Genomic DNA, 230,686 nt, shown 5'->3' with positions numbered 1-230,686 from the left:
TGTCGCGCGTCCGTCGATCTTCAAGGTCATCTCGGGCGAGATCTGGCTGACCATCGAGGGCGACAGTGAGGATCACTGGCTCGCGACCGGCCAGTCGATCGAATTGCCGCGCCGCGCGGTGGCGTGGATCAGCGCGGGTCAGGCCGGCGCGCGCTTTGCGCTGGCGAGCGGCTCCGAGCGCACCGCAACGAAGCCGATCTCAGGCTCGCCAATGTTGAACTGGCTGCCGCGCTGGCTCGGCGCGGCCTGACGAATCGCCAGGCTTGTCCAGCCGGGTCCGTAGCGTCTCAGTTCGGCCCGGCAGCCTCATATTCCCCGATGTAACGCGCGCGCGGCCGGATCAGGCGGCCGTCGCGCGTCTGTTCCATGGCGTGCGCAATCCAGCCGACCACCCGGCCAACCGCGAACAGCGTAAACGCGGCGCCCGCCGGCAACCCCAGCACTCGCTCGATGGCGGCAAGCGCGAAGTCGACGGTCGGCTCCGCGCCGGTCGTATCGCGCACCGTGCGCGCCAATCGAAGCACTTCAGGCAACGGTGAACGCGCCGGCGCGCAGTCGGCGAGCATGGCGAACAATAGCCGCGCCCGCGGGTCGCCGTCCGGATACAGCGGATGACCGAAACCCGACAGCACCGGCCCGTGCGCGCCATGTTCGACGCGCGCGAGGCGGTTCGCCAGATAGCGGTCGAGATCGGGCGCGCGCGAGGCTTCTTCGAGCAGCGCGGCGATGCGCACCGTTTCGCCGCCATGGCGCGGACCCGACAAGGCCGCGAGACCTCCTGCCACCGCGCCGAACAGATGCGTGCCCGTCGACGTGATGCAGCGCACCGTGAAGGTGGACGCATTCAACTCATGGTCCGCGCAGGCCACCAGCGCCGCGCGCAGCAAGCCGGCCTGCTGGCGGTTACGCACATGCCACGCTAAAGCCAGTTGCCGATGCAGCGGCTCGTTCGACGGCGCCGCCGAGATCATCGCGGCAGCCAGCAGCCGCATGACGGCGCAGGCTGTATCGAGTTGCGCATCGCGGCCGAGTGCCCACACGCGCGGCATTTGCGCCGCCGCGGCCGGCAGCAGCACGAGCGCGCGATCGAGCGGCGTACTGTCGCCCCACAGCTTGAGCCACGCGGCCCATTGAGCGTTGGCGAACGGCACGGCCGGCGCATCGGTAATGCGCCGTGGGCTGCATTCCCACAGCAGCGCCGCGACCTCTTCGAGCGATGCGCTTTGCGCCAGTTCCATCGCATCGTGCCCGCGATACAGCAGGCGCCCGTCGGCGACCAGCGTGATGGACGATTCGAGCACAGGCACGCCCCAGTCCAGCACCTTCTGCGCGACCTTGCCCGCGCGCTTGCCGTCTTCCTTGCGGCGCGCGAGGCGCCGCACTTCGCCCGCGTCGTAAAGACGATGCTTGCCCTGCGCATCCGGCGACGAGCTCAGCATGCCCCGGCTCACATAAGCGTACAGCGTAGGCAAGCTGATGCCGAGCGCAGCGGCGGCTTCAGCAGCGGTCATGGCGTTAGAGGTCGGCATGGAAAAGGGCGGAAACCGAAGAAATCAATATATATTGATTATCATAATCAAGATTGATTGCGGTGGGGCGAAATTCTAGACTCGGTTCACTTCCTCCTGCTTCGCCAGGGACGACATGACACCTGAACTCGCTCTCAAACACATCTGGACCCTCGCCGGATGCGACCCGACTGCGCTGCGTTCCGTGACGCTGACCGGCGCTGATCCGGGCTTGCCGTCGGTCTACCGGGTCGGCAGCCTGGCCTCGGCGAGCATCGCCGCGACCGGTCTTGCGGCAGCCGACTATCAGCGCCTGCGTACGGGGCACAGGCAGCACGTGACGGTGGAAATGCGGCGCGCGCTGGCGTCGTTTCGCAGCGAGCGCTATCTGCGTGTCGACGACGGGCCGCCGCCCGCCTTGCGCGATCCGGTGATGGGTTTCTACGAGACACGCGACGGGCGCTGGATTCAACTCCACACGAATTTTGCGCATCACCTGTGGGGCGTATTGCAGATACTCGGTTGCGAGAACGATCCTGTTGCCGTGGCGGCCGCGATTCGCAACTGGGACGGCGCGACGCTCGACCAGACGCTCGCTGACGCCGGCCTCTGCGCGGCGTTGATTCGCACGCCCGACGAGTGGGCCGCGCTCGATCAGGCGAAAGCCATCGCGGGCTTGCCGCTCTTCGAAATCGAACGCATCGGCGACGCACCGGCCGAGCCGCCGCGCGAGCGCGGCGCGGAGCGGCCGCTGGCGGGAGTACGCGTGCTGGATCTGTCGCGCATCATTGCCGGGCCGGTGGCCGGGCGGGCGCTTGCGCAGCACGGCGCCGACGTATTGATGATCAACGGGCCGCATCTGCCGAACATCGCGCCGCTGGTGATCGACAACGGACGTGGCAAGCGGTCGGCGCTCGCCGATCTGCGCGACGCGGCGGGGCGTGAGGTGTTGCGCGGCCTGGTCGCCGACGCCGATGTATTTCTTCAGGCATATCGCCCGGGAGCGCTGGCCGCGCGCGGTTTCGGTCCTGATGAACTGGCGCGTGTGCGGCCGGGAATTGTGTACGTGTCGGTGTCGGCCTATGGGCATGAAGGGCCGTGGGCGCAACGGCGCGGGTTCGATAGTCTGGTGCAGTCGGCAAGCGGGATTGCCTTCACCGAGCGGCAGGCGGCGGGGTGGAACGAGCCGAAGCATTTGCCGTGTCAGGCGCTGGATCATGCGACCGGTTATCTCGCGGCATTTGGCGCGATGGTCGCATTGGCGCGGCGGGCTACCGAAGGTGGAAGCTGGCATGTGCGCGTCTCGCTCGCGCAAACGGGCCGGTGGCTGCAATCGTTCGGGCAGATTGCCGATGGCTGGCAAGCGCCCGACGTCACCCTCGACGATCTGCGCGATTGCCTCGTGACCGTGGAGTCGGAGTTCGGGCGCGTGCTAGGCGTGCAGCCGGCTGAGGCTTTGGACGAGACGCCGGCGTACTTCGCGCTGCCGCCGGCTCCAATAGGCGCCCATGAGGCGAAGTGGACGTGAGAACTTCAGGTCATCTGGCCTGCGGCGAGGCGTGTGCCGACACACAACCAACGCGCGCCCCGCGCACAGCGCAAAAGGCCAACTATTTCCTCAACTCCGCCACGAAGTCGTAGTAATCGTTACGGCAGTACGTATCGGTCAACTCGATCGCGCGCTGGTCGGCGGTGTAGCCCACGCGCGTGATCAACAACAGCGCCTCGTTCGGCGCGATGCTCATTTGCTGCGCGATTTCCTCGCTCGCGTTCACCGCGCGAAAATGCTGCAACGCGCGGACAATCGTCAGTCCACGGTTCTCCAGATACGAGTACAGCGAATCGCCAATCGCCTGGGGATCGGGAATCACCGCGGCGGGGAAGGTGGAATTCTCGACGGCCATCACGATGCCGTCGGCCATCCGCAAGCGCCTCAACCGCGTCACCGCCGCCGCCGGCGATAAGCCGAGCTGAATCACCTCGTCGCGGTTGGCCGGCAAAATTTCGCGCGACAACCACTTCGAACTCGGCGTGAAACCGCGTCGGCGCAACATTTCGCTAAAGCTCGACAGACGCGACAGCGGATCTTCGTAGCGTGGTGTGATGAAACTGCCCGCGCCTTGAGTGCGTCGAATCAAACCCTGCTCGACCAGCAAGGCAATCGCCTTGCGTGAGGTGATCCGCGATACGCCGAGCGCCTCGGAGAGCACGCGCTCCGAAGGCAGCGCCTCGCCCGCGTTCCAGCGGTTCTCGTGGATGGCGGCGCCGAGCTTGCGAGCCAGTTGCAGATATAGCGGCGTGTCGTTTTCCGGGTCCGGGCGCAGGTCGCGCCAGCGGTCTTCCGAGGCAGAGGTCATGGAGCTCACGCAAGAAGGGCAAGCGGCAATTCTATGACATCGGCGCGCTGTGTTATAGCGGGCTTTTGCCTAGTGTCCGATTGAATGCTCGTTAAACCGCTAAACTCGTCGCTATGATTTTTCGCGGCACGCGCGGCGCATTCGCTTGCGCAGCGATATTGCCGACCACTGAGCCACTTCGAGGAGTCAGCATGACGAGCGACATCGCAAGCGTGAGCCTGCCCGACGGCGAACGCGTTCCGAAACTGGGGCAGGGCACCTGGGGGATGGGTGAAATGCCGGCGCGGCGAGCCGCTGAGATCGACGCGCTGCGTTGCGGCATCGAACTCGGCATGACGTTGATCGATACGGCGGAAATGTACGGCGACGGTGCGACTGAATCGCTACTCGGTGAAGCGTTGGCCGGATTGCGCGACAAGGTATTTCTGGTCAGCAAGGTGTATCCGCACAACGCCAGCCGGCGCGGCGTGATCGCGGCGTGCGAGCAGAGCCTCAAGCGTCTGAAGACCGATCAGCTCGATCTGTATCTGCTGCACTGGCGCGGCTCGGTGCCGCTCGCGGAGACGGTCGAGGGTTTTGAGGCGTTGCGCCGGGCGGGCAAGATCCGCCATTGGGGCGTCAGCAACTTCGACACCGAGGACATGGAAGAACTCGTCGCCACGCCGGGCGGCGATGGCTGCGCGACCAATCAGATTCTCTACAATGTGGCGCGCCGCGGGCCGGAGTTCGATCTGCTGCCATGGCTCGCCGCCCGCAAGATGCCGGGCATGGCGTACAGCCCGGTCGATCACGCACGCTTGCCGAAACGCTCGCCGCTCGACGATATCGCCGACGCGCGCGGCGTCTCGGTGATTCAGGTCGCGCTTGCGTGGGTGCTGCGCCAGCCCGGCGTGTTGGCGATTCCGAAGGCGGCGCGCGTCGAGCACGTGCGCGACAACCATCGCGCGTCGCAATTGCAACTCGGCGCCGATGAACTGGCCGCTATCGACGCTCACTTCAAGCCGCCGCGCGGCAAGCGGCCGCTCGAAATGCTGTAAGCGCTTCGCGCCGTGTCAATTGCAGCTGTGGTGCATGTGAACGGAGCCGAGCACCGCGACTTCCGCGGGCGTGTGCCTGAGCGAATCCTCGTTGACCTGGGCCGCGTCCGTGACGAATTCGTCGACGATCGACGACACCTGCACGTTGCGCAGGCACAGCGACACGCGCTGCGTTTCATTGGCGGGCAACGCGCTGCGCTGACCGAGGAACAGCACGCCATACTGATAGCCGTGGATAATGCCGCGAATCGCACCGACGCATTGACCTTGCGCGACGTTGTCGGTTTTCTGCTTGCAGGTTTGCGCGAGCGAATACGCGGAGAAGGTGGGATCGACCGGCGGGGCGGCTTGCGACAGCGTCGGCGAGAGCGGCTGTGCCGTTTGCGCCGTTTGCATTTGCGCGGGTGTTTGCGCATGAGCGAGTGATGCGAGGCCGAGCGCCGCAGCCATCACCAGACCGGTGGCCACGCGCGCCGCGGAGCGGGGGACGTTTCGTTGCATGTTTGTGGTGCCCTCATATCGAACGTTGAATCTGATATGAGGCGATCGCGTCGGTTTGGTTCCAGGCGCGCGCGCACGGGCGGCTGATTGTTCGAGTTTTTGCCACCTACGCGCACGTCCGCGTTCACGGTTCAAGTGTGCGGTCCTGACGCGTGGTCCGGATTCGCGTCGGCCCGTGCTACTCGTCACGCCGGGCGTTCTCGGGCGCGTTTTCCGATCTGTCGCCAAGCACCTTGCCCGCGACTTTTCCCGCATCGTCGCGCGACGCAGATTGCAGCGCGCGCAATTCATCGACGGGGATGTGGCAGCGGATTCGATGCGCGGAGGGCGTCGCCGCCTTGCTGTCGCCGGCATCGGCGAACGGCGGGTCCTGCTGCTCGCAGATCGCGCCCAGCTTGCGCGGACAGCGTGTATGAAACACGCAGCCGGACGGCGGCGATGCCGCGCTCGGCAAATCGCCGGACAGGCGGATGCGGGCCGTGCCGCCTTGGCCATCGAGTGTCGGTACTGAGGACAGCAACGCTTCCGTATAAGGATGATGCGGTCCTTCGAACACGGCCGCTGCCGGTCCGATTTCCAGCAGCCTGCCCAGATACAGCACCGCGATGCGATCCGACAGATAGCGCACGACGTGAAGATCGTGCGAGATGAAAACGTAACTCACGCCGCGCTCGCGTTGCAGATCGGCGAGCAGGTTCAGGATCGCGGCCTGCACGGAGACGTCGAGCGCGGAAGTCGGTTCGTCGCAGACCACCACGCGCGGTTCGCCGGCAAACGCGCGGGCAATCGCCACACGCTGTTTGAGCCCACCGGACAATTGGCGCGTGCGCGAGCCGAGATAGCGCTCCGGCAAGCGCACGGCGGCCGTCAACGTGGCAAGCCGTTCGTCGATGGCCGGCCCGCGCAATGCGGTGAGCCGCGAGAGCGCGCGGCCGATCAGCCGTTTCACCGAATGCGCGCGATTGAGCGCGGAGTCCGGATTCTGAAAGACGATCTGCAGCGACTTGACCTGCTCGGCATTGCGCCGCGTAACGCGCGCGGCGAGCGGCGCGCCGTCGAGTTCGAGCACGCCGCCCGCATCCGGCGTAAGCAGGCCGAGCATCAGCTTGGCGAGCGTCGTCTTGCCGCTGCCCGATTCGCCGACGAGGCCCAGCGTTTCGCCGCTGGCGAGATCGATCGAGACGTCGTCGACCGCACGCAGGGGAGCGCCGGATACGTGAAATGTCTTCGAGAGTTTTTCTGCACGCAATACGGGAGCAGGGGACTTGCCGTCGAGCGACGCACCATTGCGCTCGGGCAAAGCTTCCGCACTCGCACGCGGCAATTCGATCGCGCGTTCGTGGTAATGGCAGCGCGACATCTGATCGCCGCGCGCGGCACTCACGCGATACGGCGGCGGTGCTTCACGGCGGCAGCGGTCGTCGGCGAGACGGCAGCGGTCCGCGTAGATGCAGCCCTGCGTGACCGAACCGGGCAAGGGCAGACTGCCCGCGATCGTGTCGAGCCGCTCGCTGTCCTTGCTGCGCCCGGCCGTGGGCAAACAGCGCAACAGTCCGACCGTATAGGGATGACGCGGCCGCGTGAAGACATCTTGCGTCGCGCCTTCTTCGACCAGTTTGCCCGCGTAAAGCACGCCGACGCGTTCGCACATCCGCCCGATCACCGCGAGGTTGTGACTGATGAAGAGCACCGCCGTGCCGAGTTCTTTGCGCAACTGCGCGACGAGGTCGAGCACTTCCGCTTCGACGGTCGCATCGAGCCCGGTGGTCGGCTCGTCGAGAATCAGCAGCGCGGGGTTCGAGGCGAGCGCCATGGCGATCACCACGCGCTGTTGCATGCCGCCCGACAATTGATGCGGGTAACTCTCCATCACCCGCTCGGGCGCCGCGATGCGTACGCGCTGCAGCATCTCGTGCGTGCGCCGCAAGGCTTCGTCGCGCGCGATGCCGGCGGCTTCGAACGCTTCGGAGACTTGCCGCGCGATTGTCAGCGACGGGTTCAGCGCGCGCCCCGGATCCTGATAGACCATCGAGATCGCATTCGCGCGCATGTTGCGCAACGCGTCGGCGTTGAGCTTCTGCACGTCCTCGCCGGCAATGACGATCTTGCCGGCCTTCACCTTGCCGTTGCGCGGCAGATAGCGCAGCGCCGCCATCGCGACGGTCGACTTGCCGCAGCCGGACTCGCCGACCAGGCCATACGCTTCGCCGCGCCGCACGCGAAATGAAATGTCCTGCAGCACTTCGCGATCGCGTCCGCGTATCCGGTACGTGACCGTCAGCCCGACGACGGTCAACGCATCCGTGCGATCGCTCTTCGAGACGTCGAAGGCGGGGAACGAGGAGGGCGGCGGGCCGTTCATCGGTCGAGCACGCCTTGCACGCTGTCGGCGATCAGATTCACGCCGACCACGAGACTCGCAATCGCGCCGGCCGCGAACACCACGGTCCACCATGCGCCGCCCGCCATCAGCGTGTACGACTCGGACAGCGCGAGGCCCCAATCGGCCGACGGCGGCTGAATGCCGAAGCCGAGAAACGATAGCGTGGCAACCGCGAAGATCGCGTAGCCGAGCCGCACCGTTGCCTCGACGATGATCGGCGGCAGCACGTTCGGCAGGATCTCGGCGAACATGATGTAGGGCGCGCGTTCGCCACGCAATTGCGCCGCGGCGACGTAGTCGAGATGCCGTTCGGCGAACACGGCGGCGCGCACGGTGCGCGCGGTGATCGGCGTGAACGTGATGCCGATCACGAGAATGACGGTGAAGTTCGACGCACCGACTGCGGCGAGGGCGAGTAGCGCGACGATCACGAGCGGCAGCGCGAGCACGGCGTCGATCGCCCGTCCGACCACGTTGTCCACCCAGCCTTCGAAGTAGCCGACGATCAAGCCCAGCGTGGTGCCCGCTATCGTGCCGAGCAAGGTGGCAAGCGGCGCGATGGTGAGAATGTCGCGCGCGCCGACGATCACGCGCGAGAACACGTCGCGCCCGAGCTGATCGGTGCCGAACCAATGCGTGCTGTCGGGCGGCGTTAGCGAATTGAGCGGATCGGATGCGTACGGGTCGATGCGCACGATCCATTGCCCGGCAATCGCGCAGACGATCCACCATGTGACGATCACCACGCCCACCACGAAGGTGGGTGAGCGTAGCAGCAGGCGCAGCTGGTCGAAGCGCGGCTCGGCGGCAACACGTGGTGTCGGCGGAACGATGGTGCTCATTCGGCGCTCCTCACCCGCAGCCGCGGATTGAGCAGCACATGCAACGCATCCGCGACGAGATTGGCGACGGTGTAGACCACGCCGATTGTCAGCACGCCTGCTTCGAGCATCGGAAAGTCCTTGGCCTTGGCGGCGTTGTAGATCAGCGAGCCGATACCTTGATAGTGGAACAGCGTCTCGACCACCACGAGGCCGCCGATCATATAACCGAGCTGTGTGGCAGCGACCGTGATGGTGGGCAGCAACGCGTTGCGCAACACATGCCGCCAGATCACGATATGACGCGGCAGGCCTTTGAGAATCGCGGTGCGTGTGTAGTCCGCATCGAGCGCCTCGACGGTGCCGGCGCGCGCCATTCTCGCGATATAACCGAAGAACACCAGCACGAGCGGCAGCACCGGCAGCACCAGATGACGCAACTGTTCGAGCGTGCTCGCTTCGGGCGGATACGACGCCTCGATCGGCAGCCAGCGCAGCCACACGCCGAACACGAGAATCAGCACGATCGACGAAACGAATTCGGGCACCACCGTCGCCGATAATCCAGCGATGCTGATCGTGCGATCGAGCCAACGCCCCGCGTGCATGGCCGACCACACGCCGCCCGCAATGCCGAGCGGCACGACCACGATGAACGCCAGCAAGCCGAGTTTGGCGGAATGCGCGAGCGCCTCGGCGATAAACGGCCGCACCGGCTCGCGATACGCGTAGGACAGCCCCATATCGCCGCGCACGAAATGCGAAATCCAGTCAACGTATTGCGTCATCAGCGGACGGTCGGCGCCGAGCTGATGATTGAGCGCGGCGACCGCGCGCGCATCGGCGAGGGGCCCGAGCACCGCGCGGCCGATATCGCCGGGCAGAAGCTGTCCGCCGGCGAACACGATCACCGACAGCAGCCATAGCGTGATCAGCGACAGGCCCACACGCGTCGCCAGAAAACGCAGGATGCGGCCCGCATTGCCGCTCGGCGCGGAGGAAGCGGAAGGGGTCACCGTGGTCGACATCGTGCTCTCCTGTCGCAAACGCGCCGGCGCTCAGGCATTCGACATCACGCGCTCAACACCGCGCGGTCGAAATAGAGTTGCGCGAGCGCGGTGAAGCGCACGCCGTTCACACCCTTGCGCATGGCGATCAGTTGATCGTAGAAGAACGGAATGATGATGGGCGTCTCATCGAGCAGCAGCGTCTGGATCTGCCCGGAGATTTTCCTCTGCGAGCCGAGATCGATGGCGGCGACGAATTGCGCGACCAGTTGATCGTATTGCGGATTCTTGAAGTGCGCGGCGTTCCACGTGCCGGTGCTGGTGAGCGGCGCATTCAGGAACACGTTCGGCACGCCGCGATGACCGTAGTCGGTAATGCCGAGCGGCGAGTCGAGCCAATCCGATTTGCCCGGCGTGCCCGCGCCGTAATACAGCGACTGGCTCTCGACCTTCAGATTGATGCGCACGCCGATCGCCTTCGCCGCGTTCTGCACGACCACCGCGAGATCGGGAATCTCCATGTATTTCTCGGTGGTCAGCGTCACGTCAAAGCCGTTCGGCACGCCCGCTTGCGCGAGCAACTGCTTCGCCTTCGCGACGTCGATCTTGCGCTGCGGGACGCCCGCATCCGAGGACGGAAACACGGGCGCGAACGGACTGTCGTTGCCGAGTTGCGCGCGCCCTTTGAACAGACCACGCACCAGCACGTCGCGATCGAGCGACAATGCCAGCGCCTGGCGCACGCGCTTGTCCTTGAACAACGGGCTGTCGTTGCGCATATGAATCTGCCGATGCGCGCTCGACTTCACGCCCACGGCCTTGTAATCCGGATTGTTCAGAATGCCGGCGCCGCCCTGCACGGTGAAGGTGCCCATCACATCGGCCTGATGGCCTTGCAGCGCGAGCAATTGCGCCTGTTCGTCGGCGTAGAAGGAGAACTGTACGCGTTGCGGTAACGCTTTGTCGCCCCAGTAGTCGGGATTGCGCACGAACGACGCGCCCACTTTCGCCTGATACTTTTCGAGCTTGAACGGACCTGTGCCGATGAAGCTCTTTTCATAGCCGCCCGCGTAGTTGGCGGGCAGGATCACGGCGTTGTAATTGTCCGAGGAAACGTAATAGGGGAAGTTGCCGTTCGGCGCGTCCAGATGAAACGCGACCGTGTGGTCGTCGACCACTTTCGCGCCGCCTTTGGACAGCACACCCTTGAGCACGGACAGCGCCGCTGAGCCGCTTGCCGGATCGGCGAGGCGGTCAAAGGTGGCGACCACGTCTTTGGCGCTGAACGTCTGGCCGTCGTGGAACTTGACGTTCGGCCGCAGCTTGAAGGTCCACACGTCGCCCTTGTCGTTCGGTTTCCACGACAACGCGAGCGCCGGCTTCAGCACGAGCTTTTCGCCGTCGTCGTCGATCAGGAATTCGCCGGTTTGGTTCAGCAGCGCGAGACTGGCGGCGTCCGTCACGGTGAGCGGATCGACCGCGCCCGCAGGCGTCAGGTGAGCCACGCGGATCGTCTGATTCGTTGCGCCGGCGGCGCCTTGCGCGCGAGCTTGCGGCGCATTCAGCACGCCGCCGCCCACCAGCGACAAACCAATCACGCTGGCATAGCGCAGCAGATCGCGGCGCGTGATGCGGCCGGCGAGGAATTCGTCGATGGCGTGGTTGCCGTAGGCGTCGGCGGTGAGGCGGGCTGCGTCGAGTGCGAGAAATCGGTCCGCGGGAGTCTTCATCGATGGAGTGTCCAGTCCGTTCTGTTGCCGGTTCTGAAGGGCCGCACAGGATGCGCGCGACAGGCGACGGTATTGCAATGACGAAAGCGACAGGGCGAAGCGGGTTCAGTGTAAGCGATTGCTCATGGATTCGGAGCGCCTGCGCCGCCGCCGGGTTCGCGTTTGGCGGATAAAAGGGCGGCTGTGTATCGTCATCACAACGTTCCGCGCGGTCGTGGCGCGAGGCATGTCCGAAACGCCCGCCGCTACGGCAGCGCAACGGCCGATGCCGCGAATGGAAACCTTACCGACCGCCGCGCTCGACAGGTGCTGGATTTACCGCGCGACCGCGTCCGGGCGCCGCCAGCGGTGGAACAGCACCGAGCCGATCCAGCACGCCATGAACATCGCGACGATGCCATAGCCCAACGCGCCGAAGCGCTCGTTCACGCTGGCCACCGCTTCCCATACGCCGCCGTTCAAGCCGAGCTTGTCCGACAGCAGACCCAGCGCCTCCACGCCGCCGATCACGATCGCCACCACCGCCGAAACGAAGGTGATGCTCGCGTTGTAGTAGAGCTTGCGCTTCGGGTCGTCCATGGCCCAGCCGTAGGCGTGGACCATCAGCACGTTGTCGGTCGAATCGACGAGTGTCATGCCGGCGGTGAAGAGCGCGGGGAAGACGAGAATCGAATAGAGCGGCAAACCTTTGCCGGCTTCGGACGCGGCGATAGCCAGCAGACCGATCTCGGTCGCGGTGTCGAAGCCGAGGCCGAACAGCACGCCGACGGGGTACATGTGCCAGCTTTTCGTCACGAGCCTGAAGAGCGGCCGCAGCGCGCGTGACAACAGACCAGCGGGCGCGATCGAGTCCGGCGTTTGAGCGGGCAATTCGCCGCTGCGTTGGACTTGCCGGTAGCGGCGCCACACGTCGCGCAGAATCACGAGGTTGACGGCGGCCAGCACCAGCAGAAAGCTCGCGGACACGAGCGTGCCGATCGTCCCGCCGACGGCCTTGAACGTCTCGAAACGGCCGTGCAGCGAATGCGCGGTCCACGCGATGCCGATCGTCGCGAGAACCACGATCGTCGAATGCCCTAGCGAAAACGACAGCCCGACGCCGAGCGGACGCTTGCCGGTTTGCATGAGCTTGCGCGTGACGGCGTCGATTGCCGCGATGTGATCGGCGTCGACCGCATGACGCAAGCCGAAGCCATACGCCAGCAGCGCGGTGCCGAGCAGCAGCGGGTAATGGCGAAACGCGATCAGCGCCCACGCCCACGCGCCGAGATTGGCGGCGATCAGCACGGCGTACAGCGTGAAGAGGCGTGGGCGCAGGGAAGCGGTCGGCGTCATGAGTCGCGTGGGCAAGAGTTAGTGATCGTGCGGATGCTTGTGAATCGGATCGACCCAGAACACCGTTTCGGGCTGTTCCACCGCGTCGATGTTCAGATTGACCACCACGGCTTCGTTGTCGCTGCGCACCAGCACGCATTCGAGCGGGTCGTCCGTGCTCGCGTTGATCTCCTGGTGCGGCACGTACGGCGGCACGAAGATGAAATCGCCGGGGCCGGCTTCGGCCGTGAATTCCAGATGCTCGCCCCAGCGCATGCGCGCCTGGCCGCGCACCACGTAGATCACGCTTTCGAGCGCGCCGTGATGATGCGCGCCGGTCTTCGCATTCGGATGGATCGTGACGGTGCCGGCCCAGATCTTCTGCGCGCCGACGCGGGCCGCATTGATCGCGGCGGCGCGATTCATGCCCGGCGTCTGCGCGGTGTTGGTATCGAGTTGATCACCTTTGATGACCTTCACGCCGTGCTCACGCCAATCGACCGGTCCAGCGGGTGGCGCGTCCTTGTAATGCGGGTGTTCGTGATCCTGGCTCATGATGTGTCTCCTCGAGGGCAAGAGTCCCGGCGTTCGGCACGGCGCCGTCTGGCATTTTTGCATGTTCAAAAACGTGCGTGTGAAGAAGCCCTGTGTGCGGCGCAGCGGACGAAAAAAAGCCCGTCCGCAGGGGACGGGCTTTGAGCCGCTGGCGTGTGCTGCCTTCGGCTTGATGGTGGCTCGCGCTTACTTATGCTTCGCGTTGATCACGGCTTCAGCGACGTTGTTCGGCGTTTCCGCGTAATGCTTGAACTCCATCGTGTAGGTCGCGCGGCCCTGAGTCGCGGAACGCAGCGACGTGGAATAGCCGAACATCTCCGCGAGCGGCACTTCGGCGCGCACCAGCTTGCCGCCGCCACCGGCAATGTCTTCCATGCCTTGCACGAGTCCGCGACGGCTCGACAGGTCGCCCATCACGTTGCCCATGAAGTCTTCCGGCGTTTCCACTTCGACGGCCATCATCGGTTCGAGCAGCACGGGCTTGGCTTTGCGCATCGCTTCCTTGAAGGCCATCGAGCCGGCCATGCGGAACGCGTTCTCGTTCGAGTCGACGTCGTGGTAGGAACCGAAGGTCAGCGTCACCTTCACGTCGACCACCGGATAGCCGGCCAGCACGCCGGCCTTCAGCGTTTCCACGATGCCCTTGTCGACCGCCGGAATGTATTCGCGCGGAATCACGCCGCCCTTGATCGCGTCGACGAATTCGTAACCCTTGCCTTGCGGCGCCGGCTCCAGCGTGATCACCGCGTGACCGTACTGACCGCGGCCGCCCGACTGCTTGACGAACTTGCCTTCGACATCTTCGACCTTGTTGCGCACCGTCTCGCGATATGCGACCTGCGGCTTGCCGACGGTCGCCTCAACGCCGAACTCGCGCTTCATGCGATCGACCAGAATTTCCAGGTGCAACTCGCCCATGCCCGAGATGATGGTCTGGCCGGATTCTTCATCCGTCTGCACGCGGAACGACGGATCTTCCTGGGCAAGACGGTTCAGCGCAATGCCCATCTTTTCCTGGTCGACCTTGGTTTTCGGCTCGACAGCCTGCGAGATCACCGGCTCAGGAAAGATCATGCGTTCGAGGATGATCACGTTGTTCGGATCGCACAACGTGTCGCCCGTGGTCGCTTCTTTCAGGCCGACGGCCGCGGCGATGTCGCCCGCGTAGACTTCCTTGATTTCCTTGCGCTCGTTTGCGTGCATCTGCAAGATCCGGCCAAGGCGTTCCTTCTTTTCCTTGACGGCGTTGTAGACCGTGTCGCCCGAATTCACCACGCCGGAATAGACGCGGAAGAAGATCAACTGGCCCACGAACGGGTCGGTCATGATCTTGAAGGCAAGCGCCGAGAAGGGATCGGTGTCGGTCGGATGACGCTCGATTTCCTTGTCGTATTCGTCGTGACCGGTAATGGCGGGCACGTCTACCGGCGAGGGCAGATAGTCGATCACCGCGTCGAGCATGGCCTGCACGCCCTTGTTCTTGAACGCGCTGCCGCACAGCATCGGCACGATTTCGTTGGCGATGCAGCGCGCGCGAATGCCGTACTTGATTTCCTCTTCGGTCAGGGTCTCGCCACCGAGGTATTTGTCGAGCAGTTCCTCATTCGCTTCCGCCGCGGCCTCGACCATCTTGTCGTGCCATTCCTTCGCGGTCGCCGCGAGCTCCGCCGGAATATCGCGGTACTCGAACTTGATGCCCTGGTTTTCTTCGTCCCAGAAGATTGCCTTCATCTTGACGAGATCGACCACGCCCTGGAAGTGCTCTTCCGCGCCGATCGGAATCTGGATCGGCACCGCGACGCCCTTCAGGCGATCGCCGATCTGCCGCTGCACGCGGAAGAAGTCCGCGCCCACGCGGTCCATCTTGTTGACGAACGCAATGCGCGGCACCTTGTACTTGTTCGCCTGGCGCCACACGGTTTCCGACTGCGGCTGCACGCCGCCGACCGAGTCGTACACCATGCACGCGCCGTCGAGCACGCGCATGGAGCGCTCCACTTCGATCGTGAAGTCGACGTGTCCGGGGGTGTCGATGATGTTGATCCGGTGTTCCGGATAGTTGCCGGCCATGCCCTTCCAGAAGGCGGTGGTGGCCGCCGACGTGATGGTGATGCCGCGCTCCTGCTCCTGTTCCATCCAGTCCATCGTTGCCGCACCGTCGTGAACCTCGCCGATCTTGTGGGTCACGCCGGTGTAGAACAGGATGCGTTCAGTGGTGGTGGTTTTGCCGGCATCGATGTGAGCGCTGATGCCGATATTCCGGTAGCGCTCGATGGGAGTCTTGCGGGGCACGTGAACCTCCTTAAAATGGCGCGCCTGAAACGCTTGCCGGGCGGCAGTCTGTGCCGCCCGGGGAGCCTTGGGTGCTGCTTTACTAAGACTACTAGGATAGCGCGTCGGCCCGTCTTTTGCAGGAAACTTGCCAGCCGGACGCGAAGGCGTGCCGGCAACACTTCGGCTGGCGGCGCCGCGCGCCTGGTCGCGCCACAAGGCGAGCGGATGTCGCGCCGGCCGATGCCGCGGCGCGGAAAAGAAAAAAGCCGGCGCCTCGAAACGAGGCACCGGCTCCTGGAAAGCGGTGGGCCGAAGCGCGGTGCTTTGGCGCGGCCGGCGCGGGTGTTATTGCGCTGCGGGCAAGCCCTGAATCTTCATTCCCGGTTTGATGCCTTTCGACGTGAACCAGCCTTTGCTCATCTCCAACGCATACACGCCGTTGTTCTTCGGGCAGTGATTATTGGTGGTCTCGGCCTGCATTTCGTCGATGTCGGTGACCGTGCCGTCGGCGCGGATGAACGCGATCGACAGCGGGATCAGCGTGTTCTTCATCCAGAAGCAATGCACGGCGTTTTCGCCGAAGACGAACAGCATGCCTTCATTCGGCGCGAGGCTCGTGCGATACATGAGGCCTTGCTCGCGGTCCGCGTCGTTCGCGGCGACGGCGGCGTCGATCACGAACATGCCCGCCGTCAGCTTCGCACGGGGAAATTCGCTGGGCTGTTTGGCGCCGGCCGGCATCTGCTGCGCATGCGCAGGAGTGGCAGTGGAAGCAACGAACGACAACGCGGCGAACGGCAGCGCAACGGCAACAGCGAAACGCGCAATCAACGAGCGCATGGGAAATCGCACGGCATGACTCCTTGCTGGAAATTAACCCGCGAATGTTACGCGAGCGCGTCAAAAACAAAAAGGCAGATCGCCTTGCGGTGATCTGCCTTTCAACGCCGTAAGAACGGCAATGAAGCTAGTTCTTGACTGCGTTTTTACAACAAACTTACTCCGAAGCGCCCGAAGCTGCAGCAGCAGCTGCTGCCTTCTTGTGCGACTTCTTGTGAGCGTGCTTCGTGGTCTTCTTTGCCGACGAAGCTGCTGCCATCGGAGCTGCCGAAGCTGCTGCCGGTGCCGAAGCTTGTGCGAATGCTGCCGTTGCGAAGAGACCAGCGACCAGAGCGGCGATCAGTTTGTTCATTTTGTGAATCCTCAGCTTTAGTTAATTAACCAAATGACCCGGTTATATATGGAGTCATGTCGGTAAACGTGCCATCCACCTTTCGGTTGACAGCCGCATCGACAAATTTTTCGACGCGTCTGCTTTAGCGCTCAGACTGCCCGCACCTACCGCAAAAGCGGCTTGCACAAAGGCCCTTAAGGCTCAATGCCGGATAGCTTTAGGCGGCATCTGCGTCGAATAACGCCTGAGCTCGCGCACCGGTTGACGTGAATTTTATGGAAAAGTTATATGCGCTTGCGTTAGTGCAAACGACAGACTGCGGCGTACTCGCGCATGCCATTGTTTCACGCGCTCTTTTGTTTGCCGATACAACGAGTTAGCTTATTTTTCGCAGCGTGGAATGCAGGCGTGTTGCGGATTCGATCATCAGTCGGCGCGCGTCTGCGGATGATCAGGCGATGCCTTCCCACGGCGCCTTCGGTGGCAATTCGACGCTCTCTCCCGGTTGCAGCCCCAGCGAAAAAATGTCGAGCGCGCCGATGCCGACGCGTACCAAGCGAAGCGTCGGGAACCCCACGGCGGCTGTCATGCGACGGACCTGGCGGTTCTTGCCTTCGGTGATGGATAGCTCGATCCAGGTGGTCGGTATCGCGGCGCGAAAACGGATCGGCGGTGTGCGTGTCCAGAGCGCGTCGGTCGGCTCGACATAGTCGGCGCGGCAGGGGCGCGTCACGTAGTCGCCGAGATCGACGCCGCGTGCGAGCTTTTTTAGCGCGGCCGCGTCGACAGCGCCTTCCACTTGCGCCCAGTAACGTTTGACAAGCTTGTGACGCGGCTCGGCAATGCGCGCTTGCAATGCGCCGTCGTCGGTGAGAAGCAGCAGACCTTCGCTGTCGGAATCGAGCCGGCCCGCGGGATACACGTTGGGCACTTTGACCCAGTCGGCCAGCGAAGCGCGCGTCTCGTGCGGCGAGAACTGACAGATGGTGCCGAACGGTTTGTTCAGAGCGAGAAGGTGCATAGGAAAAAATCAGAATGGCGCAGAGAGGCTTGCGCCGTTGCGGCGCCAGGAGGCGCCGGGCCGACCGTAAATGGCGGGATAATAAAGCATCATGCGCGACTGAATACTCGGCATCTTATATAAGACATAAGACTCGCGCCTTGCCGTTTCGCATTCGTCCATGTTGGAAAACCCCGAGCCGCTGCCGCCTCGGAGCGACCGCCGCGTGGGCTAGAATAGCGGCCAGGCCGCTTGCAGTCGTCCGGCATTGCGCGTAGCGAGGAGCGCCCCATTTCGCAGTCTCCCCACCAGCTTTCAGCACAGCCTTCACTGGAGTCCGATCATGCCGTATCAGCACATCAAGGTTCCGACCGGTGGTGACAAGATCACCGTCAACGCCGATTTTTCGCTCAACGTGTCGGATCAGCCGATCATTCCGTATATCGAAGGCGACGGCACCGGCCTCGACATCACGCCGGTCATGATCAAGGTCGTGGACGCCGCGGTTGAAAAAGCGTATGCGGGCAAGAAGAAAATCAACTGGATGGAAATCTACGCCGGCGAGAAATCGACCAAGGTGTATGGCCCGGACGTGTGGCTGCCGGAAGAGACGCTGCAGGTGCTCAAGGAATACGTCGTGTCGATCAAGGGCCCGCTCACCACGCCGGTCGGCGGCGGCATCCGTTCGCTGAACGTCGCGCTGCGCCAGGAGCTGGACCTGTACGTGTGTCTGCGTCCGGTGCAGTATTTCAAGGGCGTGCCTTCGCCGGTGCGTGAGCCCGAAAAGACCAACATGGTGATCTTCCGCGAAAACTCGGAAGACATCTACGCCGGTATCGAATGGCCGGCCGAATCGGAGCAGGCGAAGAAGGTCATCAAGTTCCTGCGCGAAGAGATGGGCGTGAAGAAGATCCGCTTCCCGGATACGTCGGGGATCGGCATCAAGCCGGTGTCGCGTGAAGGCACGGAGCGTCTGGTGCGCAAGGCGATCCAGTACGCGATCGACAACGAACGCCGCTCGGTCACGCTGGTGCACAAGGGCAACATCATGAAGTTCACCGAAGGCGCGTTCCGCGACTACGGTTATGCGCTGGCGCAAAAAGAGTTCGCAGCGGAACTGATCGACGGCGGCCCGTGGATGAAGATCAAGAATCCGAAGACCGGTGGCGACATCGTCCTGAAGGATGTGATCGCCGACGCGTTCCTGCAGCAGATCCTGCTGCGTCCGGCGGAATACGACGTGATCGCCACGCTCAACCTGAATGGCGACTATGTATCGGATGCGTTGGCCGCGCAGGTCGGCGGTATCGGTATCGCGCCGGGCGCGAACATGTCGGATTCGGTCGCGATGTTCGAAGCCACGCACGGCACGGCACCGAAGTACGCCGGCAAGGACTACGTGAACCCGGGTTCGGAAATTCTCTCGGCGGAAATGATGCTGCGCCATCTCGGCTGGACCGAGGCGGCGGACCTGATCATCAAATCGATGGAAAAATCGATTTTGCAAAAACGCGTTACGTACGACTTCGCCCGCTTGATGGAAGGCGCGACGCAGGTATCGTGTTCGGGCTTTGGCCAGGTGCTGATCGAGAATTTGTGAGGCGGTTCGCGCTGAGCTAAGTGAGTTCGTCTTTGCAACCCCGGCGCCGTGAGGCGGCCGGGGTTGTTTGTTTTTTGCCGGTGGGATCGCGAGTTCGAACGCATCGCGATGCCACGAAGAATCGCGCTATAGCTTCGCCGGCGCGGCCGTCACGCGCGTGATCGGCATTGCGACCGTTATTGAGATGCCGGCCGTGTGGCGTCGGTTAAGTTACGCCGCAGCGAGCGCCCGCTCGCCCGGCGCGAGGGTCGCGCAACTTTGTCCGAGCCTCGGCCGCGTCACTGCATGCAAACACAATAACGATGAATACGAACCTCACACCCATCGTCGCGAATGTCTACGTCGCCACGCCGAGCTATGGCGCGGTCGTCACCACCGGCTACGCGCTCGGACTTCTGGATCTGCACGATCTGGCGCAGCAATACGGCTTTGGCGTGCGCGTGAACTTCAACAGTTTTGACAGTCTCATCACACGCGCCCGCAACACCATGGTCGCGGAGTTTCTCGCCGATGATCGCTTCACGCACCTCATGTGGATCGACAGTGATATCGGTTTCAAGGGCGACGATGTCGTCCGCCTTCTGCGGGCGAACCGGCCGGTCGTGGCCGGCGTCTATCCGATGAAGAACGACGGCTGGCCCGCCGCGGGTCTCGCGCAGCCGCTGCCGGCCGGTTCGACGCGCGCGGACTTCCGGACGATGCACGCGTCGTATCCGGCCGTGGCGCGCTCCGACACGCTCGAACCGGACGCGGACGGCTTCCTCGACGCGCTCGATGCGCCGACCGGCTTCATGCTGATCCGACGCGAAGTGTTTCTTGCGCTGATCGAGGCGTATCCCGAACTGCATTGCCGCTCGCGCTTCGTCGGCCGCCCGGAATTCGACGCAGGCAAGGTGGCGGACTTTTTCTATGCGTTTTTCGACACCGGTATCGATCCCGAGACGCGGGCGTACCTTTCCGAAGACTATTGGTTCTGCCGACTGGTGGCGAGCATCGGCATCACGCCGGCGATCGACGCCCGTTCGAACCTGACACACCAGGGGATTGCAGTGTACGAAGGCGATGTGGCCCGCAGCCTGGAAGCGCAGCGCGCGATGATGCGCCGTATCGCCGCATAGGATGTCGCGTCAGCGCTGCTTGCCCAGGAAGCCCGGTGCAAAAAACGTCGAACGGCCGTTATCGCAAGCGCGGAAGCGTGTATTGAATCGAATCTATACCCGATATATGGGACGCGCGTTCAGTCAGCACGACTAGATACTGACGCCAAAAAAAGAAACCCGGCACGAAGCCGGGTTTCAAAGGACGGGTATCGACCAGTATCAGGCGGGTGCCTGGATGTTCGATGCCTGTTTGCCTTTCGGGCCTTGCACGACCTCGAAGGTCACCTTTTGGCCTTCCTTCAGGGTCTTGAACCCATTCATCTGGATGGCCGAGAAGTGTGCAAACAGATCCTCACCACCTTCGTCAGGCGTGATGAATCCGAAACCTTTTGCGTCATTGAACCATTTGACCGTACCAGTTGCCATTCCAACTTCCCCTGTAACTCATGTCACTACCACGAGCCCTCGAAAAGCTCGACGACCGCGCGATGCAGCCGCTCCCTCCTCACAAGCTCACCATCGGCATTTTTTCGAAATTATGGCGCAGTGAAAAAAGTGCCAGCTTGATTGTTGAGGCTCTTTATTCGGGTGTCAAGAAAATTTTGAGACGGAGTCGCGGCGTTGCAAACAGGCCATTTCCAGGGTTTTTCCCGCTTTCGTTATGTGCGGTTGCGCAAGCGGGGCGTCTTGAAAAGTCGCATAATCGACTCACATGCTGTTCTGCGGCGCGTACCGCTCAAGTTGATGCCGGGCGAGCCGTCAGCCAGTTAAGGCAGGTTGTGCGATACTCGATCCGACTGCGGTGCAACACGACCGCAAGGCATCACAGGATAGGGGCCGGCTCCGCAATCGGCTCGTCGATTTAACGCACGCATTGGCGGGGTCTCTCCCATCAGGCGATAGCGAACGGGCTCACCGGCCGGTCGGCCGGGTTTTGACAGGATTGCGGGCCTGTCCTAGTTGTTTAGAATGGGTGTATGGCGATTATCCCGGACAAGCAGGACGGCACCGTACTGGAGCGGCAGGAGAAAAAGCTCAAGCCGCCATCCATGTACAAGGTGGTGCTGCTGAATGACGACTTCACGCCAATGGAATTTGTCGTGATGGTCGTGCAGGAATATTTCAATAAAGATCGTGAAACCGCAACACAGGTAATGTTGAAGGTGCATCGCGAGGGCAGGGGAGTTTGTGGGGTCTATACGCGGGACATCGCGTCGACCAAAGTCGAGCAAGTCGTTACCCACGCACGGCAGGCCGGGCATCCGCTGCAGTGTGTGATGGAGGAAGCATGATTGCCCAGGAACTGGAAGTCAGCCTGCACATGGCGTTCATGGAAGCACGCCAGGCGCGGCACGAGTTCATAACGGTCGAACACCTTTTGCTGGCCCTGTTGGACAATCCAACCGCGGCGGAGGTGTTGCGTGCATGCGCGGCCAATATCGAGGATCTGCGCCAGAACCTGCGCAACTTCATTCATGACAACACGCCGACCGTGCCCGGCACGGACGACGTCGACACGCAGCCCACGCTGGGTTTCCAGCGTGTGATCCAGCGCGCGATCATGCATGTGCAGTCCACCTCGAATGGCAAGAAGGAAGTGACCGGCGCGAACGTGCTGGTGGCGATCTTCGGCGAGAAGGATTCGCACGCGGTGTACTACCTGCAACAGCAGGGCGTGACGCGTCTGGACGTGGTGAATTTCATTTCGCACGGCATCGCCAAGACGAGCAGCACGGACGCCGCGAAAGCGAGCGACGCGAATGCCGAGTCCGACGAAGCCGCCGCGCAGAAGGAAACCCCGCTTGCGCAGTTCACGCAGAACCTGAACCAGATGGCGAAAGACGGCCGCATCGATCCGCTGATCGGGCGCGAGTCGGAAGTCGAGCGCGTGGTCCAGGTCCTGTGCCGCCGCCGCAAGAACAATCCGCTGCTGGTCGGTGAAGCCGGCGTCGGCAAGACGGCGATCGCCGAAGGTCTCGCGTGGCGCATTACGCGCGGCGAAGTGCCGGACATTCTCGCGGATGCCCAGGTGTATTCGCTCGACATGGGCGCGCTGCTCGCCGGCACCAAATATCGCGGTGACTTCGAACAGCGTCTGAAGACGGTCCTCAAGGAATTGAAAGAACGTCCGCACGCGATCCTGTTCATCGACGAAATTCATACGCTGATCGGCGCAGGCGCTGCGTCGGGCGGCACGCTGGACGCGTCGAACCTGCTCAAGCCGGCGTTGTCGTCGGGTACGTTGAAGTGCATCGGCGCGACTACGTTCACGGAATATCGCGGCATCTTCGAAAAGGACGCGGCCTTGTCGCGCCGTTTCCAGAAGGTCGACGTGACCGAGCCGACCGTCGAACAGACGGTGGCGATCCTGCGCGGCCTGAAGTCACGGTTCGAAGAGCATCACGGCGTGAAGTATTCGTCGGGTGCGCTGTCGGCGGCGGCTGAGTTGTCGGCACGCTTCATCACGGATCGTCATCTGCCGGACAAGGCGATCGACGTGATCGACGAAGCGGGCGCGGCGCAACGCATCCTGCCGAAGTCGAAGCAGAAGAAGACCATCGGCAAGAACGAGATCGAGGAAATCATCTCGAAGATCGCCCGCGTCCCGCCGCAAAGCGTGTCGCAGGACGATCGCAGCAAGCTGCAAACGCTGGACCGCGATCTGAAGAGCGTGGTGTTCGGGCAGGACCCGGCCATCGACGCGCTGTCGGCCGCGATCAAGATGGCGCGCGCGGGCCTCGGCAAGCTGGACAAGCCGATCGGCGCGTTCCTGTTCTCCGGCCCCACGGGCGTCGGCAAGACCGAAGTGGCCAAGCAACTGGCGTTCACGCTGGGTATCGAGCTGATCCGGTTCGACATGTCGGAATACATGGAACGTCATGCGGTCAGCCGGTTGATCGGCGCGCCGCCGGGCTATGTCGGTTTTGACCAGGGCGGTCTGCTGACCGAAGCTGTCACGAAGAAGCCGCATTGCGTGCTGTTGCTCGACGAAATCGAGAAGGCGCATCCGGACATCTACAACGTGCTGCTGCAGGTCATGGACCATGGCACCCTGACGGACAACAACGGCCGTAAGGCGGATTTCCGCAACGTCATCATCATCATGACGACGAACGCGGGTGCCGAGGCGATGGGCAAGTCGGTGATCGGTTTCACGAATCGTCGGGAAACCGGCGACGAAATGGTCGACATCAAGCGCATGTTCACGCCGGAGTTCCGTAACCGTCTGGACGCAACGATCAGCTTCCGTTCGCTCGATGAAGAAATCATCATGCGCGTGGTCGACAAGTTCCTGATGCAACTGGAAGATCAGTTGCACGAGAAAAAGGTCGATGCGCTCTTCACCGACGCGCTGCGCAAGCATCTCGCCAAGCACGGTTTCGATCCGCTGATGGGCGCGCGGCCGATGCAGCGTCTGATTCAGGACACGATTCGTCGTGCACTGGCCGACGAACTGCTGTTCGGCAAGCTGATGAACGGCGGCCGCGTGACGGTCGACGTGGATGCCGAAGACAAGGTGCAGTTGACCTTCGACGAACATCCGGCGCCGCGCAATCCGAATCCGGAAGCAGTGGAAGTCGAGTAACTTACGCGGTAGTACTGATAAAAAACGGCGTGGACCAGGTCCACGCCGTTTTTTTTGAGCCGACGTTATTGATCGAACGTGATCGGCTGGTTCATGTAGGCATTCAGTTTCTGTCTTGCCCACGGCTCCGGATTACCGATTGCGGAAACGATGCCGGTCGTTGCACCACCCCCGAGCAGCACGCTGAAGATACCTCGCAACAGGAAGTCGCCGTACAGAGGGTTCGAAATGTCGAATGGTTCGGAGCGGATGAACATGTCCTCGGCGGTGGCCCCCATGTATTGCTGGAACGCCTCCGGAAATTGCAACGCGAGAATGGTGGGATGCACGTTCTCGTAGTCGGAGCCGATTGCAGGATCGCCCAGCAGGCAACTGCCGCCCGTCCCCCAGTGTTGGGAGTCGAAATCCGTCGCGACCGGATCGGTCGTATTCGGAATGCGGCTCGCGGGCATCTGCCATGGCATCATCGGCAATTTAAGCGCGCGGCTGACCGCCTTGCAGAAATCGAAGTAGCGGTCCCATTCGCGAGGGCCGTAGCAGTAGCCGTTCACATAGGCGCGCTGCGTGAAGTCGTCGGCTTCGTACCGGTCGATCGCCAGGAAGTCGGGCTCGTAGGGCGCATCGTAGACGCCGAGGCTCGTCACATAGTCCGCAGTTTGTTGCGCCATCTGAGCCGGATCGATGCCGTCCTCGTAGATCCATTCCGAGTAGCCGACACCCCACAGATTGATCTGCCAGCCGAACGTCACGCTGGGCGCGACCGTGCGCGTCAGCCAGTTCACCGCGAGCACGTAGCCGGCTATGTTCTCGGCGATGTCGTCGGGAATGGCCGCCTTGATCGACCAATGGTCGAGGGCTTGCTGTAACGGCTCGCGCACCGGCATCGGGTAGGTCGCCCCGAAGTTGGCTTGCTGGCAAGCGCCGAGAAAGTCAGGGTTCACGATAAAGCCCGCGGGGACCGGGTGGTCGCTGTCGATGGCCTCCGTCGCGATGTTGAGCGCCAGAATGTAGTTGGAAAAACTGTGCGCGTGAGCGTCGGCGTTGGCGAGGATGGTGGGCGTGTCGCCGAGCGACAGATTGCAGGTGTACGACACCATGACGGGCAAGACCGGCTGAGTATTTCCCAGTTGGAGCTCGACGTTGCGCGCCAGCGTGAGGGTCGCTCGGGTTTGCGGATCGTCGGTCAGGTAGACGGACGAATCGCCGGCGCCGTCGGTGCCGGCGTAGTCGAAGACCGAGGTTGCGCGTGCCGCGGCGAAGTCCGCCTGATTGGACGGCGTCAGGTCCGCACAGCCGCCGAAGCACAGGTAGGCCGGAAAGCCGCGCACACTGAGATTCGCCGATGCCTTGATCGTCACGCCGAGTGCGGCGCTGCCGCTGCCTGGCACGCTCAAGCTTGACGGCGTCTCGACTGCGTAGACGACGCCGGCGGAGAGGAAGTCGTCGGCCACTACGGTGTAGTCCCCTGGCTGAACGAGAGCCGAGAAAGCGGTCTGTTGCGATGTTGCCGTGACGTTCTGCAGATAGTTCATGCTGCCGCCAATCAGACGCAACGGGAGCTGGCGGTCGACTGGATGGTCGACCGTGACATTGATCGCGACCCGGGTATATCCCGTGGTGTCGACGTTTTCTGTCTGCACCATGGAATTGTCGATGACTACGGTTTGCAGTGCGTTCGTCAGCGTGACAAGCGGTACGTTGAACGAATAGTTGACATTGTCGAGTGCGATGTTCTCAATCGACACCCGCGCCGTGCCCGATGGCAGTAGCTTGCGCAGCGAAGTGACATGGTTGGTCGTGGTGGTGAACACGGCCAGCGTTTCGCCTGTCGCGCTGTCGGTCAATGTGACATTGAGTGTTTCGGTCGATAACCCTGATAGCGATCCAACCGAAATATCAAGCGCGCAATAGTATTCGACGGGAGCGAACGTGACCCCGAGCGTGGTTGTTGCGCCAGCCACGACGTCGATCGTGTCGCGGTCGATTACAAGCGGCGCAATGACCGTCTGATCGCTTGTGCTGACGCTGTCGCCCATCACCGCGTAGGTCCCTTGATCGACGGTGATGCTGGCCGTGGCGCCATAATCGAGCGGCATCGTGACGACTGCGCTGCCTCGCGTGAGTGTGAGGGCGGGCGCAATGCCGGCGAGCGCCGGATCCGGCGCGGGCGCGCAAGTTGCGGACACCGTTCCGGTGATGGCCGGCGCCTGGTCGGCGGCGAACACGAATGAATCGAGCCAGGTCTGCGAGTCGGTCAAGAGGTCACCGTCCACGCCGATCGTAATCTGGTCGGCCCGCTGCATCGTATAGCTGGTTGTGTATTGGATCGTGGCCGTTACGTCGAAGGTGCCGTCGCCAATTTGCGTGGTGTCTGCCGTGATGTCGCCGGTCACCCATGTGCTAAACGACGGCTGGATTGCCGTGGCGTCCAGATTGGCCGGCGAGCGAAAGTTGAACTCGAGGAACTGATTGACGGTGACCGCGCTGCCGTCTTCATAACGCAGGTTGGAAACGACGATCGTGCCATACCATTCGTTCGCGCCCGACCCAACGATTGCATCATATTCGATCTTCATACAAGCTCCGTTCAACGTAGGCCGGCGAACACCGAGCGCCCGCATGGGCTAAAAAAAGTGCTATCCGGACAGTGGCTTATCAGTGATGCGCTCAATTTAATACGTATGCCTAAATAAAAATTTTGATATAAGAATGTGATTTCGGTCTTTAACCTCCTGGGGTTTGCGTGGATAAGGTGGGAAAGCCGACGGTAAGACGGCCGCCGGATGCAGATTGATTAGTTAAGCAGATTAAGTCGTTAGTCTTGTGACTGATTTATAGGTGGCGCGTGACCCTGTCCAAATGGGACAAGTCCGAATTTAATCTGCCGCTCGCCAAAGGCGCGAGGGCTTAGTGCTTGCCTGTGCTGCCGAAGCCGCCGGCGCCGCGTTCACTGGTTTCAAAATCGTCGACGATATTGAACTCCGCTTGCACCACCGGCACGATCACCAGTTGCGCAAGACGTTCCATCGGATTCAACACGAACGTGGTCTCGCCACGGTTCCACGTCGAAATCATCAGTTGACCTTGGTAATCCGAATCGATCAGGCCGATCAGATTGCCCAGTACGATCCCGTGCTTATGCCCCAGGCCCGAACGCGGCAGAATCAACGCGGCATAGCCCGAATCGCCGACGTGAATCGCCAGGCCCGTCGGCACCAAAGCTGTCTCGCCGGGTTTCAGCGTCAACGGTTCGTCGAGGCACGCGCGCAGGTCGAGGCCCGCGCTGCCGGTGGTGGCGTAAGCTGGGAGCTGATCGCGCATGCGCGCGTCGAGGATCTTCAGGTCGAGTTTCATGCAGGTTCGAAGGTTAAGTAGTGGAGGCCGGGCGTTCGAGCTGGAACGCTTCGGCGAGAAGTTCATAGGAGCGAAGACGGGCGCGGTAGCTGCCCGCCACGGTGAGCACGATCAGTTCGTCGGCGTCGAACTGTTCCTGCAACGAGTGCAAGCGCTCGGTGACCGTTTCCGACGTGCCGATGATACTGCGCGGTTTTTCGCGATCGATCACCAGACGCTCGCGCTCGCCGTATTCCTGCGCGACGCCCTGTTCGATCGTCGGGATCGGTTCGTTCAGGCCGTAGGCCATTTGCACGCGGCGCAGATCGACGGCCTTCTCCAGATCGGCTGCTTCCTGTTCGCTGTCGGCGCAAATCACGAACACCGCGGCTGCCAGATACGGTTGCTGTATGCCTTGGCCGGCCTTGAAGCGTTCGCGATACGCATGCGCGACCTGATGGCCGAAATGCGCGTTGATGAAGTGCGCGAACGCGAAGGGAATGCCGAGTTGCGCCGCCAGCAAGCCGCCGAATTCGCTCGACCCGAGCATCCACACTTGCGGACGCGTATCGACTTGCGGTTGCAGCAGCACGCCGCTCGCAATGTGATCGGCGGGCAAGGTGCCGTGCATCAGACCGAGCAGATCGGCCACCTGCTGCGGAAAAATATCGCCGCGATTGTAGTCGCCGGCAGCGACCGCTTGCGCGGTGCGCATGTCGCCGCCCGGTGCGCGTCCCACGCCCAGATCGATGCGATTGGGGAACAGCGCTTCGAGCATCATGAATTGCTCGGCGACCTTGAATGGGCTGTAGTACGGCAGCATCACGCCGCCGGAGCCGAGTCGGATGTGTCGAGTCACGCTGCCGAGGCGCGCCAGCATGACCTCAGGGCAGGGGTTCGACACGCCGCGCAGGCCGTGATGCTCGGCGCACCAGTAACGCGTGTAGCCGAGATCGTCGGCGAGTTGTGCGAGTTCGACCGTGGCGGCGATCGCATCCGCCACCGAGTGCCCGGAAATCACGGGCGTTTGATCGAGTACGGAGAGTCGCGTCATGTCGGTGCCGCTCCAGATGATTCCATTCGCCAACGCGACTCACGGCGACCGCATTCAGGCGGCCGCCGGAATCGCTCAGCGAATCAGACTTGTGTCGGGCAGACGCTTCGCGATCTCCGCGATCAGCGCGCGCGCGAGCGTCCGTTTGTCGGCGCGTGGCAGCTTCGTTGCGCCGCCTGCTTCGAACAGGATCACCTCGTTGTCGTCGAGGCCAAAAGTCAGCGGGCCAAGATTGCCGATCAGAAGCGGCACGTTTTTACGCAGGCGCTTTTCTTCGCCGTGTACTTCCAGATCGCCGCTTTCCGCGGCGAAACCGACCGCGAACGGTGGATGCGGCAGCTTCGCCACCGAGGCCAGAATGTCCGGATTTTCAACGAAGGAAAACGTGGGCAGCGCACGATCCGCAGTCTTCTTGATCTTGTGCTCGCTGGCGTGATCGACGCGCCAATCGGCTACCGCGGCCACGCCGATGAAAATGTCCGCGTCCGCGACCGAGCGCATCACCGCGTCATGCATCTGCTGCGCGGTCTGCACGTCCTGACGGAAAACGCCCCACGGCGTTTCGAGCGCGACGGGACCGGCGATCAGATGCACCTCGGCGCCCGCCTGCTGCGCGGCGCGCGCCAGCGCGAAGCCCATCTTGCCGCTGGAGCGGTTGGTGATGCCGCGTACCGGGTCGAGCGGTTCGAACGTTGGTCCGGCGGTCAGCAGCACGCGCTTGCCGGCAAGGATTTTCGGCGCGAAGAACGAGGCGATCGCTTCGTAAGTGGCCGCGGCCTCGAGCATGCGGCCGTCGCCGACTTCGCCGCACGCCTGCGGGCCGGAATCGGGCCCGAGTACTTCGATGCCGTCCGCGCGCACTTGCGCGACGTTGCGTTGCGTGGCCGGGTTCTGCCACATCTGCCGGTTCATGGCCGGCACCACCAGCAGCGGACAGTCGCGGGCGACACACAACGTGGACAGCAAATCGTCGGCCATGCCGTGCGCGAGTTTGGCGAGGAAGTCGGTCGAGGCGGGCGCGATCACGATCGCATCCGCTTCACGCGACAAATCGATGTGCGCCATGTTGTTCGGCACGCGCCCGTCCCACTGGCTCGTGTAGACCGGGTGGCCCGAGAGCGCCTGCATGGTGACGGGGGTGATGAACTGGGTGGCCGCTTCGGTCATGACGACCTGCACGGTCGCGCCGGCCTTGGTCAACAGACGCGTGAGTTCGGCGATCTTGTAGCAGGCAATGCCGCCCGTCATGCCGAGGACGAGGTGTTTTCCTGCGAGTTCTGCGGTTGCCAACGAAAGCCTCCGACAAAGCGTGATGGCCGGCAGCGAGGCATTGCGTCCCCGCCGCCGCGCCTTTCAAAGCGTACTCGCGCGCAAACATCAGCGCGCAGTCAGCGTGGGCCGTTAGCGCGAACCGCGCACGCGCCGCAACTCGTCGAGCACCAGCAGCACCGCGCCGACCGTAATCGCGCTGTCGGCGAGATTGAACGCCGGCCAGTGCCACGTGCGCACGTGGAAATCGAGGAAGTCGATCACGTGGCCATACGCGAGCCGGTCGATCACGTTGCCGAGCGCGCCGCCGAGAATCAGCGCGAGCGCCGTGCAGAACATTTTCTGCCCGCCGTGGCGCTTGAGCAGATAGCAGATCACCAGCGCGGCCACCACGCCGAGCGCGGTGAACGCCCAGCGTTGCCAGCCGCCCGCCATGGCGAGGAAGCTGAATGCCGCGCCGCGGTTGTACACGAGGATCAGATTAAAGAACGACGTGACCTCGTGCGCGACACCGTAGGCGAACACTTTCTGCACCGCGATTTTCGTCAGCTGATCGAACAGGATGACGATCAGCGCGACGCCCAGCCAGGGCGCCAGCGAACCGTTTGCAGCAGATGTTTTCGACGCGGTTTTCGACATGGTTCTGGCCATTATGCCGCGCTCCTGATTTCACCGTTGCCGAACAGATTGCTGAAGCAGCGGCCGCACAGCGTGGGGTGTTCGGCGTTCGCGCCGACGTCCGCGCGGTAGTGCCAGCAGCGTTCGCACTTCAGATACTTCGAGGCGATGACTTCGACGCCTTCTTCCGCCTCACTGTCGACCTTCACCACGCTTGCCGCGGACGTGATCAGCACGAACTTCAGGTCGTCGCCGAGGCTCGTGAGCGCTTCGTAGCGTGCGCCGCTCGCGCGGATTTCAACTTCCGCCTGCAACGACGAGCCGATCAGGTTCGCCACGCGCGCTTCCTCGAGCGCCTTGGTCACGTCGCTGCGTGCGGCGCGCAGGAGCGTCCATTTGTCGAGCAGAGCACCGGCTTCCGGCACGGCCGGGAACGCGTGATACGTCTCGGTGAAGATCGTTTCGCTATTCGGCTGGAAGATCTTCCACGCTTCTTCGGCGGTGAACGACAGGAACGGCGCCATCAGACGCAGCAGGCCGTGCGCGATGTGATACAGCGCGGTTTGCGCCGAGCGGCGCGCGACGGAGTCCGCGGCGGTCGTGTACAGGCGGTCTTTCAATACGTCCAGATAGAAGCCGCCGAGGTCTTCCGAGCAGAACGTCTGCAGCTTGGCGACCACCGGGTGGAATTCATACTTGTCGTAATGCGAGAGGATGTCGTTCTGCAGATTCGCCGACAGCGCCACCGCATAGCGGTCGATCTCGAGCCAGTCTTCGACCGGACGCGCGTTTTTCTCGAAGTCGAAGTCCGACAGATTCGCGAGCAGGAAGCGCAGCGTGTTGCGGATACGGCGGTAGCTTTCCGTGACGCGCTTCAGGATTTCCTCCGAGATCGCCAATTCGCCCGAGTAATCTGTCGACGCAATCCACAGGCGGATGATTTCCGCGCCGAGGCGGTTGGCCACTTCGTGCGGATCGACACCGTTGCCGAGCGACTTGCTCATCTTGCGGCCTTCGCCGTCCACGGTGAAGCCGTGCGTGAGCAGCGCGTTGTACGGCGGACGGCCGTCGAGCATCGAGGCGGTCAACAGCGACGAGTGGAACCAGCCGCGATGCTGGTCCGAGCCTTCCAGATATAGGTCGGCCGGGAATTGCAGTTCGTCTTTGTGCGAGCCGCGCAGCACGTGCCAATGCGTGGTGCCCGAATCGAACCACACGTCGAGCGTGTCGCGGTTCTTTTCGTACATGTTAGCGTCGTCGCCGAGCAACTCGCGCGGGTCGAGCGTTTGCCATGCTTCGATGCCGGCCTTTTCCACACGTTGCGCGACTTCTTCGAGCAACTCCAGCGTACGCGGGTGCAGTTCGCCGGTTTCCTTGTGCACGAAGAACGCCATCGGCACGCCCCATTGGCGTTGGCGCGACAGCGTCCAGTCCGGGCGGTTGGCGATCATGCTGAACAGACGCTGCTTGCCCCACGCGGGATAGAAGGCGGTGTTCTCGATGCCTTCCAGCGCGGTTTCGCGCAACGTCTTGTCGGTATCGGTCGGCTTCACGTCCATGCCGGCGAACCATTGCGAGGTTGCGCGGTAGATGATCGGCGTCTTGTGGCGCCAGCAGTGCATGTAGCTGTGCGTGTACTTCTCGGTGCGCATCAGCGTGCCGGCGCCTTGCAGCGCTTCGACGATTTGCGGGTTGGCCGCCCAGATCGACAGGCCGCCGAACAGCGCGAGCGATTCGATATAGCGGCCGTCGCCCATCACCGGATTGATGATGTCGGAATCCGCCATGCCGTGCGCCTTGCACGACACGAAGTCTTCCACGCCGTACGCCGGGGACGAGTGCACGATACCCGTACCCGTTTCGGTCGTCACATAGTCGCCGAGATAGACCGGCGCCGTGCGCTTGTAGCCCGGATGCGCGGACGCGAGCGGGTGATGGAAGCGCAGATTGACGAGCTTCGCACCCGGCGTGGTGGCGACGATCGTGCCTTCGAGGCCGTACAGCTTCAGGCACGCTTCAACGCGCTCTTCAGCAAGGATTAGCAGGCCGCGCGGCGTGTCGACCAGCGCGTAGACGATTTCCGGATGCAGGTTCAGCGCCTGGTTGGCGGGGATGGTCCACGGCGTGGTGGTCCAGATCACGATGCCGCCTTCGTTGCGCGGCAGCGCATTCAAACCGAACGCTTGCGCCGTTTTTTCGGGCTCGGCGAAGCTGAACAGCACGTCGATGGTCGGATCGGTCTTGTCCTTGTATTCGACTTCCGCTTCGGCGAGTGCCGAGCCACAATCGAAACACCAGTTCACCGGCTTCAGGCCGCGGAACACGTAGCCTTTTTCCATGATCTTCGCGAGCGCGCGGATTTCGCCGGCTTCGTTCGTGAAGTTCATGGTCTTATACGGATTGTCCCAGTCGCCGAGCACGCCGAGGCGGCGGAAGCCGACCTTCTGCTTCTCGATCTGCTCGGTCGCGTAAGCGCGCGCCTTTTGCATTACTTCGGCGGCCGGCAGCGACTTGCCGAACTGCTTTTCGATCTGGATTTCGATCGGCATGCCGTGGCAATCCCAACCCGGCACGTAGACCGCGTCGAAGCCCGCCAGATTGCGCGCCTTGACGATCATGTCCTTCAGGATCTTGTTCACCGCGTGGCCGAGGTGGATGTCGCCGTTCGCATACGGCGGGCCGTCGTGCAGGATGAACTTCTTGCGGCCCTTGGAGGCCGCGCGGATCATTTCGTAGACCTTGCGCTCCTGCCATTCCTTGACCCATTGCGGCTCGCGCTTGGGCAGGTCGCCGCGCATCGGGAACGGCGTGTCGAGCAGGTTGACCGGGTAGCGTGACTGCGGTTTCGAATCGGCTTTCTTATTGCTCATGATGAGGTCGCGGTGAATTCTTTCTATGCGCGGTAGCGCGCGGAATGCGCACGATGCGCGAGGGCGTTGGGCGCGCCCGGCGGGCATGTCGCGTGATCCACGGACGCCCTTCGATGCGCGCGGCGAGGGTCCACGCACGCGGCGCTTGAGCGCCTGCATGGACCACGGCGGTTATCTAATTCGGTCGGTGGCCGAGGTGGCGAAGCCGGTGGAACGGCTGCCCGGCGTGCCGGCGCCGACAGCCGCGAACCACGCGCGCGCGTTGACGACGTCGCGCTTGATGGCGGCGGTTAGCGTTTCGAGGTCGATGTACTTTTCCTCGTCGCGCAGCTTCTTCAGGAATTCGACGCGCACGAGTTTGCCATATGCGTCGCCATGCCAGTCGAGCAGGTGAACTTCGAGCAGCACGCGGCCGGAATCGTCTACCGTGGGACGCAGGCCGAGGCTCGCGACGCCCGGCAGCGGCTCGTCCGCTACGCCGTGCACGCGCACCACGAAGATGCCCGCGAGCGCCGGGCGCTTGTGAGCGATCGGCACATTGAGCGTGGGGAAGCCGAGATCGCGGCCGAGCTTCATGCCGTGCACGACATGGCCGCTGATCAGATAATCGCGGCCCAGCGCGGCACGCGCCGAGTCGAGGTCGCCCGCCACCAGCGCGGCGCGCACGCCAGAGCTGGAAATGCGCGCGCCTGACGGATCGGCCACCGTGGCCATCTGCTCGACTTCGAAACCGTACTGCTGACCCGCCGCCTTGAGCGACCCGAAGTCGCCCGCGCGCTTCGCGCCGTAGCGGAAGTCGTCGCCGATCATCACCCAGCGCGCGTGCAGTCCGTTGACGATGATCCGTTCGACGAACGTGTCCGGCGACTGGCTCGCGAACGTGTGATTGAAGTGCTCGACAACCACCCGGTCGACGCCGTTGGTGCGCAGCGCCTCGAGCTTGTCGCGCAGCATGGCGATGCGCGGCGGCGCGCCCGCCGGATTGAAGAACTCGCGCGGGTGCGGCTCGAAGGTCATCACGCAGACGGGCAGGCCGCGCGCATCGGCAGCCGCTCGCACGTGGGCGAGCAAAGCCTGATGGCCGCGGTGGACACCGTCGAAGTTGCCGATGGTCAGTGCGCAGGGCGCACGGCTTTCAGCATTGGGAAGACCGCGGAAGACTCTCACGATAGCGGGTTTGAGATGGAGCGGGCGGGGTGCCGCAAAACAAACGATTATAAACGTTCGGCGCAGTGGACGGCGGCGCGTCGCGGTTTCGGTGTCCCCGAATGATAAAATCCGCGGATGAAAAAACTCGTCATCCTGATTTCCGGACGGGGAAGCAACATGGAAGCCATCGTTCGAGCCTGCTCGAACGAGGCCTGGCCGGCGCAAGTCGCCGCCGTGATTGCCAACCGTCCCGACGCCGCGGGCCTTGCGTTCGCGGCGTCGCACGGCATTGCCACGGCGGTGGTCGACCACCGCCAGTTTCCCGACCGCGACAGCTTCGACGCCGCGCTGGCCGAGCAAATCGATAGTTTTGCGCCCGACCTGGTCGTGCTTGCTGGATTCATGCGGGTGCTGACGGCCGGTTTCGTCGATCATTACGCCGGGCGCATGCTGAACGTGCATCCGTCGCTGTTGCCGAGCTTTCCGGGCCTGAAAACCCATCAGCAGGCGCTCGACGCGGGCGTGCGGCTGCACGGCGCGTCCGTGCATTTTGTCACGTCGCAACTGGATCACGGGCCGATCGTCGCGCAAGCGGCGGTGCCCGTCGAGACGGGCGACACCCCCGCCATGCTCGCCGAACGCGTGCTGGCAACCGAACACATCATTTATCCACGCGCGGTGCGCTGGTTCGTCGAAGGGCGCCTTGCTCTGGACGGCCTGCGCGTCACGCTTACGCCGCCGGAGCCGCAATGGCTCTTTGCCGGTCACACCGCCGGAGAGGGCGCATGAGATTGCATGGTTTTTTGATTGGACAAACTGAGACTTTGTTGGCTGAAGTCCTAAAACTGACCGGCCCGGCCGATGCCACCACCAGCCGTTTCTTCCGCGCTCATCCGAAGCTCGGGCACGGCGAGCGCGGCGTGATCGCCGAGGCCGTTTTCGCGGTGCTCCGCCGCCGGATGGAGTTCGCCCATCTGGCCGAAGGCGGCGCGGGCAACCCGGCGCGCCGCATGGCGTTGCTCGGCCTGATGCAGACGGCGGGGCGTAATGCGCTCAAGCCGTTCGTGTCGGAACAGGAGTTGAGCTGGCTTGAACATGTGTCGAAGATCGACCCGGAAAGCCTGCCGCTGCGGATTCGCCTGAATCTGCCTGACTGGATCTATCAGGCGCTGGCTAAGCGTTTCGAACCCGCCGAACTGGCGCAACTCGCCGCGGCGCTGAACTACCCGGCGCCGCTGGATCTGCGCGCGAACCCGATCAAGGCCAGCCGCGACGACGTGTTGAACGCGCTGTCGAAGGCCGGCATCGAGGGCGGCGCGACACCGTTCGCACCGTTCGGCGTGCGCGTGGTCGGCAAGCCGCCGCTCACCAAACTCGACGCGTTCCAGCACGGCTGGGTCGAAGTGCAGGATGAAGGCAGCCAGTTGCTGTGTTCGCTGGTCGCGCCCAAACGCGGCGAGATGATCGTCGACTTCTGCGCCGGCGCGGGCGGTAAGACGCTGGCGCTGGGCGCCGCAATGCGCTCCACCGGACGGCTGTACGCCTTCGACATCTCCGAGCGGCGTCTCGCCAAGCTCAAGCCGCGGCTTGCGCGCAGTGGTCTGTCGAACGTGAACCCGGTGCTGATCGACAGCGAACACGACGCCAAGATCAAGCGGCTCGCCGGCAAGATCGACCGCGTGCTGGTCGACGCGCCGTGCAGCGGCTTGGGCACGCTGCGCCGTAATCCGGATCTGAAGTGGCGCCAGTCGCCGGAATCGGTCGCCGAGCTGGCGCCGAAGCAGGCGTCGATTCTGGCCAGCGCGGCGCGTCTGGTGAAAAAGGGCGGGCGGCTCGTCTATGCCACCTGCTCAATCCTGGAAGCGGAAAACGAAGCCGTGGTGCAGCAATTCCTCGCCGACCATCCGGATTTCGCTCTGGTACCCGCGCGTGACGTGCTGGCCGAGCAGCGCATCGATCTGGAAATGGGAGATTACCTGTCGCTGTGGCCGCACCGCCACGCGACCGACGGCTTCTTCGCCGCCGTGCTGGAACGCCAGAGCTAAGCGCAACAGGCTTTTGCCGGCGTACCCGGGTTCGATTCATCAACCTGTCCGTGCGTCGGCGATTGCGCCGACATCATGCAAAACCGTCTCTTCCCTCATATGTTCAGCGACCTGGCGCGCGACCTCGGTCAACCCGTGATGCTGTGGCAGGTCGGCGTGCTGATCGCGACGCTCGCGGGCGCCTGGCTGCTCGCGAGCGTGTTGCGCCGCGCGTTGGATCTACGCCGCCAGACGCGTTACCAGACGCTGCGCTTCGGCGCGGAAAGCCTGAATCGCGCGTTTTTTCCGCTGATCGGCGCGGTCCTCGTGTGGCTTGCACGGTCGATCACCGGCCAGTTCATGCACACCGCGCTGCTCGATCTGGCTTTGGTGCCGCTGTTTGGTATCGGCTTGATTTACATCGTATTTTTCTTCGCGCGACGGGTTTTCAGTCATGACGGCGAGACGCATCCGCTGCTTTTCCTCGTCGAGAAAATCGTCTCGACGGTGGTCTGGGTCGGCATGGTGCTCACAGTCATGGGCATTCAGGACGACGTTCTCGCGTGGGCGGCCGGCGTGCATTTCAGCGTCGCCAACGCGCATTTGACGCTGCTCTCGCTCATCTCGGGTCTGCTGTGGGTGTGCGTGACGATGGTCGTCGCGATGTGGCTCGGCGCCACATTCGAAGACCGCCTGATGCGCTCGAAGACGCTCGACGCCAACCTGAAGGTCGTGGTGGCGCGAGTCGGCCGGGCGGCGTTCGTGCTGGCGGCGGTGCTGATCAGCCTGTCGCTGGTCGGGATCGACATCACCGTGCTGGGCGTGTTCGGCGGCGCGTTGGGTGTCGGGCTTGGCTTCGGCCTGCAGAAGATCGCGAGCAACTATGTGTCGGGCTTCATCATCCTGATCGACCGCTCGCTGCGTATCGGCGACACGATCAACGTAAGCGGTCTGCAAGGCATGGTGACGCAGATCCGCACGCGCTACACGGTGGTGCGCGGGCTGGACGGCATCGAAACGCTGATTCCGAACGAAAAGCTGATTACGGACGTGGTGCAGAACCAGTCGTCTTACCTGACGCGCGGTCACGCGAAGGCGGCCGTGCAGGTCGCCTACACGTGCGACGTCGACCAGGCCATGACCTTGCTCGCCCAGGCCGCGGAGGGCGTGCCGCGGGTGCTGCAGGAGCCGGCGCCGACGGCTTATCTGGCGGGTTTCGGCTCGGACGGTATCAACCTCGAACTGGGCTTCTGGATCGAGGATGCGGCCACCGGCACTTCGGGCGTGCGCTCGGCGGTCAACCGCAATATCTGGCGTCTGTTCTCCGAACACGATATCGCCATTCCGTTCGCGCAACGCGAAGTGCGAATCGTCGGCAATGTCAGCGACGTTATGCCGCAGCCGGTAACAATGACCGCCGCGGCAGTCAATCCGTCCGACAGCAGCCGCTGACGGGCACTCTACGCGCGCCGACGGGTCTATCAGAGACCTTTGGCGCGCTCCATCTGTTGATCCCGCACAAAAAATCCCTATTTGTTACAAACACTTGGAACGCTTCAAGTAGAATACCGTCCAATCCCGCTGTATGCTTTCACTTTCTTGACGCGCGCATTTTGCGTGTGTCTCGTGTCTCTCGTTCCACAGGTAAATTGCCTTGTTGAATTCTTTGCTCGACTTCCTTGCCCACGGTCTGTTGCACTTCTCGTGGTGGCAACTTGTGCTGTACACGGCGATCGCGACGCACATCACGATCATCGGCGTGACGGTCTATTTGCATCGCTGCCAGGCGCACCGCGCGCTGGAGCTGCATCCGATCGTCAGTCATTTTTTCCGTTTCTGGCTGTGGATGACCACGGGCATGTTGACCGGCCAGTGGGCCGCGATTCACCGTAAGCACCACGCCAAGTGCGAGACCGAAGAAGATCCGCACAGCCCGCAAACGCGCGGTATCTGGAAGGTGCTGCTCGAAGGCGCTGAACTGTATCGCGTCGAAGCGAAAAACGAAGAAACCATGCGCAAGTTCAGTCACGGCACGCCGAACGACTGGATGGAACGCAACGTGTACACCAAGTACCCGATCCTCGGCGTGAGCCTGATGATGGTGCTGAACGTCGCGCTGTTCGGCGTCGTCGGTCTGACCATCTGGGCCGTGCAAATGGTGTGGATCCCGTTCTGGGCCGCCGGCGTGGTCAACGGTCTCGCGCACTTCTGGGGCTATCGCAACTTCAACTCGTCGGATGCGAGCACCAACATCTTCCCGTGGGGCATCATCATCGGCGGTGAAGAGTTGCATAACAATCACCACACGTATGCGACGTCGGCCAAGCTGTCGAACAAATGGTACGAGTTCGATATCGGCTGGATGTATATCCGCATCATGTCGGCGTTCCGTCTGGCCAAGGTGAAGAAGGTCGCGCCCACGCCGCGTCTGACCACCGGCAAGCTGGTGCTCGATCAGGACACGCTGCAAGCCGTGCTGGCCAACCGCTACGAAGTGATGGCGCGTTACGGCAAGGCGCTCAAGCGCGCCTATCGTCAGGAACTGGCGCATTTGAAGGAAGTCGGCGCGCGCGAGAAGTATCAGGTCATGCGTGGTGCGCGTAGCTGGTTCCACAAAGAAGAAGCAGGTCTGGACGAGCCGCAGAAACGCCAGCTGCCGCAAATCTTCGCGAACAGCCAGAAGCTCAAGACCTACATCGACATGCGCAATGAGCTCGCCGCCATGTGGGAGCGCTCGAATGCATCGCGCGATCAGTTGCTGATCCAGTTGCAAGACTGGTGTCATCGCGCTGAGCAGAGCGGTATTAAAGCGCTGCAAGAGTTTGCGATGCGACTGCGTCGTTATGCCTGATAGCGAAATCCATTAAAATCTCTGTACGTCACAAAACCCCGCGTTGGCGGGGTTTTGCTTTTTGGGCCGCGGAAACTGCAACGACACGCGATTGACAGTCCGCGGCGGCAGAGCGAAGGCAGAGGAGATCATGGATCAGCAGGCGATCAGGACCGTCGAATACGACCGGCCGCAGGCGCAGGGCACGACCTGCGGAATCGGGCAGGCGTGGGCGAAGGTGCCGGACATGCCGTCGGCGGAAGAGAAAGTAGCGCTGAAGGCACGTATCCGCGCATTGCTCGAGCGCGAGAAAGCGGTGCTTGTCGCGCACTATTATGTCGATGCGGAATTGCAAGAACTGGCCGACGAGACCGGCGGCTGCGTGGCCGACTCGCTGGAAATGGCGCGCTTCGGGCGCGATCACGCTGCGCAGACGCTAGTCGTCGCGGGCGTGCGCTTCATGGGCGAGACGGCAAAAATCCTCAGTCCGGACAAGCGCATTCTGATGCCGGATCTCGATGCGACCTGTTCGCTCGATCTCGGCTGCCCGGCCGACGAATTCTCCGCTTTCTGCGACGCGCACCCGGACCGCACGGTGGTCGTGTACGCGAACACGAGTGCGGCGGTGAAGGCGCGTGCGGATTGGATGGTGACGTCGTCGATCGGTCTGGAAATCGTTGCCGATCTGCACGCGCGCGGCGAGAAGATTATCTGGGCGCCGGATCGGCACCTCGGCAGCTATATCCAGAACAAGACCGGTGCGGACATGCTGCTGTGGCAAGGTTCGTGTCTGGTGCACGACGAGTTCAAAGGTATCGAACTCGATCTGCTGCGCGCCGAATATCCCGGCGCCAAGGTGTTGGTGCACCCGGAGTCGCCGGCTAATGTGGTCGCGCAAGCGGACGTGGTGGGATCGACCACCCAGTTGATCGACGCGGCGCAGAAACTCGACGCGACGCATTTCATCGTGGCGACCGATCTCGGCATTCTGCACAAGATGCAGCTCGCCGCGCCCGGCAAGACCCTGATTGCCGCGCCGACGGCCGGCAACAGCGCGACCTGCAAGAGCTGCGCGCATTGCCCGTGGATGGCGATGAACGGCCTAGCGAATCTGGCCGACGTACTCGAGCGCGGCCACAACGAAATTTTCGTCGATCGTGCGATCGGCGAGCGCGCGCGTTTGCCGATCGACCGGATGCTGGACTTCGCGGCGCGCCATAAGAAGCGCGTGCAGGCAAGCGGCGATCTCGCGCGCGACACGCAACTGTATTCGAATGTGGGGGCGGCTTAATGGGCGCGGTAGAAGGCAACAAGCTCGAAGCGGTGTCGCCGCTGTTCGCTGAAATTTACGCGCAATACGGCGCGGCGTTTGACGCCGCGCTGGCGCGCAACGTGACCGATGCACTGGCCGAAGATATCGGCGCGGGTGACCAGACGGGCCGCCTCGTTCCCGCTGACGACGTGCGTGACGCACGCGTCATCGTGCGCGAAGATGCGGTGCTGTGCGGGGTGCCGTGGTTTGAAGCGGTGATGCGCCAGGTCGATCCGCGTATCGAAGTCCAGTGGCGTTATCGCGAAGGCGAACTGATGACGGCCAATTCAACGGTCTGTGAAATGCGCGGCCCCGTTCGCGCGTTGTTGACCGCGGAACGCAACGCGCTGAACTTCCTGCAATTACTGTCGGGCGTGGCGAGCGCGACGCGCCGCTATGTCGATGCCGTCGCGCATACGCGAACGCGCATTCTCGACACGCGCAAGACCTTGCCGGGCTTGCGGCTCGCGCAGAAGTACGCGGTGCGCGTGGGCGGTGGAGCGAACCAACGGCTCGCGCTGTACGACGGTATTCTCATCAAGGAAAACCACATTGCCGCGGCCGGCGGTGTGGGCGCTGCAATGGACGCGGCGCTGGCGCTGAATGCGGGGGTGTCGATCCAGATCGAAGTCGAGACGCTCGAGCAGTTGGAATCGGCGCTGGCTCATCGCGCGCAATCCATTCTGCTGGACAATTTCTCATTCGATGCCATGCGCGACGCGGTGGACATCACGGCGGGGCGAGCAGTGCTGGAGGTATCGGGCGGCGTGAACTTCGACACGGTGCGCACGATTGCGGAAACCGGCGTCGATCGCGTGTCGATCGGTGCGCTGACCAAAGACGTCCGCGCAACGGATTACTCGATGCGAATCGTCTGACGCCCAGGTTCGCAACCACTCATGTCCAATCGGACAAAAATCCATCGCCGGATCATTTCGGCGATGGCCTTTTCGTTTCAGCTTGTCTCAATCACACGTTGCGATTGCGCACATGCTCAGGCGAAAGCACGGTCGGCAGCGCCTTGGGCAAGGTCGCCGGCCAGTCACGGCTGAAGTGCAGACCGCGGCTCTCGCGCCGCGAACGCGCGCCTTCGACGATCAGCGAAGCCACGTCGACCAGATTGCGCAATTCGAGCAGGTCGCGGCTCACCTTGAAGTTCGCGTAATACTCGTGGATCTCGTCGCGCAGCAGGGCGAGCCGATGCTTCGCTCGCGCGAGCCGCTTGTCGGTCCGTACGATACCGACGTAATTCCACATCAGGCGGCGCAGTTCGTCCCAGTTGTGCGCGACCACGACTTCTTCGTCGGGGTCGGACACGCGGCTTTCGTCCCAGTCCGGCAGCGGGGCGTGGACGGCGGCACTAAACCCTTCTTCTTCGATAGCCTGCGCCGCGGAGAGGCCGATCACGAGGCACTCCAGCAACGAATTGCTGGCCAACCGGTTCGCGCCATGAAGGCCCGTGCATGACGTCTCGCCGACCGCGTAGAGGCCCGCGAGATCCGTGCGGCCCGCCAGATCGGTGACGACGCCGCCACACGTGTAGTGCGCGGCAGGCACGACCGGAATGCCCTCTTTGGTGATATCGATGCCGAATTCCTGGCAGCGCGCCAGAATCGTCGGGAAGTGTTCACGCAGGAATTCGGGCGACTGATGGCTAATGTCGAGATACACACAGTCGATGCCGCGCTTCTTGATTTCGAAGTCGATCGCTCGCGCGACGATATCGCGCGGCGCAAGTTCAGCGCGTTCGTCGTGATTCGGCATGAAGCGCGTGCCGTCGGGCAATTTGAGAATGCCGCCTTCGCCACGCACCGCTTCTGAAATCAGGAATGATTTTGCATACGGATGGAACAGGCAGGTCGGATGGAACTGGATGAATTCCATGTTCGACACGCGGCAACCAGCCCGCCACGCCATCGCGATGCCGTCGCCCGTCGCAGTGTCGGGATTCGTGGTGTAGAGATAGACCTTGCCCGCGCCGCCCGTGGCGAGCACCGTATGCGGTGCTTCGATCGTGACCGTGCGCCCGCTTTGCAGATCCAGCGCGTACAGGCCGTGACAACGACGACCCGGCAAGCCGAGGCGGTCGGACGTGATCAGGTCGATGGCGTAGTGATCTTCGAGCAGCGTGATGTTCGGGTGGCGGCGCACGCGCTCGCTGAGCGTGGCCACCACGGCATGGCCGGTTGCATCTGCCGCATGAATGATCCGGCGATGGCTATGGCCGCCTTCGCGCGTGAGGTGGAAGCCGAGCTCGGCGGCGTCGTCTTTGGTGAACGGCACGCCTTGCGCGATCAACCATTCGATCGCCGCGCGGCCATGTTCGACGATGAAACGCGTGGCTGCTTCGTCGCAAAGACCGCCGCCGGCGATCAGCGTGTCGCGTACGTGATTTTCGATGCTATCCGCTGAATCCAGAACTGCGGCGATGCCGCCTTGCGCCCAGTCGCTTGCGCCTTCAGTCATCGATCGCTTGGCGACCACCGCTACACGACGTGTTTCCGCCAGATTGAGCGCGACGCTCAAGCCAGCCAGACCGCTACCGACAATCGCCACATCGAATTCCATTGCCTACATCTCCGTCTTTTCGTTTTGCGGTGACGGCGTGCCATTCGCTCGCCGCTAAAACGAGAAAGGATACGCGCCGCAATGGATGAGGGAAAGCTGGCCGAATGGCATAAGACTATTCGGTGAGCGAATATGCATCGACAGCGGCACACATGCAAAAACAAGTGCACGCCGAAAACAAAAAAAGCCCCGCACGAATGCGAGGCTTTTTGCATGTCTTTGCCTTCGTCAGGCAGGAGCCAAGATTTATTTAATCTTGGTTTCCTTGTACTCAACGTGCTTACGGACGACCGGATCAAACTTCTTGATCAGCATCTTTTCCGGCATGTTGCGTTTGTTCTTCGTCGTCGTGTAGAAGTGACCCGTGCCTGCGGTCGATTCCAACTTGATCTTGTCGCGTGCGCCTTTTGCCATGATTTACTCCTTAGGCTTCGCCGCGTGCGCGCAGATCTGCGAGCACGGAGTCGATACCGTTCTTGTCAATCAAGCGCAGACCAGCGTTCGAAATGCGCAGACGCACGAAACGGTTTTCGCTTTCCACCCAGATACGGCGGCTTTGCAGGTTCGGCAGGAACCGGCGCTTGGTTTTGTTGTTCGCGTGGGAAACGTTGTTGCCGCTCATCGGCGCTTTCCCAGTTACTTGGCATACGCGTGCCATGAGAGCACTCCTAATACGCTAATTCTGAGTTCGAACGCCGTGAAAGTTTCCCGAAAAGACTCGCGCTGAGCTTGTTGACACAACTCTAGGCACGTTTCCTTTCCGGAACGCCTTGGTGGCTTCGGAACAGGGGGTTGGAAATAGGCAAACCGGAATTATAGCGGAAAAAAAGCCGCAAAATCAAACCTTATTTGCGATGCCGGACCCGCCGTGGCATCTGCGCGACCCTGGTTCGCGCCTTCTCACGGCCAGCCGGCGCGGGCAAACGAGTAAACGCTGTCGACGCCGACAACCAGATGATCGACCAGTTGCACGTCGATCAGTGTCAGGGCATCGCGCAACGTATGCGTCAGACGGTGGTCGCTTGCGCTCGGCTGGACGGCGCCCGAAGGGTGATTGTGCGCGACGATCAAGCTGGCCGCATTCAGGCTCAGCGCGCGCCGCACGATCTCCCGTGGATACACGGCCATGCGCGTGAGCGTGCCGTGCGCGCTTTCCTCGCAGTGTATCAGTCGATGCCGCGCGTCAAGGAAGAGCGAGACGAAAACCTCCAGCGGACGCCCGCCGATGCGCAAACGCAGGTAATTTTCCACGGCTTCGGGTGAATTCAACAGCGAGCGTGAGCGCAGCTTGTCCACTAACGAACGGCGCGCCATTTCCATGATGGCGAGCAGCTGCGCTTTTTTCGCCGGGCCGATGCCGCGCAGGCCGTCGAAATCCGTGTAAGTCGCGTCGAGCATGGCGCGCAGCGAGCCAAAACGGTCGAGCAACTCGCGCGCGACGCTGAAGACGTCGTGACCGGGCAGGCCGGAGCCGAGTATCAGCACGATCATTTCGGTATCCGACAACGCGCCGGGCCCTTTCTTCAGCAACCGCTCGCGCGGCATATCGTCTTTAAGCCATTTGCCCCGCAGAAGCGGCGAGGGCGATGGTGCGCCGCAGGCCGTTCCCTTGGGCGGCTGCGACTCGATGGCGGGCGCCTTCAGGGCTGCCTCGTCAAACAGGGTGGCGTCATCTGCCATATATAGAGTGTCCTCCGCTTCGGGTTCTGGGCGCCACGACGCAAGCCGCCGCTCGCCATGTGGCTTACAATAGACGCTTTGCGCACGGCACCCGACGGTTTGCCACACGCGTCGACTGCGCCAGCGGCGCACGCGTGCAGCGCGCTTCGACTGAGCGAGCATTGCATGAGCATCATCGACATTTCCGAAGTGAAACCCGGTTCACATGTGACGCTTCACTACCGGCTTTCCCTTGCCGATGGCGCCGAAGTCATCAATACGTTTAACGACAAACCGGCCACGCTGCTGTTGGGCGCGGGCCAACTGGCGCCGCCGCTGGAAGATATTTTGCTCGGTTTGAAGGTGGGCCACCATTCGACCTTTCAGCTAACGCCGGGGCAGGCGTTCGGTCCCCGCAATCCGGAATTGATCCAGCGCGTGTCGCTGGCCACGCTGCGGGAAAACAGCATGATCGGGGAGGATTTTTCTCCGGGCGACCTGGTCGAATTCAACGCACCGGGCGGCGGCCGTTACGCCGGCGTCCTGAAAGAAGTCGGCGAAACCTCGGCTCTGTTCGATTTCAACCACCCGCTTGCCGGCCAGGCGCTGGCGTTTGAAGTGAAAATCATCGGGATTCTGTAAACATGAGCACCACGGATACGACTCTTGCTGAAACCGAGATCCTGCTGGCGCAGCCGCGCGGGTTCTGCGCCGGCGTCGACCGGGCTATCGAGATCGTCGAGCGGGCCATCAAGTTGCACGGCTCGCCGATCTACGTTCGTCACGAAATCGTTCATAACGCCTACGTCGTCGAGGATCTGCGCAAGAAAGGCGCGATCTTCATCGAGCGGCTGGAAGAAGTGCCCGCCGGCAATACCGTCATTTTCAGCGCGCACGGCGTGTCGAAGGCCGTGCGTTCGGAAGCCGAGTCGCGCGGGTTGCGCGTGTACGACGCGACGTGCCCGCTCGTGACCAAGGTGCATATCGAAGTCGCGAAGATGCGCCAGGACGGCTTCGACATCGTAATGATCGGCCACAAAGGTCATCCTGAAGTCGAAGGCACGATGGGGCAGGCGGGCGAGGGCATGCATCTGGTGGAAGACATCGAAGACGTGCAGGCCTTGCAACTGGCCGATCCCGAGCGGATTGCCTTCGTCACGCAAACCACGCTCTCGGTCGACGACGCCGCCGAGATCATCGGTGCGTTGAAGGCCAAATACCCCGCCATCCGCGAGCCGAAGAAGCAGGACATCTGCTACGCTACACAAAACCGTCAGGATGCGGTGAAGTTCATGGCGCCGCAGTGCGACGTCGTGATCGTGGTCGGCAGTCCAAATAGTTCGAATTCCAACCGGCTGCGCGAACTGGCCGAAAAGCTTGGCGTGCCTGCCTATATGGTGGACTCGCCCGATCAGATCGATCCGGTCTGGGTCGAAGGCAAGCGCCGCATCGGCGTGACGGCCGGGGCTTCGGCGCCGGAAGTGCTGGCGCAGGCGGTGATCGCCCGGTTGCGTGAACTCGGCGTGCGCAACGTGCGCGCGCTGGACGGCATCGAGGAAAACATCGCGTTTCCGTTGCCGCGCGGGCTGGGTTTGCCGGCCTGACAATCTGCCAACTGCTGAAAGAAAAGCGCGCCCGAGGGCGCGTTTTTTTATCTCCAGGCGTCATCAAGCCTATCCAGAATAAAGTGCCAGATCACAAGAAAGTGCTGGTTTTGGCGTCTGCACGCACAAATTTTTTTGAAAAGTGATCCGGTTTTTTATAGATTTATATGTGATGCGGCCCCGTTTTATATGACTAAAGCAGTCGGCGGTTTTTTGACGCACTAAGATAGTGCGTGCAGCGCAATACTCACGAAAACGTAATACCTAAGGCGAAGCGCGCTGTCACCGGGGCTCGGCGGAATTCGCCGCAACACTTGATGCCATTGGGTGCGACGCTGGTGCAACTGATGCACGGAAAACTATCGCAACCGGGTTGCGCCTTTTAGGGGATTTCGCTCTCAAAATAAGGTTGCAATGCAGGAAAACCCTGCCGGTTCAACAATATTGCCCGTCGCAAAATTGGAGTTACAATGCGCGCGTTCTCAAGGCCTTAGGGCCCTGAACGATAGTTTCTGGAAGGTGCGGGAGACCTACTTAATGCGAGTCAGATTTGCTTACGCCGTGTCCATCGCGGCCGCGGTTGCGATGTTGACCGCGTGCGGCAAGAAACAGGATGGCGAGGCGGGAGCGGGTGCGTCGGCGGCTACGGTTGCAGCGGCGCCGGCGAGCGAAGCGACTGTCGTGAAGATCGGTCATGCGGCCCCGTTGACCGGGCCCATTGCTCATCTTGGCAAAGACAATGAAAACGGCGCGCGTTTGGCGGTCGATGAAATCAACACCCAGGGTTTGACTATCGACGGCCGCAAGATCCAGCTGGAGCTCGACGCGCAAGATGACGCCGCGGACCCGAAAACGGGCACGGCGGTCGCTGAAAGATTCGTCGACGATCATGTCGTCGCCGTGGTCGGCCACTTGAATTCGGGCGTCTCGATCCCGGCGTCCAAGATATATAGCGATGCCGGGATCCTGGAAATCTCGCCGTCGTCGACGAACCCGGGGTACACGCAACAAGGTTTCAAGACGACTTATCGCGTGGTGGCGACCGATGCCCAGCAGGGGCCGGCGCTTGCCAATTACGCAACGAAAGTGCTCAACGCGAAACGCATTGCGATCGTCGACGACTCGAGCGTCTACGGCAAGGGTCTGGCCGACGAATTCGCGAAGACAGTGCAGGCGAGCGGGGCAAAGATCGTTGCGCGCGAAACCACGAATGACAGGGCTACGGAGTTTCAGGCCGTCCTTAAAAAGATCAAGCGTGTTCAGCCGGACGTGATCATGTTCGGCGGCATGGACGCAACGGGCGGGCCGTTTACCAAACAGGCGGCGGCGCTCGGTATCAGGGCAAAAATCCTTGGCGGCGACGGTGTGTGTACCGACAAGGTGGGTGAGCTGGCGGGAACCGCCGTGCAAAACCTGGTCTGTTCGGAAGCAGGACTTGCGCTTTCGAAAATGGACAAGGGAGCGGACTTCGAAAAGAAGTACGTGGACCGCTTCCACACACCGGTGCAGATTTACGCGCCGTTCACGTATGACGCTGTGTACGTGATTGTCGATGCAATGAAGCGCGCTAATTCGATCGAGGCGCCCAAGGTGCTGGCTGCGATGCCGTCGACTGATTACAACGGGGTAATCGGTCACATCGCGTTCGACGACAAGGGTGATTTGAAAGAGGGCGCCATTACGCTTTACGACTTCAAGGACGGCAAAAAAGCGGTTCTCGACGTCGTGAAGATGTGATGACGGGACGTTCAGCCTGACGGCACCGAACCACCCAACGGTGCCGTTTTTGCATCCGCCGAAGGCAAGCCCGCGACTGTCATCCAGTCGCCAAGGTGAACCGGCAGCGGATAACCCTTACCGGTCTTTTACATCAGTACCCGCAGTGCCGTTGAGATTGGCGTACCGCATCACCGCCCACCGGCTGATGAAGAACGCGAATCCAGTCGCACGGGCTAAGGAGCATTAAATGGATATTTTCATCCAGCAGGTCCTCAACGGGCTGGTGCTTGGCAGCGTTTACGCCATCATCGCACTGGGCTATACGATGGTTTACGGCATCCTGGGCATCATCAACTTCGCTCACGGCGATGTGTTGATGGTGGGCGCGATGGTTGCGCTTTCAGCCATAGGCGTGCTTCAGAACCACTTCCCCGGCCTCGGCAATGTGCCGACGCTCATCATCGCGCTGATCATTGCGGCCATTGTGTGCGCGGCGGTCGGCTACACGATCGAGCGCGTGGCCTACCGGCCGTTGCGCAAGGCGCCGCGTCTCGCCCCGCTGATCACCGCGATCGGCGTGTCGATCCTGCTGCAAACCCTCGCGATGATGATCTGGTCGCGCAACCCGCTGCCGTTCCCGCAGCTGTTGCCCACCGACCCGCTCAACGTGATCAAGGCCACCGACACGACGCCTGGCGCCGTGATCTCGATGACTGAAATCGTGATCATCGTGGTGGCGTTCCTCGTGATGGGCGGCCTGCTGCTGCTGGTCCACAAAACCAAGCTCGGCCGCGCCATGCGAGCCATCGCTGAAAACCCGGGCAATGCCTCGCTGATGGGCGTGAACCCGAACTTCGTGATCTCGGCCACCTTCATGATTGGCTCGGCGCTCGCCGCTCTGGCCGGCGTGATGATCGCGTCGGAATACGGCAACGCGCACTTCTATATGGGCTTCATCCCCGGCCTGAAGGCCTTTACCGCAGCGGTGCTCGGCGGTATCGGCAATCTCGGCGGCGCGATGGTGGGCGGCGTGATTCTTGGGCTGATCGAACAGTTGGGCGCCGGCTATATCGGCAACCTCACTGGCGGTGTGTTCGGCAGTAACTATCAGGACGTGTTCGCTTTCATCGTGCTGATCATCGTGCTGGTGTTCCGTCCGTCGGGCCTGCTTGGCGAACGTGTTGCGGATCGCGCCTGATCCCGGGAGAAAACAGACATGACCTCAATTCAACCGATCGAGCCGTCCACGACGCTCATCCCTGAAAAGAACCTGACGAAGACGCTGACCGTCGGCATCATCACCGCGATCTTCGTGATCGCGGCACCGATGATCATCGGCACCGCAGGCGGCAACTACTGGGTCCGCGTGCTCGACTTCGCGATGCTGTACGTGATGCTCGCGCTCGGCCTCAATGTGGTGGTCGGCTTCGCCGGCCTGCTGGACTTGGGCTACATCGCGTTCTACGCGGTCGGCGCTTACACGGCCGCGTTACTGAGCTCGCCGCATCTGGCGTCGCAGTTCGAGTGGATCGCGCATCTCGCGCCGAATGGCCTGCACGTGCCGTTCCTGATCATCGTGCCCTGCGCGATGGCCGTCGCCGCGTTCTTCGGCGTGATTCTCGGCGCACCGACGCTGCGTCTGCGCGGCGACTACCTCGCCATCGTGACGTTGGGCTTCGGGGAAATCGTGCGGATTTTCCTGAACAACCTCGACCGTCCGGTGAACATCACCAACGGCCCGAAGGGGATCACGGGGATCGACCCGGTGCACGTCGGCGACTTCAGCCTCGCGCAAACGCACTCGCTGTTCGGCTTCCAGTTCCCGTCGGTGTACTCGTACTACTACCTGTTCGTGCTGGCCGCGTTGCTGGTGATCTGGGTGTGTACGCGCCTGCAGCACTCGCGTATCGGCCGTGCATGGGCCGCGATCCGCGAAGACGAAATCGCCGCCAAGGCGATGGGCATCAACACCCGCAACGTGAAGCTGCTGGCGTTTGCGATGGGCGCGTCGTTCGGCGGCCTGTCGGGCGCGATGTTCGGCTCGTTCCAGGGCTTCGTGTCGCCGGAATCGTTCACGCTGCCGGAGTCGATCGTGGTGCTGGCGTGCGTGGTGCTGGGCGGCATGGGCCACATTCCGGGCGTGATTCTCGGCGCGGTGCTGCTCGCGGTGCTGCCGGAATTCCTGCGCTCGACGATGGGCCCGCTGCAGAACATGGTGTTCGGCCACGAAATCGTCGATACGGAAGTGATCCGTCAGCTGGTCTACGCACTCGCGATGGTGCTGATCATGCTGTACCGCTCGGAAGGCTTGTGGCCGTCGCCCAAGCATGAAGACAAGATCGCGAAACTGTCGAAGCGCAGCGGCAAGAAGCCGGTGCGCGCCTAAGCACCGCCGGAGAAAAAACATGAGCGATAACATTCGACTGTCGGTGAAAGGGGTCAACAAACGCTTCGGCGGTTTGCAGGCGCTGTCCGACGTCGGGCTTGAAATCAAGTCCGGCCAGATTTACGGTCTGATCGGCCCGAACGGCGCCGGCAAGACGACCTTCTTCAACGTGATCACGGGCCTGTACACGCCGGATTCGGGCGAGTTCAAGCTCGACGGCGAGAACTACACGCCGACCGCGGTGTATCAGGTGGCGAAAGCCGGCATCGCGCGCACGTTCCAGAACATCCGTCTGTTCGGCGGCATGACCGCGCTGGAAAACGTGATGGTCGGGCGCCACGTGCGCACCAAGCACGGCCTGCTGGGCGCGGTGTTCCAGACGCCGGCCGAGCGCAAGGAAGAGCGCGAGATCAAGGAACGCGCGATCGAACTGCTGGAATACGTGGGCATTGCGCAGTACGCGGACTACACGTCGCGCAACCTGTCGTACGGCCATCAACGTCGACTGGAAATCGCGCGCGCGCTGGCAACCGATCCGAAGCTGCTCGCACTCGACGAACCGGCCGCCGGCATGAACGCGACGGAAAAGGTCGAGCTGACCAAGCTGCTCGACAAGATTCGCGCGGACGGCAAGACGATTCTGCTGATCGAGCACGATGTGAAGCTCGTGATGGGTCTGTGCAACCAGATGACGGTGCTCGACTACGGCAAGGTGATTGCGCAAGGTCTGCCGCAGGACGTGCAGAAGGATCCGAAGGTGATCGAAGCTTATCTGGGTGCGGGGGTCCACTAATGGCTACAGCAATGTTGAAAATCAAGGGCCTGCAGGTCAATTACGGCGGCATCCAGGCAGTCAAGGGGATTGACCTCGAGGTTGCGCAGGGCGAGCTGGTCACACTGATCGGCGCGAACGGCGCGGGCAAGACCACAACGATGAAGGCGATCACCGGTCTCAAGCCGTACACGATCGGCGACATCGAGTACATGGGCGAGTCGATCAAGGGCGTGCCGCCGCATCTGCTGCTCAAGAAAGGTCTCGCGATGGTGCCGGAAGGGCGCGGCATCTTCGCGCGCATGTCGATCGTCGAGAACATGCAGATGGGCGCTTATCTGCGTACGGATACGGACGGCATCAAGGCGGACGTGGATCGCATGTTCGGCTTCTTCCCGCGTCTGAAAGAACGTGCGGCGCAGTACGCCGGCACGCTTTCGGGCGGCGAACAGCAAATGCTGGCGATGGCGCGCGCGATCATCTCGCGTCCGAAGCTGTTGCTGCTGGACGAGCCGTCGATGGGTCTGTCGCCGATCATGGTCGAGAAGATTTTCGAAGTGGTGCGGGCGATCTCGGCTGAAGGCATGACCGTGCTGCTGGTCGAACAGAACGCGCGTCTCGCGCTGCAGGCGGCGAATCGCGGCTACGTGATGGACTCGGGTCTGGTCACGATGTCGGGTGACGCGAAGCAGATGCTGGATGATCCGAAGGTGCGGGCGGCGTATTTGGGTGAATAAGTTGGGTGATTAAGTTGGGTGAATAAGCCCGTTTAGTTTGCGCTGCCTACGAAAAAGGCCGCATGCGCGAAAAACGCATGCGGCCTTTTTCTATTTGGCGTGGCTCGAATCAGGCGGCAGGCACCGCGTCCGCAAATTCACCCAGACGCTTGCCGAGGCTGATCACTGCATCGGCGCGATAACCGAGCGCCTCGTAAAACGCACGGACGTCGGCTTTCGCGGACAACACCTGCAGATTCAGCTTCGGACAGCCTCGCTCCGTCAATGCGTTTTCGACATGCGCGACGAGCCGCGTGCCGATCCCGTGACGACGCAACGACTCATCCACCGCGAGCGAATACAGCCAGCCGCGGTGGCCGTCATAGCCGCCCATCACCGTGCCGACGATGCGCTCGCCGAGCACCGCGACAAAGAACAGTTCCGGCTGCGTCGCCAGCTTGTTGGCGATCGACAGATGCGGATTGCGCTGCGGCCTCGTGACGTCCCGGTACTCGGGGAAGGCTTGCTGCCACAGTGCGACCACGGCATCGGTGTCGCTCGCTTCGAAGCGGCGGATCGATAGCGTTGCGCTCGTCGTCATACGCGCGGTCCTGTTCGGTTACAGCGTGTCGAGAATCGAACGCAGCATTGCCATCATCTGGTCGATTTCTTCGTTCGTCACGTTCAGCGCCGGCATGAAGCGCAGCAGGTTCGGACGCGCCGCGTTCAGCAACAGGCCGTCGGGCTGCATGTCGCGCGCCTTTTCGACGATCTGGTTGCCGATGTCCTTGCCGAGCAGCAGCGCGCGCAGCAGCCCATCACCGCGTTCGCCCTTGAAGCCACGCTCTTCCGACAACTCCAGCAGCTTCGCGCGCAGATACTCGCCGCGCGCGCGCACGCCTTCGAGGAAACCCGGCGCCGTGAGTTGCGAAATCACCGAGTAGCCGACCGCGGTCATCAGCGGATTGCCGTTGTAGGTGCCGCCCTGGTCGCCCGCTTCGAATATGGCGACCTCCGCCTTCGAGAGCAGTGCCGCCAGCGGCACGCCGCCGCCGATGCCCTTGCCGAGCGTCATGATGTCCGGCTCGATGCTCGACAGTTCGTACGCGAACAGCGTGCCGGCACGGCCGCAGCCGCTTTGGACTTCATCGACGATCAGCAACAGGTTGTGCTTCTTCGTCAACTCGCGCAGTTGCTGCATGAACTCGCGGGTGGCGGGAATCACGCCGCCTTCGCCCTGAATCGGTTCGAGCATCACGGCGACGGTTTTCGCGTTGATCAGTTTTTCCACCGACGCGATGTCGTTCAGGTCCGCCTTCGGGAAGCCCGGCACTTGCGGAGCGTAGATCGTGTCCCAGCCCGGCTTGCCGCTCGCCGACATGGTGGCGAGCGTGCGGCCGTGGAAGCTGTGATCGAACGTGATGATCTCGAACGCGCCGTCCTTGAATTTCTTGCCCCACTTGCGGGCGAGCTTGATCGCGCCTTCGTTGGCTTCGGCGCCGCTGTTCGCGAAGAACACTTTGTCGAAGCAGCTATGTTGCGTGAGCAGGCCGGCGAGTTGCGCCATCGGCTGGTTGTAGAAAGCCGGCGATGGGTTGATCAGTAATTGCGCCTGCTTATTCAGCGCTTCGATCATGCCGTCGTTGCAATGGCCGAGGCTGTTGACCGCCCAACCCTGGATGAAGTCCAGATATCGCTTGCCGTTGTTGTCGTAGAGCCACGAGCCTTTGCCGTGCGTGAAAACGATTTCGGGCCGGTTCGTGATGTACATCAGCGACTCGATCGGATATTCATTGAAATTCATGACGGCAGGCTCCAGACAGCAGGGTGAAGGGTAGATGAAGATTGGCCAACTACGAACCAGGGGGCCGGAAAAACAGAAAAGCCACGGCATGCCGTGGCTTTCATGATCCGAACAGCTCGCGCCCTGGTGCGGCGCGAATCCGTGACGAAGCCAGCGGCGTCCCTAGGGGAGCGGCGAGCGGCGACGTCGAAGTTCGGATGGGATGCGGTTCATGCGCGAAAGAATACGACAAGGAAAGCGCTGGTGTAAACCGTGAATTTGCGTCGGACGGCGTCGAAACGGATTTTTGTGCGTCAGCCATCATGTCGACACGTTGTTCAGGCGCGGCCTGACCGATTGCTCGATCACGCCGCCTGTCACATCAAACCGCGTTCGCCAGATCCGCTGCGCTCGTGAACGAATCCGCGTAAAACTCGTCTTCCGGCAGAGCGTGGTGCTGCGTGAAATCGCGCTGCGCCGACTCGACCATCACCGGCGCGCCGCACGCATACACCTGATATGCCGACAGATCCGGCAGATCCTCGATCACCGCGCGATGCACGAAACCGACGCGGCCCGTCCATGCATCGCTCGCGTCCGGTTCCGAGAGCACCGGCACGAACTTGAAGTTCGGAATCTCGCGCGCCCATTGTTCGGCCAACTCGAGCAGATACAGATCCTTCTTGCGACGTGCGCCCCAGTAGAGCGTCATCGGCCGGTTCAGGTTCTTGAACACCGCGTGCTCGACGATCGCCTTTAGCGGCGCGAAGCCCGTGCCCGAGGCAAGCAGCACGATCGGCTTGTCCGAATCCTCGCGCAGGAAGAACGTGCCGAGCGGCGCTTCGAAGCGCAAGATGTCGCGCTCTTTCATGGTGTTGAACACGTGATCGGTGAAGGCGCCGCCGGGCATGTGACGGATGTGCAATTCGATCGGGCCTTCCGCGTGGGGCGCATTCGCCATCGAATAGCTGCGGCGCTTGCCGTCTTTCAGAATGAATTCGAGGTACTGACCGGCGAGATATTGCAGACGCTCATTGGCGGGCAATTGCAGCTTCAGCACGACGACGTCGTCGGCCTTGCGCTCAATCGCGTTCACGCGGCAGGGCAGCTTCTTGACCTGCACGTCGCCGACGCCCGCCACTTCGCGGATGTCCACTTCGAGATCGGTGCAAGCGGTCGCGCAGCAAAAAAGCGCCATGCCGCGCGTCTTTTCGTCGTTCGATAAAGCCGACGACGAATGCGGACGTTGCTCGATTTCTCCACTGATCACGGTGCCCTTGCACGAACCGCAAGCGCCGTTCTTGCAGCCGTATGGCAGGCCGATGCCCTGACGCAAGGCGGCACTGAGCACCGGTTCGTCCTGTTCTACCTGAAACTGCCGGCCGCTTTGCCGGAGCGTGACGTTAAATGCCATAAAGTGTTCGAAATCGAAAAGTCGGTAATCGTTATCGGACCCGCGTGATCGGACCCGGCGTGTCAAGCGCGCGGTACGTGCCGCGCTTGACGGCTACAATGCGTCCACCATGAAAGCGACACGAAACTTCCGCCGGCCGCGCGTGTTAATCGTAGGTTGCGGCGATGTCGGCATGCGCTGCGTGCCCTTGCTGCGGCCACGCGCGCATGTCTTCGCGCTGACCAGCCACGCCGGGCGGTGCGCCGAATTGCGCGCCGCGGGCGTCACGCCGCTGGTCGGCGATCTCGACGTGCGCGGCAGCCTGAAGCGGTTGGCGGGCCTCGCACCGACGGTGCTGCATCTCGCCCCGCCGCAGAAAACTGGCGACGACGACCGCCGTACCCGCGCCTTGCTCGCTACTTTAAGCACGCGCCGCGCTTCAGCGCGAGCCGCCGTGGCGCCTGCAGTCTCGCCGGTAGGGCGGTTGCGCCAACTTCGTGCCTCGTGGGCGGAATCTGGAACAGCCAATATTGTACCCGACGGGGTGCGCCGGGCCGCCGGTTCGCGTGCGCCCGTGCGCCTTGTGTACGCGAGCACGACGGGCGTCTATGGCGACTGCGGCGGCGCGTGGATCGACGAAACCCGCGCGACGCAAGCCGCCAACCCGCGCGCCAGGCGGCGTGTCTCGGCCGAGCGGCAATTCCGGCGCGCGAACGCGCGCGGCAGCGTCGCGGCGAGCATCGCGCGGATTCCGGGCATTTATGCGGGCAACCGCCTGCCGCTCGCGCGGCTCGAAAAGCGCACGCCGGCCCTGATCGATGCCGACGACGTCTACACCAATCATATTCACGCCGACGATCTGGCCGCGATCCTTGTGCGCCTCCTCACCCACGGGCGGCCGGGGCGCGTGGTGCACGCATCCGACGACACATCGCTGAAAATGGGCGAGTACTTCGACGAGGTCGCCGACGCGTTCGGCCTCGCGCGCGCGCCGCGCATCACGCGAGCCGAAGCGGAGTCGCAGGTCGAGCCGACCTTGCTGTCGTTCATGCGTGAATCGAGGCGCTTGATAAACCGGCGTCTCAAAGAGGAATTGCGCGTGCGCTTGCGGTATCCGAGCGTCGAGGATTTTTTGCGCGAAGGCGTGAAAGCGTGAAAGGGTAGCCTGAAGCGCGTTGTTGCAAGCCGCCTCACGAACGCCAGAAAGCCACGAAAAAGCGCGGCAAAAAGCCACCTCTCCAGGCGTCGCCCGGAAAATCCCGCCCACGCCGCGCTTCGCCGCATCAGCGCGGCGCGGCCTCGCGCGACCTACGTCAGCGCGGGCAATGCTTCCAGCAACAGGAAACACAGCATCGCGCCGATCAATGCGCCGATCAGGTTCGGATGATATTTATGCCGCAGCCGCATCATGACCAGCAATCCGCCGATCAGGACCAGTCCGACGCACACGAAAGCAATCATCACGGACGAAATCTGCAAACCATCGTGGATGACCATGGCGCCCCTCCTTGAACTCTTTGTAGTCTTTGTTTAAACGAGTATAGAGCGAGGTGTAAGGAAGATCATGCTGCGACGCAGCGCGCAAACAGGCGCCGCGCGCGTTATGTGGGCGGCCGCTCACGCGTTTTCCTGCGGCATCAAGAGCTTAAAGGGGCGCTACCGGTTTACCCGCTCCGTAAAGATCCGAGGTCGGTTTCGTCGAGCCATTGCCACGCGCCCGGCGCAAGCGTTGCGGGCAAGGCGAGTCCGCCGATCCGCTCGCGATGCAGCGCTTCGCATCGGTTGCCGGCCGCGGCGATCATCCGTTTGACCTGGTGATACTTGCCTTCCATCACGGTGAGCGCGAGCGTGTGAGCGCCGCGCGCCGCTGCGTCGACTGCGGCGATCGGTTTGGGCTCGCCGTGCAGCAGCACGCCGTCGCGCAGTGCGCTCAATTGCGCGTCGTCGATCGGATGACGCGTGGTCGCGACATACACCTTCGGCACTTTGCGTTTCGGCGACGTGAAGAGGTGCACGAACTTGCCGTCGTCGGAGAGGAGCAGCAGGCCGGTGGTGTCCTGATCGAGCCGGCCCACGCATTGCACGCCGCGCTCGGCGAACTGCGGCGGCAACAGGCTGAACACGCTCAGATGATGCTGCGGATCACGCGAACACTCGTAGCCCGCCGGCTTGTTCAGCAGCAGATAGGCGTGCTCGCGATACGGCCAGACGACGCCGTCCACGCTGAAGGAGAAGGTAGTGTCGCCGATGGGGAAGTCGGCGTCGGCATCGGTGCAAACAGCGCCGCCGATGCTCACGCGCGCGTCGGCGATCAGCGCGCGGCATTGGCGGCGCGAGCCGAAACCTTGAGTGAAGAGAATGCTTTCGAGATTCATGGCGAGCGAAGAATAACACCGCAAGAAGCGGAGCGCCCGGCGGCGCGAGTCGGACGACGATGAACGCTCCAATGTCCCGTCGCCGGAGTTCATCGATGCACGCCACATCTGCCGCTTCATCCACACACGCACTGCCGGCCGCTTTTCAGCGGCTCGCGTGGTCGAACCTGGTCGCACAATCCGCCGAACAGATCAGCCTCGCCGCCGCGCCACTCGTCGCGGTCTTCTCACTCGGCGCCGACGCGCGCGACACGGGTCTGCTGCAAACCGCGCAGACGCTGCCGTTCCTGTTGCTTTCGATCCCGCTCGGCGTCTGGGCCGACCGCCGCTCGCGCCGCACGTTGATGACGCTCGCTGAAAGCGTGCGCGTGATCGCCATGCTGTGCGTGCTGCTGCTCATCATGAGCCATGCGTTGAGCTTGCCGCTGCTCGCCGCGCTCGGCTTCATCGCCGCGACCGGCACGGTGGCCTACAACGTCGCGGCGCCTTCGCTGGTGCCAGCACTCGTGCCGCGCGAAGCATATGCCAGCGCGAACGGCCGGCTGGAATTGGCGCGCAGCGTGGCCTATTCCGCTGGGCCGGCGCTCGGCGGCCTGCTGGTCGGCTGGATCGGCGCGGGTTGGGCGTATGGCTGCGCGGCCGCGCTCTCGGCGCTGGCTGTCGCGTTGCTGGCGGGCTTGCGCGAACCGCCGCGCCGTGCACTGCCGCCACGTCACTTCATGCTGGAACTGCGCGACGGCACGCGTTTCGTGCTGCGCGATGCGTTGCTGCGTCCCATGCTCGCGACCGCGGTGTTCTTCAACCTAGGCTTCTTCGTGCTGCAAGCGGTGTATGTGCCGTATGCGGTGCATCGGCTGGGCCTGAGCGCGTCGGCGGTCGGTGTGACGCTCGGCGCCTACGGTGTCGGCATGGTGTGCGGCGCGCTGGCCGCGCCCGCCATCGCGCGACGTCTCGCGTTCGGCCGCGTACTGATCATCGGGCCTTCGTGCGGGTTGCTCGCGTCGCTCGTGATGGTGGCCACGCTCGTTGCGCCGTCGTTCTCGTTGGCATTGCTGAGCTTCTTCCTGCTCGGCGCCGGACCGATTCTGTGGGTGGTCGGCTCGACCACACTGCGCCAGGCGATCACGCCCGAACGGATGATGGGCCGCGTCTCCGCGCTCAACAGCACCGCCACCTACGGTGCGCGGCCGGTCGGTGCATTGCTCGGCGCGGCGATCAGCGCGCGCTGGGGTATGGATGCGTGTCTCGTCGCGGCGGCGGTGGCCTTCCTCGTGCAGGCGTTGATCATCGTCATGTCGCCGGCGGCGCGGCTGGCTCGCATTCCGGAGCAAAGCGCAGCGGCGTGCTGAAAATGGATTTTCACGCAGCCGCGTCGGTGCGCGCTTGAAATGCGTCTTTTGTTCGCAGCGCGTCAGTGAAAACCCTCGAAAATGAAAATGAATTTTTTTCTGCGAGATTTCCGTGTAAATATACTTTCATTCATTTTCATTACGCCAAGCGCCAGGCCGCCTCGTTCGCATGATCCGTCAACCATCCGTTGCATCCGATTCCGCCGAGCAGGCCATCGCCGCGCGCATCGCCGCGGCCATGCCGACCCTCACGCCGATCCATCGGCGCATGGGCGACTACGTGCTGGCCAATCTGTTTCGCGCGGCGACCATGCGCATCGACGAACTGGCCAGCGTGGTCGGCGCCTCGGTGGCGACGGCGAATCGCTTCGCCCGCGCGCTCGGTTTCGACGGCTATCCGCAATTCCGTGAGGCGCTGGTGCGCGGCTTCGAGGCGACGCTCGCGCCGGTCGAACGTCTGCGCAGTGCGCAGGAGTCGCTCGCAGCCGGCGACGATGTGGTCGACGCCTCGCTCGAGCAGGCCGCCACTAATCTGCAAGCCACCCGCACGGCAATCGACGGCGCGGCGGCCGAAGCCGCCGTCGAAGCGATCATCGCCGCGCGCCGCGTGTTCGTGCTCGGCTTCGGCGCCAGCGCGTTTCTCGCGGGTCTGATGGAACACGGCCTGATGCCGTATCACGACAACGTGCAGTCGCTCGCGCTGATGGGCGGACCGTCGCACGCCGCGCGGCGTCTGTTTGCTTCGAACGAGGGCGATCTCGTCATCGGCATCGCTTTCCCGCGTTACGTCGAAGACACGATCGAGCTTGCGCATCGCGCGGCGGGCCGTGGCGCTCGCGTGCTCGCGCTCACCGACAGTCCGCGTTCGCCGCTCGCGCAATTCGCCGACATCTCGCTCTATGTCTGCGCGGATCGGCGGCTCGCGGCGAATGCCGATTCGGCCGTGCTCGCCGTGATCGAAGCGCTGTGCGACGCGGTGGCGTATCGCGCCAAGCGCTCGGTGAAGGCGGCCGCAGAGGTCAGCGAATTCCTGTTGCCGTGGCTCGTCGATCCGCAAACCGAGGCTACCGGCACGAACGCGCGACCCGCGCGAGGCGCGGTCCGAGCCACCCGCACTCCCCGTACTCCTCGCACTACCAAAGCCAAACGATGAACTCCAACGCAGTCATTGCCATTCATGGCGGAGCAGGGACGATCCTGCGCACGTCGATGTCAGCCAGCGCCGAAGCCGAATATCACGCCGCCTTGCACGCGGTGCTGAGCGCCGGCCAGCGCGTGCTCGCCGACGGCGGCAGCGCGCTCGATGCCGTCAGCGAGGCCGTGCGTCTGCTCGAAGATTGCCCGCTTTTCAACGCGGGCCACGGCGCGGTTTATACGGCGGCCGGCACGCATGAACTCGACGCGGCGATCATGGACGGCAGCACGCTCGAAGCCGGCGCGATCTGCTGCGTAAAGCGCGTGCGCAATCCGATTCTGGCGGCGCGCCGCGTGCTCGAACACAGCGAGCACGTGCTGTTTACCGGCGAAGGCGCGGAAGCGTTCGCCGCCGCGCAAGGACTCGAATTCGTCGAGCCGGCGTATTTCCATACTGAGGCGCGTCATCGTCAATGGCTGATCGCACGCGGTCAGCAACGCGCCATGCTAGATCACGATGGCGCGACACTGGCCGCCACTTCGTCTCCGAATGACGACAATCCCACGCCGCACGAACCGATCGATCCGAACCGCAAGTTCGGCACGGTCGGCGCGGTTGCGCTCGATCAGCACGGTCATGTGGCGGCGGCGACGTCGACGGGCGGCGTCACCAACAAGCAGGTCGGCCGGGTCGGCGACACGCCGCTGATCGGCGCGGGCTGCTACGCGGACGACGCCACCTGCGCGGTCTCGACCACCGGCTCCGGCGAAATGTTCATGCGCATGGTCGCGGCCTACGACGTCGCCGCGCAAATGGCCTACCGCAACGTGTCGTTGCAGGAAGCGGCCGACGACGTGGTGATGAACCGTCTGCCGAAGATCGACGGACGCGGCGGCCTGATCGCCGTCGATGCGCGCGGCAACGTCACGCTGCCGTTCAACACCGAAGGCATGTATCGCGGTTTCGCGCGGCTCGGCGAAAGCCCGGTGACGGCGATTTACCGCTAGTCAGTCTGGCCGCTCACAGCATGCACCCCCGTTAGCCGCGTTCGAATTCAAAGGAACTACCGTGCCGACTTCATCGCACACCGCCCGTCCGCTTATCGAGACCTTGCCGCCGCAACGCGTGCTGGCGGTCGACGATCTATCGGTCGCCTTCCGTAGCGGCGACACCACTTTCAACGCGGTGCGCAATCTGTCGCTGACGGTCGAGCGCGGCGAGACGCTGGCGATCGTCGGCGAATCGGGTTCGGGCAAATCGGTAACCTCGCTCGCATTGATGCGGCTGATCGAGCATGGCGGTGGGCGCCTTGCCGGCGGCAGCATCGCTTTTCGGCGCCGCGACGGCAGCGTGCTCGACCTCGCGAAAGCGTCGTCCGGCACGATGCGTTCGATTCGCGGCGCCGACATCGCGATGATTTTCCAGGAGCCGATGACCTCGCTCAATCCGGTCTTCACGGTGGGCGATCAGATCAGCGAGGCGATCGCGTTGCATCAGGGCAAGAGCCGCTCCGCCGCGCACGCTGAAACGCTGCGCCTGCTCGAACTCGTGCGCATTCCGGAAGCGCGGCGCGTGGCGGCGCGGTTTCCGCATCAACTGTCGGGCGGCATGCGTCAACGCGTGATGATCGCGATGGCGCTGTCGTGCAAACCTGCATTGCTGATCGCTGACGAACCGACCACCGCGCTCGACGTGACGATCCAGGCGCAGATCCTGCAACTGATCCGCGGCTTGCAGGACGAGATGAACATGGGCGTGATCTTCATCACGCACGACATGGGCGTGGTCGCTGAAGTAGCCGATCGCGTGCTGGTGATGTATCGCGGCGAGAAGGTGGAAGAGGGCGCGTCCGACGCGTTGTTCGCCGCGCCGTCGCATCCTTATACGAAGGCGTTGCTCGCCGCGGTGCCGCGTCTCGGCGCGATGCAAGGCACGGATCAGCCGGCCAAGTTTCCGATCCTGACCGTCGAGCAGGCGAGCCTGAGCGGCACGGATCAAGCCGTGCGTCCCGCTGCCGCCGTCGCCGAAGAAACGCAGCCGCTGGTGCAGGAAACCACGCCGCCGATTCTGCGAGTCCGCGATCTGGTCACGCGCTTTCCGGTCAAGAGCGGAGTGTTCGGCCGCGTGACGGGCCGCGTGCATGCAGTGGAAAAAGTCAGCTTCGATTTGCGGCCCGGCGAAACGCTCGCGCTCGTCGGCGAATCGGGTTGCGGCAAATCGACAACCGGCCGCTCGCTGCTGCGCCTCGTCGAAAGTCAAAGCGGGTCGATCGAATTCAACGGCCGCGAAATCAGTTCGCTGATGGGCCCCGCGTTGCAGGCGCTGCGCCGCGATATCCAGTTTATTTTCCAGGACCCGTTCGCGTCGCTGAATCCGCGTTTGACGGTCGGCTTCTCGATCATGGAGCCGCTGCTCGTGCACGGCGTGGCGCAAGGCGCCGAAGCACAGGCGCGCGTGGCGTGGCTGCTCGACAAAGTCGGCTTGCCGCCCGAAGCCGCGCGGCGCTATCCGCACGAATTCTCCGGCGGTCAGCGGCAACGCATTGCGATTGCGCGCGCGCTGGCGTTGAACCCCAAAGTCGTGATCGCCGACGAATCCGTGTCCGCACTCGATGTCTCCGTGCAAGCGCAGATCGTCAACCTGATGCTCGATTTACAGCGTGAACTCGGCGTCGCGTATCTGTTCATTTCACACGACATGGCCGTGGTCGAGCGCGTCAGTCATCGCGTTGCGGTGATGTATCTCGGCCAGATCGTCGAGATCGGCCCGCGCCGCGCGGTGTTCGAAGCGCCGCAGCATCCGTACACGCGCAAGCTGATGGGCGCGGTGCCGGTCGCCGATCCGGCTCGCCGTCACGCCAAACGCATGCTTGCCGCCGATGAGATTCCGAGCCCGATTCGCGCGCTCAACGATGAACCGATCGTGGCGCCGCTCGTCGCGGTTGGACCGGATCATTTCGTCGCCCAGCATCACGTCGGCGGCGCGTACTAAAACCCCGTACTAGAACCTCTAGCCACACGCTTGTTCTCGCAGCATCACAACCTGTTTCATTTCGCAGCCTGGAGCCAACCTCATGAACCTGCTGGTCCCGTCTTCTCCGTTTCGTTTGCGCGCGCTGGTTAGCGGCGGCGCAGTGGTGTTCGCGATGCTCGCGGGCAATGCGGCGCACGCCGACACCACGGCAGTAATGGCCGTCGCCTCGACCTTCACGACGCTCGATCCGTACGATGCCAACGACACGCTCTCGCAAGCCGTCGCCAAGTCGTTTTATCAGGGGCTGTTCGGCTTCGACAAGGACATGAAGCTGGTCAACGTGCTGGCCGACAGCTACGAAGCCAGTCCGGACGCGAAGGTCTACACGTTCAAGCTGCGCCACGGCGTGAAGTTCCAGGACGGCACCGACTTCAACGCTGCCGCGGTGAAAGCGAACTTCGACCGTGTGACGGATCCGGCGAACAAGCTCAAGCGCTACAACATGTTCAACCGCATCGAGAAGACCGAAGTGGTCGATCCGTACACGGTGAAGATCACGCTGAAGGCGCCGTTCTCGGCGTTCATCAACGTGCTGGCGCATCCTTCGGCGGTGATGATTTCGCCGGACGCGCTGAAGAAGTACGGCAAGGACATCGCATTTCATCCGGTCGGCACGGGTCCGTTCGAACTGGTGAAGTGGGATCCGGCGGGCGATCTGACGGTGAAGAAGTTTGCCGGCTACTGGAAGAAGGGCTACCCCAAGGTCGACGCGATCGACTGGAAGCCGGTGGTCGACAACAACACGCGCGCCGCGTTGATGCGCACCGGCGAAGCGGATTTCGCCTTCCAGGTGCCGTTCGAACAGGCCGCGCAATTGCAGTCGAGCCCGAAGGTCGATCTGATCGCGTCGCCGTCGATCATCCAGCGCTATATCAGCCTGAACGTGAACCAGAAGCCGTTCGATAATCCGAAGGTGCGTGAAGCGCTGAACTATGCGGTCAACAAGGACGCGCTCACCAAGGTCGTGTTCGCCGGTTACGCGACGCCGGCCGACGGCGTGGTGCCGCAAGGCGTCGACTACGCGGTGAAGCAGGGCCCGTGGCCGTACGATCCGGCCAAGGCGCGCGCGTTGCTGAAGGAAGCGGGCTATCCGAACGGTTTCGAAACCACACTGTGGTCCGCGTATAACTACTCGACCGCGCAGAAGGTGATCCAGTTCGTGCAGCAGCAACTCGCGCAAGTGGGCATCAAGGCGCAGGTCGAAGCGCTCGAAGCAGGCCAACGCGTCGCCAAGGTGGAAAGCGCGCAGGACGCCGCGACGGCGCCGGTGCGCATGTACTACGCGGGCTGGTCGTCGTCGACGGGTGAAGCGGATTGGGCGATCACGCCGCTGCTGGCGTCGGTCTCGTTTCCGCCGAAGATGGTCAACACGGCGTACTACAAGAACGACACCGTCGACAGCGATCTGAAGCAGGCGCTCGAAACCACCGACCGCGCGAAGAAAGCCGAACTCTATACCGACGCGCAAAAACGCATCTGGGCCGACGCGCCGTGGATCTTCCTCGTCAAGGAGAAGGTGGTGTATGCGCGCAGCAAGCGTCTGTCGGGTGCTTATGTCGCGCCGGACGGCTCGTTCAATTTCGACGAGATCGCGATCAAGTGATGAGTTGACCGTGAGCGCGGGCGTGTCGTTTCATCAGCGCGCCCGCGCTGCACGCTGGCTGCTTTGCTTCACTACGCGCCGCACAAGATCTTTCGTTGCCCGCATCATTGCCGGATTGGATGTCATGCTGAATTTCCTCGTCAAACGTCTCTTTGGCCTGCTGCCGACGCTTTTCATCGTCGCCGTGCTGGTGTTCCTGTTCGTGCATATGCTGCCGGGCGATCCGGCGCGGCTTGCCGCCGGTCCCGACGCGGACGAGGCGACGGTCGCGCTGGTGCGCGCCGACCTCGGCCTGAACAAGCCGATGCCGCAGCAGTTTGCCAGCTTCTTCGTGAAGATCGCGCACGGCGACTTCGGCATTTCGACGCGCAGCAAGCGCCCGGTCAGCCAGGAAATCGGCGAGCGTTTCATGCCGACGCTGCTGCTCACGCTCGCCAGCATGGTATGGGCGGTCGTGCTGGGCATGGGCATCGGCATCGTTTCGGCGGTGTGGCGCAACCGCTGGCCGGACCGGCTCGGCATGACGCTCGCGGTGTCGGGTATATCGTTTCCCGCATTCGCGCTCGGCATGCTGCTGATGGAGATCTTTTCGGTGAAGCTCGGCTGGCTGCCGATTGTCGGCGACGGTTCGTGGCAGAGCTACGTGTTGCCCTCGCTCACGCTCGGCGCGGCCGTCGCGGCGGTGATGGCTCGCTTCACGCGCGCGTCGTTCGTCGAAGTGATGAACGAGGACTTCGTGCGGACCGCGCGCGCCAAGGGCGTGCCCGAACGTCTCGTGATCGTCAAACACTGCCTGCGCAACGCGATGATTCCCGTCATCACGATGATGGGTTTGCAATTCGGCTTTCTGCTGGGCGGCTCTATCGTGGTCGAAGTGGTGTTCAACTGGCCGGGCCTCGGGCGCCTGCTGGTGGACGCCGTTTCGATGCGCGACTATCCGGTGATTCAGGCCGAAGTGCTGTTGTTCTCGCTGGAATTCATCATCATCAATCTGGTCGTGGACGTGCTGTACGCCGTGATCAATCCGACCATCCGTTTCAAGTGAGGCCCGCATGAGCACGACCGCCACCGAGCCGACTGCGGCCAGCACCGTGAAAGCACAAGCCGCCATCCGCACGCCATGGAGCGAATTCTGGCGCAAATTCCGTAAGCAGCACGTGGCGCTCGGCGCCGGCATCTTCGTGCTGCTGTTGATTGCGGTCGCGATCGTCGCGCCGCATATCGTGCCGTACGATCCGGAGAATTTTTTCGACTACGACGCGTTGAACGCGGGGCCCTCCGCTGCGCACTGGTTCGGCGTGGATTCGCTGGGCCGCGATATTTTCAGCCGAATTCTTGCGGGCTCGCGTATTTCGCTCGAAGCGGGCTTTCTGTCCGTTGCAATCGGCGCGGTGATCGGCACGTTCTTCGGCTTGCTGGCCGGCTACTACGAAGGCTGGTGGGATCGCATCACCATGCGCGTGGCCGACGTGCTGTTTGCCTTTCCCGGCATTCTGCTGGCGATCGGCGTGGTGGCGATTCTCGGCAACGGCATGATCAACGTGATCTGCGCGGTCGCGATCTTCAGCATTCCGGCGTTCGCGCGGCTCGTGCGCGGCAACACGCTGATGCTCAAGCAGCTCACGTATATCGAGGCGGCGCGCAGCATCGGCGCGTCGGATTGGACGATCATCGTGCGGCACATTCTGCCGGGGACGATTTCCTCGGTGGTGGTGTACTTCACGATGCGTATCGGCACCTCGATCATCACCGCGGCGAGTCTGTCGTTTCTCGGCCTCGGCGCGCAACCGCCGACGCCGGAGTGGGGCGCGATGCTCAATGAAGCGCGCGCCGACATGGTTACGGCGCCGCACATCGCGCTGTTTCCCAGTCTCGCGATTTTCCTGACCGTGCTGGCATTCAATCTGCTCGGCGACGGTTTGCGCGATGCGCTCGATCCGAAGCTCGACCGGCCATGAATTCGACTGCGCTTCAAAACGCGCCGCATATCGGCACGTTGCCAAGCGGTCCGCTCGGCACGATTGCCGATGTGCAGGGCGTGACTGTCGGACATTGCACGCTCGACCAAGGTGACGTGCAAACCGGCGTGACCGTAATTCGTCCGCATGACGGCGATCCGTTTCTCGCGAAGGTGCCGGCGGCGGCGTCGGTGATCAACGGGTTCGGCAAAAGCATTGGGCTCGTGCAGGTCGAAGAACTCGGCACGCTGGAAACGCCGATTGCGTTGACCAACACGTTCGGCGTCGCCGCTGTCGCGCAGGCGCAGATTCGCGCGGCCATTCGCGCGAATCCGCAGATCGGGCGCGAGTGGTCGACGGTCAATCCGTTGGTGTTCGAATGCAATGACGGGTATCTGAACGATATCCAGGCGTTGGCCGTCGCCGAGCAGCATTTCGACGATGCTTATGCCGTGGCCGGTGCCGATGTAGCGAGCGGATCGATCGGCGCCGGCCGGGGCATGTCGTGTTTCGATCTAAAGGGTGGGATTGGCAACGCATCACGCGTGGCGAACGCAGCGGGGCGCAGCTATACCGTCGGCGCTCTGGTGCTGGCGAACTTCGGCCGGCTGCCGATGTTGACCATCGACGGCACGCCGCTCGGCCGTGTGCTCGCCGAGCGTGCGAACAAGGAGCCAACGAAGCCCGAACAAGGCTCGATCATCATGATCGTCGCCACCGACGCGCCGCTCGACGCACGCCAGCTCAAACGTCTCTCCTTGCGCGCGGCCGCAGGTCTCGCGCGCACCGGTTCGGTCTACGGCCACGGCAGCGGCGATATCGCGCTGGCGTTTTCAACGGCCTACACGGTGCCGCACGGCGCCGACTTCATCACGCTCCCACCGCTCCTCGCCGACGAACGTCTCGACCCGCTCTTTCGCGCATGCGCTGACAGCGTCGAGCAGGCAATTCTCGACGCCTTGTGGAGCGCCATATCCGTAACCGGGCGCGACGCTCACCAGCGTCTATCGCTGCGTGACTCAGTGCCCGATCTTGCCCAACTATTCGAACGCACCCGCTGATGAAAGTCCTTATTTCCACCGACATCGAAGGCATTGCCGGCGTGTTTCATCCCGAGCAAACGCGCGCGGGCAACGGCGAATACGAAGCCGCGCGCCGCTGGATGACGCTCGAAGCCAACGCCGCCATCGAAGGCGCCTTCGCCGGTGGCGCGACGCAAGTGTGGGTCAACGATTCGCACGGCGGCTTTCGCAACCTGCTGCCCGACCTGCTCGACGCGCGCGCCCAGGTGGTGCTCGGCAAACCACGCACGTTGGGCATGATGGCCGGCCTTGAATACGGCGCGGCGCTCGTCTTCATGATCGGCTATCACGCCATGTCGCAAACGCGCGGCATCCTCGCGCACACCATCAACAGCTTTGCGTTCGCACGCATTTCGCTGAACGGCGTCGAGGTCGGGGAGGCGGGCGTGTATGGCGCGCTGGCGGAAGAATATGGCGCACAGGTCGCGCTTTTATCCGGCGACGACGTCTTCGCCGAAGAAACCGCGCCGCGTTTTCCAGGCGCGCGTTTTGTGGTCACCAAGAGCGCGGCCGGGCATGCGAGCGGCGTGACGCAATCGCCGGCGAGCGCTCGTGCCGCAATCGAAACCGCCGCGCGCGAAGTGGTTCAGCAGCATCTCGCGAAGGGGCATGCGCGCGAATCCACCCGCAGCGAAGCGAAGCCCGTGGAATGCGAACTGCGCGTGCAAACCAGCGCGCTCGCCGATCTGTTCTGCCAATGGCCGACGCTTACGCGCGTGGATGCGGTCACGCTGCGCTTCAGCGCGGCTTCGGCGGAACATGTGGTGCGTATGCTGAATTGCCTGTCGGCGATGTCGTTCATGTTGCGCTGAGCGTGCGGTAACAGGCCGTTCTCAAATGCGATCATTTCACCGCGCTTACAGCGGCACCGTGGCGGCACGTTTCGTGAGGAAGCGTTACTCTCGTGCATTCCGGAGGCAGCGTCTTTCTCACTGAGCGGAGTACAGCATGGGTAAGCAGACTATCGCGGATTATCTGGCCAAAACACTGGCGGCGGCGGACGTCGAGCGAATCTGGGGCGTGACGGGCGACAGCCTGAACGGCCTGTCGGATAGCTTGCAACGCCTTGGTTCGATTCGCTGGATGCACACGCGCCATGAAGAAGTGGCCGCCTTCGCCGCCGGCGCCGATGCCGCCGCGACCGGCAAGCTCGCGGTCTGCGCGGGCAGTTGCGGTCCCGGCAATCTGCACCTGATCAACGGCCTGTACGACTGTCATCGCAATCATCAGCCTGTGCTCGCGATTGCCGCGCATATTCCATCGTCGGAAATCGGCCTCGGCTACTTTCAGGAAACCCATCCGCAAGAGTTGTTCAAGGAGTGCAGCCACTACGTCGAGCTGGTGACGAACCCGTCGCAGTTCCCGCGCGTGTTGGCGCGCGCCATGCGCACCGCGATCGAAGAGCGTGGCGTTGCGGTGATCGTGCTGCCGGGCGATGTCGCGCTGGGCGACGCACCCGAGGAAACGCCGGCATGGGCCGGCACGCTGGAGCGTTCCACTGTGGTGCCGTCCGACGCGGATCTCGACCGCCTCGCAGATCTGCTCAACCAGGCGGGTGGCGTGACGCTGCTGTGCGGCAGCGGCTGCGCCGGCGCGCACGACGAAGTGGTCGCCTTCGCGGATCAGCTCGGCGCACCGACCGTGCATGCGCTGCGCGGCAAGCAATACGTGGAGTGGGACAACCCGTTCGATGTCGGCATGACCGGGCTGATCGGCTTCAGCTCCGGCTACCACGCGATGATGTCGTGCGACACGCTCGTGATGCTCGGCACCGATTTCCCGTATCGCAACTTCTACCCGTCGCATGGCAACGTGGTGCAGATCGACCGGCGCGGTTCGGCGTTGGGCAAGCGAGCGCCGTTGAAGCTCGGTCTGGTCGGCGACGTGAAGGCGACCTTGCAGGCGCTGATGCCGCGGCTCAAGCACAAGAGCGACCGGCGTTTCCTGGAGAATGCGCGCAAGCACTACGCGGACACGCGCAAGGACCTCGACGACCTCGCACGGCCATCCGCCCCGGGACGCGCGATCCATCCGCAATACCTCACCAGCATCGTCGACAAGGTCGCCAACGAGGACGCGGTGTTCTCCGCCGACGTCGGCACGCCGACGCTCTGGGCCGCGCGCTATCTGACCATGAACGGCAAGCGCTCGCTGCACGGTTCGTTCAATCACGGCTCGATGGCGAACGCGATGCCGCAAGCCCTGGGCGCGCAGGCCGCGAACCCGGGCCGCCAGGTGATCTCGCTGTCGGGCGACGGCGGCCTGTCGATGCTGCTCGGCGATTTGCTCACTGCGCGTCAACTCAATCTGCCGATCAAGGTCGTGGTGTTCAACAATAGCGTGCTCGGCTTCGTCGCGATGGAGATGAAGGCGGGCGGTTATCTGGAGGCCGGCACCGATCTGGCCACTACCGACTTCGCGGCGATTGCGCGCGGCGCGGGAATATACGGTGTCCGAATCGAACTGTCGGAGAACATCGAACCGGCATTGCGCGAGGCGTTCGCGCATCCGGGTCCGGCGGTGATCGACGTGGTGACCGCGAAGCACGAACTCGCCATGCCGCCGAAAATCCAGTGGGCGCAGGCCAAGGGCTTCAGCCTGTATATGCTGAAGGCGGTGCTGAACGGTCGCGGCGATGAGGTCGTCGAGCTGGCGACGACGAATCTGCGCTGAAATGCGTTGGAGTGGTTCGTTTTGACCGGTGTATGCGCGATCGCCTTCGCGCATACGCCTGAACCGGACTACTGCTGCCGGCTCAATTCACGCGCCGCGCGATCGATTACGTCGGCGATCGCGCCCGCGTGCGACACCGGCGCCAGGTGGCTCGATGCCATCGGCACGATCTTGGCGCCCATCCGATCGGCCATGAATTTTTCCACTTCCGGCGACACCGCGCGATCGCGTGTCGTGAGCACGTACCACGACGGTTTTTCCTTCCAGGCGACCTGGCTGACCGTCTCATTGAAGGCGCTCGCGGCGATCGGCACCTGTGCGGTGGCCAGCACGCGCGTCAGATTCTCGGGAACATCCGCGGCGAAGTCGGCGTGATATTTCGTGCGATCGAGCCAGAGGAAGCCGCTCGAATCCTTCATGATGCCCTCGCCCGCGGGCGCCGGTGCGGCGCGCTTTAACAGATCCATGGTCGACTCGTGCAGATCCGGCGCAATGGCCGCGACATAGACGAGACCGGCGACGTTCGGCGCGTTCGCACCTGCTTCGGTGATCACGACGCCGCCCCACGAATGTCCCACCAGAATGGTCGGGCCATTCTGACGCGCGAGGACGCGGCGCGTCGCGGCGACATCGTCGGCGAGGGAGGTGAGCGGATTTTGCACCGAACTCACGTGATAGCCCTTCTGCTGCAATTTCGCGACCACGCCGTTCCAGCTCGAGCCGTCGAGGAACGCGCCGTGGACCAGCACGACGTTGCGGACCGGGCCGGTCATGGGTGCGGCGGGAGGCGGTGTGGCGCCAACTTTGGCGGGTGGTGCGGCGGGTGCCATGTCAGGTGCTATGGGCGACGGCGCTTCGGGCGCGCTTGCCTCCGTGGGCGGTTCGTCGACCGGCTCGGCCGCGGGCGCCATGCTCGGTGCCATGGTGGGCGCGGTGGGTGCCGGTGCCGCATTGGGCGCGGTGGTCTGGGCGAGCGCGGCGACCCCCGTGAAGCAGAGACACAAAGCAGCGGCGCAAAGCAGATGTTTGGGCGACATGTTGAATCTCCGAATGCTGACAGCTCGACTAGGGCAACATACAGAAGCCCTGCGCCAGTGACAATCACTATCCTTGCCGTTAAGTGCGGCGCAGAACGAAACGCGGGTTGCTCCCAGTATTTAGCTAATATCGGCCACGGTAAAATTTCAGGTTCTGCCGGGCCGGGCCACAAGTCCGTCCGGGCGATCGATATCCATACACTGGGGCGCAACGTTGAATAGTGCACAGCAGCAAGAGGGCCTGAAGCGCGGGCTCAAGAATCGCCATATCCAGCTCATCGCGCTGGGCGGTGCGATCGGCACCGGCCTGTTTCTCGGTTCCGCCAGCGTGTTGCAGGCAGCCGGACCGTCGATGATTCTCGGCTACGCGATCGGCGGCATCATCGCCTTCATGATCATGCGGCAATTGGGCGAAATGGTGGCGCAGGAGCCGGTGGCGGGTTCGTTCAGCCACTTCGCGTACAAGTATTGGGGCGACTTTCCCGGCTTTCTGTCCGGCTGGAACTACTGGGTGCTTTATGTGCTCGTCAGCATGGCCGAGCTGACCGCCGTCGGCACTTACGTTCACTACTGGTGGCCGGGCGTGCCAACGTGGGTGTCGGCGCTGGTGTGTTTCGCTTTGATCAACGCGATCAATCTCGCCAACGTCAAAGCCTACGGTGAAACCGAGTTCTGGTTCGCGATCATCAAGGTCGTGGCGGTGATCGGCATGATCGTGTTCGGCGGCTATCTGCTGATCAGCGGCCATGGTGGTCCGCAAGCCTCGATCACCAACCTTTGGGCTCACGGCGGCTTTTTCCCGCACGGCTTTCATGGCCTGTTCATGATGCTCGCGGTCATCATGTTTTCATTCGGCGGGCTGGAGCTGATCGGCATTACGGCGGCGGAAGCCGACCAGCCGCAGAAGAGTATTCCGAAGGCCGTGAATCAGGTGATCTACCGGATCCTGATTTTCTACATCTGCTCGCTGGCGATATTGCTGTCGTTGTATCCGTGGAATGAAGTAGCGGCGGGCGGCAGTCCGTTCGTGATGATCTTCTCGCAGATCGGTTCGACGCTGACCGCGAACGTCCTCAACGTGGTGGTGTTGACTGCCGCGCTGTCGGTGTACAACAGCGGCGTGTATGCGAATAGCCGCATGCTGTACGGCCTCGCGGAGCAGGGCAATGCGCCGCGCGCGCTGATGAAGGTCGACCGGCGCGGCGTGCCGTATATGGCGATCGGGTTGTCGGCGCTCGCCACGTTCACGTGCGTGATCGTCAACTATCTGATTCCCGCCGAGGCGCTCGGCCTGCTGATGGCGCTGGTGGTCGCCGCGCTCGTGCTGAACTGGGCGCTGATCAGCCTGACGCATCTCAAGTCGCGCAAGGCAATGGTCGCCGCCGGCGAGACACTCGTATTCAAGTCGTTCTGGTTCCCGGTCAGCAACTGGATCTGCCTCGCGTTCATGGCGCTGATCCTCGTGATTCTGGCGATGACGCCGGGCTTGTCGGTGTCGGTGTGGCTGGTGCCGGCGTGGCTGGTGGTGATGTGGGCGGGATATGTGTTCAAGCGCCGGCGCGCGGCTGTGCAGGGTGGGGCGCGGGTGGTGGGGCGGTAAGGTGTCTCGAATGGCGTGAGGGGCGACGTTCGCGCTCACGCCGTTTGAAATCCTTGAGGTTTTCAGACGGGCCAGAAACGACAAACCCCGCGAGCAGCATGCGCTGGCGGGGTTGGAGGAAATACTGAAACAGCGGTCTTTCGAATTCTTTGGTGCCCAGGGCCGGAATCGAACCGGCACGCCTTGCGGCGGGGGATTTTGAGTCCCCTGCGTCTTTTGGTCCCCTTTTTGGGGCTACCAGTTTATACCGTTATTGTTTATCTACCGTGAACGACAAACACCCGGGGCCGCAAAAATTGATTATTCGCGAACGCTGAACAATGCTGTGGCAGCGCCTCAAAGCTGGAAGTCCCGAATGGTGCGCGCGTCAATCGCGACCGACTATTTCTGTCGCACGGTGCCCCGTCGCCCCGGGTTCGCCTCGGCCCTAGACACGCGATGGCCGCGTATCACTTCCACTTCCGGCGCGAGGGCGTGCGCGACGGCATCTACCGATGCCAGAGCGAATGCGATATAGATGATGTAGTTCAACGGACCAACTGAGTTCCAATCGGCCGCCTCCGGCGCGAAGGAGTGCGCGACGGCTACGAGCCGAGCAGAGCGATTTCGCTAGAGACGATGAAGCTCAACGTAAGGCGGTTACAATCGACGGCTGGGTCGGCCGCTCATTGGCGTCCGGCGGAACCGGAACGTGTGGCAAGGATGGCGCGTATAACCCGGGTGACGCTCGCTAGGTATTTGGGCATCTATTGGGTGTGCCGCCGCTGAACGCCCGGCTTCAGTACATCGTGCAGTGGTTCGCCCGCGTGTTAGAGCAACCGAGCGCAATTTGGTGGACCGTTCAACAGCGCGGACTCCACGCATCAATGCTATATGCGATTAGACGCAGACTCACCAGCCTTGACCCGACTTCAGCGCAGCTCAATGATGAAACAAAGCGCATCTGGTCGTTACTGTACGAAGCACTGTCACCTTCGGGAAAAGGCTCTGACGACTCCGATTGGGTCAATCTGCACATGCGGATTCACGCCGAAGGATGGAACAATGCAGTCCTGCGCCAGCTCCAAGATAAAGGGGATTGCATTGATGCCGGTTCGATAGTCCGATTCACCGTGGACATACATAGTCGCAGAGGATTTGACATTGCGGTCCCGGACAACTTCGTGAAGCCGGTTGTCCGAATCATGCGTGGATTGCTTGAACGGGCAATCACTCTGCTGGATGACGTTCAGGGCTCACAAAAGTTCCACCGCGCGCCAGCGATTTCGCCGGCAGGTATGAGCTGCGTCAATGGACTAAACGGAACCGACACGTTCTAAAAGCTTCAACAAGGCGTCTTTGATGCCGGGACCTGAACATGCCCCTTGATGGACAGCGACTAGCTGACCTTCATTTCCCCACGACAATCCGCGAATTGCCAATTCTATTTCGTCTATGAACGCCCTGACGCAATGAAGGTCTGCGTTCGAAACTTTCATTGCGGCTGACTTTTCTTCAGTTTTGGTTGCATTGGAGGAGTCGTGGTCGGTGCCATGTATCAGGCGTTGAGGGCTAAGCCCCTGCAGTACGTGGAGTTGAGTAATGGTGTTTCGAAGCGCAGTCCGCAGAAGCAATACTGACAGTCGGGCTTCCTCTGGTTCGATTCGATTCAGCAGAGAATCAGGAATCTCTGCACTATGAGGAAGCGACTTTCCTGTGACCCTGCCATGAGACTTCGAAAACTCGCACGTCCGCCACGCTTCGATGACGCCACGATATAAGCCGCCTGAAGCAGTTTTATTCCTGATAGTCGACTCACCAATGGACGAATTCGGGAATAGTTGGTTAAAAACCTCGACTATATTGGTTATCGTGAGAGGGCCAGAGTCTTTTGCGATGCGAGCGCAAGTCTCGTCGATGCGCTCCGATACCCCAATCGTCGACGTCCGAAACGTACCGCCCTCTTGGAGCTTTTGTATTGTCGCTTTGCGAACCTCATCGGCGCGATTACTTACTGTCTTCATCAGCGCGTTCCTCCGAAGCATTTCCACCTTCAAGCGAAGTCGCTTCTGCCGCAGGTCCTTTCTGCGCGCAGCTTTCCTCATTGAATGGGATGCCTCGAAACACCGTATCGTGGTCGAACGTTAAGGGGCTGAAGCTCGACATCAAGTCGGTTACTTCCTCGGCAATACCGAGCGACTCGAATGTTTCGCGGCCTTCAATCAACGATGCCAACGTTTGACGGCCCAAACGGTGTCGCAAGAAGTCTGTTAAAGTGTTGAGCGCCTGATTGCTCTCGGACGCGTCAAACAGAGCATTCGGAATCTCCTTACCCTCTCGGGAATAGACTTTCAAAATCGTAACGAGCCTCTCATTTGCGAGGGAGTTCACGCGTATCGATTTAAACCATTTTGCCGACTTGCAAAGTTCGTCGATGGCTTCAAATCGATGAATCAGTCCCCATTTGAACTCCGGCACTTCTTGTGTCAGAAGCACAGGTTGAGGACTGTCGGAAGAAGCGTTTAGCTTCATGGCCGCACGAATCTCCTGAAAATATTTAACGTTCGCATCCAGGCTAAGTGCCAGGTCAACAAGGACGTCGCTTTGAGTTTTATACTCCGCCCTTAACGACTGCAGGTTGTGTGATTCACGGACCGGTAGGGATTGTCCTGACCGTTCGAGCGTGACGCGCTTCTTCTCTAAGTCGTCTATCGCTCTCATTTGCTCACGCTGGTGGTCGACTGTTTCGCCCAATGCTACGCTAATTTCTGTGCACTTCAGTGCGGTTGGGATTAGAAATGGCGTACCAGTGATAAAGAAGCGGCACCTCCCGCAATCTCTAACGCCACCAACTGTATTTGGGACGGGGCCGAAAGCCTCACGCGATTCGCGCGGGCTACGTCCAACGATTTCTTCAATCTTTTGCCCCTCGTCGCATCGAGTTTGGCCGTTAGGACACACGCCGTTGTCGAGCGTTGCCATGACGCATGCCGATTTCACATGCCTCGCTGTATTAAGGTCTCTCAACGCATCATCGTGGCGGTGCAGAGCGGCCCGATGTACATTCTCGATGGTGGACTCTGTGAGGAATTGGGCGAATTCCAGCTGTTCGTCTTTTAGTGCTTTCACATAGGCGTCGGCAAGACATTGGCTTACGAACGCGAATCCTGGCTTAACATAATAGAATGTCATTACCCACCCGCTGTGAGCGGCAACAATGGTTTGCAAAATCCAGGGATGAACTCCGGCTTTTGCGAGTCTCGTTAGACCGCCTACACGTAAGCCGTGGACGTGGTACTGGCTTGACATGGGCACACCGTCTTTCCACGAATCAATCAGACGCGGAGGCCTCTTCTCCCTCTCTGACATCCGACGCTCCACTTCTGCCAGAACTTCATACCAGTAAAGTCTCAGGACTTGACCGGACGGTGGGCTTTCACGCAAGCTAAGCTGACCGGCCGGATATCGGAAAATGTAAAAAACTGCAGGTTTTCTCGTCTCGACCGTCTTAGACGGCACTGGAAAGATGTTCCGAGGAACGTTCTCGAATAGGAGGGGACCATCGACTGGGTTGTAGGTTTCCTGCCACTGCCTCATGTTTGACAAGATTTCTATTACTTCGTCATGTTGCCAAAACATCTCATAACCACTCGTCTCAGAGAAAAGGACTTTCCGGTCGTTTGTCTTGTTCGAGTTGATGTAGAGACCACAAAAGTCTTGTCCCGTGTCATTATCGTGAAATTGGCGAAGGACGCCCCGGCGAGGATTTGCGACGCCCGGTAATTCGCTCCAGTAGCCAGCGTGCGGTGAGTCATTGGGTATAAACGTTGAGGTTTGCAAGTCATATCGTAGCGAGTCTCCTTCGCCTGAATCCAGACGGCGAGCCTGGACTCCTCGGATGGGGAGCTTGATGAGAAGTAAAATCAGGTATGGCAATACCGGACAAAAGACCCGTTGCCCCTTATAGACCATCCAGTCGGCGAGCCTCAATTTGGGCCATGCCATATCGTTCTCCTTGAGGACTAACTCAACTTCGCGAAGCAAGGGCCCTGGAAGCGCCTTTTGATTGGACTGCCCCGGCTTCTGATGGTCGCCCAAAAACACCGAAATTTCGGTGAGGTCTGCGTTGGACAATGGCCAGTCATAGCCATTGTTAAGAATCAGGTCATTGTCCCAGTCGTCCACAACCGCCATATGAGGATGACGGAGCACAAAGGCGCGAAGGAACTGGTTTATGGTACGTAGCTTTGTAGCCTTTGAGACTGTTAGGCCGTCTCTTTTTGCCCACGCAAGAATCGACTCGCGGGCGAGATGTGAGCTAAAAAGAAGCTCGGGGTCCACAAGGGTGGGATGCTCATACCAATATTTCTCGAGGAGTTCGAAACCTTCAGTCGGCTTTTGTATGTCGCCAAAATGTCGTTCGTCGAGCCAACGTTCGAATGCAGCTTTCCAGGCAGCGTATTGGGGGGCAGCAGAAATCTGCCGACGCATGGCGACGATTGGTGCATGACGGCCGAACACCTCTTCAACGCCCAACAGTACTCCCAGGCGGCTGAAGGCACCCGCTGTACGCTCAGTAATGTCTTGAGACCATTTGCCTTTTGTCGCGGCGTCCTCTCTCAAAAAAAGGTGCACCCAAGAGCTGAGAAGCTCCCGACTAGGCTTAGTCTGTTTGGATTCGGTTGTGCAAAGCCAAAACTTGGCGAGCACAAGTTTCACGTTGCGAGGTAGCGCTTGGCCAAGCAGCTGGTCGCAATCTGCGAGGAAGGATGCCGTAAACGGCGCGCAGCCAAGCAGGCCCTGACGAATCAGCGCCGTCACTGTCCGGTCTGCATACGGCATGAGAAGTAACTCCGCTTGCAGCAATATCGAAAGCGCCTCCCATATCGTGGATGGCTTCTCCTCGGAACTTAATATCAGGGAAACAAGGTCGGCGATACCACCGGTAGTCTGAAGCCGAAGTTCGGGCCACGAAGGTGGGATGAACATACGGACTTCAATTCTGCGAAACAGCTCCGCTGCTTCTTTGGCCGTAGCCGCTCTGAGCGCGCACCATTTTTCGGGGTGCGAGCTGACCGTAAGCCCGAAGCGGCTGGCTGTGGTGCGGGTCACGACGGATTCACTCATAACGCTTTCGCCGCGTGCGGGGGGAACCGTCGAGTGATATCACTGAGAGTAGTCTCAAGTGATGTGCGGCGAACTGAAACGTCTGGATAAGATACGGAAACAGAACGCAGCGCTTCGTTCACCTGTGAGGGGGTGAGTCGCCCATATCTTTCTTGCGATTTAATATCATGATGTCGCAAGCATAGCTGTATCAGCTTGGGACCTTGGCCTTGGCGCTTCAGCGTGTTCGCATAGAGATGTCGGGCTGCCTGGGATGTGGTCCCGTTTTCCTTTGATGAAACCATGCCTAGCCGAGTTACGGCGCGCTGCAAGGCTCGCTCGTACTGTGCGATGCCCGCTGGAGCACCGATGGCCGAGGTACCCTCTGGGGAATTCGGATTTGCTTCGGTCGATACGAAGAGGAACGGGTGGTCCCGATATCCCAAGGCTCGCCTCCGCTTCATGGCCATCTCGCGCTCAAGAAGGTAGGCGTTGTACAGCTCCCAGAATGTTTGAGCCGCCAACGGGTCGGTCCAATGTAGGCACGAATAGAAGTCTTTGCCCTCGACAAGACTGCTTTTCCATCCTATGCGATATGACCCAGTACCTAATGTGCGGGGTGTAAGGTCATAGTCATGACGCAGCTTCAACAGTCTCGTCGTCCGGATTGGGCACCCATCCACACCTTCAATGAAAGCCAGTCCCTTCACTGGATGGTAAAGAAACACGGATGCTGAACCGGGGTTCTGTGGGTCTTCAACTACATCCGTGACCCAAATATGGAATGGCTCATGCTCACGCAGTCCCGCATAGTTTTGAAGCAGAAATATCATCATTGGGCGAATGTTATATTGCCCAAACGGAATTGTTGGATTTCCCCGCCTTCTCTTGAATCCATTCCACAGTACGTTCTCTACTTGGCTCGCGGGAAAGCTCAACGGATTTGCAAGCAACGCGTTTCCCTGCTTGTCGCCTGGCGGAAGTTGAACATATAGGCTTCGACTGCCGCATGAATTACCAAGATAGCCCAATAAGCTTTGACCTTGTCGGGTGACTGCGACAATCGAATTAAACATCCTTTCGCACGTCGTTGGATTGATGGCGAGTGGATTGGGTTTGCCGTTCTCTGCGAACAGCCATTTTGCGAAAGTCTCCATTGCAGTGACGAGTTGGCCCGCCACGTCGACTCCTTGACTTGGCCAATACAGTTCGAGCGGGTCGCTCAGCTTGTAAATTGTTCCGTCAAGGAGAGCTGAACCAAATCCCTGCAATAAATCTCGATGCTGTTTTAATATCGGCTCGCTCGGATTTAAAAGCGGAATTCGGACTTGACAATAGTCCCAGAAAAGGCCGACTGCCCTGCAAGCAACCCTCTGCCAAGCATCGCTGCGAGTCCAGTAAGCTTTCATGTAGTTGAACAAGGGCCAGTATGGTACGGCCAATTCGGGATGTCCGAGTGGCCAGAGGACGAGTAGGCGCACCATCCATCCGAACGGAACGTCTAACTCGCTTGATACTGCGCACTTTGTTATTAGGTGACTTTGGCCGGATAGCGATAGAAGATGATTCTGGCTCATTTCTCTGTCTCCTTTGGCCAAAAAAGCGACGGCCTAAAGCCGATTCCTGCATTTGCAGGTTCGTTTAGAATCGGCTGCTGACTTGATTAAGCTATAGCACATGTTCTCGGAAGTTGCAAAATACCTAATTCATTTGACGTTTTTTGATGAAATTATATTTATTTGCCTAAATAACTTAATTAGTTTATCAGGTAATAACTGTCTTCTATTTAATACTATTCGAATTGACAACTTATTTTTTCTGGGTTTTTTATTTCAGTCAAATAAAAAGTTTTCAATTCGCGATGGCGGGCGAGGTGCTCCGGAATAACCGCTCATATAGCACTACCGCCGCAGGCGTGAGGCGGCAATCCTTGCTTTGCGCGATAGGGAATACTTGTTCGCCATGCGCATTTGCCGCCGCCATCGGTGAAGGCGGCGCATGGGTTGAAGTGACTGCAGCGCTGATTCCCGATTGTCGTGCAAGAACGCCGGACGAGCCCCAGGAGGCCTCGCTCGAAGCAGCTGGCGCGAGTGCTTTTCGTTTCGCGCTCTTATGTAAAGGCGGTCGCTGCGCGCCTGCCTAGATTGAGGGCTCACCCCGCCAGCGCGAGCTTCTTGAGTAGAGGTAACTTTTCAGCAAGGACGACGTTCCCTACTGCGAGGCTCTTCCTTCACCCCGTACCCGAAACGTCGTGATGCGAATCGGGCTTAGCACTGCTCACCCTCCAGCAGCCTCGACGGGTCAACGCCAAGCGCCTCTGCGAGTTTCTGCAAGTTGTCGAGAGTGATATTGGTCACTGCCCGCTCGACTTGGCTTATGTAGGTGCGATGGAAACCGCAGTCCTCGCTGAGCCTCTCTTGCGAAACCTTCTTTTCTAATCTCAACCTGCGAACCTGCAGCGCTAAGCGGCGGCGCAGCCAAGGGTCCACCGTTTTGTTATCAATTTCGTCCATGCGCGGAGATTGTCGGAACACCGGCCGTTCGTCTACCGTGCACGCGTCTACTGTGTTTACATCTACTCTGCAAACATCTATAATTGCCTTAGCTCAGCTTGCCGCGAACAGCACATAGCGAGCCGTAAGCACGGTGCTCTCGATTTGAAAAGGATTGGGTCAAGGTCCGAGACGCGAAACAAGTGACGCATCTATCTTTGTGGGATGCGAACGGAGAGAGCATGGTTTTCATATTTTTCTGCGTGAGTGGGGTTCTCGGTCCGATGAGTCGCCATCCATCACTGACGACACGCGAAAACGCGCCAGAGGCCACGCGCTCGCTGGAGAAGGATGTCCTGCGGCTGGGAAGAACGCTTAGCAGGTATCCTGGCGCGGTGATTGTTGTCGGGAACGACTGGCCTCTCTGCTACGATTTCAGGAATCTCCGGGAAGCAGGTCATGGTTTCGGGCGGCGCGTAGTCAACGTCCTCAATACCGTAGGGAGTACGAAGGAGCAGGCGGTGCTGGATTTCCGCGCAAATCGCCATGACCCGTTTGTCATCCTCGCTTCGCAGGATTTTGAGTTTTCGCATCGCACCGCGTCGTCGCGCATTGATGTCGACCAACAGCGCGGGTTTGACGAAACTGCACGCGCCGCGCTTGAAGTCCACCTGCGCGGTTTCGGCGCCTGTGCGACCGACACGCTTTCCGATGACGATATTTTGCGTGCGACAGTAGGAACCTATGCCTTGCGAAAGGCGCGAGACATTAAGTCCCCAATTCGAGCAAATGAGGACGCAGCTTTTCAGCGTCGTCTTGCAGAGATGCTTTTCGACGTCAAGAGAGAAGAACGATGAAAGTGCAAGTCGCCTCTGATTTACATCATGAGATAACTGTCGTGATGTCTGGGTAATTCTCGAAGAGCTTGAATCGGAACAGCATGGCTCCCGAACCTCAACCGGAGACAACCAATGTCGCTTTATCTACATCAATCGTCTAGCGAAGGTGACGAAACCGTGCGTCTCGAATCGTGGTCAATCCGCCGGTTTGATGGTGGCGCCAGGCATTTCGTCGGTTTCTCGCTTGAAACTCATGATGGGCGGGTGAGTACGGAAATCACTGAGCTGAACGTCGAAGCTAGAACCGCGAGGACTGCCAGCGGACGCAAGTACGAGTTGGTTAGTGGAAGTGGATACAACGGCGATGCCGAGTATGTGTTTAATAGAGTCAAGGAAATCATCGGGAAGGGTCAATCCTGGAAGGACGTTACAGAGGAACTCATACCGGGTAGCCGTCGACCAAGGCAACGTATCGAGTGGCCCGAGGACGGGCAGTAAGCTGGCCGCTACTTCAGACTTGTGACTTCACGGCGCCACACGAGGAACGCCTGAATGGACCACGCCGAAGGACGGCCCATTTTGTGGAGGGCTCGCGTGCACGCTGGTGAGTACCTTGGAGAAGGCGAGGCGCTCCCGTTGCTGAGTACGGCGAGCGGGGAAGCCGGGTTACGCGATGTTCGACAGTTGCTTCCTTCGCCTGCGGCCTGCCACTTGGCTGCAATGCTAATCAACCTGAGCGAAACGTCCCGCGCCTATTACCCACTTGAGCCCCTAGCAACACCTTGCCCGCTGATGAGCGTATTCGTCGAGAGGATTTTAAATCGCGTGACGAACGAAGGAGAGCTTGTCGCCCGCGTCGATATTGTTTTGGAGGGTCATTTCGCATACGCGAGTATTACTTCAAAAAGCGAACTCCGGACAGACGTTGCTCCCGTAGCGTATGACCTCAAGGATGGTGTCTGGGATATCGTGCTTAAGGTACTCAAAGCGATTTTTCCCATGCACCGTGGTCCTTGATGGGGTCTTGAAATGCCGAGGTAAGACATGAAGAAAGTAGTGCCAATGAAAGTTCGCCAACCCATCGCTTGGCTTGCGGGCGCTGACCCGGACAGTGTCGCTGTATTCCTTGACTCCTATGCCGATAGCGACGAGTCAGGCGAAATTCGTGAGGTGTTTATCTCGTCTGAACCGTGGACGCACGAAACAGACTGTTCCCTCGGCATCAGGCATGAAGACCGGTACCCTGGCCATCCACGGGCCGATGACGACTGCCACGACGTAGCCGAAACTCGCGAGCACCTGGTCGTAATATCGAACGGTTCAACGAATCTCATATATAACGGCGTTGTCTAAACCGAGGGCAAACGAGGGGGAGGAAATGACGATGCCAGATGAAAGGGACTCGCACTAATCCGTGCGCGCGAACTGTTGGTTGAGCTATCACAGTCGCGAGGAAGAATTGGCACGCAGGCGTTGCGCGAACGGGCCAAGCACATATTACGTCACTATCCCGACAACGGCATGGTAGCGCTCATCGCCATGGAGACGGTGTGGCTAGACGTGCCACGACGGATATAGGGGATGCGGGAAGCATCATGGTGTAACGGAGGATGTCTCCAGTGCCAGATACGCGTCTGACTATCTAGCGAACTGAAGGATTTCGTCTGAGATTGCCGCTATTGCACACAAGTTCCGAAGCAAATACGTACATCGTCGTCTTCAATTTCATCGGTTGTCGAAGCACGGGGTGAATCGCAATGACCTTTTCGGATGAAATCGAACAACAGGCACTTGCCGCAAGGCGGCAGATGTTGCGTTCAGGTGAGCTGCTGAAGGAGGATGAATTCCGCGACCAACTCCGCGTCAGCTCTGGTCAGCTCGCGCGCATGGTCGCACGCGGAAGTGTATTCACGATAGAAGTTGATGGCGTCCATTACTTCCCATCGCTCCTGGCTGCCACCGACATTGACCTTAAGCGATTGTATGCAGTTTGCCGCCTTCTCGGCCCGGCGCCGCCGTCCTGCAGGCTCGGGTATTTGTCGTCAAGGCACGTTAACATCGGAGGCATTTCACCACTCGAAGCAATCTGCGATGAAAGGGAGTATAGGTTACTACGCCGGATGGCACGCGCGTACGCTGCGGAATGGGTGCGAACTGTTGTCACGATTTACGTGGGTCGCCACGAGGACGGACCACGCGACATAGAACCTACGTTGACGGCGGCGGACGAGGTGGACCCGAGGGTGAATCTTTGGAAACGCGCAGAAGATGCATTAACAGCAGGTGGCTACATCCATCCATGCGGACCCTATGCCAAGGCAAGCGAGGCTACGGCATACATCTCTCGACATCCCGCCGGCCAGTCGCCGCCCATTCCTGAGGCACGTATTGATGTGAGCGTCGTTGACGGCATCGCACATGCAAACGTCGTTCGTCACGAAGGGGCGACGTACAAACTAGACGGAATTCGAGTCGCTGACGAGGACGACATCGTCAGCGTCGTACTCTGTGTCGTTGTAGCCGCGAGAAAGAGCGAGTCCAAACCCGCGCGGCTGTCCAAGCCGTAATAGGCTGAAGCCAGAGCTGCCATACGGAAACGCTGCATTTCAACCAGCCAAGGTTATCGATGTGTGATTGAAACAGCCTTCTCAATGCGGGCAGTAGGCGCGCAGTTTTGCGACCACCTCGTAGGGCGAGGCCCGGAATCCGACGCTCATGATTGACGTGTAGCGCCACAAGGAGCAATTCGTCGTGTCGATTTACGTTTCTACTTCAAGTGCCCATGTGGTGCTCGAACGTTGGTCTATTCGCGAAGCCGGCAATGGTCAACGTCATTTTGTAGGCTTTAGCATTCTCGACTGCGATGGTCGTGTCAGCACGCCCATTCGCTCATTCGACCCAGTCGCGCGTACAGGGACTACGGCAAGCGGGAGCACATATCAACTCGTGGGGCGGGCTGGTCACGATAAGGACGCGGAATATGTCTGGTCTCACGCGGCGAAGGCATGGAACATTGAAACATGGAAAGACGTGACGCAGGACCTTGTTCCAGATTGGCGACAGGGACTAGCGGTCGATAAGCCAGTTCAAGACGACTGAGCGATGTTCTATCGATAGGCTTTGTACCCGTGATTCGGCGATTGGTCTGTCGCACAGCGACGAAAGACCGAGGCAGACACCGGCCGACGCAACACAGGCTTTGACTATCCGCACGCGAGGTCGCAATGTTCGAGAGGAGTCGGTGGTGGCACGTCATTCGGCACGAGCGCCCGAGCTGCTGTGCCCAGACGCAATCCGCGACGTCTTTCGGGCACGCCAGAATCACCGGAGCTGAGGCCACAACAGATGCTGGCGACTATCCAAAAAGTATCCGGCGATGGATAGTTACCCAAACTTGATAATTCGGTATAACAGCGGTGGAGACTTCAATGAAGGTGCGCAAGCTGAACCACAATCGACGCGGCGTTGCCGCTGACGTCAAGCACTTGAGCAGGGCATACCTGTCGCGCGAGGACGCCGCGCTTTTATTGCACGTATCGCGCGAGTACTTTGAGAGTCTTGTCCGAGCAGGCGAGTTGGTCGCAAGTGGGCGTAGGCGAGGCGAACATCCGATGTTTGCAATTGCGGACGTGCGCGCATATAAGACGTGGAGCAAGGCTAAGCGGCGTGCTGGATTGACTCGGATGATGGGCGCGACGCAGCGTCTCGGTCTGTACGACGCGGAGCTCGAAGATGTCTCGAGCATGCCAGCGCTTCGCGGCACCCCTGACGACGAGGTCATCTCGACCTCGGACGCCGCGAAATTGCTATTTGTATCTCGCCCGCACGCGGTGAAGCTGGTTGAAGAGGGAAAACTTCCGCTTCACCACATCACCGACCAGAATCGGTTCTTACGAAAAGCCGACGTGTTGGAGTACATGGCGAAGAAGAAGGCCGAAGCGAAGGGTTTTTTCGATACGCAGATTGAAGACACGGAGCCGCCCAGTCTATGAATACAGCCGGCAATCATTTTCGGCGCCAACGTCTCTTTCTCTTTACCTTTCATGCAACGAGAACCTGACGCTTCTAGTCATCTTCACTGCGCAAAACCGCCTCACATTCGGCCTTCATTCGACTTGCCCCGGGCTTCAATGGTGTTAGGATTTTGAGCCTGTTGTAAAGACAAATCGGTGCCATTTACCGAGGTAGCTGAGGCCGTCTCGTCAATAGACTAAGTTTTTTAAGAATTTCTTTATAAATCAAACTGTTGCGTCGATTTTAGATGTGACATTTGCTGCGCCGTCTGGGACGCTGCTTTCGTCTTGCCCACGTGCGAGCCTGTAAAGCGGATGTTTGCGCCCTAAAATGCGGTTCTGTTCAGCACAAAAGACATATATGACCATTGTTGAGTCAACCGGGGTGCCTGTCAGCGGACAGTTGGTATCGGTTCGTAACCGACGCTACGTCGTTACTTCCGTCGCCGCCAGTGGCATGACGGACGGCGCCTACGGCGAGAATCTTGTGTCGCTGTCGTGCGTCGAAGATGACGCCACCGGCGAAGAACTACGGGTGATTTGGGAGTTGGAGCCTGGCGCTTCGGTTCTCGAGCGCGCTTCGATGCCGGAGGTAACTGGCTTCGACGAGCCAGAGCGCCTCGAGGCGTTCCTTAATGCGGTTCGATGGGGCGCCGTTGCTCAAGGCGATACCCGAACTCTTCAGGCTCCTTTCCGCAGCGGCGTGGAAATCGAGGACTATCAGCTCGACCCGTTGGCGCGTGCCATACAAATGCCTCGGGTCAATCTGCTGATTGCAGATGATGTCGGTCTCGGGAAGACCATCGAAAGTGGTTTGGTGATTCAGGAGATGATGCTGCGACACCGAGCGCGAACGGTGCTCATCGTGTGCCCGTCCGGAATCCAGATTCAGTGGCGCGACCAGATGCGGGACAAGTTTGGACTCGATTTCCGCATTGTGGACAGCGAGTTGATGAAGGAGCTTCGCCGGACCCGTGGTTTGAACGTGAATCCATGGACGCATTTCCCGCGCCTCATCACGTCCATTGACTTTCTCAAACGTGAACGACCGCTACGACTGATGCGGGAGGCGCTGCCCGCGCCCGGGCTGCCGATATACCCGCGCCGGTTTGACCTGCTCGTTGTCGACGAAGCACATAACGTAGCGCCGGCGGGCACCGGGCAATACGCGACCGACTCACAACGGACGGGGGCAATTCGCCTGTTGACGCCGCATTTCGAACACAAGCTCTTCTTGTCGGCTACGCCTCATAACGGCTACTCGGAGAGTTTTTCGTCGCTTCTCGAATTGCTGGACAATCAGCGATTCGCGCGCAGTGTTCGGCCGAATCCGGAGCAACTGGCGGCGGTCATGGTTCGACGACTAAAGCGGGAGCTGCCGCCACGATGGGATGGTACGCCTCGTTATCCAGAACGCACCGTCGAACCATTGGAAGTGCCATACACGGACGCTGAGCGAGCAGCCCATCGAGCGCTCTCCCGTTATGCGGAACTGCGTGCTCGTACCGCTCGAGACGATGCTGAACGATTCGCGAGTGAGTTCGTTCTGAAGCTGCTCAAGAAGAGGCTCTTTTCGTCGCCGGAAGCGTTTCGCCTAACGCTGGAGAAGCATCTCGAATCGCTTTGCAACGCCCGTCGGTCGGTAAGTCGGACGCAACAGCCCGTCGTTGGCATTCTCCGTCGCCAAGTCGAAGCACTGGATGAAGACCCGGCGGATGACCATCAGATAGATTTCGCCACTGATGAGGCCGTTGACTCGGCGGTCGCGCTTTTCAGTCCCCTTACAGCTGAGGAGGACCAGTTGCTAGCCGAGCTCCGTTCTTGGGCGAGCGACGCTGCAAGGCGTCCCGATGCGAAAGCGGTCGAGTTGATATCCTGGTTGAAGGCGATACTTTTCTCCAGCGGGGGCTGGAACAACGAACGCGTCATCATATTCACTGAGTATCGCGCAACGCAGAAGTGGCTGCAGGGCTTACTTGCCTTCAACGGATTCACTGGCGAAGACCGGGTGATGACTATGTACGGCGGCATGCATAGTGACGACCGCGAGCAGGTGAAAGCCGCGTTCCAGACATCCCCGGATATCTCGCCAGTCCGAATCTTGCTGGCAACTGATTCAGCATCGGAAGGTATTGACCTTCAAAACTACTGCTCGCGACTCATCCACTATGAGATTCCGTGGAACCCCAATCGCATGGAGCAGCGGAACGGTCGAATCGACCGGCACGGTCAGCGCCAATCGAAGGTGATGATTTATCACTTCGTGGGCAACGGGTATCGAAAAAATGCACAGAACGCGACCGATGTCGCACCCGGCGACCTCGAGGGAGACCTCGAATTTCTGATGCGCGCTGCTCAGAAGGTGGAGAACATTCGTGAAGACCTAGGGAAGGTGGGCCCGGTGATTTCCGCGCAGGTTACCGAGGCAATGCTTGGTCGTCGGAGACACCTTAATACGGAACAAGCCGAGCGCGATAGCGAGGCTTCGCGAAAGCTACTTCGCGTCAGGCACGACCTTCGGGCTCAGCTTCAGCAGCTTCACGAGCAACTCAACGAGACGAAGCGCGAACTACATCTAGACCCCCATAACATCCTATCGGTGGTAACGGTGGGGCTGGCACTCGCCGGGCAACCGCCGCTGCAAGAGGCGTCTCTCGATGGCATCTGGCCCGACCCGACAGGCAAGCGAACGAAGTGTCCGGTCTTTCGACTGCCACATCTCACAGGGTCCTGGAGCCAGGCTACGGAAGGACTGCGACATCCGCATACGCAGGAGGTCCGCCCGATTGTGTTCGACCATTCCCTTGCAACTGGTCGAGACGATGTCGTTCTGGCGCACTTGAATCACAGGCTCGTTCAGAATTGTTTGCAACGGTTGCGGGCGGAGATTTGGTCCGTCACCGGTCATCATCGACTTCACCGCGTCACGGCGCGAGTGATTCCAAACCAGGCGTCCGATGTTCCCATTGTTGTCGCTCACGGTCGACTGGTAGTACTCGGCGGCGACAACAAGCGCATCCACGAGGAAATCATCTTCGCCGGTGGTGAGCTACGAGAAGGGCGTTTTGCGCGGATTCCTCAAGTTGGCCGCCTTGAGCAGCTACTGAACGTTGCTACTAGTCAATGTCCCACAGAATCGCTCCAGCGGCGCTTATTGGAGCTCTGGCCTTCCCACGAGGATGGTTTGCTTCGCTCGCTTGAGGCTCGAATGAAGGACAGAACGGAAACGCTGCAGAATCGACTTGACGAGCGGGCTACTCGTGAAATTAGCGCTATGCGCGCTGTGCTGAATGAGCTCCTGGTGAGCATCCGTTCGCAGTTGCAAGAAGTTAAACCCCAGCTCGAACTCTTTTCGATGCCAGAGAAAGACCAGTTTGAGCGAGACCGCAATGCGTTGGAGCGACGTGTCGACGAGCTCCCAAGAGAAATGGAACTAGAAGAGAAATTCATACTCGCTCGCTATGCCGAGCCAAACCCACGTCTCTTTCCTGTATCGGTCACCTATTTGGTTCCGGAAGCCCTTGCGCGCGAAGGAGCGGCATAAGCCATGTCCATTGCTCGTCAACATAACGAATGGTTGTCGCTAGTTGAGGCTTCGGGACCGTTCCTGTCCCTGCCGGTGCTGCTGCGAGTGTTTCCTCAGGGGCTGGATGCGCACGACACTGAGGTGTCCAAGAACGTTCGGCTCGCATTCGGTGAATGGGAAGACAGTCGCCCGGAGGTTGCGATTCACACCGCATGGCTGGAGTTCGTGCTCAAGAGCACACTCGGCTATCTGGACGACTATTTGCTCACGGGTCAGGCGTTGCCAAGTGGGCTGGAAGCGCGCGTTCAAGAGCATGGCGAGACCCTGCGGCCGACGTACGCGCTTAAGTCGCCCCACGAAGCGCTTCCTCGCATGCTGATAGACGTATATCCACCGAGCCAAGCGCTGACAAAGCCAGTACCCGGCAAAGCATGGAAGACCGGGTCGCCCGACACCCGCATGATGACATTGTTGCACGCGACCGGCGTTCCTTTGGGCCTCGTCACCAACGGAGAGAAGTGGCTTTTGGTTGCGGCGAGACCTGGCGAAACCACAAGCTTCATCACTTGGGATGCGGGGCTTTGGTCGGAAGAGCCACTTACCCTGCGGGCATTTGTTTCACTACTCGGAATTGGTCGCTTCTTCGGCGTAGCGGAGAACGAAACACTTCCGAGCATGCTCGCAGAAAGCGCGCTGAATCAGCAGGAAGTGACTGACCAACTCGGTCAACAGGTGTTGAAAGCAGTCGAAGTACTGATTCAGGCACTAGACCGTATTGATGTCGAGCAGCATGGCCGTCTTTTGACCGGTATCGGCGAGAAGGAACTTTACCAGGCGGCTCTTACTATCATGATGCGCCTGGTGTTTCTGTTTTCTGCTGAGGAGCGCGGCCTTCTTTTGCTTGGCGACGCGTTGTACGACCGCCACTACGCCATTTCAACGCTTCGCGACCAATTACGTGAGGTATCGGACGAACAGTTACTCGAACACCGGCACGATGCATGGAGCCGATTTTTGGCGACCTGCCGCGTGGTTCATGGTGGAGTGGAGCACGAGGCGATGCGTTTGCCCGCCTACGGGGGAGCATTGTTCGACCCCGACCACTATCCGTTTCTTGAAGGACGAACTGCGGGCACGTCGTGGACCGACACGCCGGCTGCGCCGCTTCCAATCACCAACCGCACCGTATTGCATCTGTTGGAGTCGCTGCAATTCTTGCGAGTACGCGTTCCGGGCGGAGGCACTGAGCCCCGTCGACTTTCATTTCGAGCGTTGGATATTGAGCAGATTGGCCACGTGTATGAGGGCTTGCTCGACCACACGGCCAAGCACGCGTCGTCGCCAGTGCTGGGATTCCGAGCGAGTGGTGGCGACGATATCGAAATTTCGCTGGATGACCTCGAAGAACGAGCGACCGCTGGCGACGATGAGCTGGTTGCGTTCCTGAAGGAGAAAACTGGACGCACACCTGCTGCCATACGCCGAGCGTTGGCGCAGGCTAGCGATGCTAATTTTCTCTTGCTGCAATCGGCTTGCGGAACGGCAGACGGTCTCTACGAGCGAATCAAACGATATTCTCTGCTACTCCGGGAGGATACAAACGGGTATCCAGTAATTGTTCAGCAAGGCAGTGTCTATGTTACATCAGGGTCGGACCGCCGCAGCACGGGCACACATTACACGCCGAGAAGCCTCACCGAACCCGTCGTAAAGACTACGTTGGAACCACTTGTCTACGAAGGGGTAGACCGTGGCGAAGAGCCTGCACCAGAGCGACTCAAGAAGGCTGCGAATATTCTATCTTTAAAGATTTGTGATTTCGCCTGTGGCTCTGGGGCATTCCTGGTACAGGCTTGTCGGTACTTGTCTGAACGTCTAGTAGAGGCATGGAGCCTCGCGGAAGCGACCCAACCGGAAGTCCCACTCGTCGTGCCTGAGGCGCTGCCGTCAGGCTCACACCATACCGAGCAACTCCTCCCGCACGACACGGAAGAACGACTTGCGCTCGCCCGCCGGTTGGTCGCGGAACGCTGTCTATATGGCGTCGATGTCAACCCCATGGCTGTCGAGATGGCTAAGCTATCGCTCTGGCTTATCACGCTGCACAAAAACCGTCCGTTTACGTTCGTGGACCACGCCATCAAGTGTGGCGATAGCCTGTTGGGCCTGCACACAGCCGACCAAATAGAAAGCTTCCACCTATTGCCGGCACGCGCGCCGGCAAGACTACACGATTATATCAAGCGCTTCTGCGCGGCCATCTTGAATGCCGCCCGGAGCAAACGCGAGCAACTGGAACGGTTCACGGTCCTTGACATGCACGACGCTGAACTTAAGCGCCAGCTTCACCGCGAGGCAGAATCGGCGTTGGAGAGTGTTCGCATTTTGGCCGACCTCGTGGTTGGAGCGGGCCTAGCCACAGCTGGCAGCGTCGCCTCACGCAGCTTTAACTTGTTGGACACCAACTTGGACGAACGCCTGCTTGACGTGGGTGCCGCTTTGGACGGCAGTGCTGCGTTACCGACAGATTTGCACCGACTTCAGGGGTTAAGAGAGATGTCTGAACGGATGCTGAGTCCGCCCTCGGCACCGATGACGCGACGTACGTTCCATTGGCTCGTCGAATTCCCGGAGGTGATGCTACAAAGCGACAACCCTGGATTCGATGCCATTGTCGGCAATCCGCCGTTCGTCGGCGGTCAGAAAATTACCGGAAACTTCGGAATAGACTATCGGGACTTTCAAGTTTTGTATCAGGCGGATGGCCGTCGCGGCAGCGCTGACCTCTGTGCGTATTTCTTCCTACGTGCAGCGAGGCTAATCAAGGACGGAGGAAACCTCGGACTGTTGGCGGTGAACACCATCGCCGAAGGAGATACGCGACAGGTGGCGCTGGAAGCAATGCTTCACCGAGGCCATAGCATCTATGCAGCGAACCCCAGCTTCGCATGGCCGGGCGCTGCATCAGTCGCGGCCAGCGCGGTACATTTGCATCGTGGGTCGTGGAGCGGCGTCTACCGCTTAAAGAGCCAGATTGTCCCAACCATCTCCGCATTCTTATCCGGCGAGGAGGAGTGGAGCCCAAAGCGGCTGCTCGCTAATGCCAATCAGTCTTATCAGGGCTCCATTGTGCTCGGTCGCGGGTTCACTATGAGCGAAGAGGCCGCACAAGAATTGATTTCACGCGACGCGAAGAACACTGAGGTGCTATTTCCATATCTCAACGGTGAGGGACTGAATTCCCATCCAGAGCAGAGACCATCGCGGTGGGTCATCAATTTCTGGGACTGGCCTCTTTCTCGCGACGCAGACGGAGAGTGGTCAACGTCAGGAGAAAGCCAAAAAGCGCATTGGCTTCAAGACGGCCGGGTTCCCGCCGATTACCCTAGGAGGGTAGCGGATGATTTCCCCAAGCTGCTTTCAATTGTACGGGCGCTCGTGAAACCGGAGCGCGATACCAACAACCGCGCCGTATACCGCGAGAAATGGTGGCACTTCGCGGAAAAGCGCCCGGCGCTCTACCATGCAGTTGGCCGAGGCCATGCGTTCCATCGCCATCCGAAGGACTGGGATGCAATGCTGTGCTCACCTGCTGAAGTAATTGTGTACGCGCAAACCAGCAAGACAAAGTACCCTGTCTTCATTAAGAACGATATTGTGTTTGACCAAAAGCTAGTGGTCGTTAATTCAGATTCCCGAGCGCTTTTTGCTGTACTTACCTCGAGTCTGCACTATGTATGGGCGCATGCGAGAGGCGGCACCATGCGAACTGATGCTGTTTATAACCCCTCCGACGTTTTTGAACCTTACCCATTCCCGCCTGCAGGCGACTCGCAGTTGGAAGCTCTTGGCGCGGCCCTAGATACTGAACGGCGCGCGGTGATGAAGCGGGACCGTATTGGGCTAACCAACTTCTACAATTCGTTTCACAACCCAAACTGCACTGATGCTGGAATGGTTGAGCTGCGCGCACTCCATATTGAAATCGACAAAGCGGTCCTTGCAGCGTACGCCTGGCAGGATATCCAACTTAGTCACGATTTCCACGAGGTAGCGTACCTACCGCATACCGACCGTATCCGTTTCACAATCTGCGAAGAGACACGTCTCGAAATCCTTCGGCGCCTCTCACGATTAAATCGGGAGCGGTACGAAGCTGAGCAACTTCAGGCAGCGACGGCAGTGGCTGAAGAGGGGGTGACCAAGCACTCACGAAGGAGTAGCAATCGTGCGCAAGGTATTTCCTCTGAGATTCAAGCAGACTTATTTTGACAGGGCTCAGCCCACATCGGGGACCACCAATGACCGACAATTCTACCCATCAGCCAATATTGGCGGCGGGAGTGCCGTCGCCTGTTCAGCTACGCGCCGAGCTTGAAGACCTTGTCGAGAAGGAGCTTACGGGTCCTCGCGGTGGCCTTGATGAAGAGGTCGCGGAAACCCGTGTACAGGACCGCTATTTGGTAGGTATGTTGTCACCGCGAAATAGGCGTCTGCGTGCGAACGAGATGGACGTACTCGCGGACGACGAGTCAACCTCCGGAGAGGATGGGGCCACAGACGACGCTCCGCTTCCGACAGATTCCTTGTCCCCCTGTTCGCTTGGACTGACATGCACGATAGCCGGAGACACTCAGTCCGTACTGGTCACTGGGCGATGGGGGCGCTACAAGCGCGAAAAGAGCGCTACGCAAGTCACCGAAAAGGGAAATCCACTGACGGTCTGGAAGCGTTATCCAATGGGCAACGTCGGTCTTCCAATCGCCCTTGTAGAAGGCGATGTTGCTCCTGTGCCTCTCGATAAGTCGCAATCGGAGGTCTACCTCCAGGGAAGAATTCGCAAGCTCAACGGCGATTGGGTGGTTTCGCTGTTCATGGTAAATGGACAGAGGGAAAGTGAAACCCTTAAGGACGAGATGTGGGTTTTTCAGCCCGAGCTAGAGGTTGCCGGTAATGAAGGTGCGGCAGTCTTTCGCAAAAGGCAGTTGTTCCGCGATGAGAGCAAGGCGGACTCCGTACAGCATGCAGAGCAAATGGCGCTCGAAATGCTTTATCGAGCGCAGGTAGAGTTCGCAGTCGGTCACGGAGTTGCAGTACATGCGGATATTGACCCAGAGGACCCCACGAAGTGCGTTCGCTTGCGTACGCGTGCGATGCCTACATATGAGGTGCCCCAGACAACACCGCCTACAGCGGAGGACATCCCCGCGCTAGCCGATGTGGTTCTGGATATGAAAGCGCTGGCCGAAATGCCCGATGGAGACCTGTTCCGCTCCCTTCGTGCGCTGCCGGGCGCGTACAAAGACTGGATTACCAAAGAGTCGGCACGAATCGACGACCCGCAGGAAGAACTGGAGGCCTATCGCAAGGTTGCCGAGAACGCGATGGTCGACTGCAAGGTCGCCTGTGACCGCATCTCTGTTGGTATCGACCTTCTCGAACATGACATCAAGGCGCGCGAGGCATTCCGTTTTGCGAACCGCGCGATGTGGCAGCAGCGCATCCATACGCTCGTGTCGGAGTCGAAGCGGGCCGGCCGAAGGGTAAGCATCGACGAATTGGACCAATCAGAAAGCCGCTCATGGCGGCCGTTCCAGTTGGCATTTGTGCTTCTCAATCTGCCAGGGGTGACGCAACTCGACCACTCCGAGCGTAGCAGTGCGCCTTCTGCTATCGCAGATTTGCTTTGGTTCCCGACTGGCGGTGGTAAGACCGAGGCGTATCTGGGTCTTACGGCATATACGCTTGGCATGAGGCGACTTCAGGGCAGCGTGGGAGGACGACTGGGACACGCCGGCGTAGCGGTCATCATGCGTTATACGCTTCGTTTGCTTACCTTGCAGCAGTTTCAGCGTGCCGCCGCGTTGATTTGCGCATGCGAAGTAATCCGACGGGGCTCTCCAGACGTGTGGGGCACGGAACCGTTCCGCGTCGGCCTTTGGGTTGGCATGAAGACATCGCCCAACACCGTCGCAGATGCACATCAATCGACGCTGGGCGGGCGTGGCGCCGGTATGGGCAGTGGCACTGGTTCTCCATTGCAGTTGACCAATTGTCCGTGGTGTGGGGAGGGTCTGGACCTTGGGCGTGACGTGAAGGTCGAAACGTACGCTCAAGGCAGAGCCCGTGTCTTCACGTACTGCAGTGACCGGTTAGGCCAATGTGAATTCAGTCGTGCGAAAGCACCTGATGAAGGAATTCCAGTCCTAACAGTCGACGAAGAAATCTATCGTCGGTTGCCAGCGCTGCTGATAGCAACGGTTGATAAATTCGCCCAGATGCCATGGAATGGCACGACGCAGATGCTGTTCGGCCAGGTTGATGGGTATTGCCCGCGCCATGGGTTTACTTCGCCCTGTCTGGAAGACGCTTCTTCGCATCCGACAAAAAATGGCCTGCCTGCAGTAAGGGCTGTAGCGCATGGCCCGCTTCGACCACCAGACCTGATTATCCAGGACGAATTGCACCTTATTTCCGGTCCGTTGGGTAGTCTCGTTGGGCTGTATGAGACGGCGGTCGACCGGCTATGTTCTTGGAGTGTCGATGGGAAGGCCGTTCGCCCGAAGCTGATTGCCTCAACGGCGACGATACGGCAAGCAACCGAGCAGGTGCGGTCGCTATTCTTGCGGGACGTTCGTGTGTTTCCGCCGCAAGGGCTAGACGTACGCGACAATTTCTTCAGCTTGCAGCGTGAACCGAGCGAACGGTATCCCGGGCGACGTTACGTCGGGGTGAGCGCGTTTGGGCGACGCCTCAAGGTTGCACTGATTCGCGTCTATTCCGCTTACCTGTCGGCGTCTCAAGCGCTGTTCTTGAGATATGGCAAAGCTGCAGACCCTTGGATGACCTTGCTGGGCTACTTCAATTCTATGCGAGAGCTAGGCGGCATGCGACGGCTTGTGGACGATGATATTCGCTCGCGGTTGCGGGACATGGAAAGCCGTGGACTGGCGAAACGTCATACGCCAGCTCTGGAAGAGTTGACCTCTCGGAAAAACTCGCGCGATATTCCCGGCTTGTTGGACCGATTGGAGTTCCCGCACGACCCGTTGTTGCCGCCCCATGCACGGGCAAGTAGCAAGCCGACCCGCGCCAATCCTCTTGACGTGGTGCTGGCGACAAACATGATATCCGTTGGGGTTGACGTCAAGCGGTTGGGCCTCATGGTTGTCGGTGGACAGCCCAAGGGAACTGCTGAATACATCCAGGCAACGAGTCGCGTCGGGCGGAACGCACAGGCCCCCGGCCTTGTTTGCACGGTCTACAATTGGGGGCGGCCGCGCGACCTTTCTCATTACGAGCGATTCGAGCATTACCACGCCACCTTCTACCAGCATGTGGAAGCACTTTCAGTCACGCCGTTCGCAGCACGAGCGGTTGACCGAGGGGTGTCTGCTGTCCTAGCCGCGCTGGTTCGTCTGCCTGCCTCCGAATTTAACGAGAACCTGGCAGCGGGACGACTAGACGGTTCGCACGCGATTGTGAAGGATGCGATTAAGGCGATAGCTCTGCGCGCCACATCCGTGACACAGTCGACGGCGCAAGGACAGCGGGTGGAGAAGCTGTTGAAAGCCCGAATTGATTTTTGGCTCAAGAAGGCTGCGTCCAAACCTGGCGGAGCGCGGTTAGGTTACCAAGGCCAGAGAGACGGGACGACAGTTGCGTTGCTCGAGAAAACCGGAGCGGGAGAGTGGGAAGACTTCACCTGTCTCGGTTCGCTACGCGACGTCGAGCCGAGTGTTGGCCTAATAATGGACGACAAGCCACTCGATGACGGGTACGGGCAAGGGTATTCGGCGCCAGCACCGGCTGCCGCCAGCGGCGCAAACGTTCAGCCGTCGACGGCCGGAGAACAAAAATGACAAAACACAAGGTCGGCGATATCAGACCAACGCAACTCCTGAACGTGTATGGAGTTGGCGCAATGATTGACCTTCCCAACATCGCTGGGATGGTGATGGGTTTGGACGACTGGGATACGACACATTCCGTATTGGTCAGCGAAGAGCGCCTGCTTCGCGCCGTGCGCATTCAACTCGGTGGCCAGGTGGAGAAGCTGTTGCTTCCGCCAGTCGAGCCAGACACCGCTTCTGCTGACCCGCTCGGAGGCGCCAAGATTGGAGTCCCGGTTGCGGCGTTTCCTCAGTGGTTTAGATGTCCATGGTGTGAGCTGTTGGCGCCAATCAGCTCTGGCCTGTTCGAACTGAAAACTGACCCATACCGGCCGGACCGGGCGCGCTTTGTCCATGCGAACTGCAGTAAGGCCGGACAGCCCCCGGTCGCGCTGCCGGCGCGGTTCCAGATGGCCTGCAGTCACGGCCATCTTGATGACTTTCCGTGGTTGCGCTTCGTGCATCGTGGTGCTGCAACATGCAATGGTCCATTGCGACTGAAAAAAATTGGTGCCTCAGATGAAGCGGTCGATTTGCTAGTTAAGTGCGATACCTGCGGGCTAGACCGCCGCATGTCAGACGCATTCGGAGAGGTCGCCGCAAGCGACGAGGTATTCGGCTGTCGGGGGCGGCGACCACATTTGCGGGACTTCGCGCCCAACGGCTGCGAAGAGCACGCGCAGACTATGCTGCTAGGTGCGTCCAACAGTTGGTTTGGCATATCCCTTTCGGCGCTCTCAATTCCGATGTACGTGGACAAGTTACCTCAGTTGGTAGAGGAGCGCTGGGCGATACTGCAACATATCCCATCACTTGAGACTATCGCGGCCTTTCGGGCGGTGGGGAATCTGAAGGGGCTGGAGGACTACAGCGACGTTGCCGTATGGGATGCCATTGAAAGCAAGAAGAATGGCCTTCAGGCCGACGAAGCTGACGGCAATTTGAAATTGCCTGAATGGAATGTCTTCGTCAGTGCGGACCCCGGCACAAACACTCGGGATTTTCAGCTAACCCCAGTGGCAGCGCCACACGGATATGAACCGTATTTTGAGAAGGTCGTTCGTGCAGAGCGTCTGCGAGAGGTGCGTGCTCTAACCGGATTCACGCGCATCGAATCGCCGGGCGACTATTCGGACCCCAGCGAAATTCCGGAGTCGCTGCGCGCGCCACTGGGGCGAAGCAAGCCGATTTGGGTGCCTGTTTCGGAAGTAAGAGGAGAAGGTGTTTTTCTCCAATTTTCAGAAGAAGCCATACGCGAATGGGTGCAGCGCGTTACTCAGCAGGATGAGGAAATGTTCCGCGCTCATGTGGCATGGCGGAAGGCTCGGCGCATTCCCGAACCTGAGAGCGGGTACCCGGGAATTCGGTATGCCTTAATTCACTCCTTCTCGCATGCCCTGATGAGGCAGTTGTCGATGGAAGCGGGGTACTCGTCGGCCAGCATTCGTGAACGGATATATGCTGACGACGGAAGTGGAGACGCGCCTCCTATGGCTGGCTTGCTTCTCTATACGGCCGCTCCGGATAGTGAAGGGACCCTTGGTGGTTTGGTCTCACTCGGCGAACCGGACAGGCTTGGGCGCTTAATACGGCTAGCCTTGGAACAAATTCGGCTTTGTGCCTCGGACCCGCTATGTGGCGAGCACCACCCAGCGCAGGATGGCACTTCATCGCTCCACGGGGCAGCCTGTCATGCCTGCATGTTTTCCCCCGAGACCTCTTGCGAGCGGGGAAACAAATATCTCGACCGGGGACTACTTGTCCAGACGATAGGCGGCGGAAACTTTCCCTTCTTTGAATAGTCATGGGCCCTTCCACATCCTTGCTTGACGCCATCACTGAATTCGCTGCCCAAGTGTCCCCTGATGCTGTGGCGACAGTGGTGGAGCAGCTTCGGCGGGTGCACGGAACTGCAAAGACATCGTCCGGGATGCTGTCGATACAACAGCGGCTTCACGCGACGGCTCGGGCGAAGTTAGAGAGAGTCATCGAAGAGTGGTGTCAGGATGCTGGTCAAATCACGCTCGTTGAACTTGCCGCGTCGATTGAAGGGGCGCTCTACCAAGCGACGAGGCTGCACAGAGAGAGTGGTGTCGAACTGGTGTGGTCCGGACCAGCCACCCCGTGGTCCGGATTACGGAGTACGGAGCAGGCACTACTCGAGTTGATAAATGCTGCGCGAAGGTCGCTTTTCATTGTTACGTTTGCCGCCTACAAGGTCGATGGCCTCGTAAGCGCAATCGAATCAGCAATGGCTCGAGGCGTCCGTGTTTCGTTTTTGTTGGAAAGTCGTGAGGAAAGCGCTGGTAAAGTGACCTTTGACCCGGCGGTTGCCCTTGCATTGTCACGTCTTAAAGGCGTTGCAACGTACGTTTGGCCATTGTCGCGCCGGCCGCGAAGCAGTCAGGGCCAGCACGGCTCGCTGCATGCGAAATTTATGCTTGCGGACGACGAGGTGCTCTTCTTGTCGAGCGCGAATTTGACCGACTATGCAATGAATCTAAACGTCGAACTAGGTGCGTTAATACGCGGTGGAGACGCACCGAAGCAAGCGGCCGCCAATCTCGCAGCGCTTGTGCGGAATGGCGTGTTTTGGCCGATGAGCGTAGCGAATGCTACTCCCGGGAAGTGACGGTCGCGTCGACAAATTTCGGCTGAGAGAGTGTGAACTCACGTGAACGCCCCGTATGTCCGGAGTATCGTATGCTCGGTATCCGATAAAAAGAATCTGCAGATTAATACGGGGGTTTGATGACCACGCTTTACGACATTCTCGAAGAGGTGGCGCCGAAAAAGGCATTATTCACCTCCTACACCTATTCGTCGGTCTGGTTTGAGGCGGGACCCTATCCGCTCTTGCGCAAAGGAGATTGCGAGCAAATCACGGTCATGCTGGACGCGCGCGAGGCGCGACATAGCGTGGACAATCTTCGAGTCGCTTCGGGGGGAGCCGCTATCGGGTTGCCAGCACCACACCGACCAAAGAGGGCAAGGGCGGGGGCATCTTTCATCCCAAGATTGCCTACCTCGAATCGGATGACGGCGATGTGTTCGTGGTCAGCAGCGCCAACCTGACTACCCAAGGGCACAGCCGGTCATTGGAAGTGCTGGATGTCGTTTTCGGCGAGCACAGACCCTATGGTCTTTGGTCAGATTGCAGACTTCTTTGAGTTGTTGCCGGCGCGTCTTAATTTGTTGGCCCGTGAGGACGAGGAAAGCTTTCACTCAACGGCCTTCGTCAGGCCATGATTGCCTACAAGAATCAGCCGACCGAGAAGTTCACCTGGCATGTGGTGCGGCACTTTGTGATTGAGCAGCACCTGAGTGTTGCGACGGAGCGGTCTGTTGTGGGGCTTGATGGCAAGCAACGGTTTGTGTTCTCTCCGGAGCGGGACGGGCTGGCCCGTTTTGCAAAAGCGGGCGCCGCACGCTTTGTGGACGCGCAGGAATCGGCTGACATCCTGTTCCACGCGCTCGTCTTGTTGAGGAATTGCGGAAAGTTGCTATTCACACCAGTCGAGGACGGCCCGGCCTACGCTGACCGGTTCGACGGTACGTTCACCCTGACTAAAGCAGGGCGAAACCTCTTGGAAGAGGCGGTTTAGGAACACTTCAGATAGCTGCGTCAGGTCAATCAGACGCAGAAGTCGCCGCATACAAATGGGGCCGCGCCGCGAGGAGCCAGGGTGGGGACAGGTAGCGCGCTGGATGGGGGCGCCGGCTTCGCTTTCCGCCCGACGGTCCGCCTAGGCTCATGTGCCCGTTCTGTCCCTGTAGCGGACTCGATGTGTGGCGGGGCATACTAACAAGGCCCTGCCAAACAGACCGCGAGCTCAGATGCCTTACGTCCATCAAGATTTCAAACGCGAAAAGCTGTACGACGAAATCTGGACCGAGCCGGTCAGCAAGGTATCGAAGAGGTATGAAATCTCAGACGTGGGACTTCGCAAGATTTGCGTAAGCTTGGATATCCCTGTCCCTCCCCGTGGTTACTGGGAAAAACTTGCCGCCGGCAAGGCCGTGAAAAAGCCATCGCTCCCGCCTACCAAGGGAGCGACAACCTACCGGCGTTCTGTCTTCAAGAACCCGCAGGACGACGAGCTGTCGCTGCGCACCCAGGCTCGAATCGATGAGGATGCCACTCATGCGCCGGACGTAACGACCGTAAGCATGCGCACCTCTATCGACGGATGCCTGCCGCTTGTCAAACGGATAGCGAAAAAGCTCGAAGGTAAGCATCGCGATTCGCGAGCATGGCCGTATTGCGACGGTGCCGGACTGATGCGGGTTGCTGTGTCCCACCAGAACTCGCTGCGAGCACTCCTCGTGCTGAACATGCTTCTCGAGACATTGACGGGCGCGGGATATACGCTTTCCTCAAGCGCCAAAGAAGAAGACCCGGCTTATGTGACGTTGCTTGATAACAAGCTAACTTTTCGCGTGAGGGAGCGAAGCCGCCAGGAAAACATCCCTTTGACTCGGGAGCAACTGGCCGAAAACAAGCGCGTCGGATATAACCTGAACAGCCAGACCTACCTCTACCATCCAACGAACGAATTGGAAATATCGGCGTTCGACGTTGGAAGCAACTATGCAACGGCTACCACTGCCGACAGTCGGAGCGCCTCAGTCGAGACGAAGATTCACGCGTTCGTTCGCAAGCTTCGGCATCGGATTATTCGCAATTCCGTCCAAGCTGAGATGCGGGTCGAGCAGCGAGAACTCGCGGCTATGCAAGAAGCTGAGCGCGCGAGGCTTGCCGCGATTCGCCGCTCCGCAATTGAACAACTCAAGCGCGTCGAGGAATGGGCGTTGAAGCTCGAGCGAGCGAACCGCCTGCGTGCGCTGGCGACTGAATTCGAAGTCAAGAAGATGAAGTCGTCCGACGACGTCGTCGACGCCACATGGCTACGACGCGCCGCAGACTGGTTAGACCCAACCGTCGAACGCCGATGGGACGACATGGACAACGCTCCAGCTGGATACGGTGAATTGTAGCGATTGGCTGCCGGCGACAGGGCGCATGCAGACGCCTCGATTGGGCGTCTTGTTTGGCACATCCAATGGTGTTTAAAAAGGCCGAAAAGTTGACCGTACGACGTCGAGCGCAGCAGGCAAAATCAAGTATCAGTGTGCAGCTCTGCAGCGCTCAGCACGGTGACAGCAAACGGCGCCAGGCGGCATGCGTCGCATCACAATGCAATCAGCGCACTACATCGCGGGACGAAGTGCGCTGTTTCCAAAGACAAGTTCTTGGTGGAGCGGAGGAGGCTCGAACTCCCGACCTTCGCATTGCGAACGCGACGCTCTCCCAGCTGAGCTACCGCCCCACGGCATCTCGATATTAGCACAGCGCACGGTTAATTTGCGATGCAGCGAGCATGACGCAGCATGCTGAGACCAAAAATTAACGACTAATGCCGAAGCCTCGAACAGTCACAAAATCATGGCCCGAGAAGGAACAAAGAGGGCCTACCGTGGTAACTGCGTCGTTAAAAGGCCACTCCACCGACGCCCCAGAGTCTGCTTTCATGGAGCGACTGCGCGACGTCTGACGCGCATTCTTTCGAACGCGTGCGTCCCATGTTCACTCCCCGATTAAAAGTGTCAGCTCACCCCTGTAAATCTCCGTATACGGCTGTACTTGCATGCAGTATTTCGACTTGCCAATGTCCACCCCCACCGTCCTCGCCGAGGAGCAGAATCCTCGATATTTTCTGCCGGCTACCACGGGAGCGTTGTCGACCACGATTGAGCGAATCGTTAAGACCAAAGCATCCGGCGCAGTTGATTGCACGTCTTAGAATCTTCGAGTCGGCGAGCACTAGTCTCAGAGTTCGCGAAGGCTGACAGTCGCCGTGCGCGCCGGAGACTGTGGCCTACACCGATAGCGGCATCTCTGGGCAGCTTGGAGGGCTATGTGGTGGATTCTTCCGGCGGGAGCGCCAGCGCAATATTGAATCCTGAGTCCAACACGGTTTGCATGGTACCGTCGTTGAAGCTCCCGTCGCTCAAAAGAACGAAAGCTCGAGTGTCATGCAGGGTAGACAATTCTTTAGCTATTGCGAGTGCCGGCATAATGTTGCTGCTGCTACCCAAGGCGCGAAGCTCTTTGTCAAACTCTCTTGTCGAAGCCTCGATTAAAGATTCACAGACGGTGGCACTACCGGCGAACAAAATGCAAGTGTCCAATAGTGCACCCTCAGCCACCAACCGTCGCAACCGCGAGGCAATAGCTAGGATATTGCCGGCGTAGCTGCCCGACAAATCAAGGATTGCTACCGTCCTCGAGACAAGTCCGTGCACCTGTTTCAAAAGCCGGCGCAAGGGGGAAAGTCCTGCTCCCTGTGGTGCGACGTCCAGAATGACGCGCGAGTCGGTACCGATATCTGGGCGAGGGAAGTATTCGAGTACACACGAGAAGTCGCTTGGTCGAAATTGGTCCATATATCGTTGAGCTGTGCTCACGTAGCTCGACATCGAATACCCGCCTTTTTCCGAGAATTTCGGGTCCACAATCCACACTGGCGACGTCTGCGCAGTGTTGTCTCGCCACAGCGAGATATCTGGCATGTCTCCCTTCTGGTGGCGGCGGAACAACTGATAAAAGAGGAACAGGCTCGTGCCGTCCTTCGCTATTTCAGCGACCGGACGTGAGGCTTTGGCGTACTTGAGATTCCATAAACGGTCGGAATTCTCGTCACTCGTGACTTCCAGCAACCGGACGTCACAACCACCGTCTCGAAGGGTCTTCAAGATGGTGCACATCACCCACACCTCATAGAGTTGCGGCCGGTGACGGATTACATCCAGTCTCAGTAGCTGAGCAAGCTCTTTCGCGGGCGTACGTTCGTGAAGAAAGGCGATTGATTCAATGAAAATCCTGAGGCGTTCGCTAGCCCGCGAGTCGATTGTGTCCGACCATGTTTCGCGCGACCTGAATGCCGAATCTACTTCCGATTCGAATTTCTGTAGGTCGCTCGATAGCCGTTTCTGAAGGATGCGTAGTTCGCCCAGAACGGGAAAGTCCTCAGATTCTTCACCGGGAACACTGTCTGAAAGTGCGTTGCCGACAAGTCGCAGAATCTGCCCGAATTCGGCGAGCGCCTCACGAGAGTATTCGCAGGTTTCGATTTGCTGAAAAACCGCACCCAGGTGTAGCTGTCGTCTGTTAAGTCGTGTCCTCGACCTCTTCTGTGGCGCGGCGTTGTTTCGAACCTTGAGAAGGAGCGGTTTCACGAAGCTTCGATACTCGACCTCCAGGTTCGTTCGCACTTGCGCAGACGGTCGCGTGTTTTCGGTCCAGGAGATTGCATAATCCAACTGCTGCGGCCTGATTTTGATATTGTCTGCAAGCGAAATCACAGACGCAGTAGTACGCGCTCTAACATCGCCTTGCCCCAGAAATGCTGCAACCTCTGCGAGCATGCTCATCGGGCGAGTCAATGCCTCGAATACGGCCATGCAGTACGAGGTCTTCGATACGGTCGAAAATACCATCAGTGGGTCCTTCCTGAAGGACTCTTTTGGCATCGCCTCGATGCTGAGTGCGTCGCACACCTGGGACCATTCAATGTCAGTGAGTAGGTCTGCGAGTTTGGAGTACGATTTGTCTTTCAAAATGCGATTCCTCTGTGCAATCGGAATTTTCGAGTAGGCGGCTATGCAGGCGCAACCGGCCTTGATGCACCTTGGTTAAAGAGGTAATGTCGATAGCGGTCCGGCTGAGCGTCGCGGGTCGCCGGCGGGATGGCGATGGACACGTCAATCGTGTTGAATTGCGCTCTCGCGTGCTGCTCGAATCTCATCGCGGTCCGGGATGGAGCCAATATTGGCAATTGCGTTGACGTAGTCGGCTGGCAACGTGGCGGTTAGCGCACCGTCAAGGACATGCTGCTTATACCAGTGGTGAGGCAGCAGACCGTCTTTCTTGTTGGTCGCGATATATATTTCAATGCGGGTATCGGGCCCGCTGGTGTGTGGACCTGGATTCGCGTCGCGTCGTACCCATGCCCGTTACCTTCTGCTCGGTCCAAGGACGGTCGGTCAATGGTGTGGATGGAGAAGACCACTCCGTAAACCCGGTCGTCTGAATTGACGGTTAGCTCGCAATCACATTTTCCTGAGCCATCCTTGCTTGCCTCGTCGAACGTCAGACGGCGGCCGTTCACGTACCCAGAACATATGAGTCTCGCTGACGGCGCCCGTGTGGGTGCCGTCAGCTTGCTGACAGACATGTTGGAACCATAAGCGAAATACAACAAATTATCCGCGTCTGTTCTCAACGTCATTTTTGAACCGTCCTTTCGGCTGATAGACGCTCTGAATGTTCTAGGTTTATTACCGTCAGGCAACCCTTCAATCGTCGACGTCTCGAAATATCGATGCAACGTTGCTATTCGACCTGACGTTTTTACTGACAGGTGCATCCTCTTCTTTCGCGCCCCGATAGCGCTTAGTCATTTCCTCAACTGCATAGGCGGTTCGGCTCTTGAAGCCGTCAAGGAGCTCTTTGTCCCGCTCGGGCGCAACCTCGCGGATAAAATCTCGCACCGCCTCCTCAAGGTCGTCGAAGTGATTTGCGGGGCTGTAGTCGGTATCCCATGTCTCGCTTACCCGGTCTACGTGGTCGTCAAGCCGGTTCAAGACCTGGCTTTCGACCTTTGATAGCAGGAGAGATTGCTCGGGCGGAGTAAGCACTTCGCGAAGGTATTCGTATTGCAAGACACTTGCATCCGCTCTTTCCCACACTGACTTGATGAGTTCCTCGGCGAATAATTTTCTCGTCTTCTCCGGGAGGAGACCGAACTTGTTCATCTTCGCCAGGAAATCTGCTTTCGAATCTATTGCTATACGATAGTTTCGTGGAAGATGAATATCTAATTCGAGCAGGTCGGACCGCATGGCAAGAAGTTGGACGGCGAATTCTGTGTTTGCTCGCGTCGTCAGAAACGAGCGCAGCGCTGAATCCGGACGCGCTGATAGCCGCTGAACAAGAAGGTCGTAGAAAATTGGCGGGACGACAACTAGAGCACCGGTAAGTGTAACGCCTGGGCAAACAATTTCCGCCATCAGTGATTCAGCTTTGGCCCCTCGCAAATAGAGTTCGACCAGTTCGGGGTTCTCTGCAACGTATCTACCAATTGACTCGCCAACGGTCGGATGCTTGAATTGCCAGTACACGCCAGTATGGTCTTGCGCATGCAGCGAAAGTGTATCGTTCAACTCGAGCACTGCCGACCGCAGTGAAGCGAGAGTCACCCCAAACGCTTCCATGGCCAATTGCGCTTCCGGGCCGTCCGCAATCGGGGAGGAAACCCGCCCGGAACTAACGAAAAGCAGCGCGAGCGCTGCAAGGCTCTGCGGGGCGAGCGAACGTACAGTCTCCAACAAAAATTCCGATGGCTTTTCGAAGAACTCGCTTACCCCGGCCTGCGTCTTCTTGAGCTGCCCGGACAGTAGCCTGTTCCCCAAGCGTCGCGCCGATTCAGGCAAAAAATGTTCTCCGCCTACGACGGCCGGCAAAAACCCTTTGATTTCCGTTCTAAACGATTTGTCCTGGTCACCAAACTTCAGGTGGTTATACGCAATCTGCGCTTTTTCATCCGTCGTAAGTTTCTCGACCTGGATTGTCACGTTGCTCTTTGACAGAGCTGGCAATGCGCTAGCCTTCAAATCGTTTTTTGCGGCCATCCAGATATGTGTACGAGACGTTATCAGGAACTTACTTCCCGCTTTCAAAGCGGCTGCGACATGCGGAAGAACCTGGTTCCACGCGTCCATTCCAGACCTTTGATACTGCGTAGCACCCCATGCGTCATCAATCCAGAAAAATTGCCGTTCGTTGGGATTGATACGGTCCCGCAGTTCGCTTGGGGACGTAGGCTTTACCGTCAAGCATCCCCAAATGTCTGCGGCACCGACGGCAAGACTCGCACCGATGGTTGATTTTCCCGCTGCGGGCGAACCTGCAACACACTGCCCATCATCATTGCGACGATGTCGTTGTCCGCTATCCGTTTCACCCGCGCTTCGGCGAGCGCGTTAATGTCATTGGAATGAATCGCTATCGAGGCGAGTCGTACCTGATCATCATGCAACCCGATGGCACTCGCGCTCATCTTCCGCCGTGGATGACCGGCGAAGCAGCAACTCGCATGTCTATCGTTGTGCAGCCGGAATTACCGCACGGGGCGTTGATCGAACTTCAACGCCTGGTCAGCGCCGCTTTATCTTCTTCAGTGTTGTCAACGCACAGGGGATACGGTGATGCGCAAACAGGTGATGGTGCAGCACGATCTGTTCGAGGGGAGCAGCGAGGAAGGACCTCTGCCCGCAGAGGTGTTAGCGGACGTAGTGGCGCAGTTGACACTGTTGATGCAGTCGGTGATCGATGCAATCGAGATGGAGGTGCGCGATGAACAAGATCCGCGCTGAGCATCTCTCGCGCCTCGCCTATGTCTACGTTCGTCAGTCGACGCTGGACCAGGTGCAGCATAATCGTGAGAGCCAGTTACGTCAGTATGGACTCGCCGATCGTGCCCGCGTGCTCGGCTGGCCTGAGGTGACGGTCATCGATGACGACCTGGGCCGCTCGGGCTCGGGTATCCATCGGCCCGGCTTCGAGCGCTTGCTGGCCGCCCTTTGTAGCGGCGCGGTGGGCGCAGTATTCTGTATCGAAGCGTCCCGGCTCGCGCGCAACGGGCGTGACTGGCACACGTTGCTCGAATTCTGTCGGCTCGTCGGAACGATCCTGGTGGATGAAGATGGTGTATATGATCCGCGCGAGCCTAACGACCGCCTGCTGCTGGGCATGAAGGGCACGTTATCCGAGATGGAACTCTCGACGTTTCGTCAACGCTCCCAAGCCGCGCTGGATCAGAAGGCCAAGCGCGGGGAGTTGTTCATGACCGCACCGATTGGCTACATGCGTGTTCCGAACAACCGCATCGAGAAGGATCCGGATCTACGTATTCGTGAAGCGCTCGATCTGGTGTTTCGGAAGTTTCGCGAGTTTGGTAGTGTGAGGCAGGTTTTAATCTGGTTTCGACAGGAGCGCATTGAGCTACCGGCGGCAAGCTATGGCCCGGAGGGCCGTTATATTGTCTGGAAACTACCGGTCTATAACACCCTGTGGCATGTCCTGACGAATCCCACCTACGGCGGGGCATACGCATTCGGCAAGACCAAGACGATTGTGCGCATTGAGAGCGGTCGCAAGCGGCTGTACAGCGGCACCCACGTCAATCGCGAAGAATGGCAGGTCTTGATCGTCGAACACCACGCGGGATACATTAGCTGGGACGAGTACGAGAGCAATCGCAAATTGATCACCGACAACGCCAACATGAAGGGCAACATGGTTCGGGGTGCGGTCAAACGCGGCGGTTTGCTGTTGGCCGGTCTCATCCGCTGCGGCCATTGCGGTCGCAAACTGCACGTCGCGTATTCAGGCACCAAGGGCGACATCGGCCGCTATAGCTGTCAGGGCAGCATGATCAATCATGGCGGCCCACGCTGCATCTCGTTCGGTGCGGTGCGCGTAGACCAACGCGTCGCTGAGGAAGTTCTACACCGACTTGAACCATTGGGCATTCGCGCATCGCTGGACGCCATTGAGCGCAAGCGCCTGAGTGAGGATGAGCGAGTCCGGCACAAGGAACTGGCGCTCGAACAGGCACGTTATGAAGCTGCTCGGGCGCGTCGGCAGTACGATGCGATCGATCCCGATAACCGGCTGGTAGCCTCCGAGCTTGAGCGTCGGTGGAACGACGCGTTGGCAACACAAGCGCAGCGGCAGTGCGAACTGGATGCGCTGCGCGAGCAGCCTGCAGACTCACTCAGCGCCACCGCGCGCGACGAGCTCATGAGATTAGGAACTGACCTGCCCAGGTTGTGGAATCACCCTGCCAGTGCCATCGAGATCAAGAAACGTATCTTGCGCACCGTGCTCAAAGAGATTGTCGTCACCAAGCAGGACCACACCATCCGGGCGCTCCTACACTGGCAAGGGGGCGATCACACCGAGCTCGAATTTGAAACGAACCGGACCGGTCAACATCGCTGGGCCACTGACGTCGAAACGATCGACATCGTTCGAGCCTTGGCGAGAACGCTTGCAGACCAAGGCATCGCTGCTGTCGTTAATCGTTTAGGCAAACGCACGGCGAAAGGGCTTTCATGGACAGCGGCGCGAATTTGTATCTTGCGCAAAGACCATGCGATAGCCGCTTATCGCGAGGGAGAGCGGCAAGAGCGCAATGAGCTGAATGTGACGGAAGTCGCGGCGCTATTAGGCATCAGTACACCGACCGTCTTCCGGCTGATCCGCATCAAGCGATTGCCTGCCACGCAGGCGTGTCTTGGCGCACCGTGGATTTTACGGCGCGTCGATGTCGAAACGTTTATCACAGCAAGAAGTGCCATCGAGGGTCCGCAATCAGCTGACCCGAATCAACTATCCATTGATCTTCAATAACATAGGGAGGTGAGCATTATGTCTCGTGTCCGGGTGCTCCTAAAAGCAGAACCACACCGTGCCGATTGATTGCGCTTACGCTTTGACGATGTCCTCCGCCCACGTACCTACAAAGGCACCGTCCCGGCCACCGTCGTGCGAGGGGAGAAATCGCTGTATTGGGCGTTTCAGGCATTCTTGCGCTACTGCTAGACAAAGGTCTTGGAACGCTTTCCATCCCAGCGTATGTAGTTGAAAGTCGCTAAACAAGGAGTGCTCCGCCGCTTTGCAAGAATAAGAAAGATGGATGTTAGCGCAATGCGCGGGATGCGTCCCTCGGAGGACGAGTTGGCTTGTTCGAGAATGTTCGCCCTGGGCGTGAAAGGAAGCCAGGCGCGCGTCTGGAATAACCGCGCGCCGAGCAGACTTGCCGTTGATTTAGTCGGCGACCTCCACCACAATCTTCCCGAACAGGTCGTTCGCTTCGAGATATTCGTGGGCTTCGACAATCTCGTCGCGCGTGAAGATATGTTCGCCGATGACAGTCTTGAACGCTCCATCCTCGAAGCCATACGACCTTTTCAAAACTGGTGCGCTCACGAAGGAAGAGTTTGAGCAGGTACACCACCCGCGTTCTTCGCCTCCGACTCGAAGACAAACACGCAGCCCAGCTGCGCGAGCAGGCGTGCGCGGTTCACCACCGACATTCATCAACGTCGTCGACGTGTGCCTAGGAATTATGGGCGCATCCGGTCACTGCAGTGAGGAAAACGTAGAGGCAATGTCGGTATGACGTAGCAAATTCCGTTTGACAGCGGTATGCACGCTAGCATCGGCGTGCACCTTTCTCAAGCGCGCGGGCGTCCGACTCGAGTGTCAACGCCCGGTCTTGGCGTGCCCCCGGGTGCGACAGGGAAATTTCACCGCACCGGCGGACAAGCACGTTCGGCTTGTCCGTGGTGAGGGGCGGATAGCGGGCACCTTGCCTCGGCAGCCCGCATCCTGGTGAGCGGCAGAGTGACGCCTTACGTGGCGGAAATTGTTAAATCAGCCTCTTGCGTTGCTTCGTCCGACTCGTAATCTTCGCCTTCCTCGACAACTTCCCCGGTATAGGCCCTTTTTCCCATCGCGTTTTCAATCAACTCAAGCAGTTGACGTTGCCTGTCAGCCATGAACGCATCAAACGAGTCGCTGCGCAGCAGCGCTGGGTTGATGTAATGAGAGCGCAGATGTTCGTCCAGCCGTCCGGCAGCAATCGAAGGCGTGCTTGAGTCCCCGGCCTCAAGCTTGGCCATATACTCGGAAGGAGCAACACCCCCAATGATGCGGTTAGTGCGATACGACAAGGGGGTTTTGTTGATAATCGAGTCGAAGACGGCTGGTTTGATACCTTGGGATTTGCACCAGGCTTGCGGGAAGATGTGATGAATGTCGACGTTTTCTCCGAAGAAAACGGTGTTATCGAACTCTTGGCCTGAACGGAAGTCCTGCGCTCCCTTCCTCATCAACAGTGCATTAACGCCTTTGTACGCTGCGGACAAGCGCATGCGCATGGTTTTCAGTCGGTCCGCGCGGAAAGTTGTTTCGCTCACCGTCGTCGGTTCAGGGCCGCCATTAAGCCACGCAGGAACTTCAAGGAAGTCGCGCGAGAAGCGCGAGTCCACCGCAGACCCATAGAGCTCGCCGAAGACACCGTTCCAATACCACTGAACAAGCTTGGCGCGGATTGTATCGTGCTCCCACGCGTTCCCGATGTCAGCCAGGATGGCCGCAAGCGGGACGATTTGCGACTGGTAGGGTAAGTCGAACACGCGATAAATGTGCAGCGTGTGCAAAAACTTCGCTGCATGTACGAACCCGTTCTCAACCTGCGATTCGTACTTTTTGTACGCGCTAAGCGGCAGATTCAGAAGCGCTTGACGGTTGCCAGTAACCGCCGGCAGGTCCTTGCCTGACTTTCCTGCCTGTTCAGCTTCGCGTCGTTTCTCACGTGTATAGAACAGCGAGACTGCCTGCAAAAAGTCAGTATTGGTGACGTTGGCGATGATGCCGGAGGTCGCGCCGGCGGGTCGTAGTGTCTCTACGAAGCGGCTTTGTCGGCCTTTTGCATTCTCGTTGCCAAACCAGTCCTTCCGGAGCTCGTGGCCATCGGCGGCGTACATCGCAGTCACCAGTTCGAAAGCATCAAGCGGCTTGCCCCCGGTATTGACCTTCTCGAATACAACGCACACAGCCTCTTTCGAAGTTGAGCGGTCGAGCGCGATGACGGGAACACGATACTGCTTGAAGTTTTCGAGTATTGCCTGTTTGAACGTCCGAAAAAACTGCCTGGTGTCGGCGTGTTCTTCACCCTTCCAATAGTCGTCGAAACCGTCCTGCCACGAGTCCCAGTCGAACACTCGGGACACTGGATACATCAGCGTCTCGTACTCGCGCTTTGCGGTCGAGAGGTCGAGGACTTGAGAGCGCCCGAAATCCGCACGAATTACTCTGTCGTCAGGCACCCCAATGATTGCATCTTCCCGGTCACAAGAAGGGTCCATTGCCTTATTGATGTCGATGTAGAACCAGCGTTTAACTTTCTTGTTCTTCGGCGTGACGGTTTCGACGACCTTGCCTCGAAGCGTGACCTGATAGAGAGAAGTAATTCGCTGCTGACCGTCGAGCAGCAGCGAACGCGGTCGCGTTGATTGGGCGTCTTTGGGCGCGCCTTCCACGGGGCGTGGCTTGAATTCGATGTCACCGCCGGTCTCCAGCGTCATCAGCGCACCGACTGGGAAAGCGCGCGAAATTGAAGCGATGAGGCTCTTTATGCGGTCTTCGTCCCAGACCCAACTGCGCTGGAAGTCGGGGAGTTGTAAGTCGCCTCGATGGCAGTCATCGAGGAGCTCTCTGAGGTCTATCGGATTGGTTTGAAATGCGGACCTGGCCATGGTCGATTTTCCCGTTGTTATGATGCCCGTTTGGTAGTTGAAGTGTACATAGGTGCTGAATTTTCGAACAGATATCTGTGGGTTTAAATGATGCAGGATGCTGCCGAATTTCGAACGATGGCAAATGCACCTAATCGCAGCTCTCATCTAATGACGGAGGTTCGAAAGACTTTACCCGCACTTGTCAACTAACAGCGAATTGCAGACCTATGCGTAGGAAGGTTAAGAAGTCCAGGCCAGGGCAGACACCGGCAGTTGCCGTCCTCTCGCAAGAAAAGCTGGCGCAGGCATCCGAAAGAGTCCAACGCAAGATGGAAGAACTCGCAGAAAGGATTCGCGTAAACATCCTTGCGATGGACCCGAAACAACTCATTGGATATGGGTGGTAACCAAGACTTGCGAACCGCCGGCAGCGAGACTGTTGAGCACGCTCGCAAGGTGTCGCGCTTGAGGCGGATGTTGGTAGAGTTCCGGTTCTTCGCAGCCGAGGATAAGCCGAGGTTCTGTAGTCTCACCTTGCGTTGCTAACTCCTGCAAGAGGGCGAGCAGAAATGAGCGCTGGAAGCCGTGGCCGAAGCGAGCTATATCGCCTTCGAACGTCCCTTCCCCGGCGACGATTTTCGCGAACGGCTCCTCGACCTTCACGGACTTGTCCGGGTCCTGCTGCCAACTGACACGTAAGCTCGTGTCCGGATGCGCCCACTGCATGAGCCGTGTCTGGAGCGAACCCGAGATGCCCTCGAGCGCGACCTGGCTCTCATCAAGTAGCTTTTGATACTCGTCCCGCGCTTGCTGCGCGACAGCACTTAATCGCTCAGTGAAATTCACCTTGGACCGCACTGTTCGCGCGAGCAGCCTGCCCAGTGCAGTCGCCTTTCCTTCGGATTGTTCCGCAGTAGCGTCCTTGACTGCGGGTATGTACACCCACTGCAGATATTTCTGGAGCCGGTTCGCACCTTTGCTCACTCCGTAGAACTGGTCTTCGCTCGGAATCAGGACGCATTGCTCTGGCAGATTTGCTTCGTAATTCTGCAATTCCTCGGCCATTGCGGCTACGGTCCCGGCTTTCGGTAACTTGAAGCTGTCTTGCAACGTCGAGTAAATCTGCTTCAGCTCGTCGGCCTTTGCCCTGTCTCCTTGACGCTTGAAAAAGCTCATGAACTCTGCCATGCCGAGCCGTTCCCCGAACTGCCGGACTTCGGCTCGGCCCGCAACTGGGTCAAACGTTGCCTTCGCCGTAACAATCAGACGGTCCTGCCGGAAATACTCTTTGAATTCTTGCTTTGCGTCTTCATTCAGGTCGCAGAAGGTGACCGTAATTTCTATCGGCTCCGACGTATCTTTGCGGTGAAAGTCTTCGGCCGACAGATAAGTGACGTCCGTGGCCACACCGTCGGTCTCTCGAAAAAAGACGTTAAGCGCAAATAGGAAGGTTGACTTCCCGGCGCCGTTCGGTCCGACAAAGCAGTTGTAATGGTCGATGTCGACAACAGCGTCTTTGATGGTCCTAAGATTTTTGATGCGAACTGACTCTATACGCATGACGCCCTCGGAAGTTGGTTTGGTTATTGGCGCCATTAAAGCACGATACGGTCGTCGCAGATACCAAAGCCCGCGCTATTCCCATGGAGCGCATGGGAAGTGGCGAGAACTGGTTGGGGTGCCACCTAATTGCGCTTTTGGCACTTCATAAGCATTTCATCGAGAACGACCGGCCAGTCCCGGGCTTCCTTGTTATCGACCAGCCGTCACAGGTTTACTTTCCGTCGACCACATCCTATCGCTCGCTCGACGGCGCCACCGCAAGCTTCGATAAGAGCGACGCCGACGTTGACGCTGTGGCGAGGATGTTTGTACTGCTCAAACAGGCATGCGACGAGTTAGCGCCTCGATTCCAGGTAATTCTCACGGAGCATGCCAATTTGCCGGAGCCCTGGTTTCAAGAGATGCTTTTAGAGCCGCCTTGGAGAGACACGGGCGTGCGTTAATCCCACTCGATTGGCACTCAGCTGACTAACCTACAATTTGCCAGTCGCCAAGCAACAGCAGGTGGGCGCAGTGCGAGCAGGCGGGTGTGTCCTGTTGACGCTCGCCGTGGGCAGTTGAAAGGAAAGGACGCGGGTGGCTTTTGGGATGCCGCTGCATACGTGCGTGAACGCAAGGCTGACGAGCGGTGCCTTAGACTCGATGAGGTGCGTAACCCTCCTTTGGGCGAACGAGATTTGTCGCTATACGAGTTTTCAACGGCGACCGCACATGCAAACCTATCTCGACGTACACCAACTGGCCGAGCGGCTCGGCTTGAAAGCAGAAACAATTGTTCGCAACGCGAAGCATGCACCGTGGAGGCTGCCTCGGCGAGCGCAAATTGCGGACCATCGCATGCTACGGTGGTCTGCCACAGAGGTTGAGAGGTGGCTGACCGGACTTTCGATATCTAAGGACACCGCGTTTAGTACTCGCTGGCCTTTCTCTTCTCGATGAAGCGGGTAGGCCGAAATATCGACGGCATCTAATGGCGGATGCGTAGCATCGGCTAGCTGCCGTCCATATTTGCGAAGTAACCAGCGAGATGGCGCGGGCCGCCGTCGAAACGCCCTGAAGTCCTTCGAAAATTCCTAAATCAAAATTAGTACGGGAATGGCACCACTGACTAGGGGAACGATTCGCTGCGATGTGGTCGGAAATGCCTGCGCTGTTCGGGCACGCATGGGGGCATTCAGCAGTCTCGGTTTTTGACGGCGCTGAATGAGCCACTCTCCACTAGAGTGCTCGCTCGAGTTTAGCGTGCGACCCGGCCGCAAGAGTCGGGCAACATGCGATTCAGCATAGGCCATTGGCCATAGGCTTCGACATACGAGAACAACAGCGCTCGTTCGCACAACGCAACTAGTGCCTTAGCGTAGAATCTCTTTTTCTCGGCGTCGTAGATGTTCCAGTCTGATTGCCACATCGAGTAGCGTGGCTTGACCTTCCTCACATCGTCGGTTGAGGTGACGTAGTTGACTATCGCTTTGTGATGACGGTCGATTCGACGGTGCCCGTGCGTGGACATACCCACATACATTACCGCTGGATGCAAATACCGGTTCTCGGAATCATTGGATGTCAGCTCGTCAACTTCGTCTCCAGCAAGCCAGTAGTGCCATACAGGCCAAATTCCTGTGAAATGTCGAACTATTCAACGAGGCGTTGCCTGTGTCTCCACGGGGTCCATGCCGAAAAACGCACCGGCAAGTGAATTTGCTTCAATTTTTCGCTCCTTCTGAAGGAGGTTCGATGTTAGCAATTTGCTGCTTGAGTAGCCTATTGCTGGGGCAGGAAATAGATGAGCAACTGTAAAGCGGAGTGCTGTAGTTATAAAGTAAATAAGGTATGCGTAGTATCTATACACCTGCTATTGGTGGAGAGAGCAACTGTAAAATCTGAGGTGGAGAGGTCGTTGCGCAGAAGCCAAATCCGCGCCATTTGATGGGGTAAGGCACGTGGGTCTGTCGATATCGTTCAGGGGTCCTTGATTCGATGAGGCTTGAATTTTTTGTAGCGCTGCCTATCCTTGACGTGAGCGGTTTAGCTGTTTGAGCCAAGGTTGCGGTGATGAGGCTCGCGGAGGTGAGGGCGGTGGTCCAAGGAGGGAGCGTCGAGCTTGTCCCCGGGCTGTATGGCTACCGTGCTTTGAATGGACTAGGGAGCAGAAACATGTCGGGCTATCTTTACGAGATGACTATGAACGAAGGCAGCAAGACTGAAGTGCGAGATTCCATGACGAACGGAATACGACGCCAACAGTGTATAGAGGCATTGGCATTGGCATCGGGACACTGCTCTCACTCCACCACATGCTATTACGTTGCAGACACCGTTCGGGACACGTTATCGGTGCAGATGGAGCGACCCGATAAAGGAGGGGATACGTCGATGAATCTACATATGGTTGAACAGCATTTGTGGCTCATAGGGCAAAGTTTCGACTTTCGTCCGCTGAATGGATGCGCGGATACAGACGGCGGCCAATGTAGGGCGGTGTGCGAACATGCTACGCCATCGGGGGTCACACTTTGTCGCCATTGGGAAGGCCTCGACCGTGTCGAAGCACTTCGAGCGCACCTTGCCGATGTCGATGAACAATTACGTTCGCGTGGCTTTAGCGCTCTCCCGACAAAGGCACGTACTTGAGGCGTCTCATGCACATGACGTTGACAGGTTCGAGCAATGGTCTCGGAACGGCCCATCTTCGGGCTGTTTATTGGAGTAGCTCATGGACATGTACGACGATGTTCTTATTCCGATGCTTGAAGATGGGTATGGAGGTCCGGGTCAAGCGCCGCTCGAAGTGCTGTACGAGTTGGCTGTATCGCTCTCGGAGTCCCACACTATCTGCCCATGCAAGTTGGCCCACGTGGGCGATTTTTTGCTCAGCCAAGAGCGTGCTGTGGAGTCGGTTCTGGGCCAGCTTCTAATACAAGATGCCGCGCAAATGGGCTACGGTCGCGCACGAGTGGCGGCAGCGAAGCTTCTCTCCACGGGGAAACACATTCGTCGCGATTACGAAAAGGCGCATCAGTTGTTAATGGCGGTCTTGCATGATATGGGCAGTACTTGTGACGATATTACCGAGGCCTCGCGACTCTTGGCGGATAACTACCTCTGCGGCCGGGGCGCCGTCCGTGATGTGAAGCGAGCACTGTCATTGTATGAGTCGGCTTATCGACTAGGTCTTCCGGAAGCGGCCTATCGACTTGCCAGTGCCCTGGAAGACCCGAGAAACAAAAGCATTTTTCCTCTCAACCGCCTCGAAATGGCTGCGAAATATTACGAGTTGGTGAAAGATGACGTGCAGTCATGCAAGAGCGCCCTGGCTTTTTTACATCTTCGTGGGGGGTGGGTTGAGGCAGACCCAAAATACGGGCGTCATCTGCTCGACCTCGCAGCCGCAGAAGGTGACTATTTCGCACATTTATTCTTTGAAGTGGAGAAGACAGGAATCCCTATGCGATTCGGGCTAGACGAGTCCTAGGCGATGGTTCGGGGCGCCGGATGTTTGCGAATAGGTCTATTTCAAGCAATTCGAGGCGAGAGATGAAATCAGAACCGGTACAACTCGAGAGAACAACTCTCTACGAAGAAGTTTGGCGAGAGCCAATGTTGAAGCTGGCGACGCGGTATGGGCTATCTGACGTGGGTCTGAGGAAAGTTTGTGACAAGTTGGACGTCCCCGTTCCCGGGAGAGGGCATTGGTCGAAAGTGGCTGCGGGACACGAGGTAAATCGTCGAGAGTTACCTAGTCGCGTGGGCCCGTCAACTTACACATGTGGGAGGCCTGCTAGTTTTCTTCCATTAGACGTGCGACAGGGTGCTTTCCGTGTGAGCCGGAGATTTGCGTTCGAGAACCCGGCATACCGGTCCGCGTTGCTGTCTAAACCAATGACAATCGAAGAATGTCTCCCACTGACTATCGCAATCGCCAAGGCCTTCGATAAGAAGAGGGCAGACGAATACGGCCGATGCCGTGTGCGAGCCGGAGAATTTCTGAGTGTCCGTGTTTCGGGTGCGCGATGGGCAAGAGCTTTGCTGGTGGTCAACGGTATCTTGGAAGTATTGGACTGCGCGGGTTGCGAAATGATGCGCTTCACGGGCGATGCTTTCCCCGATGCTGTATCAGTTGATGGAACGCTTTTTACCTTCCAATTGAACGAGCGGATTGGCGCATCCGGTGCCGGAGAGTCGGGGGCAAACGGAGAGTTTGAACTTTTGGCGTTTGTGAAAGGTGGCCGCTTCCGCATCCGCAGTATTGGGGATGGGCCGAAATGGCCCATCGAGCCTCGGTTGGTGAGATTTGTAGCGTCGCTTAAACGATTTTCAATCGACCGAAAGCTGGGTTCAGGTGATACAGCCAACGCAAAGTGTTCCTAGGCTTTCACATCGCATTCGGCCTTACGTCGGTTACGGAACTAGCTGGCCATACCCCGCTGGAAATCGCGGGGATTTGCTCTTCAGTTAGTCTCCGCCGGCGGTTGCTGTTGCCCAGCGCGTTGGTGCTCGTCCGCTATCTGCTTTCGCACGGTAAACGCAAAAGCCGCCCAATGAAGGCGGCTTTGCGGTACTGCTCGTTCGGTTGGTGCCCGGGGCCGGAATCGAACCGGCACGCCATCGCTGGCGGGGGATTTTCTTACCACTTCGACTTTCGCCGCCAGAGTTGCCTCTGTTCGTGGTCTGGAGCACGCCTTCACCATGGCAGTTGTTATGCTGCGTTAGGTGCCCGCCGTCTGCTCTCTACACCTTCTCCGGCGCTTTCGCATCGAAGCTTGGCTCGGTATTAGCTCGGACTTTCATCCAGGGCCTTCGCCGAGTTTGACGGGCTTCACCTCAAGAATTTCTTCAAGAGGGCTCAAATTTGGTCTGAGTCCCCTGCGTCTACCAATTTCACCACCCGGGCGACGCAAATTCGCTGGCGACAATACCAGCGAAACCTACCTAAAACAAGTCCCGCTTACGGCGAATACATACGCCGCCGCCTGTGGATAACTTAAACCGGTAAGTCTACCGGTTCGGTTTCCGCCTCAAACCCTCAGCTGGCGCACATCCGGCACGTAACCGGTAGTAAACCAGGGTCCAGACTGCGTCTACCAATTTCACCACCTGGGCAGGTCTTGCAGCGTACGCGTCAGAAGCTGGCGCGCGGCGAAGACGCAGATTATGGCCGAAAATTCGGCGCCGGGCAAGCCAGTTGCTTTCTTCCGCTGCAAGGCCTTCAAACCGTGCGGGAAAATCGTTCGAGTGTCTGCTGGCCGAGATAGCGGTCGAACACCATCGCGATGTTGCGCACGAGCATGCGGCCGGCCATCCGCACTTCGAGCTTGCCTGCTTCGAGCGACACCAGACCGTCCTGCTCGAAGCCGCGCAAGCGCTTTAACTCCGGCTCGAATGTCCCGGCGAAGCGGATGCCATATGCCGCTTCGAATTCGTCGAAGCGCAATTCCAGGTTGCACATCAGTTGCGTGATGACGTCGCGGCGCAGACGGTCGTCGGCGGTGAGGCGCACGCCGCGCGCGATGGCGAGCGTGCCCGCATCGATCGCCGCGGCATAGCCCGGCAGATCCTTGACGTTCTGCGCGTACACGTCGCCGACCTTGCCGATGGACGATGCGCCGAAGCCGATCAGGTCGCATTCCGCCCGCGTGCTGTAGCCCTGAAAATTGCGATGCAAGGTGCGCTGTGCTTGCGCGCGCGCGAGCTCGTCGGTGGGCAGCGCGAAGTGATCCATGCCGATGTACACATAGCCCGCGCCTGTCAGACGTTCGACCACATGCTGCAGGATCGCGAGTCTCACATCGGACGAAGGCAGCGTGGCGGGGTCCATCTGGCGTTGCATCTTGAAGAGCTGCGGCATGTGCGCATAAGCGAAGACCGAGAGGCGATCGGGCGCAAGCGCAAGCATCGTGTCGAGCGTGCGGCCGAAGCTCTCGACCGTCTGATGCGGCAGTCCGTAAATCAGATCGACGCCGATCGAGTGAAAGCCGGTGGCGCGCGCGGCCTGCATCACCGAGGCGGTCATCTCGAGCGGCTGAATGCGGTTGATCGCCTGCTGCACGACCGGATCGAAGTCTTGCACGCCGAGGCTCAGCCGGTTGAAACCGAGCTTGCGCAGATGCGCGATCGTGTCGGGCGATGCTTCGCGCGGATCGACTTCGATCGAATACTCGGCTTCGGCGTCGGGCAGCAGTGTGAAGTGCTCGCGCGTGGCGGCCATCAGCTCGGCCGTTTCCTCGTGCGACAAAAAAGTCGGCGTGCCGCCGCCCCAATGCAATTGCGATACCGGACGCCGCGTGTCGAAACAGGCGGCCTGCAACGCCATTTCGCGTTTCAACCGATCGAGGTACGGGCGCGCGTGGGCGCGATTTTTGGTGGCGACCTTGTTGCAGCCGCAGTAGAAACACACGGTGTCGCAAAACGGAATGTGGAAGTACAACGAGAGATCCGTGGACGACGCGCCCGGGTCGGCGGCGGCGCGTAAATAGTCGGTGCGATCGAAGTCGTCGCGGAACTGCAGGGCGGTCGGATAGGACGTATACCGTGGGCCGTTCGCGCTGTATTTGGCGAGCAGGTCAGGGCGAAACAGCGTACTGGCGATGGACATGAGGGACTCGAGGGCTGGCTGGCGGCCATCGGGTAAGAGGCGGGCCGTCGCGATTCGCGCGACCGGATCGATCCGCGCAGACGCCTCTTGCGCATGGCCTTTAGGATCTTTCGAGTTTACGCGAGTGACCATTCGCCCGATTGCGTAAAAAGGTCGCACGGGATGCGGTGGCACAATGCGGGTCTGATAGTGCATTGCCCGTTTTCAGGTTCAGGAAAAATGTCGTGAGTGATGTGTCGAACAGCGCCGTGAAGCGCGAGTCCCCGTTCCGCGTGGCCGGTCACGCGTGCCGCGCTGATTGCGGCGCGTGCTGTATTGCGCCGTCGATTTCGAGTCCGATTCCGGGTATGCCGAATGGCAAGCCGGCGGGCGTACGTTGCGCGCAACTCGGCGACGATTTGCGCTGCGCGATTTTCGGTCAGCCTGAACGGCCGGCGTGCTGTTCAGGTCTGCAGCCGCAGATGGAAATGTGCGGCACGAATCGCGGCGAGGCGCTCGCGTGGCTCACGCGACTGGAGATGCAAACTCAACCGAACGCGCAACCGGTGGCTCAGCGCTAACGCGCGCAAGCGAATCGCCGCGAACAGCAAACTGCAAACGGCAAACCACCGGCCAAAAACGAACACCGTAATCGCATGCCAGAACAGGTTTCCATAGGAGATTTCGCATGACTCGACCCGCCGCGCCGGCCCGGCGCCGCTTCCTGCTTGCCGCGCTGACAGGCTGCAGCGCGCTCGGCATCACCGTTTCGCTCTCGGCCTGCGCAACCTCGACTTTTCCGTTCATTCCGTCGCATTACACGTTCTCGCAGCAGCAGGTGCAGGACGCGGTACAGCGTAAATTCCCCTATCAGCGCACGGTTTCGCAGGTGTTCGATGTCGCGCTGACCCACCCGGTGGTCGGTCTGCTGCCCGACGCGAACCGCGTCTCAGTGAAGCTCGATGCGCGTCTCGTGAGTCCCTTCATGCCGCAGCCGGTCGACGGCGTGTTCACGCTGTCGAGCGAACTGGCCTACGACGCCGCCAGCAAATCGGTCGTGCTCAAGTCGCCGAATGTCGATAACGTCAGCGTGAGCGGGCAGGCGCAGGCCTATACCCAGCAGATCAATGCGGCCGCGGCGGTGCTCGCCACGCAGTTGCTGACCAACTATCCGATCTACACCTTCAAGCCCGAACAACTGCAATTTGCCGGAGTGAATTACGAACCCGGTACAATCACCATCCTTACAAACGGCATACGCGTGCAGATCGTCGAAAAATGACGCGGCGCGCGGCCGGCAGGGCCGCGCGCTTTCCGTGCCGGCCCTGTTCGTTCCGACTGACTACAGCGATTAGGGGCACGGATGGACTGGCTATTGGCTTGCAAGGCGCTGATTCTGGGCGTCGTCGAGGGATTGACGGAGTTTTTGCCCGTGTCGAGCACCGGGCATTTGATCGTCGCGGGCAGCCTGCTGAACTTTACCGATGAGCATGCGAAAACCTTCGACGTCGTGATCCAGCTCGGCGCGATTCTCGCCGTGTGCTGGGAATTTCGCCGCCGCATCGGCAGCGTGGTGTCCGGTTTGCCGAGCCGGCCGGATGCGCGCCGCTTCACGCTGAACGTGATCATCGCCACGATTCCGGCGATCGTGCTCGGCTTGCTGTTCGAGAAATCCATCAAGGCGGCGTTGTTCTCGCCGGTGCCGGTCGCATTCGCACTGGTGGCGGGCGGCGTCGTGATCCTGTGGGCGGAAGCGCGTCAGCGCGCGCAAGGCGAGAGGGAAGCGCGCGTGCAAAACGTGGACGACCTGAGCGCGCTGGACGCGCTGAAAGTCGGCCTCGCACAATGTTTCGCGCTGATTCCGGGCATGTCGCGCTCGGGCTCGACGATCATCGGCGGGATGCTGTTTGGCCTCGACCGGCGCGTTGCCACGGAGTTTTCGTTCTTCCTCGCGATTCCGATCATTTTCGGCGCGACCGCTTACGAGCTGTACAAGGACTGGCACCTGCTTTCCGTCGATGCGCTCGGCACCTTCGCGGTCGGGTTCGTGGCGGCGTTCGTCAGTGCCTTCGCATGCGTGCGCTGGCTGCTGCGCTACATCGCCGCGCACGATTTCACCGCGTTTGCGTGGTATCGCATCGGCTTCGGACTGCTGATCCTGCTGGTCGGCTACAGCGGCGCGTTGAGCTGGACGGATTGAGCGCTCGCCTTTTGCTTGAACCATGAGAAAAGGTCCGCGTTTGCGGACCTTTTTCGTTGCGTGCCGAATCGTGCTGCGCGTTTATGCAACGCCGCGTTTGCGGAAGACGAGATCCCACACGCCATGTCCGAGCCGCAAGCCACGGCGCTCGAACTTCGTCACCGGACGGTACTCCGGACGCGGCGCATAGCTGTCGGCGGTATTTTCCAGCACCGGATCGGCGCTCAGTACTTCGAGCATTTGTTCGGCGTAGTTTTGCCAGTCGGTCGCGCAATGCAGATACGCGCCGGGCTTCAGGCGCGATGCGAGCAGCGCGACGAACTTCGGCTGGATCAGCCGGCGCTTGTGGTGGCGCGCCTTGTGCCACGGGTCCGGAAAGAAGATGTGCACTCCGTCGAGGCTGGCCGGCGCGATCATCTGTTCGAGTACCTCGACCGCGTCGTGCTGAACGATGCGGATGTTGGACAGGTTCTGTTCACCCGTCAATTTCAGAAGCGCGCCGACGCCCGGCTCGTGTACTTCGACGCCGAGAAAATCGTCGCCGGGACGGTGTGAGGCGATTTCGGCGGTGGTCGCCCCCATGCCGAAGCCGATTTCCAGCACGCGTGGCGCCTCGCGGCCGAATACGGCGTTCCAGTCAGGCTGCTGCGGCGCAAAGGGCACCACGAAGCGCGGGCCGAGTTCGTCCATGGCGCGGCGCTGGCCGGTCGAGACGCGGCCGGCGCGGGTGACGAAGCTGCGGATGCGGCGCCGATGCAGGGCTTCTTGCGGCGCGTTGTCGTCGGCGTTCGGTTGGTGTCCGGTTTCGCTGGAGGGCGTCGGGAGGTCGTCCGGCGGGCCGGCGTCGTTTGGATCGTGGATCATCGTCGATGCTGCTACAAGGGTAAAAGGCTTCGCGGCTCGCCCGGCGTGCTGCATGGTGCCTGTCCGAGCTTGCGCGATATGAGGCGCGAGTCCGACCGGCACGGCGAGTGAACGCGAGGTTGACGGGTCGCTGCGCCAGGCCGCCGCTATGACAAAAAAGCCGCCTTCATGGAGGCGGCTCGTGCTGGATTCTGCTGAAGGTGTCAGCAGGAAAGTGGAGCGGGCGTTGCAAGTGCGCGTAAGGTAGCACAACCCAAAAGGGCGCGTCCAGACTGACCGGGGATGGCGGGAGTGGGGATGTGAGTGGGAATATTACATTCCAATAACGCAGGCATCTGCACAGATGATTTAATCTTTTTGTAAGCTATTTCTTTGGGCGATTATCTGACGGAGTAGTGATCATCAGCAAGTGTGCGCATCGTCGCCCATAGCCTTACTGCCCTGCCCATTACCGGTGACATGCGTTTTGCGATGAGATGCCTTTCGCGGCGACGTCGCTACTCAAGATTCTTCTCGGCCGATTTGTGCAAGCGGATGGATTGCCGGATTCGACGATCAGGAAAAGCTTTTTTCGGGTAGGGATGAGAAGAGCGGTAGAGTCAGATCCTTTTGCGAATCTGCCCGATTGCTCACGAGCCGACTAGAAAGAATCTGGAGCGGGCGATGGGAATCGAACCCACGGCTCTAGCTTGGGAAGCTAGGGTATTACCATTATACGACGCCCGCAGAGCACGCCATTCTACGCGGGTTTCACGCGACTTGGCAAACGTGGACGTTTGCGGCGCGTCAGGTGGTGTGCTGACTGCGGGGAGCGCGTGTGATGTTCCGCGCCACTTTGCACCGGCTCGTCGTATCCGCCGAGCCGTACTCAGCGATTCGTCGCGTGCTCCTGCGCATTCGCTCCGCTATCTCCCTCGCGAGTTCTACCTAACGCGACTAACTCGGCATCGTCTTCGTCAGGCGCCGCAACTAAGTACACCGAGGCGCTGCCGTCCGCCACCGCGCACAACGCGGAACTAGCCGATTAACGCTCCGACTGCCAACCAGATCGCGGAAATCGAATGCAGCTAGAAGCCCATATAAATACAAGGCCAATCAAATAGTTACGCACCGCATGCTTCGATTTCTTGATTCGTTATGCATGACTTTTCATCGCTGCCGACTGAGTGGTCGCTCAAGACATTCGAATAAATATTAAAGCTTACCGGAATCCCGCCGTTTACTTCTTTAGCGCCCTTTCCAAATGTTACAAGAATTCATTCGATTTGATTCTGTCAAGTGACTTTCTGGAATATTTCAACGAATCGGCGCTGGCGGCAATCATCGAGATCAAAATGACCAACGGTGTGCCATAGCCGATCTGATTGGCTGTGCACTCACCCAAATACAAAATGGATATGAAAATTAAAGCTAAATTGACGTTATCCCTGCTCGCTTCGCTCGCGCTGGCCGCGTGTGGCGGTGGCGGCGACGGGGGCAATTCGGCGGCAGCGCCTGCGACCGGCAGCGCTTCGGCGCCGGCCGTGGCAAGTGCTCCCGTTCCCGCAAGCGCGCCGGTTCCGGCTTCTTCGCCCGCCCTGAGCGGCGAGCAGCTGCCGAGTCTGACCAGTCCGCAGAGCGGTTCGGCCGCGGCCACGGGCAACGGCGTAGAAGGGGTGTGGACAAGCCAGTCCGGCATCGACAAGACCACGGCCTTCGTCGATCCGCAAGGCAACATCTCTTACCTGAATACGGTAGGCGGCTTCGGCATGTCGGAATTCTTCGGCGTCATCGCGCCCAGCGCGCCGAACTGGACGCTCACCTCGGGTGTGGCATTCATCGGCGGCTTCTATTATCCGACGACCTCCGGCTCGGGCACCTTCGTGAATAAACAGACGTTCACGGGCAGCTACGTCGAGAACGGCACCACGGTGAACCTGTCCTGGAACTACGACGCGGCGAATGCGCTCGCGGTTACCCAGTCGAGCGTCGCGGGCACGTGGGCGCAAACCGGTTCGTCACTGACGATTGCAAACGACGGCACGCTCAGCGGCACATTGAGCGGCTGCCCGGTCTCCGGAACGTTGCTGCTCGCCACGCCGTCGTCCAGCAAGAATCTCTACACGTTGAGCGTGACCGGCACGACCGCGTCCTGCACGTTGAAATCGGGCGCGACGTATTCGGGCAATGCCGCGATTACGTTCCTGCCGATCACGGGCAGCACCCTGTACGCCCGCACGATTTTGTTCATGATCAGGACAGCGGCCAACACCACGGTCGCCTACGGTCAGTTGACGAAGCAATAAGCTGAAGCAATAAGCGACGCATGAAACAAAGCCGCCGCCTTTCTGATGGGCGGCGGCTTCTGAATATTCGCTACCTGTGCGTTCAGATCACGAAATAAGTCAGTTGAACGGCGGCGCGGGTGACCACCATCAGCAGCACCTGCACGATCACGAACAGCAGGATCGGCGAAAGGTCGATGCCGCCGAGTTGCGGCACCACGCGGCGCAGCGGATTCAGAAACGGCGCCGTGAGCTGGTACAGGATCGGCATGGCCGGCGAACGCGGATTGAGCCATGACAGTAGCGCCATCAGAATCGTCAGCCAGATGATCAGATTCAGCGCCCACTTGATCAGAGTCAGCACCGCGACGATCAACAGCGTCGGCAATAGCGTGAGCGGATCGGCGCCTGTCAGCACCACCATCAGCACGACATACACGATGGCAGCGAGGAGGGCCGCGACAAGGCTCGCCCAATCGATCTTGCGCGTGCTCGGCAAGATATGCCGCAGCGGCAGCACGATCCAGTTGGTGGCTTGCAGTACGGCATTCGTGACGGGGTTGTAGGGCGGCATGCGCACGACTTGCAGCCATGCGCGCAGCAACAGCGCCGCGCCGAACAGCGTGAAGACGGTATTGAGCAGAAAACGGGCGATATCGCCAAACATCTCGTGTCCTTATCCTTCGAATATGACGGCCGCCGAGCGGCCGCAGGGTGCCGGCGTTCTCCAAACGGCGCGCCGGCGGGTTCATTTGAATTTCCCGCGCCGTTCCCGCACTTGGGGCGCGTTACGCGCCGTTAGAAGCGGCCGCGTGGTGCTGCAATGTCACGGTTCGCGGGTCACGATCAACGGCTCACTATATTAAAGGCCGCGATTCGTCCACGTTCCGCGGGGCATCACACGGAAATCTTGATCTCGCTGATCAGAATCGCGCCGTTGCCGCCGTCCGTGTAGTTGGGAATGTCGGCCATCAATTGCTCGGAAGCCGGTTTGAAGACTTTGTAGAAGTCGTCCGCGCTGTCGAACAGGAAGTGGCCCGCTGCGACGTACGGTGGCGGCGTTCCCGGCGGCCCTGCGTTGATGCCGACGTCGACCGACCAGCCCTTCAGCGACGGCCCGAACAGCTTCGCCGCGAGCGGCATATGCGTGACGCAGTAGTAGTCCACGTCGAAGTGGCCGTTTTCCCGATACGGATAGAGGATGCTGACCTTGATCATTGTGCGTTCTCGTCTGTTGGTCCCGATGCGCGGCGCTGGCGGATTGCGCGCGGCGCCGGACGTCACATTATCACGGCTTACTTGACGCTTGCACCTGCTGCGGCCTGATTCAGCGACCGGTTGAGCGATTCTTCCACCACCTCGGCGATGGCGTCGATCGCGGCGGGCGGCGTGGCGCGGCGTTCGGCCAGACCGACGGCGCGCCGCGACATCAGCCCGTACAGCGCGGCGTGGTCGCCGCCGAGGCCTTCCAGCAGCGCCAGTTGTTTCTGAACCACGCCGGTGTCGCCGCGCGATACCGGGCCCGCGAGTGCATTGGGCAAACCCCTGTCGCGGGCGGTTTCAATCGTGCCGGAAAGCATCGGCAGCAGCGCGCGCAGCGCATCGTCTTCGGCAAAGCCGAGCGTGCGCCACAGCGCGACGCATTCCGCGAGGCTGCACAGCGCGAAGCTGGCGGCGTAGTGCGCGGCGGCGTGATAGAGCATGCGACCGCCCGCCGGAATCGACAGCGGATGGCAGCGCAGCGCGACGGCTAGCGCTGTCAGCGTGTCTCTCAGTGCGCCGTCGGCTTCGATCGTCACCGAACAACCGGCGATGCGCTCCAGATCGGCGAGTTCGCCGCTAAAGAGGTACAGTGGGTGAAAACCGCCGATCGAGGCGCCCTGGTCGCGTGCCGGGGCGAGCAATTCGACCGGCGAAGCCCCGCTGCAGTGCACGAGCGCCTTGCCGTGCGCGCCGGCGGCGGTGTCGGGAGTGAACCGGAGTGTGTGCGCTGACGTACCGATGCTGTCATCGGGAACAGCTAAAAAGACGATATCGGCGGCGTCGACAACGTGTTGTGGGTTCTCGAATGCCGCGCAATGCTCGATTTGACTGGCAAGCCGGCCGGCGGAAGTTGCCGAGCGACTGGCTACCGCGGTGACCGGATAACCGGAGCGTGAAAAGCTCAGCGCAAGACAGCGTGCGAGCCGGCCCGCACCGATAAAGCCGAGGCGCGGCAGAGAGGACTGGGACATGGGTGCCTGCTCCAGACGAAACATTGGTAAAGCAGAAGTATCGCGCATCCGCCACGCTCGCGGCGCGGCAGGGCAGCGGCTTCACTCGATCAGTGCGCCTGCGATATGACGCCCCCGGCCGGCCATCCGGCTGCTGTCGCCCGCGGGTTTAAAAACTGCTCATAATTCTTCAGAGCCGGTTTGGCAGTTGCTGTTCTGGGTATTTCGTCTCGCAGTCAGATTCGGGAGGTTCACGATGAATATTTTTTCTTACCGAAAGCACTTGCGGTTCCTGACGCACGCACAGCGCCGTCGCTGGTGGGATCAGAAAAAGCGCCTGACGCCGCGCGTGCGGATCAGCGGCGCCTATGTCCCGCCCAGCGTGTCTCGCGAGTTCGCGTATGTGAAGGTCGGTTGACGTAGCGACCCTTGCAGGTAAGGAATGCCCGGCCTCATCAGTCGGGCATTTTTCATTCTGGGGTGCAATTGGACGCCGTCAGGATCGAAGCTAATTTGTAATCAAAGATTACTGTGTAGCAAATGCCGCAAGCCGTAAGGCGAGCATTGCGACTGATTGCGGCGTCTCCAAACACGGGCAATCCCTGAGTTTTCAGCGCATTACGAAGGTGATTGACCGCTTGCGGCGTCCATTGGAATTGCGCGCTTTTGTCGCCGATTGCAATTTGCAACAAATGCGAACAGATGGGTGCGGTCTTTTTCGATACATTGATTTCATAGCATGCAGGGCATGCGAAGTCGGCGACCCTGGTGGGCCGCGCTAGGAGAATAAAAGTGAAAAAGATCGTTCCGTTTGTCGTTGCCGCAGCACTCGGATTGGGGCTTGCCGGTGCCGCTCAGGCACACGTTTCCGTCGGTATCGGTATCGGAGTTCCGATTGCGCCGGCTTACCCGGTTTATGCCGCGCCGCCGCCGGTTTACTACGCACCGCAGCCGGTTTATGCACCGCCGGTCGTTTATGCACCGCCGCCAGTCGTCGTAGGTGGGTATTATGGTGGCTATGGGCGTCCTTACTATCATCACGGCTATTACCGCGGTTACTACGGTCACGGCTACTATCGCCGCTAAATGTAGTGGATCGATGTTGATTGACGGCGTAACGCCGGCTTGATCGCCGGGTTACGCCGTTTGTATTTTTGTTGGCGGCTTTTCATGCAGTCAATGGCGGGCTTATTGTCCGAATGACGGTTTGAATTCGCGCTGGCCGGTCAGGCGAAGAGTTGCCAGAGGCGTTCACACGCTCACTTCACGCCTGACGTTCCAAAGCTCGGTCGAAGCTGGGAGAATGGTTGTTTCGCCACCGCTCTGGAGAGTTTCGCCGATGCAAGCGCTTCCCGCTCCCACTTTCGACGACGTACTCGACGCCGCAGCGCGTCTTGAGGGCGTCGCCCACCGTACTCCCGTTCTGACCTCTAGCACTTTCAATGAGCGCACTGGGGCGTCGGTGTTCTTCAAGTGCGAGAATTTTCAGCGCATGGGCGCCTTCAAATTTCGCGGCGCCTACAACGCGATCTCGCATTTCGACGCGGAGCAGCGCAAAGCCGGTGTGCTGACCTATTCGTCGGGCAACCATGCTCAGGCGATTGCCTTGTCGGCGCGCCTTGCGGGCATCCACGCCACGATCGTCATGCCGCAGGACGCACCCGCGGCCAAAGTCGCGGCAACCAAGGGCTACGGCGGTGAAGTAATCACCTACGACCGCTACACGGAAAATCGTGAAGAAATCGGGCGGCGGCTCGCCGAAGAGCGCGGCATGACGCTGATTCCGCCTTACGATCATCCGCATGTGATCGCCGGGCAGGGCACGGCGGTGAAGGAGTTGATCGAGGAAACCGGGCCGCTCGACATGCTGTTCGTGTGCCTCGGCGGCGGCGGATTGATCAGCGGCAGCGCGTTGTCCGCAGCGGCATTGAGTCCGGCGTGCACGGTGATCGGCATTGAGCCGGAAGTTGGCAACGACGGCCAGCAATCGCTGGCGCGCGGCGAGATCGTGCATATCGACACGCCGCGCACGATCGCCGACGGCGCTGCTTCCACGCATCTGGGCGACTACACGTTTGCCATCATCCAGAGACTGGTCGCGCGGATCGAAACGGTCAGCGACGCGCAGTTGATCGAGACGATGCGCTTTTTCGCGCAGCGCATGAAGATCGTGGTCGAGCCGACAGGCTGTCTCGCCGCGGCCGCGGTGCTCAACGGCATCGTGCCGGTGAAGGGAAAGCGTGTCGGCGTGGTGGTGAGCGGTGGCAACGTCGACCTGGAAAAGCTTGCGCAGTATCTTGCCTGATACATCGCGTGGGCAGGCGCTGTTGCGCTGGCCTGGCGCTCGATCGAAAACGGCTCGCCAACGCGGGCCGTTTTCATATCAGCTTGCCACGTGCGCGGTTTGCACGATCAGATCACGATACCCGTTGACGATCACGCTGTACGAGAAGTAGGCAAACAGCAGCGCAGACAGCACGTGACAGGCGCGCAGCAAGCCGGTGCCGGCGCGTTTGCGCCCGTGGCTGCCGAGTCCGCAGATAAAGATCGTCCAGCACAGACCGCCAAGAAAGAATCCGCCGAGAAAGACCGGCGCGGTCGTCACGCTCGTTGCGCCGGCTTTCGCGATCAGCGCGCCGCCGACCGCGGCGAACCACAAAATCGCCGACGGCGACGACACCGCCAGCAGGACGCCGCGCAGGAAACCGCGCCACGCGGACAGATGCGGCGCATTCGCGTCCGCCTCGCCGGCCACCGCCGGCGCCGTCGCCGGGAACATTGCTTCACGCGCCATCTTCCAGGTCAGGAAGAGCAGGATCGCCGCGCCGCCGATCCACACCACCCAGCGCACGGATTGGAACTGCAGCAAGGCGGCCATGCCGGCGAGCGCGAGCGCCGCATAAATCAGATCGCCGATGCACGAACCGAGGCCGAGCCAGAAGCCCGGTTTGAACCCGTGCGAGAGCGTCAGGGAAATCATGGCGACGTTCACAAGACCGATATCCAGACACAGCGACAGCGACAGAAAAAACCCATCCGACATCATTGAAAAAGCATGCATCTGCGCAACGGCTCCGTTAGCTTTGTTATTCAGTCTTGTCGTACGGCTTGCCTTAGAGGCCCAACTCGTTCCACAAGGAGTCGATGCGCTGCTTGATCGCGTCGTCCATCACGATGGGGCGGCCCCATTCCCGATCGGTTTCCCCGGGCCACTTGTTGGTCGCGTCGAGGCCCATCTTCGATCCGAGTCCGGCCACCGGCGAGGCGAAATCCAGATAGTCGATCGGCGTGCGGTCCACCAGCACCGTATCGCGCGCCGGATCGATGCGCGTGGTGATCGCCCAGATCACTTCCTTCCAGTCGCGGATATTCACGTCCTCGTCGACCACGACGATGAACTTCGTATACATGAACTGCCGCAGGAAGCTCCACACGCCGAACATCACGCGTTTGGCATGGCCGGGGTAGCTCTTCTTCATCTGCACGATGGCCATGCGGTAGCTGCAGCCTTCGGGCGGCAGATAGAAGTCGGTGATCTCGCTGAACTGCTTTTGCAGCAGCGGCACGAAAACTTCGTTGAGCGCGACGCCGAGCACGGCGGGTTCGTCGGGTGGTTTGCCGGTGTACGTGGAGTGATAGATCGCATCGCGCCGCATGGTGATGCGCTCGACCGTGAAGACTGGGAACCACTCCTGCTCGTTGTAGTAGCCGGTGTGGTCGCCGTACGGGCCTTCCAGCGCATGTTCATAGCCCGCCGACGCGCCCTTGACCGGACGCGGCGGCGCGCCCGCGGGAGCGGGCGAAGGCGCGCCTTCCTGCGGATAGATGAAGCCTTCGAGCACGATCTCGGCGCGCGCCGGCACCTGCAAGCCGTCGACGCCCGGCGTAATGCACTTCGCCAGTTCCGTGCGGCCGCCGCGCAACAGGCCGGCGAACTGGTATTCAGACAGCGTGTCGGGCACCGGCGTGACCGCGCCGAGGATCGTGGCTGGGTCGGCGCCCAGCACGACTGCCACCGGATACGGCTTGCCCGGGTTCTGCAGGGCGAACTCGCGGAAATCGAGCGCGCCGCCGCGATGCGCGAGCCATCGCATGATCAGTTTGTTACGTCCGATCAATTGCTGGCGATATATGCCTAAATTTTGTCGGCTCTTATTTGGTCCTTTTGTGACGGTCAGGCCCCATGTAATCAGCGGGCCGGCGTCGCCGGGCCAGCACGTTTGGATCGGCAGCTTCGCGAGGTCCACGTCGTTGCCTTCCCACACGATTTCCTGGCAGGGCGGCGCGCTCACCGTCTTGGGCGCCATGTCCCACACTGCCTTTGCGAGGGAGAACAGTTTGCCGGCGTCCTTGAGCCCCTTCGGCGGCTCCGGTTCCTTCAATGCGGAGAGCAGCCGGCCCACGTCGCGCAGCGATTCGAGCGCGGCGCCGTCGCCTTCGCCGGCTTGCGCGTCCACTCCCATGCCGAGCGCGACCCGCCGAGGCGTGCCGAACAGGTTGCCGAGCACCGGGAACGCATGCTGTGTCTTGCTCTCGAACAGCAAAGCGGGGCCGCCGGCGCGCAGCACGCGGTCGCACAACTCGGTCATTTCCAGGACAGGCGAGACGCTTTGTGAGATGCGGCGCAGTTCGCCGATGGTCTCGAGACGGCCGACGAAATCGCGCAGGTCTTTGTATTTCATCTGGTGCGGTTCAGTGCCGCGCAAGCGGCGAAGAAGGGAGGCGCAGCACGGTTTAACGGCGCCAGAACGATTGTCGATTTTACCTGTGTTGGCGAGCGCACGTAGCTCGGCCAAATGACCTAGGCGGGACGGGGGAGCCGAAACAGGTCAAAAGGCGCGCGCCGCGCGGTTTTGGGCTGTCTGAACAGGGTTCGTTATTACAATTAGTTATACATTTGCCTATCTATAGTGTTGACGATCTATAAAACCCTGCATAAAATCCGTCCACATTGGTTGCAGGGCGTGAACCTTTTTACCACTGCCCCCGGTCCCATCAGACGCAACGCGTCACCGCTTACCGATTCCTGCACGGTATTAGACGGTCTTATTGATGTCCTCGCCAGCGTTAACTGACGCTGGTTTTTCGCGTGGGAGCCACCGCCCGCATGCTTTTTTGACATGCCGCGGTCCTTTTCCAGGATGGCTCCCCACAAACGGTATTTACCGTTTTCCCGACGTCGCTGCTGCCCTAACCAGACAGAGCGCGCGATGTCTTGATTCTGCGAACGTGCTTCACCGCCTGTTCATATGGCGGGGTTCGCGGATCATGCAACATGGGAGATCTGAATGAACGCCTGGTTATCGTGGCGTCCCGATGAGCGTATCGCGCAAGTTGTGCGCGGTGTGGTGCGCTGCGGGACGCGAATGAGTCATCACCTGTTCAGCATCGTCGGCGGTATCGCGGTGGTGCTGACAGTCGCACTGTGGCTGATGCCGACCCTGCGCGGCACGCTAGCGGCCAAGGCAATGCCGGTCATCTCCGCCGCTGTGCAAGCCGGTCCCGCCCGTCTGCTGCAGGGCAACCCGCTGCCGGCTTTCGGACCGCCCGCGCGCGCGTCCTCCGACGACTCGCTGACCGCCAGCTCGAACGGCCCCGATGCCGTGAGCGGCACGAACAATGGCAACACTGTCACCGCGAGCAACAGCAGCTTTGACAACGCATTCGACGCCGCCGGGTCAACCGGCATGGGTGTCGCAGCGCTGAACGGCCTCGATCCGCGCACCATGCAAAGCGTTACCGCGCTGGCGAGCCTGATCCCGTCGCAACGTGTATCCGCGGACGCGCGCGACGACCGCGTCCTGATCTCGACCCGCGAGCAGGACCTGGTTGCGTCCTTTCTCGCACGGCGCTATCGCGTTGCTCAGGAGCCCGTCAGCGAGCTCGTGAAGGCGGCGTTCGACACCGGCCGCGAAGTCGGTCTCGATCCGCTGCTGCTGCTTTCAGTGATGGCAATCGAGTCGGGCTTCAACCCGTACGCCGAGAGCGGCGTCGGCGCACAAGGCCTGATGCAGGTGATGTCCAAGGTGCACTCGGACAAATTCCAGTATTTCGGCGGCCAGAGCGCGGCGCTCGAACCGGTCGCGAACATCAAGGTGGGCGCGCTGGTGCTGAAGGATTGCATCGCACGTGGCGGCTCGCTGCCGGGCGGCTTGCGTCTGTACGTCGGCTCGACTTCGCCGGACGACGGCGGCTACGGTGCCAAGGTCATGGCCGAGCGTGCCCGCCTGCGGGACGTGGCGCGTGGCCGCAAGGTGCCGATTAACGCACCGCAGGCGCCGGTTTTGACGGCGTCGACCAACACGGCTACGGCCGCGTCGGGCAGCAATGGCAAGCGTGTGCAGGTGACGCTCGAGGGCAGTCATCCGTTGAGCGCGGCGACACCGGTGAAGGCGCCGGTTTCCTCCGAGCAGGACGATGCTAGCGCCAACGCGACGAAGCACGTGGCGTCGGCGTCGGAGTTGGGCGCTTGAGGTTGGCAGCTTAGAACGGGCGACTCCGCACAGGAGTGGCAACAAAAAAGGACACGCTCTGGCGTGTCCTTTTTTTTCGTCTGGCGATTGAAAGCGAGTCGCTCCTGCTCAACCCTTGCCGAAGAATTTCGCCAGACGGTCGACGGCCTCTTCCAGTTTCGGATAGGCAGTGGCGTACGACAGCCGGATGTACTCCTTCGGTGCGTGCGTACCGAAATCCATGCCCGGCACCAGCACCACGCCCGCATCGTGCAGCATGGCCTTGGTGAGTGCCGCGCTGTCGCCGGCCGCGGCGTGCGCGACCGTGCGGCAATCGGTATATACATAGAAAGCGCCGTCGGGCATTACCGGCACGGAAAAGCCGAGCGATTCCAACGCCGGCGCGATGAAGTCACGGCGACGCTTGAATTCCTGGCGCCGCGCTTCGTAAATCGCGATCGTTTCAGGCTCGAAGCAGGCGAGCGCCGCGTGCTGGGCGAGCGCGGAAGCGCAGATGAACAGGTTTTGCGCGAGTTTTTCAAACGCGCCGACCATGCCGGGCGGCACCACCAGCCAGCCCAGACGCCAACCCGTCATGTTGAAGTACTTCGAGAAGCTGTTGACGGTGATCACGTCGTCGCCGAACGAGAGCGCCGACACGGGCTTCGCGTCGTAGCTCAGCCCCTGATAGATCTCGTCGACGATGGTAAAGCCGCCACGCGCACGCACCGCCTTGACGATGCACTCCAGTTCGGCCGGTTCGATCGACGTGCCGGTCGGGTTCGACGGCGACGCCAGCAGCACGCCACGGGTGTGCTCGTTCCAGAGACGCTCGACGTCGGCGGCGGTGAGTTGGAAACGTTCGGCCGGGCCGCTAGGCACCATCACCGGCTTGCCTTCGGCGGCGATCACGAAATGGCGGTTGCACGGATAGCACGGGTCGGGCATGAGCACTTCGTCGTCGCGATCGACCAGCGCCGCGCAAGCCAGCAGCAATGCGGCCGATGCGCCGGCGGTAACGACGATCCGCGCCGGATCCACGCTAACGCCGTAGAAGTCGGCGTAATGCGCCGAGATCGCTTCGCGCAGCGCGTGCAGGCCAAGCGCGCTGGTGTATTGCGTGACGCCACGGCGCAGTGCGCTCGCGGCCGCCTCGATAACCGGCTCGGGCGCGGTGAAATCGGGTTCGCCGATTCCCATGTGAATGATGTCGCGGCCGTCGCGCTCGAGAAGCGCGGCCTCCTTGGCCAGTTCCATCACATAGAAAGGCTGGATGGCGTCCACACGTGCGGCAAGCCGCACCAAGGGTTCGGTCACGGAGTTCATACGATCAAATCCAGTTCAGAAGCAAAAGCGGGACGACGTTCGGCGCGAGTGCTTGCGCGCGAAACGGCGTCCTTGCGAACGGTTAGGTTACGCCAGCTCGTTCAGCGTAGCGCACGCCAACGACCATGCCGCCGGCCATGCGCCTTGCGCTCAACGCTTGCGAGCCGCCTGCGTCTCATCCACGCGCAGTTGTGCCGACAGCTTGTCCAGCACGCCGTTCACGTACTTGTAGCCGTCCGCGCCGCCGAACGTTTTGGCGAGTTCGACCGCTTCGTTGATGACCACGCGATAAGGAATATCGATGTGGTTCTTCAGTTCAAACGCGGCCACCAGCAGCACAGCGCGTTCGACCGGCGAGAGCTGCTCGATCGGACGGTCGAGACACGGAGCGATTGCCGCGGACAGTGTTTCCGAATCGCGGATCACGCCGTGCAGAATGGCGTCCAGATGTTCGTGGTCGGCCTTGTCGAAGCCTTGCGCGCCGCGCAGTTGCGCGTCGATTTCACCGCCGGGCGAACCCGACAGCAGCCACTGGTAAAGCCCCTGCGTGGCCAGTTCGCGGGAGCGTCGGCGTGCGCTCTTCATGCCTCTTCCTCTTCTTCGTCTTCTTCCTCGTCGTCGCCGCCGAGTTGTTCGAGCGCGACGGCAAGGTTCGCCATTTCGACGGCCACGCGCGCCGCGTCACGACCCTTTTCGGTCATGCGCGCAACGGCTTGTTCGTCGTTTTCGGTGGTCAGTACCGCGTTCGCGACCGGAATGCCGAAGTCGAGGCCGATACGCGTGATGCCCGCGCCGCTTTCGTTCGATACCAGTTCGAAGTGGTACGTTTCGCCGCGAATCACCGCGCCGAGCGCGATCAGTGCGTCGAATTGCGCGCTTTCGGCGAGCTTTTGCAACGCCAACGGGATTTCCAGCGCACCCGGCACGGTGACGAGCAGCACGTCTTCGCCGGTCACGCCGAGGCGTTCGAGTTCTTCGATGCAGGAGTCTGCGAGGCCATTGCAAACGGGCTCGTTAAAGCGCGCCTGCACGATGCCGATACGCAGTCCGTCGCCGTCGAGATTCGGTTGGTATTGTCCGATTTCCATGTGAATTCCGTAGTGTTTTGAGTGGGCGCGAAGCGCGTGAATGGTCGGATCAGCCTTGTTGCGGAGCTTGTGCCTTGCCGCCCGGCATCGGCACGAAGCCCGTGACTTCGAGACCGTAGCCCGACATGCTGCCCAGCTTGCGCGGGTTCGACAGCACCTGCATCTTGCCGACACCGAGCTCACGCAGAATCTGCGCGCCGATGCCGTACGTCTTGAAGTCGACGGGGCGGCGTTTCAGTGCGTCGGCCCTTTCCTTCGAGTCGAATGCCTTGAAAACGTCGATCAGATGGTCCTTTGAGTCACCGCAGTTCAGCAGCACGATCACGCCGCAATCGCGTGCGGCGATTTCTTTCATGGCCGCGTCCAGCGTCCATGAATGGGTGGATTCGCCGACTTCGAGCAGGTCCAGCACCGACAGCGGCTCATGCACGCGCACCAGCGTGTCCTGATCCGTGCACGGCGTGCCGCGCACCAGCGCGATATGCGGCTGGCCGCTCGGCTGGTCGAGATACATGACCGCGCGAAACGCGCCGTGCGCGGTCTGCATGGTGCGTTCGCAAATCCGCTCGACGATCGACTCGGTGCGGCTGCGATAGTGGATCAGATCCGCGATCGTGCCGATTTTCAGATCGTGCTCTTTGGCGAATTCCATCAGGTCCGGCAAGCGCGCCATCGTGCCGTCGTCCTTGATGACTTCGCAGATTACCGCGGCCGGCGTGAGCCCGGCCAACTGGGTGAAGTCGCAGCCCGCCTCGGTGTGTCCGGCGCGCACCAGCACGCCGCCAGGCTGAGCCATGATCGGGAACACGTGGCCCGGCTGCACGATGTGCTCGGCCTTGGCTTCCGGCGCGACCGCGGCGGCAATGGTGCGGGCACGGTCCGCCGCCGAGATGCCGGTGGTAACGCCCTCGGCCGCTTCGATGCTGACCGTGAACGCGGTGCCGTACTGCGTGCCGTTGCGGTAGGTCATGAGCGGCAGGTTCAGCAGCTTGCAGCGTTCCTGCGTGAGCGTCAGGCAGATCAGGCCGCGACCGTAGCGTGCCATGAAGTTGATCGCTTCCGGCGTGACGAATTCGGCGGCGATCACGAGGTCGCCCTCGTTTTCGCGGTCTTCTTCGTCGACGAGGATCACCATCCGGCCTGCTTTCAGTTCGGCGATGATCTCTGGAGTGGAGGCGAGCGTCATGTTGGCGAGAGTTTCGAAGAAAGCGCGTATTTTACGCCACGCGCGAGCCCAAGTCGCCTCCGCCGAACGGCATAGGCCATTTGGCCGACTGGCGATGAGCCGTCCGCCGTTGCTAAGCTCGTTGAAACGATGGATGCATGAACCGGCGGAACGCGGCGGGGCGCCGCCGCCGGCCCATGCGTGACCGGCTTGCGGCCTTTTACTTAGGCGCGTTCAGCATGCGCTCGACGTAGCGCGCGATCAGATCGATCTCCAGATTCACCTGCGTGCCTTCACGCAGACGCTTGAGCGCCGTCACTTCAACCGTGTGCGGAATCAGATTGATCGAGAACTCGCAGCCATCGTCGCGATCTTTAACCGAGTTGACGGTCAAGCTCACGCCGTTGACAGTGATAGAGCCCTTGTACGCCAGGTAGCGGCCAATCTCGCGCGGCGCCAGCACGCGCAGTTCGTGCGATTCGCCGACCGGCGCGAAGTGCGTCACCGTGCCGAGGCCGTCCACATGGCCGGAAACGATATGGCCGCCAAGCCGGTCGTGCGCGCGCAGCGCTTTCTCGAGATTGACTTCGCCGGTCTCACCGAGGCCCGCCGTGCAGTTCAGGCTTTCGCGCGAGACGTCGACTTCGAACGAGTGGGCGGTTTTCGCGACCACGGTCATGCAGGCGCCCTGAATGGTGATGCTGTCGCCGAGCTGCACGTCGCCGAGATCGAGACCGCCGGCCTCGACGTTCAGGCGCACGCCCGCGTCACCGTCCGTGCCGAGCGGCTTGACTGATTCAATGCGGCCCACGGCCGCGACGATTCCTGTGAACATCGTACTAATCCTCGATCATTTCGAAACGGGTGGGGACACGGGATCGCTGCCGGGTCCGGGCGTGGCCTCGGGGGCGGGCTGGGGCATGAAGCGGGCGAGAATCCGCACGTCTTCGCCGATCCGGTCGACCGCATGGAAGTTCAGTTTGACGCGGCCCTTGAGCGTGTCGGGCGCGCTCAGATTGAACATGCTCATCGAATCCATGCCGAGCAGGCTCGGCGCGAGATACACGAGCAGTTCGTCGACGCAGCCTTCGCGCAGCAGCGAGCCGTTCAGCTTGTAGCCCGCCTCGACATGCAATTCGTTGACGTTGCGCTCGCCCAGCACTTTCAGCACCGCGGGCAGATCGACCTTGCCCGCCGGGTTCGCCAGCTGGACGATCTCGGCGCCGCGATCGTGCAATGCGTTGGCGCGATCGGTATGTCGCCCATCCAGATTGCCGCAGAAGATCAGCGTGGGTGCGCCGGCCAGAATTAGCGCCTCCGGCGGCACGTCGAGCTGGCTGTCGATCAGTACGCGTTGCGGCTGGCGCGGCGTGTCGACGGCGCGCACCGTCATGCGCGGATTGTCTTCCCTGACCGTGCCGATGCCCGTCAAAATCGCCGACGCGCGAGCGCGCCAGGCGTGGCCGTCGGCGCGTGCCGCTTCACCGGTGATCCATTGGCTGACGCCGGAAGGCAAGCCGGTGCGGCCATCCAGCGAGGCCGCCACCTTCATGCGGACCCACGGGCGGCCGCGCGTCATGCGCGAGACAAAGCCGATATTGAGTTCGTGCGCTTCGTGGGCGAGCAGCCCGCAGCGCACTTCGATACCGGCATCGCGCAACATGGCGAGACCGCGTCCGGATACTTGCGGATTGGGATCTTCCATCGCCGCGACTACGCGCGCGACCTGGGCTTCGATCAACGCGTTCGCGCACGGCGGCGTGCGGCCGAAGTGGCTGCATGGCTCCAGCGTCACGTAGGCCGTGGCGCCGCGCAAGTCGTGACCGCGCGAGCGCGCGTCTTTCAGCGCGCGGATTTCGGCATGATCCTGACCGGCCGGTTGCGTAAAGCCTTCGCCGATCACCTCGCCATTCTTGACGAGCACGCAGCCGACGCGCGGATTCGGGTCGGTGCTGTACATGCCGCGCTTGGCCAACGCGAGCGCGCGTTCCATATGGACGAAATCGGTTTGCGAAAACATCGGGGTCCGGTCGGTACGGTGGCTAGGCTGTAATGGGTTTCGGTTTTAGCAGTGTGTTGTCTCGCCCGCTTCAGGCCGCGAGCGAGGCGAATGCGCCACGCGCGGCGTCGATCGTGGCGTCGACGATCGCGTCGTCGTGAACGATCGACACAAAGCCTGCTTCATACGCCGATGGCGCGAAATACACGCCTGCGTCGAGCATCTTGTGGAAGAACGCGTTGAAACGCGGCACGTCGCTCTGCGTGACTTCGGCGAAGCTGGTCGGGATCGAGTCCGTGAAGTAGAGGCCGAACATGCCGCCGAGAGAATCGGCCGCGAACGGCACCTTGGCTTCGCGCGCCACGTTGGCAAGACCCTGCGCGAGGCGCATGGTGCGCGCGGTCAGCGTGTCGTAGAAGCCCGGTGCCTGGATCAGTTGTAGCGTTTTCAGGCCGGCCGCGACCGCGATCGGGTTACCCGACAGCGTGCCCGCCTGATAGACGCCGCCAAGCGGCGCAAGGTGAGCCATGATGTCGCGCCGGCCGCCGAATGCCGCTGCCGGCATGCCGCCGCCGATCACCTTGCCGAGACACGTGAGATCCGGCGTGACGCCGTAGACCTCTTGCGCGCCACCCAGGGCGACGCGAAAGCCGCACATCACTTCGTCGAAAATCAGCACCGAGCCGTACTCGGTGCACAGGCGCCGCAAGGCTTGCAGGAATTCGGGCGTGGCGCGCACCAGGTTCATGTTGCCGGCCACCGGTTCGACGATCACCGAGGCGATCTCGTTGCCGAACGCCTTGAACGCTTCTTCGAGTTCAGCGACGTTGTTGTACTCGAGCACGGTGGTGTGCTTGGCGATATCCGCCGGCACGCCCGCCGAAGTCGGATTGCCGAAGGTCAGCAGGCCCGAGCCGGCCTTGACCAGCAGACTGTCCGCGTGGCCGTGATAGCAGCCTTCGAACTTGACGATACGGCTGCGGTTCGTGAAACCGCGCGCGAGACGCAGCGCACTCATGGTGGCCTCGGTGCCGCTCGACACCATGCGGACCTGTTCGATGGAGGGCACCAGCTTGCAGATTTCTTCGGCGATTTCCACTTCCGATTCAGTCGGTGCGCCGAACGAGAAGCCGTTGCCCAGCACGCGCTGCACCGCTTCGAGCACTTCCGGATGGACGTGGCCGAGGATCATCGGGCCCCATGAGCCGATGTAGTCGATATAACGCTGACCGTCCGCATCCCAGAAGTAGGGGCCCTGTGCGCGTTCGATGAAGCGCGGCGTGCCGCCGACCGAGCGGAAGGCTCGCACTGGCGAGTTCACGCCGCCGGGAATGGTGCGTTGCGCGCGTTCAAAAAGGGTTTCGTTTCTGGACATGGCGATGACTGGAATTGGGGTTGCGCAGCGACGCGGGTCGCCTGTGGGCGAGTCGCGTGGCGCTGGGATGGGTGGGGAAATTGTACCGGACTCAGCGTGAACAGGTTTTCCGGATGCGCCCACGCAGCGGGCTGCTCACTCACTTTTGTGCGTGGGCCCAGTCGGCGTATCGAACTTTGGCGGCTTGCGCTTGCCGGTCAGTTCCGCCCAGCGCTTTTCCAATGCGCCTTCGGCCATTGGCTTGATGACGGTGCCCGAACTCTGCGCGTCCCACGTCTGCACGGAGAAAGGATGCGCGCGCAACATCTCACGCGGAATCACCACGTCTTCGTGTGCATCGACGAGCCAGTCGTACACGAAGTCGATGCACAAACGGTAGCCGCGCTTCGTCGCCGCATCGGGAACCTCGTACGGCGCGCGCGTGACATAACCAGAGCCGAAGATACCCTTCGGCTCCTGTGCCACGCGATGCAGGAACACGCGGTCTCCCGGCAGGATGCTGCGCGCAAATCCGCAACCCCATGCGTCGGCGACGGCGACGCCCGTGGTCACGCGTTTGGCCACGTCAGGCAGCTCGGGCCATGGCCATTTCCTCGGGCTCCAGATCAGCAGGAATGCGGTCATCGCATGGTCGCGTACAGAATAGTCGGGAAGGGCGCGGCGCATAGATTCGCGCGTCGCCCGCAGCGTTCAGGCGGCAGCTTAACCGATCGGCAACGTGGCTGCCGCGAATCGTCGATGCCGCACAGGCGTCTTCGCGACCAGGTCCGAGGCCCGGCTGTCGTATTAACCGTCGCGTACAATTGATGCTGTCAAGTTGCTGTTTTCCCCGTTTCACCTGTTCCGCTGCCGATGACGGCGCAGTGCTTCATCTGGATTCCCATGTCTCACGTCACCAGAAGCCGGCCCGATGGCCGGCTGATTCTGTTGCTCGGTGCGCTTGCCGCATGCGGGCCGATTTCCATCGACATGTACCTGCCGAGCTTGCCGACCATCGCGCAGGCGTTCGCCATCAGCACCGGCGCTGCGCAGACGACGCTCACCAGCTTCATGTTCGGCTTTTCGATCGGCATGCTGCTCTATGGTCCGCTGTCGGATACCTATGGCCGCCGGCCCGTGTTGCTCGGCGGCATTGTCATGTATGCGCTGGCTAGCGTCGCCTGCGCCATGTCGTTCTCGATCGGCTCGCTGGTGACGTTCCGTTTCGTCCAGGCGCTGGGCGCGGGCGCGGCCTCGGTGCTGGCGCGCGCCATCGCACGCGACGCCCACGGCCCGACCGATGCCGCTCGCGTGCTGTCGATGCTCGCCATCGTCACGTCGATCGGACCATTGCTCGCGCCGCTCATCGGCGGGCAGTTGCTGCTGCTCGGCGGCTGGCGCGTGGTGTTTGTCGTGCTGACGTTGTTCGGCACGGTGTGCGCGATCACCGCGTTTCTCAAGGTGCCGGAAACGTGGCCGCGTGAGAAGCGTGCGCACTCGGCGTTGCTGAAGTCGTTCGGCGCGTACGGCAAGTTGCTGCGCGATCCGGTTGCGTGGGGGCACATGCTGTGCGGCGGCATGGCGTTCGCGTCGATGTTCGCGTACATCACCGCGACGCCGTTCGTCTACATCGAATATTTCCATGTGTCGGCGCAGCATTACGGCTTCCTGTTCGCGCTCAATATCGTCGGCATCATGTTCGGCAACTTCATGAATACGCGGCTGGTCGGCCGGCTCGGTTCGCTGCCGATCATTTCTTTCGCCGCAACCGTGAGCTGCATCGCATCGCTGTTTGTCTGTCTCGTGTCGCTGACCGGTTGGGGCGGTTTGTGGTCGATCGTGTTCGGCCTGTTCTTCGTGGTCGGTGTGGTCGGTCTTCTGTCCGCCAATTGCACGACCGATCTGATGCATCGCTATCCGCTGAATGCCGGCGCCGCGGCCGCCGTGTTCGGCGCCGTGCAGTTGGCGCTCGGCGCGCTGTCGAGCCTTGCGGTCGGACTCTGGCAGGATGGTTCGCCCAAGGGCATGGGCGTGACGGTGGGCGTGGCGGGCTTGCTGTGTTATCTCGGCCGGATTCTGGTTGTCAGATGGCACGGGACCAAGGTGCCGGTCGCTGCCGTCTGAGGACCATGAAGCACAGTCCGCGTCGCGTCTACGGTAAACACCAGGTGTTGCGTGCGCGCGACCGTGCGTTTGAATTTCCGTTGCTATGATGGGTCCACTGTTCCTCGGAGCGGCATTCATGGCGATCAGAGATTTGATGAACGGCGAACGGCAACAAGCTGCTTTCGCTGAAGCGCAGAAGCTGGCGGACAGCGGCGCCTATCACGACTACACCGACATCGAATACGTATTGCGCTTTGATTTCGGTTTGTCTGATGTATCAGCGTTGCTCGACAGTCAGTTGATGCATCGCGATCTGAACCGCCGTTGCGCGGATGCGCGCGAGAAGCTGGAAATGCTTGGCGTGTGATGAGCGCGGCACGTTTGCAGAAGCGTGTTGATGCGAGACTCTGTGCCTGAGGCGGACAGCGCTAGCGCGTTGCATGATTGCTCGTGTGATCGCTTATCGCTTTTGCGAAAACGGGATGCTGTCGTGCGGATGAAGCGCACGCGGTGTCATGTGCCGTCGTCAAGTCTGGAGTGATATTCATGGCTGGTAGCCAGCACGACCCGCATCTGCCGCATACGGACAATCCCGCCACGCTTTCGCAGCCGGGCGGTCATTACAGTCATGTGGCGGTCGCAAATGGTTTCGTGTTCGTCTCGGGGCAATTGCCGATCACGGCGCAAGGCGACAAGCTATCCGAGGCCTCGTTCGAGGTTCAGGCCGAACAGGTATTGGTCAATGTGCAAGCCGCGCTCGAAAGCGCCGGCAGCAGCGTCGCGCAACTGGTTCAGGTGCGCGTCTACATTGTCGATGTCGAACACTGGATGAGCTTCAATCAGATCTACGCGCGGTGGGCCGGTGAAGCACGGCCTGCGCGCGCCGTCGTGCCTGTTCCGCAATTGCACTACGGTTTCAAGATCGAGGTGGAGGCGACCGCGCTGGTTTAGCTTCGACGACTGGAGAGCCACAGTCTTGAGCTTTTGCGCGTGCTCGCCGGTGGGAGGATTCCAACGAACTGCGTGAATGCCTTGGCTTGATGAACGACGAGTCTATTGACCTAGGCACTTGCTCACGCTGGCAGCGATATTCACGCCGGCATCACCGCTTAGTGCGTCAACGTGCCCGAACCGAACGTGGTTGCGGTGTCATTGTCGGATAGCGCTGCCGGCGTCTCCGCGAGCACGGATGATGCGCCCACGCACGCGGAGACGCTGGCGACTGTAATAACTAACGTATTGAGTTTCATAAGGGTCCACGGGACGTGTGCGGACAGCGTAGGTAGCTTTGGTATCAGCCGTGGGCGGAAAAAGTTGAGGGATGGGGCCAGGTGCTGATGCCAAAAGTGGCTTTGGTGCGTACCTGAGGTGCGGACTCCCGGAAGCCCCAAACGTGTATTCAACCGGCGCCAGCAGCGGGGGACGCGTTTAGTCATCTTGACCGTGGCGCATGTTACAAGCTATAATTACGGCCTAAATGGGTTGCGACTACGCGGCCGGCGCTAGGCTCCGAGGACTACTTTGGGGCCTTTCGCTTTTCTAAGGGAATACTTTCAAGCCATTCCCCGTCACCACGGTTCCCGGGTTGAAGAATTTGTCGGCGAGAACGTCGTAAGCGCGATTCTGTTGAGTGGGCCGCAAGATATGCAGTCCAATAGGTCGAGCCATGAGGTCTGAGATTTGCAAACCCTCTGAATTCGCCTTCTTATCGCATACCACAATATCGAAGCTGTATTTTGCCGCCGTTCGATTGTCGCCATCGCATACCCTTCTAAACGCCAGTTCCAGGTCGCGATCTTCCTTTGCGCCGCGTGCCTCGCAAATGACGTGAGTCAAAGCATCCTGTTGCCCCTGCATCCTCAGGAACTGCCGAACCCGCTCCAGACCAAATTGAATGCCGATGTGATAGGGGTTGTAGGGATTACTGTACTTCTGCTTAAGCTTTAGCTTTTCGATCACTACCGCAACAACCGTCATGGGCGTGTCTATAATTATTTGGGTGAGGGCGCCCATGAAATCGTCGCGGGCTTCCTTTCCCAGTTGAGAGAAGTGCCCTCGCTTGCGCCGAATGTCGATCTCGTGCAGAACGACGCAATCGTGGCCAAACGTGTCGAACTTTAACCGCTTGATCTTGGGCACCAATAAGTCGGCATAGTCGCTTTTCTTGACGACGCAAAAGCATAGGACGAACAGCGGATACTCTGCGTCAATCGAGGTAAGGCTGTGATCGCCACTTTCGTCCACAAAAACTATGTAATTGCTATGCATTGCTGGCTCGCGCGCTGCTGTATTGCTTATGTTATGGACGCTGCGACCCTGCGCGTCGCAGGGTCGATCTGTAGCTCACGAATTGCTGATTAGGCGATAGTGCCATGAAGATGGGAGGATGCGCTTTGGGTGGCAGGAAATGAAAAACGGGCCGAGAGGCCCGTATTCGTCAACGCATTCTGGCGGAGGCGGTGAGATTCGAACTCACGGAAAGATTGCTCCTTCGCCGGTTTTCAAGACCGGTGCCTTAAACCACTCGGCCACACCTCCAAGCCCTAAATTGTAACCTGAAAAAACCTCGCTGCGGCGCCCGGTCGATCCGCAATCACTGCGGATCTTTCAGAAACAGCTCCTGCAGATCATTCAGGAACGCCTGGCCGAGCGGCGTCGGCGCAATCTTTTCGTGGTCGCGCGTAATCAGCTTGCGCCGTTCGGCTTCCTGCAAGGCCGGTTCGATCGACGTCATCGACATACCCGTGCGCTCGATAAACCGATGCACAGGAAACCCTTCCACCAGCCGCAGCGCGTTCAGCATGAACTCGAACGGCAGATCGCGCGTCCCGACCTCGTGCTCTTCCTGCACCGCTGTGCCGGCCTTCGCCTGCTCGATGAAGGTGGTCGGATGCTTATAGCGCGCCTGCCGCAGCACGCGATTCGGAAACGACAGCTTCGTATGCGCGCCCGCCCCGATGCCGAGATAGTCGCCGAAACGCCAGTAGTTCAGATTGTGCTTGCTCTGCCGATGCGGCTTCGCATACGCCGACACCTCATAACGCTCGTAGCCCGCAGCGGAGGTGCGCTCGTGAATCCAGTCCTGCATGTCGGCCGATGCATCGTCGTCGGGCAGGGTGGGCGGGAACTTCGCGAACAACGTGTTCGGTTCGAGCGTCAGGTGGTACAGCGACAAATGCGGCGGCGCGAACGACAACGCCGTCTCGACATCGGCCTGGCATTCGGCGAGCGTCTGCCCCGGCAGCGCGAACATCAGATCGAGATTGAAGTTGTCGAAGGTGGTCGCGGCCACTTCGACGGCATGGCGCGCCTGCACCGAGTCGTGGATGCGGCCGAGCGCCTTCAGATGCGCTTCGTTGAAACTTTGAATGCCCACGGAGAGCCGATTCACGCCGCTCGCGCGAAACTGCGCGAATTTGGCGGCTTCGAAGGTGCCGGGATTGGCTTCGAGCGTTATTTCCGCGTCGGCGTCGAGCGGCAGCAGCGCGCGCACATCCGACAGCATGCGATCGAGCCCGGCCGCCGAAAGCAGGCTGGGCGTGCCGCCGCCGATGAACACCGTATGCACTTGCCGCCCCCAGACCAGCGGCAGCGCCATCTCGAGATCGGCGCGCAAGGCGTCGAGATATTCGTTCTCCGGGAACGTGTCGCCTTTCCATTCATGCGAGTTGAAATCGCAATACGGACACTTTCGCACACACCACGGGAAATGCACATACAACGCCAGCGGCGGCAGCGACGTCAGCCGGATGCTGCCCGGCGACGTGTAGGCCTTGATGACGCCGTTGCCGATATCGGCGGGCGCCGGTTTGATCGGAATCACGCTTCCTCCGTCAGACGCGCGAGCAGTTGGCGCAATGCAATCGCGCGATGGCTGCTGGCGTTCTTCACCGCCGGTTCGAGTTCGGCGGCGCTCGCGTTCAGCGACGGCAAAAAGAAGTACGGGTCGTAGCCGAATCCATTCGCGCCGCGCGGCTTGTCCAGCATTTCGCCATGCCAGCGGCCTTCGGCGATCAGCGGCTCGGGATCGTCCGCGTGACGCACCAGGGCCAGCACGCAGAAGTAATACGCGCGCCGATCTGTTTCGCCTTGCAACGCCGAGACGAGGCGTGCGTTATTTGCCGCGTCGCTCTTTTCGCCGCCGGCAAGTTGCGCGTAGCGCGCCGAATAGACGCCCGGTGCGCCGCGCAACGCGCGCACGCACAGGCCCGAGTCGTCGGCGAGCGCGGGCAAGCCGGTCAGCTTCGACGCGTGGCGCGCCTTGGTCAGCGCGTTTTCGACGAAGGTCGGATGCGGCTCTTCGGCTTCCGGCACGTTCAACTCGCCTTGCGGAATCAGTTCGATACCGGCCGCGCCGAGCAGCGCCGCGAACTCGCGCAGCTTGCCCGCGTTGTTCGACGCCAGCACGACTTTTTTCAATGGCGCACCGGAACCGGCTGCGCCATTGCGTTGAAAAACTTCACTCACTCTTTTGCTCCAACGCCGCCTTCTGCTTCGCGATCAGCGTGTTGATGCCGTCGCTTGCAAGATCCAGCAGCGCGTTCATTTCGTCGCGCGAAAATGGCACGCCTTCAGCGGTGCCCTGAATTTCGACGAAGCCGCCCGCGCCCGTCATCACGACGTTCATGTCGGTGTCGCATTGCGAGTCTTCGTCGTAGTCGAGGTCCAGCACCGGCAGGCCGTCGTACACGCCCACCGAAATCGCCGCGACGTAATCCGTGATCGGCGAGCTTTCGATGCGGCCCGTGGCCAGCAACCTTGCCACCGCGTCGTGCGCCGCCACGAACGCGCCGGTGATGCTGGCCGTGCGCGTGCCGCCGTCGGCCTGGATCACGTCGCAATCGATATGCAGCGTGCGCGCGCCGAGCTTCTCCAGATCGAACACCGAGCGCAGCGCGCGGCCGATCAGCCGCTGGATTTCCTGGGTGCGGCCGGTCTGTTTGCCGCGCGCGGCTTCGCGGTCGCTGCGCGTATGCGTCGCGCGCGGCAACATGCCGTATTCGGCGGTGAGCCAGCCCTGGCCGCGGTCGCGCAGAAACGACGGCACGCTCTCGGCAATGCTCGCCGTGCAGATCACTTTCGTATCGCCGAATTCGACCAGCACCGAGCCTTCCGCGTGCTTCGTGTAGTGGCGCGTGATGCGCACGTCGCGCAGCTGATTGGCCTGGCGGCCGCTGGGGCGTTGGGTGTCGTTGGTCATGTTGGGATCGGTCAGGAAGAAAAGCGGGAGGGAAAGCGCGATTTTACAGCCGATCGGGTAGGGCGGCTGCCCGCATGTGCCGGGACTCTCCAAGGGGACCCATCGCCAAAAATGGGATAATGCCGTTTCCCCGCCCCGCGTCTCGTACACGCCGGGCGATTCGACTCTCCGGCCATCGTTGAACGCGTGGCCACAATCGCGAGAAATACGATGATCTACAGCATGACTGGCTATGCGAGCGCCACGCGCGAACTCGTCGCGGACTCGGGCACAGGCGGCGTGAGCGTATCGGTCGAACTGCGCACCGTGAACTCGCGCTTTCTCGATCTGAACTTCCGCATGCCGGAAGACGTGCGCGTGTGCGAACCCACGCTGCGCGAGATGCTGATGAACAAGCTGTCGCGCGGCAAGGTCGATATCCGTATCAACCTGCAACGCAGCGAACAGTCGGCCAACGCGGGTTCGATCAATCACGACGCGCTCACGCAACTCGCCGTGCTGGAGCGCACGGTGCTCTCGACGTTTCCGGAAGCGGAGCGGCTGCGCACCGGCGAGATTCTGCGCTGGCCCGGCATTCTGGCCGAAAGCGGTGTGGCGCCCGAAGTGCTGCGCGACGCCGTGCTCGCCTGCGGCAAGCAGGCCATCACCGACCTGATCGACGTGCGCGCCCGCGAAGGCGCGCAACTGGCGACGATGCTGCTCGCCAACGTCACCGAAATGGAAGCGATCGTCACGAAGATCACGCCGCTCGTGCCGGAGTTGATCGCCAAGCATCAGCAGAAGATTGTCGAACGCTTGCAGGAAGCGCTCGGCATCGCCGCGCCGGATACCGCCGCGACGATCGTCTCGCGTGAAGAGATCAACGAGCGGATTCGGCAGGAAGTGACGATGTACGGCATCCGTATCGACATCGCCGAAGAACTGTCGCGCCTCACGGCTCACCTGAACGAAACGCGTCACGTGATCCAGAAGGGCGGCAAGGTGGGCAAGCGCCTCGACTTCATGATGCAGGAGCTCAATCGCGAAGCGAACACGCTAGGTTCGAAGGCGGCCGCGAAGGAACTGGCGGATTCGTCGATGACCCTGAAGCTGCTCATCGAACAGATGCGCGAGCAAGTACAGAATCTGGAATAAGGCTGGAGCACCACCGACATGACCGACCACCATCACACACGCGAAACGCCGCGCAATCCGTACGCCGGTGCTTACCCCGGCAACCTGTTCATGGTCGTCGCGCCGTCGGGCGCCGGCAAGTCGACGCTCGTGAACGCCTTGCTCGCCGGCGACGACGCGATCCGTCTGTCGATCTCGTACACGACGCGTCCGCCGCGTCCGAAAGAGCAGGACGGCGAGCACTATCACTTCACTACTGTCGACGATTTCATGAAGCGTCACGATGCCGGTGAGTTTCTGGAAAGCGCGGAAGTGCACGGCAACTACTACGGCACCTCGCGCGTGTGGATCGAGGACCAGATGAAGAACGGCCATGACGTGCTGCTCGAAATCGACTGGCAGGGCGCACAGCAGGTGAAAAAGCAGTTTCACAACGCGGTCGAAATCTTCATCTTGCCGCCTTCGCTCGAAGCCTTGGAAGAGCGGCTGAGAAAGCGCGGTCAGGACGAGCCGAACGTGATCACGCGCCGTCTGCTGGCAGCCGGCAGCGAGATGGCGCACGCGGCGGAAGCGGAGTATGTGGTGATCAACGAGAAGTTCGAGCGCGCGCTCAGCGAACTGCAATGTCTGGTGGCCGCGACGCGTTCGCGCTTCGCCTCGCAATACGCGCGCCACACGCAGCTTTTCGTGCAGCTCGGCATTCACTTGCCACACGCGTGAACGCGGCGGTGCATCGAGCACATAAGGTAGAATAAGCAACATACTGAGAAGGAACCCAACATGGCCCGCATTACCGTCGAAGACTGTCTCAAACAGATCCCGAACCGTTTCGAACTCGCGCTTGCCGCAACCTATCGCGCGCGACAACTCGCTCAAGGCCACACGCCGAAGATCGAGAGCCGCGACAAGCCCACGGTCGTCGCGCTGCGCGAAATCGCAGCCGGCCAGGTCGGCGTCGAAATGCTGAAGAAGGTGCCTGTTTAAGGCGCACTGTTCCGTTTTCGATTGCGCGTTTGTCGAAGCTGTTTTGCCACACGCGCTTGCTACACCTGCTATACCTATTTGCCACACGTAATTGCATCAACCTGCAGACCGGCGTCCAACCCCAACCGATACGGAGGCGAAATTGAGTGCTACCCCGCCCACCGCCACGGAAGTGGAACACGACGCTGACTCGCCCTCGTCTGCACGGAAGTACATCGACGCGGTCCTCGAACAGTCGTTTCGCCATCTGTTCGGGCCGACCGCCACGCCGGAGCAACCGCGCCGGCATGACGTCGTCTCAATCGCCAAACTGACGTCCGTCTTGTCCGGCTATCTGCAGCCGGAAGAGATCAAGGAAATCAAGTCGGCTTTCCATTTCAGCGACGAAGCCCATCTCGGCCAGTACCGCCAGAGCGGCGAGCCGTACATCACGCATCCGGTTGCCGTCGCGGAAATCTGCGCCGGCTGGAACCTCGACGCCCAGGCGCTCATGGCGGCGCTGCTGCACGACGTGATGGAAGACCAGGGCGTGACCAAGGCCGAACTCGCCGAGCGTTTCGGCCCGAAGGTTGCGGAACTGGTCGACGGCCTGTCGAAGTTGGACAAGATGGAGTTTCGGAATCGCGAAGAAGCGCAGGCGGAAAACTTCCGCAAGATGCTGCTCGCGATGGCGCGCGACGTCCGCGTGATTCTGGTGAAGCTCGCCGACCGGCTGCACAACATGCGCACGCTAGGCGCGGTGCCGCCCGAGAAGCGCCGCCGCGTGGCGCGCGAAACGCTGGACATCTATGCGCCGATCGCTCACCGGCTCGGCCTGAACAATACTTATCGCGAGTTGCAGGACCTGAGCTTCGCGAACTTCAATCCGCACCGCTACGCCACGCTCGAAAAAGCCGTCAAGGCGGCGCGCGGCAACCGGCGCGAAGTGGTCGGCAAGATTCTCGAATCGGTGCAGCGCGCCATTGCCGACGCGAAGCTCGACGCCGAAGTCACCGGCCGCGAGAAAACCATCTTCAGTATCTACAAGAAGATGCGCGACAAGCAGTTGTCGTTCTCGCAGGTGCTCGACGTGTACGGCTTCCGTGTGGTCGTGGAGAGCGCGTTGGAGTGCTACACCTGCATCGGCGCGCTGCATGCGCTGTACAAGCCCGTGCCGGGCAAGTTCAAGGATTACATCGCGATCCCGAAGGTGAACGGCTATCAGTCGCTGCACACCACGCTGGTCGGCCCGTTCGGCGCGCCGATCGAGTTTCAGGTGCGCACGCGCAAGATGCACGAGATCGCCGAAGCGGGCGTGGCCGCGCACTGGCTGTACAAGAATGGCGGCGCGGACCTGAACGACGTGCAAAAACGCGCGCATCAGTGGCTGAAATCGCTGCTCGACATTCAGAGTGAAGCGGGCGATTCGAGCGAATTCCTCGAACACGTCAAAATCGACCTGTTCCCGGACGCGGTCTACGTGTTTACGCCGAAGTCGAAGATCATGGCGCTGCCGCGCGGCGCCACGGCGCTCGACTTCGCGTATTCGATCCACAGCGACCTGGGCAACCAGTGCGTCGCGGTGAAGATTAACAACGAACTGCTGCCGCTGCGCACCGAGTTGAAGAGCGGCGACATCGTCGAAGTCATCACTGCGCCGTATTCAAAACCGAATCCGGCGTGGCTCGGTTTCGTGCGTACCGGCAAGGCACGCTCGGCGATCCGCCATTATCTGAAGACAATGCGTCTGAACGAGTCCGTTCAACTCGGCGAGCGTCTGGTCGACCAGGCGTTGAAGGGCTACGGGCTGGCGCTCTCCGACGTGACGCCGGAAGCGTGGGAAAAGCTCGTGCAGTGGACGGGCAACAAGAACCGTCAGGAAATTTTCGCGGACATCGGCCTCGGCCGGCGTGTCGCGGCGGTCATGGCCAAGCGTATCGAAGTGCTGATGAGCGGCCGCGACGCCGATGACGACGGCTCACGCTCCCACTCCGATATGCCGCATGCGCCGCCGGTGGTTATCACCGGGACTGAGGGCATGTCGGTGCAACTGTCCGCGTGCTGCCGGCCGATTCCGGGCGATGACATCATGGGCTATATCGGCATCGGTCTCGGTATGGCGATCCACACCACGGATTGCCGCGTCGCGCAACGCATCCACCGTCGCGATCCGGGCCGCTGGATCGACGTCGCCTGGGCACCGCAGCCGGGGCGTCTGTTCGACGTCGCCGTGAAGGTGCTGGTCAAGAATACCAAGGGCGTGTTTGCCCGCGTGGCGGCGGATATCACCTCGGCGGATGCCAACATCGTTCACATTGCAATGGACGAAGACCTGTCGCAGGAATCCACGGTGTTGCGCTTCGTGATCCAGGTCAGCGACCGCGTCCATCTGGCCAACGTCATGCGTCGCGTGCGCACGAACCCGGACGTCATGCGCATTGCGCGCGAACGGCCTAGCGAGGAAGGCCATCACCGTCACGACGGCGGGATGCGAATCGATCGCGAGCGAGCGGATTACTGATCACCGGCAGTTGCGCGGAGCAGGTCCCGGGCGAGTCCATCTCCCTCATTCGAATCTGAACGCACCGGCTACGCGCGAGTCTCATCTGAAACTCAGGGAGAACGCTTGTGAACGTAGCTGACCTCACCGGCCTGGCGCTCGATTATTGGGTCGCCCGCAGCCTGCACGACTTCGTGCGCGAAATCCACTTTACCGATAGCGGCGAAACCGTCTCGATTCGCGGCAATGACCGCGGTCGTCCGTGGGACGGCCGTTTTACGCCGTCCACCTCGTGGGAGGCGGCAGCGGCGGTGCTGGAGCGCGCGCAGCGGCTGGAAGTGCGCGAGCGGACCGCGCTTGGCGCCGCGCACTGCGTCGCGGAATTCGAAGGCGGGCACCGAACCGTCGAAGGGCGGGGTGACTCGTTGCGGGTTGCCTTGCTGAGGGCGTTCGTCGAAAGCCGATTTGGCGATACCGTCGGAGATGTGTTGCGCGAGGCGCAGGCGGTGAGCGGTGAACACGCGCAACCGATCGGCGAGCAGACGGCAGGCAGTTCGTTCGTGGACTTGCCGAGTCCGGACGGGCAGATTGGGGATATTCAGTCGCCGCCGCGATGAGGGGCGTGTTTTGTTGCCGCCACCAAGGCCTCCGGTGCGGGCAAGGCCCAATGAAACTCGACTCGACGAAAAACAAAGGGCCTTCCGATCGGAAGGCCACTCTATAAGTGGTGCGGCTGGCAGGATTCGAACCCACGACCCCTTGGTTCGTAGCCAAGTACTCTATCCAACTGAGCTACAGCCGCACGCTAAACGGGTAATGCTTACTGCGCGAAACTTGGGTAAAACGTAAGGGCCTTCCCGGAGGAAGGCCCTCGAATAAGTGGTGCGGCTGGCAGGATTCGAACCCACGACCCCTTGGTTCGTAGCCAAGTACTCTATCCAACTGAGCTACAGCCGCACGCAGAAACGAGATTATAGCAAAGGTTTTGAAAAAGGGAAGCATGTAACTGCGATTTGTCTCATGGTCGCGATCGTGTACCCTTGATAGGCAGTCGAATGCTGCAGTTACCGGATCATCATGAACAAGGCCTTTGTCAAAGAGTCGAGCGAAGAGAATGACGACGACCTCGACGTCGCCCCGCCGGACGTTCCCGCCGGCACGAAAAACTACATCACGCCCGCCGGCTACCGGCGCATGCGCGATGAACTGCTGCATCTGATCGACGAGGATCGGCCGGAAGTGGTCAAACTGGTGTCGTGGGCGGCCTCGAACGGCGATCGCTCCGAGAATGGCGATTACATCTACGGCAAACGCCGGTTGCGCGAAATCGACCGGCGCATCCGTTTTCTGACCAAACGCCTGGATCTCGCTGAAGTCGTCGACAGCAGCAAGCAGGAGAACGTCGACCAGGTTTTCTTCGGTGCGACTGTCGAGTATGCGACGGAGGACGGCGAGGCGCATATCGTGACGATTGTCGGCATTGATGAGGTCGACCTGGATATCGGCTACGTGAGCTGGATCTCGCCGATCGCGCGCGCGCTGCTCAAGGCGAAAGTCGGCGATACCGTCACGTTGTACACCCCAGCCGGCCCGCAGCCGATCGACATCCTCGACGTCAAATATCCGCCGCCAGATACCGGCGGTTGAATCACCGCTGGCGGACCGTGCTGTCTCGTTCCACCGTTCAACTGGGGCGCTGACGAGGCATAAAAAAAGGCGCCGCGAACGGCGCCTTCGAGACCACGGCTGTTACCCGCGGTTTTAGAAGCGGTGACGCAGACCCGCGGTCACAGCGATTTGCTTATTGTTGCTCGAAGCGGCCAGGCCGTTGATGTCGGCATCCACGATAGCGTTTTCGTTGACTTGCTGGTACTCGCCTTGCAGATACACGTCAGTACGCTTGGACAGTGCGTACGCGGTTTGCAGGTTGAATTGATTCCAGTGCGGACGCGTCCCAGCGAGGCTTGCGCGGGTGTATGTGTACGAACCGGCAATGCTGACCGCCGGCGTCAGGGCATAGCGAGCGTTTGCTTCGAAGTTCTGGAAATGCGCGCTGTTGTTGCCGAAGGGGATGCCTCCGCTTTGACCCGAAGCGCTAGCGCCGATACCGGCGAGGCTCGACAGGTTGGTTTGCGAGTACACGAGGCCGACGGTTGCCGGGCCGAACGCGTAGTTGGCACCCGCGCCCCACGTTTGCTGGCGGCCCGCGAAGAACGTGTTGTCGCTCGACACTGCGCCACCCGAATTGAACGCCGCAGCCGCGCCGGTCGCGCCGTTGCTGTTCAGTTGCAGGTACGCGGCGGCGACGTTCAGGCCGCCCCAGCTGTACGACGCACCCGCGCTATAAGCGCGATTGTTCGCGAAGCCGTCGGCCTGGTTCGAGAAGCCATACAACGCGCCGAACTTGAAGCCGCCGTAGTTGGCGCTCTGGTACTTGACCGAGTTGTTGATGCGGAACGAGTTGTTCAGGTTGTCGTTGTCGAACGGATGCGCGAACTGCGTGCCGCCGTATTGGGTGCCGGTCAGCGCCAGCGGACCGACATAGTCCACCATGCTGTCATATTGACGGCCGAGGGTGACGGCGCCGAACTGGTCGCTCGTCAAACCGACGAACGCTTGACGGCCGAATTCGCGCCCACCTTGCTTGAGTGTGCCGTCATTGATACCGAAGCCGTTTTCCAACGTGAAGATAGCCTTGAGACCGCCGCCCAGATCTTCCGATCCACGCAGGCCCCAGCGGCTGCCGTTCACCGAGCCGCTGGTTTCCTGCCAGTTGCTATGGCCGTGCTGGTTGTTCGTATAAGTGATGCCGGCGTCGATCAAACCGTACAGCGTGACGCTGCTTTGTGCATGCGCGGCGGTTGCGCAAACGCCCGTGAGGGCGGCGACCATGAGTGTCTTTTTCATCTTGTAACTCCGAGAGCGAGAGCGGGCGTTGAACCCAGGCTTAAGGAGACCTTCACGCGGGCGCTGCGAGAGGCGTAGTCCGAGTGAGATGCGCGTTGAGCAAAATCGCGCTGGTTTCCGGTTACGCAGAGTGTAGAGAGACACTCCGCGTAATGGACGTTCCGATTTGCGCAATAAAGTATTACGCGTTAAGAAACGATATGCGAAAGCCGCTGAAGCCTTATCAATAAAGGCCTTCAGCGATTTTCAAGAGGTGTGAGCCTGGCGCAGATGGCGGTGCGTTGCTGATTCGCGACAAGAATCGATGCTAAAAAACAACGGAATAAAACGTAAAACGAGATTGTTGTTATTGCCGCAACAGATGATTGTTATTTATGTGAATAATCGAAATGGAACTGAACCGCTATACTGAAGTTTCTGCTTTCCGAAGCAGACTTTTTCGTTGACGAAAAAGATCTCCAAACCTTTGTCGGCGCGACTTTCCAGTCGCGCTTTTTTTTGCCTGCGTCGCGCCGATTGACGACGTGGTCAGTGGGCGGGCGCCGCACCGTCCACTTCGTTCCAGTCGTCCGCGATCGAAACGCTCCAGTCTTCCATGACGTAGTGACGCGCGTCCATGGGGGACGACAGCAGATTTTGCCAATGATCGCCATGCCACATGGGATCGATTTCGAAGATCGACGGCGTGTCCGCGGCGGGTGCAGATTGTTCGGAGGCCGTGTTGTCGTGCGAGTGGGTCAGCCAGGTAAAGAGGCGGCGGATTTGGTTAAACAGCATGGCAATCTCCCTAATGCGCGTTACTACAACTACTGAATCCGATCATCCGGCTATGCATGCGGTGCAGCAAGTCGGACAAACACTTACGGAACGTCTTTCGTTACATGTGTCGGCAGTTTGCTGAAAATTTTCCCGTTATAAAGCGTCCCTACAATCGTTTGAGTAATATTGACTTGGTCTGATTATCTAGACAGAACTACATATATACGCGCTTCGGATTTTTATAAGCCAATAAGCGCGGGCTTTGTGTGGCGCGTGATAAACGCATATCGAGAATTCACGTGACGGCATTTCTCCCTTCCTCGTATAGCGGCAAGGCTGAATTTCACCTGCCAGATCGCGCGCGATGTGGTGTTCTCTTGATTGATTAACAAAATCGAGCAGTGCGCTGAAACGAAATATCCGCTTCGCCATCATTCCGCTGTGGCGGCCGTGAAACATACTGATTTCAGGTGTTGCGAGAGACTTGTCGCTTAAGCGGAAACAGGACCGTTGAGCCGCAAGTCACTCGACGTAACGCGATGCTACCCGGGTACTCGGCCGCCAACTGGTGCATACTTGCCGCAAAGCCACGCGTCCAAAGTCTCCTTTTCCATGTCTGAACAGTTTTTGCCGGAACCGGCCCTGGATGGGCCGATCGTCTTCGTCGACCTTGAAACCACCGGCGGCTCGACCGCCGAGCATCGCATCACCGAGGTCGGTGTGGTCGAAATCGGACCTGCCGGCGTGTCGCGCTGGAGCAGTCTGGTCGACCCTCAGCAGCCGATTCCCTCATTCATCCAGCAACTCACCGGCATCACGAATGCGATGGTGCGGGGCGCGCCGACCTTCGATGCGATCGCGCCGGCGCTCTTCGAGCGTCTGAACGGCAAACTGTTCGTCGCGCATAACGCCAGTTTCGATCGCGGATTTCTGCGCGGCGAGTTTCGCCGGGTGGGCCTTGCGTTCGATCCGGACGTGCTGTGTACCGTGCGCCTGTCGCGAGCGCTGTTCCCGGCGGAAAAGCGTCACGGTCTCGACGCCTTGGTCGAGCGTCATGCGCTTGTGCCTTCCGATCGCCACCGCGCGCTCGCCGACGCCGATCTGATCTGGCAGTTCTGGCAACGGCTGCACGGCCTCGTGCCGCTCGACGTATTGCGCACGCAGATCGAGCGCACCACGCGGCGCTACCGGCTTGCAGGCGACATCACGGAAGATCTGCTCGATACCGCGCCGGCCGGTTGCGGCGTCTACGCGTTCTATGGGGAAGAAGATGTGCCGCTGTATGTCGGGCGAAGCGTGCGCGTGCGCCAGCGCGTGCGCTCACATTTGACCGGCGAGCGGCGCTCGTCGAAAGATATCCGGCTCGCGCAGCAGGTGCGGCGCGTCGAGTGGCGCGCGACCGGCGGGGAATTGGGCGCCATGCTCGCGGAGGCGCAGTGGATCGCGACGCTGCGTCCCGGCCATAACCGTGTGCCGCGTATCGCGAAGAGCGATCCCGCTGACGCGCCGTGGCCGTTCGACGGGCCGATCGTATTCGAAGAGCGCGAGGAGGCGTCGCAGGCGCGCGCGTTTCATGTCGTCGACCGTTGGTGTTACGTCGGCCACGCGGCGTCGCTCGCGCTGGCGGCGGAATTGCATGCGTCGAGTGCGGCGGGACGGTTCGAACTGTCGACGTATCGCATCTTGCAGAGCCATCTCGCCCGCGGTTTGCGTGTGATGCCGTTGAGCGTGTCGAGTGGCGCGGCGGTGGCGAGTCTCGCCTGAAGACGTTCGCCAGTCCGGCGTTCAGCGACTTCGTTTTCAACCGATAGCCCGCTGTTCAACCAAGTAGGTTCAAGCGCGCGGTCTCCGCGGCCATTAGCCGGCCTCAAACCGCGCGCTTATCTCAGCCGACCTAACCGGTTGCGCCCACGCCACCGGTTTCGCACACGTGCCCGAGGGCGCGCGTCAACGCGCTCGAATGAGCCGAGTCATAGCGCGTCAGCGACTTCCAGTTAGCCAGCGACTGCGCGACGCGCGACGGACAATCCGGTGCCGCGCGCAATGGCTGAACGCGCGCAAGGCCGGCGACGAGCGATTGCGTCAGCCGGTCCAACTGCGGTCTCGTACTGGTTGCCAGATCGGGCGCGGGTCCTTGCGGCGCCTGGGTGCCGCGCCACGTGGCGAACAGCGCATTTTGGACGTCTTTGCTGGCGTCTATCTGATCCTGAAAGAAAGCACGGGCGAACGCCGGGTCGACGTTCGCCGCGGCAGCGCGCTTCTCGACATCGGCGAGGAGAGCGTTCTCGCGCGGCGTGTCAGTGATGTCCTGGTGATTGGCCCATTTCCAGCGCGCCACGGGTTCCGCGAGTGCGAGGCGCTGCGAGGCAAGCGCGATCAGACTGGTGAGCGCGGTGTCGTCACCATCCGCGATGGCGGGAGCGGGCGCGAATGCAAGAGCGGTCAGCAGCGCGAGCGCGCATGACGCGCCGAAGCGATAAGAACGATTCATGGAAGATGGCAGTAGCCGAGCGGCCACGGAGGAAAAACCAGAAGAATAGACGATGCATCGAGCCCGCGTCTTGCTCGCGATCGGAACACCGCAGGTACATTTGTCGAGGCGGTCAAATGCCGACGCCAAGCCGCACGGCCGGGCGTCACCTGATCAGACGGACTGACCCCGTGTCACGAATCGAGCAGAAAACGATCGGTTAGACGTGTGCACGCAACCGCTGCACGCACGTCCATGCTGCATTGCGCCACTGCACAGCTACTTCGAGTCGCACGACTTGCGTTGCTCGTCGAAAAACGCGCGAACATGCTCCGGCAGTTCAGCACCCAAAAACTCAACGCCAGCCGGTTCCGGATCCGGGCAAAAGACTTTATCCGGGGTCGGAACTTTCGGTGGTTTGGCATCCATGATCTCTCTCCTTTACAAACCGATTATCTGCCTCGGTCCCCGTTTTGCACCAGCGGCTGATGCCGGTCACATGTTCTTTGTTGCTTTAACGGCACAGGCCAACAACGGAACGGAATATTTGAATAGAATTTATCGGATGACTGCGAATAAATTGATTTGCGGTCACCCTTCCAGGCAGTCCAAATATTGCAGCCGTTTCCCTCTCGGCCTTATCCTGCAGGCCGTTCAGCATCGAGCCCGCGTTTTCGCACACTCCACACTCGTATTGACTGATATCAAACCAACCGTCGCGGATTTTTGTGCGCCGCCGCATTCGCAGCATTTTCCGCTTAAGAGGCCGAACGTTCGTTAATTGCCACTCGGTTCAGCACGCGCCATTCGGCCCTCTAATGTTTTGTAAACGAGCGGTTCTCGAGTTTCGTTGACGACTAAATACACTTTTTAAGATCTTTCGCCTGAATAAGAAATTCCAACGTTCGGCAGCGAACGCTGGGCTTTCGTCAGACGCATATTTTTAAGATGTCGGTGCAGGGATTTTCACCGACGAGGAATATCCGGCCGGTTTGTCAGTCACTTCGACTTGTCCGTGAATCCGCGCCTGATGACCGTCCGCGAACATGTAGTAGGGGAATGGACGGGCCGGTTCGGACACGGCGTCGAGTCGCGCGATGAGTTCCGGCGCCAGCGTGAAGTCGAGCGAGCCGAGCGACTCCTGCAGCTGCTCCGGCCGCGTGGCGCCGACGATAATGCTCGACACGCCGCGCTTCTGATGCAGCCAGTTCAGCGCAACTTGCGCCATCGGCCGGCCGGCGAGATGGGCGACCGACTCCAGTTCCGCCACGATGCGGAAGTTGCGCTCAGTGAGTTTGTCGAATCCCGGCGGCGGCGCGCCGGCCATGCTCGCGAGACGTCCGTCGCCGGAAAAGCCGCCTGCCGCGCCGCTTTGCGAAGGCCGGTACTTGCCGGACAGCACGCCCATGCCGAGCGGGCTCCACGGCACGAGTCCCATGCCGAGATTGGCGGCGAGATCGGCGAACTCATTCTCCGCGTTGCGTTCAATCAGCGAGTACTCGAGCTGCATGGCAGCGACCGGCTCGAAGCCGCGCCAGTCGGCGAGCGTCTGCGCGCGCCCGGCAAACCAGGCGGGCGTGTCCGACAAACCGACGTAACGGATCTTGCCGGCGCGCACGGCGTCGTCCATGGCGCGCATCACTTCTTCCACCGGCGTGACGCGGTCCCACGTGTGCAGGTAGTACAGGTCGATATAGTCGGTGCCCAGCCGCTTGAGCGAGCCGTCGAGCGCGCGCAGTAAATTCTTGCGATGGTTGCCGCCCGCGTTCGGGTTGCCGGTCTCGGCGTTGTAGCCGTATTTGGTCGCGATCACGAGCCGCTCGCGCAGGCCGCGCGCCGCGACGAACTTGCCCAGCCATTTTTCGCTGGTGCCTTCCGTATAGAGGTCGGCGGTATCGACGAAATTGCCGCCGGCATCCACGTACAGATCGAACAGCCGTTGTGCCGACTTTTCCTCGGCGCCCCAGCCCCATTCCGTACCGAAGGTCATCGTGCCGAGCGCGATCGGGCTGACACGCAAGCCTGAGCGGCCGAGCAGGGTATAGCGATTCATCGTCATGTCAGTCTCCTTGAGCGGTGCGCTACGAAAAATTGAATCGACGGCCCTATCGTGCGCCTATTCTTTTCGTGGAAAAATGCCGCTTGTCTGCAAGGATTGTGAAGTCTGACTTAATAATGGGGGCCGCGATGGATCCTGCGCAACTGCCGGCATTGATGGGGTTCGTAAGCGTGGCGCGTCACGGCAGCTTCACGCGCGCGGCCGCCGAGACCGGCGTGACGGCTTCGGCGCTGTCGCAAAACATCCGCTCGCTCGAGACCCAGTTGAATGTGCGTCTGTTCAATCGGACCACGCGGCGCGTGGCGCTGACCGAAGCCGGCGCGCAGTTTCTCGCTCGCGTGCGGCCGGCGCTGGGCGAACTCGAAGCCGCCTTCGAGGCGCTCGACGAAACCCGCGACCAGCCCGCGACCAGCCCGCGGGCAATTTGCGTATCAACTTGCCGCGGATCGCGAGCGAGTTGCTGGTGCAGCCGCATCTCGCGGAATTCACGCGCCGTTATCCGCAGATCCGCCTCGACCTGACGCTCGACGACGGCCTGGCCGATGTCGTAGGCGAAGGCTTCGACGCCGGCATCCGCCTCGGCGAACGGGTTGCGCGGGACATGGTGGCGGTGCCATTGGGCGGCGAGATGCGCATTGCAGTGGCGGGCTCGCCGGCCTATTTCGAGCGCTATGCGCCGCCCGCCACGCCAGCCGATCTCGCCGCGCATGACTGCCTGCGCTACCGCTTCACGTCGAGCGGCGGCATCTATCGATGGGAGTTCGCGCCGCCCGACGATCCGGCGCGTGTCTTCGAGGTCGAGACGCGCGGCGCGCTCGTCACCAACGACCTGCGCACGATGGTGCAAGCCGCGGAGCAGGGCGTGGGTCTGCTGCACGTAATCGAGGACTACATACGCGAGCAACTCGACGATGGCCGCCTCTCGCGCGTACTCGACGCATGGTGTCCCAGCTTTCCCGGTTTCTATCTCTACACGGCGAGCCGCGCGCAAATGCCGCTCAAACTGCGCGCGTTGATCGACTTCCTGAAAGAGAAGCGCAGCGCTCGCTAACGCACACGCTTCCTTCTTTCACACTACAAGCAGTTGCCGCAGATACTCGGCGGTGCGGCTTTCCGTCGCGCGCACGATCTCAGCCGGCGTGCCGCTCGCCACGATCTTGCCGCCTGCGTCGCCGGCGCCCGGGCCGACGTCGACGACCCAGTCGCTTTGCGCGGCCACTCGCATGTCGTGCTCGACCACGACGACAGTATTGCCGGCATCCACGAGTCCCTGAAGTTGCACCATCAGCCGGTCGACGTCGGCGGGATGCAGGCCGGTGGTCGGTTCGTCGAGGATATACAGCGTGTCGCCACGTTGTGCGCGTTGCAGTTCCGTGGCGAGCTTGATGCGCTGAGCTTCACCGCCGGACAATTCGGTGGCCGGCTGACCGAGCCGCAGGTAGCCGAGGCCGATGTCGCGCAGCACTTTCAGCGCGCGCATCACGCTGGCATCGTCGGCGAAGAAATCGCATGCGGCGTCGACGGTCAGGCCGAGCACCTCGGCGATGTTCTTATCGCGCCATGTGACTTCCAGCGTCTGCGTGTTGTAGCGCGTGCCGTGACAGGTCGAGCAGGGCGCATAGACGCTCGGCAGAAATAGCAGTTCGACGCTGACGAAGCCTTCGCCTTCGCACGTCGGGCAACGGCCTTGCGCCACGTTGAACGAGAAGCGGCCCGCGCTGTAGCGGCGCTTGCGGGCGAGCGGCGTGTCGGCGAACAGCTTGCGCACGTGGTCGAAGAGGCCCGTGTAGGTGGCCAGGTTGGAGCGCGGCGTGCGGCCGATCGGTTTCTGATCGACGCGCACGAGCCGCCGCAGCGCGTCCATGCCTTCGACGATGCGGCCGCCGGTCGGCGCGCTCGCGGCGGCAAGCAACGGGTCCTGCTCGTCGTCGTCGGGATTTTCAAAGACGCGTCCAAGGTGGCTGGCGACCAGTTCCGGCAGCGCCTGGCTCACGAGGCTCGATTTGCCCGAGCCCGACACGCCCGTGACGGCGGTCAGGCAGCCGAGTGGAAACGCGGCGTCCAGCCCGTGCAGATTGTTGCGCGTGATGCCGGCGAGCCTCAACCAGCCGGCCGGTTTGCGCGTCGCGCGTGCGACCGGCGCAGGCGGCGCGAATAGATGCCGGCGCGTATGCGACGCTTCGACCTTCGCGAGGCCGGCGGGCGGCCCGCTATAAACCACATGGCCGCCTGCTTCCCCGGCTGCGGGACCGACATCGACGAGCCAGTCGGCGCGCCGCATCATCTGCAAATCGTGTTCGACGACGAACAGCGAATTGCCCGCGGCCTTCAGGCTCTGCAGCGCGCTGAAGAGTGCTTCGCCATCCGCGGGATGCAGTCCGGCTGATGGTTCGTCGAGCACATATACGACGCCGAACAACTGCGACGACAACTGCGTGGCGAGTCGCAAGCGCTGCAGTTCGCCGGATGACAGCGTGGGCGTGCTGCGCTCCAGTGCCAGATAGCCCAGACCCAGATCGACCAGTGTCGTTATGCGTTCGAGCAACTCGGCCGCGATGCGTTGCGCGGCGACGCGTTTCTCCGCGGACAGGTTGGGCGTGCGCCGTACGTCAGGCGCGGCTTTATGCGCGGAACCGCCCGCGGCGACGCGTTTATCGACGGCATCGCGCATAGCGTTCTTGCTGAGCACGCTGCCTTTGGCCGCGTCTTTGCCCGCATGTGCTACATCCGGCTCGGGCCACTCGCCGCGCGCGATCGGTTCGAGCATCTCGGCGAGTCTGGCCAGCGGCAACTGGGCGAACTCGCCGATATCGAGCCCGGCGAACTTCACCGACAGCGCTTCCTTCTTGAGCCGCTTGCCATGGCAGGTCGGACAGACGCTGCCGATCATGAACCGCGACACGCGCTTTTTCATCAACTCGCTTTGGGTGTTTGCGAACGTGTGCAGCACGTAGCGGCGCGCACCCGTGAAGGTGCCTTGATAGCTCGGCTCGTCCTGGCGCTTGAGCGCGGCGCGGGTTTCCTTCGGCGTGAGACCGGCGTAGACCGGCACGGTCGGCTGTTCGTCGGTGAAGAGAATCCAGTCGCGGTCTTTCTTCGGCAAATCGCGCCACGGTTTATCGACGTCGTAGCCGAGCGTCACCAGAATGTCGCGCAGATTTTGTCCGTGCCAGGCGGGCGGCCATGCAGCGATTGCGCGCTCGCGAATGGTCAGCGAGTCGTCCGGCACCATCGATTTTTCCGTGACCTCGTACACGCGGCCGAGTCCATGGCAAGTCGGACAGGCACCTTGCACCGTGTTCGGCGAGAAATCCTCGGCGAACAGCATGGGCTGCTTCGGCGGATAGTCGCCAGTGCGTGAATAGAGCATCCGCACGAGACTCGACAGCGTGGTCACGCTGCCAACCGACGAGCGCGCGCTCGGCGTGCCGCGCTGTTGCTGCAAGGCGACCGCGGGCGGCAGACCCTCAATGGCGTCCACTTCGGGCACGCCGACCTGCTCGATCAGGCGCCGGGCATACGGCGCGACCGATTCGAAATAGCGCCGCTGCGCTTCGGCGTACAACGTGCCGAATGCCAGCGACGATTTGCCCGAGCCGGATACGCCGGTAAAGACGACCAGCGCATCACGCGGAATCTGCACGTCGATGTTCTTCAGATTGTGTTCGCGAGCGCCGCGCACACGCACGAAGCCGGTGAAGGCGGGTGCGTCGGACGGCGGCGACGTCGAGCGGGCTTTGTTGCGGCTGGTGTCCATATCGATGAATAGGTGAGCATCGCCCGGCGCTTCAGGCGAATGTTGGTGAAGTTGCACGGAGCATGCCCGACGATGAAATGGCGATGATGCCAGTGAAGGCGGAGCACGCGCACTCAGTCAACCCGGAAATCGGCGCCTATCGTTGATAGCGATTATCCGCGCCCAGAGTGCGGTGGGTAACGGACGCGCCACGGCCGGCGCGGAAGATGGCAGTCTTCGCCCCTCGGAGAGTTCGCCATGGAAAACGCCGTGTACTGGAAAGGTCGTCAGGTCGGAATCGAGTGTGACGGCCGGATTTTGTGGTTCTCGTCGGCACCGCAGGAAGCGGTCGCCGCCTATGGCACTCAGCAGCCGGAGCCGGCCCGCGTGGAAAATTCCGTTGTGGCACGCAACCTCGGCGTGACAGCGCAATTCGATCGGCCGGTTTTCGTGGGTGAGCCGTAGCGCGGTTAGCTTGAGGGCGCTTTGCGCGGATGCGGCCAAAGCATGCTCAGAAAAGCAAAAAGCCCAGTCGCGAGGACTGGGCTTTTTGCTTGAATCTTGATGGTGCCGGAAAGAGGAATCGAACCCCCGACCTTCGCATTACGAATGCGCTGCTCTACCGTCTGAGCTATTCCGGCATCAGGAGAAACGAGATTATAGGGACTTCTTAATCAGCTTGGCAAGCCCCTGAACTCACTTTTTTGTTTCGAGATGGTAGCGTGTAACCCGGTCCACCTCGTTCTTCGAGCCGAGGAACACTGCGACGCGTTCATGGAGGCTTTTCGGCTGGATGTCCAGAATGCGCTTCTCACCGTTGGTCGCGGCGCCGCCCGCCTGCTCGACGATGAAGGCCATGGGATTCGCCTCGTACATCAGGCGCAGCTTGCCCGGCTTGTCCGGCGTGCGCTTGTCGGCCGGATACATGAAAATGCCGCCGCGATTCAGGATACGGTGCACGTCCGCCACCATGGAGGCGATCCAGCGCATGTTGAAGTCGCTTTGACGCGAACCGTCCTTGCCAGCCTTCAATTCGCCGATGTACTGCTCGACCGGCGGATACCAGTGGCGCTCGTTCGAAGCGTTGATCGCATATTCACGCGTTTCGACCGGAATGCGCATATCGCTTTGCGTGAGCACCCACGAGCCGAGTTCGCGGTCGAGTGTGAAGCAGTTCACGCCGTTGCCGGTGGTCAGCACCAGCACGGTTTGCGGACCGTAGACCGCATAGCCCGCGGCGACCTGCTGCGTGCCCGGCTGAAGGAACGACTGTTCGGTGGGTTGTTGGCCGTCCGGGCAGCGCAACACGGAGAAGATCGTGCCGATCGACACATTGACGTCGATGTTCGACGAGCCGTCCAGCGGATCGAACACGAGCAGGTATTCGCCCTTCGGATAGTTCGCCGGGATCGGGAAGAACTGTTCCATTTCCTCGGAAGCCATGCCGGCGAGATTGCCGCCCCATTCGTTCGCTTCGAGCAGGATTTCGTTCGACAGGATGTCGAGCTTTTTCTGCACTTCGCCTTGAACGTTCTCGCTGCCCGCTGTGCCGAGCGCATCGCCCAGCGCGCCCTTGCTGACGTGGTAGCTGATTGCCTTGCACGCCCGCGCGACGACTTCGATCAAAAGGCGCAGATCGGCCGGCAGATTGTTGGTTTCGCGCTGCTGCTCGATCAGGTACTTCGTGAGAGTGGTACGACGTTGCAAAGCCATGCTGTACTCCGGGAAGGCTTGAGGAATGTTCCGATTTTAACCGTTCGTTGTGTCGCTTCCGCGCTTTTGCGCGGGAACCCTGCACAGCGATCGCGCCGGACATGCCGGTGCGTGGCGAAATTCAGGCTTTGCGGCGCGCCTTGCCGGCCGTGACCTTGCCGCTCACATTGGCTGCGAGCGCGGCGGCGCGGGCGTGTCCGGCCGATATCTTCGGCATTTTCGGGCGTTGGGCCTTCGGCATGGGTTCGATTTCCCGCTCGATCTGCTTGCCGGCCGCCGCGGTGGCGACGCGCAGGTCGTAGGCGATTTGCAGATTGAGCCAGAACTGCGCGCTCGCGCCGAAGTAGCGCTCGAGCCGCAGCGCCGTGTCGGCCGAGATGGCGCGCTTGCCACGCACTACGTCGTTGATGCGCGGTGCCGGGACCCGCAGCGCAAGCGCGAGCGCGTTGACCGACATGCCGAGCGGTTCGAGGAACTCGCCGCGCAGAATTTCGCCCGGATGGCTTTCCGGGATGCTGTCGCCGGTGCCGATGTCCGAGAAATCGATGCTGCCCAGATCGGAGCGTTTGATGACCATGCCGGTCTCCCAATAATCAGTGATAGTCGACAATTTCGACATTCAGCGCCTCCCCTTCGACGAAATGAAAGCAGATGCGCCATTGCGCATTGGTCCGGATACTCCATTGCCCGCTGCGCTGGCCCTGCAATGATTCCAGCCGGTTGCCCGGCGGCGCATGCAGGTCGCGGATGGATTCCGCGGCGTCGATCATGAACAGCTTGCGGCGCGCGAGCGCCTGCATGTGAAGCGGCAATGGGTACACGAACTTGCCCTGAAAGATTCCCGCCGTAGCTTTGTCGCCGAATGTCGTGATCATGGGATAATATAACGCAATGCGTTAAACGTAAACCGTTAAATGAATACGTTTACTTTCGCCCCATCGGCACAAGTCGAACAGTCGTCCAGATGGCTAACGTTATCGCCGCGCGCGGCCGCGTCGTGCTTCCAAAAAAATGCAGGACGAAAAAAAGCCGGCAACGCGTGCCGGCTTTTCGATGCGACCACAGCGCTCAGGCGAGCGTTATGCCAACGCTTTCTCCACGATCTCGCGCACGTCGCGCGATTTCACCTGAGCCGCCACTTTCTCCAGCGCCGCGCGCATGCCGTCGCGCAGCGTTGGCGTGAAGCGGCGCCACAATTCCAGCGAGCGGGCGAGGCGGGCAGCCACCTGCGGATTGATGGCGTCGAGTGCGATCACCTGATCGGCCCAGAACGCATAGCCTGAGCCGTCCTCGGCATGGAACTGCGCGGGATTCGCCGCGCAGAAGCTGAAAATCAGCGAGCGCGCGCGGTTCGGGTTTTTCAGGTTGAAGGCCGGATGCGTCATCAGCTTACGCACGATCCCGATCACCGGACGTTGCGCGCTGCCACGCTGGGTGGCTTGCAAGGCGAACCATTTGTCGATGACGAGCGGCTCCTTTTCGAAGCGCCGGTAGAAGTCGTCCAGCGCCTGCTGCGCCTCGGCGCTGCCGCCATTCGCTGCCGACGCATTGAGCAACGCGGAGAGCGCCGCCGAGCGGTCGGTCATGTTGTTCGCCGCATCGTATTGCGCGGACGCGAGACGCACGGCTTCGGCAGGATCGTCGAGTTCCGCGAGGTACGACAGCGCGAGATTCTTCAGCGCGCGATGACCCGCCGCTTCGGGCGTGGCTTCATACGCACCCGGCGTGCGATGCTGCTCGTACACCTTGAGCCAGTCGCCCCTGAGAGCATTGGCAAGACGCTTGCGCACGAACTGCCGCGCGGCGTGCACGGCGGCCGGATTCGATTCGGCCATCTGCTCGGCGAGATACGCTTCCGAAGGCAGCATCAACGCGAGTTCGCGGAACGAAGGCGAGAGCGTTTCGTCGGTCAGCACGCGGGCGAACGCGGCCACCACGGAGTCGTCGAGTTGCAGCGGCACGCCGGTGGCGGCGCGTCCTGCAAGCGTGAGCAGTTCGCGCGTGGCGAGCCGCTGGCCGGCTTCCCACCGATTGAACGGATCGCTGTCATGAGCAAGCAGGAACGCAAGCTGATCCGCCGAATAGTCGTATTCGACGATTACCGGCGCCGAGAAATTGCGCAGCAGCGAGGGCAGCGGCTCCTGCGCCACGTTGACGAACGTAAAAGTCTGTTCGGTCTGTGTGAATTCGAGCACCCGCGTGGTGAAGGCCGAGGCCGTATTTTCGCCTTGCAATTGCAGCGGCAGGTCGCGGCCGTCCTTGCCGATCAAACCGATCGCGAACGGAATCAGCAGCGGGCCTTTTTGCGTTTCGCGCGCGGCCGGTGCGCCTTCGCCGTAGCCTTGCGTGAGCGTCACGCTGTAACGTTGCTGCGCGGCGTCGTATTGCGTGCGCACGGACACGCGCGGCGTGCCGGCCTGGCTGTACCAGCGCTCGAACTGCGTGAGATCGCGGCCGTTGGCGTCGGCGAGTGCGTGACGGAAGTCGTCGCAGGTCACGGCCTGGCCGTCATGACGCTTGAAATACAGGTCCATGCCCTTGCGGAAACCGTCGCGGCCGAACAGCGTCTGATACATCCGCACGACTTCCGAGCCTTTCTCGTAGACCGTCATCGTGTAGAAGTTGTTGATCTCGACGTAGCTTTCCGGGCGCACCGGATGCGCCATCGGACCCGCGTCTTCGGCGAACTGCATCTGGCGCAGCACGCGCACGTCTTCGATGCGCTTGGTGGCGCGCGCGGCTTCGTCCGTGGCGCCGCCTGCCATGTCGGCCGAGAACTCCTGATCGCGGAACACGGTCAGGCCTTCTTTCAGGCTCAACTGGAACCAGTCGCGGCACGTGACGCGGTTGCCGGTCCAGTTGTGGAAATACTCATGGCCGACCACGGCCTCGATGTTCGCGAAGTCGGTGTCGGTTGCCGTTTCCGGGTTCGCCAGCACGTACTTCGTGTTGAAGATGTTGAGCCCCTTGTTCTCCATCGCGCCCATGTTGAAGTCGCTCACCGCGACGATCATGAAGCGGTCCAGATCGAGTTCGAGCCCGAAGCGTTCCTCGTCCCAGCGGATCGAATGGATCAGCGAATCCATTGCGTGGCGGGTCTTGTCTAGGTCGTGCGGTTCGACCCACACCTGCAGCAGCTTTTCCTTGCCCGAGCCGCTCTTCACGCGCTCTTCCAGGGCGACCAGCTTGCCCGCGACCAGCGCGAACAGATAGCTCGGCTTTCTGAACGGATCTTCCCAGCGGGCGAAGTGGCGGCCGTCAGGCAAATCGCCTTCCTCGAGCAGGTTGCCGTTGGACAGCAGCACCGGATAATCGGCTTTATTGGCGCGCAGCGTGACCGTGAAGGTCGCCATCACATCCGGACGGTCGAGGAAGTAAGTGATGCGGCGAAAGCCCTCGGCCTCGCACTGCGTGAAGAAGTTGCCGCCGGACACGTAAAGGCCCGACAGCGTCGTGTTGTCAGCCGGATTGCAGATACTTGTGAGCGTCAGTTCGAACTGATCCGGCACGTTGTCGAGCCGCAAGCCGTGTTCGTGCGCGTGGGCGTGGGCGAACGGCTGGCCGTCGATCTCGGCGCCGACGAACTCCAGTTGTTCGCCCATCAGCTCCAGATGCGCGGCGCGCGACGCCTCCGGATTGCGACGCACGCGCATCGTGTTTCGGACAACCGTGCGTTCGGGGACCAGATCGAACTCCAGTGCAACGGTGTCGATCAGGAAGGCGGGCGGCGCGTAGTCGGCGCGGCGAATCACATTGGGCGTTGCGGTATCGGCCATGGCGTTCTGTAGTGTTGGAACTCGAGCCGGCGAGCGCGCTTCTGGCGCGCGGGCCGGGCATGTCGAGCCATTGTACAAAGCCTCGGCGAATTGTGCGGAGCGAACTTTTTACCGGGTCGGCTGGTCAGCGTATTATCGGGCGCCCGAGTGCGGGAATGCCTGTGCGTCGACGGGGCCGGGTTTGACGGACAAGTTTGACGGACAATACAGAAGCAACTTGGAAGCTTCACGAGGTAGACCATGAAAATCGATCGATGGACCCGCCACGCCGCGCTGCTGCTGGGCGCACTGGCGGTGCTGCTTTCCGGCTGCACGACCTACGTCACCACCCAGGTCACGGCCTTCTCAGACTGGAGCGGCAGTGACGCCACGCGCACCTACGCGTTCACGCGAGCGGCGGACCAGCAGAATAATCTCGAGCTCAGCACCTACGAGCGCCTGGTCGCGAACGAACTCGCCACGCATTCGTTCCGTCAGGTCGACAGCGCGCAGGCCCGCTATCTGGTCGGACTGTCCTATGGGATTCGTTCGGACGTGGTGACAGTTGCGGAGCCGGTGTATTACAACCCATGGCCGGCGCCGTACTGGGGTTATGGCCGGCCGTTCGATCCGTGGGGCCCGTGGGGCGCATTCCCGGCCACTTACGTGAACCAGAGCTATCCGATTTTCACCCACCTGCTGGGCGTGCGGATTACCGAGCGCGCAAGCGGCAAGGAGGTTTACAACGTGACGGCGCGCAATACGGGCGGCGAGTCCTCGCTGGTTCGGGCCATGCCGTATCTGGCGCGTAGCGCGCTGGCCGATTTCCCACTCGGCAACGGTGTGGTTCACACGGTAAAGATTCCGGTGGGTACGAGTGGCGGCCCGTCGAACGAAATGGTGGCGACCGGCACGGCGCCCGCCGCCGCGCCAATGCCGGCGTCCGGTGCGAAAGTCGTTCAGTAAATAGTACCTGGCTGACGACGCGTCGAATCGGCGGTGTCGGTGCAGGTTAAGCGGCCCGCAGGTCACACTGCCGGGCCGTTTTGCTTTTCGCCGTCGGCGGGCGTGAAGCTCTACGCCCAATACCGCACTCGGATATCCGCATGGCCTATCTTATTAGGGCAGATCCGAGTCGACCGTACGTGGCGAGACTTCCTTCTGAACGACAAACAACGCCAGCGCCTTCCAATCTGAAACACTTTTTAAGAAAGTAAATTGAAAGTATTACCGTATTTCGGCGAAATGGTTTCGACTTCAGAATCGGCGACAGCCGCGCTGCTAGCGGATAAAGGGTTCGTTCCCGAGCTGGAAAACGGCGCCGGAGGCCTCCGCCTACGCTTTTCAGCCGGGCGTCGTATGAGAGATACGGATACAGATGGATACGTCTTTCGAAGCTGATTTATCCGAGAATATTCAGTATGATTCCGGCGACCCTAGGGGCCCGCGACTATCCTTCAGACGAATTGACAAAAGGCGCCTAAATAATCGGGGGCCATGTGCCGTTAATCCGTTGAACCCTATTAGAAGATTGGATCGACCCCGGCTGGAGCTTGCCGGTCCGCGCGGCGCGTGAACGCTGTGACGGTGCCGTATTCCGTCAGGCGCTTCAGCCTCTCCTCGCTTCTACGCGCGAACCCGATATGCCCGATCTGCACTGGACCATTCCGGTCGCTCGCTGGTCTAGCTGGCCTGCTGCCGCATCTGCCTCACCCGATATCGGCTTCATCGAGCCGATCGTGCGGCGTCGTCTGAGCACTCTCTCCAGGGTGGCGCTGAAGGTTGCGCACGATTGTGTCGCCCGGGACGCGGTGCGGGTGGTGTTTGCCTCGCGCCACGGCGAATTGCGGCGCACCACGGATATCTTGCGCGCCATCAGCGCGGGCGAGCCGGTCTCGCCGACTGCCTTCAGCCTCTCGGTGCTCAATGCCATGACCGGCGTGTTCGGGATTGCGCGCGGCGACCGCTCCGCGGCGAGCGCGATCTCGGCCGGCGCGGAAACGCTGGGTTACGCGCTTCTGGAGGCCCATGCGCAATATGCCACGCAGCCGGATTCGCCGACGCTGCTGGTGTACGCGGACGAACCGGCCGATCCGGCATACGGCACGATCGAAGACGAAGTGCAGGGCGGCGCGATCGCGCTCCTGCTCGATAGCGAAACGGCGACGGGCGAGCTGGAGTGCACGGTGTCGCGCGCAGACCAATCAGACTCCGCGCCGGTGAGCGAAGCCCGCGCAGGCAAGACGGGCGAAACAGACGAAACAGGCGGTAAAAATAGCGCCGCCCCGGAAACCTTCTTCGCAACCCAGAGCCAGGCGCTGCAGCACTGTCTGGAAACCGGCCTGCCCACCGCCTGGCAAAACGCCGGCGCCACGTGGCATTGGAGGTGGCATGGCCGCGCGGCTTGATTACTTCTGGCGATTCTGCGCGACCGGCATGGCTTTCGTGGTCTTCGGGGTGTGCGGCGTGCTGTTTTCGGTGGTGGTGTTTCCGCTCGCATGGGTGTGGCCGCACCGCGCCTCGCGCCAATTCGCGGTGACGAGCGTGATTCACTGGTTTTTCCGCGCGTTGGTCGCGGTATTGCAACGCATCGGCGTGATGGAATTGGAAGTGTCCGGCGTGCAGGCCTTGCGCGCGGGCGGCCCGGCGATCGTGGTCGCGAATCACCCGACCTACCTCGACGTGATGGTGCTGCTGTCGCTCACGCCGCATGCCTGCTGCGTGGTGAAAAACGCGCATTGGAGCAACCCGTGTTTCTGGGGCATCGTGCGCTCGGCGGAATACGTCAGCAATGCCGATCCCGCCGAACTCGTCGAGGCCGGCGCGAAGCAACTGGCCGCGGGCTATACCATGATCATCTTTCCGGAAGGCACGCGCAGCCCGGCGCCGAACCGGCTGCACGCGTTTTCGCGCGGTTTCGCGCACATGGCGCTGAAGGTCGGCGCACCGATCGTCCCGGTGCTGATGGATTGCGATCCGCCCGCATTCACCAAGCAGATGCGCTGGTACGACGTGCCGGCGCGCGCGTTCAGAATACGCGTGAACGTGCTCGAGCCGCTCGGCGTCGACCAGCTCGCGGCTCATGACACTCCACCGGCTCTCGCGGCGCGCAGCGTGACGAGCGCCGTCGAAGCCCACATTACCCAGCACCTGTTCGATTATGGATTCTTTAAAACTCGAAATTAAACAGCTCCTGATCGAAGCGCTCGATCTGGAAGACCTGAGCCCGGCCGATATCGACGACGATGCACCGTTGTTCGATACCGACGGCATCGGCCTCGATTCGATCGATGCGCTCGAAATCGGCATCGTGCTGCGCAAACAATACCAACTGACCATCGCAGCGAACGACGAGCGCACGCGCGAACACTTCCGCTCGATCAGCACGCTGGCGGCGCTGGTGGCGAGCCAGCGCGAAGCGGTGCACGCTGTGAACGAAACAACCAGAAAGGGGGAGTAAATCGTGTCCGAGGCAGAGATTCTGGAGCGCATCCGCGCCATCTTCAAAGAGAACTTCGCGATCGAGCCCGAGCGCGTCACGCCCGAGGCGCATCTGTTCGAAGACCTCGATCTCGACAGCATCGACGCCGTCGACCTCGCGATCAAACTGCAGGAAATGACCGGGCGCCGCATCAAGCCGGAAGAGTTCAAGTCGGTGCGCACCGTTGGCGACGTGATTGGTGCAGTCGAATCGCTGCTGGCGGCACAGGGCTGATGGCCGCCGCGCGCTCGCGAACGCAAGCGGCGGCGGATCGGGCCGCCGATGCCTCGCCCGGCACTGAGCGCCACCTGGGCAAAACCGTCGTGCAGGTGCTCTTGAAGCTTGCCTACCCCGCGCTGATTCTGTGCGCGTGGAAATGGGACACGCCGCGCTACGTCGGCTGCATGCTGTTCGCGATCCTGTGGCTGCAGCGCTGGGCCGGCAGCGGGCCAGTCGCGACCTCGCTGCGGCGGCTTTCCTCGATCGACTGGACCGTGGTCGGCTTGCTGAGCTGCGCGTCGGCGGCGATCGTGTTGACCAATAGCGAACTGCTGCTGCGTCTCTATCCGTCGCTCGTCAACCTGGGCCTGTTGATCGCGTTCGGAGCGACGCTCGTGCGTGGGCCGTCGATGATCGAAAAATTCGCGCGCCTCGGCAATCCGAATCTGCCGCCGGGCGCGGTGCGCCACACGCTGCGCGTGACTCAGGTGTGGTGCGCTTTCTTCGCGCTGAACGGCGTGTTTTCCGCATACACGGCGTTGTACTGGAGCCGGGCGAGCTGGTCGCTCTACAACGGCGCGATCGCCTATGTGCTGATCGGCGTGCTGCTGGTGGCCGAGGTCATCTGGCGTTATCTGGTCGTGCTGCCGCGCGCCGCGCGTTCGGAGGCGGCATGATCGCGTTGCATGATCTGTTGTCGATGGCCGATGAGCCTGCTGCGGTGCCTGCACCCGTATGCCGGGACGGTGCCGCGGTGCTCGATCGCGCGGCGTTTCGCGCGCGTGTCGCTGTGCTCGTCGCCCTCGTGCAAACGCAAGACGCGCAACGCTACGCGCTGTGCATCGACGATCCGTTCGATTTTGCCTGCGCGCTATTCGCGCTGTTCGCGTGCGGCAAGGAGCCGGTGATTCCGGCCAACTCGACGCCGGGTTATCTCGCCGATCTCGCCGATGCGTATGAAGTCATGCTGACGGACGCAGACTTGCCGCCGTTCGCGTTTGCGGCAGATGCCGACGGTTTGACCGAGGCCACCGGCGGCGCTTTCGGCAAAGGCCCCGGCAACGCCAGCGTCAACGCCAACGCCGACGCCAACACCAACGCCGTATTTACAGCCAATGCCGACGCCGACGCCGACGCCAATGCCGTCCCGAACGCCAGCGCCGAAGCGGCTTCAGCGCAACCGAACCACTTCACCCACGCGATCGACCCCCAAGCCCCGCTCACGCTCTACACCTCCGGCAGCAGCGGCCGCCCCAAGCCGATTCGCAAGACGCTCGCGCAATTCAACGCCGAAGTGCACACGCTCGAAAAGCAGTGGGGTGCGCTAGTCGGCGACGCGACGATGCTCGCGAGCGTGCCGCATCACCACATCTACGGTTTGCTGTTCCGCGTGCTCTGGCCGCTCGCAGCGGGTCGCGCATTCGATCGCGCGGTGAGCATCGAGCCGTTGCATCTGCAAACGCAGATCGACCACGGCGGCGCAGCGGTGATCGTCTCGACACCTGCGCAACTATCGCGCTGGCCCGCGTTGCCAGGTTTCGCCGACCTGACGCCGCCGCCGCGCGCATTTTTCTCATCGGGCGGTCCGCTCGCACTCGAAGCCGCGCAGGAATACGCCGCGGCCTACGGCGCCGCGCCGCTTGAAATCTACGGCAGCACGGAAACCGGCGGCATCGCGTGGCGGCGCCAGGATCAGACCGATGCCTGGCAACCGGTGTCCGGCATCGAAGTGCGCCGCGACGAAGACGGCGCGTTGAATGTCCGCTCGCCGCATCTCGATCACGCCGGCTGGCATCGCACCGACGATAAGATCGCCTTCGACGCCGAGGGCCGTTTCCGCCTGCAAGGCCGGCTCGACCGCGTGCTCAAGCTCGACGGCAAACGCGTCTCGCTGCCGGAACTGGAAGCGCGCCTCGCGCTGCATCCGTATGTGGCGCAAGCGGCGCTCGTGCCGCTCGCCGGCGCCTCGCGCGAGCGCGTCGGGGCGGTCGTAGCGCTGACCGAAGCGGGCGGCGCGGCTTTGCGCGACGACGGCCGCGTGGCGCTCGCGAAAGTGCTGCGCCGGCATCTCGCCGAATATTTCGATGTCGTGGTGCTGCCGCGCCATTGGCGTTTTCGCGTCACGCTGCCGTTCGACGCGCGCGGCAAGCTGCCGGTGGCCGGCGTGGCGGCCGCGTTCGAACCGCGCGTCGAAGGCATGGAAGTGCTGTCCGAAGCGCGCAGCGGCGACACGCTGCACTACGAGTTACGCGTGCCGCCAACGCTCGTGCATTTCGCCGGCCACTTTCCCGGGCTGCCAATTCTTCCCGGCGTGGTGCAGGTTGATTGGGCAGTGCGCCTGGCCGCCGAGCACGTGCCGGCGGCACGCGCGGTGGCGTCGATCGATCGTCTGAAGTTCATGGCGCCGGTCTCGCCGGGCGCGGTGCTCAAGCTCACGCTCGCTCACGACGCAACGCGCCGTCGCGTGCAGTTCGCGTACCGCGTGAACGGCCGTGATTGCGCGTCAGGCGTGATCGTCTACGGGGAGTCCGTGTGATGACTTTCTCCCCCTGCATCGTCATTCCGATCTACAACCATAAGGATGCGATCGGCGCGACCGTCGCGCATCTGGCGGTGCACGGCCTGCCGTTTTTCGTCGTCGACGATGGCAGCGACGAGGCCACCCAGCAGGTGCTCGCCGTGCTCGCGCAGCAGTACGCGGGGCAACTCACGCTGCTGCGACTGCCGGTGAACGGCGGCAAAGGCGCGGCCGTGATGGCGGGATTGCGCGCCGCGCGCAAGGCGGGCTACACGCACGCGTTGCAGATCGACGCCGACGGCCAGCACGATGCCACCGACGTGCCGCGTTTCATCGAAGCGGCGCGTGCCGAACCGGGTGCGGTGATTCTCGGCCGTCCGGTCTACGACGAGAGCGTGCCGAAAGCGCGTCTTTACGGCCGCTATCTGACGCACGTGTGGGTGTGGATCGAAACGCTTTCGCTAACGATCCGCGACTCGATGTGCGGCTTTCGCCTCTATCCGCTGACGCTCGCCTGCAATCTGATCGACAGCGTGCAACTGCCCACGCGCATGGACTTCGACATCGAGATCCTCGTTCGCCTGTATTGGCGGCGCGCGGCATTCCGTTCGATTCCGACGCGCGTCACGTATGCGAGCGACGGCGTCTCGCATTTCGACGTGCTATGGGACAACGTACGCATCAGCCGCAGTCATACGCGGCTCGTGTTCGGCATGCTGTGGCGTCTGCCGATGCTGCTCGCGCATAAGGTCATGCCGCGCCGCTCCGCACTTGCAGGCGAGCAGGTCAAAGAAAACGAACAGGACTGGTGGCGCATTGCCGAACGCGGCAGCCATCTGGGCATGTCGCTGCTCGCGTTGAGTTGCAAGCTGTTCGGCCGACGTTTCACCGCGCTGTGGCTGCATCCGATCGTCGCGTATTTTCTGCTGACGGGCCGCGCCGCGCGCGAAGCTTCCAGCAACTATTTCAAGCATCTCGGCGAGGGCGCGCCGCACGGGAACACGCCGCGCCCAGGCTGGCTGTCCGCGTATCGCCATATGCTGGCGTTCGCGCAATCGGGCTTCGACAAACTCGCGGCATGGTCGGGCCGCGTGAACAACGCCGACGTCAAATTCGAAGATCCTTCGGCATTCGAAACATTAGTGGCGAGCGGCAAGGGCGCGCTCGTGATCGGCGCGCATCTCGGCAATCTGGAAATGACCCGCGCGCTCGCCGCGCAGGGCGCTTATGCGAAGGTCACGGCGGTCGTCTATACGGAACACGCGCGCCGCTTTAACAGCGTGCTGGCCTCCGCCAATAGCGAGTTCGCGAAGCATCTGCTCGAAGTCAGCGACTTCGGTCCCGAGACCGCGATGATGATGCAGGAGCGCGTCGATGCCGGCGAGCTGCTGGTGATCGTCGGCGACCGCGTGCCCGCGCACGAAGCGGGCCGCACGACCGAAGCGCAATTTCTCGGCTCGACCGCGCCGTTCGCGCAAGGTCCATATGTGCTCGCGCATGCGTTGGGCTGTCCGGTCTATCTGTTCTTCTGTCTGAAAGAGCGCGACGGCTACCGTCTGTATTTCGAACCGTTTGCCGAGCGCATCGAATTGCCGCGCCGCGAACGCGCGCAGCATCTCGCTGCGTGGGCACAGCGCTACGCCGTGCGTCTCGAACACTATTGCCGCAAGGCACCTTATCAATGGTTCAATTTCTTCGATTTCTGGGCCAGCCCCAAGCGAGGCGCGAATGGCCGAACATGATCTGATCGATGTGCAGGATGCGGGCGCGACCGTGAACAACGCGGCCGTCGTGATCGGCGGCCGCAAGCTGACGATCGAAGAGGTCGTCGCGATTGCGCAGCATCGCGCGCCGGTCGCCTTGAGCGACGATCCGGCATGGCGCGCGCGCATCCAGCGCGGCGCGGATTTTCTACGCCGCCATCTGGCCGCGGGCGCGACAGTGTACGGCGTCAACACCGGTTACGGCGACGCCTGCGTGGTCGACGTGCCGATGGAACTCGTCGAAGCCTTGCCGCTGCAGCTCACGCGTTATCACGGCTGCGGCATGGGCCAGTATCTCGACGACGCGCAAACACTCGCCGTGATCGCCGCGCGACTCAACTCGCTCGCTTATGGTTTTTCCGGCGTGCGTCCCGTGTTGCTCGAACGTCTGGCCGATCTGGTCAATCATCGTGTGCTGCCGCGCGTTCCGTCGGAAGGCTCGGTCGGCGCGAGCGGCGATCTCACGCCGCTCTCATATGTGGCCGCAGCGCTCGCGGGTGAACGCGACGTGATGTTCGAAGGGCGTTTGCGTGACGTACGCGAAGTGTGGGCCGAACTCGGCCATGCGCCGCTCACGCTCGCGCCGAAAGAAGGGCTCGCGCTGATGAACGGCACGGCCGTGATGACGGGCCTCGCCTGTCTCGCGTTCGCGCGCGCCGATCATCTGACGCGGCTCACGGCACGTCTGACTGCGCTATGCACCGTCGCGCTCGACGGCCGCGCCGCACACTTCGACGCGATGCTCTTCGAAGTGAAGCCGCATGCCGGCCAGGCGGAAGCCGCCGCATGGATTCGCGATGACCTGTCAGGCCGCGACGACACGCCGGGCCACCGTCTGCAAGACCGTTATTCGATTCGCTGCGCGCCGCATGTGATCGGCGTGGCGCGCGATGCGCTGTCGTGGGTGCGTCGCGATGTCGAGAATGAACTGAACAGCGCGAACGATAACCCGCTGATCGATCCGGACAACGAACGCGTACTGCACGGCGGCAACTTCTACGGCGGCCATATTGCGTTCGCGATGGACTCGCTGAAGGTCGCGGTTGCCAACCTCGCCGATCTGATGGACCGGCAACTCGCATTGCTGGTCGACGTGAATTTTAATAACGGCCTGCCGCGCAATCTGTCGGGCGCGGCTCCCGCGCGCGCCGCGATCAATCACGGCTTCAAGGCGGTGCAGATTTCGTCGTCCGCGTGGACTGCGGAAGCCTTGAAGAACACGATGCCCGCTAGCGTCTTTTCGCGTTCCACCGAGGCGCACAACCAGGACAAGGTCAGCATGGGCACGATCGCCGCGCGCGACTGCTTGCGCGTGCTGGAACTGACCGAGCAGGTCGCCGCCGCGCATACGCTCGCCACCGTGCAAGCCGCGCGCCTGCGCCTGAAGATCGACAGCGCGACGCCGGTGCCGGCGCCGCTGCAGGCGTTCATGGACAGCGTAAGCGCACAGTCGCCATTCGTCGACGAAGACCGCGCGCTAGAACACGAACTGCGTGCGCTGACCGCGCGCATTGCCGCGTGCGATCTGGCGAGCGACTATCGCGGAGGATCGAACGCATGACCGATCCCCGCAAAGTGCTGAGTGCGAGCGCGACGGTGGAAGTGCCGTTCCACGATGTCGACGCGATGAACGTCTGTTGGCACGGCCATTACCTGAAGTACTTCGAGATCGGCCGCGCGGCGTTGTTGCGCGCGTTCGACTACGACTATCGTGAGATGCAGGCGTCGGGTTATCTGTGGCCGATCGTGGAAGCGCATCTCAAGTACGTGAAGCCGGCCACCTACGGTCAGCAGATCGAAGTGCGCACGCAACTGCTCGAACACGAAAACCGCCTGAAAATAGGCTATGAAATCGTCGACTGCGCGACCGGCACGCGATTGACCAAGGGTTATACGATCCAGGTCGCGGTCGATGCCGCCACTCAGGAGTTGCAGTTCGTCTCGCCGCCGGTTGTGTTCGAGAAGCTGGAGCGCGTATGGGGACGATGAATTTCCGCGTCGTGATCGCGGGGGCATTGAGCGCGCTGAGCGTGCTCGCGGCAACCGTCGTATCGACGGAGCCCGCGTCGGCCGCGTCGCCTGTCTCGACGAAAGAAGCCGCGTCCGGCAATCCCGCGCTCGTCTCGCAGATCGCTGCGCACCTCGCGCAAGCCAAGGGTGTGCGCGCGCAATTCACGCAGACGCAAACCCTCGCCGCGATGAAGCAGCCGCTGGTGAGCACCGGCTCACTTCTGTTCTTCCGCGAACGCGGCGTGATCTGGCAGATCGACACGCCGTACAAAGCCACCTACGTGATCACCGATGCCGGCGTAACCGAAGTCAACGCCAACGGCCAGCGCGTCACGGCCCACAGCGCGCAGGGCACGCGCGGCGTCGCGCAAGTCTCGAAGATGATGCGCGCGATGCTCGGTGGCGATCTATCGGCGCTGTACTCGCAATTCGACGTGCAGGCCGAAGGCAGCGCCGCGCAATGGCGCATGCAACTCACGCCGAACCAGCCGCAGATCGCGCAGTCGATCAAAGGTCTGGAGATGAACGGCGGCGACTATCTGCAGCGCTTGCGCATTACGCTCGCGAACGGCGACATCACGCAACTCGACTTCACGAAGAGCGCGGCCGTGACCGAACTCACCGCGGCCGAACGCGGTCTGCTCGGAGCGCCGTAATGGACATGCTGCAACAGCGATCCGCGAAACAGGCGTGGGGCATGCGCGCCGCGTGGCTGCTGCTCGCGCTCGTTGCGGCACTCTATTGCGGCTGGCGGTTCGCGGGGCCGTCGCCGTTGCAAACCAATCTGCTCGCGCTCTTGCCCGCGACTGAGGCCGACCCGATCGCGGAAAAGGCGGTCGATACACTGGCGAGCGCGCTCGGCGACCGCACCGTTTTCCTCGTCACCAGTAACGACGACGCGCACGCGAAAGTCGCGGCGAAACAACTCGGCGCGACCTTGCAAAAGAGCGGCGCATTCGGTTCGGTGACCGCGGAGTTGCCGCCGTTCGATTTGTCGCAGATCGCGTCGCTGTACATGCCGTATCGCTTCGGCTTGCTGGCGCCCGCGGATCGCGCGGCGCTCGCGAGCGGCACGGTTGGCACCACGCTGCATGACGCGCTCGCCCAGCGCATCTACAGCCCGCTGCGCGGCGGACTCACCACGCCGCTCGCCGACGATCCCTTCGGCTGGCTCGAACACTGGCTCGACGGACTGCCGCTCGCCACTTCGAATCTCGAACTTGAAGACAACCTGCTGGTTGCGCATCGAGGTGCGGCCACCAGCGTGCTGATCGTTGCGACGCTGCCGGGCTCCGCTTACGAAACGAAGACGCAGCACGCGGTACTCGCGGCACTCGCCCAAGGCGAAAGCGCGTTGAAGCAGTCGTTCCCCGATGTCTCCGTGGCGCGAACCGGCGCCGTCTTCTACGCGGAATCGGCACGCAGCGCGTCGGAACATGAAGTGCATCTGATCGGCGTCGCGTCGCTGTGCGGTATCGCGCTGCTGATGATGTGGGTGTTCCGTTCGCCGCGTCTGTTGCTGCTCGGCTTCGTGTCGACCGCGCTCGGCGTTGTCTGCGCGCTGGCGGTCACGATGCTGATATTCGGCAAGCTGCATCTGCTGACGCTCGTGTTCGGCGCCAGCCTGATCGGTGAGGCCGTCGACTATTCGATTCAGTACTTCGTCGTGTATCTCGGCGCGCAACGCGATTGGGACGCTCGGCGTGGCGCGCGCGCGGTGCGTCCCGCGTTGAGCGTGGCGCTTGCGACGAGTCTGCTCGGCTACGCGATCCTCACATGGGTGCCGTTTCCCGCGCTCAAGCAGATCGCCTGTTTCGCGATTGCCGGTATTACGACGGCGTTCGCCTCCGTGCTGTGGCTGCTGCCCGCATTGCTCACGCGCGCGCCCAAACGCAGCCCCAGGCGCGTGTTCGCAGGTGCGGCGCGCGTGCTGACAGTTTGGCATCGCACGATCGGTGGCAAGCGGGCGTGGTTCGTGGCGGCGCTGTTGCTGCTGCTCGCGATTCCCGGCTGGCTGCGTCTGACCAGCGACGACGATATCCATCTGCTGATTCAGCGCGATCCCGCGCTCGTCGCGCAGGAAGACAAAGTGCGTGCGGCGGTCGGCGTGGATAACAGCGCGCAGTTTTTCGTCGTGCGCGGCGAGACGCCCGAGGTCGTACTTCAACGCGCGGAAGCCTTGGGCACGAGACTGGATGCATTGAACGGCACCGCGAACAAGGTCGGCGGCTATCAATCGGTCGCGCAGTTCGTACCGTCCGCGAAACAGCAGAATGAAGATCGCGCGTTGCTTGCGCAGCATGTGTTCAATGATCGTGCGGCCTTGCGCGCCACGCTCCTGCAAGCCGGTTTCAAGGACGAAGTCGCCGACGCCTGGCTCGCTGCTTACGCCAAGCCGCAAACGCCGCTCACGATCGATACGTGGCTCGCGGCGCCGTGGTCGCAACCATACAAACACCTCTGGCTCGGCCAAGTCGATTCGTCGACGAAAGCCTATGCGGCGGTCGTCATTCCGCAAGGCGTGACGCCGCAGAACGAACCCGCCTTGATCGCAACCGCGCAAGGCTTGCCCGGTGTCGTGTTCGTCGACAAGGCCGCCAGCGTGTCGAAGCTGTTCGGCGCGTATCGCGTGGATAGCGGCTGGTGGCTCGGCGGCGCGCTTGCCCTCGTACTCGTCCTGCTGATGCTGCGCTACAAATTGCGCGGTGGCGTTGCCGTGACCTTGCCGGTGCTGCTCGCGGTGGGCGTCACGCTGGCCGTGTTCGGCTACGCCCACGTACCGCTCAATCTGTTTAACTGGCTCGCGCTGATGCTCGTGCTCGGCGTGGGCGCAAACTATGCCGTGTTCCTGCGCGAAGGCTGCCTGCGCGCGGACGCGGATCTCGGCGCGGTATGGACGGGCGTGCTGCTGTCGGCGGCCACGACATTGTTATCGTTCGGCATGCTCGGCATGAGCGCAATGCCTGCGCTGAAGAGCTTCGGCGCGACACTCGCGCTCGGCATCGCGGTCTCGGTGCTGCTCGCGCCGATCGGCATGCCATCGGAATCAAGGAGGGCCGCATGAAAGCGCCATCAGTCTATTTGCACGCGCTCGGCATGATCAACGCGCTCGGCGGCGACCTCGACAGCATTGTCCCAGCGCTCGCCGCCGCTCGTTCGCCGGGTATGGCAAACGCGCATACCGGGATCGGCGAGGCGTTCGTCGGCAGCGTACTCACGCCGCTGGATCTTGCGCCGCCCGCCGCACTCGCGCGTTACGACTGCCGCAACAACCGCTTGCTGCTCGCCGCGCTGACGCAGATCGGGCCCGTTGTCGAGGCGGCGCGCGAGCGCTACGGCGCGCATCGCATCGGCGTGGTGCTCGGCACCAGCACGTCGGGTATCGAAGCCGCTGAAGCGGCGTTCGTCTATCAGGCGCAGGCGGGCGATCTGCCCTCGAACTTTAATTACCGGCAAATGGAAATCGGCACGGCCGCCCCGTTCGCCGCCGCTGCGCTCGGTCTGCATGGCCCGGCGTTCACCATCTCGACCGCGTGCACGTCGAGCGCGAAGGCTTTCGCGTCCGCGCGCCGGTTGCTGCAATTGCAACTGTGCGACGCCGTCGTGGTGGGCGGCGTCGATTCGCTGTGCGAGCTGACGGTGCAGGGTTTCGCATCGCTCGAATCGACCAGCAACGTGCGCAGCAATCCGATGAGCCGCAACCGTTGTGGAATCAACGTCGGTGAAGGCGCGGCCGTGTTTCTCATGAGCCGCGACGAAGCGGCGGTGCGGCTCGCGGGCGTCGGCGAATCGAGCGACGCGCATCACATTTCGTCGCCGGACCCGCAAGGGGTGGGCGGCGAACTCGCTTTGCGCGCGGCGCTTGCCGATGCGGGCATCGCGTCGTCGGCGATCGGTTACGTGAATCTGCACGCCACCGCCACACGCAAGAACGATGAAATGGAAGCGGCTCTGATGTCGCGCGTGTTTCCGCAAGGCGTGGCGACGAGCGGCACCAAACCGTTGACCGGCCACCAGCTCGGCGCTGCGGGCGCCACCGAACTGGCCTTCACGTGGCTCCCGCTGGCGCATGACGACGTGCCGCTGCCGCGTCATCTTTGGGACGGCGAGGCTGATCCCGCGTTGCCCGCGCTGGACCTCATCGTTAGCGAGCGCTTCATGCCACAAGGTGGCGCGCAATACGCGATGAGCAATTCATTTGCCTTCGGCGGCAGCAATGTCAGCCTCGTTCTTGCCCGATGAGCCAGCCGATGAACCCCACGCCCACCGTTGACGAACTGGTCCAGCAGCCGATCGAAGCGATCATCCCGCATCGCGGCACCATGCTGCTGATCGACTCGGTTGACAGTTTCAGCGAAGAAACGCTGACTGCGCGCGCCACGGTGCGAGCCGACGCCTGGTATGCCGACGCCGATGGCGCGATGCCCGCGTGGATCGGCATCGAACTGATGGCGCAGGCGATCGCCGCGCACGTCGCGTTGCTGGCCATGCGCGGCGGCGGCCGCGCGCGGCCCGGCGTGCTGCTCGGCTCGCGCAGCTACAAGGCATTGCAGCCGTCGTTCGAGGGCGGCGCGCAGTTGTCGGTCCACGTGGTGGAACTGCTGCGCAGCGAAGAGGGTCATGGCGCCTACGAATGCATGATCCGGCACGGCGACGCGGTGTGCGCCGAAGCCGTCATCAAGGTCTTTCAACCGCGCGATTTTCAGTCATTCATCGAAGGGAGCTTCAGTTCATGAGCCGGCGTGTTCTCGTTACCGGCGCAAGCCGCGGCATCGGCCGCGCGATTGCGTACAAGTTGGCCGCCGATGGTTTCGCGGTGTCCGTGCATTGCCGCACGGGGCGCAGCGAAGCCGATGCGGTGGCGACGGGCATCGCCGCACAAGGCGGCACGGCGCGCGTGCTGCAATTCGACGTGCGCGAGCGCGCGGTGTGCCGCGAAGTGCTCGAAGCAGACGTTGCGGCGAACGGCCCGTATTACGGCATCGTGTGCAGCGCGGGCGTGACGCGCGACGCCGCATTCCCCGCGCTCACCGAAGAAGATTGGGACATCGTGATCGAAACCGGTCTCGACTCGTTCTATAACGTGGTCCATCCGTTGACCATGCCGATGGTGCGCGCCCGCAAGGGCGGCCGCATCGTCACGATCGCTTCGGTGTCCGGCGTGATGGGCAATCGCGGCCAGGTGAACTACAGCGCGGCGAAGGCCGGTCTGATCGGCGCGAGCAAGGCGCTCGCCGTCGAACTGGCGTCGCGCAACATCACCGTCAATTGCGTGGCGCCGGGTCTGATCGAGACCGGCATGCTCGATGAAATGCCGCTCGAGCAGGCGCTCAAGACGGTGCCGATGAACCGCGTCGGCCAGCCTGCCGAGGTGGCGTCCGTGGTCAGCTTCCTGATGTCGGATGCGGCCTCGTATGTCACGCGTCAGGTGATCGGCGTCAACGGCGGGATGATCTGATGAAGCGCGTCGTCATAACCGGCATGGGCGGCGTCACGGCGTTGGGCGATAGCTGGGACGTGATCGAAACGCGCTTGAAGAGCGGCGTGAACGCCGTGCGCCGCATGCCCGAGTGGGATTACTTCGAATCGCTGCATACGCGGCTGGCGTGTCCGCTGCCGGGCTTCACGACGCCCGCACATTATCCGCGCAAGAAGACGCGTTCGATGGGTCCGGTGTCGATGTACTCGGTGCGCGCCAGCGAACTGGCGCTCGCCGACGCGGGCCTTGCCGACGACGACACCATCAAGGGCGGCCGCATGGGCGTCGCATATGGTTCATCGTCGGGCTCGGTGCAGCCGATCCGCGCGTTCGGCACGATGCTCGAAACCGGCTCGATGAGCGACGTCACGTCGAACAGCTACGTGCAGATGATGCCGCATACCACCGCGGTCAACGTCAGCCTGTTCTGGGACCTGAAAGGGCGGATCATTCCGACCTCGTGCGCATGCGCGTCGGGCAGTCAGGCGATCGGCTACGCGTATGAAGCAATCCAGAGCGGCAAGCAGACACTGATGCTGGCGGGCGGCGCGGAGGAATTGTCGGGGCCGGCGGTCGCCGTGTTCGACACGCTGTACGCCACCAGCACGCGCAACGACGAGCCGCATCTCACACCACGTCCATTCGACGCCGCACGCGACGGCCTCGTGGTCGGCGAAGGCGCGGCCACGCTGGTGCTCGAAGAATATGAACATGCGGTGGCGCGCGGCGCGCGGATTCACGCTGAGATTGTCGGCTTCGGCTGTAACTCGGACGGCGCGCATATGACCCAGCCGACCGCCGAAACCATGGCGCTCGCGATGCGGCTCGCCCTCGACGACGCGCAACTGCCGCCCGAAGCGATTGCGTATGTGAACGCGCACGGCACCTCGACGGATCGTGGTGACATCGCCGAAAGCCATGCGACCGCGCAGACCTTCGGCGCGCGCATGCCGATCAGCTCGCTCAAGAGTTACGTCGGCCACACGCTCGGCGCGTGCGGCGCGCTCGAAGCGTGGTGGACCATCGAGATGATGAAGCGCAACTGGTATGCGCCGACCTTGAACCTGGAGAATGTCGATCCGGCCTGCGCGCCGCTCGATTACATCGTCGGCACGGGCCGCGAAATCGACGCCGAGTATGTGATGAGCAACAACTTCGCGTTCGGTGGCATCAACACGTCGCTGGTTTTCAGGCGCGTTCGATGAGCGTCGCGATGCAGCGCGTGGTCGTGACCGGCATGGGCATCGTGTCGTGTCTCGGCAATACGCTCGATGATGTTTCCGCTGCGTTGCGCGCGGGCCGCTCGCGAATCGAACGGATCGAGGCATGGCGCGAGCGCGGCTTCGGCTCGCAGGTCGCGGGCGTTGCGTCAGTCGCGCATGAGACGCCGTTCGAGCGCAAGCTCGAACGCTTCATGGGCGACACAGCGCGGTTTGCGTGTCATGCCGCGCGCAAGGCGATCAACGACGCCGGGCTCGACCCGACGCACTTGCGCTCGCCGCGCGCGGGCACGGTGATCGGTTCGGGCGTCGGCAACATGCTGAGCTACGACGCGGCCATGACTGTCGCCAACACACGCGGCGTCGAGAAAGTGCCGCCCTACGTCGTGCCGCATGCGATGAGCAGCACCGCGTCGGCCAACGTCGCGCAAGTATTTGGCCCCGAAGGTGTGAGCTACTCACCGTCCTCGGCGTGCACGACTTCGGCGCTCGCAATCGGCCAGGCGATGCAACTGATCCAGACCGGCCGCCAGCAGATCGTGCTGGCCGGCGGCAGCGAATCGTTGCACGACAACATGACGCTGATGTTCGACGCGATGGGCGCATTGTCGCGCTGCTTCAACGACACGCCGCAGACGGCATCGCGCCCCTACGACACGGAGCGCGACGGTTTTGTGATTGCGTCGGGCGGCGGCGTGCTGGTGCTCGAAGCACTCGATCACGCGCTGGCACGCGGCGCGCGGATCTACGCGGAGCTCACAGGATTCGGCGACTGCACGGACAGCGCAGGCATGGTCACGCCGCGCGCGGCGGGGATTGCGCGCGCCATGCGCGGCGCGCTGAACGAAGCGGGCAAGCGGCCCGACTACATCAACACACACGCACCGTCGACCCCACTCGGCGACCTGGAAGAACTGCACGCGTTGAAGGAGGTGTTCGGCGCGGCGTTCGACCATCGCGTGCCGGCGTTTTCGTCGACCAAGGGCATGACCGGGCATCCGCTTGGCGCGTGCGGCGCGCACGAGGCGATCTACACACTGCTGATGATGCGCGACGGCTTCATTGCGGGTACGGCGGATATCGACACGCCGGAGCCGGCGCTCGACGGCATGCCGCTCGTGCGCACGACGCGCGACGCGCGCATCGGCACGGCGATGTCGGTGTCATACGGGTTCGGCGGCAGTTGTGCGAGTTTGGTGTTCGAAGCATGGCAGGGCGGCTGAAACGGTCGCGACTTTAATAAAACGAGGGTGATAAGAATGAAAAGAACAGGTGTATTGGGTGCGCTGGCAGTCATGGCGCTGACGCTGACGGGTTGCGCCACGCAGGTGAAGTCGCTGCCGCTCGCCGCGGCCGGCGGCGAATCGCGCGGCAACGTGCCGGTGTATTTCGGTCAGCAGGATCACCCGGCGGTCAAGAGCAGGTTGGGCGATGTGTCGTACTCCGTGCGGATCGCGCGCAAGGTCGCCGATCCCGACGACGCCTGTCACGAAGCGCTTGTCGAAGCGGTGCGGAAACTGCGCGCGGCGGCCAACGAACGCCACGCCAATGCCGTCATCGATGTGTCGACGCGTTTTCATAGCACTGAGAGCAACTCGTCGACGGAATTCACCTGCGGCGTGAGTCCGAGCGCCGCCGCGATTGCGGTGAGCGGTCAGCTCGTCGTGCTGGAATCGAACTGAGCCGAACCAGGCTGATTGAAATAGGACTCACAGAGCAACAACAACCACCAAGGAGTCTCAATGAAACGCCATCTGCTGTTTGCTGCATTGTTTGCTTCGTTTGCCACGCTGAGCGCTGCGCCGGCTTTCGCTCGCGATACCGTCAGCTACTTTCCGGTCGAGCAGGCCTTGCAAAGCGAACCGGGCAAAGTGAGCGAGGACATCGGGCTGTATTTCGCGGGCCAGCGCCATCCGGCTGTCGTGAAGACGATAGGCGAATTCGCGACCAACAAGAAGACCAACGCGTTCGGCAAGAGCGATTTGCAAGCCTGCCAGCACGTGTTTCTCTCCGCCGTGATCGAGTTGCAGGAACGCGCGCGTAAGGAAGGCGGCAACGCCGTGATCAACATCAAGAGCAACTACAAGAACGAATTGCGTGAGAGCGCCACCGAGTACACTTGCGGCGCCGGCGCGGTGGTTGCCGGCGTCGCGTTGACGGGCGAAGTGGTGACGCTGCGCAAGTAAGAATGGGTCCGCGCAAATCAGCGCGGAGAACTGCACATGCGCGCGAGGCAAGCAGGAAGGCGGTGTACGCCGCCTTGCGCTGTTTTATCGCATCAGGCGCGTGCCTTGCTGCGCATTAACTGGCTTTGACCGCCGCGACATTGACCAGCGTTTCCCGACGCTTGCCGGGTTGCGGATGAGACAGCCCGAGCCGTTCGAACAGACCGAAGTCTTTCGCGCGGCTCCACCAGAGGTAGGGCAGCGACACGTTGCGCTCGCTGAAGTGAAAGCCGCCGCGCCGGATCATGTCGAGGTAGCCGTCGGCGCTCTTTTGCACGTGCATCGGATGACGGAACAGCAGCCGGATCACCCACGATTTGATGTACGCGTCGGTGGATTCGGCGAATAGCAACACGCCGCCCGGTTTGAGCACGCGGTGGAACTCGGCGAGCGCGCGGTCCTGCTCGACGAGGTGGTGGAAAGTTTGATGGCAGAACACGATATCGGCGCTTGCGTCGGGCAGCGGCAGTTTCGCGCAGTCGCCGTGCAGCAGTTCGATATCTGCCAGCTTGTCACAGCAGGCGCCCGCGGCCTGAGCGGCAAGCGCCAGCGACGGCTCGTGGAAGTCGATGCCGACAAGGCGGCGCGGCTTGAACGCCTGCGCGAGCAGACGGAAGGAAATGCCTTGGCCGCAGCCGACGTCGACGATCACCGGCGCCTCGGGCAAGGGCGTATCGATCAGGCGTTTGAGGTCGTTGATCGCGACCCGCAGCACATGATGTTCCCAGGTATAGGTACGCAGGAACCAGATCCCGAAAGCCGTTTCCGGCACGAAAGGCACACTGGATGTTTCGGATGGCGACACGCTGGGCTCCCCGCGAAATGGCGTCTTGCTGTACCCGCCCTGAAGACATCCTTCGAGGCGTTAAAGCGTAGTTGTAACGAGACGTAAGGATGCAGCGAAACGCTGCTCCGGGCAAGCCAAACGATTGAGGCAATTTTGAGTACACATTCTTCAAAGCGCACGACAGTGGATGTCGTGATCATCGGTGCGGGACCGGCGGGCGCGGTGGCGGCAGCCTTGCTGCGCAAGACCGGGCGCTCTGTGCTGGTACTGGAACGCCAGCACTTCCCGCGCTTTTCCATCGGCGAGAGCCTGCTGCCGCAGAGCATGGCCTATCTCGAAGAGGCCGGCATGCTGCAGGCCGTGGTCGAAGCGGGCTTCCAGTACAAGAATGGCGCGCATTTCGTGTATCGCGACCAGTCGTCGGCGTTCGACTTCCGCGACAAGCACTCGCCGGGTTGGGGCACCACCTACCAGGTGGAACGCGCGATATTCGACGACATTCTGATCCGCTGCGCGGCGGAGCAGGGCGCCGAGGTGCGCTTCGGCCACGCGGTGCGCGCGGTTCATACCGGCGCCACGCCTTTGGTCGATGTGATCGACGAAGCGGATCACGCGTATCAGATCGAAGCGCGTTTCGTGTTCGACGCAAGCGGCTTTGGCCGCGTGTTGCCGCGCCTGCTGAACCTCGAAGCGCCGACGCGCATGCCCACGCGCGCCGCGATCTTCACGCACGTGCAGGACGGCATTCCATTCGGCGTGACGGACCGCAACAAGATTTGCGTGGCGACGCATCCAGAGCACCGCGACGTGTGGTTCTGGATGATTCCGCTGGCGGGCGGGCGCTCGTCGGTGGGGTGTGTCGCCGAGGCGAGTTTCCTCGACGTGCCGGACGCGGAGCGCAACGCGAAGTTGCGCGCGCTGATCCAGCAGGAGCCGACGCTGAATCGTTTGATCGGCAACGCACCGTTCCTGATGCCGGTTCGCCACATCGGCGGCTATGCGGCGAACGTGGAGCGTTTGCATGGGCCGGGTTACGCGCTGCTCGGCAATGCGGGCGAGTTTCTCGATCCGGTGTTTTCGTCTGGCGTGACGATTGCGTTGCGCTCGGCGCATCTCGCGGTGGAAACCTTGAATCGTCAACTGGACGGCGAGCAGGTCGACTGGTCGGCCGCTTACGACGTGCCGTTGCGCAAGGGCATCGATACGTTCCGCGCTTTTGTGGAGCGCTGGTATTCGGGTGCGTTGCAGGACATTATTTTCTATCCGGAGCAGACGCCGTCGATTCGCCGCATGATCAGTTCGGTGCTGGCGGGTTATGCGTGGGATGAGTCGAACCCATATGTCGCCGATCCGGTGCGGCGGTTGAATGCGTTGCATGAGGTGTGCATGCAGCAGCGTTGATAAGCTGTGCGGCGCGGGCTGCGCGGTAGGCACGAATAAAAACGGCGCTTCGTTATCGAAGCGCCGTTTCTTCATCCAGCCGTCTAAATCAAGCAGATCAAGCCGCGATCCTCGCCGCGCCCGATGACGCAGCCTGCCGCGCATCATCACGACGGTGCACGCGCTTGCCGGCCGCATACGTCTCATAGATCGCGCGATCGTCGCCGAGCAGCGCGAACGCGAACAGCAACTCTTCCAGCGTTTCAGTGCGCGCGGTGCGGCGCGCGAGCAGCGGCGTTGCGCGCGGGTCGAGCACGACGAAGTCCGCTTCCGACTTCGGCTTCAGCGTGCCGACCTTGTCCGCCAGATCGAGCGCTTCGGCCGCGCCTGCGGTCGCGAGATAGAACATGCGCGTGGCCGTAAGATGATGGCCGCCCAGACGCGCCACCTTGTGCGCCTCGTTCATGGTCTGCAGCATCGAGAACGAGGTGCCGCCGCCGACGTCCGTGGCCAGTGCGACCGGCATGCCGGCGGCATCGGCCTTGTCGAAATCGAACAGGCCGCTGCCGAGGAACAGGTTCGAGGTCGGGCAATGCGAGGCAACCGTGCCGGTTTGCGCCATGCGCTTGCGGTCTTCCTCGTCGAGGTGGATGCAATGGCCGTACACGGCGCGGCGGCGCAGCAGACCGTAGTGATCGTAGATGTCCAGATAGCTGCGGTGGCCCGGGAACAGATCGGCGACCCATTTCACTTCGTCGTGATTTTCCGCGACGTGGCTCTGGATAAAGATGTCCGGGTTCTTGCCCGCCAGCACGCCGCACGCTTCCAGTTGCGCTTCGGTCGAGGTCGGCGCGAAACGCGGCGTGAGCGCGTACATCTGGCGGCCGCGATTGTGCCAGCGGCCGATCAACTCGGCGCTGTCGTCATAGCCCGATTGCGCGGTGTCGCGCAGGAACTCGGGGCAGTTGCGGTCCATCAGCACCTTGCCGGCCACCATGCGCAGATTGCGCGCTTCGCTCTCGGTGAAAAGCGCGTCAGCCGATTCCTTATGGACTGTGCAATACACGAGCGCGGTGGTCGTGCCGCACGCCAGCAGTTCGTCGACGAAGAAGCTCGCGGTGTCGCGCGCGTAGGCCGGATCGGTGAAGCGGCGCTCGGTCGGGAACGTGTACGTTTCGAGCCACGGCAACAAACCCGGCGCCGGCGAGGCAATCATGTCCGTCTGCGGATAGTGAATGTGCGTATCGATGAAACCCGGCACGATCAGCTTGTCGCGCATTTCCTGCACTTGCGTACCGGGCGCGAGTTGCGGCGCGAGGGCGGCATACGCGCCGGCCGCGACGACATGGCCGTCTTCGACGATCAACAAACCGTCTTCGTTGAAGACCGCCGCGTTGGGCGATTGCGCGGGATCGCCGTTGAAGGTCAGCAATTGCGCGCGGAATGCCGCTTGGGCCGATTGGGCTGCTTTGGCCGGGTTGGCAGATTGAGTCATGGAAAAACCGTCTCCGATTGTGGAAAGCTGCACAGTCCGGACGACGGTTAACACCTCGGCTCACTCATGAGCCCGTGCCGCCGCCGGCTGCGATATCTCGGCCCGTCAGTGCGGACCGCTTGGGTGCCAGTGCGCGTCGAGCTTCGCGATCAGTTCGCTGCGTTGCTCGGGCGTGACGAACGACGCTTCGAAGCTGTTGCGGATGATCGTGTAGACCTCGGCATCGTTGAGCTTCAACGCGTCGATGGTGGCGAAATAATTGGCGTTCACGTAGCCGCCGAAGTAAGCCGGATCGTCGGAATTCACCGTGACGGCCACGCCACGGTCGAGCAGGTCCTTCAGCGTGTGCTTGGTCAGGTCGTCGAATACGCACAGCTTCAGGTTCGACAGCGGGCACACGGTCAGCGCGACGCGCGAATCGGCCAGACGCGTGACGAGCGCCGGATCTTCGATGCTGCGCACGCCGTGATCGACGCGGTCCACTTTCAGCAGATCGAGCGCTTCATAGATATACGAGGGCGGGCCTTCTTCGCCGGCGTGCGCCACGAGTTTGAGGCCGAGCGCGCGCGCCTTGGCGAATACACGTTCGAACTTTGAAGGCGGATGGCCGCGTTCCGACGAATCGAGACCGACGCCGATCAGGCGATGCCTGTATTGCTCGAACAGCGGCCGCGCTTCTTCGAAGGTGGCGAGCGCGTCATCTTCGGACAGATGGCGCAGGAAGCACAGAATCAGCTTGCTCGTCATGCCGCGCTTTTCCGCGTCAGCGAGCGCGCGTTCGATGCCGGCCACGACGGTCGCGATCGGCACGCCGCGTTCGGTGTGCGTCTGGGGGTCGAAGAAGATTTCGCTGTGAATCACGTTGTCGGCGAGGCAGCGCTCGACATAGGCCATGGTCATGTCGTAGAAGTCCTGCTCGTGCAGCAGCACGCTCGCGCCCGCATAGTAGATGTCGAGGAACGATTGCAGATCGGTGAATGCATACGCGGCGCGCAGAGCGTCGATCGAGTCGTACGCGAGCTTCACGCCGTTACGCTCGGCGAGCGCAAAAATCAGTTCGGGTTCGAGCGAACCTTCAATATGGATGTGCAACTCGGCCTTCGGTGCCAGCGCGGTTTTTTCGGCCAGCGGCGTGGGGGTAACAGTCGTTGTAGTCATGGTCGGTCAGGAGTTTGTTGAATCGCTTTTGGAGTCATCGCGCGCCGGATGCGTGAGCGTTGTGTCGAACACGCGCCGCTCATCAAACCGTGTGCGTGGCGTGATGCACGCCCGCGTTCTGCTCGACGGCCTGAAGCACCTGCGCCGCCGCCGAGATCGCGATGATCTCCGGCGACTTGTCGACGATGCCGTCCACGCCGAGCGGGCACTTCATCCGCGCGATCAGCGACGGATCGATCCCGCGCGCGGCCAGCCGGTGTTCGAACTGCTTGCGCTTGCTATGCGAGCCGATCATGCCGAAGAACGCGAAGTCGCCACGCCGCAGAATGCGCTCGGCCAGTTCGAGATCGAGCGCATGGTTGTGCGTCATCACGATGAAGTACGTATTCGGCGCGGCCTGGTCGATGGCTTCGTCGGGAGCGTCGTTCGGATCGATCTTCACGTTCGACGCATGCAGCGTTTCCGCGGCCGGAAATTGCGCGTCGCGTTCGTCGACCCAGCGAACCGTGCAAGGCAGCGTGGCCAGCACGCGAACCAGCGCGGCGCCCACGTGGCCGGCACCGAACAGCACAACCGAGAAGTCGCCTGGCGCGATGGTTTCGGTGAGCAGCGCGCCGCTGTCGTCGAAGCCGGCGCCGTCCCACAGCAGGCAGTCGGCGGCGTCGACGCCCGGCTCGGGGTCGGACAGCATCACCACATCCGGTGCGGGGCCGAATGATACGCTACGCACCGTTGACTGGCCCGCGGCCACGCGCTTCGCGAGCGTCGTGATCCAGCCGAGGTCGCCGACATCGAGCCGCTCGAATGCGAGAATCACCGCGCCACCGCAGCATTGGCCGAGACTTGGGCCGAGCGCGAAACGCTCCAGCCGGCGCATATGCGGTGAGCGCATGCCGTCGCGCAGCACCTGGCGCGCGGTCTCGATGGCTTTCCATTCGAGGTGTCCGCCGCCGATGGTGTGCTTCGCCGAATCGCGCGTGACGATCATCTTGGTGCCGGCCTCGCGGGGCGCCGAACCTTCGACGCGCGCGACCGTCACCAGCACGGCGGCGTCGCCGTGCGCGAGCAGTTGTTGCAGGTCAGGCAGCCAGGCTTGCATCCGGCGTTCTCCATACGTGGCCGCGCGGGGTGTCCGTGCGGCTGGTTGAGTGTGGCCCGGCGCGTTCGTGTCGCGTCAGGCCGTGGGGTTATCTTTTCAAGCGGTCGTGACGGTCGTCGCGGGTTCCGTTGCCGGTGGCGGCGCGGCCTGCGGCTGCAAGCCGTCCAATGCGTCGAGAATCGCTTCGGGCGTGGCCGGCGCGCGCAACTGCGGCGCCTCCTGCGCATCCGGCACTGCGGCCGCGATCGCGTCGCGAATCGCCAGAAACACCGAGAATGGCAACAGCAACGGCGGCTCGCCGACGGCCTTCGAGCGGAACACGGTCGGCTCGGCGTTGCGGTTCTGATAGAGCTGCACGTGGAACGCGGCGGGCGTGTCGCTGACCGCGGGAATCTTGTAGGTCGACGGTGCGTGCGTCATCAGGCGGCCGTCACGGTTCCACCAGAGTTCTTCGGTGGTGAGCCAGCCCATGCCCTGAATGAAGCCGCCTTCCACCTGGCCGATGTCGATGGCCGGATTGATCGACTGCCCGGCGTCGTGCAGCACGTCCGCTCGCACCAGTTTCCATTCGCCGGTCAGCGTATCGATCACGACTTCGGACACTGCCGCGCCGTACGCGAAGTAATAAAACGGGTGACCGGTCAGCGTTTTCGCGTCCCAATGCACTTTCGGCGTGGTGTAGAAACCGTCCGACCACAACTGCACGCGCGCCAGATACGCGGCGCCGACCAGTTGTTCGAACGGCATCGCGCCACCGTTCACCGACACTTCGCCGTTGGCGAATTGCACGTCGTTCGCCGTGCCGCCGAGTTGTTTGGCGACGAGTTCAGCAAGCCGCGCGCGAATCGTTTTTGCGGCGGCTTCGGCTGCTTTGCCGTTCAGATCGCTGCCAGTGGATGCGGCCGTTGCCGAAGTGTTCGCGATCTTGGAAGTATCGGTTGCCGTGACCCGCACGCGCGAGAGCGGCAAGCCGAACTCGTTGGCGACCACTTGCGCGACTTTGGTGTTGAGCCCTTGGCCCATTTCCGTGCCGCCATGATTGACGAGCACCGAGCCGTCTTTGTACACGTGCACCAGCGCGCCGGCCTGATTCAGAAACGGCACGTTGAACGAAATGCCGAACTTCACCGGCGAAAACGCGATGCCGCGCTTGAGCACCGGACTGCTCGCGTTGAAGGCCGCAATCGCTTTGCGGCGCGCGCGATAGTCGCTGGAGCCGAGCAGTTCATCGGTCAGCGGCGCGATGATGTTGTCCTCGACGCGCTGTCCGTACGGCGTCGTGTCGCGCCCGCCGATGCCGTAGTAGTTGGCGAGGCGCACGTCGAGCGGATCGCAATTCAACTGACGCGCGATGCTGTCGAGCATCACTTCCATCACGAGCGCGCCTTGCGGACCGCCGAAGCCGCGAAACGCGGTATTCGATTGCGTGTTGGTCTTGCAGCACAGCGCGACGATGTCGACATCGGACAGGTAGTACGCGTTGTCGAAATGGCAGACGGCGCGCGTGGCGACCGCGCCGGAGAGATCAGCGGAATAGCCCGCGCGCAACGCGATTTCGACGCGCGCGCCGAGAATGCGACCGCTGTCGTCGAAGCCCGCTTCGTACGCGTAGACCGCGTCGTGGCGCTTGCCGGTGATCATGAAATCGTCGTCGCGGTCGGCGCGCAGTTTGACCGGGCGGCGCAGCAGTTTCGCGGCGAGTGCAGCCACGCAGGCGAACACTGCCGATTGCGATTCCTTGCCGCCGAAGCCGCCGCCCATGCGCCGGCATTCGCACACCACATTGTGCTGCGGCCAGTCGAGCATATGCGCGACCACCTGTTGCATCTCGCTCGGGTGCTGCGTCGAACTGTAGACGAGCATGCCGTCCAGTTCCTTCGGCACCGCGTACGCAATCTGGCCTTCCAGATAGAATTGTTCCTGGCCGCCGACTTCGAACGTGCCGCTGATCCGGTTAGGCGCTGCGGCAATCTTTGCATCCGGCTCGCCGCGTTTCAGATGCAGCGGTGGCAGCACGAACTGCTTCGCGGCTTTGGCATCGGCGGGCGTGAGGATGGCTTCGAGCGGTTCGTAGCGGATCACGTCGTCGCTCTTTGCGAGCGCGGCGGCGCGGCGGGCGAGGTCGTGGCTTTCGGCGATCACAGCGAACACCGGTTGGCCGAGGTAAAGCACTTCATCCACGGCGAGAATCGGGTCGTCGTGCAGCACGGGGCCACAATTGTTCTCGCCGGGGATATCTTCCGCGGTCAGCACGGCGATCACGCCCGGTGCTTTTCTGACCGCGTCCAGATCCATCGACACGATCCGCGCATGCGCATGCCGCGACAGGCCGAGCGCCGCGTGCAGCGTGCCTTGCAGTTCGGGCACGTCGTCCGTGTAGGTCGCTTCGCCGCTCACGTGCAGCGCGGCCGATTCATGCGGCAGCGACACGCCGATCGACGCGTCGCTTACTTGAGCGACGTGCCTCGCGGCATGTTCGACAAAAGCATCGGTGCGGTTCATCACGACGGCTCCTTCGCAACGGCGCCGTCCGGCGCGCCGGCTTCGAACGCGAACGCATTCACGTCGAAGAGGGCGAGGGGCGCGTCATCGCGCGTTTCGAGGTGGAAGCGCCACAGCACGTTGCGCGCCACCTTCAGTCGATACGCGCTCGACGCGCGCATGTCGGTGAGCGGCTGGTAATCGGCGACGAGCGCATTCATGGCTTCCCGCGCGGTGCTTTCGTCCCAGCTTGCGCCATTCAGGACGGCTTCGGTTTGCGCGGCCCGCTTCGGCGTGGCCGCCATGCCGCCGAACGCGATGCGGGCTTGCTGAATCACGCCGTCTTCACGGAGGTGCAGCGCGAACGCCGCGCACACGGCCGAGATGTCCTGGTCGTAGCGCTTCGACACCTTGTAGGTGCGAAAGCGCAGATTGCCGGCCGGCCGCGGCACGCGCAGCGCCGCGACGAATTCGCCGGCCGCGAGCGCGGTCTTCTGGTAGCCGAGGTAAAAGGCGTCGAGCGGCAGCGTGCGCGTTTTTGGACCGTGACGCAGCACGACTTCGGCGCCGAGCGCGAGCAGCGCCGGCATCGAATCGCCGATCGGCGAGCCGTTCGCTACGTTGCCGCCAAGCGTGCCGGCATTGCGGATCGGCAGCGACGCGAAACGCGTCCACAGTTCGGCGAGTTCGGGGTAGTCGACGGCGAGTGCCGCATACGCCTCTTCGAGCGTGACGGCGGCGCCGATCGTCAGCGTCTGCGCATCGCGCTCGATCGTCTTCAATTCGGCGACGTTGCCGATGTACAGAATGTCGCCGAGATCGCGGAATTGCTTGGTGACCCACAGGCCGACGTCGGTGCTCCCGGCCAGCAGTCGCGCGTGTGGATGGTCGGCGCGGAGTCTGGCGAACGCATCGAGTGAGATCGCCGCATAAAAGGTGGGTGAACCGAATGCGGCGCCGCGCGTGTCGGGCGCACAATATTCGAAGGTGTCGCGCCGTTGCAGTTCGCGCAGGTGATCCGCGACGGCCTTGCGGTCGAGCGTCACGCGCGGGTATTGCGGATAGTCGAACATCTTCTGCGACGCGTCGACGATCGGCCGGTAGCCGGTGCAGCGGCACAGATTACCGGAGAGCGCGGCGTTGATCTCATCGCGGGTGGGCAGGCCGGCGGCGGCCGGCTGGTTTTCATACAGCGCCCACATCGACATCACGAAACCGGGCGTGCAGAAGCCGCACTGCGAACCGTGGCAATCGACCATGGCCTGTTGCACGGGGTGCAGGGCGCCGTCGGCGGCGCGCAGGTCTTCGACGGTGAAGAGCGCGCGGCCGTCGAGCGTCGGCAGGAACTGGATGCAGGCATTGACCGCTTTCAGCGCGAGGCCACCGTGCGCATCCAGTTCGCCGATGACCACCGTGCAGGCGCCGCAGTCGCCTTCCGCGCAGCCTTCTTTCGTGCCGGTGCAATGCAGATCTTCGCGCAGGTGCTGAAGCACGGTGCGCGACGCAGGCACGCCCGCAACCTCACGGACGGACCCCTGGTGATAAAAGCGGATGGTTTGCGTTGTCATGGCGAATCCGAAAGACAGTGCGGACCGGGCGCGCGTTACGCATGGGGTCGCGCCGAAGCCGGCCTCGCGCACGTAGATCGCCATCCAGTTCCGAAGATAGCATTACCTTGTCCCAAAAAGATTTCCCATCTCGCATGAAGCTTATTCGGATGCGGTCATGAGATAAGTACGATTCGCGCCAGGGCGGGAAGTTGCGTGAGCCGGCGGAAGTCTGAAAACCAGACGGGGCGGGGCGTTGCGGGGGAAATAGATGGTCTGGCGGACCAGAAGCGGCGTGGTTTGGGGACGAAAAAAAGCCGGATTTCGCGTCGCCGCGCTCGGCGGCACAAAATCCGGCTTTAGTCGTTCAGGGTGGTGAACGCGGGGCGGCAGAACGCCGGTCAGGCAATCCGGCGGCGGTTGCGAACCAGCGTCAGCGCCAAGGGGATGAAAGCGACCACAAACGCGACCAGCGACCATTGCGGCAGCGTCAGACCCAGGATCGGCGGATAGGCCGTCTCACACAACCCGGCGACCTTGAACACGCCCGGCAGCCAGTGCGCGGGCGGCAAGCTGTCGACCAACGGCTGCAGTGCGTCGAAGCCACAGCTAAAGCCCGGATTCGCCTGAACATACACATGACGCGCGGCCGTGACGATGCCGGCCAGCGCCGACAAGGCCGCCAGCACTTCGAGCAGACGCACGCCGCGCCAGTGGTTGAAACGCGCGCCGAGGAACGCGAAGATCGCGATCAGCAGGAAGAAATACCGTTGGATGATGCACAACGGGCACGGGTCTTCGTGCAGAAAATACTGCAGATACAGCGCGCCGCCCACGAGGGCAACGCAGATCAGGCCAAGCAGAACCAGCAGGGAGCGCTCGCGGCGCAGCATTGCAGTGTCGTTATTCATGGATCGTGTGGCTGTCTCGAAACGGAAAGGGCGGGTGCCCGCGATTCTAGCGCGAACCCCCGCCCCGCCGCTTATCCTGCTTTTACGGCGTATTTCCTGATCGAGCGCGTTGGCGTTGTTGGTCAGCGAATCGCCTTGAGCACCGCTTCGGCGCCGCGGCCGATGGCTAGCAGCGCGTCGTCTGCATGCGGCGCGCCGGCCAGCATCAGGCCGACCGGCGCGTCGCCGCGCAGATGGCACGGCAGCGACAGCGCGCAGGTGTCGAGGAAGTTGAACACGCTCGGATTGCGCAGGATCAACGCGTTGGTGCGGCCGAAGGCGTCATCGTCGTCGACCAGATCGGCGACGCGCGGCGGCACCACCGGCACCGTGGGCGCGACGACCGCGTCGAAACGTTGCCACAGTGTGCGGGCGGCTTCGGCCAACATCGCCTCGCGTTCGGCGAGCAGGTCGAGATAGTCGGCGGCGCTGGCCGGCTGGCCCTTCAGAATGCGCACCAGCACACGCGGATCATATTGCTCGCGATGCTTTTCCAGCAACGGACGATGCCACGCGTACGCTTCGATCGGCGAGAACCCGAAGCGGTTGATCTCGGGCAAACGGTCGAGCGGCGCGAACCGCACTTCGCTGACGATCGCGCCGGCCGCTTCCAGATGCTTGAGCGCCGTGTCGATTGCCGCGGCGACCGCCGGCTCGACGCCGTCGGTAACGAAATTGGTGAGCACGCCGAGGCGCACGCCTTCCAGCGGCCGGGCGGCCGGAATGCGCGGCTCGAGCCCGGCCAGCATGCGGTCCACCAGCGCGCAGCACGCCACCGAAACGCCGATCGGCCCGAACGAATCGAGGGTCGACGAAAGCGGCACGCCGCCCTGTTTGGGAATCCGGTCGGCGGTCGGTTTGAAGCCGGTCAGGCCGCACAGGGCAGCCGGAATGCGGATCGAGCCGCCGGTGTCGGTGCCGAGCGCAACGGCCGCCATGCCGTCCGCGACGGAAGCCGCCGCGCCCGACGACGAGCCGCCCGAAATGCGCTCATCGCCTTTCACGCCGCGCTGGTACGGCGACAGCGGATTGCCGTAGTGCGGGTTCAAACCAAGTCCGGAAAACGCGAACTCGCTCATATTGGTCCGGCCGACGAGCACCGCGCCCGCCCGCTTCAAACGCGCGACCGCGACGGCGTCCGCCTTGGCGGCGGGGGCGTCGGCGAGCACGGTGGAACCGGCGCGGGTCGGCTGGCCTTCGATATCGAACAGGTCTTTGACGGACACCGGAATCCCGGCGAGCGGCGAGAGCACGGTGCCGGCGGCACGCAGACGGTCGTGCGCGTCGGCGGCGGCGCGGGCGCTGTCGGCGTCGACATGCATGAAGACGGCGGCGCCCTGGCCGGCCGGATCGGCGATCCGTTCGAGCGCGGTCTCGACGAGCGCGCGGCTCGTGGTGCGTCCGGCGGCGAGGTCGGCGGCAAGCTGGGTTAGCGGCGGAAAGGGCGTGAATTCAGTGGCCATGATGTCGGTAGAAATCCGGTTGAACCGGACGAAGCCGGTCGTTGGGCTAAATGCGTGAGCCTGGATGGGCGGGCTCGAATGCGCTCGATCAGATGCGACTAATCAGATGCGGTTGAAAAGCGCGGCGCGGAACGCTTCGATATGTTTTTGCACGGATTGGCGCGCGCCTTCGGCGTCGCGTTCGCGCAGCAGGTCAAACAGTTCGAGATGTTCCTCGTGCACGTCTTCCAGATGATGCGGCTCGGACAGCGAAATGAACCAGAAGCGCAGCGAGCGCTCATGCAGCCCGCGCAGGATGTCGGCCAGCACCGGATTGCGCGAGGCAGCCGAAATCGCCAGATGAAACTCGCGGTCGATATCCATCATGCCTTCGATATCGTGCGCGGCGACGCACACGGCCGAGCGGTCCAGCAGCGCCTGCATCGCGTCGTAGTCGTGCTGTTGCGCGTGGCGTGCGGCCAGTTCGACGCAGTAGCTTTCGCTCACGAGACGCACGTCGATGATCGCCAGCACGTCGTCGAGCGAAACCGGGCGGACCATGATGCCCTTGCGCGGCATGATGGTCAGCATGCCTTCGTGCACCAGCCGATGCAGCGCCTGATGAACCGGCGTCCTGCCGATGCCGGTCAGCGCCATCAGTTCCGCTTCGTTGAGCACCTCGCTCGGCCGCAGGCGCATGGTAATGATCTCGCGCTTGACGAACGCATACGCCTGCTCGGCGAGACTCGCGGCGGCGGTCGCGCGGACGGGCGTGGAAGGGCGGGCAGTCTGCAAAAGCGTCATGTGAAGTGGCAGCGGACAATGTCGTCCGCATTGTAGAGCAAGGTTTTGCGCGCGCGACGCGGGCCGACTGCGCGCCGCGGCTGGCGGGCGATCAGCCCGCGCTCTCCAGACGCGGCGCGCATGGAACGCGGTCCCGCGCTCGCTTTCGTTTCGCACGACGCGCGTATTCTCCGCAGGCGCGTCGCCAGATCGCGTCCATCGCCGTCTGTCAGGCGCGGCTCGGCGCGACCGCCGCCGCATGCTGCACCTTGACGCGCGGCATCATCAGCGTAACCAACCCGCCGACAATCAGCGCCCCGGCGATCAACACAAGCCCGAACGTCACGCTCTGCGTCGCGTCCTTGACGATGCCGAGCACATACGGGCTCACATACCCCGCGAGATTCGCGATCGAGTTGATCACCGCGATTCCGGCGACCGCGGCCGTGCCTTGCAGGAACGTGGTCGACATCGACCAGAAAATGCCGAAGCCCGCGAGAATGCCAATGTACGCGATCGACAAACCGGTGACGGCGAGCGGAATGGAGTTAGTTACCGAGGCGCTGCCGAGCAAACCCGCCGCGCCGATGAAGCAGCACACGGCGTAGTGCCAGCGCCGCTCGCCGGTGATGTCCGACGAGCGCCCGATCAGGATCATGCCGATGCCCGCCGCGAGATACGGAATTGCCGTGACGAAACCGTTGGTGACGAGGTTCGTCACGCCGAGATCCTTGACGATCTGCGGCAGCCAGAACGAAAAGCCCGCATTTCCGGTAACGAGGCAGAAATAGATCAGCGTGAGCAGCCAGAAGCGGCCCGAGCGCAACGCCACGGCGAGGCTATGCTCGGCGCCGGCCGCCGCGGCTGCGCTGTTTTCCCGCGCCAGACGGCCGAGAATCACGCGCTTTTCGTCGTCGCTCAACCAGGCGGCTTCGGCGGGCGTGTTGCGCAGCACGGCGAGCGCCCAGAAGCCGGCGAGGATCGACGGAATGCCTTCGATCAGGAACATCCACTGCCAGCCGCGCAAGCCGTGCGCTTCATGCAGCGCCGACATCAGAAAGCCCGACAACGGCGCACCGATAATGCCGGCCACCGGAATCGCCGCCATGAACACGGCGACCATGCGCGCGCGGCGGTCCGACGGAAACCAGAAGGTCAGATAGAGCACCACGCCCGGCACCAGCCCGGCTTCGGCGACGCCCAGGAAAAAGCGCAGCACGTAGAACATCGTTTCCGAGCGCACGAACATCATCAGACACGACAGCAGGCCCCACAGCATCGTGATGCGGGCGATCGTGGCGCGCGCGCCGAATTTCTTCAGCAGCAGATTGCTCGGCACTTCGAACACGAAGTAGCCGAAGAAGAAGATCCCCGCGCCGAGTCCGTACGCCGCGTTCGACAAGCCGAGGTCGCCGGTGAACTGCAGCTTCGCGTAACCGATGTTGACGCGGTCCAGATACGACAGCACATAGACGAGAAACAGGAACGGCATGATGCGCCAGGTGATTTTGCGCAGGGCGGCGGCTTCGAGCCAGGCGTCGGAAGACGCGTCGGCGGCGGATAGCGAAGGGGAGCTCATGAATGCCTCATTCGACGATAGGTAGCGCGCGCACGCGATAGGCGTGGCGCAGCGTGCGGTTCAGGATGGGATCGTGCAATTCGAGTTCGAGCGCGTCGCCGTCGGCCATGCCGACGATGCCGCCCTGTACCGCCAGCGTGCCGCAGAACATCGCCGCGCCTTGCGCGAGCGGCGCGCGCGCGAGCAGATCGGCGGCCGGCAGCAGCGATGCCACGCTGCCTTGCTGATAGACGCGCCGCTCGCCGGTGCGGGTGACTGCGAAGGCGCGTAGCTCGAGCTGATCCCAGTGGCCGGCCACATCGTCGAAACGCCAGGCGTCGCGCGCCAAGGGTTTCGGGCAGATCTGCTTGGAGACGGTCACGCCGTAGGCCTCGACTTCGCGGTCGGTGTGATCCGAACCCACGGTAACGAGCAAGCCCGTCTTTGTCTGCACCAGCACGCATTCGGCTTCGCCGCTCGACTTCACGCCGACCACGTCGATCTGCTCGGCCTGCGTCAGCAGTTCCGCGCCGAGGCGGTAGAAGCACGGCGTGGTGGACGGCCGCTTCACGCCGAGTTCAGCCAGTTCGGCGATGTGATGCTCGATCGCGGCCTGATCGCGCCCGGCCCAGCCGGCAATGGTCAGGCGATTCACCTCGGCGATCGCGGCGCAGCTACCGCCGGAACGGTCTACAACATTGAAGGACACCTGCTGCATTACTCAACTCCAGAGAAAATATTCTGCAAATATTATTGTGATATTTCACAGGAGTCCAGCGCGCCAAAAACATTCTTGCGGACGCCGCGGGTGAGGGGCGCGGCTTGCCGCCAATGCCATTTCTTCGAGCGTCGATGCGAGGCGGGGTGTCGCGCTCCTTTGCTAAACTGCGTTTTCAATATTACTTTTTGTAAGGGACGTATCCATGCACCATGGCATCGGCTTCATTCAGGACCTGGCGGTCGTGATGGCGCTCGCCGGCGTCGTCACCGTGCTGTTCCATCGCCTGAAACAGCCGGTGGTGCTCGGCTACATCGCGGCCGGCGTGATCATCGGGCCGTACACGCCGCCATTCCAGCTGATCCACGACGAGCAGACCATTCAGACGCTCGGTGAACTCGGCGTGGTGTTCCTGATGTTTTCGCTCGGCCTCGAATTCAGCCTGCGCAAGCTCTTCAAGGTCGGCGCGACGGCGATCGTCGCGGCGCTCTCCGAGATCGTGCTGATGCTGTGGATCGGCTACGAGATCGGCAGCGCGTTCGGCTGGAGTTCGATGGATTCGCTGTTCCTCGGCGCGATCCTCGCGATCTCGTCGACCACAATCATCGTCAAGGCGCTCTCCGAACTGGGCCTGAAGCGCGAGAGCTTCGCGCAACTGGTGTTCGGCATTCTGATCGTCGAGGACATTCTCGCCATCGCCATGCTGGTGCTGCTGTCGGGCATTGCGCAGACGGGGCAGTTGAGCGCGGGCGTCGCCATGGTCACGCTCGGCAAGCTGCTGCTGTTCATGACGGTGTCGCTGGTGGTCGGCATTCTGGTCGTGCCGCGTGCGCTGAACTACGTGGCGCGCGCGAAGAGCGACGAGATGCTGCTCGTCTCCGTGCTCGGCTTCTGCTTCGGTTTTTGTCTGCTGGTCGTGAAGCTCGACTACAGCATCGCGCTCGGCGCGTTCCTGATCGGCGCGATCATGGCCGAATCGCGCCATCTGCATCGGATCGAGCATCTGATCGCGCCGCTGCGCGACGCCTTTTCCGCGATCTTCTTCGTGACGATCGGGTTGATGCTGAACCCGGCCGTGCTGGTCGACTACGCATGGCCGATCGCGGTGATCACGGTGGCGGTGATCGTCGGCAAGATCGTGTCGTGCGGGCTCGGCACCTTTCTCGCCGGTAAGGACGGCCGCACGGCGATGCGTGTCGGCATGACCGTTTCGCAGATCGGCGAGTTCTCGTTCATCATCGCGTCGCTCGGCTTGACGCTGAAGGTGACCAGCGCGTTTCTATATCCGATCGCGGTGGCGGTGTCGGCGTTGACCACGTTGTTCACGCCGTATCTGATCCGCGCGGCCGACCCGCTGACGCAGCGCCTCGGTCACGCCATGCCGCGCACGCTCGCTAACGTATTCGGCATGTACGGGCAATGGTTGCGCAGCTTGAGCACGGGAAGCGGCGAACCCACGCTGTTCAGCATGACGCGGCGGATCATTCTGCAGATCGCTGTCAATCTGGCGCTGGTCGCCGCGATATTTTTGATCGTGACGTATAGCGCGCCTTATACCAGTGCGTGGCTCGCACATTGGGTGAGTTCAGAGCCTATGCAGCGCGTGGTGTTATGGAGTGTCGCGCTGGTCGTGTCGCTGCCGTTTCTCGTCGCCGTGTATCGCAAGCTCAAGTCGCTTGCCTTGCTGCTTGCCGAGGTCAGCGTGCAACCGGCGACGGCGGGGCGCTTCACGAGCGCGATCCGCTACACGATCTCCGATCTGGTGCCGGTGGTCTCGATGGTCGGCGTGTTTCTGCTGGTCGCGGCGCTTTCGGGCGGCATTCTACCGCCGACGGGCCTGCTCGGCGCAGTGCTGGTTTGCGCCGCATTACTGCTCGCGCTGGTGTGGCGCTGGTGCGTGAAAATTCACGCGGCCATGCAGATCGCCTTGCGTGAGACTTTCGAAGAGCAGCCGGATCCTTGAGTCGGACTTGCCTCGCGGTTCTCCGGGCCGAACTCCGCAGGCGGCCCGCGACAATGTGAGCAATTGTGTGCGGGTTTGCGGCGCTTGGCTCGCTAGCGGATAATCAGGGCATATTCATTCGTTCGCGTGGAAGGCGCCTGTCTGACTGTCATGAGCGAAAACAAACCTGAAAATGCCGGCAAGCCCGGCAACCCCACGCCGCCTTCGGTGTCGCCCGCGCCGTCCGGCACTACGCCCGGTGCGTCGACAGCCGGCTCCGTGCCGCCCGACCCGGCGGCCTCGCTACCCCTCTCGCACGAAGATGCCATCCAGTCGCCGATCAAGGATGTGACGCCGCCGGATGTTTCATCCACGCCAACGCCGGCTGTGGTCACCGCGACGCCGGCTGCCGAGGAGGCCGCCGTGCGATCGTCGACGGACGATCCCGACAGCGCGTCGGCGGTCACGCCCGCCGATCCGCAAACGGCGCGGCAACGCGACGCGGCGGAAGCACGCAGCGCGGCCGCGGCATCCACCGCGAAGCAGGAAGCGGCAGTTCATGAACGGGACGCGCGGCGTGCCGGCGTTCATGCGATGAGACCGTCGCCAACTGTCGGCAGTGATCCCGCGGACGGCGAGCTGGTGAGCTCCGTCGAAGACGTTACAGTGAACGAAGAGATTCCGGCTTCCACCGAGCGCCGGGCGGGCTCGCCGCCGCCCGGTTTCGGCGCGGCGCCCGACTTCACCGCGTCCAACCCGCCGCCGCCCAACGCCTTGCCGCCGTCGCCGCCGCGCTATCTGAAGCACAACGATTCGGCGTGGACCGTGTTCGGCCGCATCGTCGCGGCGCGTGCGCGCCAGATTTTCGATCGCGCGGGCCAGCGGATCACGCAGCGCACGCTGCGCATCGGCGTGTCGGCGCGTATCTTCCATCCCGAGCCGGGTGCGAAGGGATTGCGCGGCAAGACCTTGCAGTATCTCGAGGAATCGATCGCGCACTGGGTGATGTCGCGCGACGTGCTGGTGTTCATGATTCCGACGGTCGGTCATCAGGGCATGCTGCATCCGAGCAATATCCGTTTGCGCGACTACGCGAAGCATCTCGACGGCCTGCTGCTGCAAGGCGGCGCCGACGTCTCGCCGCAGTCCTACGCGGAACAGGCGACCAGCCACGAATGGCCGGGCGATCGCGTGCGCGACATGTACGAACTCGAACTGCTGCATGAGTTCGTCGAGTCCGGCAAGCCGGTGCTCGGCGTGTGCCGCGGCTGTCAACTGATCAACGTGGCGTTCGGCGGCACGTTGTATCAGGACATCGCCACCGATGTGCCGACGGCGGCCACGCACGTCAACGAGAACTACGATCAGCATCGGCACGGCATTCATTTTCCGGACGGTTCGACGCTCGCCAACATGTTCCCGGGCCGGCGCGATGCGATCGTCAACTCGATTCACCACCAGGCGGTCAAGACGCTCGGCCGCGATCTCAATATCGAAGCGGTGTCGGCGTCGGACGGCATCATCGAAGCCGTGCGCTACCGGCGCGCGCCGTTCGTAATGGGCGTGCAATGGCATCCTGAGTTTCATCGCGCGGGCGGGCCGGAGTTGCTCGACTGCACGCCGTTGCTCGATACATTCCTGCGGGTGGCGCGCGAGACGCGGTTTTAAGACGCGTTGGCTGGCGAGGCGGGGTGGCTCGCTGAGCAGGTCGTTGGTTGGAGGCGCACCGCCGCGGTTGGCAACGGTGCGCCTCTTGAGTTTTTCTCCTGCTGTTTTACCAATTCGTTTCTCGCTCGACTCTCGCATCGGCATGCCGATGCATGCGGAAGTACGAGTTCTTTGAAGTCGCAGACATCTCGTTACCAAGATAGATAATCAGGAATGCGAGTGTTTTCTTGGTCGAACTGTGCGCATCTTGCTGCCAGGCGCTCTATCTCCATATTGCGCATCCGCTTACGGCTGAGTTCGTGCCACCGTCACGCAAATTAAAAGTCATTCGCACGAGGCGGAACGTCGCATTTTCGTCGTATCCGGATACGTTTATTTCGCGACGGGCGCGCCGACTTGATCAAATCATTCGTCAGCCGTTTATCTCGATTTAAAGTCCGTCGGCGTGACGTTTCAATGCTTCGCTTAACGGCGAATCCGCGCGATAATCTGCGGCTGTTTTGGATTCGCATGGAGCATGCACGTATGAAGTATCCCTTATTAATACGGCGCGCCATGCTGCTCGCGACCTCGTGTGCGCTATTGCAGCAGGGCGGTTTCGTGCTGGCCGCGCAAGGCGACGAGACCGCGCCGGTGGTCGGTACACGGCCAGCCATCAATACCCTGACGCCGCAGCCTGTCGCCGAGGCGCTGCGCAACGCGGCATCAAGCGCGTCGGCCACGTCGCCTACGGCCGGCGATGCGCAAGGCAATGTCGCCGAACTGATGCAGATGATTCACGACGCGAAGCTGAGCGAACTGCGCACCACGTATAACGGCAGTTACGGCGCCAGTCTGTTTTTCCATCCGCGGGAAATGACGTACTACGTCGCGTTATTTCAGGACAAGCATTTCTGGCGTGTGATCAAGTCCGAGGACATGGCGCGCGCGGAAGCGATCTATGCGGGCTTTGCCCAGCAGACGGCGCAACTCGCGGATGTCGAGATACGCCGTACACAGTTGCAGGCGCAGAAGGCGTACATCGAAGACGTGATTGCAATGTCCGAAGATCGCGCGAAACGCTTGCAGGCCGATCTTGAAGTGGCTCGCACGCAGCAGGCCAAGGTCAACGACTATCAGCGTCAAACGCAAGGCGAAGCGGCCACGCTGCACGCGGAAAAGGAAAGGGCGCAAGCGCAACTACGCCAGGTGCAGGGCGAAGTGCTGCAACTGCAACGGCAAACCGAAATGGGATTGCCGATTCAGAAGTAAGATTCAGAAGTAAATGTATGAACGTAAAGAAGCCCGGCCAATTCGTGGATGAATTGGCCGGGCTTTTTTGCTACGCGACGTCTATGCGGTCGCGTGGGTGCTTACTTCGCAAATTGATCCGGAACGTCGGTCACGCGCCGATGTGAAAGATGGTTCATCCATTCGGTCCCGCTGGTGCCGGACGCATTGTTTGACGAACCGGCGCGGCATTGGCACGGTATCGCGGACATGTGTCGCAGCTGACATGGTTACGCCCGCGTATTCGTCGACGCCAAGTCGAGCCGGAGCGACCGGCGAATAAGCTCCGGCAGCCGACAGCTTTGGCGACGCATTCGCTGCGACCTGTGGGGCCGCGCTGCGTGTCGCCTCTGCGGCGCTCACCATTGCGTGCGATGGTCGGTTTGCGGCGACGAAACGCGCGACGCGCGGGTGAATTTGTCCGTGTTGCTTGCGGCTTTGCTCGCGGACGACCTGACGGCGATGTGAGACGGCCTTATCGGCGAAGACATGCGGCGAAGCGAAGCGCAATGTGGAGGCAGAGTTCGAAGCAGGCACCGACACCGACGCCGCTGCCGCCGCAGAGCTGGATGCAGGCGCCGCATTCGAGAGCGCGGGCATTGATGCCGCGACTGCCGCGGACCTGCTTGCCGCGACGTTATCCGCGGCGCCAGCGTTGACTGCGGCCGGTGGCTGAGCCTTCACTGACCGCGAGTCGCGTTCGTGCGAGACCTTGCCCGCGGCATCCATATGAGTGACGGTGCCAGGATGCATCAGATGATCGAACCCGATCCATCCAAGCATCGCAGCGCCGCCGAGCACGCAGGCGCCGCCTGCCAACGCACTCCAGTGGTGGTCGGACCTGCGTACCGCCGTTGCATACGCACGCGGCAGAACTGGCGGGACGGCCGCAGCGGCCGCAGCCATTTGTGCGGCCGCGTCGAATGGTTTTTCGAGGACCGGAGCCGGCACCGTAGTCGCGCGCGGTTGCTCCGACTGCGACCATCGGCAAAGCGAGCGAATGGCCTGGTCGCTCAGGCAGAACGTGCGCAGCATGGCTGCGTAGAGTGCCTTGAGTTCCGTGCGCAAACTGTAGCCCGGCGGAAGCAGGGCCCAGTCCCGGCCAAAGGGTGCCGGCACATGACCCAGCGGACGCAGGCGCGGCATGGCCAGATAGCCCTGGATCGGGGTGAAAGGAATGGTGGACATCGGTCGTTTCCAGCGCCTCTTAAAGGGGCCGCCGCTCGGCGGTCCCGGGATCTGCGGGGTCTCAGGCCTCGGTGCGATGCGCGTGAAACGCCAGACATGCACGCCGTACGTCGTCGCCGAACACCCGCGTTGTGCTCTGGACAAGCACATGGGCGCATGGGCGGGTCACTGTGAAGCCAGCAGGGTGCGAAGGATGATGCCGGGAAGCAGCGGACCTCGGGATCGGACGGTTCCGAAAAGATATGTCGATCCGTCCAGGATCGCTCAACTCTGGACGACCATCAGGCAGGTGACGCTTGTCCTATCGATCGAGCCTGTAGACGTAGCGCAACGCTGTAATATCCACGCCGCCCATATGATCCGGTTCGGCGCCGACGAACTGCCAGCCTTGCCGCTCATAGAAGCCGATTGCCGGCGCGTTCCCTTCCAGCACATACAGATAGAGTTGCGCTTCGCCTTGCGCGCGAGCCCAGTCTTTGGCGGCACGCATGAGCAGCTTGCCGACACCGATGCCCTGATAGCCCGGCAGCGTGTGCAGGTTATCGAGCAGCACGCCCCACGCGGACTCCGGTTGACGTTCGACGCAGACAAAACCCGTCGGCTCGCCGGCGAGTTCGGCGATCAGCACGATGCGGCGTTCACCGCCGGGGGCGCTCAGCCGCGCTTCCCAATAGGCCGCACGTTCGCGCGTCACTTCGCCGTCGAGAAATGCGTCGGGCAACAGGTTGCGATAGGTGGCCTGCCAGCTGGTGGTGTGGATCGAAGCGATGAGCGCGGCATCCGCAAGCGTGGCGGGGCGCAGTGAAAGAGCGGGGGTGGTTCGCATCGGGGTAGGGATCAACGGAATGCCTGGCCGCAAATCTTACCGCGACGACCGGCCATTCTATGTAAGGAAACTGTATGCATTTCGCGACAGCGGCTTCAACGGTAACATTACGTGGAGCAGCTACCACGTGAATCACAGCGTTTACCCTGATATCGCAACAATGCGTTCAGCATGAGAATGCAGCGCCCCGGGCGCGTTCTCTTGCAGCCGTCCGAGGCGTCCGCGTGCCGAACGCGGTGGATCGTTTCAATTGCCTGCCGTCGCCGATTCCCGCGTGGCGACAGGCTTATCAGAGAATGTCATGTCAACAGCGACACACGCTACTTCCACATCGCAAGAATCCAAAGTCAAGACAGTCTTCCGCGTAGTCAGCGGCAACTTCCTTGAGATGTACGACTTCATGGTTTATGGCTATTACGCTTCGGCGATCGCCAAGACCTACTTTCCAAACGGCAACGAATTCGCGTCGTTAATGCTGTCGCTGTCGGTGTTCGGCGCGGGCTTCCTGATGCGGCCGCTCGGCGCGATCGTCCTCGGCGCTTACATCGATCATCACGGCCGGCGCAAAGGCCTGATCCTCACGCTGGGCTTGATGGCGCTCGGCACGCTCACGGTCGCATCGATTCCAGGTTACGCGACGATCGGCTTGCTGGCGCCGGTGCTCGTTCTGGGCGGCCGGCTATTGCAGGGTTTTTCCGCCGGGGTCGAACTGGGCGGCGTGTCGGTGTATCTGTCCGAGATCGCCACCAAGGGCAACAAAGGCTTCTACTGCGCGTGGCAGTCGGGCAGCCAGCAGGTTGCCGTGGTGTTCGCCGCGCTGATCGGCGTGTTCCTCAACAAGATGTTGCCGGCCGACCAGATGAGCGCCTGGGGCTGGCGCGTGCCGTTCCTGATCGGCTGCCTGATCGTGCCGTTCCTGTTCCTGATCCGCCGTTCGTTGCAGGAAACCGAGGAGTTCAAGGCGCGCAAACACCATCCGAAGATGGGCGAGATCATGAAGACAATGGCCGCGAACTGGGGCATCGTGCTCGGCGGCATGGGCATGGTGATCATGACCACGGTGTCGTTCTACATGATCACGGCGTACACGCCGACCTTCGGCAAGGAAGTATTGAAGCTGTCGTCGATCGATACCCTGGTCGTCACGGTCTGTATCGGTCTGTCGAATCTGATCTGGCTGCCGCTCGCGGGGGCGTTGTCCGACCGTATCGGGCGGCGTCCGGTGTTGCTGACGTTCACGATCCTCACCATCATCACCGCGTATCCGGCGCTGCAGTGGCTGGTGGCGGACCCGTCGTTCGCTCGCTTGCTGGAAGTCGAACTGTGGCTGTCGTTCCTGTACGGCAGCTATAACGGCGGCATGGTCGTGGCGCTGACCGAAGTCATGCCGGTCGAAGTGCGGACCGCCGGTTTCTCGCTCGCCTACAGCCTCGCCACGACGATCGGCGGCTTCACGCCGGCAATCTCGACGTTGCTGATTCACTCCACAGGCAACAAGGCGGCGCCGGGTCTGTTCCTGGGTGTGGCGGCGATTTGCGGGTTGATCGCGACGTTGGTGCTGTATCGCACGCCGGAATCGCGCAATCAATATCGGACGGCCTGAGCCTCACACTTCCTGACTCATTCGGGCAAGAGAAAACCCCGCGCTCTCACGAACGCGGGGTTTTTGTTTTGTGCCCGGCGACGACGGCTGACTTTGCCGGGCGGCGTGCGCGCTAGCCCTTGCGCAACTCGTTCGCCACGGCCTCGACGACATCACCCCACGCGCCGGGTTGCGGCTGGCGCACCAGCGTCGCGCCCGGATACCAGGGGCTGCGTGTTTCGCCGACAAACCAGCGCCAATCCGCCGCGAACGGCAGCATCAACCACAGTGGCTTGCGCAGCGCGCCGGCAACGTGCGCGATAGACGTGTCGATCGACACCACCGCGTCGAGCCGTTCGATGATCGCCGCTGTGTCCGCGAAGTCGCCGATCCGCTTGTCGAAGCGATGAATCGACGCTGCGCGCGGATGCGCGTCGAGCGCCACGCGTTCGTCTGCGCTCAACTCGGGCTGCAGCACGATCCAGTCGATGCCGTCGAGTGCGAACAGCGGATCGAGCGCGGCGAGCGGCATCGAACGCGTTTCGTTTTGCTGGATGCGTCCCGACCACGCGATGCCGATCTTGCGCTTCGCCTGGCCGCCAAGCGAGCCGCGCCATTTGCGGCCGTAGGCGGGCGGCACGCTGAGATAGGGCGTGCGGTCCGGAATGGTGTCGAACGTCGTGCCGAGTGCGAGCGGCAGACTCAGCAGCGGACATTGCAGATCGGCGGCGGGACGCGGCGTGCCTTGGGCGATCAGCGTCGCGCGCCAGGCTTGCGCGGCCGGAGCCAGCAAGGGCAGCAGTTGCGGCTGCACTTCGAGCACCACGCGCGCCGCACGCTGCGCAACCAGCGGGACGAAGCGCACGAATTGCAGCGTGTCGCCGAAACCCTGCTCGGCGTGAACCAGCAGCGTACGTTCGGCGATCGGCTCGCCGTGCCAGCGCGGCAGCGTCTGGATCAGCGGCTGCGCCATGGTTTGCAGGCGCCACTCGTACTCCGGCAGCCCGCGCGTGAAATCGCGCAGCGCGAGCCACGCGAGCGCGCGGTTCATATGCGCGGAGGCGAGATCGGGCCGCAGACGCAGCGCCTGATCCAGCGCGCGCACGGCGGGGCCATGCGCGCCCAGCGCCTGGTGCGCGGTGCCCAGACTCAGCCACGCGAGCGCGAATTGCGGATCGAGACCGACGGCGCGTTCGAGATACGGAAGCGCCTCGGCGTGGCGCCCCAATGCCGCGAGCGCATTCCCCATGCCGAAGATCGCCGGCGGCAGGTTCGGCTGCAAGCTCAGCGCCGCCTTGAACGACGCGACCGCCTCAGCATGGCGGCCGGTGGCGTCGAAGGTGTTGGCGAGATTGAAGTGCGCGGCGACGAAGCGCGGCTCGGCCGCCAACGCCGTCTCGAAACACGGGATCGCTTCTTCCGCGCGACCGAGCGCGTTCAGCGACATGCCCATGTTATTGAGCGCGCCGGCGTGACCGGGACGCAGTTCGAGCGTGCGCCGGAACGCGGCGATGGCTTCCGTGTGGCGTCCGAGCGCGTGCAGCGCATTGCCGAGATTATTGTGCGACGAAGCGTCGTCCGGTTGCAGCCGCAACGACCTCTCGAACGCGTCGGCGGCGTCTTCATGACGGCCCGCGGCGGCGTACGCATTGCCGAGGTTGTAGTGCGCCATCGGGAACGACGGCGCGAGCGTCAGCGCATTGCGGAACTGTTCGATGGCGTCGTCGATCTGGCCCAGCGCTTTCAGCGCGTTGCCCAGGTTCAGTTGCAGCGCGGCGTCTTCCGGACGCAGGTTCACCGCGCGCCGCACGAGCTCGGCGGCTTCGGCGTGCTGGCCCTGCTGGTGGCGCAGAACGCCCAGCAGGTGCAACGCATCGACGTGCGCGGGATTGCCGTCGAGCGTCGCGCGGTAGCCGCGTTCGGCGTCGTCGAGGCGGCCGTCACGATGCGCCGCGAAAGCGCGGTCAAATACAGGTTGCATGACGGGGGATGGCATTCGGGTGAGGCAGAGGCCGCATTTTCCCACACTCGCCGGACCGCGCTCCGAATTGACTGGTTGTCCCAATATCTATAACATATGAATACATGTTCATATGTTCTTCCGCAGCACCGCCTGCCATGGCTTCTTCCCTTGCTTCCAACTCGTCGTGTGCGAGCGTTGACGATCGCTCGGTGGACACGATCGTGCCGCTTGCCGATCTGTTTCGCCTTCTCGGCGACCCCACGCGCTTGCGCATCGTACTTGCGTGCCTCGACGAGCGGCGCGCGGTCGGGGCGATTGCCGAGGCGCTGGGTTTGTCGCCGTCGCTGGTGAGCCATCATTTGCGGCTGCTTCGCGCGGCGCGGATCGTGCGCGCGGAGCGACAGGGCAAGCAGGTCTTCTATCTCGCCGCCGACCGTCATATCAGCGCGATGCTGGCCGGTATGCTCGAACACGTGGCCGAACCGGCCGGCGATGATTCACTGGAACCGTCATGAAGAAACCGGAAACTCCGAACACTGTTGCTGCAGACCGTTACGATCGCACCTCGGGCCACGCCGACCAAGCCGGTCAAGCGGACGGCGCCCACAGCCACAGTGAAAGCGGCCACAATCACAGTGGCAACGATCACAGTCATAGCGGCCACAGTCACGCCCACGGCCACGCCGGCCATCACCACGCCCATGCTCCCGTCGCAGGCCACGGCCGTGCGTTCGCGCTCGCGGTCGTGTTGAACATCGCCATCGTGATCGCGCAAGCCGTCTACGGTGTGTTGGCGCATTCCACCGCGCTGCTCGCCGACGCCGGCCACAATCTCTCCGATGTGCTCGGACTGCTGCTCGCTTGGGGCGCGTCATGGCTCGCCACCCGTCGCCCGTCGGCGCGCTACACGTTTGGTTACGGCAGCTCGTCGATTCTCGCCTCGCTCGTCAATGCCGGGCTGCTGCTGTTCGCGTGCGGCGTGATCGTCGCCGAAGCAATCGGGCGGCTGATGAATCCTGCGCCGGTGGCGGGGCTCGCGGTGTTCGTCGTCGCGACGGTCGGTGTGGTGGTCAACGGGATTTCCGCGTGGCTCTTCATGCGCGGGCAGAAGGAAGACCTGAACATTCGCGGCGCCTTCCTGCACATGGCGGCGGATGCCGGCATCTCGGCGGCGGTCGCGGTGAGCGGCCTCGTGATTCTCTACACCAACTGGACGTGGCTCGACCCGGTCATGAGCCTGCTCGTGGTGGCGGTCGTGGTGATCGGCACGTGGGGCCTGTTACGCGATTCGGTGCGCCTTGCGCTCGACGCCGTGCCGCCCGGCGTCGATCTGCAAAGTATCCGCGATTATCTGGCGGAGCAGCCCGGCGTCGTCGATGTGCACGATCTGCATGTGTGGGCCTTATCGACCACCGGCAATGCGCTCAGCGCGCATCTGGTGATGCCGGACGGCCACCCCGGCGACGAGTCGCTCGACGTGATCGTCGTCACGCTGCGCGAACATTTCTCGATGCATCACGCCACGCTGCAAGTCGACCTCGGCACCACGGATCATCGGTGCGCAATGGATCATGCGCCGCACGCGCATTGAGGCTAACGTGAGTGCGCAGTAAGCCCAGGCCAATCGCATGATTGATGCAGCGCACCGTCAGCGGCTCGCCAGCGGCGCTTCAGGCCGACTTCCTCCGGGCGTACACTAGAACGCATTGTTGTTTCCGGAGTTCCGCATGGACGCTGCCGCAAACGATGCGTCGCCGGTGCTGATCGTGGGCGCCGGCCCCACCGGGCTCGCCGCGGCGATGAGTCTTGCGCGTGCCCACATCCCCGTGCGCCTGATCGATAAAGCCATGCAGCCGAACCCATATTCGCGGGCCATCGGCATCCAGGCGCGCACGCTCGAGTTGCTCGAGCAGCATCGGCTGGTCGAACCGTTTCTCGAACTCGGCCATCGCGCGCGCATCGCCAATCTGTTTTCGAACGGCATGCGCCTCGCGCAACTCGATTTCGATCCTCTCCACACGCGCTATCCCTATCTGCTGTTTCTCGATCAGTCCGTGACCGAGCGCTTGCTGACGGAGCATCTCGCCACGTTCGGCGTGACGGTCGAGCGCGGTGTCGAACTGACCATGTTCGCGCAAGGCTCCGCCAGCATTCAGGCGACGCTGCGCCGCGCGGACGGTCACACGGAGACGATGCGTCCGTCGTACATGATCGCCGCCGATGGCGCGCATAGTGCGATCCGTCATCGCCTGGGTCTGGGCTTCGAAGGTAAGACCTTCGAGCAGACTTTCCTGCTTGCCGATCTGCACGCCGAAACCGATTGGCCCGAAGACGAGTTTCATATCTTCGCGTCGGGCGAAGGACTGGTGGCGCTGTTTCCGATGGGCCACGGCCGGCATCGCCTGATCGCCGATCATGCGCTCGAGCCTGCCGCCGTCGCGCCGCCCGCGACGCCCGCGGTGCTGGGTGAACCGCCGTTGAACAAAGTGCCGGCGCCGTCGCTCGAGGAATGCAAGGCGCTGATCGCCCGGCGCGTGCGCGAGCGGGTCGACGTGTCGGACCTGGCGTGGTCCTCGTATTTTCATCTGAACAGCCGCATGGTGGACCGGCTGCGCGTCGGCCGCATCTTCCTCGCCGGCGACGCCGCCCATGTGCACAGCCCGGCCGGCGCGCAAGGCATGAACACCGGCATTCAGGAAGCGTTCAATCTCGGCTGGAAGCTGGCGCGCGTCCTGAAGAGCGCGGCGCCGGACCGGCTGCTCGACACCTACCACACCGAACGTCATCCGATCGAACGTGACGTGCTGCGGCAGACCGGTTTCATCACGCATATGGCCGAGGCCGATCACGGACCGCTCAAGCTGCTGCGCGAACGCGTGATGCCGGTGCTCGCCGCGCTGGGTCCGCTGCGCGACGCGGCGCGCGCTACCATCAGCGAGTTATCGATCCAGTACCGGCGCAGTCCGCTGACGCTCGAACGTGTGCTCGACGGCGGGCCGCGTGCCGGCGAGCGCGCGCCCGATGCGCTGGTGCATGTGGTGGACGGACCGCTGGGCCGCGCGCCCGGCGTCGGCTGCGTTTTCGATCTGCACGACCCGGCGTTCTTCTCGCTGTTCCTGCTGGTGCCGCCGTTGCCCGTCGACGAAACGCCGCTCGATCCCGCCGCGAAGCATGAACCGCCGCCGGACGCGGAAATGGAGCGCGTGGCGGCGGAAGTGGAACGATTGCTGCCCGGCGCGGTGCGTATCTGGCGCATCACGGATACCAACGGCGACGGCGGTCCGGCGCTCTCCGAATCGTATGGGCGCACGCGGCCATCGTTCTATCTGGTGCGGCCGGACGGCTACATCAGCGCGCGCGGACGCACCGGTTCCGATCTCCATGGCCTGTTGCGCCATTGCGAAGCGTGGTTCACGGTGAATGGTGAGATACCGGAGCAGGCAGCTTTGTGATGCGGGCGGCTTGCCGACCTTAAGCGGTAAGCGCAGTGATGCCCGCCGACTGCTTCACGGAGAATGGCGAGACAGCGGAGCAAGCGGCCAGGGTGCACAGCCGCAGCCGCAGCCGCCGCGCCCGGCTACACCGTTGTCGGCGCCGCCGGCGTCAATTGCTCGCGATGTTTAACGAGCGCTTCCTCGACGATAGCCGACATCTCGATGCCGCTCGCATCCGGCTCATCGAGCGAAGCGAGCAGCGCGCGCCGCATGCGCGGCTCCCAGAAGCGGCGGATATGGTCGGCGATGCCGGCGAGCGCTTCCTCGCGGTCCGGCATCGAATCGAAAAAATCGCCGATCCGGTTGGCCATGTCGATCAGGTTCTGATTGTCCATGCCCGGCCTCACTTGCCCGATGTCGCGTTGGCCAGCTCGCGCTGCTTCAGCAGATCGAGCTGTTCGGTGTTGAAACGCGAATAGTCCTTCTGCCATTGCGACGGCTGTTCGACCGGCATGACCTGCACCGCGGTCACCTTGTACTCCGGACAGTTGGTCGCCCAGTCCGAACTATCGGTGGTGATCACGTTCGCGCCCGACTCGGGGAAGTGGAACGTTGTGTAGACCACGCCAGGCTGCATGCGTTCGGTCACCTTCGCGCGCAACACGGTCTGTCCCGCGCGCGATTCGATGCCGACCCAATCGTCCGTCTTGATGCCGCGTTCTTCGGCGTCGTGCGGATGGATTTCCAGCCGATCCTCGTCGTGCCAGCGAGAGTTCTCGGTACGGCGTGTCTGCGCGCCGACGTTGTACTGCGACAGGATACGGCCCGTGGTGAGCAGCATCGGAAATTTGCGCGTGACCTTCTCGGGCGTCGCGATGAACTTCGTAATCACGAACTTGCCCTTGCCGCGCACGAAGCTGTCGATGTGCATGGTTGGCGTGCCGTCCGGCGCATTCTCGTTGCAAGGCCACTGAATGCTGCCCATCTCGTCGAGCTTCCTGTACGAGACACCGTGGAAGGTCGGCGTGAGACGCGCGATCTCGTCCATGATCTGCGACGGGTGCGTGTAGTCCATTTCATAACCGAGCGCGCGCGAGAGCATCACCGTGACTTCCCAGTCGGCGTAGCCCGGCACCGGCGGCATGACCTTGCGCACGCGCGAGATGCGGCGCTCCGCGTTGGTGAACGTGCCGTCCTTTTCGAGGAACGACGAACCCGGCAGCAACACGTGCGCGTACTTGGCGGTCTCGTTCAGGAAAATGTCCTGCACGACGATGCATTCCATCGACGCCAACGCGGCCGACACGTGATGAGTATTCGGATCCGACTGCACGATGTCTTCGCCCTGGCAGTACAGACCCTTGAAGGTGCCGTGTACGGCGGCGTCGAACATGTTCGGAATGCGCAGGCCCGGTTCCGGTTGCAGCGTGACGTTCCAGGCGTCTTCGAACAGTGTGCGCGTGACCGTGTCGCTGATGTGGCGATAGCCCGGCAGTTCGTGCGGGAACGAGCCCATGTCGCACGAACCCTGCACGTTGTTCTGGCCGCGCAGCGGATTGACGCCCACACCTTCGCGGCCGATGTTGCCCGTCGCCATCGCGAGGTTGGCGATGCCCATCACCATGGTCGAGCCTTGCGCGTGCTCGGTGACGCCGAGGCCGTAGTAGATCGCGGCGTTGCCGCCGGTCGCATAGATACGGGCGGCTTCGCGTACCGACTGAGCCGGCACGCCGGTCAGTGCCTCGGTCGCTTCCGGCGCGTTCTCGGGCAGCGCGACGAAATCGCGCCATTGCTCGAACGCGCGGGTTTCGCAGCGCTCCGCGACGAACGCTTCGTTGACCAGACCTTCCGTGACGATCACATGCGCCAGTGCATTCACTACAGCCACGTTGGTGCCCGGCCGCAATTGCAGATGATGCGACGCCTTCACGTGCGGCGTATCGACGATATCGATGCGGCGCGGATCCACGACGATCAGCTTCGCGCCTTCCCGCACACGACGCTTCAGACGCGAGCCGAACACCGGATGGCCGTCGGTCGGATTCGCGCCGATCACCATGATCACGTCGGCTTTATCGACGGATGCAAAAGTCTGCGTGCCCGCCGATTCGCCCAACGTGGTCTTCAATCCATAGCCGGTCGGCGAGTGGCAAACGCGCGCACAGGTATCGACGTTGTTGTTGCCGAACGCGGCGCGCACGAGCTTTTGCACCAGATACGTTTCTTCGTTCGTGCAACGCGACGACGTGATGCCGCCGATCGAATCGCGCCCGTGTTTGGCCTGAATGCGGCGGAATTCCGACGCGGCATACGTGAGCGCTTCCTCCCAACTGACTTCGCGCCACGGATCGGTAATCTTCGCGCGGATCATCGGCTTGGTGATGCGGTCCTTGTGCGTTGCATAGCCCCAGGCAAAGCGGCCCTTCACGCAAGCGTGGCCTTCGTTGGCCTGGCCGTTCTTGTGCGGCACCATCCGCACGACCTCGTTGCCCTTCATCTCCGCCTTGAACGAGCAGCCGACGCCGCAATACGCGCACGTCGTCACCACTGAATGCTCGGCCTGGCCAAGCATGATGACGGTCTTTTCCTGCAAGGTCGCGGTCGGGCAGGCGGCCACGCACGCGCCGCACGATACGCATTCTGACTCCATGAACGGCACGTTTTCGCTAGCGGCCACGCGTGATTCGAAACCGCGCCCGGCAATGGTCAGCGCGAATGTGCCCTGCGTTTCTTCGCACGCGCGTACGCAGCGATTGCAGACGATGCATTTGGACGCGTCGTAAGTGAAGTACGGATTCGACTCGTCTTTCTTGTCCTTCAGGTGATTCGCGCCGTCGAAACCGTAACGCACTTCGCGCAAGCCCGTCACGCCGGCCATGTCCTGCAATTCGCAGTCGCCGTTGGCGGGGCAGGTGAGACAGTCGAGCGGGTGATCGGAGATGTACAACTCCATCACGTTGCGGCGCAGCGACTGAAGACGATCGGTCTGCGTGCGGACCTTCATGCCGGCTTCAACCGGCGTCGTGCACGAAGCGGGATAACCGCGCTTGCCTTCGATTTCCACGAGACATAAACGGCACGAGCCGAACGGTTCCAGCGAATCGGTCGCGCAGAGCTTCGGCACGTTGACGCCTGCTTCGACGGCGGCGCGCATCACCGAGGTGCCAGCGGGAACCGTGACGCACTGGCCGTCGATTTCCAGCGTGACGTCGACATCGGCGTGGCGCTCGGGCGTGCCGAAATCGGTGTCGTCGAAGAAGGAGCGGGGCGCGCGTTGCTGCTGGGCTTGCGATTTACACGCGCAGTTGCCGGAGCCGCAGCCGCCAGTGGGAGAGTTGAGCACGTTGGACATGGTGGGCTCCTGGGTCAGGCCGCTTTCGGCGCGTGATGAGATACGTCGGCGAGACCGAAGTCTTCGGGGAAATGATCGAGCGCGGACAACACCGGGAACGGCGTCATGCCGCCCATCGCGCAAAGCGAACCGGACACCATCGTGTCGCACAGATCGCGCAGCAATTGCACTTGTCGCGTGGACGTGTCGCCGTTGCGAATCCGGCCGATCACTTCGACGCCGCGCGTCGAGCCGATCCGGCACGGCGTGCATTTGCCGCACGATTCGAGCGCGCAAAAGTGCATGGCGTACTGCGCGAGTTCGGCGAGATTCGAGGTGTCGTCATGTACGACCAGGCCGCCATGGCCCACTACCGCGCCGACTGCCGCGTACGCCTCGTAGTCCATCGGAATGTCCCATTGGCTTTCCGGCAGATACGTGCCGAGCGGGCCGCCCACTTGCACCGCGCGCGCAGGTCTTCCGCTCGCCGTGCCGCCGCCGTAGTCGTAAAGCAATTCGCGCAGCGTCACGCCGAACGCGAGTTCGACGAGGCCGCCTTGCTTCACATTGCCGGCGAGTTGGAACGGCAGCGTGCCGCGCGAGCGGCCCATGCCGAAGTCTTTGTAGAACGCCGCGCCGCGCGCGAAGATGATCGGCACCGTGGCGAGCGTGATCACGTTGTTGATCACGGTCGGCTGGCCGAACAGGCCGACGAGCGCCGGCACCGGCGGCTTGGCGCGCACAATGCCGCGCTTGCCTTCGAGCGATTCGAGCAGCGCCGTTTCCTCGCCGCACACATAGGCGCCGGCGCCTTTCGCGACGAACAATTCGAAGCGATGCGGTGAGCCGAGCACGCTGTCGCCGAGCCAGCCGGCGGCGCGTGCTTTCGCGATTGCCGCTTCGAGCGTGGCGATCGAATGCGGATACTCGCTGCGCACGTAGATATGGCCGACCGTCGCGCCCGTCACGATGCCCGCGATGATCATCCCCTCGATCAGCACGTACGGATCGCTTTCCATCACGAGGCGATCGGAGAAGGTGCCGGAATCGCCTTCGTCCGCGTTGCAGACGATGTACTTTTGCGCCGCTTTGGCGCCACGCACCGTGCGCCATTTGATGCCGGCGGGGAACGCCGCGCCGCCGCGGCCGCGCAGGCCGGATTCGATCAACGCTTCGCAGGCGGCGTCGCCATCGGTTTGCAGAGCCTGGCGCAAGCCTTCGAGGCCGCCGTGAGCGACGTAGTCGTCGATTGAAAGCGGGTCAGTGATGCCGATGCGCGCGAAGGTCAGGCGCTGCTGCTTCTTCAGATACGGAATGTCGTCGACCACGCCGACGCGGTTTGCGTGTGCGCCCCCTTCGAGGAAGCCGGCGTCGAACAGAGCGGCGACGTCGCCGGCTTCGGCATTCGCGTAGCCGATGCGGCCTTCAGGCGTCTGAACTTCGACGAGCGGTTCGAGCCACAGCAGGCCGTGTGAACCGTTGCGAACCAGTTCGATGGCGAGGCCGCGGCGTGCCGCTTCGGCTTCGATTGCATGCGCGAGCGCGTCAGCGCCGAGTGCCAATGCCGACGAATCGCGGGGAACGTAGATGCGCGTCATGCCGTCACCTCCACGCACTTGCTGGCGGCCGCGAAGATCGCGTCGAACTTTTGCGGCGTGACTCTGGCGTGCAGCGTGCCGTTGATCGTCAGCGCCGGCGACAGCGCGCATTGGCCAAGGCAATACACCGATTCCAGTTCCACCGTCGCGCCGTGCTGATGTTCGCCGTCGAAGCGGCAACCGGTGTGCGTCTCGATATGTTGCGCGAGCGCTTCGGTGCCCATGCTGCGGCAGGCTTCCGCGCGGCACAGTTGCACCGTGACGGGCGCCGGCGGCTGCGTGCGGAAGTGGTGGTAGTAGGTGATGACGCCGTGCACTTCCGCGCGCGACAGGTTCATGGCGCGCGCTAGCGGCGCGACCGCGGCGGGTGGCACGTAACCGACTTCGTCCTGAATCGCGTGCAAGACCGCTAGCAGCGACACGCCCGGCTGCGCGTGACGCTCAACGAGTTGATCCGGCGCGACGGCGATGGAATCGTCCAAGTGGGGGCTCCTCCAAAGTCATATATGCACTTGTTATTCATAATGCGTGCACTTATGCTTCGTTTATTCGATATGGGATAGGCGAACAATAGGCGGGCATTTCGGCCGATGCAATAGGAAAGAGTTCAACATATATGATCAGAATCGAGTGTCAGGCGCAACTGGTGGTGAAGGGTCCGGACGGCCGAGAGGCAAGCCTGTCGGACGTGGTGCCGTTGCTCGCGCTGGTGAATGAATCCGGCAGCATCGCGCAGGCTGCGACGCTTAAGGGTTTGTCCTACCGTCATGCGTGGGGTTTACTGCGCAGCATCGAAGAGCGTCTGGGCGGTCCGCTGATCGCGAAAGAGCGTGGCCGCGGCTCGGTGCTGTCCGAACTCGGGCAAGCGGTCTTGCGTGCGCAGCGTCTGTGCGGCGAACGGCTCGACGGCATTATGCAGGCGCTCGCCAGCGAAGTGGCGAGCGATCTGAACCGCTGGCTCGCGCCGCCCGCCGACGACGTGCGCATTTTCGCGTCGCACGGTTACGCCGTGGCCGCGCTCGTGACGGCGCTGGTCGCCGACGAACTGCCGGTCGACATCAAGTATCGCGACAGCGCGGACGCCGTCAGCGCGCTTGCGCGCGGCGAATGCGATCTGGCCGGCTTCCATTTGCCGCTCGGCGAGTTTCGTGCGGCATGCGCCGATGCGTATCGGCGCTGGCTCGATCCGCAGCGTCACGTGCTCGTGCATCTCACGCGACGCAAGCAAGGGCTCTTTCTTGGTAAAGGCAACCCGAAGAGAATCGCCGGCCTGAGCGATCTCGCGCGCGACGATATCCGCTTCGTGAATCGACAACCCGGCTCCGGCACGCGCATGTTGCTCGATCTCGCGCTACGGAAAGTCGGAGTCGATCCGGATCGGGTCAATGGTTATGCGTCGGCCGAACTGACGCATTCGGCGATTGCGGCGTTCGTCGCGAGCGGCATGGCGGATGTGGGTTTCGGCGTGGAGCCCGCGGCGCATCACTTCGGTCTCGACTTCATTCCGATTGTCGACGAAGACTATTATTTTGCGTGCGACCGCGCGCGCCTCGAACGTATGCCGCTTGCGACAGTGCTCGGATTGCTGCGCGGCAGCGCGTTTCGCCATAGCGTAGATCAGCTCGAAGGCTATGACCCGCAAGACTGCGGCAAGGTGGTCGATCTCGAAGAGGGCCTGGGCGAAGCGGTGGCGTAAGCGGCCGTAAACATCAGGCTATGTTTGGCGCTGCGTATGGCGTCCGTTTGGGATACTCTCTAAGCTTCCGCTTCCGCCTAAACCGCGCGCTACGTCGCGCCGATCGATATGAAAGTCATTCTTCACGTATGTGCTGCCGTTGCGACGGCTGGTGCGCTCCTCGCCACCGCGTCAGTTGCTTTCGCACAGAATTCGCCGGGTGTTCCGGGCGGCATTCTGCAAGATCAGTTCCGTCTCGCCGAACATCCGCAAATGCCGTTTGCGGCGTCGTCTCCTTCGGACAAATACCAGAGCAATAAAAAATCGGCCATGCGCAAGCGCGGCGATCTGGGCGATCCGAATGGTTGCAATCTGCAGTGTCCTAAAGACGAATAAGCGCAGGCAGGTGCCCGTTGTGAGTGCGACGCCGGCGTTCTGCCGGCGTCTTCCGTTTGACTCTCGGGTTTAGTGTGGCGTGGTGTTGCCGGCTCGCGGCGCGCGCTTAAGGTTTCGCCGTGTGCCACATGTCTTTGAAGCCTTCTCCCTTCATGTCTCCCGCCTGCTTGTCCGCTGCGTAGCGATAGAGCGGATGGCCTTTGTACGCCCATTGCGGCTTGCCGTCTGCGCCGGTGATCACGGTCCAGTCGCCGGAGGGTTTGTCCGACGCGCTGGCCGTGGCCGCGGGCCAGTAGTTCATGCAGCCGCCCGTGCAGGCGCTCACGCCGGGTGTGGTGTCCTTGTCGAAGGTATAGAGCGTCATGCCGTCCGCATTGACGAAGCGTCCGTCGACGATCTTTGGTGCTTCGGCGAAAGCGCTTTGTTGCAGAGCGAGAAGGGCGAGGCAGAAAAGAGTTTTGCGCATGATGTCGGCTCCTGATTTTGGTGTTGGTCTCACGCGAGGCACGGCGTGCGCGCGTGAGGATCAAACGACTGAGCGGATGCGTTTATTCCAATCACTTCTTCGTCTGAGGATCGCGAGAGGGTCGGTCACGCGACGGCGCGCGGATGAGATAAGAAAAGGATAGTGCGGGAAAGCGCGCAGCGGGAAGGGCGCGAGGGATAAGAAAAAACCCGCAAGCAGCAGGCCGCTTACGGGTTTTCGATGAGACTTGATGGTGCAGCGTGAAACATGTTCTGGTGGAGGCGGCGGGAATCGAACCCGCGTCCAGAAGCACTCTACGACTAGTTCTACATGTGTAGTTCTGTCTTTTGATTTAACCATAGTGACGCGGACGAACACGCTGCACTACGGCGATTCACTAGATTTTCGACCCGGATGTCGTGACACCACCCAGGCTTAACTGACGTATATGACCTCTGTCGGTATTGCTACCGGTCTTGCGACTCTAGCCCGTCAGTGAACTAGGCAGAGGACGGCGGCCCTTAGGCTGCCAGTGCGAACGTTTCGTCGTTTGCAGTTACGTTTTTCCCGCTGATTTACGAGGTGACGGGGCCTCGACATGCCCTAGCCGCTTCGCAACCCCTGTCGAAACCAGGTCGCCCCCGCGGTTCGTTGCTCAAATTTCTGAGCCAGACGCAGATTTTACAATAGTTTGACGGCTACGTCCTGACTCATTGGCGCGGCCGGCGCGGCCTTGGTTTTCGCCTTTGCGCCGGTCGACGTCGCGGCTCAGCCGATGTCGCGCAGCAACTTCTGCAATTCCGCCGGCGACTGGACGACGTGTTGCGCATGCCATTGCGTCGGCGGGATGTCGTTGCCGCAGTAGCCGTACGCCGCCGCGACCGTCTTCATGCCGGCGGCGAAACCGGCCTGCACGTCGCGCAGATCATCGCCCACGTAGACGATGCGCTCCGGCGCCACGTCCAGTTCGCGCGCCGCATGCAGTAACGGCGCCGGGTGCGGTTTCGAATGTGGCGTGGTGTCGCCGCTCACGACACAGCCCGCGCGCTCTTCTAGGCCGAGTTGTGCGATCAGCGGCTCGGTGAGCCGCGCCACCTTGTTCGTGACGATGCCCCAGCGCACGCCGCGTGCGTCCAGCTCGTCGAGCATCTCGGGAATGCCTTGAAACAGTGTGGTCTCGATGCACAGATCCGCTTCGTAGTTGGCGAGGAATTCCTCGCGCATCGACGCGAACTCGTGACTATCGGGGCCGATCCCGAACGCGCCGCCGATCAGCCCACGCGCGCCCGCGGATGCGAGCGGCCGCAGATCTTCAAGCGGCACCATCTCGAGCCCGCGATCGTGGCGCATCTTGTTGACGGCCGCCGCGAGGTCGGGCGCCGTGTCGGCTAGCGTGCCGTCGAGGTCGAACAGGACGGCGTGGCAAAGACCGAGTGCGTCTTCATTGTCTTCGCGCTGGGGCAGGGGCGTGGGATCGCTCATTGGTTCGATAGGTCCGGCAGGTCGGGGCGGATCAAACGTCGCGGCGGCAGGCGAGCATGTAGTTCACGCTCGTGTCGGCGGACAGCGTGAAATGCTTGCTGAGCGGGTTATACACAATGCCTTTGATATCGGCCGTGCGCAGGCCGGCGTCGCGCACGAAGCTCGCCAGTTCCGATGGGCGAATGAAGCGCGCGTAGTCGTGCGTGCCCTTGGGCAGCATGCGCGCGATGTATTCGGCGCCGATCACGGCGAACAGGTACGACTTCACATTGCGGTTCAGGGTGGAAAAGAACACCCAGCCGCCGGGTTTCACCAGCGTCTTGCACGCCTCGACGATGGCGGCAGGCTGAGGCACGTGCTCGAGCATTTCCATGCAGGTCACGACGTCGTATTTGGCGGGTTCGCGAGCGGCGAGCGCCTCGGCGGCGATCTCTTCGTAATCGACGGTTACACCGCTTTCAAGGCTGTGAAGATCGGCCACGCCCAGAGCCTGGGTCGACAGGTCGATGCCTTTCACGTGGGCGCCCAGGCCCGCCATCGACTCGGACAGAATGCCGCCGCCGCAGCCTATATCCAGCACGGTCTTGCCCGCGAGATGCGCGTGTGCGTCGATCCAGCCCAGGCGGATCGGATTGAGTTCATGCAACGGCTTGAATTCGGCATTCGGGTCCCACCAACGATGCGCGAGATCGCTAAATTTCTGCAGTTCGTGGGGATCGGCGTTGGTCATGGCGGAAGCTGCCTCGAAGAGAGCGGTGAGCGGGCGCTCGAGGATAAACCCTGAGTATATAGGTCGAGGGACTGAGCGGCAAAATGCCACCCGCTCGAGGTCCAAGGCCGGTTCGGGCTGCGGTGTCGGGCACCTCGCCGGACATAAAAAAAGCCCCGCCGAAGCGGGGCTTTGATACTGCGGTATTTTGTAGCTTACTGCTTCGAAGTACCGACAACTTCGACTTCCACGCGACGATCCGGTGCGAGGCAGGCGATAAGTTGCTTGCGGTTCTTCTGGTTGCAACCGGTCGTGACCGGGTTGCGCTTGCCCTTGCCTTCCGTATAGATACGGTTGGATTCGATGCCCTTGCTGACCAGGTATGCCTTCACAGCTTGAGCACGACGCAGCGACAGACGGTCGTTGTACTTGTCCGAACCGATGCGGTCCGTGTAACCCGTTGCGACGACGACTTCGAGGTTCAGCGCGCCGATCTTCGATGCCAGATCGTCCAGCTTTTCCTTGCCGGCCGGCTTCAGGGTGGCCTTGTCAAAGTCGAACAGTGCGTCAGCTTGATACGTAATCTTCTGGCTCGTAATAGCCGGTGCAGGTGCGACCGGAGCCGGCGGAGTCGGAGCTTGAGCAACCAGAGCGCCATCGCACTTTGCGTTGGCTGTTGCCGGCGTCCAGAACGCATCGCGCCAGCACAGCTCGTTCGTGCCGTTCATCCACACGTATTCGCCGGTACCATTCACCCAGTTGTCGTTCGTAGCTTGTCGCGACGCCGGCACCGACTGTGCCATGGCGGATGCAGCCATAACCGCGGTAGCTGCAATGAACGCGAGCTTTGAAAGTTTATTCATATTTCTCCTCTCGAAATTGAGATTACCGCAGGTTTACTGCGAGCCTGTTGACGAAGACAAGTCATACATTGCTCGAAGTATAACATCGGTGTAGAACAAAAAACGTGCTGTGTAGACTTCGAGCCGTGTCTAACTCTTTGTGCGTTGGCATTTTGCCATATCGTTCCCGTCCAACGATAAAAAAATCTGCCCCCGATCGAATCACCCTCCAATTGTGGTGCATGCGCAACAGAAGTAATTCCCTGGAGGCTCCGCCAGTCATGGCTGAGCGGCGAATTGCCCCACGCACGAATCGAGCCTGATGGGTCTCAAAAAAGTAGCGCCGATGCACGCCTCGTGCGCACCCTGCTAATAGGTATACGTACGTTCGTCGGGAGCGGATTCGCGGCATGTTAGAATCGCGTGATGCGTTGCGCCTGCAATGCTTACGCGAAGGCGCGGCGAATTGAAGTTAAGCCGTCGTCTTGGCACGTAAAAGATACGGATAATGGATCAATTCGCCAAAGAGACTCTGCCAATCTCCCTAGAGGAGGAAATGCGCCGTTCGTATCTCGATTACGCGATGAGCGTGATCGTGGGGCGTGCGCTTCCCGATGTTCGCGATGGCCTGAAGCCGGTGCACCGGCGCGTGCTGTACGCGATGCACGAACTGAACAACGACTGGAACCGGGCGTACAAGAAGTCGGCGCGTATTGTCGGCGACGTCATCGGTAAATATCACCCGCACGGCGATACGGCTGTTTACGACACCATCGTCCGGATGGCGCAAGACTTCTCGCTGCGCTACATGCTGGTGGACGGTCAGGGCAACTTCGGCTCGGTCGACGGCGACAACGCCGCGGCGATGCGGTACACCGAAATCCGCATGGCGAAGATCGGCCACGAACTGCTGGCCGACATCGACAAGGAAACGGTCGATTTCACGCCGAACTACGACGGCAGCGAAAACGAACCGGCCATCCTGCCGGCGCGCATTCCCAATCTGCTGATCAACGGCTCGTCCGGCATCGCGGTCGGCATGGCGACCAACATCCCGCCGCACAACCTCAACGAGGTTGTCGACGCGTGCCAGCATCTGCTCAAGAACCCGGAAGCCACGATCGACGAACTGATCGAGATCATTCCGGCACCCGACTTCCCGACCGCCGGCATCATCTACGGCGTGGCCGGCGTGCGCGACGGCTATCGCACCGGCCGCGGCCGCGTGGTGATGCGTGCGCTCACGCACTTCGAGGAAATCGACCGCGGTCAGCGCATGTCGATCATCGTCGACGAACTGCCGTACCAGGTGAACAAGCGCTCACTTCTGGAGCGCATCGCCGAGCTCGTCAACGAGAAAAAGCTCGAAGGCATCTCCGACATCCGCGACGAGTCCGACAAGAGCGGCATGCGCGTCGTGATCGAGCTCAAGCGCGGCGAAGTGCCGGAAGTCGTTCTGAACAATCTGTACAAGGCGACCCAGCTTCAGGACACCTTCGGCATGAACATGGTCGCGCTGGTCGACGGCCAACCGAAGCTGCTGAACCTGAAGGAAATGCTGTCGTGCTTCCTGTCGCATCGCCGGGAAGTGC

General features: G+C 61.7%; 198 protein-coding genes, 7 tRNA genes and 1 other RNA gene (2 of these 206 cut by a window edge). 103 read left to right on the top strand and 103 right to left on the bottom strand.

The genetic code is table 11. From position 1 onward, the window contains the following. Window positions 1–250, top strand: the 3' portion of a protein-coding gene (locus B0G80_RS12205; RefSeq protein ID WP_116118160.1) for a DUF2917 domain-containing protein. Its footprint begins 56 nt before the window's first position; 250 of the gene's 306 nt are visible here — the last part of the coding sequence; its start codon lies beyond the left edge, outside the window; its stop codon occupies window positions 248–250. Between the two features lie 37 nt (window positions 251–287). Here B0G80_RS12205 and B0G80_RS12200 read toward each other — a convergent pair whose 3' ends face one another. Further along, window positions 288–1,529, bottom strand: a complete 1,242-nt coding sequence (locus B0G80_RS12200; RefSeq protein WP_116118159.1) for a citrate/2-methylcitrate synthase — start codon at window positions 1,527–1,529, stop codon at window positions 288–290. Window positions 1,530–1,644: 115 nt separating this feature from the next. On the opposite strand from B0G80_RS12200, the gene B0G80_RS12195 reads away from it, so the two are divergent. Further along, complete coding sequence (locus tag B0G80_RS12195) at window positions 1,645–3,036, top strand: CoA transferase (protein WP_116118158.1); 1,392 nt, start codon at window positions 1,645–1,647, stop codon at window positions 3,034–3,036. 82 nt (window positions 3,037–3,118) lie between these two features. Here B0G80_RS12195 and B0G80_RS12190 read toward each other — a convergent pair whose 3' ends face one another. Then, window positions 3,119–3,865, bottom strand: coding sequence for a GntR family transcriptional regulator (locus B0G80_RS12190; RefSeq protein WP_116118157.1), 747 nt, complete (start codon window positions 3,863–3,865; stop codon window positions 3,119–3,121). A 191-nt stretch (window positions 3,866–4,056) separates the two neighbouring features. Here B0G80_RS12190 and B0G80_RS12185 point away from each other — a divergent pair, with 191 nt between their 5' ends. Further along, window positions 4,057–4,902 (top strand): aldo/keto reductase, encoded by an 846-nt coding sequence (locus tag B0G80_RS12185; protein WP_116118156.1) that lies wholly within the window; start codon window positions 4,057–4,059, stop codon window positions 4,900–4,902. 15 nt (window positions 4,903–4,917) lie between these two features. On the opposite strand, the gene B0G80_RS12180 is transcribed toward B0G80_RS12185, so the two are convergent. From B0G80_RS12180 to B0G80_RS12130, 11 genes are all read right to left on the bottom strand, one after another. Beyond that, on the bottom strand, window positions 4,918–5,403 hold the full coding sequence (locus tag B0G80_RS12180; RefSeq protein WP_116118155.1) for a Rap1a/Tai family immunity protein: 486 nt from the start codon (window positions 5,401–5,403) through the stop codon (window positions 4,918–4,920). Window positions 5,404–5,581: 178 nt separating this feature from the next. Further along, complete coding sequence (locus B0G80_RS12175; RefSeq protein WP_116118154.1) at window positions 5,582–7,765, bottom strand: ABC transporter ATP-binding protein; 2,184 nt, start codon at window positions 7,763–7,765, stop codon at window positions 5,582–5,584. Then, on the bottom strand, window positions 7,762–8,628 hold the full coding sequence (locus tag B0G80_RS12170; protein ID WP_116118153.1) for an ABC transporter permease: 867 nt from the start codon (window positions 8,626–8,628) through the stop codon (window positions 7,762–7,764). The genes B0G80_RS12175 and B0G80_RS12170 overlap by 4 nt, the downstream gene beginning before the upstream one ends. After that, the gene (locus B0G80_RS12165) at window positions 8,625–9,635 is read right to left on the bottom strand and encodes an ABC transporter permease (RefSeq protein ID WP_116118152.1); all 1,011 of its coding nucleotides are present in this window, start codon (window positions 9,633–9,635) and stop codon (window positions 8,625–8,627) included. Before B0G80_RS12165 ends, B0G80_RS12170 begins: the two co-directional genes overlap by 4 nt. A gap of 44 nt (window positions 9,636–9,679) precedes the next feature. Then, entirely contained in the window at window positions 9,680–11,344 is a 1,665-nt protein-coding gene (locus B0G80_RS12160; protein WP_116118151.1) for an ABC transporter substrate-binding protein, read from the bottom strand. Window positions 11,345–11,659: 315 nt separating this feature from the next. Further along, complete coding sequence (locus B0G80_RS12155) at window positions 11,660–12,679, bottom strand: HoxN/HupN/NixA family nickel/cobalt transporter (RefSeq protein ID WP_116118150.1); 1,020 nt, start codon at window positions 12,677–12,679, stop codon at window positions 11,660–11,662. Window positions 12,680–12,697: 18 nt separating this feature from the next. Next, the gene (locus B0G80_RS12150) at window positions 12,698–13,213 is read right to left on the bottom strand and encodes a cupin domain-containing protein (RefSeq protein ID WP_116118149.1); all 516 of its coding nucleotides are present in this window, start codon (window positions 13,211–13,213) and stop codon (window positions 12,698–12,700) included. 186 nt (window positions 13,214–13,399) lie between these two features. Continuing rightward, window positions 13,400–15,505 carry an elongation factor G gene (gene fusA, locus B0G80_RS12145; protein WP_106283427.1) on the bottom strand — a complete coding sequence of 702 codons (2,106 nt, stop codon included), beginning with the start codon at window positions 15,503–15,505 and terminating at the stop codon, window positions 13,400–13,402. 327 nt (window positions 15,506–15,832) lie between these two features. After that, window positions 15,833–16,339, bottom strand: a complete 507-nt coding sequence (locus B0G80_RS12140; protein WP_116118148.1) for a DUF192 domain-containing protein — start codon at window positions 16,337–16,339, stop codon at window positions 15,833–15,835. 145 nt (window positions 16,340–16,484) lie between these two features. Continuing rightward, complete coding sequence (locus B0G80_RS12135; protein ID WP_041758551.1) at window positions 16,485–16,679, bottom strand: hypothetical protein; 195 nt, start codon at window positions 16,677–16,679, stop codon at window positions 16,485–16,487. Window positions 16,680–17,112: 433 nt separating this feature from the next. Next, a complete protein-coding gene (locus B0G80_RS12130) occupies window positions 17,113–17,682 on the bottom strand; it encodes a pseudouridine synthase (RefSeq protein WP_116118147.1) in 570 nt (189 codons plus the stop codon). 322 nt (window positions 17,683–18,004) lie between these two features. Here B0G80_RS12130 and icd point away from each other — a divergent pair, with 322 nt between their 5' ends. Continuing rightward, window positions 18,005–19,261, top strand: a complete 1,257-nt coding sequence (gene icd / locus B0G80_RS12125; protein ID WP_116118146.1) for an NADP-dependent isocitrate dehydrogenase — start codon at window positions 18,005–18,007, stop codon at window positions 19,259–19,261. 302 nt (window positions 19,262–19,563) lie between these two features. After that, window positions 19,564–20,379 carry a hypothetical protein gene (locus B0G80_RS12120; protein ID WP_116118145.1) on the top strand — a complete coding sequence of 272 codons (816 nt, stop codon included), beginning with the start codon at window positions 19,564–19,566 and terminating at the stop codon, window positions 20,377–20,379. A gap of 201 nt (window positions 20,380–20,580) precedes the next feature. On the opposite strand, the gene B0G80_RS12115 is transcribed toward B0G80_RS12120, so the two are convergent. Beyond that, a complete protein-coding gene (locus B0G80_RS12115) occupies window positions 20,581–20,787 on the bottom strand; it encodes a cold-shock protein (RefSeq protein WP_007180614.1) in 207 nt (68 codons plus the stop codon). 551 nt (window positions 20,788–21,338) lie between these two features. Here B0G80_RS12115 and clpS point away from each other — a divergent pair. Next, window positions 21,339–21,653 carry an ATP-dependent Clp protease adapter ClpS gene (gene clpS, locus B0G80_RS12110; RefSeq protein WP_012434130.1) on the top strand — a complete coding sequence of 105 codons (315 nt, stop codon included), beginning with the start codon at window positions 21,339–21,341 and terminating at the stop codon, window positions 21,651–21,653. After that, the gene (gene clpA / locus B0G80_RS12105; RefSeq protein WP_074765373.1) at window positions 21,650–23,947 is read left to right on the top strand and encodes an ATP-dependent Clp protease ATP-binding subunit ClpA; all 2,298 of its coding nucleotides are present in this window, start codon (window positions 21,650–21,652) and stop codon (window positions 23,945–23,947) included. Before clpS ends, clpA begins: the two co-directional genes overlap by 4 nt. A gap of 65 nt (window positions 23,948–24,012) precedes the next feature. Here the strand turns inward: clpA and B0G80_RS12100 are convergent, their stop codons facing one another. From B0G80_RS12100 to B0G80_RS12070, 7 genes are all read right to left on the bottom strand, one after another. Then, window positions 24,013–26,523, bottom strand: a complete 2,511-nt coding sequence (locus B0G80_RS12100) for a hypothetical protein (protein WP_116118144.1) — start codon at window positions 26,521–26,523, stop codon at window positions 24,013–24,015. 331 nt (window positions 26,524–26,854) lie between these two features. After that, window positions 26,855–27,301 carry a dUTP diphosphatase gene (gene dut / locus B0G80_RS12095; protein WP_116118143.1) on the bottom strand — a complete coding sequence of 149 codons (447 nt, stop codon included), beginning with the start codon at window positions 27,299–27,301 and terminating at the stop codon, window positions 26,855–26,857. Window positions 27,302–27,314: 13 nt separating this feature from the next. After that, a complete protein-coding gene (locus B0G80_RS12090; RefSeq protein WP_116118142.1) occupies window positions 27,315–28,334 on the bottom strand; it encodes an LLM class flavin-dependent oxidoreductase in 1,020 nt (339 codons plus the stop codon). 75 nt (window positions 28,335–28,409) lie between these two features. After that, complete coding sequence (gene coaBC, locus B0G80_RS12085; protein WP_116118141.1) at window positions 28,410–29,624, bottom strand: bifunctional phosphopantothenoylcysteine decarboxylase/phosphopantothenate--cysteine ligase CoaBC; 1,215 nt, start codon at window positions 29,622–29,624, stop codon at window positions 28,410–28,412. 111 nt (window positions 29,625–29,735) lie between these two features. After that, window positions 29,736–30,242, bottom strand: coding sequence for a signal peptidase II (gene lspA / locus B0G80_RS12080; RefSeq protein WP_106283460.1), 507 nt, complete (start codon window positions 30,240–30,242; stop codon window positions 29,736–29,738). 11 nt (window positions 30,243–30,253) lie between these two features. Further along, a complete protein-coding gene (gene ileS, locus B0G80_RS12075) occupies window positions 30,254–33,091 on the bottom strand; it encodes an isoleucine--tRNA ligase (RefSeq protein ID WP_116118140.1) in 2,838 nt (945 codons plus the stop codon). Window positions 33,092–33,262: 171 nt separating this feature from the next. Then, on the bottom strand, window positions 33,263–34,258 hold the full coding sequence (locus tag B0G80_RS12070; protein ID WP_106283418.1) for a bifunctional riboflavin kinase/FAD synthetase: 996 nt from the start codon (window positions 34,256–34,258) through the stop codon (window positions 33,263–33,265). A 117-nt stretch (window positions 34,259–34,375) separates the two neighbouring features. Between B0G80_RS12070 and purN the strand changes: the two genes are divergently transcribed. The 6 genes from purN (at window position 34,376) to nadC (ending at window position 41,284) form a co-directional block, all read left to right on the top strand. Continuing rightward, the gene (gene purN, locus B0G80_RS12060) at window positions 34,376–35,029 is read left to right on the top strand and encodes a phosphoribosylglycinamide formyltransferase (RefSeq protein WP_116118139.1); all 654 of its coding nucleotides are present in this window, start codon (window positions 34,376–34,378) and stop codon (window positions 35,027–35,029) included. Continuing rightward, a complete protein-coding gene (locus B0G80_RS12055) occupies window positions 35,026–36,285 on the top strand; it encodes an RsmB/NOP family class I SAM-dependent RNA methyltransferase (protein ID WP_106283416.1) in 1,260 nt (419 codons plus the stop codon). Before purN ends, B0G80_RS12055 begins: the two co-directional genes overlap by 4 nt. A gap of 75 nt (window positions 36,286–36,360) precedes the next feature. Continuing rightward, the gene (locus tag B0G80_RS12050) at window positions 36,361–37,716 is read left to right on the top strand and encodes a mechanosensitive ion channel family protein (protein WP_116118138.1); all 1,356 of its coding nucleotides are present in this window, start codon (window positions 36,361–36,363) and stop codon (window positions 37,714–37,716) included. A 202-nt stretch (window positions 37,717–37,918) separates the two neighbouring features. Next, window positions 37,919–39,115 (top strand): fatty acid desaturase, encoded by a 1,197-nt coding sequence (locus B0G80_RS12045; RefSeq protein ID WP_106314174.1) that lies wholly within the window; start codon window positions 37,919–37,921, stop codon window positions 39,113–39,115. 130 nt (window positions 39,116–39,245) lie between these two features. Continuing rightward, window positions 39,246–40,385 (top strand): quinolinate synthase NadA, encoded by a 1,140-nt coding sequence (gene nadA / locus B0G80_RS12040; protein ID WP_116118137.1) that lies wholly within the window; start codon window positions 39,246–39,248, stop codon window positions 40,383–40,385. Then, complete coding sequence (gene nadC, locus B0G80_RS12035) at window positions 40,385–41,284, top strand: carboxylating nicotinate-nucleotide diphosphorylase (RefSeq protein WP_116118136.1); 900 nt, start codon at window positions 40,385–40,387, stop codon at window positions 41,282–41,284. The genes nadA and nadC overlap by 1 nt, the downstream gene beginning before the upstream one ends. A 91-nt stretch (window positions 41,285–41,375) precedes the next feature. On the opposite strand, the gene nadB is transcribed toward nadC, so the two are convergent. The 4 genes from nadB to radC form a co-directional block, all read right to left on the bottom strand. Beyond that, window positions 41,376–42,974, bottom strand: a complete 1,599-nt coding sequence (gene nadB / locus B0G80_RS12030; RefSeq protein WP_116118135.1) for an L-aspartate oxidase — start codon at window positions 42,972–42,974, stop codon at window positions 41,376–41,378. 246 nt (window positions 42,975–43,220) lie between these two features. Further along, on the bottom strand, window positions 43,221–43,388 hold the full coding sequence (rpmG, locus tag B0G80_RS12025) for a 50S ribosomal protein L33 (protein ID WP_007180630.1): 168 nt from the start codon (window positions 43,386–43,388) through the stop codon (window positions 43,221–43,223). A gap of 10 nt (window positions 43,389–43,398) precedes the next feature. Then, window positions 43,399–43,632, bottom strand: a complete 234-nt coding sequence (gene rpmB, locus B0G80_RS12020) for a 50S ribosomal protein L28 (protein ID WP_012434114.1) — start codon at window positions 43,630–43,632, stop codon at window positions 43,399–43,401. Between the two features lie 242 nt (window positions 43,633–43,874). Beyond that, window positions 43,875–44,654 carry a RadC family protein gene (radC, locus tag B0G80_RS12015; RefSeq protein WP_116118134.1) on the bottom strand — a complete coding sequence of 260 codons (780 nt, stop codon included), beginning with the start codon at window positions 44,652–44,654 and terminating at the stop codon, window positions 43,875–43,877. A 165-nt stretch (window positions 44,655–44,819) separates the two neighbouring features. Here radC and B0G80_RS12010 point away from each other — a divergent pair, with 165 nt between their 5' ends. From B0G80_RS12010 to B0G80_RS11980, 7 genes are all read left to right on the top strand, one after another. Then, on the top strand, window positions 44,820–45,275 hold the full coding sequence (locus B0G80_RS12010) for a peptidylprolyl isomerase (protein WP_106283410.1): 456 nt from the start codon (window positions 44,820–44,822) through the stop codon (window positions 45,273–45,275). 2 nt (window positions 45,276–45,277) lie between these two features. Next, complete coding sequence (gene ispH, locus B0G80_RS12005; RefSeq protein WP_106283409.1) at window positions 45,278–46,237, top strand: 4-hydroxy-3-methylbut-2-enyl diphosphate reductase; 960 nt, start codon at window positions 45,278–45,280, stop codon at window positions 46,235–46,237. A gap of 537 nt (window positions 46,238–46,774) precedes the next feature. Further along, complete coding sequence (locus B0G80_RS12000) at window positions 46,775–47,974, top strand: branched-chain amino acid ABC transporter substrate-binding protein (RefSeq protein WP_116118133.1); 1,200 nt, start codon at window positions 46,775–46,777, stop codon at window positions 47,972–47,974. Window positions 47,975–48,203: 229 nt separating this feature from the next. Then, window positions 48,204–49,154, top strand: a complete 951-nt coding sequence (locus B0G80_RS11995; RefSeq protein WP_012434109.1) for a branched-chain amino acid ABC transporter permease — start codon at window positions 48,204–48,206, stop codon at window positions 49,152–49,154. An 18-nt stretch (window positions 49,155–49,172) separates the two neighbouring features. After that, entirely contained in the window at window positions 49,173–50,342 is a 1,170-nt protein-coding gene (locus B0G80_RS11990) for an ABC transporter permease subunit (RefSeq protein WP_116118132.1), read from the top strand. 19 nt (window positions 50,343–50,361) lie between these two features. Next, window positions 50,362–51,135: an ABC transporter ATP-binding protein gene (locus B0G80_RS11985; RefSeq protein ID WP_095418433.1), complete on the top strand. Its 774-nt coding sequence runs from the start codon at window positions 50,362–50,364 to the stop codon at window positions 51,133–51,135. Continuing rightward, the gene (locus tag B0G80_RS11980) at window positions 51,135–51,851 is read left to right on the top strand and encodes an ABC transporter ATP-binding protein (RefSeq protein WP_012434106.1); all 717 of its coding nucleotides are present in this window, start codon (window positions 51,135–51,137) and stop codon (window positions 51,849–51,851) included. Before B0G80_RS11985 ends, B0G80_RS11980 begins: the two co-directional genes overlap by 1 nt. Window positions 51,852–51,960: 109 nt before the next feature. Here the strand turns inward: B0G80_RS11980 and B0G80_RS11975 are convergent, their stop codons facing one another. The 3 genes from B0G80_RS11975 to B0G80_RS11965 form a co-directional block, all read right to left on the bottom strand. Beyond that, window positions 51,961–52,431 carry a GNAT family acetyltransferase gene (locus B0G80_RS11975; RefSeq protein ID WP_116118131.1) on the bottom strand — a complete coding sequence of 157 codons (471 nt, stop codon included), beginning with the start codon at window positions 52,429–52,431 and terminating at the stop codon, window positions 51,961–51,963. 18 nt (window positions 52,432–52,449) lie between these two features. Next, a complete protein-coding gene (locus B0G80_RS11970; protein ID WP_116118130.1) occupies window positions 52,450–53,634 on the bottom strand; it encodes an acetylornithine transaminase in 1,185 nt (394 codons plus the stop codon). A 361-nt stretch (window positions 53,635–53,995) separates the two neighbouring features. Beyond that, window positions 53,996–55,027, bottom strand: coding sequence for a CDP-6-deoxy-delta-3,4-glucoseen reductase (locus B0G80_RS11965; RefSeq protein WP_106283403.1), 1,032 nt, complete (start codon window positions 55,025–55,027; stop codon window positions 53,996–53,998). Window positions 55,028–55,136: 109 nt separating this feature from the next. Between B0G80_RS11965 and B0G80_RS11960 the strand changes: the two genes are divergently transcribed. Next, a complete protein-coding gene (locus B0G80_RS11960) occupies window positions 55,137–56,162 on the top strand; it encodes an NAD-dependent epimerase/dehydratase family protein (RefSeq protein ID WP_116118129.1) in 1,026 nt (341 codons plus the stop codon). A gap of 152 nt (window positions 56,163–56,314) precedes the next feature. Here the strand turns inward: B0G80_RS11960 and B0G80_RS11955 are convergent, their stop codons facing one another. Together B0G80_RS11955 and B0G80_RS11950 are read right to left on the bottom strand one after the other, a co-directional pair. Further along, on the bottom strand, window positions 56,315–56,503 hold the full coding sequence (locus tag B0G80_RS11955; RefSeq protein ID WP_106283401.1) for a hypothetical protein: 189 nt from the start codon (window positions 56,501–56,503) through the stop codon (window positions 56,315–56,317). 167 nt (window positions 56,504–56,670) lie between these two features. Continuing rightward, window positions 56,671–57,381: a pseudouridine synthase gene (locus B0G80_RS11950; protein WP_116119632.1), complete on the bottom strand. Its 711-nt coding sequence runs from the start codon at window positions 57,379–57,381 to the stop codon at window positions 56,671–56,673. Between the two features lie 95 nt (window positions 57,382–57,476). Between B0G80_RS11950 and B0G80_RS11945 the strand changes: the two genes are divergently transcribed. From B0G80_RS11945 to poxB, 10 genes are all read left to right on the top strand, one after another. Beyond that, complete coding sequence (locus tag B0G80_RS11945) at window positions 57,477–58,730, top strand: MFS transporter (protein WP_116118128.1); 1,254 nt, start codon at window positions 57,477–57,479, stop codon at window positions 58,728–58,730. A gap of 169 nt (window positions 58,731–58,899) precedes the next feature. Beyond that, complete coding sequence (locus B0G80_RS11940) at window positions 58,900–59,883, top strand: MurR/RpiR family transcriptional regulator (RefSeq protein WP_116118127.1); 984 nt, start codon at window positions 58,900–58,902, stop codon at window positions 59,881–59,883. Continuing rightward, window positions 59,880–60,872, top strand: coding sequence for an isoaspartyl peptidase/L-asparaginase family protein (locus B0G80_RS11935; RefSeq protein WP_116118126.1), 993 nt, complete (start codon window positions 59,880–59,882; stop codon window positions 60,870–60,872). The genes B0G80_RS11940 and B0G80_RS11935 overlap by 4 nt, the downstream gene beginning before the upstream one ends. Window positions 60,873–60,933: 61 nt before the next feature. Next, entirely contained in the window at window positions 60,934–62,856 is a 1,923-nt protein-coding gene (locus B0G80_RS11930) for a dipeptide ABC transporter ATP-binding protein (protein WP_116118125.1), read from the top strand. 82 nt (window positions 62,857–62,938) lie between these two features. Beyond that, the gene (gene gsiB / locus B0G80_RS11925) at window positions 62,939–64,501 is read left to right on the top strand and encodes a glutathione ABC transporter substrate-binding protein GsiB (protein WP_116118124.1); all 1,563 of its coding nucleotides are present in this window, start codon (window positions 62,939–62,941) and stop codon (window positions 64,499–64,501) included. A gap of 124 nt (window positions 64,502–64,625) precedes the next feature. Beyond that, window positions 64,626–65,546, top strand: coding sequence for a glutathione ABC transporter permease GsiC (gene gsiC / locus B0G80_RS11920; protein ID WP_012434094.1), 921 nt, complete (start codon window positions 64,626–64,628; stop codon window positions 65,544–65,546). 7 nt (window positions 65,547–65,553) lie between these two features. Further along, entirely contained in the window at window positions 65,554–66,459 is a 906-nt protein-coding gene (gene gsiD / locus B0G80_RS11915; protein WP_106283394.1) for a glutathione ABC transporter permease GsiD, read from the top strand. Then, on the top strand, window positions 66,456–67,520 hold the full coding sequence (locus B0G80_RS11910; RefSeq protein WP_116118123.1) for a P1 family peptidase: 1,065 nt from the start codon (window positions 66,456–66,458) through the stop codon (window positions 67,518–67,520). Before gsiD ends, B0G80_RS11910 begins: the two co-directional genes overlap by 4 nt. After that, entirely contained in the window at window positions 67,520–68,353 is an 834-nt protein-coding gene (locus B0G80_RS11905) for a M55 family metallopeptidase (protein WP_116118122.1), read from the top strand. The genes B0G80_RS11910 and B0G80_RS11905 overlap by 1 nt, the downstream gene beginning before the upstream one ends. A 136-nt stretch (window positions 68,354–68,489) precedes the next feature. Continuing rightward, window positions 68,490–70,214 carry a ubiquinone-dependent pyruvate dehydrogenase gene (poxB, locus tag B0G80_RS11900; RefSeq protein ID WP_116118121.1) on the top strand — a complete coding sequence of 575 codons (1,725 nt, stop codon included), beginning with the start codon at window positions 68,490–68,492 and terminating at the stop codon, window positions 70,212–70,214. Between the two features lie 68 nt (window positions 70,215–70,282). Here poxB and B0G80_RS11895 read toward each other — a convergent pair whose 3' ends face one another. Beyond that, a complete protein-coding gene (locus B0G80_RS11895; RefSeq protein WP_116118120.1) occupies window positions 70,283–71,251 on the bottom strand; it encodes an alpha/beta fold hydrolase in 969 nt (322 codons plus the stop codon). A 214-nt stretch (window positions 71,252–71,465) separates the two neighbouring features. On the opposite strand from B0G80_RS11895, the gene B0G80_RS11890 reads away from it, so the two are divergent. Further along, window positions 71,466–72,851, top strand: a complete 1,386-nt coding sequence (locus B0G80_RS11890; protein ID WP_116118119.1) for an amino acid permease — start codon at window positions 71,466–71,468, stop codon at window positions 72,849–72,851. A gap of 150 nt (window positions 72,852–73,001) precedes the next feature. Here the strand turns inward: B0G80_RS11890 and B0G80_RS45825 are convergent. Next, a tRNA-Leu gene (locus tag B0G80_RS45825) sits at window positions 73,002–73,089 on the bottom strand. Window positions 73,090–73,639: 550 nt separating this feature from the next. Here B0G80_RS45825 and B0G80_RS11885 point away from each other — a divergent pair. After that, window positions 73,640–74,170, top strand: coding sequence for a hypothetical protein (locus B0G80_RS11885; protein ID WP_147309861.1), 531 nt, complete (start codon window positions 73,640–73,642; stop codon window positions 74,168–74,170). On the opposite strand, the gene gmtX is transcribed toward B0G80_RS11885, so the two are convergent. From gmtX to B0G80_RS11875, 4 genes are all read right to left on the bottom strand, one after another. Beyond that, window positions 74,147–74,854, bottom strand: coding sequence for a gamma-mobile-trio protein GmtX (gene gmtX / locus B0G80_RS45255; protein WP_147309860.1), 708 nt, complete (start codon window positions 74,852–74,854; stop codon window positions 74,147–74,149). The two genes, B0G80_RS11885 and gmtX, sit on opposite strands and share 24 nt — an antisense overlap. Further along, window positions 74,838–77,957, bottom strand: a complete 3,120-nt coding sequence (locus B0G80_RS11880; protein WP_116118117.1) for a VPA1269 family protein — start codon at window positions 77,955–77,957, stop codon at window positions 74,838–74,840. Before B0G80_RS11880 ends, gmtX begins: the two co-directional genes overlap by 17 nt. Further along, window positions 77,954–79,513, bottom strand: a complete 1,560-nt coding sequence (locus B0G80_RS45250) for a hypothetical protein (RefSeq protein WP_147309859.1) — start codon at window positions 79,511–79,513, stop codon at window positions 77,954–77,956. The genes B0G80_RS11880 and B0G80_RS45250 overlap by 4 nt, the downstream gene beginning before the upstream one ends. A 690-nt stretch (window positions 79,514–80,203) precedes the next feature. Continuing rightward, window positions 80,204–80,449, bottom strand: a complete 246-nt coding sequence (locus tag B0G80_RS11875; RefSeq protein ID WP_116118116.1) for a helix-turn-helix domain-containing protein — start codon at window positions 80,447–80,449, stop codon at window positions 80,204–80,206. 221 nt (window positions 80,450–80,670) lie between these two features. On the opposite strand from B0G80_RS11875, the gene B0G80_RS11870 reads away from it, so the two are divergent. From B0G80_RS11870 to B0G80_RS11810, 14 genes are all read left to right on the top strand, one after another. After that, window positions 80,671–81,285, top strand: a complete 615-nt coding sequence (locus tag B0G80_RS11870) for a hypothetical protein (protein ID WP_116118115.1) — start codon at window positions 80,671–80,673, stop codon at window positions 81,283–81,285. Window positions 81,286–81,399: 114 nt separating this feature from the next. After that, window positions 81,400–81,765: a hypothetical protein gene (locus tag B0G80_RS11865; RefSeq protein ID WP_116118114.1), complete on the top strand. Its 366-nt coding sequence runs from the start codon at window positions 81,400–81,402 to the stop codon at window positions 81,763–81,765. Window positions 81,766–81,819: 54 nt separating this feature from the next. Then, window positions 81,820–82,284 carry a hypothetical protein gene (locus B0G80_RS11860; RefSeq protein ID WP_116118113.1) on the top strand — a complete coding sequence of 155 codons (465 nt, stop codon included), beginning with the start codon at window positions 81,820–81,822 and terminating at the stop codon, window positions 82,282–82,284. A gap of 393 nt (window positions 82,285–82,677) precedes the next feature. Beyond that, on the top strand, window positions 82,678–82,845 hold the full coding sequence (locus tag B0G80_RS48040) for a BPSL0761 family protein (RefSeq protein ID WP_408968011.1): 168 nt from the start codon (window positions 82,678–82,680) through the stop codon (window positions 82,843–82,845). Window positions 82,846–83,024: 179 nt separating this feature from the next. Further along, complete coding sequence (locus tag B0G80_RS11850; protein WP_116118111.1) at window positions 83,025–83,834, top strand: hypothetical protein; 810 nt, start codon at window positions 83,025–83,027, stop codon at window positions 83,832–83,834. Window positions 83,835–84,018: 184 nt separating this feature from the next. Further along, window positions 84,019–84,366 (top strand): hypothetical protein, encoded by a 348-nt coding sequence (locus B0G80_RS45245; RefSeq protein ID WP_147309858.1) that lies wholly within the window; start codon window positions 84,019–84,021, stop codon window positions 84,364–84,366. Window positions 84,367–84,695: 329 nt separating this feature from the next. Further along, window positions 84,696–85,259, top strand: coding sequence for a helix-turn-helix domain-containing protein (locus B0G80_RS11845; protein ID WP_116118110.1), 564 nt, complete (start codon window positions 84,696–84,698; stop codon window positions 85,257–85,259). A 382-nt stretch (window positions 85,260–85,641) separates the two neighbouring features. Continuing rightward, entirely contained in the window at window positions 85,642–88,824 is a 3,183-nt protein-coding gene (drmD, locus tag B0G80_RS11840) for a DISARM system SNF2-like helicase DrmD (RefSeq protein ID WP_116118109.1), read from the top strand. Between the two features lie 3 nt (window positions 88,825–88,827). Next, the gene (locus B0G80_RS11835) at window positions 88,828–93,078 is read left to right on the top strand and encodes an Eco57I restriction-modification methylase domain-containing protein (protein ID WP_181919949.1); all 4,251 of its coding nucleotides are present in this window, start codon (window positions 88,828–88,830) and stop codon (window positions 93,076–93,078) included. Between the two features lie 29 nt (window positions 93,079–93,107). Continuing rightward, on the top strand, window positions 93,108–96,668 hold the full coding sequence (drmA, locus tag B0G80_RS11830; RefSeq protein ID WP_116118108.1) for a DISARM system helicase DrmA: 3,561 nt from the start codon (window positions 93,108–93,110) through the stop codon (window positions 96,666–96,668). Then, window positions 96,665–98,500 (top strand): DUF1998 domain-containing protein, encoded by a 1,836-nt coding sequence (drmB, locus tag B0G80_RS11825; protein WP_116118107.1) that lies wholly within the window; start codon window positions 96,665–96,667, stop codon window positions 98,498–98,500. Before drmA ends, drmB begins: the two co-directional genes overlap by 4 nt. Before the next feature lie 2 nt (window positions 98,501–98,502). Then, window positions 98,503–99,330, top strand: coding sequence for a DISARM system phospholipase D-like protein DrmC (drmC, locus tag B0G80_RS11820; protein ID WP_116118106.1), 828 nt, complete (start codon window positions 98,503–98,505; stop codon window positions 99,328–99,330). A 613-nt stretch (window positions 99,331–99,943) separates the two neighbouring features. Beyond that, window positions 99,944–100,303 carry a hypothetical protein gene (locus tag B0G80_RS11815; protein WP_116118105.1) on the top strand — a complete coding sequence of 120 codons (360 nt, stop codon included), beginning with the start codon at window positions 99,944–99,946 and terminating at the stop codon, window positions 100,301–100,303. A 232-nt stretch (window positions 100,304–100,535) separates the two neighbouring features. Further along, a complete protein-coding gene (locus B0G80_RS11810) occupies window positions 100,536–101,696 on the top strand; it encodes a hypothetical protein (RefSeq protein ID WP_116118104.1) in 1,161 nt (386 codons plus the stop codon). Between the two features lie 256 nt (window positions 101,697–101,952). On the opposite strand, the gene B0G80_RS11805 is transcribed toward B0G80_RS11810, so the two are convergent. From B0G80_RS11805 to B0G80_RS11780, 6 genes are all read right to left on the bottom strand, one after another. Continuing rightward, a tRNA-Ala gene (locus tag B0G80_RS11805) sits at window positions 101,953–102,028 on the bottom strand. 586 nt (window positions 102,029–102,614) lie between these two features. Next, entirely contained in the window at window positions 102,615–104,318 is a 1,704-nt protein-coding gene (locus B0G80_RS11800) for a hypothetical protein (protein WP_147309857.1), read from the bottom strand. A gap of 144 nt (window positions 104,319–104,462) precedes the next feature. Beyond that, window positions 104,463–104,615, bottom strand: a complete 153-nt coding sequence (locus B0G80_RS48035) for a hypothetical protein (RefSeq protein ID WP_408968009.1) — start codon at window positions 104,613–104,615, stop codon at window positions 104,463–104,465. Beyond that, window positions 104,570–104,935 (bottom strand): gamma-glutamylcyclotransferase family protein, encoded by a 366-nt coding sequence (locus B0G80_RS48030; protein ID WP_408968007.1) that lies wholly within the window; start codon window positions 104,933–104,935, stop codon window positions 104,570–104,572. The genes B0G80_RS48035 and B0G80_RS48030 overlap by 46 nt, the downstream gene beginning before the upstream one ends. 121 nt (window positions 104,936–105,056) lie before the next feature. Beyond that, window positions 105,057–106,640 (bottom strand): hypothetical protein, encoded by a 1,584-nt coding sequence (locus B0G80_RS11785; RefSeq protein WP_408968005.1) that lies wholly within the window; start codon window positions 106,638–106,640, stop codon window positions 105,057–105,059. Next, window positions 106,592–106,819: a hypothetical protein gene (locus B0G80_RS11780; protein ID WP_116118100.1), complete on the bottom strand. Its 228-nt coding sequence runs from the start codon at window positions 106,817–106,819 to the stop codon at window positions 106,592–106,594. The genes B0G80_RS11785 and B0G80_RS11780 overlap by 49 nt, the downstream gene beginning before the upstream one ends. 148 nt (window positions 106,820–106,967) lie before the next feature. Between B0G80_RS11780 and B0G80_RS45815 the strand changes: the two genes are divergently transcribed. Together B0G80_RS45815 and B0G80_RS11775 are read left to right on the top strand one after the other, a co-directional pair. Next, the gene (locus B0G80_RS45815) at window positions 106,968–107,135 is read left to right on the top strand and encodes a hypothetical protein (RefSeq protein WP_181919892.1); all 168 of its coding nucleotides are present in this window, start codon (window positions 106,968–106,970) and stop codon (window positions 107,133–107,135) included. Then, a complete protein-coding gene (locus B0G80_RS11775) occupies window positions 107,116–109,176 on the top strand; it encodes a recombinase family protein (protein ID WP_116116778.1) in 2,061 nt (686 codons plus the stop codon). Before B0G80_RS45815 ends, B0G80_RS11775 begins: the two co-directional genes overlap by 20 nt. Window positions 109,177–109,593: 417 nt before the next feature. Here the strand turns inward: B0G80_RS11775 and B0G80_RS11770 are convergent, their stop codons facing one another. The 3 genes from B0G80_RS11770 to B0G80_RS11760 form a co-directional block, all read right to left on the bottom strand. Next, on the bottom strand, window positions 109,594–109,866 hold the full coding sequence (locus B0G80_RS11770; RefSeq protein WP_116118099.1) for a zinc-binding dehydrogenase: 273 nt from the start codon (window positions 109,864–109,866) through the stop codon (window positions 109,594–109,596). A 314-nt stretch (window positions 109,867–110,180) separates the two neighbouring features. Further along, window positions 110,181–112,088, bottom strand: a complete 1,908-nt coding sequence (locus tag B0G80_RS11765; protein ID WP_116118098.1) for a DUF262 domain-containing protein — start codon at window positions 112,086–112,088, stop codon at window positions 110,181–110,183. A 369-nt stretch (window positions 112,089–112,457) separates the two neighbouring features. Beyond that, window positions 112,458–113,630, bottom strand: a complete 1,173-nt coding sequence (locus B0G80_RS11760) for an ATP-binding protein (protein ID WP_181919948.1) — start codon at window positions 113,628–113,630, stop codon at window positions 112,458–112,460. 26 nt (window positions 113,631–113,656) lie between these two features. Between B0G80_RS11760 and B0G80_RS11755 the strand changes: the two genes are divergently transcribed. The 3 genes from B0G80_RS11755 (at window position 113,657) to B0G80_RS45240 (ending at window position 118,001) form a co-directional block, all read left to right on the top strand. Beyond that, the gene (locus tag B0G80_RS11755) at window positions 113,657–114,076 is read left to right on the top strand and encodes a DUF3732 domain-containing protein (protein WP_147309856.1); all 420 of its coding nucleotides are present in this window, start codon (window positions 113,657–113,659) and stop codon (window positions 114,074–114,076) included. Between the two features lie 2,270 nt (window positions 114,077–116,346). Then, entirely contained in the window at window positions 116,347–117,105 is a 759-nt protein-coding gene (locus B0G80_RS11740; RefSeq protein ID WP_116118093.1) for a tetratricopeptide repeat protein, read from the top strand. A 407-nt stretch (window positions 117,106–117,512) separates the two neighbouring features. Further along, window positions 117,513–118,001, top strand: a complete 489-nt coding sequence (locus B0G80_RS45240) for a hypothetical protein (RefSeq protein ID WP_147309855.1) — start codon at window positions 117,513–117,515, stop codon at window positions 117,999–118,001. An 838-nt stretch (window positions 118,002–118,839) separates the two neighbouring features. Here B0G80_RS45240 and hemN read toward each other — a convergent pair. After that, window positions 118,840–120,225, bottom strand: a complete 1,386-nt coding sequence (gene hemN, locus B0G80_RS11735; protein WP_116118092.1) for an oxygen-independent coproporphyrinogen III oxidase — start codon at window positions 120,223–120,225, stop codon at window positions 118,840–118,842. A gap of 224 nt (window positions 120,226–120,449) precedes the next feature. Between hemN and B0G80_RS45235 the strand changes: the two genes are divergently transcribed. From B0G80_RS45235 to B0G80_RS11725, 3 genes are all read left to right on the top strand, one after another. After that, entirely contained in the window at window positions 120,450–120,785 is a 336-nt protein-coding gene (locus B0G80_RS45235) for a YkgJ family cysteine cluster protein (RefSeq protein ID WP_147309854.1), read from the top strand. 107 nt (window positions 120,786–120,892) lie between these two features. After that, entirely contained in the window at window positions 120,893–121,486 is a 594-nt protein-coding gene (locus B0G80_RS11730) for a DUF1439 domain-containing protein (protein WP_106283388.1), read from the top strand. 81 nt (window positions 121,487–121,567) lie between these two features. Next, a complete protein-coding gene (locus B0G80_RS11725; RefSeq protein WP_116118091.1) occupies window positions 121,568–122,404 on the top strand; it encodes an undecaprenyl-diphosphate phosphatase in 837 nt (278 codons plus the stop codon). An 81-nt stretch (window positions 122,405–122,485) separates the two neighbouring features. Here the strand turns inward: B0G80_RS11725 and trmB are convergent, their stop codons facing one another. The 3 genes from trmB to B0G80_RS48025 form a co-directional block, all read right to left on the bottom strand. Next, the gene (gene trmB / locus B0G80_RS11720) at window positions 122,486–123,268 is read right to left on the bottom strand and encodes a tRNA (guanosine(46)-N7)-methyltransferase TrmB (RefSeq protein WP_116118090.1); all 783 of its coding nucleotides are present in this window, start codon (window positions 123,266–123,268) and stop codon (window positions 122,486–122,488) included. A 652-nt stretch (window positions 123,269–123,920) separates the two neighbouring features. Continuing rightward, window positions 123,921–123,994, bottom strand: a tRNA-Gly gene (locus B0G80_RS11715). 520 nt (window positions 123,995–124,514) lie between these two features. Beyond that, the gene (locus B0G80_RS48025) at window positions 124,515–124,904 is read right to left on the bottom strand and encodes a hypothetical protein (protein WP_408967702.1); all 390 of its coding nucleotides are present in this window, start codon (window positions 124,902–124,904) and stop codon (window positions 124,515–124,517) included. 19 nt (window positions 124,905–124,923) lie between these two features. On the opposite strand from B0G80_RS48025, the gene B0G80_RS11710 reads away from it, so the two are divergent. Continuing rightward, complete coding sequence (locus tag B0G80_RS11710; protein WP_408967701.1) at window positions 124,924–125,553, top strand: hypothetical protein; 630 nt, start codon at window positions 124,924–124,926, stop codon at window positions 125,551–125,553. Window positions 125,554–125,635: 82 nt separating this feature from the next. Here the strand turns inward: B0G80_RS11710 and B0G80_RS11705 are convergent, their stop codons facing one another. From B0G80_RS11705 to B0G80_RS11695, 3 genes are all read right to left on the bottom strand, one after another. Beyond that, a complete protein-coding gene (locus B0G80_RS11705; RefSeq protein ID WP_106283378.1) occupies window positions 125,636–126,199 on the bottom strand; it encodes a YggT family protein in 564 nt (187 codons plus the stop codon). A gap of 230 nt (window positions 126,200–126,429) precedes the next feature. Continuing rightward, window positions 126,430–126,750, bottom strand: coding sequence for an EthD family reductase (locus B0G80_RS11700; protein WP_106283377.1), 321 nt, complete (start codon window positions 126,748–126,750; stop codon window positions 126,430–126,432). A 77-nt stretch (window positions 126,751–126,827) separates the two neighbouring features. After that, window positions 126,828–127,766, bottom strand: a complete 939-nt coding sequence (locus tag B0G80_RS11695; protein ID WP_116118088.1) for a Rossmann-like and DUF2520 domain-containing protein — start codon at window positions 127,764–127,766, stop codon at window positions 126,828–126,830. A 235-nt stretch (window positions 127,767–128,001) separates the two neighbouring features. Here B0G80_RS11695 and B0G80_RS45810 point away from each other — a divergent pair, with 235 nt between their 5' ends. From B0G80_RS45810 to B0G80_RS11685, 3 genes are all read left to right on the top strand, one after another. After that, window positions 128,002–128,163 (top strand): hypothetical protein, encoded by a 162-nt coding sequence (locus B0G80_RS45810; protein ID WP_007180743.1) that lies wholly within the window; start codon window positions 128,002–128,004, stop codon window positions 128,161–128,163. Between the two features lie 374 nt (window positions 128,164–128,537). Further along, a complete protein-coding gene (locus B0G80_RS11690; protein ID WP_106283375.1) occupies window positions 128,538–128,831 on the top strand; it encodes a hypothetical protein in 294 nt (97 codons plus the stop codon). A 253-nt stretch (window positions 128,832–129,084) separates the two neighbouring features. Further along, on the top strand, window positions 129,085–130,050 hold the full coding sequence (locus tag B0G80_RS11685) for a threo-3-hydroxy-L-aspartate ammonia-lyase (protein ID WP_116118087.1): 966 nt from the start codon (window positions 129,085–129,087) through the stop codon (window positions 130,048–130,050). A 78-nt stretch (window positions 130,051–130,128) separates the two neighbouring features. Here the strand turns inward: B0G80_RS11685 and B0G80_RS11680 are convergent, their stop codons facing one another. Both B0G80_RS11680 and B0G80_RS11675 read right to left on the bottom strand, forming a co-directional pair. Next, window positions 130,129–130,806, bottom strand: coding sequence for a LysE family translocator (locus B0G80_RS11680; RefSeq protein ID WP_106283373.1), 678 nt, complete (start codon window positions 130,804–130,806; stop codon window positions 130,129–130,131). Between the two features lie 52 nt (window positions 130,807–130,858). Continuing rightward, window positions 130,859–132,427, bottom strand: coding sequence for a UbiD family decarboxylase (locus tag B0G80_RS11675; protein WP_116118086.1), 1,569 nt, complete (start codon window positions 132,425–132,427; stop codon window positions 130,859–130,861). A 606-nt stretch (window positions 132,428–133,033) separates the two neighbouring features. On the opposite strand from B0G80_RS11675, the gene B0G80_RS11670 reads away from it, so the two are divergent. Next, the gene (locus B0G80_RS11670; RefSeq protein ID WP_116118085.1) at window positions 133,034–134,218 is read left to right on the top strand and encodes a transglycosylase SLT domain-containing protein; all 1,185 of its coding nucleotides are present in this window, start codon (window positions 133,034–133,036) and stop codon (window positions 134,216–134,218) included. Between the two features lie 108 nt (window positions 134,219–134,326). Here B0G80_RS11670 and B0G80_RS11665 read toward each other — a convergent pair whose 3' ends face one another. From B0G80_RS11665 to B0G80_RS11630, 8 genes are all read right to left on the bottom strand, one after another. Beyond that, window positions 134,327–135,523, bottom strand: coding sequence for a pyridoxal phosphate-dependent aminotransferase (locus B0G80_RS11665; protein ID WP_116118084.1), 1,197 nt, complete (start codon window positions 135,521–135,523; stop codon window positions 134,327–134,329). Between the two features lie 150 nt (window positions 135,524–135,673). Further along, on the bottom strand, window positions 135,674–136,108 hold the full coding sequence (gene nusB / locus B0G80_RS11660; RefSeq protein WP_106283369.1) for a transcription antitermination factor NusB: 435 nt from the start codon (window positions 136,106–136,108) through the stop codon (window positions 135,674–135,676). Further along, window positions 136,105–136,611, bottom strand: a complete 507-nt coding sequence (gene ribH, locus B0G80_RS11655) for a 6,7-dimethyl-8-ribityllumazine synthase (RefSeq protein ID WP_006050161.1) — start codon at window positions 136,609–136,611, stop codon at window positions 136,105–136,107. Before ribH ends, nusB begins: the two co-directional genes overlap by 4 nt. Window positions 136,612–136,660: 49 nt before the next feature. Further along, the gene (gene ribBA / locus B0G80_RS11650; protein ID WP_106283368.1) at window positions 136,661–137,797 is read right to left on the bottom strand and encodes a bifunctional 3,4-dihydroxy-2-butanone-4-phosphate synthase/GTP cyclohydrolase II; all 1,137 of its coding nucleotides are present in this window, start codon (window positions 137,795–137,797) and stop codon (window positions 136,661–136,663) included. Between the two features lie 199 nt (window positions 137,798–137,996). Further along, window positions 137,997–138,611: a riboflavin synthase gene (locus B0G80_RS11645; RefSeq protein ID WP_106283367.1), complete on the bottom strand. Its 615-nt coding sequence runs from the start codon at window positions 138,609–138,611 to the stop codon at window positions 137,997–137,999. Window positions 138,612–138,626: 15 nt separating this feature from the next. Continuing rightward, the gene (ribD, locus tag B0G80_RS11640; RefSeq protein ID WP_116118083.1) at window positions 138,627–139,796 is read right to left on the bottom strand and encodes a bifunctional diaminohydroxyphosphoribosylaminopyrimidine deaminase/5-amino-6-(5-phosphoribosylamino)uracil reductase RibD; all 1,170 of its coding nucleotides are present in this window, start codon (window positions 139,794–139,796) and stop codon (window positions 138,627–138,629) included. A gap of 70 nt (window positions 139,797–139,866) precedes the next feature. Next, entirely contained in the window at window positions 139,867–141,150 is a 1,284-nt protein-coding gene (gene hemL, locus B0G80_RS11635) for a glutamate-1-semialdehyde 2,1-aminomutase (RefSeq protein WP_116118082.1), read from the bottom strand. A 135-nt stretch (window positions 141,151–141,285) separates the two neighbouring features. Then, window positions 141,286–141,774 (bottom strand): hypothetical protein, encoded by a 489-nt coding sequence (locus B0G80_RS11630; RefSeq protein WP_116119631.1) that lies wholly within the window; start codon window positions 141,772–141,774, stop codon window positions 141,286–141,288. Window positions 141,775–142,032: 258 nt separating this feature from the next. On the opposite strand from B0G80_RS11630, the gene B0G80_RS11625 reads away from it, so the two are divergent. The 3 genes from B0G80_RS11625 to B0G80_RS11615 all read left to right on the top strand — a co-directional run bounded on the left by B0G80_RS11625 (window position 142,033) and on the right by B0G80_RS11615 (window position 144,186). Further along, complete coding sequence (locus tag B0G80_RS11625; RefSeq protein WP_116118081.1) at window positions 142,033–143,253, top strand: Bcr/CflA family multidrug efflux MFS transporter; 1,221 nt, start codon at window positions 142,033–142,035, stop codon at window positions 143,251–143,253. Window positions 143,254–143,371: 118 nt separating this feature from the next. Then, window positions 143,372–143,602: a hypothetical protein gene (locus B0G80_RS11620; RefSeq protein WP_106283456.1), complete on the top strand. Its 231-nt coding sequence runs from the start codon at window positions 143,372–143,374 to the stop codon at window positions 143,600–143,602. 179 nt (window positions 143,603–143,781) lie between these two features. Next, window positions 143,782–144,186, top strand: coding sequence for a RidA family protein (locus B0G80_RS11615; protein WP_106283363.1), 405 nt, complete (start codon window positions 143,782–143,784; stop codon window positions 144,184–144,186). 588 nt (window positions 144,187–144,774) lie between these two features. Here B0G80_RS11615 and B0G80_RS11610 read toward each other — a convergent pair. From B0G80_RS11610 to rph, 5 genes are all read right to left on the bottom strand, one after another. Next, window positions 144,775–145,503, bottom strand: a complete 729-nt coding sequence (locus tag B0G80_RS11610) for a DUF3800 domain-containing protein (protein WP_116118080.1) — start codon at window positions 145,501–145,503, stop codon at window positions 144,775–144,777. 180 nt (window positions 145,504–145,683) lie between these two features. Continuing rightward, window positions 145,684–145,773 (bottom strand) — tRNA-Ser (locus B0G80_RS11605). 55 nt (window positions 145,774–145,828) lie between these two features. After that, window positions 145,829–147,028 (bottom strand): radical SAM family heme chaperone HemW, encoded by a 1,200-nt coding sequence (hemW, locus tag B0G80_RS11600; RefSeq protein WP_408968003.1) that lies wholly within the window; start codon window positions 147,026–147,028, stop codon window positions 145,829–145,831. 26 nt (window positions 147,029–147,054) lie between these two features. Further along, window positions 147,055–147,702 (bottom strand): RdgB/HAM1 family non-canonical purine NTP pyrophosphatase, encoded by a 648-nt coding sequence (rdgB, locus tag B0G80_RS11595; RefSeq protein WP_116118078.1) that lies wholly within the window; start codon window positions 147,700–147,702, stop codon window positions 147,055–147,057. Continuing rightward, window positions 147,695–148,435 (bottom strand): ribonuclease PH, encoded by a 741-nt coding sequence (gene rph / locus B0G80_RS11590; protein ID WP_106283333.1) that lies wholly within the window; start codon window positions 148,433–148,435, stop codon window positions 147,695–147,697. The genes rdgB and rph overlap by 8 nt, the downstream gene beginning before the upstream one ends. A 210-nt stretch (window positions 148,436–148,645) precedes the next feature. On the opposite strand from rph, the gene B0G80_RS11585 reads away from it, so the two are divergent. From B0G80_RS11585 to B0G80_RS11565, 5 genes are all read left to right on the top strand, one after another. Beyond that, window positions 148,646–149,569 carry a YicC/YloC family endoribonuclease gene (locus B0G80_RS11585; RefSeq protein WP_106283332.1) on the top strand — a complete coding sequence of 308 codons (924 nt, stop codon included), beginning with the start codon at window positions 148,646–148,648 and terminating at the stop codon, window positions 149,567–149,569. A gap of 18 nt (window positions 149,570–149,587) precedes the next feature. Then, on the top strand, window positions 149,588–150,268 hold the full coding sequence (gmk, locus tag B0G80_RS11580) for a guanylate kinase (RefSeq protein WP_106313868.1): 681 nt from the start codon (window positions 149,588–149,590) through the stop codon (window positions 150,266–150,268). Between the two features lie 60 nt (window positions 150,269–150,328). Further along, window positions 150,329–150,532 carry a DNA-directed RNA polymerase subunit omega gene (rpoZ, locus tag B0G80_RS11575; RefSeq protein ID WP_006025620.1) on the top strand — a complete coding sequence of 68 codons (204 nt, stop codon included), beginning with the start codon at window positions 150,329–150,331 and terminating at the stop codon, window positions 150,530–150,532. A gap of 142 nt (window positions 150,533–150,674) precedes the next feature. Beyond that, window positions 150,675–153,032, top strand: a complete 2,358-nt coding sequence (locus tag B0G80_RS11570) for a bifunctional (p)ppGpp synthetase/guanosine-3',5'-bis(diphosphate) 3'-pyrophosphohydrolase (protein ID WP_116118077.1) — start codon at window positions 150,675–150,677, stop codon at window positions 153,030–153,032. A gap of 107 nt (window positions 153,033–153,139) precedes the next feature. Further along, window positions 153,140–153,628, top strand: coding sequence for a phage protein NinX family protein (locus tag B0G80_RS11565; RefSeq protein ID WP_116118076.1), 489 nt, complete (start codon window positions 153,140–153,142; stop codon window positions 153,626–153,628). A gap of 108 nt (window positions 153,629–153,736) precedes the next feature. Here the strand turns inward: B0G80_RS11565 and B0G80_RS11560 are convergent. Beyond that, window positions 153,737–153,813 (bottom strand) — tRNA-Arg (locus B0G80_RS11560). 78 nt (window positions 153,814–153,891) lie between these two features. Next, window positions 153,892–153,968, bottom strand: a tRNA-Arg gene (locus B0G80_RS11555). A 120-nt stretch (window positions 153,969–154,088) separates the two neighbouring features. Between B0G80_RS11555 and greB the strand changes: the two genes are divergently transcribed. Then, window positions 154,089–154,658 (top strand): transcription elongation factor GreB, encoded by a 570-nt coding sequence (greB, locus tag B0G80_RS11550; RefSeq protein ID WP_106283328.1) that lies wholly within the window; start codon window positions 154,089–154,091, stop codon window positions 154,656–154,658. Window positions 154,659–154,772: 114 nt separating this feature from the next. Here greB and B0G80_RS11545 read toward each other — a convergent pair whose 3' ends face one another. Continuing rightward, window positions 154,773–155,918, bottom strand: a complete 1,146-nt coding sequence (locus B0G80_RS11545) for a porin (RefSeq protein WP_116118075.1) — start codon at window positions 155,916–155,918, stop codon at window positions 154,773–154,775. Window positions 155,919–156,446: 528 nt separating this feature from the next. Then, complete coding sequence (locus tag B0G80_RS11540) at window positions 156,447–156,695, bottom strand: hypothetical protein (RefSeq protein WP_116118074.1); 249 nt, start codon at window positions 156,693–156,695, stop codon at window positions 156,447–156,449. A gap of 594 nt (window positions 156,696–157,289) precedes the next feature. Here B0G80_RS11540 and B0G80_RS11535 point away from each other — a divergent pair. Beyond that, window positions 157,290–158,441 carry an exonuclease domain-containing protein gene (locus B0G80_RS11535; RefSeq protein WP_106283325.1) on the top strand — a complete coding sequence of 384 codons (1,152 nt, stop codon included), beginning with the start codon at window positions 157,290–157,292 and terminating at the stop codon, window positions 158,439–158,441. Between the two features lie 130 nt (window positions 158,442–158,571). On the opposite strand, the gene B0G80_RS11530 is transcribed toward B0G80_RS11535, so the two are convergent. The 3 genes from B0G80_RS11530 to B0G80_RS11525 all read right to left on the bottom strand — a co-directional run bounded on the left by B0G80_RS11530 (window position 158,572) and on the right by B0G80_RS11525 (window position 161,206). Continuing rightward, a complete protein-coding gene (locus tag B0G80_RS11530) occupies window positions 158,572–159,168 on the bottom strand; it encodes a chorismate mutase (RefSeq protein ID WP_116118073.1) in 597 nt (198 codons plus the stop codon). Between the two features lie 258 nt (window positions 159,169–159,426). Continuing rightward, window positions 159,427–159,576 (bottom strand): hypothetical protein, encoded by a 150-nt coding sequence (locus tag B0G80_RS45805; RefSeq protein WP_007180815.1) that lies wholly within the window; start codon window positions 159,574–159,576, stop codon window positions 159,427–159,429. Between the two features lie 514 nt (window positions 159,577–160,090). Then, the gene (locus B0G80_RS11525) at window positions 160,091–161,206 is read right to left on the bottom strand and encodes an aldo/keto reductase (RefSeq protein WP_116118072.1); all 1,116 of its coding nucleotides are present in this window, start codon (window positions 161,204–161,206) and stop codon (window positions 160,091–160,093) included. Between the two features lie 128 nt (window positions 161,207–161,334). Between B0G80_RS11525 and B0G80_RS46385 the strand changes: the two genes are divergently transcribed. Both B0G80_RS46385 and B0G80_RS11520 read left to right on the top strand, forming a co-directional pair. Further along, on the top strand, window positions 161,335–161,727 hold the full coding sequence (locus tag B0G80_RS46385) for a LysR family transcriptional regulator (RefSeq protein WP_258878882.1): 393 nt from the start codon (window positions 161,335–161,337) through the stop codon (window positions 161,725–161,727). Beyond that, entirely contained in the window at window positions 161,670–162,257 is a 588-nt protein-coding gene (locus B0G80_RS11520; RefSeq protein WP_258878881.1) for a LysR substrate-binding domain-containing protein, read from the top strand. The genes B0G80_RS46385 and B0G80_RS11520 overlap by 58 nt, the downstream gene beginning before the upstream one ends. 18 nt (window positions 162,258–162,275) lie before the next feature. Here B0G80_RS11520 and B0G80_RS11515 read toward each other — a convergent pair whose 3' ends face one another. Continuing rightward, window positions 162,276–164,963: an excinuclease ABC subunit UvrA gene (locus B0G80_RS11515; protein ID WP_116118071.1), complete on the bottom strand. Its 2,688-nt coding sequence runs from the start codon at window positions 164,961–164,963 to the stop codon at window positions 162,276–162,278. A gap of 237 nt (window positions 164,964–165,200) precedes the next feature. On the opposite strand from B0G80_RS11515, the gene B0G80_RS11510 reads away from it, so the two are divergent. Continuing rightward, on the top strand, window positions 165,201–165,407 hold the full coding sequence (locus B0G80_RS11510) for a hypothetical protein (RefSeq protein WP_116118070.1): 207 nt from the start codon (window positions 165,201–165,203) through the stop codon (window positions 165,405–165,407). Window positions 165,408–165,507: 100 nt separating this feature from the next. Here the strand turns inward: B0G80_RS11510 and B0G80_RS11505 are convergent. The 5 genes from B0G80_RS11505 to pepN all read right to left on the bottom strand — a co-directional run bounded on the left by B0G80_RS11505 (window position 165,508) and on the right by pepN (window position 170,431). Next, window positions 165,508–165,583 (bottom strand) — tRNA-Thr (locus tag B0G80_RS11505). A 55-nt stretch (window positions 165,584–165,638) separates the two neighbouring features. Further along, window positions 165,639–166,655 (bottom strand): class 1 fructose-bisphosphatase, encoded by a 1,017-nt coding sequence (locus B0G80_RS11500; RefSeq protein WP_106283319.1) that lies wholly within the window; start codon window positions 166,653–166,655, stop codon window positions 165,639–165,641. 121 nt (window positions 166,656–166,776) lie between these two features. Next, entirely contained in the window at window positions 166,777–167,232 is a 456-nt protein-coding gene (locus tag B0G80_RS11495; RefSeq protein WP_116118069.1) for a HigA family addiction module antitoxin, read from the bottom strand. A gap of 16 nt (window positions 167,233–167,248) precedes the next feature. Further along, window positions 167,249–167,530: a type II toxin-antitoxin system RelE/ParE family toxin gene (locus B0G80_RS11490; RefSeq protein ID WP_116118068.1), complete on the bottom strand. Its 282-nt coding sequence runs from the start codon at window positions 167,528–167,530 to the stop codon at window positions 167,249–167,251. A 204-nt stretch (window positions 167,531–167,734) separates the two neighbouring features. Further along, entirely contained in the window at window positions 167,735–170,431 is a 2,697-nt protein-coding gene (gene pepN, locus B0G80_RS11485) for an aminopeptidase N (RefSeq protein ID WP_116118067.1), read from the bottom strand. Window positions 170,432–170,671: 240 nt separating this feature from the next. Here pepN and B0G80_RS11480 point away from each other — a divergent pair, with 240 nt between their 5' ends. The 19 genes from B0G80_RS11480 to B0G80_RS11390 all read left to right on the top strand — a co-directional run bounded on the left by B0G80_RS11480 (window position 170,672) and on the right by B0G80_RS11390 (window position 189,286). Then, the gene (locus B0G80_RS11480; RefSeq protein ID WP_116118066.1) at window positions 170,672–171,376 is read left to right on the top strand and encodes a DUF4136 domain-containing protein; all 705 of its coding nucleotides are present in this window, start codon (window positions 170,672–170,674) and stop codon (window positions 171,374–171,376) included. Window positions 171,377–172,053: 677 nt separating this feature from the next. Beyond that, window positions 172,054–172,818 (top strand): beta-ketoacyl synthase chain length factor, encoded by a 765-nt coding sequence (locus tag B0G80_RS11475; protein ID WP_116119630.1) that lies wholly within the window; start codon window positions 172,054–172,056, stop codon window positions 172,816–172,818. Beyond that, a complete protein-coding gene (locus tag B0G80_RS11470; protein ID WP_116118065.1) occupies window positions 172,802–173,596 on the top strand; it encodes a 1-acyl-sn-glycerol-3-phosphate acyltransferase in 795 nt (264 codons plus the stop codon). Before B0G80_RS11475 ends, B0G80_RS11470 begins: the two co-directional genes overlap by 17 nt. After that, window positions 173,571–173,870: a phosphopantetheine-binding protein gene (locus B0G80_RS11465; RefSeq protein WP_106283313.1), complete on the top strand. Its 300-nt coding sequence runs from the start codon at window positions 173,571–173,573 to the stop codon at window positions 173,868–173,870. The genes B0G80_RS11470 and B0G80_RS11465 overlap by 26 nt, the downstream gene beginning before the upstream one ends. A 3-nt stretch (window positions 173,871–173,873) precedes the next feature. Beyond that, window positions 173,874–174,125: an acyl carrier protein gene (locus B0G80_RS11460; RefSeq protein ID WP_007180827.1), complete on the top strand. Its 252-nt coding sequence runs from the start codon at window positions 173,874–173,876 to the stop codon at window positions 174,123–174,125. Continuing rightward, window positions 174,125–174,787: a hypothetical protein gene (locus tag B0G80_RS11455; RefSeq protein ID WP_116118064.1), complete on the top strand. Its 663-nt coding sequence runs from the start codon at window positions 174,125–174,127 to the stop codon at window positions 174,785–174,787. The genes B0G80_RS11460 and B0G80_RS11455 overlap by 1 nt, the downstream gene beginning before the upstream one ends. Continuing rightward, the gene (locus tag B0G80_RS11450) at window positions 174,784–176,646 is read left to right on the top strand and encodes an AMP-binding protein (RefSeq protein WP_116118063.1); all 1,863 of its coding nucleotides are present in this window, start codon (window positions 174,784–174,786) and stop codon (window positions 176,644–176,646) included. Before B0G80_RS11455 ends, B0G80_RS11450 begins: the two co-directional genes overlap by 4 nt. Continuing rightward, complete coding sequence (locus tag B0G80_RS11445) at window positions 176,646–178,370, top strand: glycosyltransferase (protein ID WP_116118062.1); 1,725 nt, start codon at window positions 176,646–176,648, stop codon at window positions 178,368–178,370. Before B0G80_RS11450 ends, B0G80_RS11445 begins: the two co-directional genes overlap by 1 nt. After that, complete coding sequence (hutH, locus tag B0G80_RS11440; RefSeq protein WP_116118061.1) at window positions 178,357–179,952, top strand: histidine ammonia-lyase; 1,596 nt, start codon at window positions 178,357–178,359, stop codon at window positions 179,950–179,952. Before B0G80_RS11445 ends, hutH begins: the two co-directional genes overlap by 14 nt. After that, entirely contained in the window at window positions 179,949–180,380 is a 432-nt protein-coding gene (locus B0G80_RS11435; protein WP_106283308.1) for a thioesterase family protein, read from the top strand. The genes hutH and B0G80_RS11435 overlap by 4 nt, the downstream gene beginning before the upstream one ends. Then, window positions 180,368–181,057, top strand: coding sequence for an outer membrane lipoprotein carrier protein LolA (locus B0G80_RS11430; protein ID WP_106283307.1), 690 nt, complete (start codon window positions 180,368–180,370; stop codon window positions 181,055–181,057). Before B0G80_RS11435 ends, B0G80_RS11430 begins: the two co-directional genes overlap by 13 nt. Further along, the gene (locus B0G80_RS11425) at window positions 181,057–183,465 is read left to right on the top strand and encodes an MMPL family transporter (RefSeq protein ID WP_116118060.1); all 2,409 of its coding nucleotides are present in this window, start codon (window positions 181,057–181,059) and stop codon (window positions 183,463–183,465) included. The genes B0G80_RS11430 and B0G80_RS11425 overlap by 1 nt, the downstream gene beginning before the upstream one ends. Beyond that, window positions 183,462–184,643 carry a beta-ketoacyl-[acyl-carrier-protein] synthase family protein gene (locus B0G80_RS11420; RefSeq protein WP_116118059.1) on the top strand — a complete coding sequence of 394 codons (1,182 nt, stop codon included), beginning with the start codon at window positions 183,462–183,464 and terminating at the stop codon, window positions 184,641–184,643. The genes B0G80_RS11425 and B0G80_RS11420 overlap by 4 nt, the downstream gene beginning before the upstream one ends. A gap of 8 nt (window positions 184,644–184,651) precedes the next feature. Continuing rightward, complete coding sequence (locus B0G80_RS11415; RefSeq protein ID WP_116118058.1) at window positions 184,652–185,137, top strand: hotdog family protein; 486 nt, start codon at window positions 184,652–184,654, stop codon at window positions 185,135–185,137. Continuing rightward, a complete protein-coding gene (locus B0G80_RS11410) occupies window positions 185,134–185,859 on the top strand; it encodes a 3-ketoacyl-ACP reductase FabG2 (RefSeq protein WP_106283304.1) in 726 nt (241 codons plus the stop codon). The genes B0G80_RS11415 and B0G80_RS11410 overlap by 4 nt, the downstream gene beginning before the upstream one ends. Beyond that, on the top strand, window positions 185,859–187,085 hold the full coding sequence (locus tag B0G80_RS11405) for a beta-ketoacyl-ACP synthase (protein WP_116118057.1): 1,227 nt from the start codon (window positions 185,859–185,861) through the stop codon (window positions 187,083–187,085). The genes B0G80_RS11410 and B0G80_RS11405 overlap by 1 nt, the downstream gene beginning before the upstream one ends. Then, window positions 187,082–188,323, top strand: a complete 1,242-nt coding sequence (locus tag B0G80_RS11400; RefSeq protein ID WP_116118056.1) for a beta-ketoacyl synthase N-terminal-like domain-containing protein — start codon at window positions 187,082–187,084, stop codon at window positions 188,321–188,323. Before B0G80_RS11405 ends, B0G80_RS11400 begins: the two co-directional genes overlap by 4 nt. Before the next feature lie 36 nt (window positions 188,324–188,359). Next, window positions 188,360–188,782, top strand: a complete 423-nt coding sequence (locus tag B0G80_RS11395; RefSeq protein ID WP_106283301.1) for a signal peptidase — start codon at window positions 188,360–188,362, stop codon at window positions 188,780–188,782. A 60-nt stretch (window positions 188,783–188,842) separates the two neighbouring features. Beyond that, a complete protein-coding gene (locus tag B0G80_RS11390) occupies window positions 188,843–189,286 on the top strand; it encodes an excinuclease ABC subunit A (protein ID WP_116118055.1) in 444 nt (147 codons plus the stop codon). A 115-nt stretch (window positions 189,287–189,401) separates the two neighbouring features. Here B0G80_RS11390 and B0G80_RS11385 read toward each other — a convergent pair whose 3' ends face one another. Beyond that, window positions 189,402–190,130 carry a class I SAM-dependent methyltransferase gene (locus B0G80_RS11385; RefSeq protein WP_116118054.1) on the bottom strand — a complete coding sequence of 243 codons (729 nt, stop codon included), beginning with the start codon at window positions 190,128–190,130 and terminating at the stop codon, window positions 189,402–189,404. A 135-nt stretch (window positions 190,131–190,265) separates the two neighbouring features. Here B0G80_RS11385 and B0G80_RS11380 point away from each other — a divergent pair, with 135 nt between their 5' ends. Next, window positions 190,266–191,513, top strand: coding sequence for an NAD(P)/FAD-dependent oxidoreductase (locus tag B0G80_RS11380; RefSeq protein WP_116118053.1), 1,248 nt, complete (start codon window positions 190,266–190,268; stop codon window positions 191,511–191,513). A 97-nt stretch (window positions 191,514–191,610) separates the two neighbouring features. Here B0G80_RS11380 and guaD read toward each other — a convergent pair whose 3' ends face one another. The 10 genes from guaD to B0G80_RS11330 all read right to left on the bottom strand — a co-directional run bounded on the left by guaD (window position 191,611) and on the right by B0G80_RS11330 (window position 204,723). After that, window positions 191,611–192,987 (bottom strand): guanine deaminase, encoded by a 1,377-nt coding sequence (guaD, locus tag B0G80_RS11375; protein ID WP_116118052.1) that lies wholly within the window; start codon window positions 192,985–192,987, stop codon window positions 191,611–191,613. A gap of 105 nt (window positions 192,988–193,092) precedes the next feature. Continuing rightward, window positions 193,093–194,145 carry an adenosine deaminase gene (locus B0G80_RS11370; protein WP_116118051.1) on the bottom strand — a complete coding sequence of 351 codons (1,053 nt, stop codon included), beginning with the start codon at window positions 194,143–194,145 and terminating at the stop codon, window positions 193,093–193,095. 82 nt (window positions 194,146–194,227) lie between these two features. After that, entirely contained in the window at window positions 194,228–195,244 is a 1,017-nt protein-coding gene (xdhC, locus tag B0G80_RS11365) for a xanthine dehydrogenase accessory protein XdhC (RefSeq protein WP_116118050.1), read from the bottom strand. Window positions 195,245–195,340: 96 nt separating this feature from the next. After that, a complete protein-coding gene (gene xdhB / locus B0G80_RS11360) occupies window positions 195,341–197,746 on the bottom strand; it encodes a xanthine dehydrogenase molybdopterin binding subunit (RefSeq protein WP_116118049.1) in 2,406 nt (801 codons plus the stop codon). Next, a complete protein-coding gene (gene xdhA / locus B0G80_RS11355; RefSeq protein WP_181919947.1) occupies window positions 197,746–199,293 on the bottom strand; it encodes a xanthine dehydrogenase small subunit in 1,548 nt (515 codons plus the stop codon). The genes xdhB and xdhA overlap by 1 nt, the downstream gene beginning before the upstream one ends. 380 nt (window positions 199,294–199,673) lie before the next feature. Continuing rightward, a complete protein-coding gene (locus tag B0G80_RS11350) occupies window positions 199,674–200,183 on the bottom strand; it encodes a disulfide bond formation protein B (protein ID WP_106283292.1) in 510 nt (169 codons plus the stop codon). 122 nt (window positions 200,184–200,305) lie between these two features. Beyond that, window positions 200,306–201,685, bottom strand: coding sequence for an amidase (locus tag B0G80_RS11345; RefSeq protein WP_116118047.1), 1,380 nt, complete (start codon window positions 201,683–201,685; stop codon window positions 200,306–200,308). A 102-nt stretch (window positions 201,686–201,787) separates the two neighbouring features. Beyond that, window positions 201,788–202,468 (bottom strand): GntR family transcriptional regulator, encoded by a 681-nt coding sequence (locus B0G80_RS11340; RefSeq protein WP_116118046.1) that lies wholly within the window; start codon window positions 202,466–202,468, stop codon window positions 201,788–201,790. A 208-nt stretch (window positions 202,469–202,676) separates the two neighbouring features. Continuing rightward, complete coding sequence (locus B0G80_RS11335) at window positions 202,677–204,026, bottom strand: MFS transporter (protein WP_106283289.1); 1,350 nt, start codon at window positions 204,024–204,026, stop codon at window positions 202,677–202,679. 7 nt (window positions 204,027–204,033) lie between these two features. Beyond that, window positions 204,034–204,723 carry a DUF2848 domain-containing protein gene (locus B0G80_RS11330; protein WP_116118045.1) on the bottom strand — a complete coding sequence of 230 codons (690 nt, stop codon included), beginning with the start codon at window positions 204,721–204,723 and terminating at the stop codon, window positions 204,034–204,036. Between the two features lie 205 nt (window positions 204,724–204,928). Between B0G80_RS11330 and B0G80_RS11325 the strand changes: the two genes are divergently transcribed. The 3 genes from B0G80_RS11325 to B0G80_RS11315 all read left to right on the top strand — a co-directional run bounded on the left by B0G80_RS11325 (window position 204,929) and on the right by B0G80_RS11315 (window position 209,584). Further along, the gene (locus tag B0G80_RS11325) at window positions 204,929–206,686 is read left to right on the top strand and encodes a cation:proton antiporter (protein WP_116118044.1); all 1,758 of its coding nucleotides are present in this window, start codon (window positions 204,929–204,931) and stop codon (window positions 206,684–206,686) included. A 150-nt stretch (window positions 206,687–206,836) separates the two neighbouring features. Next, the gene (locus B0G80_RS11320) at window positions 206,837–208,333 is read left to right on the top strand and encodes a type 1 glutamine amidotransferase (RefSeq protein WP_116118043.1); all 1,497 of its coding nucleotides are present in this window, start codon (window positions 206,837–206,839) and stop codon (window positions 208,331–208,333) included. Window positions 208,334–208,858: 525 nt separating this feature from the next. Beyond that, window positions 208,859–209,584, top strand: coding sequence for a DUF2968 domain-containing protein (locus B0G80_RS11315; protein WP_116119629.1), 726 nt, complete (start codon window positions 208,859–208,861; stop codon window positions 209,582–209,584). A gap of 81 nt (window positions 209,585–209,665) precedes the next feature. On the opposite strand, the gene B0G80_RS11310 is transcribed toward B0G80_RS11315, so the two are convergent. Beyond that, window positions 209,666–210,790, bottom strand: coding sequence for a hypothetical protein (locus B0G80_RS11310; RefSeq protein WP_258878880.1), 1,125 nt, complete (start codon window positions 210,788–210,790; stop codon window positions 209,666–209,668). A 301-nt stretch (window positions 210,791–211,091) separates the two neighbouring features. After that, window positions 211,092–211,616 (bottom strand): GNAT family N-acetyltransferase, encoded by a 525-nt coding sequence (locus B0G80_RS11305; protein ID WP_116118042.1) that lies wholly within the window; start codon window positions 211,614–211,616, stop codon window positions 211,092–211,094. Window positions 211,617–211,917: 301 nt separating this feature from the next. On the opposite strand from B0G80_RS11305, the gene B0G80_RS11300 reads away from it, so the two are divergent. Continuing rightward, window positions 211,918–213,219, top strand: coding sequence for an MFS transporter (locus B0G80_RS11300; RefSeq protein ID WP_116118041.1), 1,302 nt, complete (start codon window positions 211,918–211,920; stop codon window positions 213,217–213,219). A 112-nt stretch (window positions 213,220–213,331) separates the two neighbouring features. Here the strand turns inward: B0G80_RS11300 and B0G80_RS11295 are convergent, their stop codons facing one another. Beyond that, complete coding sequence (locus B0G80_RS11295; protein ID WP_116118040.1) at window positions 213,332–215,179, bottom strand: tetratricopeptide repeat protein; 1,848 nt, start codon at window positions 215,177–215,179, stop codon at window positions 213,332–213,334. Window positions 215,180–215,316: 137 nt separating this feature from the next. Between B0G80_RS11295 and B0G80_RS11290 the strand changes: the two genes are divergently transcribed. The 3 genes from B0G80_RS11290 (at window position 215,317) to B0G80_RS11280 (ending at window position 218,613) form a co-directional block, all read left to right on the top strand. Then, the gene (locus tag B0G80_RS11290; RefSeq protein ID WP_116118039.1) at window positions 215,317–215,676 is read left to right on the top strand and encodes a helix-turn-helix transcriptional regulator; all 360 of its coding nucleotides are present in this window, start codon (window positions 215,317–215,319) and stop codon (window positions 215,674–215,676) included. Further along, window positions 215,673–216,752 carry a cation diffusion facilitator family transporter gene (locus B0G80_RS11285; RefSeq protein WP_116118038.1) on the top strand — a complete coding sequence of 360 codons (1,080 nt, stop codon included), beginning with the start codon at window positions 215,673–215,675 and terminating at the stop codon, window positions 216,750–216,752. Before B0G80_RS11290 ends, B0G80_RS11285 begins: the two co-directional genes overlap by 4 nt. A 136-nt stretch (window positions 216,753–216,888) precedes the next feature. Then, window positions 216,889–218,613 (top strand): FAD-dependent monooxygenase, encoded by a 1,725-nt coding sequence (locus B0G80_RS11280; protein ID WP_106283279.1) that lies wholly within the window; start codon window positions 216,889–216,891, stop codon window positions 218,611–218,613. 125 nt (window positions 218,614–218,738) lie between these two features. Here B0G80_RS11280 and B0G80_RS11275 read toward each other — a convergent pair whose 3' ends face one another. The 4 genes from B0G80_RS11275 to B0G80_RS11260 are packed head-to-tail and all read right to left on the bottom strand — an operon-like array spanning window position 218,739 to window position 224,006. After that, on the bottom strand, window positions 218,739–218,990 hold the full coding sequence (locus tag B0G80_RS11275) for a formate dehydrogenase subunit delta (RefSeq protein WP_106283278.1): 252 nt from the start codon (window positions 218,988–218,990) through the stop codon (window positions 218,739–218,741). Window positions 218,991–218,998: 8 nt separating this feature from the next. Next, on the bottom strand, window positions 218,999–221,947 hold the full coding sequence (gene fdhF, locus B0G80_RS11270) for a formate dehydrogenase subunit alpha (protein ID WP_116118037.1): 2,949 nt from the start codon (window positions 221,945–221,947) through the stop codon (window positions 218,999–219,001). 14 nt (window positions 221,948–221,961) lie between these two features. Continuing rightward, window positions 221,962–223,524 (bottom strand): NADH-quinone oxidoreductase subunit NuoF, encoded by a 1,563-nt coding sequence (locus B0G80_RS11265; protein WP_116118036.1) that lies wholly within the window; start codon window positions 223,522–223,524, stop codon window positions 221,962–221,964. Next, window positions 223,521–224,006, bottom strand: a complete 486-nt coding sequence (locus B0G80_RS11260; protein WP_116118035.1) for an NAD(P)H-dependent oxidoreductase subunit E — start codon at window positions 224,004–224,006, stop codon at window positions 223,521–223,523. Before B0G80_RS11260 ends, B0G80_RS11265 begins: the two co-directional genes overlap by 4 nt. 134 nt (window positions 224,007–224,140) lie before the next feature. Here B0G80_RS11260 and B0G80_RS11255 point away from each other — a divergent pair, with 134 nt between their 5' ends. Both B0G80_RS11255 and B0G80_RS11250 read left to right on the top strand, forming a co-directional pair. Beyond that, window positions 224,141–225,220: a substrate-binding domain-containing protein gene (locus B0G80_RS11255; RefSeq protein WP_116118034.1), complete on the top strand. Its 1,080-nt coding sequence runs from the start codon at window positions 224,141–224,143 to the stop codon at window positions 225,218–225,220. Between the two features lie 108 nt (window positions 225,221–225,328). Next, window positions 225,329–225,595: a hypothetical protein gene (locus B0G80_RS11250; RefSeq protein ID WP_116118033.1), complete on the top strand. Its 267-nt coding sequence runs from the start codon at window positions 225,329–225,331 to the stop codon at window positions 225,593–225,595. A 106-nt stretch (window positions 225,596–225,701) separates the two neighbouring features. Here the strand turns inward: B0G80_RS11250 and B0G80_RS11245 are convergent, their stop codons facing one another. From B0G80_RS11245 to ompA, 5 genes are all read right to left on the bottom strand, one after another. Beyond that, window positions 225,702–226,061 carry a hypothetical protein gene (locus B0G80_RS11245; protein ID WP_106283272.1) on the bottom strand — a complete coding sequence of 120 codons (360 nt, stop codon included), beginning with the start codon at window positions 226,059–226,061 and terminating at the stop codon, window positions 225,702–225,704. Window positions 226,062–226,334: 273 nt separating this feature from the next. After that, window positions 226,335–226,704: a transfer-messenger RNA gene (ssrA, locus tag B0G80_RS11240) on the bottom strand. Between the two features lie 125 nt (window positions 226,705–226,829). Beyond that, window positions 226,830–227,543 carry a phosphoglycolate phosphatase gene (gph, locus tag B0G80_RS11235; RefSeq protein WP_106283271.1) on the bottom strand — a complete coding sequence of 238 codons (714 nt, stop codon included), beginning with the start codon at window positions 227,541–227,543 and terminating at the stop codon, window positions 226,830–226,832. Window positions 227,544–227,574: 31 nt separating this feature from the next. Then, a complete protein-coding gene (gene ubiG / locus B0G80_RS11230) occupies window positions 227,575–228,273 on the bottom strand; it encodes a bifunctional 2-polyprenyl-6-hydroxyphenol methylase/3-demethylubiquinol 3-O-methyltransferase UbiG (protein ID WP_116118032.1) in 699 nt (232 codons plus the stop codon). 194 nt (window positions 228,274–228,467) lie between these two features. Next, window positions 228,468–229,115 carry an outer membrane protein OmpA gene (gene ompA / locus B0G80_RS11225; RefSeq protein ID WP_106283269.1) on the bottom strand — a complete coding sequence of 216 codons (648 nt, stop codon included), beginning with the start codon at window positions 229,113–229,115 and terminating at the stop codon, window positions 228,468–228,470. Window positions 229,116–229,602: 487 nt separating this feature from the next. Here ompA and gyrA point away from each other — a divergent pair, with 487 nt between their 5' ends. Beyond that, window positions 229,603–230,686 carry the start of a DNA gyrase subunit A gene (gene gyrA, locus B0G80_RS11220; protein WP_116118031.1) on the top strand. Its footprint extends 1,553 nt past the window's final position, so only the first 1,084 of its 2,637 coding nucleotides appear in the window; it begins with the start codon at window positions 229,603–229,605; its stop codon lies beyond the right edge, outside the window.

It is taken from the genome of Paraburkholderia sp. BL6669N2 (genome assembly GCF_003387275.1).
Lineage (GTDB): Bacteria > Pseudomonadota > Gammaproteobacteria > Burkholderiales > Burkholderiaceae > Paraburkholderia.
Note: the sequence above shows the minus strand (reverse complement) of the source record. Positions and strands in the feature narration are given on the sequence as shown.

Bases quoted from the DNA above. Each gene is read 5' to 3' on its own strand.
- B0G80_RS11960 (WP_116118129.1), top strand. From the start codon at position 55,137: ATGAAAGCGACACGAAACTTCCGCCGGCCGCGCGTGTTAATCGTAGGT.
- B0G80_RS11965 (WP_106283403.1), bottom strand. From the start codon at position 55,027: ATGGCATTTAACGTCACGCTCCGGCAAAGCGGCCGGCAGTTTCAGGTA.
- B0G80_RS11700 (WP_106283377.1), bottom strand. From the start codon at position 126,750: ATGATCAAGGTCAGCATCCTCTATCCGTATCGGGAAAACGGCCACTTC.
- B0G80_RS11495 (WP_116118069.1), bottom strand. From the start codon at position 167,232: ATGGTCATCAAACGCTCCGATCTGGGCAGCATCGATTTCTCGGACATC.
- B0G80_RS11510 (WP_116118070.1), top strand. From the start codon at position 165,201: ATGGAAAACGCCGTGTACTGGAAAGGTCGTCAGGTCGGAATCGAGTGT.
- clpA (WP_074765373.1), top strand. From the start codon at position 21,650: ATGATTGCCCAGGAACTGGAAGTCAGCCTGCACATGGCGTTCATGGAA.
- B0G80_RS11465 (WP_106283313.1), top strand. From the start codon at position 173,571: ATGGATTCTTTAAAACTCGAAATTAAACAGCTCCTGATCGAAGCGCTC.
- poxB (WP_116118121.1), top strand. From the start codon at position 68,490: ATGGGTAAGCAGACTATCGCGGATTATCTGGCCAAAACACTGGCGGCG.
- B0G80_RS11980 (WP_012434106.1), top strand. From the start codon at position 51,135: ATGGCTACAGCAATGTTGAAAATCAAGGGCCTGCAGGTCAATTACGGC.
- B0G80_RS12090 (WP_116118142.1), bottom strand. From the start codon at position 28,334: ATGACGCGACTCTCCGTACTCGATCAAACGCCCGTGATTTCCGGGCAC.
- greB (WP_106283328.1), top strand. From the start codon at position 154,089: ATGAACAAGGCCTTTGTCAAAGAGTCGAGCGAAGAGAATGACGACGAC.
- xdhB (WP_116118049.1), bottom strand. From the start codon at position 197,746: ATGAACCGCACCGATGCTTTTGTCGAACATGCCGCGAGGCACGTCGCT.
- B0G80_RS11675 (WP_116118086.1), bottom strand. From the start codon at position 132,427: ATGAAATACAAAGACCTGCGCGATTTCGTCGGCCGTCTCGAGACCATC.
- B0G80_RS11350 (WP_106283292.1), bottom strand. From the start codon at position 200,183: ATGAATAACGACACTGCAATGCTGCGCCGCGAGCGCTCCCTGCTGGTT.
- B0G80_RS11880 (WP_116118117.1), bottom strand. From the start codon at position 77,957: ATGAGTGAATCCGTCGTGACCCGCACCACAGCCAGCCGCTTCGGGCTT.
- B0G80_RS11970 (WP_116118130.1), bottom strand. From the start codon at position 53,634: ATGAATTTCAATGAATATCCGATCGAGTCGCTGATGTACATCACGAAC.
- nadA (WP_116118137.1), top strand. From the start codon at position 39,246: ATGGATCAGCAGGCGATCAGGACCGTCGAATACGACCGGCCGCAGGCG.
- B0G80_RS11245 (WP_106283272.1), bottom strand. From the start codon at position 226,061: ATGCGCAAAACTCTTTTCTGCCTCGCCCTTCTCGCTCTGCAACAAAGC.
- guaD (WP_116118052.1), bottom strand. From the start codon at position 192,987: ATGACTCAATCTGCCAACCCGGCCAAAGCAGCCCAATCGGCCCAAGCG.
- B0G80_RS11480 (WP_116118066.1), top strand. From the start codon at position 170,672: ATGAAAATCGATCGATGGACCCGCCACGCCGCGCTGCTGCTGGGCGCA.
- B0G80_RS11910 (WP_116118123.1), top strand. From the start codon at position 66,456: ATGAATTCGACTGCGCTTCAAAACGCGCCGCATATCGGCACGTTGCCA.
- B0G80_RS11705 (WP_106283378.1), bottom strand. From the start codon at position 126,199: ATGTTTGGCGATATCGCCCGTTTTCTGCTCAATACCGTCTTCACGCTG.
- B0G80_RS11540 (WP_116118074.1), bottom strand. From the start codon at position 156,695: ATGCTGTTTAACCAAATCCGCCGCCTCTTTACCTGGCTGACCCACTCG.
- B0G80_RS11585 (WP_106283332.1), top strand. From the start codon at position 148,646: ATGATCTACAGCATGACTGGCTATGCGAGCGCCACGCGCGAACTCGTC.
- B0G80_RS11940 (WP_116118127.1), top strand. From the start codon at position 58,900: ATGATCCGTCAACCATCCGTTGCATCCGATTCCGCCGAGCAGGCCATC.
- B0G80_RS11955 (WP_106283401.1), bottom strand. From the start codon at position 56,503: ATGGTCATCCACGATGGTTTGCAGATTTCGTCCGTGATGATTGCTTTC.
- B0G80_RS12170 (WP_116118153.1), bottom strand. From the start codon at position 8,628: ATGAGCACCATCGTTCCGCCGACACCACGTGTTGCCGCCGAGCCGCGC.
- B0G80_RS11450 (WP_116118063.1), top strand. From the start codon at position 174,784: ATGATCGCGTTGCATGATCTGTTGTCGATGGCCGATGAGCCTGCTGCG.
- B0G80_RS11630 (WP_116119631.1), bottom strand. From the start codon at position 141,774: ATGACCGCATTCCTGCTGATCTGGAGCCCGAGGAAATGGCCATGGCCC.
- B0G80_RS12160 (WP_116118151.1), bottom strand. From the start codon at position 11,344: ATGAAGACTCCCGCGGACCGATTTCTCGCACTCGACGCAGCCCGCCTC.
- B0G80_RS11445 (WP_116118062.1), top strand. From the start codon at position 176,646: ATGACTTTCTCCCCCTGCATCGTCATTCCGATCTACAACCATAAGGAT.
- B0G80_RS11770 (WP_116118099.1), bottom strand. From the start codon at position 109,866: ATGAATGTCGGTGGTGAACCGCGCACGCCTGCTCGCGCAGCTGGGCTG.
- B0G80_RS11865 (WP_116118114.1), top strand. From the start codon at position 81,400: ATGTCGCTTTATCTACATCAATCGTCTAGCGAAGGTGACGAAACCGTG.
- B0G80_RS11430 (WP_106283307.1), top strand. From the start codon at position 180,368: ATGGGGACGATGAATTTCCGCGTCGTGATCGCGGGGGCATTGAGCGCG.
- B0G80_RS11425 (WP_116118060.1), top strand. From the start codon at position 181,057: ATGGACATGCTGCAACAGCGATCCGCGAAACAGGCGTGGGGCATGCGC.
- B0G80_RS46385 (WP_258878882.1), top strand. From the start codon at position 161,335: ATGGATCCTGCGCAACTGCCGGCATTGATGGGGTTCGTAAGCGTGGCG.
- B0G80_RS11515 (WP_116118071.1), bottom strand. From the start codon at position 164,963: ATGGACACCAGCCGCAACAAAGCCCGCTCGACGTCGCCGCCGTCCGAC.
- B0G80_RS11370 (WP_116118051.1), bottom strand. From the start codon at position 194,145: ATGACTACAACGACTGTTACCCCCACGCCGCTGGCCGAAAAAACCGCG.
- B0G80_RS11475 (WP_116119630.1), top strand. From the start codon at position 172,054: ATGCCCGATCTGCACTGGACCATTCCGGTCGCTCGCTGGTCTAGCTGG.
- rpmB (WP_012434114.1), bottom strand. From the start codon at position 43,632: ATGGCACGCGTATGCCAAGTAACTGGGAAAGCGCCGATGAGCGGCAAC.
- B0G80_RS11685 (WP_116118087.1), top strand. From the start codon at position 129,085: ATGCAAGCGCTTCCCGCTCCCACTTTCGACGACGTACTCGACGCCGCA.
- B0G80_RS11740 (WP_116118093.1), top strand. From the start codon at position 116,347: ATGGACATGTACGACGATGTTCTTATTCCGATGCTTGAAGATGGGTAT.
- B0G80_RS11470 (WP_116118065.1), top strand. From the start codon at position 172,802: ATGGCCGCGCGGCTTGATTACTTCTGGCGATTCTGCGCGACCGGCATG.
- B0G80_RS11525 (WP_116118072.1), bottom strand. From the start codon at position 161,206: ATGACGATGAATCGCTATACCCTGCTCGGCCGCTCAGGCTTGCGTGTC.
- xdhA (WP_181919947.1), bottom strand. From the start codon at position 199,293: ATGACAACGCAAACCATCCGCTTTTATCACCAGGGGTCCGTCCGTGAG.
- lspA (WP_106283460.1), bottom strand. From the start codon at position 30,242: ATGTCGAAAACCGCGTCGAAAACATCTGCTGCAAACGGTTCGCTGGCG.
- nadC (WP_116118136.1), top strand. From the start codon at position 40,385: ATGGGCGCGGTAGAAGGCAACAAGCTCGAAGCGGTGTCGCCGCTGTTC.
- B0G80_RS11410 (WP_106283304.1), top strand. From the start codon at position 185,134: ATGAGCCGGCGTGTTCTCGTTACCGGCGCAAGCCGCGGCATCGGCCGC.
- B0G80_RS11665 (WP_116118084.1), bottom strand. From the start codon at position 135,523: ATGAACTCCGTGACCGAACCCTTGGTGCGGCTTGCCGCACGTGTGGAC.
- B0G80_RS11765 (WP_116118098.1), bottom strand. From the start codon at position 112,088: ATGGCCAGGTCCGCATTTCAAACCAATCCGATAGACCTCAGAGAGCTC.
- B0G80_RS12195 (WP_116118158.1), top strand. From the start codon at position 1,645: ATGACACCTGAACTCGCTCTCAAACACATCTGGACCCTCGCCGGATGC.
- ribH (WP_006050161.1), bottom strand. From the start codon at position 136,611: ATGGAAATCGGACAATACCAACCGAATCTCGACGGCGACGGACTGCGT.
- B0G80_RS11305 (WP_116118042.1), bottom strand. From the start codon at position 211,616: ATGCGAACCACCCCCGCTCTTTCACTGCGCCCCGCCACGCTTGCGGAT.
- B0G80_RS12180 (WP_116118155.1), bottom strand. From the start codon at position 5,403: ATGCAACGAAACGTCCCCCGCTCCGCGGCGCGCGTGGCCACCGGTCTG.
- B0G80_RS12165 (WP_116118152.1), bottom strand. From the start codon at position 9,635: ATGTCGACCACGGTGACCCCTTCCGCTTCCTCCGCGCCGAGCGGCAAT.
- gsiB (WP_116118124.1), top strand. From the start codon at position 62,939: ATGAACCTGCTGGTCCCGTCTTCTCCGTTTCGTTTGCGCGCGCTGGTT.
- clpS (WP_012434130.1), top strand. From the start codon at position 21,339: ATGGCGATTATCCCGGACAAGCAGGACGGCACCGTACTGGAGCGGCAG.
- B0G80_RS11490 (WP_116118068.1), bottom strand. From the start codon at position 167,530: ATGATCACGACATTCGGCGACAAAGCTACGGCGGGAATCTTTCAGGGC.
- B0G80_RS12190 (WP_116118157.1), bottom strand. From the start codon at position 3,865: ATGACCTCTGCCTCGGAAGACCGCTGGCGCGACCTGCGCCCGGACCCG.
- B0G80_RS11995 (WP_012434109.1), top strand. From the start codon at position 48,204: ATGGATATTTTCATCCAGCAGGTCCTCAACGGGCTGGTGCTTGGCAGC.
- B0G80_RS11935 (WP_116118126.1), top strand. From the start codon at position 59,880: ATGAACTCCAACGCAGTCATTGCCATTCATGGCGGAGCAGGGACGATC.
- B0G80_RS11345 (WP_116118047.1), bottom strand. From the start codon at position 201,685: ATGGCCACTGAATTCACGCCCTTTCCGCCGCTAACCCAGCTTGCCGCC.
- B0G80_RS11620 (WP_106283456.1), top strand. From the start codon at position 143,372: ATGGCGATCAGAGATTTGATGAACGGCGAACGGCAACAAGCTGCTTTC.
- B0G80_RS45250 (WP_147309859.1), bottom strand. From the start codon at position 79,513: ATGAGCCAGAATCATCTTCTATCGCTATCCGGCCAAAGTCACCTAATA.
- B0G80_RS11280 (WP_106283279.1), top strand. From the start codon at position 216,889: ATGGACGCTGCCGCAAACGATGCGTCGCCGGTGCTGATCGTGGGCGCC.
- B0G80_RS12050 (WP_116118138.1), top strand. From the start codon at position 36,361: ATGCAAAACCGTCTCTTCCCTCATATGTTCAGCGACCTGGCGCGCGAC.
- B0G80_RS11335 (WP_106283289.1), bottom strand. From the start codon at position 204,026: ATGAGCTCCCCTTCGCTATCCGCCGCCGACGCGTCTTCCGACGCCTGG.
- dut (WP_116118143.1), bottom strand. From the start codon at position 27,301: ATGAAACTCGACCTGAAGATCCTCGACGCGCGCATGCGCGATCAGCTC.
- B0G80_RS11975 (WP_116118131.1), bottom strand. From the start codon at position 52,431: ATGACGACGAGCGCAACGCTATCGATCCGCCGCTTCGAAGCGAGCGAC.
- B0G80_RS11395 (WP_106283301.1), top strand. From the start codon at position 188,360: ATGAAAAGAACAGGTGTATTGGGTGCGCTGGCAGTCATGGCGCTGACG.
- B0G80_RS12135 (WP_041758551.1), bottom strand. From the start codon at position 16,679: ATGAACAAACTGATCGCCGCTCTGGTCGCTGGTCTCTTCGCAACGGCA.
- B0G80_RS11760 (WP_181919948.1), bottom strand. From the start codon at position 113,630: ATGCGTATAGAGTCAGTTCGCATCAAAAATCTTAGGACCATCAAAGAC.
- gsiD (WP_106283394.1), top strand. From the start codon at position 65,554: ATGAGCACGACCGCCACCGAGCCGACTGCGGCCAGCACCGTGAAAGCA.
- ompA (WP_106283269.1), bottom strand. From the start codon at position 229,115: ATGAATAAACTTTCAAAGCTCGCGTTCATTGCAGCTACCGCGGTTATG.
- rpmG (WP_007180630.1), bottom strand. From the start codon at position 43,388: ATGGCAAAAGGCGCACGCGACAAGATCAAGTTGGAATCGACCGCAGGC.
- B0G80_RS11625 (WP_116118081.1), top strand. From the start codon at position 142,033: ATGTCTCACGTCACCAGAAGCCGGCCCGATGGCCGGCTGATTCTGTTG.
- B0G80_RS11775 (WP_116116778.1), top strand. From the start codon at position 107,116: ATGAACAAGATCCGCGCTGAGCATCTCTCGCGCCTCGCCTATGTCTAC.
- pepN (WP_116118067.1), bottom strand. From the start codon at position 170,431: ATGGCCGATACCGCAACGCCCAATGTGATTCGCCGCGCCGACTACGCG.
- B0G80_RS11330 (WP_116118045.1), bottom strand. From the start codon at position 204,723: ATGCAGCAGGTGTCCTTCAATGTTGTAGACCGTTCCGGCGGTAGCTGC.
- nadB (WP_116118135.1), bottom strand. From the start codon at position 42,974: ATGGAATTCGATGTGGCGATTGTCGGTAGCGGTCTGGCTGGCTTGAGC.
- B0G80_RS11875 (WP_116118116.1), bottom strand. From the start codon at position 80,449: ATGGACGAAATTGATAACAAAACGGTGGACCCTTGGCTGCGCCGCCGC.
- B0G80_RS11780 (WP_116118100.1), bottom strand. From the start codon at position 106,819: ATGAGCGCGAGTGCCATCGGGTTGCATGATGATCAGGTACGACTCGCC.
- B0G80_RS11870 (WP_116118115.1), top strand. From the start codon at position 80,671: ATGGTTTTCATATTTTTCTGCGTGAGTGGGGTTCTCGGTCCGATGAGT.
- B0G80_RS11310 (WP_258878880.1), bottom strand. From the start codon at position 210,790: ATGTCCACCATTCCTTTCACCCCGATCCAGGGCTATCTGGCCATGCCG.
- drmB (WP_116118107.1), top strand. From the start codon at position 96,665: ATGACAAAACACAAGGTCGGCGATATCAGACCAACGCAACTCCTGAAC.
- B0G80_RS11950 (WP_116119632.1), bottom strand. From the start codon at position 57,381: ATGAATCTCGAAAGCATTCTCTTCACTCAAGGTTTCGGCTCGCGCCGC.
- purN (WP_116118139.1), top strand. From the start codon at position 34,376: ATGAAAAAACTCGTCATCCTGATTTCCGGACGGGGAAGCAACATGGAA.
- B0G80_RS11320 (WP_116118043.1), top strand. From the start codon at position 206,837: ATGAGCGAAAACAAACCTGAAAATGCCGGCAAGCCCGGCAACCCCACG.
- gmtX (WP_147309860.1), bottom strand. From the start codon at position 74,854: ATGAAGACAGTAAGTAATCGCGCCGATGAGGTTCGCAAAGCGACAATA.
- B0G80_RS11300 (WP_116118041.1), top strand. From the start codon at position 211,918: ATGTCAACAGCGACACACGCTACTTCCACATCGCAAGAATCCAAAGTC.
- B0G80_RS12120 (WP_116118145.1), top strand. From the start codon at position 19,564: ATGAATACGAACCTCACACCCATCGTCGCGAATGTCTACGTCGCCACG.
- B0G80_RS11615 (WP_106283363.1), top strand. From the start codon at position 143,782: ATGGCTGGTAGCCAGCACGACCCGCATCTGCCGCATACGGACAATCCC.
- B0G80_RS11695 (WP_116118088.1), bottom strand. From the start codon at position 127,766: ATGTCCCAGTCCTCTCTGCCGCGCCTCGGCTTTATCGGTGCGGGCCGG.
- hemL (WP_116118082.1), bottom strand. From the start codon at position 141,150: ATGTCCAGAAACGAAACCCTTTTTGAACGCGCGCAACGCACCATTCCC.
- B0G80_RS11945 (WP_116118128.1), top strand. From the start codon at position 57,477: ATGCACGCCACATCTGCCGCTTCATCCACACACGCACTGCCGGCCGCT.
- B0G80_RS11500 (WP_106283319.1), bottom strand. From the start codon at position 166,655: ATGGCTTTGCAACGTCGTACCACTCTCACGAAGTACCTGATCGAGCAG.
- B0G80_RS12175 (WP_116118154.1), bottom strand. From the start codon at position 7,765: ATGAACGGCCCGCCGCCCTCCTCGTTCCCCGCCTTCGACGTCTCGAAG.
- B0G80_RS11815 (WP_116118105.1), top strand. From the start codon at position 99,944: ATGATTGCCTACAAGAATCAGCCGACCGAGAAGTTCACCTGGCATGTG.
- B0G80_RS11415 (WP_116118058.1), top strand. From the start codon at position 184,652: ATGAACCCCACGCCCACCGTTGACGAACTGGTCCAGCAGCCGATCGAA.
- B0G80_RS11990 (WP_116118132.1), top strand. From the start codon at position 49,173: ATGACCTCAATTCAACCGATCGAGCCGTCCACGACGCTCATCCCTGAA.
- B0G80_RS11315 (WP_116119629.1), top strand. From the start codon at position 208,859: ATGAAGTATCCCTTATTAATACGGCGCGCCATGCTGCTCGCGACCTCG.
- hemN (WP_116118092.1), bottom strand. From the start codon at position 120,225: ATGTCCATCGCCAGTACGCTGTTTCGCCCTGACCTGCTCGCCAAATAC.
- B0G80_RS12010 (WP_106283410.1), top strand. From the start codon at position 44,820: ATGAGCATCATCGACATTTCCGAAGTGAAACCCGGTTCACATGTGACG.
- B0G80_RS11435 (WP_106283308.1), top strand. From the start codon at position 179,949: ATGACCGATCCCCGCAAAGTGCTGAGTGCGAGCGCGACGGTGGAAGTG.
- B0G80_RS11730 (WP_106283388.1), top strand. From the start codon at position 120,893: ATGACTCGACCCGCCGCGCCGGCCCGGCGCCGCTTCCTGCTTGCCGCG.
- B0G80_RS12100 (WP_116118144.1), bottom strand. From the start codon at position 26,523: ATGAAGATCGAATATGATGCAATCGTTGGGTCGGGCGCGAACGAATGG.
- B0G80_RS11255 (WP_116118034.1), top strand. From the start codon at position 224,141: ATGATCAGAATCGAGTGTCAGGCGCAACTGGTGGTGAAGGGTCCGGAC.
- B0G80_RS11405 (WP_116118057.1), top strand. From the start codon at position 185,859: ATGAAGCGCGTCGTCATAACCGGCATGGGCGGCGTCACGGCGTTGGGC.
- B0G80_RS11905 (WP_116118122.1), top strand. From the start codon at position 67,520: ATGAAAGTCCTTATTTCCACCGACATCGAAGGCATTGCCGGCGTGTTT.
- gph (WP_106283271.1), bottom strand. From the start codon at position 227,543: ATGAGCGATCCCACGCCCCTGCCCCAGCGCGAAGACAATGAAGACGCA.
- B0G80_RS11725 (WP_116118091.1), top strand. From the start codon at position 121,568: ATGGACTGGCTATTGGCTTGCAAGGCGCTGATTCTGGGCGTCGTCGAG.
- drmC (WP_116118106.1), top strand. From the start codon at position 98,503: ATGGGCCCTTCCACATCCTTGCTTGACGCCATCACTGAATTCGCTGCC.
- B0G80_RS11340 (WP_116118046.1), bottom strand. From the start codon at position 202,468: ATGACGCTTTTGCAGACTGCCCGCCCTTCCACGCCCGTCCGCGCGACC.
- B0G80_RS11535 (WP_106283325.1), top strand. From the start codon at position 157,290: ATGTCTGAACAGTTTTTGCCGGAACCGGCCCTGGATGGGCCGATCGTC.
- rpoZ (WP_006025620.1), top strand. From the start codon at position 150,329: ATGGCCCGCATTACCGTCGAAGACTGTCTCAAACAGATCCCGAACCGT.
- drmD (WP_116118109.1), top strand. From the start codon at position 85,642: ATGACCATTGTTGAGTCAACCGGGGTGCCTGTCAGCGGACAGTTGGTA.
- B0G80_RS11895 (WP_116118120.1), bottom strand. From the start codon at position 71,251: ATGTCGCCCAAACATCTGCTTTGCGCCGCTGCTTTGTGTCTCTGCTTC.
- xdhC (WP_116118050.1), bottom strand. From the start codon at position 195,244: ATGCAAGCCTGGCTGCCTGACCTGCAACAACTGCTCGCGCACGGCGAC.
- trmB (WP_116118090.1), bottom strand. From the start codon at position 123,268: ATGATCCACGATCCAAACGACGCCGGCCCGCCGGACGACCTCCCGACG.
- B0G80_RS11850 (WP_116118111.1), top strand. From the start codon at position 83,025: ATGACCTTTTCGGATGAAATCGAACAACAGGCACTTGCCGCAAGGCGG.
- B0G80_RS11810 (WP_116118104.1), top strand. From the start codon at position 100,536: ATGCCTTACGTCCATCAAGATTTCAAACGCGAAAAGCTGTACGACGAA.
- B0G80_RS45810 (WP_007180743.1), top strand. From the start codon at position 128,002: ATGAATATTTTTTCTTACCGAAAGCACTTGCGGTTCCTGACGCACGCA.
- B0G80_RS11400 (WP_116118056.1), top strand. From the start codon at position 187,082: ATGAGCGTCGCGATGCAGCGCGTGGTCGTGACCGGCATGGGCATCGTG.
- B0G80_RS11265 (WP_116118036.1), bottom strand. From the start codon at position 223,524: ATGACGCGCATCTACGTTCCCCGCGATTCGTCGGCATTGGCACTCGGC.
- B0G80_RS11845 (WP_116118110.1), top strand. From the start codon at position 84,696: ATGAAGGTGCGCAAGCTGAACCACAATCGACGCGGCGTTGCCGCTGAC.
- B0G80_RS11295 (WP_116118040.1), bottom strand. From the start codon at position 215,179: ATGCAACCTGTATTTGACCGCGCTTTCGCGGCGCATCGTGACGGCCGC.
- B0G80_RS11670 (WP_116118085.1), top strand. From the start codon at position 133,034: ATGAACGCCTGGTTATCGTGGCGTCCCGATGAGCGTATCGCGCAAGTT.
- ubiG (WP_116118032.1), bottom strand. From the start codon at position 228,273: ATGACCAACGCCGATCCCCACGAACTGCAGAAATTTAGCGATCTCGCG.
- B0G80_RS11610 (WP_116118080.1), bottom strand. From the start codon at position 145,503: ATGCATAGCAATTACATAGTTTTTGTGGACGAAAGTGGCGATCACAGC.
- drmA (WP_116118108.1), top strand. From the start codon at position 93,108: ATGACCGACAATTCTACCCATCAGCCAATATTGGCGGCGGGAGTGCCG.
- nusB (WP_106283369.1), bottom strand. From the start codon at position 136,108: ATGAAGAGCGCACGCCGACGCTCCCGCGAACTGGCCACGCAGGGGCTT.
- gsiC (WP_012434094.1), top strand. From the start codon at position 64,626: ATGCTGAATTTCCTCGTCAAACGTCTCTTTGGCCTGCTGCCGACGCTT.
- B0G80_RS11985 (WP_095418433.1), top strand. From the start codon at position 50,362: ATGAGCGATAACATTCGACTGTCGGTGAAAGGGGTCAACAAACGCTTC.
- B0G80_RS45815 (WP_181919892.1), top strand. From the start codon at position 106,968: ATGCGCAAACAGGTGATGGTGCAGCACGATCTGTTCGAGGGGAGCAGC.
- ribBA (WP_106283368.1), bottom strand. From the start codon at position 137,797: ATGACGCTCGCCTCCACTCCAGAGATCATCGCCGAACTGAAAGCAGGC.
- B0G80_RS11530 (WP_116118073.1), bottom strand. From the start codon at position 159,168: ATGAATCGTTCTTATCGCTTCGGCGCGTCATGCGCGCTCGCGCTGCTG.
- B0G80_RS11290 (WP_116118039.1), top strand. From the start codon at position 215,317: ATGGCTTCTTCCCTTGCTTCCAACTCGTCGTGTGCGAGCGTTGACGAT.
- B0G80_RS11325 (WP_116118044.1), top strand. From the start codon at position 204,929: ATGCACCATGGCATCGGCTTCATTCAGGACCTGGCGGTCGTGATGGCG.
- B0G80_RS12055 (WP_106283416.1), top strand. From the start codon at position 35,026: ATGAGATTGCATGGTTTTTTGATTGGACAAACTGAGACTTTGTTGGCT.
- radC (WP_116118134.1), bottom strand. From the start codon at position 44,654: ATGGCAGATGACGCCACCCTGTTTGACGAGGCAGCCCTGAAGGCGCCC.
- gmk (WP_106313868.1), top strand. From the start codon at position 149,588: ATGACCGACCACCATCACACACGCGAAACGCCGCGCAATCCGTACGCC.
- B0G80_RS11275 (WP_106283278.1), bottom strand. From the start codon at position 218,990: ATGGACAATCAGAACCTGATCGACATGGCCAACCGGATCGGCGATTTT.
- rph (WP_106283333.1), bottom strand. From the start codon at position 148,435: ATGACCAACGACACCCAACGCCCCAGCGGCCGCCAGGCCAATCAGCTG.
- B0G80_RS12200 (WP_116118159.1), bottom strand. From the start codon at position 1,529: ATGCCGACCTCTAACGCCATGACCGCTGCTGAAGCCGCCGCTGCGCTC.
- B0G80_RS11860 (WP_116118113.1), top strand. From the start codon at position 81,820: ATGGACCACGCCGAAGGACGGCCCATTTTGTGGAGGGCTCGCGTGCAC.
- B0G80_RS11455 (WP_116118064.1), top strand. From the start codon at position 174,125: ATGGCCGCCGCGCGCTCGCGAACGCAAGCGGCGGCGGATCGGGCCGCC.
- B0G80_RS11645 (WP_106283367.1), bottom strand. From the start codon at position 138,611: ATGTTCACAGGAATCGTCGCGGCCGTGGGCCGCATTGAATCAGTCAAG.
- B0G80_RS11390 (WP_116118055.1), top strand. From the start codon at position 188,843: ATGAAACGCCATCTGCTGTTTGCTGCATTGTTTGCTTCGTTTGCCACG.
- ispH (WP_106283409.1), top strand. From the start codon at position 45,278: ATGAGCACCACGGATACGACTCTTGCTGAAACCGAGATCCTGCTGGCG.
- B0G80_RS11420 (WP_116118059.1), top strand. From the start codon at position 183,462: ATGAAAGCGCCATCAGTCTATTTGCACGCGCTCGGCATGATCAACGCG.
- B0G80_RS12130 (WP_116118147.1), bottom strand. From the start codon at position 17,682: ATGCACCTTCTCGCTCTGAACAAACCGTTCGGCACCATCTGTCAGTTC.
- B0G80_RS12000 (WP_116118133.1), top strand. From the start codon at position 46,775: ATGCGAGTCAGATTTGCTTACGCCGTGTCCATCGCGGCCGCGGTTGCG.
- B0G80_RS12155 (WP_116118150.1), bottom strand. From the start codon at position 12,679: ATGACGCCGACCGCTTCCCTGCGCCCACGCCTCTTCACGCTGTACGCC.
- ileS (WP_116118140.1), bottom strand. From the start codon at position 33,091: ATGAGCAATAAGAAAGCCGATTCGAAACCGCAGTCACGCTACCCGGTC.
- B0G80_RS11680 (WP_106283373.1), bottom strand. From the start codon at position 130,806: ATGCATGCTTTTTCAATGATGTCGGATGGGTTTTTTCTGTCGCTGTCG.
- ribD (WP_116118083.1), bottom strand. From the start codon at position 139,796: ATGTTTTCGCAAACCGATTTCGTCCATATGGAACGCGCGCTCGCGTTG.
- B0G80_RS48030 (WP_408968007.1), bottom strand. From the start codon at position 104,935: ATGTCTGTCAGCAAGCTGACGGCACCCACACGGGCGCCGTCAGCGAGA.
- B0G80_RS11285 (WP_116118038.1), top strand. From the start codon at position 215,673: ATGAAGAAACCGGAAACTCCGAACACTGTTGCTGCAGACCGTTACGAT.
- icd (WP_116118146.1), top strand. From the start codon at position 18,005: ATGCCGTATCAGCACATCAAGGTTCCGACCGGTGGTGACAAGATCACC.
- fdhF (WP_116118037.1), bottom strand. From the start codon at position 221,947: ATGTCCAACGTGCTCAACTCTCCCACTGGCGGCTGCGGCTCCGGCAAC.
- B0G80_RS12150 (WP_116118149.1), bottom strand. From the start codon at position 13,213: ATGAGCCAGGATCACGAACACCCGCATTACAAGGACGCGCCACCCGCT.
- B0G80_RS11545 (WP_116118075.1), bottom strand. From the start codon at position 155,918: ATGAAAAAGACACTCATGGTCGCCGCCCTCACGGGCGTTTGCGCAACC.
- B0G80_RS11835 (WP_181919949.1), top strand. From the start codon at position 88,828: ATGTCCATTGCTCGTCAACATAACGAATGGTTGTCGCTAGTTGAGGCT.
- B0G80_RS11250 (WP_116118033.1), top strand. From the start codon at position 225,329: ATGAAAGTCATTCTTCACGTATGTGCTGCCGTTGCGACGGCTGGTGCG.
- B0G80_RS45805 (WP_007180815.1), bottom strand. From the start codon at position 159,576: ATGGATGCCAAACCACCGAAAGTTCCGACCCCGGATAAAGTCTTTTGC.
- hutH (WP_116118061.1), top strand. From the start codon at position 178,357: ATGGCCGAACATGATCTGATCGATGTGCAGGATGCGGGCGCGACCGTG.
- B0G80_RS12115 (WP_007180614.1), bottom strand. From the start codon at position 20,787: ATGGCAACTGGTACGGTCAAATGGTTCAATGACGCAAAAGGTTTCGGA.
- B0G80_RS45240 (WP_147309855.1), top strand. From the start codon at position 117,513: ATGACAATCGAAGAATGTCTCCCACTGACTATCGCAATCGCCAAGGCC.
- B0G80_RS12185 (WP_116118156.1), top strand. From the start codon at position 4,057: ATGACGAGCGACATCGCAAGCGTGAGCCTGCCCGACGGCGAACGCGTT.